This window comes from Rhodosalinus halophilus (genome assembly GCF_003298775.1).
Lineage (GTDB): Bacteria > Pseudomonadota > Alphaproteobacteria > Rhodobacterales > Rhodobacteraceae > Rhodosalinus > Rhodosalinus halophilus.
This window is the reverse complement of sequence record NZ_QNTQ01000006.1, coordinates 112,159-335,218: the sequence shown is the minus strand read 5'-3', so window position 1 is coordinate 335,218 and position 223,060 is coordinate 112,159. Positions and strand designations below refer to the sequence as shown.

The following is a 223,060-nucleotide window of genomic DNA, read 5'->3' as shown; positions in this document are numbered from 1 at the left end:
GCCGGCCGTAGCCGAAGGGCGTGGCGTCCGAGCGCGACCAGAGGCCGGCGCGGTGCGGCACGATGAACATCGCGCGCCCGCCGGGGCCCAGGGTGCGATACGCCTCGTCCAGAACCGCCGAGGGCCGTTCGGAGGTCTCGAGACCATGCATCACGACGAGGCGATCGACATGACCCGTCTCGAGCGGCCAGAGCGTCTCTTCGCAGAGGACCGAGACGTTCGGCAGGCCCGCGGGCCAGGGCATGACGCCCTGCGGCGCGGGCATCAGGGCAACGATCCGCCGCGACTCGCGCAGATAGGGACGCAGAAGCGGCACCGCGAATCCGAAGCCGGCCACGGACATCCCCTTCGCTTCCGGCCAGAGCGCGGTGAGGCGGCTTCGCACCGCCGCCTGCGCCGCCCGGCCCAGCGCGCTGCGGTAGTAGAACTCTCTGAGGTCCTGCACGTCGAGATGCATTGCGGGCCCCGGGGGATATCGGCCAAGCTGGCGCGAGAATAGCAACGGAGGACCGAAACGCCATGCCCCTGGAGATCGTCACCGTGCCCTGCCTGTCCGACAACTACGCCTATCTCGCGCATGATGCGGAAACGGGCACGACGGCGGTCGTCGACGTGCCCGAGGCCGCGCCGATCCTGGCGGCGCTCGAGGGCCGCGGCTGGCGCGCGGACATCGTGCTGCTCACGCATCACCATGCCGACCACGTCCAGGGGCTCGGCGCGCTCTCCGAGCGCTTCTCGCCCCGCGTCGTGGGCGCGGCGGCCGACGCGCACCGCCTGCCGCCGCTCGACGTCGAGGTGCGCGAGGGCGACACGGTCGAGATCGGCGCCGAGCGCGGCACCGTGATCGAGGTGCCGGGCCACACCCTCGGCCACATAGCGTTCCACTTCCCCGACAGCCGCGCGGCCTTCACCGCCGACAGCCTGATGGCCTTCGGCTGCGGGCGCGTGTTCGAGGGCACCATGCCGCAGATGTGGGAGAGCCTGTCCAAGCTCGCCGCGCTGCCCTCGGACACGCTGATCTATTCGGGGCACGAGTACACGCTCGCGAACGGAAAGTTCGCCCGCTCCGTTGAACCGGGGAATGCAAGCCTTATCTCACGTATCGAGGAGAGCGAGAGAGCGCGTGCTGAGGGTCGGCCGACAGTCCCGTCGGAGCTGGCGCTGGAACTGGAGACAAATCCCTTCCTTCGCCCGGACAGCCCCGAAATCCGAAAGGCCGTCGGCCTGCCGGACGCCTCCCCGGCCGAGGTCTTCGCCGCCGTCCGGGCGCGCAAGGACAATTTCTGAGCCATCGCGCGGCGGGCGCGCATCTGCTCAGGCCAATGTGACCCACCCGCCCAAGAAAGTGCTTGAAGACCTGCCGTCTTCGACCAAACTTTAACACTGAGAGCCCACGGTCGGTCGGGGCTCCGGCCCCTCCGACCAAAGACCAGAGGAGCACATCCCGTGCCGTCTTTCTCGACAACGCTGGAACAGGCCATTCACTCCGCGCTGGCGCTGGCGAACTCGCGGTCGCACGAATTCGCCACGCTCGAGCACCTGCTGCTCGCGCTCGTAGACGAGCCCGAGGCGGCCAAGGTGCTCAAGGCCTGCAACGTGGACACCGAGGAGCTGCGCGGAACCCTCGTGGACTTCATCGACGAGGAGCTGTCCAACCTCGTCACCGACATCGAAGGCTCCGAGGCCGTGCCGACCACCGCGTTTCAGCGGGTGATCCAGCGCGCTGCGATCCACGTCCAGAGCTCGGGGCGCACCGAGGTGACCGGCGCCAACGTGCTGGTCGCGATCTTCGCCGAGCGTGAATCGAACGCGGCCTTCTTCCTGCAGGAGCAGGACATGACCCGCTACGACGCGGTGAACTTCATCGCCCATGGCGTGGCCAAGAACCCGGCCTTCGGCGAAAGCCGTCCCGTCACCGGCGCGACCGAGCAGGAGGAAGAGGCGCAGGCCGCCGCGGAGCCCGGCGAGCAGAAGGAATCGGCGCTGGGCAAGTACTGCGTGGATCTCAACGCCAAGGCGCGCTCGGGCGACGTGGACCCGCTGATCGGCCGCGACACGGAGGTCGAGCGCTGCATCCAGGTGCTCTGCCGCCGGCGCAAGAACAACCCGCTGCTGGTGGGCGACCCGGGCGTCGGCAAGACCGCCATCGCCGAGGGCCTCGCGCGCAAGATCGTCAAGGGCGAGACTCCCGAAGTCCTGCGCAACACCACGATCTACGCGCTCGACATGGGCGCGCTGCTCGCCGGCACGCGCTACCGCGGCGATTTCGAGGAGCGGCTGAAGGCCGTCGTGCAGGAGCTTGAGGAGCATCCCGACGCGGTGCTCTTCATCGACGAGATCCACACCGTGATCGGCGCGGGCGCCACCTCGGGCGGCGCGATGGACGCCTCCAACCTGCTGAAGCCCGCGCTTCAGGGCGGCCGGCTGCGCACCATGGGCTCCACCACCTACAAGGAGTTCCGCCAGCACTTCGAGAAGGATCGCGCGCTCAGCCGCCGCTTCCAGAAGATCGACGTGACCGAGCCCACGGTCGACGACACGGTGAAGATCCTCAAGGGCCTCAAGCCCTATTTCGAGGAGCACCACGCGGTGAAATACACCGCCGACGCGATCAAGTCGGCCGTGGAACTCAGCGCGCGCTACATCACCGACCGCAAGCTGCCAGACAAGGCGATCGACGTGATCGACGAGGCGGGTGCGGCGCAGCACCTCGTGGCCGAATCGAAGCGGCGCAAGACCATCGGCCAGAAGGAGATCGAGGCCGTGGTCGCCAAGATCGCCCGCATCCCGCCCAAGAACGTCTCCAAGGACGACGCCGAGGTGCTCAAGGATCTGGAAGGCACGCTCAAGCGCGTGGTCTTCGGCCAGGACACGGCGATCGAGGCGCTGGCGAGCTCCATCAAGCTGGCGCGCGCCGGCCTGCGCGAGCCCGACAAGCCGATCGGCAACTACCTCTTCGCCGGGCCCACCGGGGTCGGCAAGACCGAGGTCGCCAAGCAGCTCGCCGACACGCTGGGGGTGGAACTGCTCCGCTTCGACATGTCGGAATACATGGAGAAGCACGCAGTCAGCCGCCTGATCGGCGCGCCTCCGGGCTACGTCGGCTTCGACCAGGGCGGCCTGCTGACCGACGGCGTGGACCAGCACCCGCACTGCGTGCTCCTGCTCGACGAGATCGAGAAGGCGCACCCGGACGTCTTCAACATCCTGCTGCAGGTGATGGACCACGGCACTCTGACCGACCACAACGGCCGTCAGGTGGACTTCCGCAACGTGGTGCTGATCATGACCTCCAACGCCGGCGCCGTCGAACAGGCGCAGGCTGCCGTCGGCTTCGGCCGCGAGCGCCGCCAGGGCGAGGATACCGCCGCGATCGAGCGGACCTTCACGCCTGAGTTCCGCAACCGCCTCGACGCGGTTATCAGCTTCGGCGCGCTGCCCAAGGAGGTGATTCTGCAGGTGGTCGAGAAATTCGTCCTCCAGCTCGAAGCACAGCTGATGGACCGCAACGTGACCATCGAGCTCACCAAGGCGGCGGCCGAGTGGCTGGCCGACAAGGGCTACGACGACAAGATGGGCGCCCGCCCGCTGGGCCGCGTGATCCAGGAGAACATCAAGAAGCCACTCGCCGAAGAGCTGCTCTTCGGCAAGCTGGCGAAGGGCGGCGTCGTCCGTGTCGCGGTCAAGAACGGCGAGCTCGATCTGCAGATCGAGAGCACGCCGAAGCCGCGGCTGTCGTCGAAGAAGCCGCCGCTTCTGACCGCCGACTGATGGTCTGGCGAGCGCTCGCGCTCGCCCTCGCTCCCGTGGCCGTCCCGGCCGCGGGAGACTTGCAGTTGTCCCTTCCCATCGACTGCCCGCCCGACATGGGCTGCTACATCCAGCAATATGTCGATCACGATCCCGGGCCGGAAGCCGAGGATTACACCTGCGGCACGCTGAGCTACGACGGCCACACCGGGACCGACTTCGCCCTGCCCACGCTCGCCGACCTCGAGGCGGAAATCCCCGTCAGGGCGTCGGCGCCGGGCACGGTGCGCGGCGTGCGCGACGGCATGGCGGATCGTCTCTTCACGCCGGAAATGGCCGAGGCGCTCGAGGGCCGTGGCTGCGGCAACGGCGTGGCCATCCGCCACGACGACGGATGGGAGACGCAGTACTGCCACCTCGCCCGAGGGTCCGTCACGGTCGCGGCGGGCGACCGTGTGGAGCGCGGCGATCAGCTCGGCCTCGTGGGGCTGAGCGGGCGCACCGAGTTTCCCCACGTCGAGCTGATCGTGCGCCGCAACGGCGAGACGGTCGATCCCTTCGACCCGCAGGGCGATCCGGCCTGCGGCGCGGCGCCCGACGACGGCCTCTGGCTCGCCGCGCCGGCCTATCGGCCCGGCGGCCTGCTCTCGGCGGGCTTCGCCCCGGCGATCCCGGAATACGCGGCGATCAAGGCCGGCGAAGCGGCACGCGACTCCCTGCCGTTGGACGCGCCCGCCCTGGTGGTCTTCGCCCTCGCGTTCGGCGCGCGGACGGGCGACGTGATCGCGCTCGGTATCGAAGGTCCGCAGGGCGAGGTCATCGACCATTCCGCGCTGATCGAACGCGACCGCGCGCAGCTCTTCCGCGCCGCCGGCACCCGCCGCCCGCCCGATGGCTGGCCGGCGGGCGACTATCGCGGAACCGTCACCCTCACCCGCGACGGGACCGAGCTCGAACGGATCGAGACCACGATCACCCTGCGCTGATCACCTCGAAACGGTCCACGTCCACCATGCCGTGATCGGTGATCTTCAGGTGCGGGATCACCGGCAAGGCCACGAAGGCCAGCTGCAGGAAGGGCTCCGCCAGCGTCACGCCCAGCGCCTTGGCCGCCGCGCGCAGCTCGACGAGCCGCGCATGCACCTCCTCGAAGGGCGACAGCGACATCAGCCCCGCCATCTCGAGCGGCAGTTCGGCGGCCACGCGCCCGCCGTCGGCCACGACGAAGCCGCCCTCGATCTCCGACAGCCGGTTCACCGCCACCGCCATGTCGGCATAATCCGCGCCCACGCAGACGATGTTGTGATGGTCGTGCGCCACGGTCGCGGCGATCGCCCCCCGCGCGATGCCGAAGCCGCGCACGAAGCCCGTGGCGACATTGCCGTTCACCCCGTGCCGCTCGACCACCGCTATGCGGGCCAGGTCACGCGCCGGGTCGGGCCGCTTGTCGCCGTCGTCGGGCGCGATGTCCTCGGTCAGATGCGCGGTGATGATCTTGCCGGGCAGGATGCCGATCACCGGCGTCTCGGCCCGGTTGCCGGCGCAGCGGAAGCTTTCCGCCGTCACGCGCGGCGCCTTCACGCTGCCCCGCGCCACCGGCGCCACCGTCTCGCGCGCCTCGAAGGCCGCCTCGGCCGCCTCCACGCCCCCGCACCACACCCGCGCCGCGCGGCAGTCTTCCAGCGACTCCAGCGCCACGATATCCGCCCGCCGGCCCGGCGCGATCTGGCCCCGGTCCTTCAGCCCGAAAGCCTCGGCGGCGGAGAGCGAAGCGGCGCGATAGACGGCGAGCGGCGGCGCGCCGCCCGCGATGGCCGTGCGGATCATGTGATCGAGGTGCCCCTCCTCCGCGATGTCCAGCGGATTGCGGTCGTCGGTGCACAAGGCGAGGTAGGGCGCGTGCCGCTCGGTCAGAAGCGGCAGCAGCGCCTCCAGGTCCTTCGAGACCGAGCCTTCGCGGATCAGCACGCGCATGCCCTTGCGCAGCTTTTCCAGCGCCTCCTCGGCGCGCGTCGCCTCGTGCTCGGTGCGGATGCCGGCGGCGATATAGGCGTTGAGCTCGCGCCCCGAAAGCAGCGGCGCGTGACCGTCGATGTGCCGCCCGCGGAAGAGCTCGAGCTTCGCCAGCACACCGTGATCGCCGTGCACCACGCCCGGGTAGTTCATCATCTCCGCGAGCCCGATCACCTTCGGATGATCCATGAGCGGCGCCAGCTCCGCGGCCTCCAACCGCGCGCCGGAGGTCTCCATCGCGGTCGAGGGCACGCAGGACGACAGGTTCACCCGCAGGTCCATCACCACGCGCTCCGCCGCTTCCAGGAAATATCGGATGCCCGCCAGCCCCGCGACATTGGCGATCTCGTGCGGATCGCAGATCGCCGTCGTGACGCCGCGCGGCGCCACGCAACGGTCGAATTCGAAGGGCGTCACCATAGAGCTTTCGACATGCAGATGCGTGTCGATGAAACCCGGCACCAGGATCAGGCCCGCGACATCCGCGACCTCGCGCCCCTCGTAGGCGTCGCAGGTGCCCACGATCGTGTCGCCGCAGATCGCCACGTCGCCCTCCAGCAGATCGCCGGTGACGAGATCGAGCACACGCCCGCCCCGCAGCACGAGGTCCGCCGGCTGGCGACCGGCGCCCTGGGCGACCAGGGTGGCAAGATCGGCTGGGGACATGGCCGGCTCTCCTCGTTGCGGTGCCTCATCATCGCAACCTGCGCGGCGGCCGCGCAAGCGCCTGCTGCGTTCCGATCGGCGCGCGCCTCCGACGCCGCCCATCCACCGGGCGATCGCCCCGGTCCCGGGGGCTGCCGCCCGTGCGCCTTCCGACATCACGACCACGAAGAAGACACGCGCAAGACACCGCGCTCTTCTTCTTGGAGACAAATATCCCGGGGGTGAGGCCCGGAACGGGCCGAGGGGGCAGCGCCCCCTTCTTCGGCCCCGCCGTCGCAGCCCCCACTGGCCCCCCGACCGCGCCCGTGGCAAAAGGCGGGGTGCACGCCTGCGGAGGGATAAGCGCATGAGTTTCGGCAAGGGCCACCATCTGCATCTCATCGACGGCTCGGCCTTCATCTTCCGCGCCTATCACGCGCTGCCGCCGCTCACGCGGCGCTCGGACGGGGCGCCGGTGGGCGCGGTGGCGGGCTTTTGCAACATGCTGCAGCGCTACATCGCCGCGAACGAGGGGCCGGACGCGGCGACGCATCTCGCGGTGATCTTCGACAAGGGCAGCCACACCTTCCGCAACGACCTCTACGAGGCCTACAAGGCCAACCGCGAAGAGATGCCCGAGGAACTGCGCCCGCAGATCCCGCTCACCCGCCGCGCGGTCGAGGCCTTCAACATCCCCTGCATCGAGCTCGAGGGCTTCGAGGCCGACGACATCATCGCGACGCTCGCGCGCCAGGCGCGCGAGGCGGGCGGGCGCGTGACGATCGTCAGTTCGGACAAGGACCTGATGCAGCTCGTCGGCGGCGGCGTCGAAATGTTCGACGCGATGAAGAACCGCCGCATCGACGTGGACGGCGTGCGCGAGAAGTTCGGCGTCGATCCTGCGCGCGTAGTGGACGTGCAGGCGCTCGCCGGCGACAGCGTCGACAACGTGCCCGGCGCGCCGGGGATCGGGGTCAAGACCGCGGCGCTTCTCGTGAACGAGTTCGGCGACATCGAGACGCTTCTGGCGCGTGCGGAGGAGATCAAGCAGCCCAAGCGGCGGCAGACGCTCATCGACCACGCCGAGCAGATCCGTCTTTCCAAGTCGCTGGTGCAGCTTGACGACAACGTGACGCTCGACTTCGGGCCGGACGACCTCGAGCTCCGGGAGCCCGATCCCGACGCACTGCTGGGCTTTCTCACGGAGATGGAGTTCCGCACGCTCACCCGCCGCATCGCCGAGGCGCTGGGCGTCGAGCCGCCGGTGGTGCCGGACGTCGCCCCGCAGGAGGAGGCGGGCGGCGACGATCCCGAGACGCCCGCGCCGGCGCCCTTCGAGCCGCAGGCCTACATCTGCATCCGCGACATGGGCACGCTCGCGGACTGGATCGCGCGCGCCCGCGCGCAGGGCTGGGTTGCCTTCGACACCGAGACGACGGGGCTCGACGAGATGCGCTGCGAGCTCGTCGGCGTCTCGCTGGCGCTTGCGCCCGGCGAAGCGGCCTATGTGCCACTGGCGCACAAGGCCGACGGGGCGGACGATCTCTTCGGAGGCGAGGCGCTGGCGGAGGGGCAGATCCCGATGGAAGAGGCGCTGGCGGCGCTGCGCGATCTCCTCGAGGACGACGCGGTGCTCAAGATCGGGCAGAACGTGAAATACGACGCCAAGGTGCTCGCCCGGCTCGGCATCCGGATGGCGCCCTTCGACGACACGCTGCTCATGTCCTACGCAATGTATTCCGGCCTGCACGGGCACGGCATGGACACGCTTTCCGAGCGCTACCTCGGCCATGGCTGCATCCCGATCAAGGAGCTGATCGGCTCGGGCAAGAGCCAGATCACCTTCGACCGGGTGCCGATCGACAAGGCCACGCCCTACGCCGGCGAGGACGCCGATGTGACGCTGCGGCTCTGGCAGCACTTCAAGCCGCAGCTGCACGCGGCCCATGTCACGCGGGTCTACGAGCGGATGGAGCGCCCGCTCGCGCCGGTGCTCGCGCGGATGGAGATGGCGGGCGTCCGGGTGGACCGCGACACGCTCTCGCGCATGTCGGGCGCCTTCTCGCAGAAGATGGCGGCGCTCGAGGCCGAGATTCACGAGCTTGCCGGAGAAAGGTTCAACGTGGGCAGCCCCAAGCAGCTGGGCGAGATCCTCTTCGACAAGATGAGCCTGCCGGGCGGCAAGCATGGCAAGACCGGCGCCTATGCCACGCCGGCCGACGTGCTGGAGGATCTGGCGACGGAGCACGAGCTGCCGCGCAAGGTGCTCGACTGGCGCGCGGTCTCCAAGCTCAAGAGCACCTATACCGACGCCCTGCAGGAGCACATCAACCCGGAAACGGGGCGCGTGCACACCTCCTACGTCCAGTCGGGCGCGGCGACGGGGCGGCTGGCCTCGACCGACCCCAACCTGCAGAACATCCCCATCCGCACCGAGGAGGGGCGGCGCATCCGCGAGGCCTTCGTCGCGGAGGAGGGCAAGGTGCTCGTCAGCCTCGACTACAGCCAGATCGAGCTCCGCATCCTCGCCCATATCGCCGGAATCGAACAGCTCAGGACCGCCTTCCGCGAGGGCCAGGACATCCATGCGATGACCGCCTCCGAGATGTTCGACGTCCCCCTCGACGAGATGACGCCCGAGATCCGCCGCCGCGCCAAGGCGATCAACTTCGGCGTGATCTACGGCATCTCGGGCTTCGGGCTCGCGCGCAACCTGCGCATCCCGCGCGGCGAGGCGCAGGGCTTCATCGACCGCTACTTCGAGCGCTTCCCCGGCATTCGCGACTACATGGACGACACCGTGGCCTTCGCCAGGGAGCACGGCCGAGTCGAGACGCTCTTCGGCCGGGTGATCCATACGCCCGAGATCAATGCGCGCGGCCCGCGCGCGGGCTTCGCGCGGCGCGCGGCGATCAACGCGCCGATCCAGGGCACGGCCGCCGACATCATCCGCCGCGCCATGGTCCGCATGCCCGCTGCGATCGAAGGGCTGCCCGCCGAGATGTTGCTTCAGGTGCACGACGAGCTGCTCTTCGAGGTGGAGCAAGGCGCGGAGGACGCACTGATTTCGACGGCGCGCGAGGTCATGGAGGGCGCTGCCGAGCCGGTGGTGAAGCTCGACGTGCCGCTTGTCGTGGACGCAGGACAGGGCGCGAACTGGGCCGCGGCGCACTGAGGCACCCGAGGCGGGCGGAAACCCCCGGGCCTCTTCCGCGTTGCCTTCCCTGCGACGAAGGCGGGAGAGGCCCATGCTCGGCTGGATCGCCGGCAATTCCGATGTTCTGCGACTGGCCGTGAGCCTGCTGACGGTGGCCGTGTGGGTGGCCTATCTGCAGGTTTTCCTGATGAGCTACCTGCGCCAGCGCACGCCGGTCATCCTCATCAGCACGGGCGCATCCTCGGACGAGCAGGCGCGCTGCATCGTCAGCAACATGAGCTCCGAACCGATCTATCTTATCGATGTGCTCGCCGAAGTGACGCTCGACGACGGCGCGCGGCAGAGCGCGCAGGTCACCGAGCGCGACGAACTCGACTTCGGCGACGTGGCCCGGCCGATCGAGCGCACCAACCAGGGGCCGCTGGCAAGCGGCGATTTCGTGGATATCGGCAGCTTTTCGGAGGTGTTGCACCGCGTCGAGAAGCGCAGCGGGCTCGAGGACGTGATGGCGCGCGTGACCGGAATGACCCTGACCGCCGCGGCCGCCTCGGGCCGCGCGAGCAAGATCGTCGCCGCATGCCGCAGCTACAGCGCCCGACGTGCCGAGGATGGCAGGCTCAGCTTCGCCCCGCATCGGCTCATGGCGCGGCAGCTGCGGCATGGCCGACGACGCCGGCGCGTCCTGCGGCAACTGCGCGGAGAGCTGAGATGACGCCGCAGGCCAACGAGACGGCGTTTTCGGGCAGGCCTCGTGCCGGCCGGGAGCGCACTGCTCACACGCAACACCCCCCCGATTCGAAAGGCACGCGATGCCACGCGAGACCAGAAAGATCCTCTGCCCCGTCAACCTGCGCCACGTGAAGCTGGAGCAGAACGCCTACGAAGAGGCCTGCGAGATGGCGGTGCGCCGCGGTGCCGAGCTGATCGTGGCGACGATCGCGCCCGAGATGGAGCGCAACCTCAACATCCGCGACTCCGAGGCCTACTGGAGCGGCGAGCTCAGGAAGTTCGTCGCCGAGCACCCTCCGGGGCCCGTGGACCCGCGGCTCGTGGTCCGCAAGGGCGCGGTGCACCGGCAGATCGTCAGGCTGGCGGATGAAGAAAAGGTGGACCTGATCGTGATGGAGGCGGCGAATCCCCGGATCCAGGACTATCTGCTTGGCACCACGGCCAGCCACGTCGCCGCGCACGCCTCCTGCTCGGTCTATCTGGTGCGCACGCCGTGAGCGAAGAGGCCCGCGAGGGCCGATGAGCGCCGCTCCTCCGCCCTTTCGCGCGTCGTCGCTGGATCGGCGCGCACGGCGCTGCTAGGGCCGGGGCATGAGCGGGCATGGCCATCATCACCATCATCACATCGACCCCGCCGCGGGTGACGCGCGCGTCGCGCTCGCGGTGGCGGCGAACCTGGGTCTCACCCTCGCGCAGATCGTGGCGGGCGTGATCGCCGGCTCGCTCGCGCTCATCGCGGACGCGATCCACAATCTTTCGGACGCGCTCTCGCTGGGCATCGCGCTCGCGGCGCGGCGTATCGGGCGGCGGCCGGCGGACGCCGCGATGACCTTCGGCTACGGCCGCGCCGAGGTGGTGGCCGCGCTGATCAACTACACCACGCTCATCGTGATCTCGGTCTGGCTCCTGGCGGAGGGGGTCATGCGGCTCGCCGCGCCGGAGCCGGTCGCGGGCTGGATCGTGGTGATCGTGGCGGGCGTGGCGCTTGTCGTGGACGTGGCGACGGTCCTGCTCACCTGGGCGATGGCGAAATCCAGCGTGAACATCCGCGCGGCCTTTCTGCACAACCTGTCCGACGCGATGGCCTCGGTGGGCGTGATCGTTTCGGGCAGCCTGATCCTGCTCTACGGGTGGTATTGGCTGGACGCCGCGGCGACGCTCGCCATTGCCGGCTACATCCTTTGGCAGTCGGCGGCCGGGCTCAAACCCGTCGTGCGGATCCTTATGCTGGCCAGCCCCGAAGGTATCGACCCGCGCGAGGTGCTGGACGCCATGCGCGCGCAGCAGGGCGTGCGCGACGTGCATCACCTGCATATCTGGCGCATGCAGGAGCACGAGGGTGCTCTGGAGGCGCATGTCGTTCTCGACGGGGACCGCCCCGCGCAGGAGGTGCGACTCGCGCTGCGCGACATGCTCGAGGCCCGCTTCGGCCTTGCACACAGCACGCTCCAGATCGAGACGCCGGAGACGGCCTGCCCGGACGATCGCGCGATCGGGCACCGGGTCTGATCGGGCGCCGGCCGGCTTACGCCGGTCGCTCGGTCAGCGCCTGCACGAGCCGCCGGACCGGCGGCACCACGACGAGCACCAGCGGAAAGGCCAGCGCCCAGGCCGAGAGCCACGCGCTCGCCCAGGCGCCGAGCACGCCCTCGGCAAGGCCCAGGGTGCGCAGCGTCGTCATCCCCGAGACGAGGCTGGACATGATGCCCGAGACGAGGAACGCGAAGAGGATATGGGCGTAGCGTGCGGGAATCATGGCTCCTTCCGTGTGTCGTCGCTGTCAGGAGGTCACACATAGGCCCGACCCCGCGCGGCCCAAGGAAAGGCCGCGTCCCGCCCTGTGCAAGGCAGCGACGTTCAGAAGCGTTCGACCCAGGGCCGCAGCGTGAGCTCGTCCGACCAGGCCGAACGATCCTGCCGGATCAGACCGAGATAGGCGCGCGCGATCGCCTCGGGAGCGAGCATCGAGTCGGGGGCGTCCTCCGGTTCGGTGCGGCCCGGGTTGCGGATCGCGCCGTCGATGTTGACCCAGGCCACGTGGATGCCCCTGGGATGCAGTTCGCGGGCCATCGACTGCGCGAGGCCGCGCTCGGCGAACTTGCCCATGGCGAAGGGCGCGGAGTTGGGAAAGCCCTTCACCCCCGCCGACGCACCCGTGAAAAGGATCGTGCCCCGCACGCCGCCGACAGGCTCGGCCGCCTGCATCGCCCGCGCCGCCGCCTGCCCCATGAGGAAGGCTCCGAAGGCCGTGACCTCGAGCGCGCGGCGCACCTCGTCCGGCGCGAGCTCCGCGATTGGTCCACGCACTCGGGCGGATGGGTTGTAGATCGCCACGCGGGGCGCAGCCGGCAGCCCGTCGAAGAGCGCGGCCATCGCCCCGGCGTCCGTCGCATCCATCGCCACGGTGCGCGCGCCCGTCTCTTCGGCGAGCCCCGCAAGCTTTTCCGCATCCCGCGCAGCCAGCGTGAGCGCGTAGCCCTCCGCCGCCAGCAAGCGCGCGAGCGCGGCCGAGAGCCCCTGTCCCACGCCAACGATGACAGCCTGATCCTTCGCCATGTCGTCGCCTCCGTCGCGGTCCGCCTGCTGCCGGCCGGCCTTGCCGGTGTCTTCAGCCTTCCGGCAGTTCGGCCGCGGGAATCACCGGGAAGAACTCGCCCGACGACCAGAGCCCGAACCAGAGTTCGCCGTCCACCTCTTCGCGCGCGCCGCGCTCGACGAGACGGTAGAAACTCTTGCGGTCGATCAGCGCCTCGAGCCGGTCGCGCACGAGAACGTAGGGCGAGGGCTCGCCCGTCTCGGGATCGCGCACCACCCGAATCGGATGCTCGGGGCCGGCGACGGCGTGATCGCCGACGTGGGTGACGAAGGTGAGCACCTGATCGCGGCCCTCGCCCTCGGCCTCGAAGTCCACGGCGACGAAGGGCGCGTCGTCCACGGTGATTCCCACCTTCTCGACCGGGGTGACGAGGAAATAGTCGTCGCCGTCCTTCCGGAGGATTGAGGAGAACAGCTTCACCAGCTCGAAGCGGCCGATCGGCGTGCCAAGGTAGAACCACGTCCCGTCCCGGGCGATTCGCATGTCGAGATCCCCGCAGAACGGCGGATTCCACTTGTGGACGGGCGGCAGGCCCTTGCCCTTTTTGGCGGCGCGGGCGGCCTCTGCGATGCTCTCGGCGGACGGGGTCACGGGAATTTGTGCGCTCATGCTTTTTGCCTTCCTTCCGTCACGCGATAACTGTTGGAGTCGATATATGACGAAGGGAGGGCCTGTCATGGCCGAGGATGCCGATCTGGTCGCGGAGATCGAGGCGCTCGAGGACAAGCTCGCGCAGGCGCGCGGCTCGATCACCCGCCGCTTCATCGGGCAGGAGAAGGTGGTGGACCTCACCCTCTCGGCGCTGCTCTGCGGCGGCCACGCCCTGCTGATCGGCCTGCCCGGCCTGGGCAAGACACGCCTCGTCGAGACGCTGTCGACGGTCATGGGCCTCGACGGCAACCGCATCCAGTTCACGCCAGACCTGATGCCGGCCGACATCCTCGGCTCCGAGGTGCTGGAGACCGGCGCCGACGGCAGCCGCGCCTTCAAGTTCATCCCCGGCCCGATCTTCTGCCAGCTGCTGATGGCCGACGAGATCAACCGCGCGAGCCCGCGCACGCAGTCGGCGCTTCTGCAGGCGATGCAGGAGAAGCAGGTCACCGTCGCCGGGGAGGACCGGAAGCTCGACGCGCCTTTCCATGTGCTCGCAACGCAGAACCCGATCGAGCAGGAAGGCACCTATCCCCTGCCCGAGGCGCAGCTCGACCGTTTCCTCGTGCAGATCGACGTCGAATACCCCGACCGCGACACCGAGCGCGCCATCCTGCTGGCCACCACCGGCTCCGCGGAGGAGGAGGCGCATCAGGTGTTCAGCGCCGCTGACCTGATCGCCGCGCAGAAGCTTCTGCGCCGGATGCCGGTGGGCGAGAGCGTGGTGGAAGTGATTCTCGATCTCGTGCGCGCCTTTCGTCCCGACGACGAGACCGCGAGCGACCGCATCCGCGAGAGCGTGGCCTGGGGCCCCGGCCCCCGCGCGGCGCAAGCGCTGATGCTCACGGTGCGCGCACGCGCGCTTCTGCAGGGCCGGCTCGCGCCGTCGGTCGAGGATGTCTTCGCCATGGCCAGGCCGGTGCTCAGCCACCGCATGGCGCTGCGCTTCTCCGCTCGGGCGCGGGGCGAGAACCTCGGCGCTATCATCGACGAAACCTGTGAGGGCATGTCCCGGCCCGAGGCCGCCGCGTGAGCGAACCCCTCGCCCTTCGCGCCCGCGCCGAGGCCGAGGCGGGCACGCTCCCGCCGCTCTTGGCCCGCGCCGATCATCTGGCCGGCACCGTGCTGCTGGGCAGCCACGGACGGCGGCGCGCGGGCATGGGCGACGATTTCTGGCAATACCGCCCGATGATGGCCGGCGACACCGCGCGCATGGTGGACTGGCGCCGCTCTGCGCGCTCGGATGCGCAATTCGTGCGCGAGCGCGAATGGCAGATCGCCCAGTCTGTGCTGATGTGGGTGGATCAGGCCGCCTCGATGCGCTTCTCCTCCTCCAGCGACCTGCCGGAAAAGGCGGACCGGGCGCGCCTGCTGGCGCTCTCGGTGGCCATCCTGCTGGTGCGGGGCGGCGAGCGCGTGGGCCTGACCGGCGGAAGTCTGCCGCCGCGGCGGGGCGAGGTGCAGCTCCTGCGGCTGGCGGAGGCCTTCTCGCGCGACGCCATCGAGGATTACGGCCACCCCGAGGCCCGCGCGATGCTGCCGCAGTCCCGCGCGCTCTTCATCTCGGATTTCCTGGGCGACCCCGAGCCGGTGGAGTCCGCGCTGGCCAAGGCCGCGGATCGCGGCGTGCGCGGCGTGATGCTGCAGGTTCTCGACCCTGCGGAAGAAGCCTTTCCCTTTCGCGGCCGAACGATCTTCGAAAGCGTGGGCCGCAGCCTGAGCCACGAGACGCTGAAGGCGGACGACCTGCGCGACCGCTACCTTCAGCGGCTCGCCGAGCGAAAGGCGCGATTGGCCGCACTCTGTGAAACCACCGGATGGCGCTATCATAGCCACCACACGAGCGACTCGGCGCAATCCGCGCTGCTGTGGCTCTGGCAGGCGATGGACGGGGGGCTCGAATGACGCTCTTCGGCACGATCGGCTTCACCGCGCCCTGGCTTCTGGCGGCGCTCGCCGCGCTGCCGATCCTGTGGCTTCTGCTGCGCGCGATCCCGCCTGCGCCGTTGCGGCGGCGCTTTCCCGGCGTCGCGCTGCTGCTTGGCCTGCGCGACGACGAGCAGGTGAGCGACCGCACGCCCTGGTGGCTTCTCCTGCTGCGGATGCTGGCGGTCGCGGCGGTCATCATCGGCCTCGCCGGTCCGGTTCTGAACCCGGAGGACGAGACGCAGGCCGGGCGCGGGCCGCTGCTGATCCTGTCGGACGGATCCTGGGGCGGCGCATCCGAATGGCGCGCGAAGGAAGAGGCGCTGGAAGGCGTGCTCGCCGAGGCCGGACGCGACGGCCGCACGGTGGCGCTCGCACGGCTGACGACGCCGGAGGCGCCCGTCTTTCAGGCGGCGGACGCGTGGCGCGGGCGGCTATCGGAGCTCGCGCCGCAGCCCTGGACGCCGGACGCCGGGGATGTCGAGGCCTTCCTCGCCGAACTCGGCGATCAGGCCTTCGATACACTCTGGCTGTCGGACGGGCTGGCGCGCGAGAGCCGCGCGACCCTCCTCGAGGCGCTGGAGTCGCGCGGCCGTGTCCGCGTGATGCAGTCGCCGGGCGCGGTTCTCGCGCTCGAGCCGCCGGTGTTCGAGGACGGGGCGATCGCGCTGACCGCGCGGCGCAGCGCAGGTGGCGCGCCGCGCGAAATCGCCATCGCCGTGCACGGCCTCGACCCGGCGGGCGCGCCGCGCATCCTGGCACGCGCGACGGCTGACTTCGCCGCCGGCGGCACGACCGCGCAAACGTCGCTCTCCCTGCCGGCCGAGTTGCGCGCCCGCCTTACCCGCTTCGAGATCGAGGGCACGCGCAGCGCGGGCGCGGTGGCGCTTCCCGACGACTCGCTGCGCCGCCGCGAGGTGGCGCTGATCGCCGGCCGCGAGGACCGCGAAGGCCTCGAGCTGCTCTCGCCGCTGCACTACCTGGAAAACGCGCTGGAGCCGACCGCGGAACTGCTCGACGGCGCCCTGACCGATATCCTGCCCGCCAACCCGGACGTGATCGTGCTGGCCGATGTGGCGACGCTCTCGCCGGCGGAGAAGCAAGGCCTCGTCGAATGGGTCGAGTCCGGCGGGCTGCTGTTGCGCTTCGCCGGCCCGCGGCTGGCGGCCAGCGAACTGAGCCGCGCCGAGGAGGACGTGCTCATGCCCGTCCGGCTGCGCGCCGGCGGACGAACCGTGGGCGGCGCCATGAGCTGGGGCGAGCCCAAGCAACTCGCTCCCTTCGCCGAGGACAGTCCGTTCTTCGGGCTGGAGGTGCCCGAGGACGTGACCGTCTCGGCACAGGTGATGGCGCAACCCGATCCGGGACTGTCCGAGCGCGTCATCGCCGAGCTCACCGACGGCACGCCGCTGGTGACCCGCAAGGAACTCGGACAGGGGCAGGTCGTGCTCGTGCACGTCTCCGCCAATGCCGAGTGGTCGTCCCTGCCGCTCTCGGGCCTCTTCGTCCAGATGCTCGAGCGGCTGGCGGTCTCTTCGGCCGTCGCCCAGCCCGAGCCGAAGGATCTGGAAGGCACCGTCTGGCAGCCGCTGCAGCTGCTCGACGGATTCGGGCAGCTGCGTGACGCAGGCACACTGCCCGGCGTGCCGGGGCCGGAGCTGGTCTCCGATCCTCTCGGCCCCGATCTGCGCCCCGGCCTCTACGAGGGCGAAGAGCGCACCCTCGCCCGCAACGTGGTGACCGCCGAGACCGACCTCGCGCCGGCCATCTGGCCGGAACGCGTCGCCGTCGAGGGGCTGGAACGCCCGCAGGAGACGCCGCTCGCCGGCGCGTTCCTTCTCGCCGCGCTGGCGCTGCTGCTGGCGGACGTGATCGCCTCGCTCGCGCTCTCCGGGCGGTTGCGCGGCGGCGCGGGGGCGACAGCGGCCGTCCTTCTCGCGGCGCTCATGGCCATGCCCCATGCCGGCGCGGCGCAGCAGAGCGAGGACGCCTTCGCGCTGGCCGCGACGCAGGAAGTGGCGCTCGCCCATGTGGTGACCGGCGACGCCGAGCTCGACGAAATGGCCCATGCCGGCCTGCGCGGCCTGTCCGAGACGCTGTTCTTCCGCACCTCGGTCGAACCGTCGGAGCCCTTCGCGGTGGACCTCGAGACCGACGAACTGGCTTTCTTCCCCCTGCTCTACTGGCCGGTGACGCCGGATCAGCCGACGCCCTCGGCCGAGGCCTACGCGAAGCTGAACGAATACCTGCGCTCGGGCGGCATGATCCTGTTCGACACGCGCGATGCGGACGTGGCGCGCTACGGCGCCTCGTCGCCCAATGGGCGCAAGCTGCAGGAGCTCGCCCGCCCGCTCGACATCCCCCCGCTCGAACCCGTGCCGGAGGACCATGTGCTGACCCGCACCTTCTACCTGCTGCAGGATTTCCCCGGCCGCCATGCCAGCCGCGACGTCTGGGTCGAGGCCGCACCGCCGGATGCCGAGCGGATCGAGGGGATGCCCTTCCGCAACCTCAACGACAACGTGACGCCGGTGGTGATCGGCGGCAACGACTGGGCCGCCGCCTGGGCCATGGATGAGCGTGGCAACCCGCTCTATCCCGTCGGCCGCGGCTATACCGGCGAGCGTCAGCGCGAGCTGGCCTACCGCTTCGGCGTCAATCTCGTGATGCACGTGCTGACCGGCAACTACAAGTCGGACCAGGTGCATGTGCCCGCGCTGCTCGACAGGCTCGGCCAATGACCGGAAGCATCCTCTTCGACCCGCTCGTGCCGCTATGGCTGCTCGCCGCAGGCGGCGGCGTCGTGCTGGCCGCCGTCGCGCTCGCCGCGTGGCGGGGGCTTTCGGGCTGGGCGCTGCGCGGGCTCGCCGGGCTGGTGATCCTCGCAGCGCTCGCGCAGCCCAGCTGGCAGCAGGAGGACCGCGCACCGCTCTCGGACATTGTGCTGCTGGTGGAGGACCGGACAGCCTCGCAACGCCTCGCGGAGCGGGCCGGGACGACGGCCGAGGCCGCCGAGGCGCTGGCGCAGGAGATCGCGTCGCGCCCCAACACCGAGGTGCGCCGGATCACCGTGCCGGACGCCGAGGGCGACGAGGGCACGTTGCTGATGACCGCCGTCTCGGAGGCGCTGGCGCGCGAACCGAGGGCCCGCGTCGCCGGCGTGATCCTGATGTCCGACGGCCGGCTGCACGATCTCGAACGCCTGCCCGAACTGCCTGCGCCGATGCATCTGCTTCTGACGGGCAAGGAGAGCGACTGGGACCGCCGGCTCATCGTCAGGAACGCGCCCGCCTTCGCGATTCTGGACGAGGAAATCGAGCTGACGATCCGGATCGAGGACGAGGGCGCGGCGCCCGAGGACGCGCGCACCGCACCGCTCGAGATCTCCGTGGACGGTGCCGAGCCCGAGCGCTTCGAGATCGACATCGGCCGCGACGTGCGCCTGCCGATCACCCTGCCGCATGCCGGGCGCAACGTGATCCGCTTCTCGGTGCCCGAGGCCGAGGGCGAGCTGACCGACCGCAACAACGCGGCGCTGGTGCAGATCAACGGCGTGCGCGACCGGCTGCGCGTGCTGCTGGTCTCTGGCGAGCCACACGCCGGCACGCGGACCTGGCGCAACCTGCTGAAATCCGACAGCTCGGTGGACCTCGTGCATTTCACCATCCTGCGCCCGCCAGAGAAGCAGGACGGCGTGCCGGTGTCCGAGCTGTCGCTCATCGCCTTCCCGACGCGGGAGCTCTTCCTCGAGAAGGTGGACGATTTCGACCTGATCATCTTCGACCGCTACAAGCGGCGCGGCATCCTGCCGTCGATCTACCTCGACAATGTTGCGAACTATGTGCGCGGCGGCGGCGCCGTGCTGGTCGCGGCCGGCCCCGATTTCGCCAGCGCCGACAGCCTCTATCGCTCGCCGCTCTCGACGGTGATTCCGGCCGCGCCAACGGCGCGCGTGGTGGACGCGCCCTACCGCCCCGAAGTCACCGATCTGGGCCAGCGCCACCCGGTGACGGCCGGCCTGCCCGACGCGGGCGACTGGGGCCGCTGGATGCGCCAGATCGAGGTGACGCCGGAGCGCGGCGACGTCGTGATGCAGGGGACAGACGACCGCCCGCTGCTGGTGCTCGACCGGGTGGAAGACGGGCGCATCGCGCTCATGGCCTCGGATCACGCCTGGCTCTGGAACCGCGGCTACGAGGGCGGCGGCCCGCAGCTGGAGCTGCTGCGCCGCCTCGCGCACTGGATGATGAAGGAACCCGAACTGGAGGAAGAGGCGCTGACCGCCGAGGCCACGGGGCAGCGGATGCGGATCATCCGGCGGACGCTGTCCGAAGAGGTGGGCGCGGTGACGGTCACCACCCCCTCCGGCGAGGAGGCCACCCTGCCGATGGAAGAGGTCGCGCCGGGCCGCTTCGAGGCGCTCTACGACGGGCCGGAGATCGGCCTCTACCGGCTCGAGCAGGGCGAGCAGGAGGCCGTGATCGGCCTGGGCCCCGCGGCGCCGCGCGAGTTCGTCCAGACCATCGCCAGCGCCGCGGCGCTCGAACCCGCCATCGAGGCGCTGCGCGGCGGGATCCTGCGCCTCGAGGAGGGCCTGCCCACCGTCCGCAGCGTGCGCGAGGGCCGCCCAGCGGCGGGACGCGGCTGGATCGGTATCACGCCGCGCGAGGCCTACGAGACCCTGAGCGTGCGCCAGACCCCGCTGCTTCCTGCCTGGGCGGTGCTGCTGGCGGCCTCGGCCCTGATCCTCGGCGCCTGGCTGCGCGAGGGGCGCCGATAGGGCGCCGCTTCTCCGCCCTGACGGGCGTCCTCGCTGCCCCGGCGGGCCGTTTCGAGCGAGGAGCGCCCGCAAGGGCCGACGAGCACCCCCGGCGCAGGATCACTCCCCGGCCAGCCGCAGCGTCCGCGTCTCACCGCTCCAGCCGGTTCTGGTCGTCGAAGATTCGAGTCGCACGTCGGTGACGCCCTCCGGCACCACGACGCCGGCAAGCGAGCGGGTGAAGGGCTGCTCGGTCACATGCGGATGCAGCAGTTCGCGCGTTCCCGGCACCTCGCCCGAGGGCGCCGGTACGCGCCAGCCGTCGGCATGATCGTCCCAGCCCGTGTCGCAATGCCGCGGCGTCACCGAGAAGCGCCAGCCGTGGCCCTCCCGTTCCGCGGCGGCGTCGACGACGCGGGCCGGATCCGCGCCCAGCGGGGCGGTCGCCACGAGCGCGGCGGACAGGATCGGTCAGCGCATCGGCACGTCCTCCCTGACCGCGCCGTCTACCACGACCGGCCTCGCGCCCCGCGCCCCATGTATGCTTGCCAGGCCGGGGAGCGCAGACTACTCATTCGGGGCAAGGAGGAGCCCCGCATGGACATGCCAGCCCCCGATCCGGCGATCCTCGCACGCAAGGACGAGCTCGTCACACGCTTGAAGGAGATCCTGCCCGAGCGGGCGGTGATCCACGACGCGGCGGAGACCCGGGCCTATGAGTGCGACGCGCTGACCGCCTATCGCTGCCCGCCGATGGCGGTGGTGCTGCCCGGCTCGACCGAGGAGGTCAGCCGCGTGCTCGCCCTCTGCCACCGTTTGGGCGTGCCTGTCGTGCCGCGCGGCTCGGGCACCAGCCTCGCAGGTGGCGCGCTGCCCACCGCAGACTGCGTGCTCCTCGGCGTCTCTCGGATGACCGAGGTGCTCGAGACGAGCTACGAAGACCGGTTCATCCGGGTGCAGACCGGGCGCACCAACCTGTCGGTCACCGGCGCGGTGGAGGAAGACGGCTTCTTCTACGCGCCCGACCCCTCGAGCCAGCTCGCCTGCGCGATCGCGGGCAACATCGCGATGAACTCGGGCGGCGCGCACTGCCTGAAGTACGGCGTGACGACGAACAACCTTCTCGGCGCGACCGTGGTGCTGATGGACGGCACGGTGATCGAGCTGGGCGGCGCGCATCTGGACGCGGGCGGATTCGACCTTCTTGGACTGATCTGCGGCTCCGAGGGGCAGCTCGGTGTCGTGACCGAGGCCACGCTGCGCATCCTGCCGAAGCCCGAAGGCGCGCGCCCCGTGCTGATGGGATTTTCCTCCTCCGAGGTGGCGGGCGCCTGCGTCAGCGACATCATCCGGGCGGGCGTGCTGCCCGTGGCGATCGAGTTCATGGACCGTCCCTGCATCGAGGCCACGGAGGCCTTTGCGCAGGCGGGCTATCCCGACTGCGAGGCGCTGCTGATCGTCGAGGTCGAGGGCGCGGAGGCCGAGATCGACCACCAGCTCGGCCTCATCAAGCAGATCGCGGGCAAGCACGACCCCGTCGAACTGCGCGAGGCCGCCGACGAGGACGAGGCCGCGCGCATCTGGAAGGGCCGCAAATCCGCCTTCGGCGCGATGGGGCAGCTGGGCGACTACATCTGCCTCGACGGCACGATCCCGGTGTCCGAGCTTCCGCGGGTGCTCGGCCGCATCGGCGCGCTTTCGGCTGACTTCGGGCTCCGCGTCGCCAACGTCTTCCACGCGGGCGACGGCAACATGCACCCGCTCATCCTCTTCGACGCCAACACCCCCGGCGACCTGGAGACCGCCGAGGCGCTGGGGGCCGAGATCCTGAAACTCTGCGTCGCGGCGGGAGGCTGCCTGACAGGCGAGCACGGCGTCGGCGTCGAGAAGCGCGACCTCATGGCGCATCAGTTCGCGCCCGCAGACCTCGAGGCGCAGATGGCCGTGAAGGACGTCTTCGATCCCGCCTGGCTGCTCAACCCGGCGAAGGTCTTTCCGCTCGCGGCGTCCGAAGCCAGGCGCGCGGCGCGGCTCGCGGCCGAATAAGGGGGCTGTCTGCCCCCCTCGGCGGCTCTCGCCGCCTCACCCCCCGAGAGTATTTCCGGCAAGAGGAAGGACCATGATCGCGCCCGGAACGGAAGCGGAGCTCGCCGAGGCGGTGGCAGGCGCGACGGGGCCGCTCGCGATACGCGGCGGCGGCACGCGTGGCGCGGCGCCGGAAGGCGAGGTGCTTTCCGTGGCCGGACTGTCGGGTGTGCGTCTCTACGAGCCCGGCGCGCTCACGCTGGTCGCGGGGGCCGGCACCCCGCTGGCCGAGATCGACGCCCTGCTCGCGCGCGAGGGGCAGCGGCTGGCCTTCGAGCCGATGGATCACCGCGGACTGATGGGCACCGAGGGGGAGCCCACCATCGGCGGCGTCTTCGCGGCGAACGTGAGCGGCCCGCGCCGGATCGCGGTGGGGGCTGCGCGGGACTTCGCGCTCGGGCTGCGCTTCGTCGATGGCGCGGGGCACGTCGTCGCGAACGGCGGGCGGGTGATGAAGAACGTCACGGGCTACGACCTGGTGAAGCTCCTCTGCGGGAGCCGCGGGCGACTGGGCGTGCTGTCGGAGATCTCGCTCAAGGTGCTTCCGGCGCCGGAGACGTCAGGCATGCTCGTTCTGGAGGGGCTCGAGACCGGCCGCGCCGTCGCGGCGATGGCGGCGGCGCTCGGCTCGCCCTATGAGGTGACGGGTGCGGCGCATGATCCGGCCGCGGCCCGCACGCTTCTGCGGCTGGAAGGGTTCGAGTCGCAGGTGGGCTACCGGCTGGAGCGGCTGGCCGCGCAGCTCGCCGACTTCGGCACGCCGGAGGCGGTGCGCGACCCCGAAGAGGTCGCGCGCACGTGGGCCGCCGTGCGGGACGTCGAGGCGCTGCAGGAGGCCGGGGGCGCGATCTGGCGTGTGCATTGCCGGCCGAGCGTGGCGCCCGATCTCGTGGCGCGGGCCCGCGCGGAGGGCGCGCTGCTCGACTGGGGCGGGGGGCTGATCTGGCTGCGCGTGCCGGAAGGCACCGATCTGCGCGCGCGGCTGGGCCGCTTCGACGGCCATGCGACGCGGGTGCGGGGCGACGGGCCGGAGCCCGCCGCGCCGCCGGAAGCGCCGGCGGTGGCGGCGCTCGCCGAGGGGCTGCGCCGCCGATTCGACCCGCGCGGCATCTTCGACGCGGAGGGCTGAGCGTGCAGACGAATTTCACGGCAGAGCAGCTGCGCGATCCGGATGTCGCACGCTCGAACGAGGTGCTGCGCGCCTGCGTGCACTGCGGTTTCTGCACGGCGACCTGTCCGACCTATCAGGTTCTGGGCGACGAGCTCGATTCCCCGCGCGGGCGCATCTACCTGATGAAGGACATGCTGGAGCAGGAGCGGGTGCCGGACGACAAGACGGTGCTGCACATCGACCGCTGCCTCTCGTGCCTCGCCTGCATGACGACCTGCCCCTCGGGCGTGCATTACATGCACCTCGTCGATCACGGGCGCGCCTACATCGAAAAGCACTACCGCCGGCCGTGGCGCGACCGGGCGCTGCGCTGGCTGCTGGCGAAGGTGCTGCCCCACCCGGGGCGCTTCCGCCTCGCGCTCGTGGGGGCGAAGCTCGGGCGGCCCTTCCGGCGGCTGGTGCCGGATGCGCGGCTGCGCGCGATGCTCGACATGGCGCCGCGGCGCATCCCGCCGGTCAGCCGCAACGACGACCCCCAGGTGTTCCCTGCCAAGGGAGAGCGGCGGATGCGGGTGGCGCTGATGACCGGCTGCGCGCAGCGCGCGCTCAACACCGACATCAACGACGCCACCATCCGGCTGCTGACTCGGCTGGGCGCCGAGGTGGTGGTGGCCGAGGGCGCGGGCTGCTGCGGCGCGCTGACCCATCACATGGGCAAAACCGACGAAAGCCATGCGAGCGCCGCGCGCAACATCCGCGCCTGGATGCGGGAGAAGCGCGGCGCGGGCCTCGACGCCGTGGTCATAAACACCAGCGGATGCGGCACCACGGTGAAGGACTACGGGCACATGTTCCGCGCCACCGCCATGGCCGAGGACGCCGCAGAGGTCAGCCGCCTGGCGAAGGATGTGTCGGAGGTGCTGACCCTCCTGATGCGCGAGAGGGAAGAGGCGCCTTCGCGTCAGCCCGCCGCCGACCGGATCGCGGGGACGGACGACCGTCCGGCGCCCGGCCCGGCGCCGGGGGGACTGCGCGTCGCCTATCACGCGGCATGCTCGCTCCAGCACGGGCAGCAGATCAAGGCCGCGCCCAAGACCCTGCTCAAGCGCGCGGGCTTCGAGGTGGTGGAGCCGGCCGACAGCCATCTGTGCTGTGGCTCGGCGGGCACCTACAACCTGATGCAACCCGAGATCTCGGCCGAGCTGAAGGCGCGCAAGGTCGCCACGCTGGAAGCGAAGGCGCCGCAGGTGATCGCCACGGGCAACATCGGCTGCATGATGCAGATCGGCGCCGGCACGGAGGTTCCCGTCGTGCACACGGTGGAGCTTCTGGACTGGGCGACCGGCGGGCCGCGGCCCGCCGCGCTCGGCCCGGACATGCCCTAATTTCGCCCAACCCCGGCGCTAGGGCCGAAACGCAGCCGGAGGAGACGCCCATGCGCCTGATCGCCGCCCTCGCCCTTTCGCTCCTCGCCGCCAGCGGGGCGCTCGCGCAGAGCGCGCTCGAGACGCTCGACACAGGCGACAAGAGTCGCGGATGGGAGGCGGTGGGCCGGCTGGACTTCGCCGGCACGGGTTTCTGCACCGGCGCGCTGATCGCTCCCGATCTGGTCCTGACCGCGGCGCACTGCCTTTACGACAAGGCGAGCGGCGCACGGCTCGACCACCGCGAGATCACCTTTCTCGCCGGCTGGCGGAACGGACGGGCGGAAGCCTATCGCGCGATCCGCCGGGCCGTGGCGCATCCCAACTACGTCTTTCAGAGCGAAACCGGCCCGCTGCGGGTGCGCAACGACGTGGCTCTGCTGGAGCTCGCGCGGCCGATCCGCAACACGACCGTGATCCCCTTCACCACGGGCGCGCAGCCCGCCCCCGGCGCGCGGATCGGCGTCGTCTCCTATGCCCGTGACCGGGCCGAGGCGCCCTCGCTGCAGGAGGTCTGCGCGGTGCGTGCGCGGCAGTCAGGGGTGCTGGTGATGGACTGCGAGGTGGACTTCGGCTCGTCCGGCGCGCCGGTCTTCAGCTTCGGCCCGGACGGCCCGCAGATCGTCTCGGTGGTCAGCGCCAAGGCCGAGATGGCCGGCCGGAAGGTCGCGCTCGGCACCGATCTCGAGGCGCCGCTCGCGCTTCTCGAAGCAGAGCTCGCCGCGGGGCGGGGCCACGCGCCCGGCGAGGGCCCCGAAATCCGGCGGCTCCGCGTCGGCGAAAGCTCCAGCGACATGGGCGCCAAGTTCGTCACCGCCGAGTGATCCGCCCCGCATCTTGAAAGCCCTGCGCGGGGCTCCCAGATTTCCGACGCCACGGGGTGCCAGCACGGGCCCCGTGGCGCCGAACGTCCGTCCCGCGCGAGGGAGGGCACCAACAGGTATCGCTCCAAGGAGGATGACCATGCGAAGCTTCGATCTTGCTCCGCTCTACCGCGCCACCGTCGGCTTCGACCGGCTGGCCGACATGATGGACCGGGTGCTGGCCAACGACGTGAGCCAGCCCACCTATCCGCCCTACAACATCGAGAAGACCGACGAGGATCATTACCGCATCTCGATCGCGGTCGCCGGCTTCTCGGCCGACGATCTTTCCGTCGAGGTGAAGGAGAACCAGCTCGTCGTCTCGGCGCGCAAGGCCGAGGAGGACGAAGACCGCGTCTATCTGCACCGCGGCATCGCCACCCGCGCCTTCGAGCGGCGGTTCCACCTCGCCGACCATGTGCGCGTGACCGGCGCGAGCCATTCCGACGGCATGCTGCACATCGACCTCGAGCGAGAGATCCCCGAGGCGCTGAAACCGCGCCGAATCGCCATCACCAAGGCCGAGGACACCGCGGTCGAGAAGGACGTGGTCGATGCCGAAACGGTGAACTGAGCCGGACGGCCTCGACCGGCGAAAACCGCGCCCTCCCCGCCTCGGGGAGGGTTTTCTCGTTCAGGGTTCAGGCGTTGAAAACCCGGCTCGGGTGCAGGGTGCCGCCCCGGTAGCGGCCGACGGCGATGGCGCGCCCCTGGGCCTCGGCCCAGCACTCCTCGCCGTAGTCGATTCCGCTGGCGATGACCGTGGCGGGATTGCCGTTGCGCAGCCGCCCCACGCTTTCGGCCGGGGCGTGGGCGCGCGGCAGATCCTCCAGCCCCGCCTCGAGCGGAAGGAGCTTCGCGTCGAGCTCGGCCGTGCCTGCGAGCGCCTCGATCTGCTCCAGCGTGACGGCCTCCTCGACCGAGAAGGGCCCGGACCAGACCCGCCGCAACGCCGTGACATGGCCAAGACACCCCAGCGCCTCGCCGAGATCGCGCGCGACGGAGCGCACATAACCGCCCTTGCCGCAGACCATTTCGAGCTCGGCGTGGTCGCGGTCGGGCCGGTCGGCGAGGATCAGCGACTCCACCCAGAGCGGCCGCGCCTCCAGTTCCGCCGCCTGTCCGCCGCGCGCCAGCGCATAGGCGCGCTCGCCGGCGACGCGGACCGCCGAATAGGCAGGCGGCACCTGCATGATCTCGCCGACGAAGGCGCCCAGCGCGGCCTTGATCTCCGCGTCGGTCGGGCGGTGGTCGCTCTCGGCGATCACTGCGCCCTCGGCGTCGTCCGTCTCGGTCGCCTGCCCGAAGCGCACGGTGAAGACATAGGCCTTGAGCGCGTCGGTGACGTAGGGAACGGTTTTCGTCGCCTCGCCCAGCGCCACGGCCAGGACACCGGTGGCCTGCGGATCGAGGGTGCCGGCGTGCCCCGCCTTCTTCGCGTTCAGGGCGCGGCGCACGATGTTGACCACATCTGTCGAGCCGATCCCCGAAGGCTTGTCGATCACCAGCCAGCCGGAAATGTCGCGCCCCTTGCGCCGCCGTGCCATGCCTCGCCTCTCGTGATGCTTTCGGAAAGCCTGCGAGCTAGCGATTCGGCGCGTGAAGGTCAATCCGCCCGGACTGTGGACAGCGCCGCGCAACGTCCCTATCTCCGCGCGGCATGTCCCAGAGCTACACCCCTCCGCAGGATCCGTTGGCCATCCTCCACGCCGACCACGAGATCGTCGTGGTCGACAAGCCCGCCGGGCTGCTCTCGGTCCCCGGGCGCGGGGAACACTTGGCCGACTGCCTGCTCGCGCGGGTGCAGGCCGCCTTTCCCGAGGCGCTGCTGGTGCATCGGCTCGACAGGGACACCTCGGGGGTGATGGTCTTCGCGCTCACCCGCCCGGCGCAGCGCAACCTCGGGCTTCAGTTCGAGCGCCGCCGCGTGCGCAAGAGCTATGTCGCCCGCGTGCGCGGCGATCTGGCGGAAACGACCGGAGAGGTCGATCTGCCGCTCATCGTCGACTGGCCGAACCGGCCCAAGCAGAAGGTCTGCCACGAGACCGGCAAGCCGGCGCTGACCCGCTGGCGCGTGCAGCGCCGGAGCGAGGGCGAGACGCGCGTCAAGCTCATGCCGCTGACCGGGCGCAGCCATCAGCTCCGCGTGCACATGGCCGAGATCGGTCACCCCATCCTCGGCGATCCCTTCTACGCCGAAGGTCCGGCGCGCGCGCACCCGCGCCTGATGCTGCATTCCGAGGAACTGCGCCTGCACCACCCGGACGGCGGCGCCGGCGCCACCTTCCGGGCGCCGGCCCCGTTCTGACGTCGCTGCAAAGGGGCGCCGCGACGCACCGCGCCCTCGCCGCGTCTTTCAATGGTCCAAAAATACCCATGCGACACCTCACCCCGCGCCGCGCTTGACACCCCGGGCGCCCCCGGTCACCCCTTCACATGTTAACGAACGGGAGGGCGCGATGGACTGGGAGGAGTTTCCCCGCTGGGGCCGCAAGGTGGCGGACTGGTCGGCCGAGTATCACGGCACCCTGCGCGACCGGCCGGTGCGCGCCCCGCTCGAGCCCGGCGCCACGCTGCATGCCCTGCCCGAGGCACCGCCCGAGGCGCCCGAGCCGATGGAGGCCATCTGGGACGACTTCGAGCGCATCGTGATGCCCGGCATCACGCATTGGCAGCATCCGCGCTTCTTCGCCTATTTCAACTCCAACGCCGCGCCCGCCTCGGTTCTGGCGGAATACCTGGCCGCGACGATCGCGCCTCAGTGCATGCTCTGGCAGACCTCGCCCGCCGCGACCGAGATGGAGACGCGGATGATGGAGTGGCTGGCCGAGGCCGTGGGCCTGCCCGGCGACTTCCGCGGCGTGATCCAGGACAGCGCCAGTTCCGCCACGCTGGCCGCGGTGCTCACCATGCGCGAGCGCGCGCTGGGCTGGGCCGGCAACGCGCAGGGACTGCCCGGGCAGGCGCCGCTCCGGATCTACTGCTCGGCGGAGGTGCATTCCTCGATCGACCGGGCGATCTGGGTCGCCGGGATCGGGCAGGACAATCTGGTTAAGCTGCCTGTCCAGGGGGCACTGCGGGCGATGGACACCTACGCGCTCGAGCGCGCGATCGAGCAGGACAGGGCCGAGGGCATGCTGCCCGCGGGCATCGTCGCCTGTACCGGCGCGACCGGCATGGGCGCCTGCGACGATATCGCCGCGGTCTGCGAAGTGGCGCGCAAGCACGGGCTTTACGTGCACGTCGATGCCGCCTGGGCCGGCACCGCGATGCTCTGCCCCGAGTTCCGCACGCTCTGGGCCGGCGTGGACCAGGCCGACTCGGTCGTCTTCAACCCCCACAAGTGGATGGGCGCGCAGTTCGACTGCTCGGCCCATTTCCTGCGCGCGCCCGAGGATCTGACCCGCACGCTGGCGATCCAGCCCGAGTATCTCAAGACCCATGGCGCCGATGGCGTCGTGAACTACTCGGAATGGTCCATCCCGCTCGGCCGACGCTTCCGCGCGCTGAAGCTGTGGTTCCTGATCCGCCTCCACGGGCTCGCCGGCCTGCGCGAGATGCTGCGCAACCATGTCCGCTGGAGCCAGGATCTCTGCGAGCGGCTGCGCGCCGCGCCGGGCTTCGAGATCGTGACCGAGCCGGTGCTGTCGCTCTTCACCTTCCGCCTTGCGGGCGAGGACGCGGATGCCCGGACGCTCACCTTGCTGCAGCGGATCAACGACGACGGGCGCATCTACCTCACCCAGACGAAGATCGACGGGCAGCTTGTCATCCGCTTCCAGGCGGGGCAGTTCTGCGCCGAGGCGCGCGATTTCGACACCGCCTTCGAGACGATCACCGAGCTTGCCGAAGGGATCTGAGCCCATGCCTGCGCCGCACAACGCCTTCAAGGCCGCGCTCGCCCGCGGCGAGACCGTCTTCGGCTGCTGGCTGGGCTTCGCGCATCCCTACCCGGCCGAGATCGCGGGCCACGCGGGGTTCGACTGGCTGCTGATCGACGGCGAGCATGCGCCCAACGACCTGCCCACCATCGCCGCGCAGCTTCAGGTGCTCGAGCCGCTGCCGCCGCATGCGGTGGTGCGCTTGCCGATGGGCGAGGACTGGGCCATCAAGCAGGTGCTCGACGCGGGCGCGCAGACGCTTCTGATCCCGCTCGTCGAGTCGGCCGAACAGGCGCGGGCGCTGGTCCGCGCCACCCGCTATCCGCCCGAGGGCATTCGCGGCATGGGCGCGAGTTTCGCCCGCGCCTCGCGCTTTTCGGGAATCCCGGACTACGTCACGACGGCCAACGCCGAGATCTGCCTGCTCCTGCAGGTCGAGACACGCGCGGGCCTTGCCGCGCTCGACGACATTCTCGCCGTCGAGGGCGTGGACGGCGTCTTCATCGGGCCTGCGGATCTTTCGGCCGACATGGGCTACCCCGGCCGCGCCGACGCCCCAGAGGTGCAGGCCGCGATCGGGGACGCGCTCGAGCGCATCCGCGCGGCCGGCCGGGCACCCGGGATCCTGTCGTCCGATGATGCGGCGATCGCGCGATACCTCGACCACGGCGCGCAGTTCGTCGCCGTCGGCATCGACGTCACGATGCTCGCGGCGGCGCTGCGGAGCCGGGCCGCGCGCTGGACCTCCGGCTGAGCCATGCCCTCCGCCGCCGAGACGCTGCGCCGCGCCGCGAAGCTCGCGAAGGCGGGACGGACAAGCGAGGCGGCGGCGCTCTACCGCGAGGTGCTGGCGCGCTACCCCGCGAACCGGCGCGCGCAGGAGGGGCTGGCGGCGCTTGCGTCGGACGGCACGGCGCCGCCGGCGCTGCTCTCCGGCGTCGTGCAGATGGCGCAGGCGGGCCGGGTCGCCGAGGCGCGGCGCGACGCCGAAGCGCTCCAGCCGCTCTATCCCGGCGACCCCGCGCTGGCGGGTCTTCTCGGCGCGCTCTGCGTCGCCGCCGGGGAGCCGGCCGCGGCAGAGCCGCATTGCCGCCGCGCGCTCGCTGCCCGGCCCGGGGACGCGGACGCGGCCTACAACCTCGGCCTGGCCCTTCAGGCGCAGGACCGGCACGACGAGGCGGCGTCGGCCTATGAACAGGCGCTCGAGGCGAATCCCCGGCTCGCCGAGGCGTGGAACAATCTCGGCGCGCTGCATCGCGACCGGGGCCGTCACGCGGAGGCGGCGGCGGCTTTCGCACGCGCGGCGGCGCTTGCGCCGGACAACCTCGACGCCCGCGCCAATCTGGGCCTGTGCCAGCGCGAACTGGGCGAGGCTCAGGCCGCGAAGGAAACCTTCGCGGCGCTTCTGGCACGCGCGCCGGATCATGCGCCCGCGCGGCAGGATTTCGCGCAGCTGCACCGCTTCTCGGAGGGCGACCCGGAGCTCGTGGCCCTCGAGGCGCATCTCGCCCGGGCCGGGGAGAGTGCGGACCGCGAGCGGCTGCTCTTCGCGCTGGGCAAGGCGATGGACGACCTGGGCCGGCACGCCGAGGCGGCCGAGGCCTGGCGCGAGGCCAACGCCCGGCGCAAGGCCGCCCTGGGCCATGACGCCGCCGAGGACGCGGCGCTCTTCGCTCGCATCCGCGCCGTGTGGGACGCGCCGCCCGCGCCGCTCGACGCCGCACTCGCGAGACCCCGCCCGATCTTCGTGCTCGGCATGCCGCGCTCGGGCACCACGCTGGTCGAACAGATCCTCGCCGGCCATCCGCAGGTCGCCGCCTGCGGAGAACTGCCCCTGCTGACGGACGCAGCGGCGCCGCTTCTGGACCCGGAGCCGCCCGCGGCGCCCGGCCCCGACGCCCTGCGGCGCGTGCGCGAGACCTACCTCGCCGGGCTCGCGCCCTTGGCCGGAGACCGGCCCGTGGCGACAGACAAGATGCCGCTCAACTTTCGCTGGATCGGGGCGATCCTGACCGCGCTGCCCGAGGCCGCCGTGATCCACGTGCAGCGCGATCCCCGCGCCGTGGCCTTCTCGCTCTTCCGGCACCGCTTCGCCTCCGACGGGAACCGCTACGCCTACGACGCGGACGACATCCGGCGGTACCTGAGCCTCCACGACGCGCTGATGGCCTTCTGGGAGGCGCGTTTTCCGCAGCGGATTCACCGCCTGTCCTACAAGGGGCTCGTCGAGGATCAGGAGGCCGTGACCCGCCGCCTTCTCGCGGCCTGCGGGCTGCCGTGGCATTCCGCCTGCCTCGACTTCCACCGCACCGAGCGCGCGATCGCGACAGCGAGCGGCCAGCAAGTGCGGCGCGGCCTCTATCGCGGGTCCGACGGCGCGTGGCGTGCCTATGCACCGCATCTGCCACAGCTCTTCGAAGGGCTCGCGCCGGCTGACGCGCCGTGAAAGCTCTCGCGTCGGCGACGCCGAGCGGCTAGTGTCCGGTGCAGCGTATGATCCGCCGGGCGCGCCCGGCCAGCCGATGGAGGAGCGCATGGACGGCAACCGCCATGACAACGACATCTCCGCCGTGGTCGAGGCCGACCGCGCGCATGTCTGGCACCACCTGATCCAGCACAAGCCCTTCGAGACCGGCGCGCCGCGCATCATCGTCGAGGGGCGCGGCATGTCGGTCTGGGACCAGAACGGCAAGGAGCATCTCGACGCCGTCTCTGGCGGGGTCTGGACGGTCAACGTGGGCTACGGCCGCGAACGGATCGCCGACGCGGTGCGCGAGCAGCTCGTCAAGCTCAACTATTTCGCGGGCGCCGCGGGCACGATCCCCGGCGCGCGCTTCGCCGAGGCGCTGATCGACAAGATGCCGGGGCTTTCCCGCGTCTACTACTGCAACTCCGGCTCGGAAGCGAACGAGAAGGCCTTCAAGATGGTCCGCCAGATCGCGCAGAAGCGCTACGGCGGGAAAAAGCACAAGATCCTCTTCCGCGACCGGGACTATCACGGCACCACCATCGGCTGCCTCAGCGCGGGCGGGCAGGACGAACGCAACGCGCACTACGGCCCCTTCGCGCCGGGCTTCGTGCGGGTGCCGCACTGCCTCGAGTACCGCCGCCACGAACAGGAGGGCGCGCCGGAGGAGAACTACGGCCTCTGGGCCGCCGACCAGATCGAGGCGGTGATCCTGCGCGAGGGGCCGGACACCGTGGGCGCGCTCTGCCTCGAGCCGGTGACGGCGGGCGGTGGCGTGATTCCGCCCCCCTCGGGCTACTGGGAGCGCGTGCAGGAGATCTGCCGCAAGTACGACATCCTCCTGCACATCGACGAGGTGGTCTGCGGCGTGGGCCGCACGGGCAGCTGGTTCGGCTACCAGAACTACGGCGTGCAGCCCGACATGGTGACAATGGCCAAGGGTGTGGCGAGCGGATACGCCGCCATCGCCTGCCTCGTGACGACCGAAGAGGTCTTCTCCATGTTCAAGGAGGCGCCGGAGGATCCGCTCGACTACTTCCGCGACATCTCGACCTTCGGGGGCTGCACCGCGGGGCCGGCGGCCGCGCTCGAGAACATGGCGATCATCGAGGAAGAGGGCCTGCTGGCCAACACCCGCGCGATGGGCGACCGGCTGATGGAGCGGCTGGGCGAGCTGAAGGAGAAGCACGCGGTCGTGGGCGACGTGCGCGGATCGGGCCTCTTCTGCGGCGCGGAACTCGTGGCCGACCGCGAGACGAAGGCGCCGGTGGACGAGAAGCTGGCGCAGAAGGTGGTGGGCGAGTGCAACGCGGCCGGCGTCATCATCGGCGTCACCAACCGCTCGGTGCCGGGCCGGAACAACACGCTCTGCTTCTCGCCCGCGCTGATCGCCACCGCGGACGACATCGACCACATCGCGGCGACGGTGGACGCGGCGCTGACGAAGGTCTTCGGCTGAAGCTTCCGTGGCGGGCGCGGGACAATTCCCTTTCAAGGAAATTGAAGCCTTTTGAAAAAGGCTTCCCCGCGCCCGGCTCCGCGGTCTGGCCCCCTCGCATCCGATCGCGATCTGTCCTAGCTTCCGCGAAGCCGTGACGGAGACGCGATGACCCGGCCAGAGCCCGACCTGGATACCTCGCCGCGCATCTCCGACGAGGTGCGCAAAACGACCTGCTACATGTGCGCCTGCCGCTGCGGCATCGACGTGCACATGAAGGACGGGCGCGTCACCCATATCGAGGGCAACCGCGATCACCCCGTCAATCGCGGCGTACTCTGCGCCAAGGGCGCGGCGGGGATCATGCAGCACAGCTCGCCCGCGCGACTGAGAAAGCCGCTGCGCAGGGTCGGGCCGCGCGGGTCGGGCGAGTTCGAGGAGATCGACTGGGACGAGGCGCTTGAGACGGCCGTGTCCTGGCTGAAGCCGCTGCGCGAGGAGGCCCCGGAGAGGCTCGCCTTCTTCACCGGGCGCGACCAGTCCCAGAGCCTGACAAGCTGGTGGGCGCAGCAGTTCGGCACGCCCAATTACGCGGCCCACGGCGGCTTCTGCTCGGTCAACATGGCGGCGGCCGGCATCTACACGATGGGCGGCGCCTTCTGGGAGTTCGGGCAGCCCGACTGGGAGCGCACGAAGCTCTTCGTGCTCTTCGGCGTGGCGGAGGACCACGATTCGAACCCGATCAAGATGGGGCTCGGCCGGCTCAAGGAACGCGGCGCGCGGGTGGTGGGGGTGAACCCGATCCGCACGGGTTACAACGCCGTGGCCGACGACTGGATCGGGATCACGCCCGGCACCGACGGGCTGCTGATCCTGTCGCTGATCCACGAGCTGCTGCGCGCGGGCAGGATCGACCTCGACTATCTCGCGCGCTGGACCAACGCGCCGGTGCTTGTGAACTCCGACCCGAAGTCGGCCGAGCACGGCCTCTTCCTGCGCGACGACGACGGCAAGCCGCTGGTGCTGGACCGGCGCACGGGCAAGCCTGCGCCCTTCGATGCGCCGGGCGTGCAGCCGGACCTCGCGGGCACCTGGCGACGCGCGGGCCTCACCCACCGCCCGGTGATGCACCTGATCGCCGAGCAATACCTTGACCGCGCGTATGCGCCCGAGGCGGTGGCGGACCGCGTGGGCGTGTCCGCCGAGCGCATCCACGCGCTGGCCGCCGAGCTTGCGCGCGTGGCCTTCGACGAGGCGGAGGAAATCCCCTACCCTTGGGAGGACTTCCGCGGCGAGCGGCACGAGAGCGTCACGATGCGCCCGGTGAGCTTTCACGCCATGCGCGGCATCTCTGCCCATTCCAACGGCTTCCAGACAGCGCGCGCCCTGCACGTCCTTCAGATCCTGCTGGGCACGGTCGAGCGGCCCGGCGGCTTCCGCTTCAAGCCGCCCTACCCGAAGCCACCAGAGGCGCACCCGCGCCCGCACGCGAAATGTGAAAAGGGCCAGCCGCTGGGTGGCCCGCACCTGGGCTTTCCGCAGGGACCCGAGGATCTTGCGATCGACGACGACGGTCGGCCGCAGCGCATCGACAAGGCCTTCACCTGGGAGAACCCGCTCTCGGTGCACGGCCTCATGCACATGGTGATCTCGAACGCCCACGCGGGCGACCCCTACCGGATCGACACGCTGTTCATGTACATGGCGAACATGGCGTGGAACTCGTCGATGAACACGCGCGGCGTGATCGACATGCTGACCGACACCGACGAGAGCGGCGACTACGTCATCCCACGGATCATCTATTCGGATTCCTATGCGTCCGAAATGGTGGCCTATGCCGACCTGATCCTGCCCGACACCACCTATCTGGAGCGGCACGACTGCATCAGCCTTCTCGACCGCCCGATCTCGGAGGCGGACGCCGCGGCCGACGCGATCCGCTGGCCGGTGGTCGAGCCCGACCGCGACGTGCGCGGCTTCCAGTCCGTGCTGATCGACCTCGGCGCGCGGCTGGACCTGCCGGGCTTCGTGGATGATGACGGCGCGCCGAAATACGCCGATTATGCCGACTACATGGTGAATCACGAGCGCCGGGCGGGGGTCGGGCCGCTCGCCGGCTGGCGGACGGGTGAGCGTGGGCTGGTGCACGGACGCGGCGCGCCGAACGGCGGGCAACTGGACAACTACAAGGCCAACGGCGGCTTCTTCCTGGCCGAGATCCCGGACGAGGCGCGCTACATGCGGCCCTGGAGCCGCGCCTATCAGGACTGGGCAGTGGCGATGGGCTTCTACGACACGCCGCAGCCCTATCTCTTCCAGCTCTACGCTGAGCCCCTGCGCCGCTTCCAGCTTGCGGCCGAGGGCGTGGGCGACCGTCAGCCGCCAGAGCACCTGCGCGAGCGGATCAAGGCCACGCTCACGCCCCTGCCCACATGGTACCCGCCGCTGGGCGACGGGCACGCCGATCCGGTGGAATACCCGCTGCACGCGCTTACGCAACGGCCGATGGCGATGTATCACTCCTGGGGCTCGCAAAACGCCTGGCTGCGGCAGATCCACGGGGTCAACCCGCTCTACATGCATCCGGACCTGATGGCGCGGCACGGGCTCAGTGACGGCGACTGGGCGCGGGTGACGTCGGAGACGGGCGAGATCACGGTGCCGGTCGCGCCGATGGCGGCGCTCAACCCGAACACGGTCTGGACCTGGAACGCGATCGGCAAGCGCAAGGGCGCCTGGGCGCTCGACCGGAACGTACCGGAGGCGACGAAGGGGTTCCTGCTGAACCATCTTATCCATGAGCTGCTTCCCGCGCGCGGCGACGGGTTGCGCTGGGCCAACTCCGACCCGGTGACCGGGCAGGCCGCGTGGTTCGACCTGCGCGTCAAGATCGAGAAATCGAAGCCGCCGGGCGAGTCGCTGCCGGTCTTCGATCCGGTATTTGCACGAGGCCTGCCATGAAGAATTCCTATCTGAAGATGGCGATGCAGCTGCGCGGTCCCTTCGCCGCCGCAGCGCGCCAGCGGCGCATGGCCGAGTTCATACGCTTGATGCGGCTGAAGGGCGGAGAGCGGATCATCGACCTTGGCGGTGACCCCCGCTTCTGGGACGACTGCCCCACCCCGCTCGACATCACGGTGGTCAATCTGCCGGGTATCAACCCGCCCGAGGCGCCACCCTCGCACCACGCGATTACGCTTGTCGACGGGGATGCCTGCGCAGTGGACTTCGCCGCCGACATGAGTTTCGACATCGCCTTTTCCAACAGCGTCATCGAGCATGTGGGCGACGCGGACAAGCGCGCGGCCTTCGCCGGCGAGGTGCTGCGCCTCGCCCCTGCATGGTGGGTGCAGACACCGTCGATCTGGTTTCCGATCGAGGCGCATTGCCACATGCCGTTCTGGTGGTTCTATCCAGAACGCACCCGCGCTGCCTTCATCCGACGCTGGCACCGCGAGCTCCCGGCATGGACCGACATGGTCGCGACGACAACCATAGTCCGGCGATCCGAACTCGAGACACTCTTTCCCGACAGCACGATCTGGCGTGAGTGGAAGCTGGGCTTCCTGAAGAGCTACGTGACCTACAGACCGCCGGCGTCAGCCGACCAACCGCGCAAGGCCTCATGACCGATCTGCCTGAAACCACGGAGCGCAAGCTGGGGCTGGTGATCGACCTCGACACCTGCGTGGGCTGCCATGCCTGCGTGATCGCCTGCAAGGGCTGGAACGACGTCGCCTATGGCGCGCCGCTCTCCGATCAGGACCCCTACGGCGCGGACCCGTCAGGCACCTTCCTCAACCGCGTCCATTCCTACGAGGTCGCGCCCGAGGAAGGCCCGCCGCAGCTCGTCCATTTTCCGAAATCCTGCCTGCACTGCGAGGACGCGCCCTGCGTCACGGTCTGCCCGACCGGGGCCTCCTACAAGCGCGCGGAGGACGGGATCGTGCTGGTGGAGGAGGATGCCTGCATCGGCTGCGGCCTCTGCGCCTGGGCCTGCCCCTACGGCGCGCGCGAGATGGACATGGCCGAGGGCGTGATGAAGAAATGCACGCTCTGCGTGGACCGCATCTATAACGAGCATCTGGCACCAGAGGATCGCGAGCCCGCCTGCGTGCGGACCTGCCCCGCCGGGGCGCGGCACTTCGGCGATCTGGCCGACCCGGAGAGCGCCGTCTCGCGCCTCGTGGCCGAACGCGGCGGGATGGACCTCATGCCCGAGCAGGGCACCAGGCCCGTCAACAAGTACCTGCCGCCGCGCGAGCGCGACCGGATGCCTGCGGCCCCGGCGCTCGAGCCCGTGGCGCAGGAGCCACGCGGCTTTCTGGGCTGGCTCGACCGGACGCTGGACAGGCTGCCCGGAGGCCGCGGCTGATGCACCCGGCGCCGTCGCTGCTGATCTTCACCACGCTCTCCGGCGCCGGTCTCGGCTTTCTCTTCTTCCTCGGGCTCGGCATGCCCGCACCGACAGGTTGGGTCGCCTTCGGCTATTTCGCGCTGGCCTACGCCCTGGCGGCGGGGGGGCTTTCGGCCTCGGTCTTTCACCTCGGCCACCCGGAGCGCGCGCTGAAGGCCTTCACGCAGTGGCGCTCGAGCTGGCTGTCGCGCGAGGCCTGGGCGGCGGTGGCCACGCTGACGGTCATGGCGCTCTACGGCGCGGGGCTCGTGTTCTTCGGCACCCGGCTCGCGCCGCTGGGCTGGCTGGGCGCCGCGCTGGCGCTGGCCACGGTGGTCACCACCTCGATGATCTACACGCAGATGAAGGCGGTGCCACGCTGGCACACGCCGCTCACGCCGGCGCTCTTCCTGACGATCGCCCTCGCCGGTGGCGCGCTCTTCGCGGGCGAGAGCGGGGCCGCGCGCGTGCTGCTGATCGTGGCCCTGGTGCTGCAACTCGCATGGTGGGTCCGGGGCGACCGCCGCTTCGCCGAATCCGGCACCGACCTCGGCACCGCGACCGGGCTGGGCGACCGCGGCCGCGTGCACAGCTTCGAGCCGCCGCATACGGGGCCGAACTACCTGCTGCGCGAGATGGTCTTCGTCGTGGGTCGGCGGCACGCGATGCGGCTGCGCTTTGCGGCGGTCATCCTGATGGCGATCCTGCCGCTCGTGCTGCTCTTGCCCGCCTTCGGCAAGATCGGGGCGGCCCTGGCGGCGCTGGTGCATCTCTCGGGCGTCGCGGTATCGCGCTGGCTCTTCTTCGCCGAGGCCGAGCACGTCGTCGGGCTCTACTACGGCGCGCGCTGAGCGCTCATCGCGCCCTTGCGGGCGCTCTTCGCGGAACCGGCGGCCCTCTGCGGCGATTCCCCAACGCGGCAGCGCGGCCCGCCGGCGCGAAGAGGGACCGTGAGGGACCGATGAGCGCGCCTCAGCCCGGCTCGTTCTTCCACCACCGGCGCAGGCGCGCGCCGCGCCTTGACACGCCGTCCGAGAAATCGGCCACGCTGTCGCCCATCTCCTCCAGTACGGGATCGACCCGACGCCGGCGGAAGCGTCGCCAGCGCACCCAGACTCCCCAGACGAAGGCCGCGAGCAGCGTCAGGATCACGATGTTGAACCAGGGGATGATCCGCTCCCCGGGCCCCTCGGCCAGCCGCACATCCACCGCGTTGGGATAGATCGACATGAACTCGTTTCGCCAGCCGTAGTGACGCACCACCACCCACCGCGGGTCATCCTGGGTGGAGCGGAGGTCTGCCGCGTCGGCCTGCAGGTTGGCGGAGTCGAACTTGAAATAGGGCGGCCAGCCCCAGCCGGTGTCCTCGTTGCGGTAGATCATCGGCCGGCCGTTGGTCAGCCGCGACTGGATGAAGAACACGTCGCGCCCGGGCACCTCGGTCGCCATGCCGGAGGATTCGGATGCCCAGAACAACGAATTCTCGCCGTAGTCCACCCGCGTCTCGTAGGTATCGGTGATCCGCACGATGTCGTGCTGCGGCAGCGTGTAGTGGAGAAAGCCCAGGACCACCGCCCAGAAGGCGAGGATGAAAAACCACTTCACGTAGACCATCGCCGCCTCCTCAGCCGTAGTTCGTGATATAGATGATCGCTGCCACGACCACCGTCGGGATGACATAGACCCCCAGCAGCAGCTTGCGCCGGATCGAGGCGTCGTAGCGCTCCAGCCCGCGGCGCACGAAGGCCTCGCGGTCGCCGATGCGGCCCTTCTCGGCCCAGCGCTGCTCGAGCCGCTCGCGGCGCACGGCGCGCGACCACAGCGACAGGCTGACGTAGATCACCGTCAGCACGATGAAGCCAACGATCACGAGCCGTGCGAGTGCCGCCATGCCGCTCTCCTTCCGGCGCCGCCGCGCCTGCCGCCTTGATACGCGGCACGCCGTCCTGCCGCAACGCGGCACTTGGTGCGCCGCTTGCACCGCGGCAGGCGAGCAGGCAGGTTCGCCCGCGACACGTTCGTTTCCGGGAGGTTACTTTGATGAAAGTGCTCGCATGCGCTGCCGCCGCGACCCTGGTCGCCCTGCCAGCCGCAGCAGACGAGATCACCGACACGCTTCGGTCCGCCATCGAAGCCTACGAGGAGGGCGACATCGCCTATGCTCTCGAAGAGGTGGATTACGCCCGTCAGAAGATGCTCGAGAAGCAGTCCGACGCGCTGGTCGGCTTCCTGCCCGAGGCGCCTGGCGGCTGGACGCGCGAGGTCAGCTCCGAGATGAGCGCGGGCCTCGCCATGATGGGCGGCGGCACAGGGGCGCAAGCGGAATACCGCGAGGAGGGGGGCGACGGCGCCATGTCGCTCACGATCGTCGCCGGCAGCCCGATGGTCGGCGCGATGTCGGGGATGCTGGCCAACGCCGCCGCGATGGGGCTGAAGGTGGAGCGCATCGGCCGGCAGAAATTCGCCATCCAGGACGAGGAAGTGACCGGCCTCGTCGACAGCCGCATCCTCGTGCAGGCCAACGGCAAGGATCAGGAGCAGATCTTCGCCCTGCTCGAGGGGATCGACTACCGCGCGCTCGGCCGCTTCGGCCAGTGACCGCGAGGGGCCGGGCGCACCGCCCGGCCCGTTCGATCCTAGCCCAGGACGTTGTGCGCGGGGCCGTACGGGAAACCGGTGATGTTCTCCGGCGCGCCGTCGGTCACGATCAGGATGTCGTGCTCGCGGTAGCCGCCCGCGCCGGGTTCGCCCTCGGGGATGGTCAGCATCGGCTCCATCGAGATCACCATGCCGGGCTCCAGCACGGTATCGATGTCCTCGCGCAGCTCCAGCCCCGCTTCCCGGCCGTAGTAGTGCGAGAGGAGGCCGAAGCTGTGGCCGTAGCCGAAGCTGCGGAATTGCAGCAGGCCGCGCTCCTCCAGAAACGCGTTGATGCGATGCGCGACCTCGGCGCAGGTCACGCCGGGCCGCAGCAGCGAGATACCGTATTCATGCGCGGCGACGTTGGCCTCCCAGATCCTCAGGCTGTCCGCGTCGGGCGCGCCAAGGAAGAGCGTGCGCTCGAGCGCCGTGTAGTAGCCCGAGATCATCGGGAAGGTGTTGAGGCTCAGGATGTCGCCGTGGCACAACCTGCGCCCGGTGACCGGGTTGTGCGCGCCGTCGGTGTTGAGCCCCGACTGGAACCACACCCAGGTGTCGCGATACTCGGCCTCGGGGAAGCGCCGCGCGATCTCGGCCTCCATCGCGTCGCGCCCGGCCATGGCCACGTCGATCTCGCGCGCGCCCTCGCGGATCGCGTCACGGATCGCCGCGCCGCCGATGTCGGCCACCGCCGCGCCCTGCCGGATCAGCGCGATCTCGGCCGGCGACTTGGTCATGCGCTGGCGCATCGTGGCGGGGGCCAGGTCCGTGACCGATACCGGCGCGAGATGCGCGTCGAGGTCGGCCCGCGCGGCGAGCGTCAGGTGGTCGCCCTCGATCCCCAGCCGCCGGCCGGTGCCCGCCACATGCGCGACCGCCCGCCAGAAGTTGCCGCGCGCCCAGTCGGTGTAGGTCAGCGCATCGCCGTGGCAGCGCCGCCAGGGCTGGCCGCCGTCGATGCCGGCCGCGACGACCACCGAAGTTTCGGGCGTCACGACAAGGCCATAGGGCCGCCCGAAGGAACAGTAGAGAAAGCCGGAATAGTAGGCGACGTTATGCATCGAGGTCAGCAGCTCCACCTCGACGCCAGCCTCGGCCATGCTGCGGCGCAGGCCGGCGAGGCGCCTGTCGTATTCCTCCGGCGCGAAGGGCAGCGGGGCCTTGTCGCCGTTGGGGAAGCGGTAGAATGCGGGGCGTTCGGTCACGGGCGACCCTCCCTCGAAAGAAAGGTCCCGGCGTTCAGGACGGCCAAGGGGCGCACCCTTCGGGTGTGGCGACGCCATCGCCCCGCCCCGGGGGTGTTCTTGCCGCAGCGTCGGGGTCCGCGCAAGGCGCTTCGAAGCGCCTTGCAACGCGCTTTGTTCAAGCGCGTTGCGCCCGCTCACGCGGGCGGCGCGGCGGCAAAGGTGGTGCGGGTCAGCAATCGCCGGTGCCCATCGTAGTCGTTCGTCGCGTAGTGCAGGGTCAGCCGGTTGTCCCAGATCGCCACGTCGCCCGCGCGCCAGCGCAGGCGGCAGGAGATGTCGGGGCGCGTGGCATGCGCGTAGAGCGCGGCGAGGATCGGCGCGCTCTCGTCCTCGGTGAGGCCATCCAGCCGGGTGGTGTAGATCGGGTTCAGGAAGAGCGCCCGTGCGCCCGTCCGCGGGCAGGTGACCACCGCGGGGTGGCGCGTCTCGCGGTCGGCCTCGGGGTCGCCGCGCACCATGCGGATCGAACTGCCTGACCGCGCTTCCTCTGGCGGGGCGTGCTTCACGCCGTAGGGCTTGCCCACGTGGATCGCCGCGCGCCCCTCGACCGTCCGGCGCAAATCGTCGGGCAGCGTCGCCCAGGCGGCGGTCTGGCTCGCCCAGACCGTGTCCCCGCCGGCCTCCGGCACCTCGTGCGCGCAGAGCACCGAGCCCGCTGGCGGGTTCGGCAGGAAGCTGAAGTCGGAGTGCCAGTCGCCGCCGAAGACGCCACCCGCGCGCTCGTCGGCCTCCTTGAGCACGGCGATCACCTCCGGGTCGTCCTCAATCGGCGCCACATAGGGCAGCCGCATCAGCGGGCCGAAGACCTGCGTCAGGCGCTTCTGTTCCGAACGCTCGAGGTGCTGGTCGCGCAGCACGAGCACGCCCCAGCGCGCGAGCGCGTCGCGCAGCGCCTCGGCGGTCGCGGCCGAGAGGTCGCGCACCTCGACGCCCTCGATCTCGGCGCCGCAATAGCCGGTGAGCGGATGGATCCTCATGCCCGCAGCCTGCCTGCGTCGGCGCGCGGCGGCAACCGCTCTTCGGCCCTGCCGGGCCGCATCGCTCAGGAGAGCAGCGCCCGCGTGAGAGCGCTGTCCGGCTCGGCCAGAGGCTCGATCACGTTGAAGTGGTGCTGCCCCTCCGGCGCGCGCCACTCCACGCCCCAGGCCTGCGCGAGCCGCTCCGCCTGATCGAGGAAGGCGGGCAGTTCCGCGCCGCCCACCCAGACGGTGACAGGCGCCTGCGGCGCGGGCTGGTTCACCGGGCTTTCCGCTGCGGCCTCCTCCGCATCGATCGCCAGGATCTCGTTCATGGATGTCTGCATCAGCGGCGCGAGATCGGCCACGGGCGAGATCGGCACGACGCGCGCCAGTCGCGCCGCCACATCGGGCGGCAACATCCCCGGCGCGCACATCCGCGCCACGAGGTGCCCGCCCGCCGAGTGCCCGGCGAGCCGTACCGGCCCCGCCACCCGGCCCGCCATCGCGGTCACGGCTGCGGCGATCTCTTGCGTGATCTCCGCGATCCGCACGTCCGGGCAAAGGCGGTAGGAGGGCATCGCCACCGCCCAGCCGCGCGCCAGCGGGCCTGCCGCCAGATGCGACCAGGTCGACTTGTCGAAGGCCTTCCAGTAGCCGCCGTGCACGAAAACCGCGAGCCCCTTCGCGGCCCCCTCGGGGCGGAAGAGATCGAACCGCTCGCGCGGGTGATCGCCATAGGGCAGGTCGAGCTCGGCGCGCGGCCCGAGCTTCGCCCGGAAGGCTTCGGCCTCGGCGGTCCAGCGCGGGGGGTAATCGGCCGAATCGGGCACGTGATCGCTGTTGGAATAGGCGGCATCCATGTCCATCGCGGAACTCCGGCTTGCAGTGAGCGCTCCTTTCTAGTCACACTCGTGCCCTGACCGCGACCCCATATTCCCCGGAGGACAGGATGCTGGACGAGACCACGAACCTCAAATCCCTGCTGAGGGATCCCGACCTCCTGGCCGAGCGGGCCTACGTGAACGGCCAGTGGGTCGATGGCGAGAACGGCGCCTTCGACGTGACGAACCCCGCGCGTGGCGACGTTATCGCGCGCGTGGCGGACTGCTCGCGCACGCAGGTCGCGGGTGCCATCGACGCGGCCCATGCCGCGCAGAAGGACTGGGCCGCGCATACCGGCAAGGAGCGCGCGGCGATCCTGCGGCGCTGGTTCGAGCTGATGATGGAGCATCAGGAGGATCTGGCGATCCTGATGACCGCCGAGCAGGGCAAGCCGCTCGCCGAAAGCCGCGGCGAGATCGCCTATGCCGCGGCCTTCATCGAGTTCTCGGGCGAAGAGGCCAAGCGCATCTACGGCGAGACGATCCCGGGCCATCAGCGCGACAAGCGGATCACCGTGATCCGCCAGCCGGTGGGCGTGGCCGCCTCGATCACGCCGTGGAACTTCCCCTCGTCGATGATCACCCGCAAGGCCGGCCCGGCGCTGGCGGCCGGCTGCACCTTCGTCGGGCGGCCCGCGTCCGAGACCCCGCTTTCGGCCACCGCCCTCGCCGTTCTGGCCGAGCGGGCGGGCGTGCCGGCGGGCGTGCTGTCTATCGTGCCCTCCTCGCGGTCCTCGGAGATCGGCAAGGAATTCTGCGAGAATCCCAAGGTGCGCAAGCTCACCTTCACCGGCTCGACCGAGGTGGGGCGCATCCTGCTGCGGCAGGCGGCCGATCAGGTGATGAAGTGCTCGATGGAGCTGGGCGGGAACGCGCCCTTCATCGTCTTCGACGACGCGGATCTGGACGCCGCCGTCGAGGGCGCGATCCAGAGCAAGTTCCGCAACAACGGCCAGACCTGCGTCTGCGCCAACCGCATCTACGTGCAGTCGGGCGTCTATGATACCTTTGCCGAGAAGCTGGCCAAGCGGGTGCGCGAGCTCAGGGTCGGCGACGGGCTGGAAGAGGGCGTGCAGCTGGGCCCGCTGATCAACGAAGGCGCGGTGAAGAAGGTGCGCGAACACATCTCCGACGCCACGGCCAAGGGCGCAAAGATCGTTCTGGGCGGCGAGGACGACCTGCCCGGCGCCTTCCTGCGGCCCACGGTCCTGGCCGGCGTGACGCAGGAGATGGCCGTCGCCACCGAAGAGACCTTCGGCCCGCTGGCGCCCCTCTTCCGCTTCGAGACCGAGGAAGAGGCGATCGCGCTGGCCAACGACACGATCTACGGCCTCGCGAGCTACTTCTACGCCCGCGACATCAGCCGGATCACGCGGGTGCAGGAGGGGCTTGAATACGGCATCGTGGGCGTGAACACGGGCCTCATCTCGACCGAGGTGGCGCCCTTCGGCGGCGTCAAGCAGTCGGGGCTCGGCCGCGAGGGCGGGCACTACGGCGTCGAGGAGTTCCTCGAGGTCAAATACATCTGCACCTCGGTCTGAGCGATCCGCGCGCCCCGTTCGCACGGACGCGGCGCGCGAGGGCCGTATGGCGTTGCGCGGCGGCGCGCGCTCGCCTATCTCAGCCCTCATGAAGCGCCCGATCCTCATCCACCCCGACCCGCGGCTCAAGAAGGTGGCCGCGCCCGTCGCCGACCTGTCCGACGCGCGGCGGCAACTCGCCCGCGACATGCTCGAGACGATGTATGCCGCGCCGGGCATCGGCCTCGCCGCCCCCCAGGTGGGCGTTCCGGAGCGACTGATCGTGCTCGACTGCGTCAAGGAAGAGGGCGCGGAGCCGCAGCCCCTGGTGATGTTCAACCCCGAGGTTGTCGCGGCCTCGGATGAGCTCAACACCTACGAGGAAGGCTGCCTGTCGATCCCCGAGCAGTATGCCGACGTCACCCGCCCGGCGGAGGTGCAGGTCCGCTGGATCGACGAGAGCGGCGCCGAGCGCGAAGAGGAGTTCGGCGGCCTCTGGGCGACCTGCGTGCAGCACGAGATCGACCATCTGAACGGCAAGCTCTTCATCGACTATCTCGGGCCGATGAAGCGGCAGATGATCACCCGCAAGATGGTCAAGCTGAAGCGCGAGAAGGCCAAGGCGTGAACCCGCGGCCGATCCTGCGCTGGCCCGACCCGCGGCTGCGCCAGCGCGCGGCGCCGGTCGCGGCGGTGACGGACGAGACCCGCGCGCTCTGGGACGAGATGGTGGCGGTGATGGAGGCAATGCCGGGCCTGGGCCTCGCCGCGCCGCAACTGGGCGTGATGCAGCGCCTCGCCGTGGTGGACGCGAGCCGCGAGCGCGGCCGCGCGGTGCGGATGGCCAACCCCGAGATCCTCGACGCCGCGCGCGAGACGATCGACTACGCCGAGGCCAGCCCCTGCCTGCCGGGCGTCTCGGCGGTGGTGCGGCGGCCCGCGAAGGTCGCGGTGCGCTATCTGAACGAGGCCGGGCAGGTGGACCGCCGCGAATTCGAGGGGCTCTGGGCCGTCTCGGTGCAGCACCAGATCGACCATCTCGAGGGCCGCATGTTCTTCGACCGGCTGAGCCGGGTGAAGCGCGACATGCTGCTGCGGAAATCCAGGAAGGCGGGGTAGCGCGGTGCGGCTGATCTTCATGGGCACGCCCGATTTCGCGGCAGAGGCCCTGCGCGCGCTCCATGCCGCGGGCCATGACATCGCCGCCGTCTACACCCAGCCGCCGCGCCCTGCAGGACGAGGGAAAAAGCCGCGGCCCAGTCCGGTGCAGGCGCTGGCAGAGGAGCTGGGCCTGCCCGTCCGCCACCCGGTCAGCCTGAAGCCCGCAGAAGAGCAGGACGCCTTCGCCGCGCTGGGCGCCGAGGTGGCCGTGGTCGCGGCCTACGGGCTGATCCTGCCGCGCCCGATCCTCGCGGCGCCGGCGCGGGGTTGCCTCAACATCCATGCCTCGCTGCTGCCGCGCTGGCGCGGCGCGGCGCCGATCCAGCGGGCGATCATGGCGGGCGATGCGGAGACCGGCATCGCCATCATGCAGATGGAGCCGGGCCTCGACACCGGCCCCGTGCTGCTGGAGCGGCGGTTGGCGATCGGGGCGGAGGAAACGGCCGGGGAACTCCACGAGCGTCTTGCCGCGCTGGGCGCAGAGGCCATCACCGAGGCGCTGGCGCGGCTCGACGATCTGACGCCGATGCCGCAGCCCGAGGAGGGCGTTACCTACGCCGCCAAGATCGACAAGGCCGAGGCGCGGGTGGACTGGACGAAACCGGCGGTAGAGGTGGACCGGCTGATCCGCGGCCTCTCGCCCTTCCCCGGCGCCTGGACCGACCTCGGCGGGCACCGGGTCAAACTGCTGGGCGCGCGGCTGGCCGAGGGCGCGGGCGCACCGGGCGAGGTGCTCGACGAGGCCTTCACGGTGGCCTGCGGCAGCGGCGCGGTGCAGGTAACGCGCGCCCAGCGCGAGGGGCGCGGTCCGCAGGAGGCGGAGGCCTTCCTGCGCGGGCTGGCGGTGCCCAGGGGCACGAGACTGGGAGGCTAGACCATGTTTCCGACCCTGATCGGCACGGTGGTGATCGCGGGAATCGTCGGTTATCTGTCTGAAAAGACAGGCTTCACCCGCAACGGCATCCTGCAGAGCGTGATCATCTGCATCGGCGGCGCGTTCCTGTTCTACTTCCTGCGCATCATGTTCGGCATCCGTATCGGCTCGCCCGGCATCGACGCGATCATCAGCTCGGTCGGCGCGCTCGTCATCGTGCCGACGCACTGGCGCCGTCCGCGCCGCTAGAGCGGATCAGAGCCTCGGCCACCGCCTTCGGCGCATCCCAGTGCAGCGAGTGGCCGGCACGCGGCACCGTCTCCACGCGCAGGGCCGGGATGTCCGCCAAGGCGGCGCGCGCCTCTGCCTCGGGGATCAGCGCGTCGTTCCCCGCCAGAAGGGCCAGCGTCGGCACCTGCACGCGGGGGCCAAGCCCCGCGGGATCGTAGGCCTCGAGCGCAGAGACCTGATGCGCCATCGCCTCCGCGCTCTGGGCGTAAGGATAGTCCAGCCCCGCGCGTATCCCCGCCTCGATCTGCTCCGGCAGGTCGAAGGCCGAGGGGTGGAAGAGCCAGGGAAAGAGCGCGCGCAGCCACAGGTCCTCCGCCATCCCCTCCGCCCGCAGCGCCAGCAGCGTGCGGAAGAGAAAGACGTTGCGCGCCATGCGCATCGGCGCCGAGGCCATCACCGTCAGGCGCGACACGAGGTCGGGCCGCGCCGCAGCCAGTTCCATCGCGATCAGCCCGCCCATCGAGTGCCCAGCCACATGCGCAGGCCCCTGCCCCAGCGCCTCGAGGAGCGCCGCCGCATCGCCGGCCATCGCCGCCACGCTTACGGCCGCGTCCCAGGGCCGCGTGCGGCCGGTGGTGCGGTTGTCCGGCCGGATGACCGTGAAGTGCGCCTCCAGCGGCTCGACCAGCGGCGCCCAGCTTGCGCTGTCGCTCACCATCCCGGCAAGCAGCAGGAGCGGCGGCCCCGCGCCGCCGATCTCGTAGTGCAGGGTCACGTCGGAAAGGGCGAGGTCGGGCATCCGGGCCTCCCGTCATCACAAGGCCCCGCCACTCTGGCCCCTCGCCCCGGCAGCCGCCAGCCGTTTCAATGGTCCCCAAATACCCCCCGCGGAGCGACGCGCCGCAGGCGCGTTCCGCAGCCGCGGGGGACACCGCGCCTCAGTGCGCCATGAAGAGCGGGACGCTGGTCGATTCGAGCATGTTGCGCGTGGCGCCGCCCAGGATCGCCTCGCGGAAGCGCGAATGCCCGTAGGCGCCCATCACGATCATCTCGGCCTCGATGTCGCCCGCGTGCCGCGCGAGCACGTCGGAGATGCGCGGCAGGGTCTTGGCCAGCACGTCGATCTCGACCTTGACGCCGTGGCGCGCGAGGAACTGCGACAGCAGCCCGCCTGGGTCCGAGCGGTTGGGGCCGTGCGCCGGCGGATCGACCACCACGACATGCACGGCGTCGGCCCGCGTCAGCAGCGGGATCGCGGCGCGCACGGCCGACAGCGCCTCGGCGCTCTCGTCCCAGCCGATCATCACGCGGCGGGGATTGAGGGTGGATGTCGCCTTGTCGGGCATGACCATCACCGGCACCCGCCCGTCGAAGAGCGCGCCCTCGATGATCGGCTCGAGCTCTGCGCCGTGCCCCTCGCCATAGGGCTTGGGCAGGATGACGAGATCGGAGAAGCGGGCATGCGCGGCGACGCTGCGTCCGATATCGGCGAGCTGCGCGACGCCGGTCTCCACGTTCCAGCGGATCGAGGTGCCGCCCAGTTGCGCGCGGACGTGCTCGGCCGCGGCCTCGGCCTCCTTTTGCGCGCGGGACAGAGTCTCCTGCAGGATCATGGCGTTGGCGCCGGCGTAATAATAGCCGGTCTGCGTGCGGTCCACACCGAAACAGGCGACCTCCAGATGGGCGTCCTCCGCCTCGGCCATGGCGATGCCCTGCGCGAGCGGCACTTCCGCCAGAGCGGGGTCAGTCACGACCGTCATCAGGGTCTTGTAGGCCATCAGGCACCTCCTCTTCATTCCCTGCGGCCGACCCTAGGGCGCGGCCCGGCGACGCACCTTGACACGGGTCAAGCCGCTTGGCCACGAGCCTTGATGCAGATCAAGGCATGGTCCGACCGCGAACCGCATGAAACCCTCACGCGAACACGTCCGCGCGTGACACGAGTCGTGCGGGCCGACGGAAGGGACACGACCATATGTCGAATTATCTCAAGCTGATCGTGTACGGCCTCATCGCGCTTTTCGCGATGATGGCGGCGAACTACGCGCGCGATCTCGCCTATCAGGTTCATGCCATCATTGTCATGCTGGTGGCCGGCGGACTGTTTCTCTGGACGCTGCGCCATACGGACGAGCCGGTGACGGCCGGCCCGGATCTCTCGCGGAGCTACATGGACGGCGTGGTGCGCGCCGGCGTGATCGCCACCGCCTTCTGGGGCGTCGTGGGCTTTCTCGCCGGGGTCTTCATCGCCTTCCAGCTCGCCTTTCCGGGGCTGAACTTCGACTGGTCCGAAGGCTACGCGAACTTCGGCCGGCTGCGGCCGCTGCACACTTCGGCGGTCATCTTCGCCTTCGGCGGCAACGCGCTGATCGCGACGTCGTTCTACGTGGTACAGCGCACCTCCGCCGCGCGCCTCTGGGGCGGCAACGCGGCCTGGTTCGTGTTCTGGGGCTATCAGCTCTTCATCGTGCTCGCCGCGACGGGCTACCTTCTGGGCGCCACGCAGTCGCGCGAATACGCCGAGCCCGAGTGGTACGCGGACTGGTGGCTGACCATCGTCTGGGTGGTCTATCTCGCCGTCTTCCTGGGCACGATCATCAAGCGGAAAGAGCCGCACATCTACGTCGCCAACTGGTTCTACCTGAGCTTCATCGTGACCGTGGCGATGCTGCACGTCTTCAACAACCTCTCGGTCCCGGTCTCGATCTGGGGGTCGAAGTCGGTCTCGGCCTTCGCCGGCGTGCAGGACGCCATGACGCAGTGGTGGTACGGCCACAACGCAGTGGGCTTCTTCCTGACCGCGGGCTTCCTGGGCATGATGTACTACTTCATCCCGAAGCAGGCCGAGCGGCCGGTCTTTTCCTACAAGCTCAGCATCATCCACTTCTGGGCGCTGATCTTCATCTACATCTGGGCCGGTCCGCACCATCTGCACTACACGGCGCTGCCCGACTGGGCCTCGACGCTTGGAATGGTGTTCTCGGTCGTGCTGTGGATGCCCAGCTGGGGGGGCATGATCAACGGCCTGATGACGCTCTCGGGGGCCTGGGACAAGCTCAGGACCGACCCGGTGATCCGCATGATGGTGATCTCGGTGGGGTTCTACGGCATGTCCACCTTCGAGGGGCCGATGATGTCCATCAAGGCGGTCAACTCGCTGTCGCACTACACCGACTGGACGATCGGGCACGTGCACTCGGGCGCGCTCGGCTGGAACGGCATGATCACCTTCGGCGCGCTCTACTTCCTCGTGCCGCGGCTGTGGAACCGGGAGCGGCTCTATAGCCTGAGCCTCGTCTCCTGGCACTTCTGGCTCGCCACCATCGGGATCGTGCTCTACGCCGCCTCGATGTGGGTCACCGGCATCATGGAAGGCCTGATGTGGCGCGAGGTGGACGCCAACGGCTTCCTCGTGAACAGCTTCGCCGACACGGTGGCCGCCAAGTTCCCGATGTATGTGGTGCGGGCCCTCGGCGGGGTGCTCTACCTCGCTGGCGCGATCATCATGTGCTACAACCTCTGGATGACCGTCCGGCGGTCCCCGGCCAAAGAGGCCGCGGGCGCCCCGGCCGCCATCCCGGCCGAATAAGGAGGGCCGCAAGATGGCAATTCTCGACAAGCACAAGATCCTCGAGACCAACGCGACGCTCCTGCTGATCTTCAGCTTCCTTGTCGTGACGGTGGGCGGGCTCGTCCAGATCGTGCCGCTCTTCTACCTCGAGAACACGATCGAGGAGGTGGACGGCATGCGGCCCTACAGCCCGCTGGAGCTCACGGGGCGCGACATCTACATCCGCGAGGGCTGCTACGTCTGCCACAGCCAGATGATCCGCCCGATGCGCGACGAGGTGGAGCGCTACGGGCACTACAGCCTGGCGGCGGAGTCGATGTACGACCATCCGTTCCAGTGGGGCTCGAAGCGGACGGGGCCGGACCTCGCCCGCGTCGGCGGCCGCTACTCGGACGCCTGGCACGTGGACCACTTCCGCGATCCGCAGTCGGTGGTCCCTGAATCGGTGATGCCCAAGTACGACTACCTCGAGCGGACGATGATCACGCCCGAGCACATCGAGGATCTGCTCGAGACGCACCGTTTCGTCGGCGTGCCCTACACCGACGAGATGATCGAGAACGCCGCCGCGGACTTCCGCGCGCAGGCCGACCCGGACGCCGACCACGAGGGGCTGATGGCGCGCTATCCCAAGGCGCAGGCCCGCAACTTCGACGGCCAGCCGGGCATCTCGGAGGCGGACGCGCTGATCGCCTACATGCAGATGCTGGGCACGCTGGTGGACTTCTCCACCTTCGAGCCGGTCGACAGCCGGTAAGGAGGACGCGATGGAGGAATACACCTTCCTGCGGACCCTCGCGGACAGCTGGGGCCTGCTGGCCATGTTCCTCTTCTTCCTGGGCGTGGTGGTCTGGGTGTTCCTGCCCAGCCGCCGCAAGGCCCACGAAGAGAGCAAGACCATTCCCTTCCGTCACGAGGACGCCCCGGCGCCCGACGATGAGGAAGACGAAACGCGTCAGCGCAAGGAGGCGCGGAGATGAGCGACAAGAACCGCAAGCAGGAGCCCGAAACCACGGGCCACGAGTGGGACGGGATCCAGGAATACAACAACCCGCTCCCGCGCTGGTGGCTGTGGATCTTCTACGCCACGATCATCTGGGGGATCGGCTACACCATCGCCTACCCGGCCTGGCCGGGCATCAAGGAGGCGACGCCGGGGCTTCTGGGCTATTCCAGCCGCGCCGAGGTGGAAAAGGAAATCGCCGAGGCCGAAGGCCGCAACGCCGCGATCAACGAGCGCCTCGCCTCGGTCGAGCTGACCCAGGTGGTCGAGGACGACGAGCTGCGCACCTACGCCACGCAGGCCGGCGCCGCCGTCTACCGCACCTGGTGCGCGCAGTGCCACGGCTCGGGCGCGGCCGGCGTTCAGGCCGCGGGCTATCCCAACCTGCTCGACGACGCCTGGCTCTGGGGGGGCACGATCGAGGACATCCACTACACCGTGCGTCACGGCATCCGGAACGAGGACGACCCCGACGCGCGCTGGTCGCAGATGCCGGCCTTCGGCGAAATCCTCGGCGAGGAAGAGATCGTGCAGGTGGTCAACTACGTGATGTCCATGTCGGGCCGCGAGCCGCAGGACGCCGCGGCCGCCGAGGCGGGCGCCGAGATCTACGAGATCCAGTGCTCGGCCTGCCACGGGGCCGAGGGCGGCGGCGACCGCTTCCAGGGCGCGCCCGCGCTCAACGACGCGATCTGGCTCTACGGCGGCGACTACGACACGCTGATGGAGACGGTCACCTACTCGCGCTTCGGCGTGATGCCGCCCTGGCAGAACCGTCTCGAAGAGCACGAAATCCGCGCGGTGGCGGCCTATGTCCACCAGCTCGGCGGCGGCGAAGCCAGCCCCGAGTGAGCGGTTGAAGAGACGCCCGGGGGCCTATCCCTGCCCCCCGGGCCGGAGCGCCGGTATCCCGTCCTGTTCGCGCGTTTCCCGGGATGCCGGCGCTTCTGTTTGATGGGCCGCAGACGCGGCCCCCGTCGGCCGCCGCACGGCAAACCATGCGCGATCGTGCACCGCCCCTTCCCGGGAGCAAGGCCGGAGCGACCGGACAGATCCTCCGACCGGACGTCCACGCACAGCCCCCGACGGATGACCCGGACTGACCGGCAGGAGACGCGACGCAGGCCCGGGACCTGACTGCTCGACCGCGCCGTGACGCCGGCGCGGCGGAGGCAGGAGCACCGAAGCTGTCCGCCGAAGACTGCGAGCGCACCCGACCGTCGGGAAGCGCGCCCCGCGCGGCCGTTTCGAGCGGGCTCACTCGATCAGGCGAACCTGCCGGACCTGACGCGCGATCGCGGTGAAGGCGTCGGAAATCTCCAGCCCCTCGACCCGAAAGAAATGCCCCGGCGAAGAGGCGCAGTCCTCCAGAACGAGGGCGGCGTTGTCGTTGGGCAGCTCGAAGCCCACCGTGTAGATCACGATCCCCGCGTCACGCGCCGCCTGGCAGATGCGACTCAGCCGCTGATCCTTCAGGCTGGCGGTGCTCGCATGATAAGGCTCGTTGTCCCAGTCGTAGTAGTCGTCGGGATCCCCGCTGGCCAGGTAACGCATGTAGGCGTGATAACCCACGGTGGTCTCGGCCCAGAGATCGGCGTAGTCGAGGCGGTAGGCGTCGCTTCCGCCGTAGGGTGTACTGCGCCAGTCACCGTTATGGGGGACGTAGTAGACCACTTCGTCCTCCTCTTCGGTGCAGACCCACTTCCAGCCGCTCTGCCATTTCCAGCCGCACCCGCTGCTGCCTTCCTCGATGGTCTCGAAGCTGAGCCGGCCGGTATCAGGATCGATCCAGAAGTCGCTCGGTCCGCTGCGGTAGTCGTCATCCATCTCGAAGAGCGTGGTGTTCTGACCATCGGTCATCACCACCAGCACCTTGAGAACTTCGGGCTCGTCGAGATCGCGCGGCCGGCCGGCGAAGACCGCATCTATCTCGCCCGCGTCGATCATCGCGTCGATGGCCGGCCGGGTCGAGGGATCGAGCAGCGCCGCTCCCCACTTCACGCCGATGTCGATCGAGGTGTTCCCATCCGCGGTCAGATCGTCGATGCGCGCCTTCAGCGTGGCGCCATCTTCGCCGAACGGCATGATTTCGGCCTCGGGCTCGGTGCGGCAAACGGTGCGGAAGGGACCGCGCCCCCATGTGTAGGGAGAGAAGGGATCGAAATGCGCCGCGCGCTCCAGCGGGTCGTCGGTGGACAGCTCGATGGTGTCGAAGGCGCCGTTCTCGAACTTTACGCAATGCGAGTGCGCGTGCTCGTCCGAAACCGAAAACTGCTGGATGAGCTGCGACCCGACGGAGACCTGCGTGGCGTAGGGCACGATCGAGAGCGAGATGGCGCCCGGCTCGGCACTGGCGAGAAGGATATCGACAAATTCCTCGGCGGCGTCTTTCAGACGCGGCAGACGCTGGTTCGATCCCATCGAGCCCGATATGTCGAGCACCAGCGAGACCTCGACCTCGCTCACGGCTTCCTCTGCGGTCGCCTGCGCCACGATAGGCAGCACGTCCTTGCCGAACATGTCGAGCAGAAGCGTGTCCTGCTCCGTGCGAACGTTGGCCTGAACGTTGCGGAAGTTCAGGCCCTCCTCGACCTTGACGTCCTGCAGATGCTCCGCGAGCCCTGCCACTTCCAGGTAGCTGTGGACCACGCCCTCCGGATCCTGCTCCTGGTCGAGGTCGGCGGCGGCGAGCACCGCGCGGTCGAGGGTCGATTGAAGCTCGGCACGGCGCATTTCCGCCAGCATCATGTCGATGCCCAGCGCGCCTGCCATCAGCATCATCATCAGCATGAAGATGGACCAGATGGCCAGCGCGCCCTCTTCTTCGCGCCCGAACCGGCGCAACCTCCGCGCGATCCTCTCGTCCCAGTTTTTGCGTCCCATATTGGCGAACCCTTGAATTACCCGAGCATTTTGCGCGAGCGCAGACACCCCTGTGCATGCGGGGGTTGAAATCGGTTTTCGCGACAATTCTGGGGCGCAGCTTTGTCGAATGAAGGTTGATTCTTAGCCTTTCAGCGCGAGACGCGGCGCCACCACGTCGATCCCGAGCGCCCGGCCGACGGCATAGTTCGTCAGCTTTCCGGCATGGACGTTAAGACCGTCGAGCAGGTGCGGATCCGCCGCGCAGGCGGCGCGCCACCCCTTGTCCGCGAGTGCCAGCATGAAGGGCATCGTCGCGTTGCCGAGCGCGATGGTGGAGGTGCGCGCCACGGCGCCGGGCATGTTCGCCACGCAGTAGTGCATGATCCCGTCCACCTCGTAGATCGGATCCTCATGCGTCGTGGGCCGCGAGGTCTCGAAGCAGCCGCCCTGGTCGATCGCCACGTCCACGACCGCCGCGCCGGGCTTCATCGTGGACAGCTGGGCGCGCGTGACGAGCTTCGGCGCCGCCGCGCCCGGGATCAGCACCGCGCCGATCACCAGATCGGCCTCGGCCACCAGTTCGGCATTGTTGCCCGCGCTCGCGTAGCGTGTGCGCAAGAGCCCGCCGAAGGCGTCGTCGAGATAGCGCAGCCGGCTCAGGGAACGGTCGAGCACGGTGACCTCGGCGCCCATGCCGGCGGCCACCCGCGCGGCATGGGTGCCCACCACGCCGCCGCCGATCACGACGACGCGGGCCGGCCCAACCCCCGGCACGCCGCCCAGCAGCACGCCGCGCCCGCCGTTGGCCTTCTGCAGGGTCCAGGCGCCCATCTGCGGCGCGAGCTTGCCCGCCACCTCCGACATCGGCGCAAGCAGGGGCAGGCCACCCTGGGCGTCGGTCACGGTCTCGTAGGCGATGGCGGTGACGCCCGAGGCGAGCAGGTCGTGCGTCTGCTCGGGGTCGGGGGCGAGATGGAGATAGGTGAAGAGCAACTGCCCCTCGCGCAGCATCGCGCGCTCGGCCGGCTGCGGCTCCTTCACCTTCACGATCATCTCGGCCTCGGCGAAGATCTCCTGCGGCGTGTCGGCCAGCCGTGCCCCGGCCGAGACATAATCGGCATCCTCGAAGCCCGCGCCCCGCCCGGCGCCCGCCTCGACGATCACCTCGTGCCCATGCGCCACCGCCTCCCGCGCGGCATGGGGCGTGAGGCCGATGCGAAACTCCTGCGGCTTGATCTCCTTCGGGCAACCGATCTTCATGGTGCAACCTCCTCCGTCTGTGCCGAGATTGACTCCGCGGGCGCGCAAATACGTCGGGAATCCTCTCGCCTTCGGCACGCATCCTGGAATATTCTACGCAGGCAAGCGGCATCTTTCGCAAGATTCTCCGGAATGGCTCTCGACGAAACCGACAAGCGCATCCTGCGGGCGCTCCAGCGCGACGGGCGGATCTCCAACGCGGATCTCGCCGAGCGGGTGCATCTCTCCGCGTCTGCCTGTCACCGGCGCGTGCAGCGGCTGGAGACCGACGGCATGATCCGCGGCTACGTTGCGCTGCTGGACGCGCGCAGGCTCGGCGTGCCGGCCATGGTCTTCGTCGAGATCACGCTGCAGACCCAGGCCGACGAGGTGCTCGAGGCCTTCGAGCAGGCGGTCAGACGCGTGCCGGACGTCCTGGAGTGTCACCTGATGGCGGGCACGGCGGACTACATCCTGAAAGTGGTCGCCGAGGATACCGAGGACTTCGCGCGCATCCACCGACAGTACCTGACGCGACTGCCGGGCGTGGCGCAGATGAAGTCGAGCTTCGCCTTGCGCACGGTCTCGGCCACCACCGCGCTGCCGGTCTGAGGCCGCCGAATCTTCGTACGAAAATTCGGCATGGCTCTTGGCCGGCTCCCGAAGAGTTCTCGATCGAGACTTCTTCTTCGCTTCAGGCGGCCCGGGCCTGCGTCACCGCCTCTTCCATAGCGGCGAGGAAGCGCGCGACCTCGGCCTCGGTATTGTAATGACAGACCGAGACCCGGATGCAGTCCTCGCGCCCCAACGGCCCCAGGATGTTGCCGCAGTAGTGGTCGTTCTTGCGGATGTGCACCCGCACGCCGCGACTGCCCAGGTGATCCACCAGATCGGCCGAGGCCATGCCCTCTAGCCAGAGGGAGACGACGCCCTCGCGCCCCGCTGCGTCGGCCGGGCCGATCAGCCGCACGCCCGGCATCTCGGCGAGCCCGCGCAGGTTGCCGGTGCCGTGCAGCATCGCCTCGAGGAGCCGCGCCTCGTGCGCCGCGATCGCGCCGCCCGCGGCCTCGAGCCGGGCGCGGCGGTCACCGGTTTCGGTGAAGTGCCCGCCCAGCCAGTCGAGGTAGTCGATCACGTCCGAGAAGGTGGCGTAGGCCCCGGTGTCCCGCGTGCCGAGCTCCCATGCGCGGGCCGGCCCGCCCGCGAGCTGCTCGTGCGGCAGCGCCGTCAGCCGGTCGGAGGCCCAGCCGACGCCGTAGCCGTGGCGCGAGAACATCTTGTAGGGCGAGACCGCGTAGCCGTCCGCGCCCGCGACCGAGACGGCCCCGTGGCTCGCGTGCTGGATGCCGTCCACGATCACGAAGGCCTCCGGCGCGACCGCGCGCACGGCGGCGATGACGCCGGGCACGTCCACCGCCATGCCGGTCACCGGCGAGGTGTGCACGATGCTGACCACCCGCGACTCGGGCGTGACATGGGCGGCGTAGGCCTCCGGCGTGACGGTGGCGGCCGCGTCGTCGTGCGGCACGGCGACCAGCGGGCGGCCCGTCGCCTCCGCCCAGTGCGCCATGGCGCTGCGGCTCGCCGGGTGCTCGAGCGTCGAGCAGAGCATCATTCCGCCCGCCTCCGCCCCCGTCGCCGCGGTGCGGATCAGGCGGAAGAGGATCTCCGTCCCGCTCTCGCCGACGAGGACCTCGCCGTTCTCCGCCCCGAAGAAGGCGCGCATGTCGTCGCGGCCCCGCGCGATCCGGTCCATCAGCGCGCGGGAGGCGGCGTTGGCCCGGCCCTGGTTGTCGGGCATCCCGGCGTAGAAGGCCGAGGTCTGCATCACCGACTTCAGGTGCAGCGCCCCGCCCGCGTTCTCGAAGAAGACGCGCGGCCCCTCGAAGGGGCAGTCCTCGACATGGGCGAAGCGGTCTCTCACGGCCTCCATAAGGCCGGGTCTGTCTGCGATCACTGCGCGGGCTCCATCTCCGCGGCCCTGTCCCTGAGCCGCAGGCCCTTCGGGTCGAAGGGCGGCTCCGCGAGGACGCGGGCGGCGTGCGGGCGGCCGAGGATCGCGACATGCACCACGTCCCCCGGCCCGGCCAGTTCGGGCGCGAGATACGCCAGAGCGAGCGAGCTGTCCACGTGGTAGCCGTAGCCGCCCGAGCTCACCTGCCCCGCGGGCGTGCCGTCGGGCAGGAACACGGGCTCGCCGCCGGCGGCGTCGGCCTCGGTCGCCTCGATCTCCAGCAGGCGCAGCACCTCGCGCGGGGGCGCGTCGGCCACGGCCTCCCAGGCGGGCCTGTTCAGGAAGTCCTTGTCGCGGCGGACGAGCCCCGCGAGCCCCGATTCCTGCGGCCGGTATTCGGGCGAGTAGTCCCGCCCCCAGGAGCCGTAGCCCTTTTCCAGCCGGAGCGACATCAGCGCCCGGCTGCCCGCGGGGCCGGCGCCGAGGCCGCGCCCGGCCTCCAGCAGCGCGGTGTAGAGCGCCACCTGATCGTGGGCCGCGCAGTGCAGCTCCCAGCCGAGCTCGCCGGTGAAGGAAACGCGCAGCGCCACGCAGTCGATGCCCGCCACCGTGATCCGGCGCGAGCGGAAGAAGGGGAAGGCGGCGTTAGAGAGATCGGCGTCGGTGAGCGGCGCGAGCAGGTCGCGCGCCCGCGGGCCGGCCACGTTGAAGCCGCAGACCGCCTCGGTCAGGCTCTCGACCGTGGTGCGCGCGGGCCGGGGCACCTCTGCGAAGAAGCGCTGGTGGAACCGTTCGGCCGCCCCGGCGCCGATCACCCAGAACTCCTCCGGCCCCAGCCGCGTGACGGTGAAATCGCCCGCCACGCCGCCGCGCCGCCCGATCAGCGGCGCGAGGCACGAGCGCCCGACCTCCCGCGGCATGCGGTTGGCCAGAAGCGCGTTCAGCCAGTCCTCGGCCCCCGGCCCGGCGACGCGGTATTTCGCGAAATTCGAGATGTCGAGGATGCCGGCGCGCGCGCGCACCATCCGCGCCTCGCGGCCCACGCTCTCCCACCACGGCTGGCGGGTGAAACCGGCGCTGTCCGGGGTCTCCGCGTCGAAGTAGAGCGGATGCTCCCAGCCGTAGTTGAGGCCGAACTTCGCGCCCATCTCGCGCTGCATCCCGTAGGCCGGGCGCGTACGGACGGGGCGGCCGGCCTCCCGCTCCTCGCCGGGGAAGTGGATGGCGAAGCGGTGGGCGTACTGGTCGCGCACCCGCGCCTTCGTGAAGTCCTTCGTCGCCCAGTCCCCGAAGCGCGCCAGATCCCATCCGAAGAGGTCGAGCGAGGGCTCGCCCTCCACCATCCACTCGGCGGCGAGGCGGCCCAGCCCGCCGTTCTGGGAAAACCCCGGGATGATCCCGCAGCAGGCGAAGTAGCCGCGCATCTCCGGCACCGGGCCGAAGAGCGCCGAGGCGTCGGGCGACCAGATCATCGGCCCGTTGATGACACGCTTGATGCCCGCGGTCTCCAGCGCAGGCACCCGCGCGATGGCGCGCATCATGTTCTCCTCGATGCGCTCCAGATCGTCGGCGAAAAGCTCGTGGCCGAAGTCCTGCGGCGTGCCGTCCTCGGCCCAGAAGCGCATGTCGCGCTCGTAGGCGCCGACGAGCAGGCCCTTGCCCTCCTGGCGCAGGTAATACTCCCCGTCGCGGTCGGCCAGCGACGGCAGGCGGCGGTCCATCGCCGCGACTTCGGCGATCGTCTCCGTCACGAAATACTGGTGCTCGGTGGGCTGCAGCGGCAGCGTGACGCCCGCCATCGCCGCCACCTCGCGCGCCCAGAGCCCCGCGGCGTTCACGACCCAAGGGGTGCGGATGTCGCCCGTTTCGGTGCGCACGATCCAGGTGCCGTCCGGCTGCTGCTCCGTCCCCGTGACCGGCGTGAAGCGGTGGATTTCCGCCCCCCGCTGGCGCGCGCCCAGCGCATAGGCGTTGGTCACGCCAGAGGGGTCCACGTTGCCGCCGTCGGGCTCGTACATGATGCGGCGCACGCCCTCGAAGTCGGCGAGCGGGTGCAGACGCTCGGCCTCGGCGCGGGTGATCTCGTGGAAGTTCATGCCGTAGCGCCGGGCCTTGGCCTCCTGCAGGCGAAGCTGGTGGTCGCGCGCCTCCGTCTGGGCAAGGTAGAGCGAGCCAGGCTGGAACACCCCGCAGCTCTGGCCGGTCTCGGCCTCGAGCTCGCGGTAGAGCTGCATGGTGTAGTGCTGCAGGCGCGAGATGTTGGTGACGTCGTGCAGCCCGTGGATGTTGGCCGCCGCGTGCCAGGTCGAGCCGCTGGTGAGTTCGTCGCGCTCCAGCAGCACCACCTCCGTCCAGCCGGCCTTGGCCAGATGATAGAGGATGGAGCAGCCGACGACGCCGCCCCCGATCACGACGGCCTGGGCATGGGTGCGCATGGTCTCTCCTTCGCTGCACCGCCAAGGCTACAGGCGGCCTACGCAGCAGACTAGAGGTCCGCGCGCCCGTTCTTCGGGCCTGCCGCCGTCAAAGACAGGCCCGAAGGCGACATGCGCTGTCGCGCGTGCGCTCAGGCCGCTTCGCGCCGGCCCAGCATCCGCGCCACGGTCTCGCCCATGGCAGAGGGGTGGGGTGCGACGGAAATGCCCGCGGCCGAGAGGATTTCCACCTTTTCCTGCGCACTCTCGCCGAAGGCCGAGATGATCGCGCCCGCGTGGCCCATCTTGCGCCCCTTCGGCGCGGAGAGGCCGGCGATGTAGGCGGCGACGGGCTTGGTCATGTGCTCCGCAGCCCAGGCCGCTGCGTCGGCCTCCTGCGGGCCGCCGATCTCGCCGATCATCAGCACCGCGTCGGTCTCGGGGTCCGCCTCGAAGAGTTCCAGGATGTCGCGGAAGCTCGACCCGTTGATCGGGTCGCCGCCGATGCCCACGGAGGTCGAGACGCCGATGCCCAGCGCCTGCATCTGGCTCGCCGCCTCGTAGCCCAGCGTCCCGGAGCGACCGACGATCCCCACCCGCCCGGGCAGGTAGATGTGCGGCGGCATGATCCCCATGAAGCCCTTTCCGGGCGAGATCACGCCCGCGCAGTTCGGACCGATCAGCCGCATCTTGCGCGCCCGCGGGTAACGGCGGAGGAAGCGTTTCACCTCCATCATGTCCTGCGCGGGCAGCCCGTCGGTCACGCAGACGGCGGTGCGGATGCCCGCGTCCGCCGCTTCCATGATGGCGTCCGCGGCAAAGGGGGGCGGCACGAAGATCAGGCTCGCCTCGGCGCCCGTGGCCTCGACCGCCTGCCGCACGGTGTCATGGACCGGGCGGCCCAGCACCTCCTCGCCGCCCTTGCCGGGGGTGACGCCGGCCACGACGTTGGTGCCGTGCTCGATCATTTCCTGCGCGTGGAAGCGACCGATGCGGCCGGACATGCCCTGCACGAGGACCTTGGTGGCGGAATCGATCAGGATGGCCATGGCGGGTGCTCCTCACGCGGCGAGTTTCGGGCGGGCGGCGACGGCGCGTTCCGCCGCCTCGGCCAGCGTATCGGCGGTGATCAGCGGCAGGCCGCTCTCGCGCAGGATGCGCCGCCCCTCCTCGACGTTGGTGCCCGACAGGCGCACCACCACGGGCAGGGTCAGGCCAAGCTCGCGATAGGCTTGCACCACCCCTTCAGCCACCCAGTCGCAGCGGTTGATGCCGGCGAAGATGTTGACGAGCACGACGCTCACGTTGCGGTCGGCCAGCACAGTGCGGAAGGCCTGTGTGACCCGTTCGGGGCTTGCGCCCCCGCCAATGTCGAGGAAGTTGGCGGGGGCGCCCCCGGCGAGCTGGATCATGTCCATGGTCGCCATGGCGAGGCCGGCACCGTTGATGATGCAGCCGATGTCGCCGTCGAGCCCCACGTAGGCCAGCCCGTGGTCTGCCGCCATGCTCTCGCGCGGGTCCTCCTGGGAGGCATCGCGCAGCTCGGCGATCTGCGGGCGGCGGAAGAGCGCGTTGGTGTCGAAGCTCATCTTGGCGTCGAGCGCCACGATCTCGCCCGCGTGGGTGACGACCAGCGGATTGATCTCGACCATCATCGCGTCGAGCTCGCGATAGGCGCGGTAGCAGGCCCTCAGTGTCGAGACCATCTGCGCCACCAGCCCCCCGCGCAGCCCCAGCGCGAAGGCCAGCTCTCGCGCCTGGAACTCGCAGAGGCCGGTCGCGGGGTCGATCACCATGCGGCACAGCGAGTCGGGGTCCGACTCGGCCAGATCCTCGATCTCCATGCCGCCGTGGGCGGAGGCCACGATCATGATGCGCTCCGACTTCCGGTCCAGCACGAAGCCCAGGTAAAGCTCCTGCGCGATGTCAGAGGCCGCCTCGACCCAGACGCGATAGACCTCCTTGCCGGCAGCCCCCGTCTGCTTGGTCACCAGCCGCTTGCCGAAGAGCGTGGCGGCGAAGTCGCGCACCTCCTCCTCCGAGCGGCAGAGCTTGACGCCGCCCGCCTCGCCGCGGCCGCCGGAATGGATCTGCGCCTTGACGACCCAGGCCGCGCCGCCCAGCGCGCGGGCGCGGTAGCCCGCCTGTTCCGGGCTGTAGGCCAGCCCGCCGCGCGGCACCGGCACGCCGAAGCCGCGCAGGATTTCCTTGGCCTGATACTCGTGAATGTCCATCGGCTCTCCTCCCGTGGGCAAAGGGGCAGCGCCCGGCGCGGCCCTCCCCGCGCCGCCGCGTCCTCGGCAGGTCGGTGCGTTACTCGGCCGCGACGCGCAGCGCGGGACTCTCGGCCTGCCCGGTGAACCAGGCCATAGCGGCGGCGGGGCCGCGGCCGAACTCCACCTGCGTGCCCGCTTCCGCGAGCGCCATCTCGGCCACCGAGAGCGCGGTGAGGCACATGCCCTCGTTCAGGTCGCCCAGGTGCCCGATGCGGAACACCTTGCCGTTCAGCTTCGCAAGGCCCGAGCCGAAGGAGGTGTTGTAGCGCTCGTAAGCGATGCGCAGCACGTCGCGCGCATCCACTCCCTCGGGCACGCGGATCGCGGTCACCGTGTCGGAGTAGAGCGAGGGATGCTCCGCCACGAGCTCGAGCCCCATGCCATGCACCCCGCGCCGCACGCCCTCGGCGAGCCTGCGGTGGCGGGCGATCACGTTGTCCAGCCCCTCCTCGAAGATCAGGTCGAGCGAGGCGCGCAGCCCGTGGAAGAGCTGCGTGGGCGGGGTGTAGGGGAAGTAGCCGCCCTCGTTCATCTTCACCATGTCGGCGAATTCGAAATAGGCGCGGCGCATCGTGGTGGTCTCGGCGGCTGCCATCGCCTTGTCGCTGACGCCGAGGATGCCGAGCCCCGCGGGCAGCATCAGCCCCTTCTGCGAGCCGGTCACGGCAAGGTCCACGCCCCATTCGTCCATGCGGAAGTCGATCGACCCGATGGACGATACGCCATCGACGAACAGAAGCGCATCGTGGAAGCACTCGTCGAGCGCCTGCCGCACCGCGACCACGTTCGAGGTCACGCCGGTCGCCGTCTCGTTATGCGTGACGAAGACCGCCTTGATCCGCCCCTCGCGGTCGGCACCAAGCCGACGGGCGAACTCCTTGACCGGCGCGCCCGCGCCCCAGGGCACGTCCACGACCTCGACGTCCAGACCAAGGCGCTGGGCCATCTCGACCCAGAGCGTCGAGAACTGCCCGTGCCGCGCCATCAGCACGCGGTCGCCCGGGTTGAGCGTGTTGGTGATCGCCGCCTCCCAGGCGCCCGTGCCCGAACCCGGAAACATGAAGACGCGCCCCGACTCGGTGCGCAGCACCTTCTTGAGCCCGTCGAAAAGGCCCAGCGTCAGCTCGCCGAAATCCGGCGCGCGCATGTCCTGCATCGGCACGTTCATCGCCTGCCGGACACGCTCGGGGATGTTGGTGGGGCCGGGGATGAAAAGGTGGGTCTGTCCGGTGCGCATGGGGCCGATCCTTGGGGCTGAGTCCGTGTCTGCCCTCTCTCTGCCACCGCCTTTCCGTTGTGCAAAAGCAAAACGGGTTCTGCTGTGAACGCGAAGATTTACAGCTTTAGAAAAGTGTGAAATTGTAAACCACACATTCGTCAACCGTGTGCAAAGGCATGCAGAAGACCTTCATCGGCCCCCACCTGCGCCGGCTGCGGCGCGACCGCGGCGAGACACAGGCGCAGATGGCCCGCGCGCTGGGCATCTCCACTTCCTACGTCAACCTGCTGGAGAACAACGAGCGCTCGGTCTCCGTGCCCGTGCTGCTGAAGCTCTTCGAGGTCTACGGCGTGGACTGGCGCGCCATCGCCGAGGATGACGGCGCCACCCGTCTCGCCGACCTGCGCGCCGTCCTTCAGGATCCGCTCTTCGAGGATGCCCGCCCCGACCTGCCGGAGCTTCGCGCCGCGCTGGTGCACAGCCCCGCGCTCGTCGAAAGCTTCCTCGCGCTCTACCGCGCCTTCCAGGCGGCCACCGATCAGCTGGGCAGCGCCGAGCCTGGGGCGGAGCCGCTCCTCGCCGCCTCGCCCGAAGCGGCGGTGCACGACTTCTTCCGGCGCAACCGCAACCATTTCCCCGAGCTCGAAGCGGCCGCGGAGGCGTTCTGGGACAGCCCGCCGCCGCCCGACGAGATCTACTCCCACACCAAGCGCCGCCTGCGCGACCGGCTGGGAATCGCCACCCGGCTGGTGCCCGTCGAGACCCTGCCCGACGCGCTGCGCACCTTCGACGAAGAGCGCGGCGAGATCCTTCTGTCCCAGGCGCTCGACCACCCCAACCGGGTCTTCCAGCTCATCCATATCGCGGGCCTCGTCGAGCAGCGCGCGCTGCTCGACCGGCTGCTCGCGCGGTCCGGAATCCAGGACGCCCAGGGCGCTGCGCGCTGCCGCGTGGAACTGGCCAACTACTTCGCCGCCGCGGTGCTCATGCCCTATGGCACCTTCCTCGAAGAAGCGCGCGCCTCGAAATACGACATGGACCATATTGCCACCCGCTTCGGCGTGAGCTTCGAGCAGGCCTGCCACCGCGCGACGACCCTGCAGCGCGACGGGGCGCAGGGCGTGCCCCTCTTCTTCCTGCGCATCGACAAGGCCGGCAACGTCACCAAGCGGTTCAACTCCACCAGCTTCCACCTCGCCGAGCACGGCGGCGCCTGCCCGCGGCTCGACGTGCACACCTCGTTCCGCACGCCGGGCCGGATCGTGCCGCAGTTCGTCGAGATGCCCGACCGCAGCCAGTTCTTCGTCTTCTCGCGCACCGTGGACCGGCCGACCTTCGCGCGGCACACGCAGGACATCCGCCTCGCCGTGGCGATGGGCTGCGCCATCGAGCACGCGCACGAGATCGGCTATGCCGAGGGCTTCCGCCTGGGCGGCGCGCAGATGACGCCAGTGGGCATCAACTGCCGCATCTGCCCCCGCGCGAACTGCGACCAGCGCGCGCATCACGCGGCCATCCTCGCCCGCCCCGTGGACGCGCGCCGCCGCGGCGCCACCCGCTACGACGCATGACGGATCTGCGCGGGCGCCGCCCCGCGCCGGGCTCGCCCCGGCTACGTCCGCAAGACAGCCGCAGCCCGCGCCCGCGCCCGCCTCCTGCTTCCTCTTGCCCGAAATACTCCGGGAAGCGCGAGGGGCAGCGCCCCTCGCCCGCACGCAGTGCCAGCCGGCTTGCGGCCGCAAGGCCGCTCGTTCGGCGTCATCAGGCCGGGATCAGAACGTCAGGTAGTGATGCGCGGTCGCGCCGGCTTCTTCGGATACGGTGCGCGCGGTGTCGCGCAGCACGCATGCGACCGGCCCCTCGGGGTCGTCGGAGAGCACGTTGACATGGCCCATGATCGTCATGCCGGCAAGAATGCGGCCGGTGTGATCGAAGACCGGCGCCGAGACGGCCGTGTGATCGGAGAGCAGCCCGCCCCGGCAGCGCGACAGCCCGGCCGCGCGGATCTCCTCGGCCATCGCGCGCGCCTCCACCCGGCTGCGCGGCGTGTCGGAGCCCTCGGGCAGGGTGTTGGCGGTCGCGAGCTCCTGAAGCTCGCGCTCGAGCATGGCGCGGGTCAGATCCTCCGGCAGATGCGCGAGGAAGAGCCGGCCCAGCGCCGAGCGCAGAAGCGGCAGGACCGAGCCGAGGCGAAGCTCGAAGACCGAGCGGTTGTAGCTGCCTTCCGCGCGGTGGATGATCGTGGGGCCGGCATTGCCCCATACGCCGAGAAAGACCGCGTGCCCCGTCTCGCGGGCGAGGCCCTCGATCCGGTGGAAGGCGGCCTTGTAGACATCGAACTGCTGCAGCCCGAAGATGCCCAGTTGCAGCGAATAGGGGCCGAGCCCGTAGCGCCCCGTTCGCGGCTCCTGCGTGACGATGCCCACCTCGCTCAGGCTGATGAGATAGAACTGCAGGTTGGACGGCGTGAGGCCCGCGCGCGCCGCCAGCTCCTTGAGCGCAAGCGGCTCGCCCGCCTGCACGAGGCAGTCGATGATGCGGAAGCCCGTGAGAATCGACTGGATGCCACGCCGCTTGCGCGGTGCGGCCTCCTCGGGCAGGGGCTCGGCGCGGTCTTCCATCTCAGGCGAGCAGACTGCCTGCGCCGGGCACTACCGGATCGAGGCCCAGCTCCAGCAGCATCTGCCGCGTGGTGGCGACCGAGGCCGACAGGACGGGCACCCCTGCCTCCGCCTCGACCTGCGGGATCGCGGCGAGCGAGGGCATCTGCACGCAGGCGGACAGAACCAGCGCGTCGATGTTCTTCAGATCGAGCCGCTTGTAGTGCTCGGTCAGGTTCATCGGGTCCTGTGCTGCGACCTCGAGGTTGTCGGGGATCTCGAGCGCGAGGTAGTCCTTCACCTCGACTCCCTCGGCCTCGACATACTCGGCCACGGTCTGCGTGAGCGGCTTCATGTAGGGCGCCACCATCGCGATGCGCTTCGCGCCCATGCCGGTCAGCGTCTCGACCAGCGCGCCGGCGGAGCTGACGACCGGCGCGGGGTGCCCGTTCTCTTCGGTCACCTTGTAGAGCCGCTGCTGGCTTTCGCGGTGATAGCCCGGCCCCATCGCCATGATCGCGACGAGGCAGGCATAGCCCATCACGTCCACCGCGGCGTCGGACAGTTCCAGCGCGCAGCGGTCGCTGTCGCGGTCCATCGCCGCCAGTTCCTCCTTCACCACCTTCTTCATCCGCATCCGCGCGGAATGGAAGGAGAAGCGCTCGGGGCGGATCGCCTCGCGCGCGCGAAGCATGGCCGGGATCTCGCGCTCCATCGTCAGGTTCGACGAGGGCACGATCTGGCCGATCTTGATGAGGGGATCGCCGGTCATCCGATCTTCACCACCGGGTTGCGCATCATGCCGATGCCCTCGACGCCGTATTCGATCACGTCGCCGGGCCACATCCATTCCTGCGGATCGCGACCGGCGCCCACGCCCTCGGGCGTGCCGGTGGCGATCACGTCGCCAGGCTCCAGCGTCATGCCCGACGAGATGTCGGCGATCAGCGTGTGGATCTTGAAATACATGAAGCCGGTGTTGGACCGCTGCTTTTCCTCGCCGTTCTTGGTGAGCCAGAGGTCGAGGTTGTGTGGATTGGGGATCTCGTCGGCGGTCACGATGCAGGGGCCGAAGGGGGCGTAGCTGTCCTGTCCCTTGGAAAAGATCCACTGCCCTGCGCGCCGGTTGTCGCGCGCAGAGACGTCCAGCATCACCGAGTAGCCGAAGACATGCGCCATCGCGTCCTCCTCGCGGATGCGCGTGGCGGTGGTGCCGATGATGACGGCAAGCTCCACCTCCCAGTCGAGTTGCTGGGTCATGCTTGCATTGTGCAGGATCGGCTCGTCCGGGCCGATGATCGCCGTGGGCGGCTTGGAAAAGACCACCGGCTTTTCCGGCATGTCGGCCGAGGTGTCGAGCGAGCGCGCGCTTTCCTCGATGTGCTTGACGTAGTTGAGCCCGATGCCGAAGACGTTCTTCCGCGTGCGCGGAATGGGCGCCATCAGCGTCACGTTGGCCAGCGGCTGGGTGCAGCCCAGCGGCCAGTCTCCTTCCATCTCGGCCAGCAGTTCCGAGGCGACGCGCACCGCGTCAGGCCCGAGGTCGATGAAATCGAGCATCGTCGCCGGCAAGGGCTCTCCGGTCGCCTCTCCCAGCCGCTCGAGGTCCACCACCATGTCGTCCACGATCGCGCCGAGCCGCCCGGCGTCCGCCGGGTGCCGGCGATAGGTTACAAGCTTCATGTCCGTCCCTTGTTCTCTTGTGTCAGGCCCTGGGTCAGGCGGTGGCCGTCACTTCCTGATGCCCGCCGTTCTCGGGAAAGGCCTGTTCCCGGTAGAACTTCAGCGCCTCCATCACGGGGAAGTCGTTGAAGGAGAAGAGGCAGGCGTTGTCCGACTCGTCGAGGTTGCAGTGCTCGTGCCACGTCCAGGCCGGCACGCAGAAGATGTCCTTCTCCTGCCAGTCGTAGCGCACGCCGCCGATGACGCTGTAGCCCTTGCCCTTCGCCACCTGGTAGATGACGTTGCCCGTGTGGCGGTGCGCCTTGGTGTGCTCGCCCTCGCGCAGCATCTGCATCGAGGCGCCCATCGTGGCCATCGGGTGCCCGCCGGTCTGCGGGTTGACGAAGCGCATGTAGATGCCGTCATGCGGGTCGCCGTCGGTGACCCTGGCGTAGTTCTGCAGGCCCTCGTAGGTCTTGTCCCAGCTGTATTTCATCAGCGGCGAGTAGAAGGCGCCCCATGTCTCCTTCGCCGGCAGCAGGCCGGGCGCACCCCAGGTCGCGGGGCTCGCGTCGAAGGGCAGGTTGGAGTTCTGGAAGTCGTCGGGGTGCACCGCGTAGAAGTTGGCCTCGAGCGCGTTGGTCAGCGGGATGTCGAGCCCGTCCTGCCACATCGAGGTCTCGCCCTCCTCCAGCACGCCGTGCTCGTGCCAGGTGCCGTTCGGGGTGATGACGAAATCCTTGGCGTTGAGTGTCAGGCGGTGGCCGTCCACCACCGTGTAGGCGCCCGCGCCCTCCATAATGAACCTGAGCGCGCTGGCCGCGTGATTGTGGGCCGAGGCGGCCTCTCCCGGGCGCATCACCTGGATGCCCGAGAAGAGCCAGCCGCAGCAGGCGCTCACGTCCTTCCGCTTCGGGTTGCGCAGGAAGACGACCCGGCGCCCCGCGTCCTCCGGCTTCACGAGGTCGAGGGATTCCAGCACCTTGGGACGCAGGCTGGACGACCGCCAGATCGTCGGCGCGGATTTGGGCGTGGGCTCCCACGGCTCGATGTCGTTCGCCACGGTCCAGAGCGCGCCGGTCTCCTGCTCGGCGAGTTCGTCGTAATAGGCGCGCAGCGCGTCGTCGTCCTTGACGCGCGCGCGACCCAGGATGTCGTCGCGTTGATCCTTCGCACTCATGTCTGGTCTCCTTCCAGGGCGAGCGGCGCCTCCGGCGTCTCCGCCTCGCGCGGGGTGGTCGGGGCGTCTGTGGTGGAAACGGCCGCGAGGGGCCGCCGGTTCACGGTCAGCGAGAACACGTCGAAGCGGTTGTAGTGCCCCGTGATGTCGTGCATCTGCTTCGGCTGGATGCAGCGGGACAGGTCGATCTCGGCCGTCACGATTCCCTCGTCGTCGATCAGGCCCGGCACCACCTCGCGCCCGTCGGGGCCGATGATGCCGCTGTAGGCCGACGACTTGCGCTCAAGCAGTTGCCGCGCGTCGGGCCGCACCTTTTCCATCTCCGCGATGATCTCGTCAGAGATGGTCGAGGTCGAGACGACGGTAAAGACCTTCCCCTCGAAGCTGTGGGACTGCGCGCGCAGCTTGATCGCCTCGGCCATGTCGTAATCGGGCGGCGCGACGGGCAGCGAGATGTAGCTCGCGGCATGGACCAGTTCCCCCTGCCCCAGCAGCGCGAAGCGGGCGAGCGTGTTGGTGTTCTCGCCGCAGGCGAGGCCGCCCAACGGGCCGATCTCTGTGTCGTAGACGCGAAGCGACGCACCATCGCCGCCGGTCCAGGTCAGCTTCTCCGCCCAGGTGGGCACCAGCTTGCGATGCCGGCCCAGCATCCGGCCGTCCGGCCCGAGGAAAACCAGCGTGTTGTAGAGCGCCCCCAGTGAAACCGGGCTGCGTTCGTTGATGCCGATGACGACATGGACCCCGTGTTCGGCCGCGGCAGAGGCGATGCGGTCCACCTCCGGCCCGGGCAGGAAGACCGACGCGCGCACCAGCTTCTCGAACCAGGCGCCACCCGTCACCGGATCGGTGATCCAGTTCCAGTAGGGGTAGCCCGGCACGAAGACCTCGGGGAACACCACCAGCTTCGCGCCCTTCCCGGCGGCTTCGCCGATCAGGCGCGCGGCCTTTTCGGCGGTGGCTGCGGCGTCGAGGTAGACGGGCGCCGCCTGCACGGCGGCCGCGGTGAACGTCGGGAAATCGGAGATCATGGGGCTTCGCCTCCCTTTGCGGCGAACCTATCAACCTGCCCGACCAAGTCAATGATTGCATGCTGAACCTCATGATCCGGCAGATCACGCCTCCTCGAACAGTATTGTTGTCTCTGACCAGCACTGTTGGTAGCGTCGCGCCGAAACCGGAGGTTCGCCCATGTCCGATTGCCCCGTCTCCCACACGCCCGACACCGAAGAGGGCAGTCCGCAGTTCGACTACGTCCATCACCTGCGCCTCGACCAGCTGCTCTCGACGCTCCGCCCGGTCACCGACCACCCGGAGGAACACCTCTTCGTCACCGTCCATCATGTGCTGGAGCTCTGGTTCAAGCAGATCATCTTCGACCTTGGCCGCATCCTGACCACGCTCGACGAAGATCGCCTGCCCGAGGCAGTCTGGCTGATGAACCGGATCGCGGAAATCCTGAAGCTGGCCGAGGCGCACTGGCCGGTGCTGGAGACGATGAGCGCGGCGGATTTCGCTGAGTTTCGCGGCAACCTGACCGGCGCCTCCGGCCTGCAATCGCGGCAGTTCCGTCAGGTTGAGGTGATGCTGGGGCTGCACGAGGTGGCCGGCGACGTCTATCGCCAGCGGGTCGAGGCGCAGTGGCCCGGCCTGATCGCCGAGCATCCGCGCACGATCCGCGCGGCCTTCTTCGCGGCCTTCGAGCGGTCCGGCAAGACGCTGCTCGAGGTCTATCGCGACCGCTGGCGGGACCACGACCTCTTTCGTCTGGCAGAGGCCGCCTTCGAGATCGACCGCCGCTTCCAGTCTTGGCGGCAGAATCACATCCTCATGGTCCGGCGCGAGATCGGCATCCGCGCGAAGGGCACCGGCGGCACCTTCTTCCGCGACTATCTGGCCACGACGACGGGGTATCTCTTCTTCCCGGAGCTTTTCGAGTTCCGCAACGCGTTGACCGAGGCCGCCGGCGGCGAGGTCATGGAGGACGGCGAGGGGGGCTGCCCGGCCTGACCCACCGTGGCCGGCCCTACTCTTCCTCGTCGCGGGCGAGCAACATGTCGGCGCGCAGGATCGCCCGCTCGATCAGCTGCATGAGCAGCCCGTATTCGTAGTCCGAGTAGAGCGAACGGAATTCGTCGGCGAGCGCCTCGTATTTCGGTCGCAGTTCACGGTAGACAGCCATCCCCACGTCGGTCGCCTCGACGACGGTGCGGCGCCGGTCGGTCGGGTCCGTGCGCTTGCCCACGAGGCCGCGGCGCTCCAGCCGCTCGACGTAACGCCCGACCTGGCGGCGATCGACGGAGGCGCGATGCGCGAGCTGCTGCAGATGGCCGGCGCCGTCACGCGCGAGCACGAAGATGATGCGCCATTCGGCGACGGCGAGTCCCGTCTCGCTCAGCGCCTCTCGTTCGCCCAGCGTTCCCAGCCGCTCGGCAAGCCGGCGGACGGGAATCATGACGAGCCGCAGATCGTCCTGCGTGAGCGCCCTGTGCAGAAAGGGTTCCTTTCCCATCCCGTCTTGATGGCTTCGCAGATTGTGCCGGGCAACCAAAATCGACCGGCATTCAGCGGTATCCCGCCGAGGCGCTCAGTCGAGCGGCTGCAACATCCGCTCGAGATCGCCGCGAAGATGGGCGTGCTGCGACGGCAGGCGCAGTTCCTCGCCCAGCGCCTCGGCCGGTTCGTCGCGCGTGAAGCCCGGCTCGTCCGTCGCCACCTCGAAGAGAATGCCGCCCGGCGTGCGAAAATAGATCGCCCAGAAGTAATCGCGGTCGCGCACGTCCGTGACGCGATGGCCGGCCTCGGTCAGCGCATCGCGGATGCGGGCCTGGGAGTCGCGGTCCCGCGCGCGGAACGCGACGTGGTGGACGGATCCCGCGCCCTCGCGGGCCGGCGACAGGTCGGGGCGGTGCTCGATCTCGACGATATGGGCCGGGCCGCCGGTTTCGTCCGCCAGCCGGGTGACAGCGCCCTCCCGCCCGGTTTCGGCAAAGCCCATGAAATGCAGAAGCGGCAACATCTCGTCGCGGTCCGCCACGCGGAGCGAGACCGAGTGCAGCCCGCGGATCGCCATGGCTTCGGGCAGGCCGTCCCAGGGCTTTCGGTCGTCCTCGGCCTCGACCAGCACCAGCCGCTCGCCGTCGGGGCCAGTGAGCGCGAGCCGCGTCTCGCCGAAGAGCGCCTCGCGCGTCACCGGCACGTCATGTGCGGCGAGATGCGCCGCCCAGTCGTCCGCGCTGCCCGGCGGGATGGAGAAGGCGATCTGCCCGGTCTCGCCCGTGCCTTGCGCCCCCCGGCGGGCGTTCGGAAAGGGGAAATGCGTCATCACCGTGCCCGGCGTGCCGATGCGGTCGCCGAAGTAGAGGTGATAGACCTCGGGATTGTCGAAGTTCACGGTGGTCTTGACCCGGCGCAGGCCCATGACCTCGCGCCAGAAGCGGTCGACCGCCCGCGGCGCCCCGGCGACGGAAGTGACGTGGTGAAGCCCGTTCAGATCGGTGAGCATGGCGAAATCTCCTGTCCTTTGCGACCAGAGATAGCCCGCCACACGAATGCGCAAAACCGGCGCTGGCGCGCCGGTTCTGTGCGATTATGCGGAACTTACGCCGGAGCGGCGTCCCAGCCGGAGACGGCCTTGACCTCCATGAAGTCCTCGATGCCCCAGACGCCGCCCTCGCGTCCATTGCCTGAGCTCTTCATGCCGCCGAAAGGCGACCCCGCCCCCCGCGAATGTCCGTTCATCTCGACCATGCCGGCCCGCAGCTGTCGCGCCATGCGGTTTGCGCGCTCCGGATCGGTGGTCTGGACGTAGTTGGTCAGCCCGTATTCGGTGTCGTTCGCGAGTTCGACGGCGTGCGCCTCGTCCTCGAAGGGCATGATCGAGAGAACGGGGCCGAAGATTTCTTCGCGCCCGATGCGCATCTCGTGGGTGACGTCGGCGAAGACGGTGGGCCGGGCGTAGTAGCCGCGGTTCATGCCCTCGGGCCTGCCAGGGCCGCCCGCGACCAGCCGCGCGCCCTCGTCGATGCCGGACTGGATCAGCTCCTGCACCTTGTCGAACTGCCGCGCGTTGATGAGCGGGCCGATGTGGCGGCCTTCCTCCGAGGGCGCGCCCACGGCCACCTTGTTGGCCATCTCGGCCGCGGCCTCGACGGCCTGATCGTAGATCGAGCGCTCGACCATCATGCGCGAGGGCGCGTTGCAACTCTGCCCGGTGTTCTGCATCATGCTGATGACGCCGCGCTTGACGGCCTTTTCGTCGGCATCGGCGAAGATCAGGTTCGCGCCCTTGCCGCCCAGTTCCAGATGCACCTTCTTGAGCGTATCCGCCGCGTTCTTGGAGATCTGGATGCCGGCCCGGGTCGATCCCGTGAAGCTGACGATATCCACGTCCCTGTGCCCGGAAAGCTGCGTGCCGACGCCCGCGCCGTCGCCGTTCACCAAGTTGAAGACGCCCGGCGGGAAACCCGCCTCGTGCACCATCTCGGCGAAGAGCATGGCGTTGAGCGGCGACTCTTCCGAGGGCTTCAGGACCATCGTGCAGCCGGCGACCACCGCCGCGCCGAACTTCAGCGTGATCTGGTTCATCGGCCAGTTCCACGGCGTGATCATCGCGGCCACGCCCACCGGCTCGTAGATGATGCGGTCGTTGGGCGCGTGATCGCCCAGCGGGCGCTCGAACTCGAACGCCTTGCCCTCGCGCACGAAATTCTTGAGATGGCCGTAGCCAGCGCCGGTCTGTGCCTGTCGGGCGAGGTCGATGGGCGCGCCCATCTCGAGGCTGATGGCCTGCGCCATCTCCTCCCAGCGCGCCTTGTAGACCTGGAGGAGCTTCTCGAGCAGCGCGATGCGCTCTGCGGGCGGGGTGGCCATCCAGTCGGGAAAGGCACGCCTGGCCGCGGCCACCGCGGCCTCGGCATCGGCCGCGCCGCCCAGCGAGATGGTGGCGCAGGGCTCTTCGGTGGCGGGGTTGATCACCTGGTAGTCCGAGCCCTGCTGCGGATCCACCCAGGCGCCGTCGATGTAGAACTGGCGTTTCTCGATCATTGGCTTGGCGCTCCCTTGCGGCTGGAACTCCCGACCGCGCGGTCGGGGTTTGCGTCACTCTGTCACCTGCCCATATGTCGCGCAAGGGCTGGACGCCCCGAGCGCAGACACATATGTCGCTTTCGGAATGTAAAACGTTCAAGCACGCGAAAGGAAAGGACCGACCATGGGACTTCGCATCAACGACACCGTGCCCAACTTCACCGCGGAGACGGATCAGGGCGAGATCACCTTCCATGACTGGATCGGCGACAGCTGGGCGATCCTGTTCAGCCACCCCAAGGACTTCACCCCCGTCTGCACCACCGAGTTCGGCGCCGTCGCGCAGCTCGCCGACGAGTGGGCGAAGCGGAACACCAAGGTGATCGGCCTCAGCGTGGACGACACCGAGGACCACGTGAAGTGGAAGAACGACATCGAGACCGTCGCCGAGACCAAGGCGGGCTTCCCGATCATCGCGGACGTGGACCTCAAGGTGTCCAAGCAGTTCGACATGCTGCCGGCCGACGCCTACCTGCCCGACGGGCGCACCGCCGCCGACTCGGCCTCCGTCCGCTCGGTCTTCATCATCTCGCCGGACAAGAAGGTGCAGCTCATCATGACCTACCCGATGTCGGTGGGCCGCAACTTCGCGGAGGTGCTGCGCGCGCTTGACGCGCTGCAGGCGACCTATCAGACCCCGATCGCCACCGGCGCCAACTGGGTGCCCGGGCAGGACGTCATCGTGGCGCTCACCGTCTCGGACGAGGAAGCCAAGGAGAAGTTCGGCGAGGTGGACTTCAAGCTGCCCTACCTGCGCCTGACCAAGGCGCCGGCCTGACGCCGCGGACGTGTCCCAAGCGCGAGGCCCCGCCGCCCGGCGGGGTCTTTTCGTGCCGACGTGCTGGACTTGGCGGCGTCGCCGCCCTATCCCCGGGCTGACCGGAAAGACGGAGGCGCGAGCAGATTGGCCAAGGCGCGCAGGGGCTTCGAACTCGGCGGCGAGACGATCGCCCCCGGCACGCGCCGCACCGTGGATCTGCCCGTCTCGATCCTGTCGGACCACACGCCCGTCACCATGTCCTGCCACGTGGTGCACGGCAAACGCCCCGGCCCCGTGCTCTTCGTCTCGGCCGCGATCCATGGCGACGAGGTGATCGGCGTCGAGATCGTGCGCAGGCTTCTGCGGGCCAAGCCGCTTTCGTCGATGGCGGGCACGCTTCTGGCCGTCCCGATCGTCAATGCCTTCGGCTTCATCAACCATTCCCGCTACCTGCCCGACCGACGCGACCTGAACCGCGTGTTTCCCGGCCATGCGCAGGGCTCGCTCGCCGCGCGGCTCGCGCATCTCTTCATGACCGAGATCGTCGCCCGCGCCGATCTCGGGATCGACCTGCACTCGGCCGCGGTCCGGCGCGTGAACCTGCCGCAGATCCGCATCTCGCCCGACAACGACCGGCTCAAGGAGCTCGGCCGCGCCTTCGGCGCCCCGGTGATGATCGAATCGCGCCTGCGCGAGGGATCGCTGCGGATGGCCGCCGAAGCCGAGGGCGTGGACGTGCTGCTCTACGAGGCGGGCGAGGGGTTGCGCTTCGACGAGTTCGCGGCGCGCGCGGGCGTCGCGGGCATCCTGCGGGTGATGCGTCATCTCGAGATGATCGGCAACAAGGGCGTGCCCCGGCGGCATGGCGCGCCCGCGCTCTGCCGCAGTTCGACCTGGCACCGCGCGCCCGTGGGCGGGCTCATGCGCGCCTATCGCGGCACGGGCGACATCGTGGAGCCCGGCACCGTGCTCTGCGCAATCTCCGACCCCTTCGGCGAGAAGGAGGTCGAGGTGATCTGCGAGACGACCGGAATTATCGTCGGACGCACCAACATGCCGGTGGTCAACGAGGGCGACGCGCTCTTTCACGTGGCCGAGACCCGGCGCTCGGCCCATGCCGAGGCGGCAGTGGAGGTGCTGGAGGCGGCGCGCGAAGCGGCACCGCTCTTCGACGAGGACGAGATCATCTGAACGGCCGCCCCTCGCATCCGCCGTCACAGTCCTGTTGCAAGGCCGCCCTAATCAGCGAGGCAGGGGCGCGAACGCCCCTTCCTGACAAACGCAAGGGAGCGGCGGGTGCGCCCGGAGGCTCCCGGTACGCATGAGAGGACTTCCATGAAGGACGTAGATCCCAAGCATCTCTCCGCCGACGAGTGGGACGAGCTGAACTTTCCCCGCCCCGAAGAGAACGACTTCGACCGGGTGGTCGAGCGCGCGATCTCGCGCCGCGGTTTCCTGGGCGGCGTTCTGGCCTTCGGTTCGGGCGCGGCGGCGATGAGCACGGGCCTGATGGGTTCGACCTCGGCCGAGGCGCAGACCGTCGCGATGTCGCGCTTCCCGTTCACGCCGATCGACGCGCAGACCGATTTCACCGTGCACGTGCCGCAGGGCTACACCTGGGACGTTCTGGTGCGCTGGGGCGATCCGATCCTCAACGGCGTGGAGGACTTCGACCATGCCACCGGCGGCTCGGTCGAGGCTTCCGACAAGGTCTTCGGCGAGAACACCGACGGCATGGAGAGCTTCCTCTACCAGGGCCGTCAGTTGCTGGCGATCAACCACGAGTACACCAACCGGTCGGTCAACCTGCCGCACACCGAGGACGGCACGCCCGCGGGCGCCGAGGACGTGCGCAAGTTGCAGAACCTTCAGGGCATCTCTGTGATCGAGGTGCGCGAGGACGAGAACGGATGGCGCGTGGTCAAGGACAGCCCCTTCAACCGCCGCATCACCCACAACACGCCGATGCGGATCGTGGGCCCCGCCGCCGGGCACGACCTGCTCAAGACCGATGCCGATCCGACCGGTACCATGTCGCTCGGCACGATGAACAACTGCGGCTCGGGCAAGACGCCCTGGGGCACCTACCTGACCTGCGAGGAGAACTTCAACGGCTACTTCGGCTCGACCGAAGAGGCGCAGGACCAGAAGCCGATCCAGGCCGCCGACGGCTATCAGCGCTACGGCATAGGCCCTGACGGCTGGGGTTACGACTATCACAAGTGGGACGCGCGCTTCGACACCGCGAAGAACCCCAACGAGCCGCACCGCGTGGGCTGGGTGGTCGAGATCGACCCGACCGACCCGGAAAGCACGCCGGTCAAGCACACCGGCCTCGGCCGCTTCAAGCACGAGAACGCCGAGGTGGTGCTGGCCCGCGACGGGCGCGTGGTCGTCTACATGGGCGACGACGAGCGCGGCGAGTTCCTCTACAAGTTCGTCTCGAACGGCGTCTACCGGCCCGGCGAGTCGACGGAGGGGCTGCTCGACGACGGCACGCTCTATGTCGCGAAGTTCAACGACGACCAGACCGGCGAGTGGCTCGCGCTCACGCCCGAGACCACGGGCATGGAGCTGCCCGAGATCCTGATCTTCGCCCGCAAGGCCGGCTCGGCGGTGGGCGCCACCACCATGGACCGCCCCGAGTGGATCGCCACCAACCCGCACGCGATCGAGGGCTACTGCTGCCTGACCAACAACCGCAACCGCGGCGTGAAGCCCAACGCGGGCGGCGACGAGACGCCGGTGAACGGCCCGAACCCGCGCGAGGTCAACCACTACGGCCAGATCGTGCGCTGGTTCCCGCATGACGACGACCACGCGGCGACCACCTTCGACTGGGATCTCTTCGTCATGGCCGGCAACCCGACCGTGCACGACGACGCCTACGCCGGCTCGCCCAACATCACGCCGGGCAACATGTTCAACTCGCCCGACGGGATGGCCTTCGACCAGAACGGCCTCGTCTGGATCCAGACCGACGGCGACGACGACAACGAAGGCGACTTCGCCGGCATGGGCAACAACCAGATGCTGGTGGGCGACCCGGTCACGGGCGAGATCGCGCGCTTCATGACCGGCCCGCAGGGCTGCGAGGTGACGGGCCTGTGCTGGTCGGCCGACCGGCGGACGATGTTCGTGGGCATCCAGCACCCCGGCGGTTCCTGGCCGGACGGCGAGGGCCTGCCCCGCTCGGCCGTCATCGCGATCAAGCGCGAGGACAACGGCATCATCGGCTAAGACCGGGTGCCCGAGCACGCGAGGCGCGCCGCCATGGCGCGCCTCCTTTCGTTTCCGCGCCCTCGCAGGCGCTCAGCCTTCGGCGACGCCCAGCTTTTCCGCGAAATCGCGGTGCACGAACTTCGCGTCGCAATAGCCGCATTCGACCCAGCCGGTATCGCGCGGGATCTGCAGCCAGACGCGCGGGTGGCCCAGCGCCCCCTCGCCCCCGTCGCAGGCGACGCGCCAGCGGTCGACGATCTTGGTCTCGGGCGGCTCGATCGGCATGTCTCGCGCGCTCCTCGCGGTTGTGACTCTCCCCAGCGTGATCTAGACGCAAGCCAAGGCGAAGGGAAGAGCGGGGGACGACACGCCCATGACGGCGGCGGCCATCGAGATAGAGGATCTGACGAAGACCTACCGCGCCGCGGGCGGCGCGCCGGCCAAGACCGCCCTCGACGGCGTGAGCCTGCGCGTGCCCGAGGGCTCGGTCTTCGGCCTCCTCGGCCCCAACGGCGCGGGCAAGTCCACGCTCATCAACATCCTCGCCGGCCTCGTGCTCAAGACATCCGGCCGGGTGGCGATCTGGGGCTTCGACCAGGACGTGAACCCGCGCAACTCGCGCGCCGCCATCGGTGTGATGCCGCAGGAGCTCAACCTCGACCCCTTCTTCACGCCCCGCCAGACGCTCGAGGTGCAGGCCGGGCTCTACGGCGTGCCGCGATCGCGCCGCCGCTCCGACGAGATCCTCGGGACGGTGGGGCTTTCCGACAAGGCGCATGCCTACGCCCGCACGCTCTCGGGCGGCATGCGCCGGCGGCTCCTGCTGGCCAAGGCGCTGGTGCACGACCCGCAGGTGATCGTACTCGACGAGCCGACCGCAGGCGTCGACATCGAACTGCGGCAGATGCTCTGGGCCGAGGTGCGCCGGCTCAACGCGGCGGGAAAGACGATCATCCTGACCACCCATTACCTCGAGGAGGCCGAGGAGATGTGCGACGAGATCGCCATCATCCACCAAGGCCGCGTGGTCGCCCACGACACGACGCCGAAGCTCCTCGCCCGCCTCGACGCCAAGACCATGGTGATCCACCCCGACGGCGAGGTGCCGGTGCTCCCCTCCGGCCAGGGGCTCGAGGTCGCGCGCCGCCCCGACGGCGCGATCGCGCTCAGCTACCAGACCACGCAGACCAAGGCCGAAGCCGTGCTCGAGGCGGTGCGCGCCGCCGGCATCTCCATCCGCGACGTGCGCACCGAGGAGCCGGACCTCGAGGACGTGTTCCTCTCCCTCACCCGCTCCACCTGAACGCGCGCCGCGCCCCTGCTTCCTCTTGCCCCAAATACCCCGCCGGAGGCGTATCCTTCCGATGGGTCTATCGCGTCTCGCTCTACGGGCGGGTGCGCGAGATGGGGCTCGGTGCCCTGCGCGACGTCGGGCTGGCGGAGGCCCGCGAGGCTGCGGACGCGGCGCGCCGCCTCGTCGCCCAGGAGATCGATCCGATCAAGGAGCGGCGCCGCGCCCGCGCACAGGCGCGCCGCAGGGACGGCCGCCTCGCCGACGTCGCCGCGGCGGCCCTCGAGGCACATCGCAAGACGCTCAAGAGCGACGCCTCGGCTACGAACTGGTACAGCCCGTTTCGCCATCATGTGCTGCCGAAGCTCGGCGCAATGCCCGTCGTCAAAATCGATCAGCACGACATTGCGACCGCGCTCGCGCCGATCTGGCACGAGAAGAGCGAGACCGGGCGGAAAGCGCTGTCGCGCCTGAAGACCGTGCTCGAATACGCGGTCGCGCAGGGCTTCGACGTGGATCTCGGCATCGTCGGAAAGGCGAAGATCCTGCTCAAGCCGAACCGGAAGAAAGCGAAGCGGATCGAGTCGATGCCCTACCGCGAGGTGCCGGGCTTCTACGCCTCGCTCGCGGACGACGACCCGAGAGAGCTTGCGCTCCGGATGCTGATCCTCACCGGCCTGCGCTCGGACGCCGTGCGCAACATGACCCTCGCGCAGGTCCGGGGCGACATCTGGACCGTGCCGGCCGCACACGTGAAGGGCCGCAAGGCGCATGTTGCGCCGTTCCGCGTGCCGCTCAGCCCCGAAGCGCAGCGCGTGATCGCGCTCGCAGAGCGCGTGACCTGCACCGATTATCTCTTCCCGAACAGCCGCGGCGGGCCGCTCGGCAAGATGGCGATGCGCAGCCTCCTGGTCGCCCGCGGTCTGGAGGCCCGCCCGCACGGCTTCCGCTAGAGCCTGCGCACCTGGCCGAGCGATCAGACCGACTGCAGCACGCATGTCGCGGAGGCCTGCATCTGCCATTTGCCGCAGGGCGAGGTCGAGAAGGCCTACAACAGGACCGACTACCTGCCGAATCGCAGGCCCTACATGCTTGCCTGGGCGTCCTTCGTGACAGGGGAAAGTGACCAACTCCTTAACGCCGCTTAAATCGCCGCTTGATAGGAACATTTTGTCATTTATCGAGGAGATTTCAGATGACGAACAGGGATCTGCGCCGCCGCGACGTGGAGGCGCTCACCGGGCTCAGCCGGGCGACGATCTACCGGCACCTGCGGGCCGGCTCCTTTCCGCGACCGATCGACTGACGGAGCGGCTCGTCGGCTGGCTCGAGCGCGACATCGAGGCCTGGCTCGCGAGCCGCGCCCGCGGCTGAGCGCCCCCCAACGCAAGACGCGCCGGCGCCGGGCAGCCATTTCGGTGTCCGGCGCTTTTCGTGAGAATGGGGGCCGGGCCGCGCCCCGGCCTGCAGGATCCCGACGCCCCTTGAGCGGGGATCAGGCCCCCTCCGCCCCCGCGGCGGGGCTCTCGGGCCTCCAGCGTTGCCGTGCCGCGCGGACCGGATCGGCGGCCCGGATCGCCGTGATCTGCCGCGCCCGCTCGGCCCCGAGCCCGCGGCTGCTGGTCGCGCTGCCGTAATGCTGCTGGGTCCGGGCGCTCAGCTGGCCGAGCGCGGCGGCGATCTCGGCCTCGGCGAATACGCCGGAGGCCTTCATCTCCGCCGCGAGCGCGTGGCGGAACGCGTAGGGTGTGAGGCCACGCGTGAGCCGGGGGAAGGCGACCTTCCCCTGGCGTTTCACGAGCTTGCCAGGCTGACCGACACCCGCCGATGCCGCTCCGCCGGCGGTAATAGGACTCCCGTGGCGCTCCGCTCCGGGGTCGGCCAGGTGAGCCGGATCGTGGCCTCGCGGAGCGCTCGAAGGCGGGCGTGCAGCCAGTGCGCTTCGGGGCTCGCGCAGCGCAGGGTGATCTCGCGGACCGGCGCAACGAGCTCATCCGAATCGTCGCGTCAGACACCGGACATTCCGAGGGTGCCCGGATGGCCGTAGTGATCACCCTGCAAGGTCGGGTGAGGACCGTTGTCCCGCTCGGGCGACGACGCAGGTCGGGTCGAGCCCGGCCACCCCGCACATAGGCAGGCGGGCGCCTCCCCGGGTCACGGGCGCGACCCGTGCCGGTGAGCGCGCATCCCGGCAAGGCGGCGTCGCCCTCGGCGCGCATCTCACGCCTCCCTACGACGACCTTCGAGGAGGCAGACGACACGGGGCACGGCCGGTGCCGGTCTCCGTCTCGAGGACCGTGATCGCGAGCGCCATGGCGCCCAGGTCGAGCCTCCCAGCAAGCGCCGGCCGTCCCGAAGCCTCCATGCGCTCGAGATCGAGGGTGCGGGCGCGCGCCGCGAGGTGCAGGCCGGAGAGCCGGATGCGGTAGACGACGCCGTGCCCGCCCGCGCGCGGCGGGCGTCTCGTCATCGTCACGCGCAGCCGGCGGCGGTAGCGGTCGAACGGCACCTCGCCGATCCAGGTCTCCCGCGGAGGCTGCCGATGCAGCACGCAGGCATAGACCGGCTGCTGCAGCCCCGCGAGCGCGAGGTCGATCACGCGCTCCTCCAGGTCGCGCCAGGGCCGCGCGCTGCCCTCCCCATCGTTCTCTCTCGACATGGCCTCCCCGTCGTGTCGTTCGAGAGAGGTTGGCGCGGGAGATTGCGGCGTCGTTAAAGAGCCCGCGTCACGGCGACCTGTCATGGAGCAGATGGCACGGCGGTCTGGGCTCGGGCTCGCCCGCGCCGCGGCGCCGGGCGCTCGGCACGGCGACCTTTTGCGCGAGCAGAGGCACGGAGGCCACGTGGCGCGGCGGCGCGCAGGCCCACAGGCCGCCCTGTCCGGGCGGCCTGCGCAAGGTCGGCGTCGCGCCCGTGCGGCGCGACCACATCCGCCGGATCAGGCCGGCGCCGGGGCCTTGCCCGGCAGCTCGCCGTCCGCGGCGTCGCGCCCCACGAGCGCGGTGATCTCCGTGCGCCCGAGGCTGCGCGCCGCGAAGAGCGCCTGCGCAACCCGCTCGAGGGCCGCGCAGTTCTCCGCGACGAGATCGTCCGCGGCGGCCTCCGCGCGCGCGAGACGCGCCTGCACGGCAGCCTTCAGGTCCGGGTCCGCCGCGAGAGAGCACGCGTCCGGATCGATCCAGAGCGGTCCCCCCTCGCCGAGACCCGACGAGCCCTCGATCAGCATCGCGAGCCGCGTCGCGCGGGCAAGGTCGCTCGTCGGCCCGCCGCCCGCGCCGGCCGAAGGTGCGCCGAGCACGAGGCGCTCCGCCGCGCGGCACGCGAGCAGCACGAGGAGCTCGTCGTCGAGCGCGGCCAGCAGCAATTCGGGCAAGCTGGTGGTGCGGATGGTCAAGAGTGGAGGAGAGACAACTATACGGCAGGGCGATTTCTTCGAGATCCCGCCCCGCCACGACGCCACTGTGTCTGGGTGCAACGCGTCGAAACGATCCTTTGCGAAGCCACCGGTGGCCGCAACTGAATTGGCGAAACTGCGGACCCTCATGCGAAAGCGGTCGCGAACAGTTCGAACGGACGAGACCGACATCACACCCGACCAAGCTGGACGGTCCTCGCATGCAGGCGCGTCGGGCGGGTCGCGGCGGACTTGGTAGATGCTCTGGGAGGTCGCGGAGCATCGAACCGCCGGTGGTCCCCGCTCGCTCGATATAGTATCATCACCATTATGACGGGTCGCGTTTCCATGAACCGGCCGAGCGTCTATCTCGGGCTGTCCGGCCGGCCGCGGGTGGTCGATGCGAACGGAACGCCGATCCGTTTTCCGACCCGGAAGGCCCGGGCACTCTTCGTCTATCTGGCCCTGGCGGGAGAGGCCGGTGCTGCGCGGGAGCGGTTGGCGGACATGTTCTGGCCAGGCCGCCCTGATCAGGGTGCGCGCCGGGCCTTGCGGGGAACGCTGCACGAGATGCGCTCCGCGCTGCCCCCGGCTGTCGAGGGAATAGTCCGGCAGACGCGAGACCGGGTGACCGTATTGCCGTCGGCGATCGGGACTGAGAGGGGTGACGACTTGGGGGCGCCCGGAGACGGCCCGGCGGATTTCCTCGTCGGGCTGGAAGTCGGCACCCCCGGCTTCGACCAGTGGTGTGCCGAAGAGCAGGCGCGGCTCCGCGATGCCGCACTCGACCGCGCGGTCAGGATGATGGAGGCCGATCTGTCCGAGGGCCGCTTCGCGTCGGCGCGTCGCGTGGCCGAACAGGTTTTGGCTCTCGACCCGCTCAGCGAGCTCGGCTGCCGCGGCGTGATGCGGGCCTTGGCCGGGACCGGGCGCCGGGCCGAGGCGCTGCGGCGACACGAGGCGTTCCGCGATGCCCTCGCGGCGGAGCTCGACACGGTCCCCGAAGCGGCGACCGACCGGCTTGCGGAACATATTCGGCTGGCCGACGATCGGTTGCCGCCCGCGGCGCTCGCACGACCGGACCAACCTTCGATCGTCGTGATGCCTTTCGCCGACCTGACCGGCGGGGAGCAATCGCACGTCGTCGACGGGCTGGCTGCAGACGTGCGCACGGGGCTGGCGCGGGACAGAGCTCTGTTCGTCGTCGCGAGCGACTCGGCAGAGGCCTACCGGGAAACGCCGCTCGGGGCCGCGGAGATCGCGGGCGAACTCGGCGTGCGTTACCTGTTGGCCGGACGGCTCCGGGTCGACCCGGAGCGCATGAGGCTCGACATCGAACTGACCGACGGGATGCGCAACACGGTCGTCTGGAGCGGGCGCTACGATCGGCCCCGCGCCGCCTTCCTCAGTGTGCAGGACGAGGTCGTGACCGAGATCGTGGCCACGCTGCGAGGCTACAAGGGGATCGTCCAGCGCAACGAGGCGCGGTGCGCCCGGGCCAAGTCCGACGCGGACCTCGATGCCCATGACCATCTGATGCGCGGTATGTTGCTGAAGGAAACCTTCCTAAAGCACGACATGCGCGCTGCGCGTGCGCATTTCGAACGATCGCTCGCCCTGTCGCCACAATCCGCCGCGGCGCATGGCTGGCTCGCCTGGACCTGGTTCTTCGAGGTCTATCTGGGGTGGGCGGACGACCCGGCGGAGGCTCTCGCACGGACAGAGACGCATGCGCGGGCCGCCGTCAGCCTCGATCCCGATCTAGATTTCGCGCACTGGGCGCTCGGCGCCGCCTACCTCGCGGCAGGAGACAACCCGACCGCGCTCGACTGTTTCGAGCGTGCGCTGGCGCTCAATCCCAACAATTCCGACGCACTGGCCAATTGCGCCTGGCCGCTGATGTTCGAGGGCCGAACGGACGAGGCCGTCGCCCGGCTGGAGCGCGCGATGCGGCTGAACCCGTTTCACCCCGACTGGTATCTCTGGGGACTCGGGATGGCAGAATACCTACGTGGGAACATGCGGGATGCCTGCGCGGCGCTTGGCCGAATGTCCCAGCCCAACGACCAGAGCAAAGCGTTCGAGATCGCCGCGCTGCGCCGGCTGGGCGAGACGGAACGGGTCGACGACGCCGTCGCCGCGCTCCATCGGCTGGCGCCGGGCGCCCGCGTGCGCGATCTGGTCGCGCCACTCGGGTTCCGCGACGCCCGCCTCCGCGACGAGCTTGCGGATGCCCTGCGCGCCGCCGGCGTCGCAGCCTGACCGACGCGCGACCGACGTTTTTCCGACACGAATCGGTTCCGCTCCCGACTGTCGCATAAAACTCGACGGAAGGAGACGACCATGCGGACATCCGACGACATCGCGATCCGCGAGACCATCGACCGCTATGTGGAAGGCATGCGCACGGCAGACGTCGCGCTTCTGAGATCCGCGTTCCACGAGCACGCCAACATGTTCGGCGATTTCGGAGACGAACTGATGGCCGCTCCGATAGAGACGCTCTTCGACTGGGCTTCTGCCGAGTTGGAGCCTGGCGCGACCGGCGCCGATCACCGGGTCGAGATCGGCGACATCGAGATCGCCGGCGGTGTCGCCCTCGCCCGTGTCCACGAACGGGGTTTCTTCGGCGGGAACGCGCGCGAGTTCCTCACGCTGGTGCGCTCGGACGAAGGCTGGCGCATCTCCAGCAAGTCCTGGGCGACTGTCGGCTGATCACTGCTGGCCGTCGCAACGACATCGGAGCAGAAGACCCATCGGAAAGGACGTGTTCATGCCCGACCCGTTTCAGGTTGTTTCCGCCGCCGGCGAGGAAATGATCGGTCAGATCATCGAGGCGCTGGAGGATCGCGACGACGATCCGGCGATGGCCGAGATCGTCGAGCGCTATTTCGCCGAACTCGATTGGTCCGACGGGGGAATGCTGCGAGAGCTGTCGCCTCCCGTATCTTGCGGAAGGATCGTGAAGCCAGCCGCTCGAAACGGTAAAGGCGTTCTCCGCCATCCACTATGAGTCGCTCGACACGCTTGACGCGCGCGGCTTCGGCGCGTGCAGCAGGACGGGAGGACCCAGTCGAAGGATCGCTTCGGCATCCGATGTGACGACCAGCGAAGCTGCACCGACCGAGGCCAGGTGATCGAGCAGGCGACCGAGGGCCTGCCGGCCAAGTCCTATCTCGTCGGCATCCACGAGGGCGAGTTTCGGCCGGGCAAGCAGGGCCCGCGCCAGCAGCAGGCCGGCTTGCTCCGAGGCGGTAAGGTTGCGGCGGCCCTCGCTGATCTTGCCTCCAAGGCCGCTGATCCTCGACACCATCGGGCCGAGCCCTGCCGATTCCACGGCGGCTTCGATTTCAGTGTCGTCGGGCATGCGACCGATGCCGAGGGTGACCTCGCGGCGCAGCGATCCTGCAAGCCCTGGCGCCTGCCGGCCAAGGTACAGCACTTCGCCGGGCGCGAGCGCTTCCGGGGTCTGTCCGAGCACAGCGAACCGCCGCGCCTCGACCCGTCTGTCGAACCCTGCGAGTGCAAGCAGCAGGGCGCTCTTGCCGCTGCCGGAAGGGCCGGCCAGCCTGCGGCACTCACCGCGCTGAAGGATCAGGTCGATGCGCCCGCCACCCGGCAACCCGGCCGCTTCGAGTTCGATCGCCGGGGCGTCCTGCGTCCCGGCCTCGATCCGGGTGGCAGGCATTCGGGGCGTTTGCAACAGCCGGTCCAGCTTTGCCGACGCGACCAGGAACGCGCGCCGCCGGTCGGCCACGTCGGCGAGCTGCCGCAGCGGCCAGACGATGAGCGTGAGCGCGGTCAGCGCGGCCACCGCCTCGGGGATGCCAAGGCCCAGATGCATGCAAGTGCCGAGGCACAGCGCGCCCGCCAAGCCCGCGCCGGCGTCGGGCAGCGCGCGCACCGTCGCGGACAGGGATTCGCGGCGCACCCCTGCCTCCGCGACGTCGCCGGACCAGCCCTTCAACGCCCGCAGTTCGGTGCGCAGCCGGCCGGAGCGGCGCAGCTGGATGCCTTGCGGCAGACGCTCGGCCATAGCGGCGGCAAGGCGTGCGCGCCGGCTGCGCAGATCCGAATGCGCTTCGCCCAAGGATGAGCTCAACAGCAGGATTCCGGCCATGACCGCGCCGAGCGGTCCGATCGCGGCCACCAGCAGCCAGGGCTCCAACAGGTAGAGCACGACCAGCGCGGCGGGGATGGTCACGGCGGCCGAGATCAGCCGCGAGAGGCCGCGCGCGATCCAGCCCTTGAAGGCGGCCAGATCGCCGACATAGCGCAAGGCCAGCGCGCCGGAGCGGCGGCGCGCCACGGCGCTGACCGGCATGCGAGAGACATGCAGGAAGAGGGTCCGGCGGATCGCGGCAGCGTAGCTCTGGCCGGCACGCTCGCCCACCCGCCCTTCGAGCGCGCGACAGGCAAAGAGGGCGAGTCCGCTCGCCGCGATCACCGCCAGCGCGCCAACCGGCATCGCCTCCCCTCGTTCGCGCAGGAAGACGAAGACATCGCGGGTCGCGAAGGCCGTGGCGACCATCGCGCCCGCCTGTCCGAAGGAGAGCGTCACAAGCACGGCCAATGCGCGGCGCCGCTCTCCCTCAAGGATTTTCGGACGCCGGCTCATGCCGCACTGCGGTCGCGCTCGGCGAACCGCGCCTCCAAGGCCGAGGCGGTGGCGGGGTCCGCGAGCGACGTGCGGCACAGGACCGGCAGCCCGGTCGCCTCTGACACTTCCTGTGCTGCCAACGGCGCGCGGGTGATCACGCCGGTCAGCGCAAGGGGTGAAATGCCCCGCTCCGCGAGCCAGGACAGCCCGCCACGGGCCGCCATTGCCTCGGGCACCGCAAGGATCGTTCCGTCGAAGCGCGCCACGACCTCCGGGCGCGACAGCAGCGCCGCGGTTTCCACCTGCGAGACGCCGTCCGCCAGCTCGACAACCGCCACGTCGGAGTCGGCGGCATGGGCGAGCAACCGGTCGATCGCGGCGATCACGCGCTCCAAGGGCTGACGATATGTCGAGGCCATGCCGGCATCGGTGAAGTCGAGCACCTGCGCGGCGCCCGCCGCCTCGTATTCGGCGACGTCGCCGAACGACCCGGTGCCGGTGGCCTTGATCGCGGCCACGCGCCGGCCCAGCCGGGCAAAGCCATTGACCAGACCCGCGGCAGCAGCCGTCTTGCCGGCGTTCATTCCGGTGCCCAGAACCGCGATGACAAGGGCCGGCCGGCCCGGTGCGGCGGGCGGCAGCGCGTAGCGGTCGACGTTGATCGCGGTGCCGTCGCCGTCGGCAAGACGCCCCAGCACGGCAAGGCGCGTGGCCTGCGACACGCGGTCGTTGCGCGACAGGATCTCGCCCGCGATCCCGCCGCCGGCCAGCAGGTCGGCGCCCTTTTCCGACAGGCGCGCGAGGCCGTGGAACTGGTCCACCGCGTAGCGGTCGGCACAGGCGACGACGATCCTGTCGCCGGGCCAGAGCGGCGAATAGCGGCCGTCCGCCAGTTGCAGGCGCTTGTGGCTACCGACGCGGGTGACCTCGGCCAGCACCAGGTCGCCCGACCCTGCGGCGCCAAGGTCGGTGTCGAGCTGCACGGCGTCGCCGGGCGCGGCACGGCGCGCGGCGAAGCTCCACTTGGCGCCCGCGGCTGGGGACGCAGGCCGCAGCGCGGGGCGTGTGATCGTCGTCATGCTGCTGTCCTTTCCGGTTGCTGCGCCGCACGGCCTGCTGTGCAGGCAAGGGCCTTGCGGCAGCCCGCGCAGCGCGCGAGCGGTTGGATGAAGTCGTGGTCGAGGCCGCCGCGCGTGACACATTCCACGAAGTTGTGCCCGCAGCCCTGCAGCACGCGCAGCGAGATCGCAGGCGTCAGCCCCTCGGCGCGGGCACAGGCCTCTGCCTCGGCACACCAGCGCCGGGCACGGGCCAGCCGGTTCGGCCCCTGCCGGGCGTCGATGTCCTCGCCCTGCCGGAGGTTCTCGTCGCGCTCGACATCGTCACCGCCGACGCAGACGACGATCCGGCGGTCGAGGAACCGACGCAGGTTGGCCCGCATCTGGAAGGCGCGGCAGGCATCGCGCGCCGCCCCGCCAATGCCCAGCGGCCATGCCGTCCCGGCATCGGGAAAGGTCCACCAGCCGGGCGCGGTGGCGCAGAGCCGGCCCACCATCGCTGGATAGAGCCAGGTGAAACGATGCGCGAACTGCCCGCCCCCCGAGAAGCCCGAAAGGTCGAAGGGCGCCGCGCTTACCCAGCCTTCGTGACGCAGGGCCGCCATCAGGCGGAGAAGCGCCCAGTCGGCGCGGTTACGGCAGGCGGCCCGCTGGTAGCGGGGCCAGTGCGTCGCGTCGAAATGCGGCACTACCAGCGTCCGGCCGGTGGCGCCGGCGCGCGGCAGTAGATGGGACACCATCTCTTCCACGCCGCGCGTGATGCCGTGCACGGCGACGACGGCTGGCGCCGCCGGGCCGCAGGCGGATCCCAGGATCCAGGCGTCCGGGATCAGGCCGGGCACCCCCGGCCGAAAGACGGGTACGGCGTGCTCCATCGATCAGGCCGCCGTAATCGAGGCAAGCCGCGCACGTTCGGTCGCCGCGGCGGCCTTCTCGCGCATCGCGGCGGGGAGCAGGTCGAAGATGATGTGGATGCGGTCCTCGTCGCCGTCATTCTGCGCCTCGTGCATCTGGTCGTTGTCGAACCACCAGAGCTCGCCCTCGCGCATCCGCACTTCCTCGTCCCCCGCCTTCATCCAGGAGCCGGCGGTGGACTTCAGCACCATGTGGTAACGCCCGCGCAGTCGGTAGTATTCGCCTCGGTCGATGTGGGGATAGACCCGGCGGCCGGCCGGCAGGCAGACGATCTTGGCGCGGCTCAGGTCGGCGTCCAGCCGCACCGCCACATCGGTGATGAAGGCCCGCGCCAGGGGGAACGCCTCGGACGTGGTGGTCCAGCGGCTTTCGTGCACGTCGCGCCGCGGACGCCCGTAGATCATCGACTTGCGCAGGCCGCGCAGCGGGATCGCCAGCGCCTCGCGCTGGACGGCGATCTTTTCCTGCCGACCGGTCGCCTGCGCCCAGGCGTCGTCGACCGAGGCGATCTCGTTCAGCAGCGGTTCGGTCGGGATGTCGTGCAGGATGCGCTTGAAGTATTTCATGCTTGGGCCCTCCTTTGGCTCGGCTTCGGATGTTCCCAAGCCTAGGCGCCGCATCTGAGCCGGTCCTGTCGCGAACATGAACCGGACATGAACAGCTCGTTAATCCGTGTTCATGATCGGGGGGACACGCTGGACTTGACGCCCTGTGGCGGGGCATCTTCGCGGCGGGTCCTCCGGCGGGATGGGCCTGTCGTTGCGCATGGGCGGCACGGCACGCCACGAAGGGGTCTCCGGAATGACATCTGTCAGAGCGATTGCTCTAGCGCTTGTCATGGCGGCCGTCTCGTCGCGTGCCGGCGCGGCCGCGTCGATCCCCCACGGCCTCGCGCTGTCGCGACCCGAGCCGCCCGTGGTCCTGGTCCAGCAGGACATCCCCGACGTTGTCCGCCTGCTGGCGCAACGGGCCGTCCGCGCCGAACGTCGCGGCGACATGGCGACGGCCCAGGCGCTCTACGACACCATCCGCGAGATGGGCTACGTGGTGCGACGGCCGGCGCCGCCGCAGCCGCAGGGCGGCGAGGCGCGCGGATCGTCCTCGTTGGGCGGGGAACGCGACGGCCACGACAGCGACGATGACGACGGTTGGGACGACGACGACGGCGGCTGGGACAGTGACGACGATGGTGGCTGGGGCGACGACGGCGACGATGGCGACGGGGACGGCGATGGCGACGGGGATGGTGACGGGGATGGCGATGGCGACGGGGATGGTGACGGCGATGGCGGGGACGATTGACCGCCCCGCGGAGGTTCGCGTCTGAGCCATGCAGTTCCGGACCAAGATCGTGGGCTTCGCCGTTCTGCTGGCCTGCGGCGCTGCCGTCTGCGCAACGCTGATCCTGGTGCTCGCGCGGGGCATCGAGCGCGGGCTCGAGTCGGTCACGCTCGCCGAGGATCAGCTCGCCCTCTACCTCGCGATGGAGACGAACATCAGCGACCTGCTGCGGCTGCAGATCACCGCGGCCGCGGCGCCCTCCACAGACACGATGGAGCGCCTGGCCGAGACCAAGGCCGCCGTGCGCCAGGACGTCGAGACGATCCGCGGAATCGTGGAGCAGGAGATCGCCCTGCGCGGCGAGGGCGAGGCAGCGGACCTGGCGCGGCTGGACCGGATCGACGCGGTGCTCGACGATATCGAATCCGCCTTCGGGCAGATCCCGCCCGGATCCTTCGGCCCGCAGCCGATCAATGCGCTGGCCGGGCCACTGATGACGGTGGTCGAGGCGCTTGACGAAAGGCTGGCGCCGCTGGTGGATCTGGCGGTCGCGGAAGAGGCCGCCGAGGTCATCGCGGCGCGCACGGACATCGCCCGGCTCAGCCGGCGCAGCGCACAGGCGGGCACCGCGGCCGGCCTGCTGACGCTCCTCGCGGCGGTCGCCGGCACGCTGGCGCTGCTGTCGTCCTTCATGCGCCCCTTCGGGTCGCTCGTCGAGGGCGCGTCTCGTCTTGCGCAGGGCGACCTGTCGTTCCGCATCCCCGAAGGCGGGCGCGACGAACTGGGCCGGCTGAGCCGCGACTTCAACCTGATGGCGGCGCAGATCGAACGCTCCGACCGGGCGCTGCGCGCGGAGGAGGAAGAGTTGCAGCGCAGGGTCGCCGCGCGCACCGCGGAACTCGAAGAGGCCAATGCCCGCCTCGCCGCGCAGGACGAGACGCGCCGCCGCTTCCTTGCGGACGTGAGCCACGAGCTGCGGACGCCGCTGACGGTGATGCGCGGCGAGGCCGAGGTCGCGCTGCGCGCGGGCGAGGCGACGCTTGGCGCGCAGGCCCAGGATGCGCTGGCCGCCGTGGTCGAGCAGAGCAGGCACATGAGCCGCCTGGTAGACGACCTGCTGTTCGTGGCGCGCCGCGACGCCGGCGAAGCGCCGCTGCGGCTCTCGCGCGCGCCGCTTGGCGAGTTTCTGGAACAGACCGTCGCCGTGGCGGGTCAATTGGCGCCGGATCCCTCCATCACGCTGACCGGAGACCCGGGCGCGCTCGCCTCGGTGGTCGAGGTGGACCGCGGGCGCCTGCACCAGCTTGTGATGGTGCTGCTGGACAACGCGCTCCGCTATTCGCCTGACGGCGGCACCGTTTCGCTCGAGGCGCAGCGCGCAGGCGCAGAGGTGACCGTCGCCGTCCGCGACAGCGGCATCGGCATCCCGAGGGCCGACCTGCCGCATGTCTTCGACCGCTTCGTGCGCGGGTCGAACGCCCTTCCCGGCGGGACGGGTCTGGGCCTGCCGGTCGCCAAGGCCATCGCAGAGGCGCACGGGGGCAGGCTGACCATCGACAGCCACGAAGGCCAGGGAACCTGCGTCACGCTGACCTTGCCCGTCACCGAAGAAGGAGCCGCCCCATGATCCCCCTTCTCCTGCTGGAGGACGAGGCGCGCATCGCGTCCTTCGTCACGCGCGGCCTCGCCGCCGAGGGCTATGACGTGACCTGCGTGGCGACCGGGGCCGAGGCGCTCGCCGCCGGCCTCTCGGGCGAGCACGCGGTGATCGTTCTCGATGTCATGGTTCCCGATATCAGCGGCATGGAGGTGTGCGAACGGTTGCGCGCGGGCGGGGTCTCGGCACCGATCCTGATGCTGACGGCACGGGACGCGGACGAAGACATCGTAGAGGGGCTGGAACGGGGCGCTGACGACTATCTCGCCAAGCCCTTCGCCTTCGACGTCCTGCTTGCGCGTCTCTCCGCGCTCTTGCGCCGAGGCAACGGCACGGTGCCGGGCCAGCCCGCTGAGAGCGCGGTGATCGGCGCATTGACGCTGGACCGCGGCCGGCGGCAGGCGCGCCTGAACGACAACGATCTTGGCCTCACGCGCCTCGAGTTCGACGTTCTGTGGCTCTTCGTGACCAACCCGGACCGGGTCCACAGCCGCGAGCGGATCCTGTCCCATGCCTGGGGTGCCGATGCCGATCCGCTGACGAATGTCGTCGACGTCTACATGGCCCGCCTGCGGAAGAAACTGGCCCAGCCGGACGCCCCGAAACTGGTCACGGTGCGCGGCGTAGGCTACCGGCTGGATGCCGGGTATGACAGGGAACCGTGAGATCTGACCCTTGCGCAGCTTGGTCTCTGGTACATAGGCGTCGCGCGCCGACTGCCTTCCGTTGCTCATCCTGATCTACTCCATTCCGGGCAGCGGTTCGGGTTTTGCCTGGCCAGGACAACACGGCGCAGTCGGGCAAAGGTCGACGCGCGACAAGCCGCCCAGGCTCGAGGATGATGGCGGTGCAGCCCCCCGCACGATCGAACGCGCAGCCCAAACCTCCGGTGCTTTCCTGACTGGTCCGTCTCGTTCTCCGAAAGACCTGGGTGCGCGTGAGCACCTGCGCGCTGCTGGCGGTGCTTTCCGCGGCGCTCGTGCGACTCGCCGCCCCTTCGCTACCGGCGTTTCCCGGCTCGCGCACCAGCCAGACGGCGCGATCGTGCAGCTCCGCCGGGTACGGCTTCGTCGGTTTCCTTGTCTCCATGAACCTTATCCTTCCAAATGTCGGGGCCTCCGGGAAACCCGGTGCGGTTCACTGTCATCTTTGCCCGCATGCCGAGCGCCCGCTTTCGGCTGTCGAACTTGCGCACGTTCACCCGCTCCGCGCGGTAGATGCGGCGGAGCTTCTGGCATTCTCGTGCCCACATGTTGGTCGTGAAGCTACGAACGCTCGTTGACCTCGCGCGAAAGCCAGACCATCCGGTCGAAGGTCCAGAGCTTCGCGCCCATTGTGATTGTCAGCCCCCAGAGCGTGATCCATGGGTTCAGCACGGCGAGGCCCCAGACGAGCACTGCGAAGCCCGCGGCGTTCGCGAGGGTGAGGAGAGCGACCGGAGTGCGATGTCCACGCGCTGCTGGATCGTCTCCAAGGTACAGGCGCTCGCCGCAGGTGCCCTGCGACGCCCAACTGTCGGTGCGGGTTGGCTCGGCGAAAAGCCTCGGGTTCGCCCACGTCCAAAGAACGCACACTGCGATTGGCATGAGCGCCCACCAACCGAGCCACACCCGGCTCCAGACGGCGAGCGTGACGAGCGGAAGGACGGTCATGCGCGAATAGACACTCCAAGGGTTGGCGTGGCGCGCCCAGGCGGCCTCGTCCATGCCCATACCTGCCTTGGCAAGGCGGAAGAGCAATCGCATGGGAGCGTCTCCTTCGGGCGTTCGATCAGCGGGGCGCGAGCCCTTGCATCATGATGGCATGGGAGGCGCGGAACCGGGCCGCGATCCCTTCCCGGTCCTCTGGCGTGAGCGTGTCCGTGCGATCGATGGCGAGTTGCGCCATGCCATGCACGAGCGACCAGGCCGTGACGGCCGCAGCTTGCACGTCGCCCTCGTGGAAGGTGCCGGCCTCCATTCCTTCCCGCATCACGCGGACGAGTGGCTCGAAGGCAGAAAGCCCCGCGGCGCGGACCTCTTCCGAATGGCCGTCCTGTTTCCGTGGGCCGAACATGAGGCGGAAAAGCGCGGGGTGGTCGACCGCGAAGAAAATGTACGCCTCTCCCGTCGCGGCGAGCTGCGCGGCCGGGTCGGCACCGGCTGCAGTCCGTGCCGTCTCCACCTTGTCCTCCAGCTTGCCGAAGCCCCGGATCGCGACCGCGGCCAGAAGCGCCTCCTTGTCGGGAAAGTGGTTGTAGGGCGCGGTATGGCTGACGCCCACGGCCTTCGCGGCGGCGCGAAGAGTGAGGGGGGCCTCCTCTCGCTCGAGAATGCCAAGCGCGGCGTCCACGAGCGCCTCCCTCAGATTGCCATGATGGTAGGGCTTCTCGTCGCCCTTCTCGCCGGTCTCGTCCATGAAGGACATGTAGCGTCGCTCCGCTCATGTTGACAGAGGTAAGATGAATATTACTTGCGTCAACATTGAGCCTGCCAACACTTCGAAAGGAACGGCCATGTCCCTCGACCCGCTGCTCTCCGAAGGCTTCGTGGTCGCCTCGCATGCCTTCGCCGCGATCGCGGCGCTGCTGCTCGGCGCCGTGCAACTCGCTGCGCCCAAGGGCACCCTGCCGCACAGGGCGCTCGGCTACGCCTGGGCAGTTCTGATGCTCTACATCGCCATCGGCAGTTTCTGGATCTCGGAGCTCCAGCTCTGGGGGCGGTGGAGCCCCATCCACATCCTCTCCGTGCTGGTGATCGTGACAGTACCGCTCGCCGTCTGGCGAGCGCACCGGCACCAAGTCCGGGATCACAAGCGGGGCATGATCGCGCTCTACGCACTGGCGCTCGTGGTGACGGGGCTTTTCACGCTTTGGCCGGGACGCGTGATGCACGCCGTCCTCTTCGGATCGTGATGCACACGGTCCGGCCGGCCCTGTCAGGGCACCCCGGTTGGCCAACCCGCAACCTGGCAGTCAGCCGGGCTTCGACCCGACCGTGCTTGGGGCGCACTACCTCAAGGCGCAGGGGCCAGGCGTTCCCGTTGTGGTCTACCCGAGCCGTGCGCGGCGAACACCTAGTTCCGCATGGGAATGCCTTCCTCCCACCGGAAGCCGACACCGCCCCCTTGCCAGACCCCCTCGCCGATAGGATTGGGGCCGTCGATGTTCACGTGGAGCGGCAGCCCGAAGTCGGGGGCGAGAGGCTGAACCCCTTTCACCGTGCTGCGATGCATGATTCGCAGGCCCTGCTGCTCGACGGGCATGTGAGCCTCCGGCGCCGCCCTGTGTGCGACCGCGAGGTTGTCGATGAAGACGCAGTCGTTTTCCTCGTACTCGTAGGCGACGGCATATCCGGTCTCGAGGCCGGCGTTCAGAACGTCGTTGTACTCGTGGCAGAGCTGCTTCAACTCGTTGGCGCAAAGAAGGCTGAACCCATCTCGATCCGGCAGCTTCTCGATCACGGCCCCGGTCATGCCGAGGTGCAGCCAGATGCATTTCTGCCCGGAAACGGGGTGCGTGTGGACCAATGGGTGCACGACGCCCGAGGCGGAGTTCACGGAGGACAGCCGGCTCCAGCGCTCCTGCCGGTCCTCCGGGAGCGCCTCGAAGGCGAGCCCCTGGTGGGCGAAATGCGTACCGCCGCCGCGCTCGGCCGGCCGGATGATGTGATAGCCAGAGTGTGAAAACGTGGCCGGGAGAAAGCTGCCGTCGTTGTGCCACTGCGGACCGACGTCCGGGATGCCGTGACGCCGGTCGTTCGAAAGGCGGAAGATGTCGCGATTGCCGCCGGGCGTTGCCGGATGGACGCCATGCGTGCTGTGCAGCTCCCGGCCGCCCCACCAGCAGCTGGCCCGCAGGAAATCCTCGGCACTTATCTGCGTGTCGTTCTTGAAGACGAGGAAGCCACGATGGGCCATCTCGTGCTCGAGCGCGTCGAGGACCGCGCGCGGCGGCGCCGTCTCGGACGCGAGGTCGATGCCGCTCACCTGCGCACCTATGGGGTCCAGAGAGACGATCCGGCCGCCGTATTCCTCGACGGCGGATACATGCGACGGGTCGAGAGGGCGTGGCTTCGTTGGTGCTGCGGGCAATGCGGGCCTCCTCGCTCTCCTCTTGACCTAAGCCTTTGAGGCCTTCCGTAAAGTCATCGGGCCTGATCTGTCTGGGAGAGGGAACTGGGCTTAGGCTGCGTCCTTGAGGCGCCCTCAGGACGTTCGTGCCGCAGAAACGCCTTCAATTCTTGCCGGATCCAGACACTGCCAATACCCATCCCGCGCGGGAGACCCTGGCGCAAAGCGGCAACATCAAGGGCGGCGGCGCTGCGGATGTCGCGACGTTCGGAGCGGTCGGGTTCGCATGCGACCCTCTATCGCGGGCGCGACCCGTCGCAGACTGCGTTGCCTCCAGTGCAACCGCTTGCACCGGATCGCCGTTCTGATACCCTTTAGCCGTCTCTGGCACAGACCGACAAAGGGCCGCACCACCGCGCATCGCGGCGGCCGGCCCGGCAAGGCGACGCCTCTCCGAAGGAACCGACCGTCCGCGCCGCGCGCACCATGACGCGCGGCCGCAAGGGCCGCCGCCAAGACGGAGACGAAGTTATGACGACACTGGACACGACCCCGTTGACCCCCGCCTTCGGCGTGGAGGTTCGCGGGGTGCGCCTCGACGAGGTCACCGAATCCCGCCTCTTCCCCGAAATCCGCGCGGCCTTCGAGGCCCACTCCGCGCTGCTCTTCCGCGATCAGGCACTTTCGCCGGAGGCGCATCTGCGCCTCGCGCGCCTCTTCGGCCCGATCGAGGACCGCAAGGCCGACGAGCGCGCCGAGGGCGAGGCATTCGAGATCCCGGAGGTGTCGAACCTGCGCGCAGAGGGGGGCACCTGGGGCGAAACGGACCTCGCGACGCTGAACCTGAAGGCGAACATGCTGTGGCACACGGATTCCACCTTCCTTCCGGTGCCGGCGCTCACCAACATCCTCGTCGCGCGGGTCGTGCCCTCCGAGGGCGGCGCGACGGAACTCGCCTCCACCCGCGCGGCCTTCGCCGCGATGTCGCCGGAGCGGCAGGACCAGCTCCGCCGCCTGCGCCTGCGCCATCGGTATTCGCATTCCCGCGCGCAGATCTCGCCGGAGCTGGCGGAGCTCCCGATGTTCAACAAGTGGGACGATCAGGTGTGGCCGGCGGTCTGGCGCAACCCGGTCAACGGGGCCGAGGCCGTCTATGTCGCGAGCCACGCCTGCGCCGTCGAGGGCATGGACGCGGCCGAGGGCCGGGCACTGATCGCCGAACTGATCGAGGCCTGCACCCGCCCCGAGTTCGTCTACGCCCACCGGTGGCGGCCGGGCGACGTGCTGATCTGGGACCAGCGCGCCGTGATGCACCGCGGTACGCCCTGGCCCTACGAGGAGCCGCGCAAGCTCACGAGCATCTGCGTGTCGGCGACGCCGGCCGACGGACTCGACACGATGCGGCGGGAAGCGGCCGGGTGACTGGCGCTCCGGAGGCACAGGCACAGGACGCGCCGCGCTGGCCGGGCATCGCCGCCGCGCTTCACGCGGCGCCACCGCGCCAGTTGCGCAACCTCCGCATCCCGGCGGCGGTGACCGATCTCGCGCTGCCTGCGGCAGGCGACGGCCTCCGCGCCGCGGAGATCGAGATCGTGCAGGGGCGGCTTTTCGTGCGCCCGCCGGGCACGCTGCCGGAGGCGGCGGCGCTCGACCTCGGCCGCAGGATCGTCTGGCCGGCGCCGGTCGATTGCCACACGCATCTCGACAAGGGGCAGGTCTGGCCGCGCACGCCCAATCCGGACGGCAGCTTCGAGGGCGCGCTGGCCACCGCGCCCACCGACCTGCGCTTCGCCTCGGACGCGGATCTGCGGCGCCGCGCGGAATTCATGCTGCGCTGCGCGGAGGCGCACGGGACCCGGGCGATCCGCAGCCATGTCGATGCCGGGCCGGACGGACGGGTGCCGCGCCTGCCGGTGCTGGAGGAACTGGCCCAGGACTGGCGCGGACGGCTCGATGTCCAGCTCTGCCCCTTCGCGGGCCTCGACGGCGGCGCGGACGCGCTCGGCGTGCTGGCGACGACGGCCCGCCGGACCGGCACGCTCAGCCTGTTCCTGCAGCGCCGGTCCGGCCTCGACACGCTGCTCGACACTATCTTCGCGCTTGCGGAGCGGTACGGGCTCGCACTCGATTTCCATGCCGACGAGACGCTTGATCCGGCCTCGCACTGCCTGCGCGCGGTGGCGCGCGCAGCGCTGCGCGCGCGGTTCGAGGGGCCGGTTCTGGTGGGGCACTGCTGCGCCCTGTCCGTCCAGCCCGAGACCGAGGTGCAGGAGACCCTCGACCTCGTCGCGCGCGCCGGGCTGGGCATCGTGGCGCTGCCGCTCTGCAACGCCTACCTGCAGGATCGCGCGCCGGGCCGCTCGCCCCGGCAGCGCGGTGTCGCGCCGGTCAAGGAGATCGCCGCACGGGGCATCCCGGTGGCGCTGGCCTCGGACAACGTGCGCGACGCCTTCTACGCCTACGGCGATCTCGACGTGCCCGGGCTCTTCCGCGACGCGCTGCGGATGATGCAGCTCGACCATCCCGTGGGCGACTGGCCTGCCGCCGTGACCCGCACTGCCGCCGATCTGATCGGGCGCCCGGACCTCGGCCGGCTGCGCGACGGCAACCCCGCCGACCTGATCCTCTTCAACGCGCGGAACTGGAGCGAATTCGCGGCGCGGCCGCAGTCGGACCGCGTGGTGCTGCGCCGGGGCGCGGCGCGCGACACGACGCCCCCCGAGTTCCCCGATCTCGACGACCTGAAAGGAATGACCGCATGACCCCCCTCGACCCGCTTGCCGCGCGCATCGGCGATATCCCTCTCATCACGCAGGAGAAGGCCGTACGCGCCAAGAGCCGCGACTTCTTCTGGTATTCGCCTGTCCTGAAATCCCGGCTGGACGACGTCACCGCCGAAGCCGTGGTCGCGCCGCGCTCAGAGGCCGAGGTCGTGACCGTGCTCGCCGCCTGTCACGACCTCGACATTCCGGTGACGCCGCGCGGCGGCGGCACCGGCAACTACGGTCAGGCGATGCCGCTGGCCGGAGGTGTCGTGCTCGACATGGCGCGGATGACCCGGATCCTCGAGCTTCGGCCGGGTCGGGTGGTGACCGAAGCGGGCGCGCTCATGGGCGACATCGACACCGCGGCGCGGGCGGAGCTGGGCGAGGAGCTGCGCCTGCATCCCTCCACGCGGGAGACGGCGACCATCGCGGGCTTCGTCGCGGGCGGCTCGGGCGGGGTGGGCTCCATCCGCTGGGGCATGCTGGCCGAGCCGGGCAACATCCTGCGCCTGCGCATCGCGACGATGGAGAGCACCCCGCGGCTCATCGACCTGACGGGAGAGGAGATCGCGCAGGTACACCATGCCTACGGCGTCACCGGCGTCATCACCGAGGTGGAGATGCCGCTGGCCCCGGCGCCGGACTGGGTGGAGATGCTGATCGCCTGGCCCGGCTGGACCGACGCGCTGGCGGCCGGGCACCGCATCGCCTGTGCCGAAGGTCTCTGGCTCAAGCAGCTCGCCGCCGTCGAGGCGCCGGCGCCGCATGCCTATTTCCTGCGCCACCGGAAGTTCCTCGACGCCGGCGACAACCTGCTGTGCCTGATGGTGGCCCCCAATTCCGCCGATGCGCTCGCCGGCCTCGCCGCGGGGATGGGCGGAACGATGCGTTACCGCTCCGACACCGCGCCCCAGGACGCGCGGGCGGGGCTGCCGCATCTGCATCACCTCGCCTGGAATCACACCACGCTCCGCGCCCTCAAGACCGATCCGGAGATCACCTACCTCCAGATGGGCTACCCCGAGGGGCGCGAGATCGAGACCTGTGCCGAGATCGCGCGGCGCTACCCGGACGAGATCGTCAACCACGTGGAATTCACCCGCTCCGGGGGGCGCGTGCGGTTCGGTTCGCTCCCGATGGTGCGCTTCACGACCGAGGCGCGGCTCGTCGCGCTCATGCTGGAACTCGAGGCGATGGGCTGCCCGATCTGGAACCCGCACGCCCACACGCTGGAGGAAGGCAACCACCGCGACGCCGATCCCGCGCAGATCGCGCTCAAGAAAGCGAACGACCCCAAGGGCCTGCTGAACCCGGGCAAAATGATCGGCTGGGAGGACCCTGGCTATCGCTACGACCCGCGGGGGGGCTACGCCTACGCCGCAACGGGGAGGGCCGTGTCGTGAGCCGGCCCCGGCGGCACTGGCGCGAGATGCCCTCGTCGGCCTTCGGGCCGGGTGCGCGCGACTGGATCGCGGTGCTTCCCCTCGCCGCGATCGAGCAGCACGGCCCGCACCTGCCGCTGGGCGTGGACGCCATCATCGCCGAGGCACTGGTCGCCCGCTGCGCCGAGACACTGCCCGACACGCTGCCGGTGACCTTCCTGCCGGTGCAGGAGGTCTGCAAGTCGAACGAGCATCTGTCCTTCCCCGGCACGCTGACGCTGGACTGGGACGTGGCCATCCGGGCATGGGTGGCGATCGGTGAGGGCGTCGCGCGCGCGGGCGTGGGCACGCTGGTGATGATCACGAGCCACGGCGGCAACGCCGCCCCGATGGAGATCGCCGCGCGCGAGCTGCGCCAGCGCGAGGGCCTCCGCGTGGTCACGACGAGTTGGGGCCGCCTCGGCCGGTGGCGGGAGATCTACCGCTACGAGGAGCCGGTCACCGACATCCACGCGGGTCTCTCGGAGACGTCCCTGATGCTCGCGCTGCGCCCCGATCTCGTCGACATGGCACGCGCCGAGCATTTCGCCAGCGCCCAGACCGCTCTCGCCCGGCGGGGCGGCAAGCTCGGCTATCACGGCGCGGCGGCCAATCTCGCCTGGATGGCCGAGGATCTGAACCCCGTGGGCGCGGTGGGCGATGCCGCCGCCGCCCGGGCCGAGGACGGCGCGGCCGACATCGCCGCGGTGATCGAGGGGTTCGAGCGGCTGATCCGGGATCTCGCGGAACTTCCCGAATGAGCGAGGCGGTGCTTCTTCTGGTGCAGGCCGCGATGACCGGCGCGATCGCCGCCTGGATGATCGTGGGGGCGCTCGACAACTGGCTGAAGCCGGGGATCAACCGCGAAACGGTGGCCGAGATCCTGCGGATGGACCGGCTTGCCGAGGCGTACCCGGAGCTGTTCGCGCAGGTCCGCGAACGGCGCGTGACGTCCCCGCGGGCGATTTCGGCCCTGTTCCGCCTCGTGGTGATCTGGGAGACGCTCGCTGCACTCGTGCTGGCCTTCGGCACGGTTCTGCTGCTCGCGGCGGTCGCGGGGTGGACCGCGCCGGGCACCGCGCGCGCGGTCTCAGCCCTCGGGGCAAGCGCCTTCACGCTCACCTGGGCGGGCTTTCTGGTCGGCGGCAACTGGTTCCTCTACTGGATGTGCCACTTCTACGGCCAGTTCACCCATTTCCTGCTGGCGATCTGGGGGCTCGGCGTCACGCTGCTCCTCGTTTCGGGAGGGTGAGCCGGGCCGCGGCCCGTGAGCGGGCCGCGGCGTGCCTGCGAGGGAATCGTTCCGGCGCCCTGCCCCGCCGCCGTCGCACCAGCGTCCGGGCGACGGGGGCACGCGGCGCCCCTCCGATCCGGCTCAGGCCTCCCAGTACAGGGCGGCGGGGCGCACTTCCTGCTGGGGATGGATCTCCCCGCCTTTCAGGTTCGCCTTCGTGTGATTGTAGAGCTTGCGCCAATAGGGCTGAATGATGACGCCGTCCTCCTGCATCATCCGTTGCAGCCGCTCGGTCATCGCGCGACGCGCCGCGACATCGGGCGTCGCCAGCGCCTCTGACACCAGCGCGTCGAACTCCGGGTTGGCGTAGCCGGTTTCGTTCCACGGCTCGCCGGAGCGATAGGCGATCGCGAGCGTCTGGACGCCCAGCGGCCGGTGGTTCCAGTTCGTCACCGAGAAGGGGTATTTCGCCCAGTCGTTCCAGAAGGTCGCGGTGGGATAGACCTTGCGGCGCAGCGGGATGCCGGCATCGCGGATCTGCGCGCCGATCACGTCGGCGGTATCCTTCCAGAACCCCGTGTCGAGGGAGACGAGCTCATGTTCGAACTCGGCCATCCCGGCCTCTTCCAGGAGCGCGCGTGCGGCCTCGGGGTCGTGCACCGGCGGCGGCAGCTCGGCGTATTCGGGATGTATCGGACAGACATGATGGTTCTCGGCAACCATCCCCTGCCCGGAGGCGGCGATCTCGAGCACCACCGCATTGTCCACCGCCATCTGCAGCGCCCGGCGCACCCGAACGTCCGCGTACGGGGTTGCGCCGTCCACCTCGGCCGTCTGGTTGCACCGCGCGAGGATCGTGGCCGCCGTCACCGCCTCGTGCCGCGTCCAGCCGGCCAGTTCGTCAAAGAGCGTCACATACTCGCCGATCGTGTCGTAGAGCATGTCGATCTCGTCGGCCTCGGCCGCCGCGTATATCGCCGCGCGCTCGCCGCCGTAGTCGATCGTCTCGACGCGGTCCATCCACGCGCCGTTGCCGGCGTTCCACCACGTGTGATCCGGGTTCCGCTCCAGCACGCAGCGTCCGCCGACCTCGTACTCCACCGGCAGATAGGGGCCGGTGCCCACCGGGTTCGACAGCATCGTGTCGGCCGAGAAGCCTTGCGGCACGATCGCCGCGGGATAGTCGGACAGCCCCGCGATGAGCGAGATATCGGGCGCCGGCAGGTTCAGCTGCACGGTGTGGCTGTCCAGCACCTCGATGGCGCCGGTCATCGCCCTGCCCGTCTCGGGGTCGATCATCACCCCGAACTTCGAGGCCATCGAATTCCCTTCCGCCGTGCGGTCGCAGAACCGCGCGATGTTGAAGGCCACGTCCTCCGCCGTGAACGCCTCGCCGGTGTTCCATGTCACGCCCTTGCGGACATTGAGCGTGTATCGGGTGGCGTCGTCGCTGATCTCCCAGCCTTCCAGAAGGACCGGCGTGAAGGTGCCGTCCGGCTCGTACTGGACGAGGTATTCCAGCCAGCCGCGCGTGAAATTCGCCAGCGCGTTGAAATCGAAACTGCGCGGATCCTTCAGCGCGCGCAGCTGGTTCTGCATCCGCACGGTGCCTCCCATGCGCGGGGTCGCCGCCGCGGCGCGCGGCGCGGACAGTCCGAGCATCGCGTAGGCGGTCGCCGTGGTGACGCCGAAGCTGCTGGCGGTGGCGAGGAATTCGCGCCGCGTCACGGCGCAGCGCGCAGCGCGCGCCTCCGCGGCGGCGGCCTGAAGATGCGCGGGCACCCTGCGGCCCGATCGGGTGGTGAAGGTCATTGCGAGGTCTCCCTTGTGCGTCGCCCAGTCGATGCGCAGCCGGGGAGTGGCACCAGTCTCGCGCGCCCATCGCGCCGTCCACGCCCCGCTCGCCCCGTCGGGGGCAGTCTGCGTCGCGTGGCCCTATTCTTAGTCCTGTGCCGGAGGACCCTTACACCTTACAAGGGCGCCTGCCCCACTGTGAACCCATCGCGCGCAGGCCCGCCGGGTGCGCCATGCGCCCTGCCCGATTTCGCGGCGGTCAGCGCGCCTGCCGCCGCCATGTGGGCGGTGGACCGGACCGCCCGGGCGCCTCGTCGTCCGCACGGCCGGGGCCCTCCAATTCGCGCAGGGATTCGGCAGGACGGCGGACTGCCAGCTTGTCGCGATTCGCCAAAAGGTAACCGTCCGCGCTGACAAGCACCGCTCCGGCGGCCTGCGCGAGCGCGGCGAGCTTCCGGTCGCCGGGATCCGCGACGAAGGATGCGTCCGGCGCCGATTCGGGCGGGTGCTCCATCTCCGGCCGGAAGAGCGATGCCACCTCTTCCCAGGACAGCCGCGCAATCCGCGTGAGCACGGCTCGCGTTTCCCGCCGGGTCGCCGCGGTCCAGACGAGCGCGACGCGACCCTGCCGCACCGCCTCGATCAGCGTGGCGGAAGCGCTGCCCGGGTTGAAGCCCGCAGCGACGAACACGTTCGTATCGAGAACGGCCGTCGGCACGCCGCCTTTCCCGGTTTTCGCACGCCGCGGCCACGCGATTCAACGCCGCGCCCTGCTTGGGGCGAGATGCATGTCCGGGCGCGAACAAGCCGCCGCGCCGCCGTTTGGGCCCTGTCGCTCAGCTTGGGATCGGGCTCCGCTCCGGGCCCTCGACACAGTTCGCTCCCTCGATCGGGCGGTCGGCCTGCACCGGCAAGGAAACGCGCGCCCCCCAGTTCGGTCTTCGCAAGTATCCAGTAGCGGGTGCCGGTCGCGTCCGCACCGCCACTATCAGCATTTCGAACCTCTTCATGTCGCCCGCGCGACGCCGACATCTTCCAGCGTAACGGCAGCGATGTCGCGCTCGACGTCCTTCTGCGCGGCGCTTTGTCGGTCATAGTCTTCAAGGTGGCGCTCGATCGCGGCGGTTTCGTCTTCGGCCAGAGCCTGGGCGCGAAGCCTGGTGCCTCCCTTGGCCCCGAACAGATCCGTGTGCGGGCAGCACGGCACGAGATGCGTGTGCAGGATCGACGGGACGATGCACTTGAGCCGAACGCGGCTCTTCGCGAGCTGATTCCGGCGCGTGATCTGACGCCCGCGGGCAAGGGCCATTTCGTCCGGGATCCAGACCTCGGGCAGGAAGCCAACGGCACAGAGCCGGGCAAGAACCAGTGCGTCGGTCTTGTCGGTCCTGGTCTTGGCTCGCGCGATCGGATGCACCCGGAACGGGTTCGCCACGGCGACGCGCTCCGCCTTCGCTGCCAGTATCTCCAGTACCGCGGTCGCGTTACCGGTCGCCTCGACCACCATGTGTTCGGTCGCACTCAGTGTTGCTGCGAAGGTGTCGAGTTGGCCCCGTGTCATCCCGATCCGACCAAGGCGCCGGCACGTGCCGTCTTCGAGCACCACCGCTTCCGCGGAAACGCGGTGAATGTCCAACCCGATGATCCGCATGTCTCGCCCCTCAGCCATAGAAGCGGGAGCCGGCGGGCACGCGGCATCCCATGCCTGAGGCTCGGCACCCGCCAACCGGGCGCAACCCTCGAACGGAGAATGCCGCGGGAGAGGCCAGAGACCCAGTCAGGTCAGGGCTCGATCATGGGGTCTAACTGGACGGAGACCGGAACGTGGACACAGGTGTGGACAAACGTGAATTTCTCCGCGGCAACCCCTTACCATCGAAGAGATTTTTCCGGTTGACGATACCCCCGTCGGGGGCAGGCGCGCGGCGCGCGTCTTCGCGTTCGCGGCGCAGCGCCCGCCCGGGCGGCGGCGCGTCCGGGCGCGGCGATCACTGCGGGGCCTGCGTCGGCACGGAGGGGTAGAGTTCGTTCATCTGCACCGAGCGGCCGTCGGCCTGCACCAGCCGGACATGGCGGCGGCGCATCAGGCGCGGCTCGGCCACGCCGACGGAATGGGCGATCGTCTCGACCTCGCGGATGATCGCGCGGGCGTAGTTCGCCACGCGACGGTCCTTCTCCTCGACCACGAGGCCGGCCTGCAGGCGCGGGTTGTGGGTGGTCACGCCGGTGGGGCAGGTATTGCGGTTGCACTTGAGCGCCTGGATGCAGCCCAGCGCGAACATGAATCCGCGCGCCGTCGTCACGAAATCCGCGCCCGCGCAGATCGCCCAAGCCACGTCGCTCGGGTTCACCAGTTTGGCCGAGGCGACGATGCGGATGCGGTCGTGCAGCCCGTGCCGGTCGCGCAGGTCCACCATCCGCACCAGCGCCTCCCTGAGCGGCATGCCGACGAGATCCATCAGCGGCATGGGCGCGGCCCCGGTGCCGCCTTCGCCGCCGTCCACGGTGATGAAGTCGGGCGCGCTGTCGGGTCCGCGGCGGTCGATCTCGGCGAAGAATTCCTCCCAGGGGTCCGAGGAGCCCAGGCAGGTCTTGATCCCCGTGGGCTTGCCCGTCACCTCGCGGACATGGGCGATCAGGTCCAGCAATTCGCCCCAGGTGCCCGCCTCGCGGTGGCGGTTGGGCGAGATGCTGTCGACGCCCACCGGGATGCCGCGGATCTCCGCGATCTCGGGCGTCACCTTGTCGCCGGGCAGGATGCCGCCCTTGCCGGGCTTGGCGCCCTGGCTGAGCTTGATCTCGAACATGCGCACCGCGTCGTGCGCGGCCACCTCGCACAGCTTCTCGTCGCTGAGATTACCTTGCGCATCCCGCACACCGTATTTCGCCGTGCCGATCTGGAAGACGATGTCGCAGCCGCCCTCCAGATGGTAGGGCGAGAGGCCCCCTTCCCCGGTGTTCATCCAGATGCCCGCCATCTTCGCGCCCCGCGACAGCGCCCGCACGGCAGGCCGCGAAATCGCGCCGTAGCTCATGCCGGAGATGTTGAAGAACGACGGCGCGGCGTAGGGCGTGCGGCAGTGCGGGCCGATCACCACGGGCTCGGTGGTGCCGAACTGGTCGTCGAGCGGCGGAAAGGCCGCGTTCATGAAGATCGGCGTGCCGGCCAGGTTCATCGGCCGGGTGGAGCCGAAGGCCAATGTGTTGCCCGTGCCCTTCGAGGCCGCATCGACCCAGTTTCGCTGCGCCCGGTTGAAGGGCAGCTCCTCGCGGTCCATGGCGAAGAAATACTGTCGGAAGAACTCGCCCAGCGTCGTGAAGAGGTGCCGGAATCGGCCGATGACCGGGTAGTTGCGGCGGATCGCGTCGCCGGTCTGCGTCCGGTCCAGAACGAAGAGCACGGCGAGCACGAGCGCCGCGACCCCGATCGCCACGATGAACAGCGCCGCCAGAGCCTGCAGCACCACGCCGACCCATCCCATGCCGAGCCTCTCCTTCTTGACCTGTCTCAATGTGCGCGGCCGGAAGCGACCGTAGCGTGACGCAGGGACGCGGGCCACCGACTTCTCCGCCGGCCCGCCTGAGAGGGAGGATCCCATGCGAAAGATGCTTTGCGCCGCGCTCGCCCTGATCGCCGCCCCGGCGCTCGCCGACGAGGACATCGTGACCTACGAGACCGACATGTCCTATGGCGACGTGTCCTTCGGCCTCGAGAACGCGATCCTGGACGAGGGCCTGGTGATCGACCACGTCAGCCACGTGGGCGAGATGCTCGCCCGCACGCGCGAGGACGTGGGATCGGATGTGCGTCTGTTCGAGGAGGCCGACGCCTACGGCTTCTGTTCGGCCACGGTCTCGCGCGAGGTGATGGAGGCCGATCCGATGAACATCGCCTACTGCCCCTATCATGTCTTCGTCATGCAGAAGGCGGGCGAGGACACGGTGACGATCGGGTATCGCGGCTATCCGGACGGACCGATGGACGCCGTGGAGGCGATGCTCGACCGCATCGCGCGCAACGCCATCGGGCTGGACTGAGGCCCGGCCGGATCACGGCGCATCACAAGGTTTTTAGTGGAAAGCCAGAAGCTTGCCCGCTTAGCGCGGCAAGACGTCCGGTCAAGCGCCGTCGGCGGAAATCCCCGGTGAACCCGGGGACCGCCTCCTGCGTAGATCGTCGCAAGGGTGTCCCGAGGTCGGGCCGCCCTGCATGATCATTCAGGAGGACAGTCATGTTCCGCAGAACTCTTCTCGCCCTCGCCTCGTCGACCGTGCTGGCCGGCCCGGCGCTGGCCGACGACCACATGGGCATGGACATCGTGGAAACCGCCGTCGCGGCGGACAACTTCAACACGCTCGTCACCGCCGTCGAGGCTGCCGGCCTCGTCGAGACGCTCAAGGGCGAGGGCCCCTTCACCGTCTTCGCGCCGACCGACGAAGCCTTCGCGGCGCTGCCCGAGGGCACGCTCGACGAACTGCTCAACGACATCCCGACGCTCACGGCGATCCTCACCTACCATGTGGTGCCGGGCAAGGTGATGTCCTCGGACCTCTCCGACGGCATGATGGCCGAGACGGTCGAGGGCTCCGAAGTGACGATCGGCACCGACGGCGGCGTGACCGTGGACGGCGCCAACGTCGTCCAGGCCGATATCGAAGCCTCGAACGGCGTCATTCACGTCATCGACTCGGTCATCCTGCCCGAGTAATCTGAGGTTGCATGGGGGCGGAGTGGCCTCGGCCCTCCGCCCTCGTCCCTGACCATCGGAAAGAGGGAGACAAGACATGAATCGCCGTTTCGCGCTCAAGGCGCTCGCCGGTACCGGGCTCGCCGCCACGATCGCGGCCTGTGCGCCGATGAGCGAGCAGCCCAGCATCGCCGGAATCCTTTCGACCAACGACCAGTTCTCGACCCTCGTGGCCGCCGCCGACGCCGCCGGCCTCGTCGAGACGCTCGCGGGCCCCGGGCCCTTCACGGTCTTCGCGCCGACCAACAACGCCTTCGACAAGCTGCCCGCAGGCACCGTCGAGTCCCTTCTCCAGCCCGAGAACAGCGACCAGCTCACGGCCGTGCTGACCTATCACGTCGTGCCCGGCGTGGTGACCTCGGACCAGCTGATCGGCCAGCGCACCAGCGCCACCACCGTGCAGGGCGGGTCGCTGCACATCGACGCGACCGGCTCGGCGGTTCATGTGAATGACGCCCGCGTGACGCAGGCCGACATCATGGCCTCCAACGGCGTGATCCACCGCATCGACAGCGTGCTGCTCCCCGAGTGAGCCCATGCGCATGAAAAAGCCCCCGCCGAAGACTGCGGCGGGGGCTTTCCCGTTTCGCTGTGTCAGTGCAGCACCGCTTCCTGCGGCGGTTCGCGGTCGGAGCGGCCGACGCGGTCGCCGATGTGGAGGCCATCCGCGCCCGCGCTCACCGGAAGAACGTCGCCCTCCGTCACCTCGCCGCCCAGAAGCATCTCGGCCAGCGGATCCTGCAGCGCCTTCTGGATCACGCGCTTGAGCGGACGCGCCCCGAAGACCGGGTCGTAGCCTTCGTTGGCCAGCCACTCCTTGGCGCTCTCGTCCAGCTCGAGCCGGATCTTGCGATTGGCGAGCCGCCTGGACAGACGCGAAAGCTGAATATCCACGATGCCGGTCATGTCCTCGCGGTCCAGCCGGTCGAAGACGATGATCTCGTCGAGCCGGTTCAGGAACTCGGGCCGGAAGTGGTTGCGCACCGCCTCCATGACCTCGGCCTTGGCCTGAGCCGAGTCCGCCCCTTCCGGCAGACGGCTGAGCGCCTGGGAGCCGAGGTTCGAGGTCAGCACGATCAGCGTCTGCTTGAAGTCCACGCGATGGCCCTGACCGTCGGTCAGCACGCCGTCGTCGAGCACCTGAAGCAGCACGTTGAAGACGTCCGGGTGCGCCTTTTCCACCTCGTCGAAGAGCACGACCTGATAGGGACGCCGCCGCACGGCTTCGGTCAGCACGCCGCCCTCGTCGTAGCCGACGTAGCCCGGAGGCGCGCCGATCAGCCGCGCGACCGAGTGCTTCTCCATGAACTCCGACATGTCGATGCGCACCATCGCGCCCTCGTCGTCGAACAGGAAATCGGCGAGCGACTTGGTCAGCTCCGTCTTGCCCACGCCGGTGGGGCCGAGGAACAGGAAGCTGCCCAGCGGGCGGTTCTCGTCGTTGAGGCCCGCGCGCGCCCGGCGCACGGCGTTGGCCACGGCGGTAACCGCCTGATCCTGGCCGACGACGCGGGAATGCAGCACCTCTTCCATGCGCAACAGCTTCTCGCGTTCGCCCTCCAGCATCCTGGACATCGGGATGCCGGTCCAGCGTTCGACGACGGCCGCGATCTGCTCGGGGCGGACGGCCTCCTCGACCATGACGCCGTCATCCTCGCCTTCGCGCTCCTCGGCCTCGGCCAGCTGCTTCTCGAGCTGCGGGATGACGCCGTAGGAGAGCTCCCCGGCCTTCGCCAGGTTGCCTTCGCGCTTGGCGATCTCCAGATCGGCGCGCGCGCGGTCGAGCTGTTCCTTGAGCTCGCGGGCCGAGGCCAGCTTGTCACGCTCCGCCTGCCAGCGCGCCGTCATTTCGGCCGACTGTTCCTGCAGGTCCGACAGCTCCTTCTCGAGCTTTTCGAGCCGGTCCCGGGAGGCCTGGTCGTCCTCTTTCTTCAGCGCCTCGGCCTCGATCTGCATCTGCAGGATCTGACGGTCGAGCGCGTCGAGCTCCTCGGGCTTGGAGTCCACCTCCATGCGCAGGCGGCTCGCGGCTTCGTCCATCAGGTCGATCGCCTTGTCGGGCAGGAAGCGGTCGGTGATGTAGCGGTCCGAAAGCTGCGCCGCGGCCACGAGCGCCGAGTCGGAGATCCGCACGCCGTGGTGCAGCTCGTATTTCTCCTTGATGCCGCGCAGGATGCTGATGGTGTCCTCGACGGTCGGCTCATCCACGTAGAGCGGCTGGAACCGGCGGGCGAGGGCCGCGTCCTTCTCGACGTACTTGCGGTATTCGTCGAGCGTGGTGGCGCCGACGCAGTGCAGCTCGCCGCGCGCGAGCGCGGGCTTGAGCAGGTTGGAGGCATCCATCGCGCCGTCGGCCTTGCCCGCGCCCACGAGGGTGTGCATCTCGTCGATGAAGAGGATGATCTCGCCGGCCGCCGCGGTGATCTCGGACAGTACGGCCTTCAGCCGCTCCTCGAACTCGCCGCGATACTTCGCGCCCGCGATCAGGGCGCCCATGTCGAGCGCGAGCAGCCGCTTGTTGCGCAGGCTCTCGGGCACGTCGCCGTCCACGATCCGCAGCGCAAGGCCCTCGGCGATGGCGGTCTTGCCGACGCCGGGATCGCCGATCAGAACGGGGTTGTTCTTCGTCCGGCGCGAGAGCACCTGCATGGCGCGGCGGATTTCCTCGTCACGGCCGATGATCGGGTCGATCTTGCCCTGCTCGGCAGCCTCGGTCAGGTCGCGCGCGTATTTCTTGAGCGCGTCATAGCCCTCTTCCGCGCTTTCAGTGTCCGCCGTGCGGCCCTTGCGCAGGTCGTTGATCGCCTCGTTGAGCTTCTGCGGGCTGACGGCGCCCGCCTCCAGCGCGTCCTTCGCGGGGCTTTTCACCATGCCCAGCGCGGTCAGGATGCGCTCCACCGGCACAAAGCTGTCGCCGGCCTTCTTCGCCAGCTTCTGCGCCTCGTCCAGCACCTTGGCGGTCTGCGTGTCCAGATAGATCTGGCCCGCGCCGCTGCCCGAGACCTGCGGCACCTTGGCGAGCGCGGCGTCCACAGCCTCGAGCACGCGTTCGGGCGCGCCGCCCGCGCGCCGGATCAGGTTGGCGGCGAGTCCCTGCTCGTCGTCCATCAGCGCCTTGAGCAGATGCTCGGGTCCGAGCTTCTGGTGCCCCTCGCGCACCGCGATGGTCTGCGCCGCCTGGACGAAGCCGCGCGACCGCTCCGTGAACTTCGACAAGTCCATGAGTTCTCTCTCCTTCTTCAAGCGCTCCCACTCCGCCGCCCGCCTCGCGGCGCGACCCGTCGGAAGCCTCGCGGAAAGACATGGGGAGGGGCGCGGCGTGTTGCAAGTGGGTCACAAGACCGACTCTCGCGCCGAAAACCGGAGGGGCATGCAGCCCGGCGCCACCGTCATGACGACCGCCTTGGCGGCCGCCGGTCCGGTCCGCGCAAGACGCAACACTGCGACAGGCGCGGCTGCCCATCTCCCGGCACTCCGGGCGCGTGTCAGGGTCGTGCGTTGCAGTCGGCCTCCTTGGCGGCGCCCGCCGAGGCCGCAATGTCATATGCATCCCGTCGCCGCCCCCTTCCGGAAACCCATCGGGGTCGCCCGGCGACAAGTCGGCGCCCCTTCCAGATAGGGCGCGCGTTGCGCACCACCTCATCGCAGCGAACCCGACGAGGCCAGGACACGCCACGACAGCCCTTGCCGGAGCGCATCGAGCGATTGTCGGGCATATCGAGTTCCACCTCCCCTAGCCTCCGGGCCGACTGCGGCGCATTCCCCTTCCGCGACATCCCGACGGCCGGCGTTGCGAAGATCAGCCGCCATCCCCCTCGCTGACGGGTCCAGGACGTGCATCGGGGCCCGCCTGCCCCTCGGGCGCGACCCGCTGTCCGGGCTGCATGAGATCAGGGTCTTCCTGCGCGCCCTCGAAGAGCTGCTCGCCGGATTCGGCCTCGGTCGCGAGCCCGTCGCCCTCTATCCGCTCGGACGCCTCGGCAGGTATGTGCACGCCGTCGCGCTGAATCGAAACCGCTCCGTCGGGCGCGCCGCCCGGGATGGGCTCGGTCGCCGACTCCGCCTCGGGGTAGGGAGTCGTCTGGCTCACGGGCACCTGCCCGCGCATGCCGAAGACTGCGACGAGGCCGAGCACGACCAGCGCTGCGACAGCGACGCCGATCGACAGCGACGCGGTCTTCGTGAACTTCTGGGCCGGCTTCCGCTCTGCCATGTCCTTGTCTCCTCTCGCTGCCGGATCAATGCGGCGCGGGCTTCGGCTGTTCCGCCAGCGTCTTGTGCGCGCGAGGGATTTCCGGCATGGCGAGCGCACCGCGAGGAGATCCGCCATGCCCGCCACCGCCGACGACCGCCTGATCGTGGCGCTCGACCTGCCCGACGCGCATTCGGGCCTGACCCTCGCCGGGCAGCTCGGCGAGACGGTGAGCTTCTACAAGATCGGTCTGGGCATGCTGACCGGCGGCGGGCTCGCGCTCGCGAACGAGCTCAAGTCGGAGCACGGCAAGCGCATCTTCCTCGACATGAAGCTCTTCGACATCGGCGCCACGGTGGAGGCCGCCGTGCGCGGGCTGGCCCGGTTCGACCTCGACTTCCTGACCGTGCACGGCGACCCCTACGTCGTGCGCGCCGCCGCCGAGGGCGCGGCGGGCTCGGGGATGACCATCCTGGCCGTGACGATCCTGACCTCGCTCGACCGCGAGGATCTCGACGCGGCGCTGATCCGCGACGGCGCCATCCCCGATCTGGTGGCCGAACGCGCAGCCCGGGCCTTCGAGGCCGGCGCCGGCGGCATCATCGCCTCGCCGCAGGAAGCCGCGGCGCTGCGTGCCCTGCCCGAGGCCGCGGGCCGGCTGATCGTGACGCCGGGCGTACGACCCGCCGGCGCGGCGACGGACGACCAGAAACGCACCGCGACGCCGGCCGCGGCGATCGCGGCGGGGGCCGATCATATCGTGGTCGGCCGCCCGATCTGGCAGGCGGCCGACCCGCGCGCCGCGGCCCGGGCGGTGCTGGACGAGCTGCCGCCGCGCTGAGGCACGGCACAGGCGCCCACGCGCGTTCGCCAAGGTGCTCAGGCCCGGCAAATCCGGCATGCACCACGGGGGGGCGCGCCGCGCAGCGCGATGTGATCGACTGCGGCCTCGGGAGACGAAACGCGGCCACTGGACGCGGGCCGGCGATGGGCGCATCCTTCGTCCATGCCCGCTCTGTGCCGCGACTGCCTCACCCGGTTCGAGACCGGCGCCCGCTGCCCCGCCTGCGGACGTCCGCGCGTGGTCACGCACGACGAGCTTTTCGATCTGTCCATCGCGCACATGGACTGCGACGCCTTCTACGCCAGCGTCGAGAAACGCGACCGCCCCGAGCTCGCCCACAAGCCGGTCATCATCGGCGGCGGGCGCCGCGGCGTGGTCTCGACCGCCTGCTACATCGCGCGAATCCGCGGCGTGCGCTCGGCGATGCCGATGTTCAAGGCGCTCGCGCTCTGCCCCGATGCAGTGGTGCTCAAGCCGCGCATGGACCTCTACGCCGAGGTGAGCCGCGCGATCCGCGCGATGATGACCGAACTCACCCCGGCAGTGGAGCCGCTGTCGCTCGACGAGGCGTTTCTGGACCTCTCCGGCACCGCGCGGCTGCATGGCGAACCGCCCGCCGTTATGCTGGCGCGCCTCGTGCGCCGGATGCAGACGGAGCTCGGCGTGACCGGCTCGATCGGGCTGTCGCACAACAAGTTCCTGGCCAAGCTCGCCTCGGACATGGACAAGCCGCACGGCTTCTCGGTGATCGGGCGGGCGGAGACGCTGGACTTTCTCGCGGATCAGCCGGTGCGCGCGATCTGGGGCGTGGGCGAGGCGGGGCAGGAGGCGCTCACGCGCGCAGGCATCCATCGTTTCGCGGATCTGCGGCGCTGGGAAAAATCCGCGCTCGAAGCCCGCTTCGGCGCGATGGGGACGCGGCTGTGGCATCTCGCCCGCGGCGAGGACGCGCGGCGGGTCGCGCCGGATGCGGCGCCCAAGTCGATCTCGAACGAGACGACCTTCGGCGAGGACATCGATGACCCGGAGATCCTCGACGGGCATCTCTGGCGCATGGCCGAGAAGGTCGCGGACCGCGCCAAGGCAAAGGGGCTCGCCGGCCGGGTCGTGACGCTCAAGCTCAAGCAGGCCGACTTCCGGCTGCTCACCCGCCGGCAGGCGCTGCGCGACGCCACGCAGCTCGCCGACCGCCTCTACCGCACCGCGCGCCAGCTTTTCGATACGGTGCCTGGCGGACAGGCCTATCGGCTGCTGGGCGTGGGGTTGTCCGACCTCTGCCCTGCAGGCGAGGCGGAACGCTCGGGAGACCTGCTCGACCCTCAGGCAGCGCGGCGCGGTCAGGCCGAGCGCGCCGCCGACACCATCCGCGCGCGCTTCGGCCGCGACGCCATCCTCAAGGGCCGATCGCTGCGGTGAACGAAGAAGTTTCGCACGAAAATTCTTCTGCCCCAGGGGGCCCGACGCCGCCGATTTTTCGTACGAAAAATCGGCGCGCCTCACTCCGCGGCGAGAGGCAACACCGTATGCGCACTGCCGCCCATCGCGGCGATCTCGGCCACGATGCCGCGCAGGATTCGCCGGAAGGGGTGGAAGTTGGCGTTCGGCCGAATGAGCTGCTCGTTCATGTAGATGGCGCGGTCGATTTCGACCTGCACCACATGCTGATTGCGTGACGGCCGCCCGTAGTGCTGCGCGACGTAGGCCCCGGCGAAGGGCGCGTTGCGCACGACGGTGAGGCCGGCGGCGGCGAAGGCCGCTTCGACACGATCCACGATCTCGGGGGCCGCGGCCGCGCCGAAGCGGTCGCCCAGCACGATTTCCGGCCGCCGCGCGCCGGCGCGGGCGATGCCGTCCACGGCTTCGTGCGGCATCGAGTGGCAATCGATCAGGACCGCCTGACCGTGCGTGCCGTGCGCCGCCGCAAGCTGGCGCTGCAGCTCCTCGTGATATGGACGCCAGACCCCGTCGATCCGCCGTTGCGCCTCGTCGAAGGAGAGCTTGCCGCGATAGATCGCCCGCCCGTTCGCCACCACGCGCGGAATCACTCCCAGGCCGGAGGTCACGCGGGGGTTGTGGCAGCCGCGGCGCACCCCCTCGATCAGGGCCGGGTCGAGCTCTTCCGCCGAGCGGTTGAGATCCACGAAGGCGCGTGGTGCGCCCGCGCGCAGCAGTGGCGCGCCGAACTCCGGCGCGCAATCGAAGAGCCTGTCCACATAGGCATCCTCCGACGAGCGGATCGAGAGCTCGTCGAGCACCGTCCGGCGCAGGAAGGTCCAGGGGTAGTCGCGGCCGCTGTGCGGCGAGGCGAAGACGACGCAGGAGCTGCGCCGCTCGGGCAGATCGATGTGATAGGGAGCCTTCGGCACCGCACGCCCTCCGTCGTTGTCAGGCAACATAGCGCGTTTGCGCGTCGTGCCAAAAGCCCTTGATCCCCTTTCCGAGACCTTTTATAGGCCGCGCATCCGGCGCGGACTCCCGCGCCCCGGCGCACGAGTTGCGCGGGGGCATCGCGGAAAGTTCAAGGCCGAGGGCGGTTAGCTCAGCGGTAGAGCACTACGTTGACATCGTAGGGGTCACTGGTTCGATCCCAGTACCGCCCACCATGGATCACGCCGCCCCGCGGCACCGGACTCGAGGCGCAGCCCTGCGCCCGCGCGAACTTAGGAGAGGACCATGAAGGTCAGGAACTCGCTGCGCTCGCTGAAGAACCGCCACCGCGACTGCCGCGTGGTGCGGCGCAAGGGGCGTGTCTACGTCATCAACAAGACCCAGCGCCGCTTCAAGGCACGCCAGGGCTGACAACGCCTGCCGGAGAGGCAGCCTGGGGCCGCTCCGCCCGGAGCCGGCCCCTTTCGTCTTGCCTGCACAGGGTCGGGGCGGCACCGTCACGTTCATGTCATCCGATCCTGACAGACCGGAACGGAGAACAGGAGCGACGACGCCATGCCGAGAGACGACGCCCGACCGAGCGCGTCCCGCCTCGCGGATGCGCCGGATGGTCACGGCCACCCGCATGACCATCCACACGAGACGCTCGACCGCGCGACCCGCGCCCTTCAGGCCCGGCTGACCGGAGGCCTGTCGCCGCATGCGGCCTGGGCCGCCTGGGCCGACTGGGCCACGCATCTGGCGCGTGCGCCGGGCCGGCAGCTCGAGCTTGCGGAGCGCGCGATGCAGAACGGCTGGAAGCTCGCGCGCTACGCCGCCGGCAGGTCGGAGGCGCCCTTCGCCCCGGACGCGACGGATCACCGCTTCACCCATGAAGGCTGGCAGCGTCCGCCCTTCGCGCTGTGGCAACAGGGGTTCCTGGCCACCCAGGACTGGTGGGACATGGCCACCGAGCCGATCCGCGGCGCGCGCCCGAAAAGCGCCGAGCGGGTGGGCTTCATGATACGGCAGGGGCTCGACGCCCTCTCGCCCTCGAACTATCCCGCGCTCAACCCCGAGATCCTGGAGTCGCTGCGTGAAAGCCGCGGCCAGGCTCTCATCGATGGCTGGCAGAATCTGCAGGCCGACGTTCTGGCCGAACTCACCGGCGAGCCTGCGGAGCCCGAGAGCCGGTTCCGCCTGGGCGAGAACCTGGCCTGCACGCCGGGCGAGGTCGTCTATCGCAACGAGATCTTCGAGCTGATCCAGTACACGCCGCAAACCGGGGCGGTGCATCCCGAGCCGGTGCTCATCGTGCCGGCCTGGATCATGAAGTACTACATCCTCGATCTTCAGCCGCACAATTCGCTGATCAACTGGCTGGTGGGTCAGGGCTTCACGGTCTTCGCGATCTCCTGGTCGAACCCGACCGCCAAGGACCGCGACCGCAGCCTCGACGACTATCGACGCCATGGCGTGATGGCCGCGCTCGACGCGGTGACGACGATCACGGGCGCCGAGAAGGTGCATGGCTGCGGATACTGCCTAGGCGGAACGATCCTGTCGATCGCCGCGGCGGCCATGGCGCGCGACGGGGACGCGCGCCTCGCCTCGCTCTCGCTGCTGGCCGCGCAGACGGATTTCGCCGAGGCCGGGGAGTTGCTGCTCTTCGTGGACGAGAGCCAGCTCGCCTTCCTCGAGGACATGATGTGGGATCAGGGCACGCTGGATTCGCGCCAGATGGCCGGCGCCTTCCAGGCGCTGCGCGCAGAGGATCTGATCTGGTCGCGCGCGGTGCGGCGATACCTGATGGGGCAGGAGGAGCCGGACGCGGACATCCTCGTGTGGAACCGCGACGCGACGCGCATGCCGGCGCGGATGCATTCGGAGTATTTGCGCGCGCTCTTCATGGAAAACCGGCTGACCGCCGGGCGCTTCGCCGTCGAGGGCCGGGTCGTCGCATTGCGCGACCTCCAGACGCCGATCTTCGCCGTAGGCACCGAAAAGGACCACATCGCGCCCTGGCGCTCGGTCTACAAGGTGAAGCTCTTCACCGACGTGGACATGCGCTTCGTGCTGACCAGCGGCGGGCACAACGGCGGCATCGTCTCGGAGCCGGGGCATCGCGGGCGGCGCTTCCGCATCGGCCACCGCGCGCCGGGCGCGCTCTACATGGATCCCGATTCATGGCTCGACCATGCAGAGGCGAAGGACGGATCGTGGTGGCCCGAATGGGGCGCGTGGCTGAAAGGGCTCAGCAGCGATCCCGTCGCGCCGCCGGCGATGGGTGCGCCGAAGAAGGGGCTGAAGCCGCTTGGCCCGGCGCCGGGCACCTACGTCTTCCAGACGTGAGCGGCCCGCTCATCGGCCCTGTGCGGGCCTCTTCGCAGCGAGGAGGCCCGCACAGGGCCGACGCGCGGCCCTCTAGTCGTACTTGCGCTGATCCTCGATCACGATGCCATCGCGCGGCAGGCTGCCGGGGGCCACGATCTCGACCGCGCCGCGTAATTTCAGCACCTCCGCGACGCTCGCCTCGAAGACCGCGGGTTCGCCGCGCTCTGCCTCGACCTGCACCGTCATCGCGTCGCGCTCGCCCTCGCGGGTGACGACGACGCGGGCGCGCGCGATCTCGTCGTGCCGCGCGACCAGCGCCGCGACCTGCTCGGGTCGGACGAACATGCCCTTGATCTTCGTCGTCTGATCCGCCCGGCCCATCCAGCCCCTGATGCGCATGTTGGTGCGGCCGCAGGGGCTTTCGCCCGGCATCACCGCCGAGAGGTCGCCGGTGGCGAAGCGGATGAGCGGATAGTCGGGGTTGAGCGAGGTCACGACCACCTCGCCCACCTCGCCGTCGGCAACGGGCTCGCCGGTGCCCGGCGTGACGATCTCGATCACCACGTGTTCGTCCGCGATCATGCCCTCCATCGCCGCGCTTTCGTAGGCGATGTTGCCGAGATCGGCGGTGGCGTAGCATTGCAGGCAGGCGATGCCGCGATCGGCGTAGAACTGCCGCAGCGACGGGAAGAGCGCGCCGCCGCCCACCGCCGCCTTCTCGATGCGCAGCGTCTCGCCCATCTCGTCGGCCTTCTCGAGGATCGTCTTCAGATAATCCGGTGTGCCGGCATAGGCGGTCGTCCCGATATCGGCCGCCGCGCGCACCTGAAGCTCGGTCTGTCCCGTGCCTGCTGGCAGAACCGCGGCGCCGACCGCGCGGGCGCCGTTCTCGAAGATCATGCCCGCCGGCGTGAGATGATAGCCGAAGCAGTTCTGCACGATGTCCTGCGGCCCCACCCCGCAGGCATGCAGGAAGCGCCCCATGCGCCACCAGTCGGGAGCGTCGCCGCCCGGCTCGTAGATCGGCCCCGGCGACTGGAAGACATGCGCGAATTCATGCGCCGCCCGCGTCGTGTAGCCCCCGAAGGGCGCGTCGGCCTGCTGCGCATGGCCGAGCCGCGACTTGCGCAGCACGGGCAGCGCCGCCAGCGCGGCGCGGCTGGTGATCGCGTCGGCGTCCACGTCCTGAAGCGCCTCGGCGTAGCCCGGCAGCGAGCGCGCCAGCGCCACCTGGCGCGGCAGTTCCTCCGCCAGCCAGGCCGCGCGTTCGTCCGCGCTGCGCACCTCCAGCGCGTCGAAATGCCCCTCCGCTCCCGGTCTGTCCTTCATGCCGCTGCCTCCTTCACTTTCTCGGACGGTCCGTCCAGCCACGCGCGGGCGAGCGCCGTCACCAGCCGGACGTAGCGTTCGCGCCCGCCGGCCATCTGCGCCAGTTCCTCGGGGCGGTCCCGCAGGCCGAAGGCCCGCGCCTGCTCGATCGCGTGGCCGTCCGCCATGGGGAAGAGTTCGTCCCAGACGAGCTGCGCCTCGCGGCAGAAGATGTCGGCGCCGACCTCGCCGATCCCCTTCACCTGCTTCAGGCGCGCACGAATGCCGGCCGCGTCGCCGCCCTGCTCGCGCAGACGGCGCAGATCGCCGCCGTACTCTTCCTGCACCAGTCGCGCGGCCTCGAATATCTGGTCGGCGCCGACGTTGTCGAAGCGCGCGTATCCGTTTTCGTTCAGCACGCGGATGCGCTGGTCGCGGTCACTGTCGAGCACGCCCTGCACGGTGTTCAGGTCCTCGACCTTGAGCGCACCGGCGGCCTGCGCCGCCTGCGTCGCGCTGATCCGCGCCGACATCAGAAGCGCCGCGATCAGCCAGTGAAACCACTCGTCCGGCGTATCCGCGTCGATCCGCGCCCCGATCTCCTCGCTCCAGAGCCGGCCCTGATCCTCGATCAGCGCCCGCACGAGTGCCTTGCGGTCCATCTCAGCCTCCGTTCTCTCTCCGGGGCGGAACGGGGGGCGGGAGGCCGGGTTCCCGAGGTCGCGCGGCATCACGCGAGCCATCGCTTGCGGCGGCGGTAGCTGCGCACGTCGCGGAAGCTCTTGCGCCCCTCCTCGGAGACGCCGAGGTAGAATTCCTTGACGTCCGGGTTCTCGCGCAGCTCGTCGGCCGGGCCGTCCATCACTACGCGCCCCGATTCGAGGATGTAGCCATAGCGCGCGAAACGCAGCGCGACGTTGGTGTTCTGCTCGGCCAGAAGGAAGGTCACGCCCTCGTTCTCGTTGACCGATTTCACGATCTCGAAGATCTGCTCGACCAGTTGCGGCGCGAGGCCCATCGACGGCTCGTCGAGCAGGATCATCTCGGGCCGCGACATCAGCGCGCGGCCGATCGCCGTCATCTGCTGCTCGCCGCCCGAGGTGTAGCCCGCCTGGCTGCGGCGCACGTCCTTCAGGCGGGGGAAATAGTCGTAGACCATCTCCAGATCGCGCTGGATGTCCGCGCGGCCGGCCGACCGCGTATAGGCGCCGGTGAGCAGGTTCTCTTCCACGGTCAGATGCTCGAAGCAGTGGCGGCCCTCCATAACCTGGATCACGCCGCGCTTGACGAGCGCCGAGGGGTCGAGATCCTGCACCCGCTCGCCGCGGTAGACGATGGAGCCCTTGGTGACCTCGCCGCGTTCCGAGGCGAGCAGGTTGGAGATCGCCTTGAGCGTCGTGGTCTTGCCCGCCCCATTGCCGCCCAGAAGCGCGACGATGCCGCCCTCGGGCACGGAAAGGCTCACGCCCTTCAGGACGAGGATCACGTGGTTGTAGATCACCTCGATGTTGTTGACCTCGAGGAGCGCCTGGTCGGTGCGGCCTGCGTCGAGCATCCTCGCCTCTCTCGCCGGGGAGCGGACGGGCGCGGGCCCGCGCTCCGCCCTCTCTCAAAAAAGCTCTTGCCGCCCCGGCCGCGGCGCACGCCGCGGCCGGGGTCTCGCGCCTCAGCTCTCGTTGCAGCGCAGGGAGATGTCGTTCTCCTGCGCGAAGGCCATCGAGTCCTCCTCGATGAGGGGCTGGATGACCTCCTGGTCGGGCTGGATGTAGTCGGTCAGCGGCTTCCACTCTCCCGCGGCCGCATCCCACTGCTGGACGATGCCGCCGCCCGAGCCGCCGTGGTTCGAGCAGGAAACGGAGAACTCCGGCCCGATGCCCGGCATGCCGAGCTCTTCCATCCTAGCCTCGGTCATCTCCAGCGCCTCCATGCCGTCACGCATCATCGCGGGCGTGATGTCGGCGGTGCCGTGGATCTCCTGCGCGGTCTTCGCGGCCTCGACGGCGAGCATCGCGGCATACATGCCGCGGGTGTAGAGCACCTTGCCCACGTTCGAACCGTCGCCCGCGGCGAGCCCCGCGTCCACCACGTGCTCCTGGATGTCGTCGAAGACGGGATAATCGGCGATCCGGTTCATGTTGAGCGCCTTGTAGCCGTCGGCGGCGTCGCCCGCGGGCGTCACGTCATGCTCGGCGCCCGCCCACCAGTTGCCGATGAAGTTCTCCATCGGGAAGCGGACGTTCGCGGCCTCCTGGATCGCGACCTGGTTCATCACGCCCCAGCCCCACATGATCACGTAGTCGGGCCGCTCGCGCCGGATCTGGAGCCACTGGCTCTTCTGCTCCTGGCCGGGATGGTCCACAGCGATGGTCGAGAAATTGTAGCCGTGCTTCTCGGCGAGGTTTTCGAGCGTGCGGATCGGCTCCTTGCCGTAGGCGGAGTTGTGGTAGAGCAGCGTGATGTCCTTGCCCGAGAGGTCGCCGCCGTTCTCGTCGAGCAGATACTTGATCGCGACCGAGGCCGCGTCCCAGTAGTTGGCCGGGTAGTTGAAGACCCACTTGAACACCTCGCCGTTCTTGGCCGAGGTGCGGCCGTAGCCCATCGTGTGCAGCGGGATCTCGTCGGCCGAGACCTTGGGGATGAGCTGGTAGGTGATGCCGGTCGAGAGCGGCTGATAGACCAGGGCGCCCTCGCCCTTGGTGGCCTCGTAGCACTCGACGCCCTTTTCGGTGTTGTAGCCGGTCTCGCACTCGATGACGCGGGCCTTCACGCCGCCGATGCCCCCGTCGCGCTCGTTCACCAGCGTGAAATAGTCGCGGTAGCCGTCCGAGAACGGGATGCCGCCCGCGGCGTAGGGGCCGGTCCGGTAGCTCAGGTCCGGGAACACCAGATCGGCGAGCGCCGGCCCGGCGGCCATGCAGGCGGCCAGCGCCGCTGCGGTGAGTCTCATCTTCATGAAGGGTCCTCCTCCCTCTTTTGGTCGTCGTTGCGATGCGGCGGCTCCGTCCCCGCCGCGCCCGCCCCCGTCAGTAGGGGAAGGGCCAGAGCCTCAGCTTCTCCTTCGCGAGGCGCCAGAGCTGGGCGAGCCCGTGCGGCTCGGCCACCAGAAAGAAGATGATGAGCCCGCCCACGATCATGAATTCCAGATGCGCGGCGAGGTCCGAGGGCCAGCCGAGACCGCCCACCAGCACGTTCTTCAGGAACACCGGCAGCAGCACCAGGAAGGCCGCGCCGGCGAAACTGCCGAAGATCGAGCCGAGCCCGCCGATGATGATCATGAAGAGCACGAGGAACGACTTCTGGATGCCGTAGGCCTCGCCCACCTCGACCGCGCCGAGATAGACGGCGAAGAAGAGCGCCCCCGCGATCCCGATGAAGAAGGACGAAACCGCGAAGGCCGAAAGCTTCGCCGCCAGCGGATTCACCCCGATGATCTCGGCCGCGATGTCCATGTCGCGGATCGCCATCCACTGCCGGCCCTGCTTGCCCCGCGTGAGATTCCGCGCAACGAGCGCCAGCACGGTGACGAAGACCAGGCACAGCAGATAGGCAGCCCAGGCCGGCGCCTCCGGCCCGGTGACGGCCACGCCCAGAACGGTCCGCTCGGGCGCGGTGATCTGGCCCGAGGCCGAGTAGTTGTAGAACCACGGCACCCTGTTGAAGAGCCAGACGAGGAAGAACTGCGCAGCCAGCGTGGCGACCGCAAGGTAGAAGCCCTTGATCCGGAGCGAGGGCAGCCCGAAGAGCACGCCCACCGCCGCCGTGATGCCGCCAGCGAGCACGAGATGAATGATGATCGAGACGTCGGGAAAGGCCGTCATGAGCTTGTAGCAGGCATAGGCGCCCACCGCCATGAAGCCGCCGGTGCCGAGGCTCACCTGCCCGCAGTAGCCCGTCAGGATGTTGAGCCCGATCGCCGCGATCGCGTAGATCAGGAAGGGCAGCAGCACCGCGTTCGCCCAGTAGTCGTTGATGACGAAGGGCACGATACCGAAGGCCACCGCCAGGACGGCGTAATAGCGCCAGCGGTCGAAGCGGATGGGAAAGGTCTGGCTGTCCGCTATGTAGCTGGTCTTGAAGTCGCCTGCCTCACGGTAGAGCATCGCCGTCCTCCCACTTCGCCTGCGCGGCCTCGCGCACCTCCGCCGGCAGCGGCCCCGAGCGCGGCGCGTAGCCCGTCTCCTCCGCCCGCCGTGCGATCCAGATCCAGGCCGCGACGCCTGTCACCAGACCCGCGAAGGCGATCAGCGCCGCGATCACCACCTGGCCGGACGACAGCCCCCCCGACGTGAGCGCCAGATAGCCGAAGGCCCAGAACCCCGACCAGGCGACCACGTTGACGATGGCGATGAGCTTGGCCATGCGTCACACCCTCTCGATGATCTTCTCGCCGAAGAGGCCCTGCGGCCGGAAGACGAGGAACACGAGCGCCAGCACGTAGGCGAACCAGTTCTCCGTCGCCCCGCCCACCATCGGGCCGATCAGGAACTCGAAGAGCTTCTCGCCCACCCCGATGATCAGCCCGCCCACGATCGCGCCCGGGATCGAGGTGAAGCCGCCCAGCATCAGCACCGGCAGCGCCTTGAGCGCGATGAGCGAGAGCGAGAACTGCACGCCCATCTTTGTGCCCCACATGATGCCGGCCACCAGCGCCACGACGCCGGCGAGCGACCAGACCATGATCCAGATGAAGTTCAGCGACACGCCCACCGAGAGCGCGGCCTGATGGTCGTCGGCCACCGCGCGCATCGCCCGGCCCTGCTTGGTGTACTGCGCGAAGAGGATGAGCAGCGTCACCAGCGCCGCCGCGATCAGCGTGGCCGAGATGTCGAGATTGTCGATGAAGAAGCCGTAGCCGAACCACTCGTAGGTGACCTCGTCGATCGTGGCGTTGATGCCCTGCGGGAGCCCGACATCGAGGTTCTTGATATCGGCCCCCCACATGATGTCGCCGAGCCCCTCGAGGAAATAGGCGAGCCCGATCGTCGCCATGAAGAGGATGATCGGCTCCTGCCCCACGAGATGGCGGAAGATGAACCGCTGCACCGCCCAGGCCAGCGCGACCATGACCAGGGCGGTCAGCAGGATGGCGAGCAGCGCCGGCAGGTGCCAGCCGAAGTGGTGGATCTCGGTGCCGAGGGCCGCATTGATCAGATGCGCGAAGGGCACCTGGCCGTCCATGATGCCGACGAGGGTGAGCGCGGCAAAGAGCGCGAGCACGCCCTGGCTGTAGTTGAAGATGCCGGAGGCCTTGAAGATCAGTACGAAGCCCAGCGCCACGAGCGCGTAAAGGACGCCGGCCATCAGGCCGTTGAGGACGACCTCGACGCCCCAGAAGAACTGCTCAGGCATGGCTCGCCTCCCTCATGGCGTTCGCTCCGCGCCGGCCCGCACCTGCGGGACGGCGGGCGGGGCGATGGCGCAGCCGAGCGCCGTCCCGCCGCCCCTCAGTCATGCGCCACCCCCAGATAGGCGTCGATCACCTCCTGGTTGGCGCGCACCTCGTCCGGCGTGCCGTCGCCGATCTTGCGGCCATAATCCATCACCACCACGCGGTCGGAGAGATCCATGACGACGCCCATGTCGTGCTCGATCAGCGCGATGGTGGTGCCGAACTCGTCGTTCACATCCAGCACGAAGCGGCACATGTCCTCCTTCTCCTCGACGTTCATGCCCGCCATCGGCTCGTCGAGCAGCAGAATCGTGGGCTCGGACACCAGCGCGCGCGCCAGTTCCACGCGCTTCTTGAGGCCATAGGGCAGCCGCGAGACGGGCGTCTTGCGGATGTGCTGGATCTCGAGGAAGTCGATGATCTTTTCCGCCTTCTCCCGGTTCTCGACCTCCTCGCGCTCGGCCGGCCCCTTCCAGAGCGCCTGCGCGAGGATGCCCTGCGTCATGTGCGTGAGGCGGCCGGTCATCACGTTGTCGAGCACGCTCATCCCCTCGAAGAGCGCGATGTTCTGGAAGGTCCGCGCGATACCCTGACGGGCGACCTGGTAGGGTTTCATCGGCGGGCGCTTCTCTCCGCGGAACCAGACCTCGCCCTCCTGGGGCACGTAGAAGCCCGAGATCACGTTGAGCATCGAGGACTTGCCCGCCCCGTTCGGCCCGATGATCGCCCGGATCTCGCCCTCGCGGATGTCGAAGGAGATGTCCTTGATCGCCGTGACGCCGCCGAAGCGCAGCGTGATGTTCTTCATCTCCATCACCACGCCGCCGATCTTGCGGCCGTCGGCGGTGACATATCCCTCGGAGGTGTCCTTCATTTCTCACTTTCGCCAATGCGGTTTGCTGAGCCGGATGCTCTATTCGGTAGTCGCTTGAACGAGTCTCGCTTCAAATCATCAATCAGTTTCTTGATAAATAAGCCATAGTCCTTTGAGCGTTTATGCCTAGGAGAAAGCTGCCGGAAAAGATGGTCAAGATAGGCAATTTGCTGCCTAGGATTGCTCGGCTTCAAGTCGTTTGCACGCAGTCGAATCTTGTCTACTGCGTTGGCAGCCTTCCTTCTGGTCTTTTCAACTCCGTCTTGGAGAGCGATCTGTTCTTTATCCGAAAGAGCAGCGGGATCAGCGGCAAAATCTCGACCCTTCTCCAGAGAGCGCTCGACCTTGTTAACGAACTCATGATCCAATCGCCTACTCATTCCGCCGCCTCCTTCGCCGGCGCGCGCACCGGCACGACCTCGGCGTCGCGGATCTCCAGCGTCGCGCGGATCTTGCCCTTGCGACCGTCCTCGTAGGTCACTTCCGTCTCGGTGTAGACGCTCTCGGAGCCGTCGTAGAGCGCGGTCACCAGGTCGTCGAACTTCTCGCCGATCACCTTGCGGCGCACCTTGCGGGTGCGGGTGAGTTCGCCGTCGTCGGCGTCGAGTTCCTTGTGCAGCACGAGGAAGCGGTGGATCTGGCAGGCCGAGAGCATCTCGTCCTGGGCCACCGAGCGGTTCACCTCCTCGACGTGCTCCTGGATCATGTCGAGCACCTTCGGATGGCCCGCAAGCTCCTGGTAGGAGGCGTAGGCGATGTTGTTGCGCTCTGCCCAGTTGCCCACCGCGCTGAGGTCGATGTTGACGAAGGCGCAGCACTTCTCGCGGCCCGCGCCGAAGACCACCGCTTCCAGGATGTTCGGGTAGAACTTGAGCTTGTTCTCCACGTATTTCGGCGCGAAGAGGCTGCCGTCGGCCATCTTGGCGACGTCCTTGGCGCGGTCGATGATCCGCAGATGCCCGGTATCGGGCTCGAAGAAGCCCGCGTCGCCGGTGGCCACCCATCCGTCGGGATCCTTGGTGTCGGCCGTCGACTCGGGGTTCTTGTAGTATTCCACGAACACGCCCGGGCTTCGGTAATAGACCTCGCCGTTGTCGCGCACCTCCACCTCGACGCCGGGCGAGGGCACGCCCACGGTGTCGGACCGCACCTCGCCGTCGGGCTGCTGGGTGATGAAGACGCTGGCCTCGGTCTGGCCGTAGAGCTGCTTCAGGTTGATGCCGAGCGAGCGGTAGAAATCGAAGATCTCCGGCCCGATCGCCTCGCCCGCGGTATAGCCCACGCGGATGCGGGACATGCCCAGCACGTTCTTGAGCGGGCCGTAGACCAGCAGGTTGCCAAGCGCATACTTGACCCGGTCCCACGTGCCGACCTGCTCGCCGTCGAGGATCGCAGGCCCCACCCTGCGCGCATGCGCCATGAAGGTATCGAAGAGCCATTTCTTGATCCGTCCGGCGTCCTCCATCCGGATCATCACCGTGGTGAGCTGCGTCTCGAATATCCGCGGCGGCGCGAAGTAGTAGGTCGGCCCGATCTCGCGCAGATCGGTCATCATCGTGTCCTCGGACTCGGGGCAGTTCACGCAGAACCCGCACCAGTAGGCCTGCCCCACCGAGAAGATGAAATCGCCCACCCAGGCCATCGGCAGATAGGCGAGGATCTCCTCGTCGGGGCGAAGATTGTCGAATTCGGCCGAGGCCTTCGAGGTCTCGATGATGTTGCGGTTCGAGAGCACCACGCCCTTGGGCTTTCCGGTGGTGCCCGAGGTGTAGAGCATCACGCAGATGTCGTCGTAGCCCAGCTTCGCGCGCCGCCGCTCCAGCTCGGGTGCGAATTCCTCTTCCGCCGCGCGGCCCTGGTTCTGCACATGGGAATACTGGTGCAGCCGCGAGTGGTCGTATTTCCGCAGGCCGCGCGGATCGATGTAGATGATGTGCTCGAGCTGGTGCAGCCGCTCCTGCACCTCGATCAGCTTGTCCACCTGCTCCTGGTCGGCGACGACCGCGAAGCGCGCGCCGCAATGGCCCATGACATAGGCCATCTCCTCGGCGACCGAATCCTGGTAGAGCGGCACCGGCACGGCGCCGACGGACTGCGCCGCCACCATCGCCCAGTAGAGATAGGGACGGTTGCGCCCGATGATGGCGACGAAATCCCCCTCCGCGACCCCGAGGTTCAGAAGGCCGAGCGCGAAGGTCTCGATCTCGCGCGCGGTCTCGGCCCAGGTCCAGCTCTGCCAGATCCCGAACTCCTTCTCGCGGTAGGCCGGCTTCGCGCCGAACCGCTCGGCGTTGCGCGCGAGAAGTGCCGGGATCGAGGCCGGGGAATCCCGGCCGATCTGCGTCTCGGTCACGTGTCCTCCTCCCTGCCCGGCCCTCCCCTGCCGGACGGCACCCTCCCCGGGCGCGTCAGTCACGCTGACGCCCGAGTCTTTCGGCATCATGTCCGGAATCTTGCGAATTGTTACAGCGGAATCCTGCCGGGCGCGTGCGATCCACTCGGGCCGCCTCGCGCGCGACAGGCTTTGCGCGAACGCCGCGGAGTGCTAGCCATTGCAGTCGGGAGGAGGAGGCTCGAATGGCGGCACGCGCGGGCCGGACCGAGGCTTTGATGACGGCCGGGCTGAACCTGATTCAGCAGGCCCTGTCGATCTACGACAGCGATCTGCGGCTGGCGGCCTGCAACCGCCGCTTTCAGGAGATGTTCGACCTGCCCGACCGGCTGGTCGAACCCGGTGCGCGCTTCGAGGACACGATCCGCTTCCTCGTCGAGCGCGGCGAATACGGCCCGGTGGACGACGCGGAGGAGGCGATCCGCGCCCGCGTCGAGATCGCCCGCCGCTTCCAGCCGCATTACATGGAGCGCACCCGCGCCAACGGACAGACGATCAGCGTCGAGGGGTCGCCCCTGCCCGAGGGCGGCTGGGTCACGGTCTATACCGACATCACGCCCGCCAAACAGCACGAGGCGATGCTGCGCGCCCGCTCCGAGGAGCTATCCGAGCAGCTGGTCAGCCACGCCGAGGAACTCGCGGCCGCCAACCGTCAGCTCGCAGCGACGAACGCCGCGCTCGAGGAGGCCTCGCGCGAACTGGCCGAGATCGAAGCGCGCACGCGCATGACCGCCGAAATGATGCCGGCCCATATCGCCCATGTGGATGCGGAGCGGCGCTACACCTATTCCAACCGCCGGCTCAGTTCCGTGCTGCCGGGTCGCCCCCGCGACATCCTCGGCCGCCCGATCGCCGAGGCGCTCGGCGGCGCGGCCTACGCCCGGATTGCGCCGCATCTCGACGCGGCCTTCGACGGCCGGGAGAGCGTCTTCGAGTTCACTGACGAGATCAGTTCGCGCCGCATCCGCGTGGCCTTCACCCCCGACCGCCGCGACAGCGGGATCGAGGGGGTCTACATCCTCTCGATGGACGTGACCGAGGAGACGCAGGCGCGCGCGGCCCTGCAGCAGACGCGGCGGCGCGAGATGGCGGCTCAGCTGACCTCGGGCCTCGCGCACGACTTCTCGAACCTGCTCACCATCATCCTGGGCAGCCAGTCACGGCTCGCAGCCCTGCCGATGCCGGCCGAGGCGCGGCCCATGATCGACGCGACGCTGGCCGCCGCGCGGCGGGGCGGAACGCTGCTCGAGCGGCTGGCGCAGCTCACCGGCGCGCGGGACTGGACGCCGCAGCCCTGCGACACGGACGCCTTTCTCTCGGATCTCGAGACCCTGGCGCGCGCCGCGCTGCCCGCGCAGGTAACGCTGACGATGCGCAACGAGATGCCGGGCGAGCGGCTCCTGCTCGACCCCGGGCTCGTGCAGGACGCGCTGCTCAACCTGATCCTCAACGCGCGCGACGCCTGCGGCGGCGCAGGACGGATCAGCGTCACGCTCGCGGCGCTGCAGGGCACCTGGGCGGAGTTCTCGGTGACCGACACCGGCCCCGGCTTTTCGGACGCGGCGCTGAAGCGCGGCTGCGAGCCCTTCTACACCACCAAGGGCGGCGAGGGGTCGGGGCTCGGCCTCGCCATGGTCTACGACATGGCGAAGCTCGCGGGCGGGCGCGTGATCCTCGGCAACAGTTTCTCGGGCGCGCGGGTGGCGCTGCGACTGCCGCTCAGGGCGGCGCCCGCGCGGGGCGACGGGCGGCTCGTACTGCTGGTCGAGGACAGCCCCGACCTGCGCGCGTCGGTCCGCGAGATGCTGACCGGGCTCGGCCACGCCGTGGTGGAGGCCGCCTCGGCCGCCGAGGCGCGCGCCCTCGCCGAGACGCTGCCCGAAATCGGCGCGGTGCTCACCGATCTCACGCTCGAGGGGGCCGAGACGGGCCTCGATCTCGCCCGGGCTCTCGGCGCCGAGGGCCCGCCGGTGTGGTTCATGACCGCGCTGCCGCCGGATCACCCGCTGCATGCGGAGGCCCGCGCGCAGGGCCCGGTTCTGACCAAACCCTTCGGCGCCGAGGCGCTCGCACGGGCGCTGGGCGTCGGGCTCGCGGCATGAGCGCGCCGCTGGTCACGATCCTCGACGACGAACCATCGGTGCGCGCGATGCTGGGCGAGGCGCTGGAAGAGGCAGGGTTCCGCACCATGGGCTTCGCCCGCGCCCGAGAGTTCGAGGCGGCGCTGCGCTCGGCGGCGCCGGACGTCTGCCTGGTGGACCTCAGCCTTCCCGACCGGGACGGGCTGACGCTGGTGCATCGCCTCGCGCTGGAAAGCGGGGCGGCGGTCATCATCATCTCGGGCCGGGCGCAGGTGCAGGACCGGGTGACCGGGCTGGAGCTCGGCGCGGACGACTACATCATAAAGCCCTTCGAGCCGGCCGAGGTTGTGGCCCGCGTCCGCGCCCGGCTGCGCAAGCGCGCGCCGCCCGAGGCCGCCGGCGACACCGCACGCTTCGAGGGCTGGACCGCGCACTTCGACCGCTACACGCTGGAGGATGCCGAGGGCAAAGAGACGCCCTTCAGCCATGCCGAGGGCGAGGTGCTGCGCCTCTTCCTGGAGAGCCCGCGGCGGCTGATCTCTCGAGCGCACATGCAGGAGGCCCTCGGCGGCGCCGCAGGCGAAAGCTTCGACCGCGCGATGGACGTGCGGATCTCGCGCCTTCGGACGAAACTGCGCGAGGATCCCCGCAACCCGCGCCTCATCAAGACGATCTACGGCGCGGGCTACATCTTCCTGGGCGACGTGAGCTGGGAGTGAGGGGGCGCCCGTCGCAGCGCCCGTTCGCGCGCATCTTCCCCAAGAAGCGGGGCAAGTCGCCTCACTCGTCCCAGGGCGCGAGGTTCTCGAGCTGGGTCTCGGTCATCTTGGTGACGTAATGCGACTCTTCCCAGACCAGCGACTCCATGGGCACCTGCACGTCGCGGTCGAGGATGCCGAGGAAGCCGTCGATCTCGAGGATGAAGCCCGCGGGCCGGCCCATGTCGTCGATCAGTACCTGGTCGATCTCGCCGACGACCGTGCCCTCGGCGTTGAGCACCTCGATGCCCTCGACGACCTTCAGGAACTCGGAATCGCGGGTGTCCACGGGGCCGGTGCGGCCCTCGCCGATGGCGTCCTCCTGCGCCTGGACAAGCGCCGGCAGCGCAAGCGCGGCGGCGGCGAGCGGGGCGAGGCGTTGCATGGGCGTCTCTCCTTGCGTCGTTGCGGGACAGGCAGGGAACGCGCCACCGCCGCGTGCCGTTCCGGGCGGAAACCGATTTGGCAAGACCGGCGAAATCGCTTAACCGCTGCGGCCAAAGGAGACCCTCGACATGGGCGAGATCGTTCTCATCCGCCACGGGCAGGCGAACTCGGCGGCGCGCGACGAGGAGAGCTACGACCGGCTCTCGGCGCTCGGGCATCGTCAGGCGGCCTGGCTCGGGGCGCATCTGCGCGACGCGGGCGAGCGCTACGACCGCGTGCTCATGGGGTCGCTGCGCCGCCACCGCGAGACGGCCGGCGGGCTCGGTGACCTGGGCCCGGCGCCCGAGACGGATCCGCGGCTCAACGAGATGGACTACTTCAACCTCGGCAAGTCGCTGCGCGCCTATCGCGGCGTGCCGATGCCCGAGCGGGAGGAGGAATTCGCCGCCTATCTCTCCCACCTGCTCGACGCCTGGCACAATGCCGAGATCATGGGGCAGGAGACCTTCTCGGATTTCGAGCTGCGCGTGACCGACATCCTGCACGAGGCGGCCGAGCCGGGCCGGCGGGTGCTCTGCGTGACCTCCGGCGGGGTGATCGGGATGATCGTGCGCACGCTGCTGGGTCTCGACACCGAGGGGCTGGCGCGGATCATGCTGCCGATCCTGAACAGCTCGGTGCACCGGCTGCTGGTGACCGATCACGGCACGATCCTCGCCGGCTTCAACGCCGTGCCGCATCTGGAGCGGCCCGACCGGGCGCACGCGCGCACGCACTACTGAGAGGGAGGGGGCATGACGCATCTCTGGATCAGGGCGGAGGAGCGCGCGAACGAGCGCCGGGTGGGGCTGACGCCGGAGGGCGCCGCGGCGCTGCTGGAGCGCGGCATCGCCGTGACGGTAGAGGAGAGCCCCGACCGCATCATCCCGACGGAGGCCTACGCGCAGGCCGGCTGCCGGATCGCGCCGCGCGGAAGCTGGCGGCAGGCGCCTGCCGACGCGCTGATCTTCGGGCTGAAGGAACTGCCCGACGACGGCACGCCGCTGACCCACCGGCACATCATGTTCGGCCACGCCTACAAGGGGCAGCGCGCGGGGCAACGGCTGCTGGCGCGTTTCGCGGCGGGGGGTGGCACGCTCTACGATCTCGAGTATCTGGTGGACGAGGACGGCCGGCGCGTCGCCGCCTTCGGCTACTGGGCGGGCTACGCGGGCGCGGCGGTGAGCCTGCTGGCCTGGGCGGCGCAGGCGCAGGGCGCGGACTGCCCCGCCGTGGACGCCTGGCCGGAGAAATCCGCGATGGAGGGTGCCGTGCGGGCGGCGCTGGGTGGGCTCGACACGCCCTCTGCCATCGTGGTGGGCGCGCTGGGCCGCGTGGGCACGGGGGCTGCCGACCTCTGCGCGGCGATGGGCATGCAGCCCACCCGCTGGGACATGGCCGAGACCGCGGGCGGCGGCCCCTTCCCGGAGATCTTGGCGCATACCCTCTTTTTCAACTGCATCCTCGCGCGGCCGGGCACGCCGGTCTTCGTCCGGCCGGAGGATGCGGACCGCAGCGACCGCGCGCTGCGGGTGATCGGCGACATCGCCTGCGACCCGGACAGCGACTACAACCCCGTGCCGCTCTACGACTATGCGACGAGTTGGGCCGCGCCTGTCGTCCGGGTGCGGGAGGTTCCGCCGCTCGACGTCATGGCGATCGACAACCTGCCCTCGCTGCTGCCGCTCGAGTCCTCGCGCGACTTCGCGGAGCAGCTCTTGCCCGCGCTTCTCGCGCTCGACAGGCTCGATGCGGGCGTCTGGGGGCGCGCGGCGGCGGAATTCGACAAACACGTGAAGGAGGCGGCGCAATGACGATCCACTGGTGCGGCACCGGGCTTTCGGCGGTGCCGGGACTTCGGAAGCTCATCGAGGCGGGCAATCCTGTCACCGTCTGGAACCGGACGTTGGACAAGGCGCAGGCGGCGGTCGGCGACATCACCGACAATATCCGCGCCTTCGATCCGGGCGCGCTGCGCGAGGCGCTCGCGCCCGGCGACGTGGTGGTCTCGATGCTGCCCGGCGACTGGCACGTGCCCATCGCAGAGGCCGCCATTGCGAAGGGCGCGCATTTCGTCTCGTCCTCCTACATCTCGCCGGAGATGCGCGCGCTCGACGCCGCGGCGAAGGAGGCGGGTGTGGCGCTGGTCAACGAGGTCGGGCTCGACCCCGGCATCGACCACCTGATGGCGCACAAGCTGATGGCGGACTATCGCGCGTCGGACGCTTTCGACCCCGCCAACACGCTGTCCTTCCTCAGCTATTGCGGCGGCGTGCCGAAACAGGCCAACGATTTCCGCTACAAGTTCTCCTGGTCGCCGCTGGGCGTGCTGAAGGCGCTGAAGTCGCCCTCGCGCTCGATCCGCGACTTCGAGGAGTTGCGCGCGGAGCGCCCCTGGGACGCGCTCGGCAGCTACACCGCCCCCCTGCCCGCGCCCGAGACCTTCGAGGTCTATCCCAACCGCGACTCGCTGCCCTTCATGGCCGAATACGGCTTCGACCCGCAGTGGCCGGTGAAGGATTTCGTGCGGGGCACCCTGCGGCTGGAGGGTTGGTCGGACGCCTGGGCCGACATCTTCCGCACCGTGGAAAGCCTGCCGCCGGGCGACGAGGGCGAGCAGGTGCTGCGCGACCTTTCCGAGCGGCTCTGGCAGGAACACGCCTACGACCCGGGCGAGCCCGACCGCGTGGTGCTCTGTGTGAGCCTCGAGGCCACCCGCGAAGGCGCGCCCGTCTGGCATCGCACCTATGTCATGGACGCCTGGGGCGACGAACAGGGCACCGCGATGGGCCGGCTCGTCAGCTACATGGTCGCGAAGGCCGTCGAGGCGGTTCGGGACGGCCGGATTGCACCGGGGGTCTCGGCGGCGCCCTCCGATCCCGCCCTGGTCGAGGACTGGATGGCCGAGGTCGGCCGCCTCGCGCAGCACCTGGAAATCGTCCGGCACGCCTGAAAACGACAAGGGCGCGCCCGTCGGGCGCGCCCTGCTCTGTCGAGAGATCGGCCGCGTTACCGTGCGGCGTCCTCGTCGATCATTTCGTCTTCGGCCTGCTCGTCCTCGAAGGTCTCCACTTCGCGCACGCCGTTGGTCACCTGCTCTTCGGCACGCTCGGTGTTCCAGAATTCGGTGAGCACCAGACGCTCCTGGCCTTCGATGTCCTCGGCCTCGGCGCCCAGTTCCTCGGCGCGCTCGCTGACATCGTCGCGCACGTGCGAAACCTGCGGATCGATGTCGGATTCCTCGATCTCGACCAGCGTGACCTCGTAGAGCTGGCCGCTCTCATCGGTCATGTAGACCTTCTGCTCGACGTCCATGTCCTGTGCCAGTGCGACGCCTGCGGAAAGGCCGAGCGCAGCTGCGGTGGTCATGAGGGTCTTGGCGGTTTTCATCACACGCCTCCTTTCGTTCCCAGTCATTTCGATCTGGGCCGGCAACGACCGGCAGCGCAGTTGGTTCCCGCGGAGTGGTCGCCGCCGATCACGGCTGCGTGACGGTCACAGGAGGTCCTCCTCCGCCTCGCCCGGAGAAATGCCCAGCGCCTCGAGCCCCGCCTCGAGATGGTCGGAGACATGCGGCGTGCCGATCAGGTAGTCGGCCGTCGGCGTGGTGGCTTCGTGATAGGCGGTGGCGAGCGCCTCGTCCCAGTCCGCGGCGTCGAAGGCGCCGCGGCCGATCCACATGATCGCCACCAGTTCGGCCTGCTCGTCCTCGTCCATGCGCTCGACGAAAGCGCGCAGCTCCCGCTCCGCGCGGTCGAGTTCGCGCGCCATGATGATCACCTGCGCGACCTTGCGGGGAGAGATGTTGGGCATGGGATTCTCCTGCGGCTCGATGAGCGGGCGCAGGATGTTACGAGAAGATGCGATAGTAAAGCCAGTCCGGCAGGAACTGGCCGCCACGGAACACCCAGGAGAACGCCGTGGGGAAGCTGTACTTGAAGCCGCCGCGCGACATGTGGCCGAACATCCGCTCGGCGGCGTCCTCGGGCTCCATCAGGAACGGCATGTGAAAGTCGTTCTTGTCGGTCAGGCGCGTCCGGATGAAGCCGGGGTTGGCGACCTGCACCTCGACGCCGGTCTTGCGGAGATCGCAATACATGCTTTCGGCGAGCGCCATGACGCCCGCCTTGGAGGGGGCGTAGCCGACCGCGCCGGGCAGGCCCCGGAACCCGGAGAGCGAGCCCGTCAGCACCACATGGCCGCGATCGCGCGCCACCATCGGCGGCAGGGCCACCGCCACCGCGCGCAGCGCGCCGGTGAAGTTGATGTCGCCCATCGCCTCGATCTTCTCCGCGTCGATCTCGCGCGCGCTGAAGGGCCAGTAGGCGCCGGCGAGATAGACCATGCCGTCGACCTCTCCCGCCTCCTCGGCGGCGCGTTTCAGGCTGTCGAGGTCGGTCACGTCCAGCGGCACGGCTCTTGCCCGTCCCGGCAGCCGCCCGGCCAGCGTCTCGAGCTTGTCGCGCGAGCGGGCCGAGAGCACCAGCTCGACGCCGGCCTTGCTCATGCGCTCGGCCAGCGCCTCGCCCAGGCCCTCGCTCGCGCCGATCAGCCAATACCGTTTGCCGGCCCAGTCTCTCACGCCGCATCCTTTCTGCGCATGGTGGCCACGAGTTCCGCCACCTTGATTCCGTATTTGCGAAACTGGCTGCGATTCACGATGGTTCCAGCCGGCGTCAGATACATCCAGTCGGTGGTGTCGAGCACGTGACCGCCTGACTCCTCCGGCAGGCGGATGCGGTACTTGAGCTGCACGGCGGAACCCTTCTGCCAGCCCTCTCCGTCGCCCACGACATCCTCGGCCTGCGCACGGATGCGCCCGTCGTTGCCGATCGTCAGATGCCAGGCCCGGTGCTGCACCGCGCCGCTGTCGTATTCGAAGCGCTCGCGCATGACGCCGGTGTTGCCCTGCCAGGTGATGTCGAAATCGCCCTTGAAGCGAGAGGCGACACGCCCCGTCGGCCCGTAGATCACGCCGTCGCAGACGAGCGGACCGTCGAGATGACGGCGGATGTCGAATTGCGGCCCGCCCGCGCCATAGTCGCCAGGACTCTGGGCCAGGAACCCGAAGAAGCGCGTCCGCAGCCAGACCAGCACCGCCATGGCGGCCGCGCCGGTCAGCGCGTAGATGAGGTTTTCCATGTGTTCGTTCCCGTTCCCGTTTCCGTCCCGGTCTCGATATCTTCGTCGTCGTGGCCGAGCGGCGCGGTGGCCAGCAGCGCCATGGCGACGAGCTTCAGCAGGCACGGCACCCCGGCGTAGAGGATCGTGAGCGTCCAGAGCGCCTGCGCGTCGTTCCGGGTGCCGGCCTCGAAGCCGGCGGCCTCGAGCGTCGGCAGCAGCGTGGCGGCCGCCAAGGCCAGCGTCGCCTTGGTGACGAAGGACCACAGGCCGAAGGCCTCGGCCGCGCCCGGCGCGATGGTCTCGAGCCGGCGTGCGAAGAGCGCCGAAAGCACCACCATGTCCGCGCCCAGCGCCGCGCCGGTGACGACACAGATGACGGCGAACGCCGGCCAGTCCCCGGCCCCCAGCCCCAGCGCGAAGACGAAGCCCACGACCGAGGCGCCCATGCCCAGCAGCAGGATGCGCCGCGCCCCGTAGCGATCCGCCGCCTTGCCCCAGAAGGGCGCGCTGAGCGCGGCGGCGAGGAAGAACAGCAGCAAGAGCGGCCCCTCCATCCCCGGCGCTTGAAGCCGGCTTTCGACGAAGAAGAGAAAGAGCGTCGAGGTCACGGCGACCGGCGTCGCGTTGACCAGCGCCACGAAAAGAAGACGGCGCGCGGCCGGATCGCGCAGCACCGGCGCGAAGCCGCCCGCCGGCGCCTCGACCGGGCCGCGCCATTCGCCGCGCATCGACAGCCCCGCGGCAAGGGCGAGCGCGGCGAAGGCCAGGGCAAACCCGGCGAAGCCCAGCGCCTCGGGCGCCACGGCAGCCGCGCAGACGCCGATCAGCGCCCCGGTCTCGCGCCAGCGCGCCACGCGCAGATGCCCACCCTGCCCCAGGTCGGTTGCAGTGGTCACGCCCTGGGCGTAGAAGGCGATGGTGAGAAAGCTGAAGGCCGAAAAGACCGCCGTCAGCATCAGCGCGAACCACAGCAGCGGCGCGACCGGCGGCGTCACCGCGAACAGCCCCACCATCGCCGCCGCGATCACCGACACCGCGACACCGACCGCCGGCGCCCGCCGCCCGCGCAACGCCGCCGCCAGTCGCCCCAGCAGGGGATCCTGCACCACGTCGAGGAGCCTGAGACCGAAGAGCACGGCGCCGAGCGCGGCGAGGCTCACGCCGTAGTCGTCCACATAGACCTTGGGCGCGTGGATATAGAGCGGCAGGCCCGCCGCCGCGAGCATCGCGGCGAAGAGCCCGTAGGCGGGCAGGCGATGGGTCATCGGCTGATCTCGGCCTCCGGCGGCTCCGGCCGCGGGTGGAAGCGCGCGCCCTTCCACCACAGCTTCAGCGCCTGCCAGTGAATGAGCGCCAGAACCCGGCGCGAGCCGAACGGCCGGCGCAGCAGCATCCCGGCGAGACCGCCCGACGTCAGGGGCCTTCGCCGTCCGGTGAGGGTCGCATAGAGGCCCTCTGCATTGCCCGCGCGGTAGTCGATCCAGACGCCCACACGATCGTCGCGGATATCGAAGCGGAAGGTGTAACCGCCCTCGACAGGCTGGAACGGCGAGACGTGAAAGATCTTCCGCGCCGCCAGACGGTCCTGCGCCTCGATGGGGCGCAGGTCGTCGTGATGAATGAGATAGCAGTGGCGATCGCCGAAGGTGTTGTTCACCTCGGCGATCACGGCGCAGAGCCGCTCCTCTGCGTCGTGGCAGAGCCAGAAGCTCACAGGATTGAAGACATGCCCCAGCACCCGCGGCTGCGCCAGCAGCAGCACCCGGCCGGGCAGGTCGAGACCATGCGCCGCGAGCACGCCGCGCACCCAGGCCGCGCCGCGGCCGTGCCCGCGCGGCCCGCCGTGATCCGCGTCCCAGAGCGAGACCAGCCCGCCGCGGTTGCGCGAGAAGGCCGCGGGCGCCTCGATCCGTGCCGCCTCCGCGTCGACGAGCACGTAATCCACGCCGTAGCGGAAGCCGTTGCCGATCGCGCCGCGACGGCCGTGCCAGGTCTGGCCCGCGATATGCTCCGCCCGGCTCACGCCGCCACCGTCCCGGCCTCGGCGCGCCGCAGGATCGCCTGCGCCACGTCGTGTGCCGAGGACAGGCCGTCCTCGTGGAAGCCGTATTTCATCCAGGCGCCGCAGAACCATGTGCGGTTGGTGCCGTTCATCGCCGCCACCTCGCCTTGCGCGGCAAGCGCCGCGGCATCGTAGACCGGGTGGGAGAAGGTCACCTGGTCGTGGATGTGTTCCTCGCGAATGCGCGGCGTCATGTTGAGCGAGACGAAGAGCGGGTCGTCCTGCGGGATCGGCTGGAGGGAGTTCATCCAGTAGGTGACGCCGATCCGGTCGGGCCGCTGGCCGGCCGCCTCGGTGTAGTTCCACGACGACCAGGCAAGCCTGCGCCGCGGCATCACGGCGGGGTCCGAATGCAGCACCACGTCGTTGGGCTGATAGCCGATGCGGCCGACGGTGGCCTTCTCCTGCGGTGTCGGATCGGCGATCAGGCGCATCGCCTGATCCGAATGGGTGGCGAAGACCACATCGTCGAAAAGCTCGGGCTCCGCGCCCGGCGCCTTGACCGTGACGCCCTCGGGGCCGCGGCGCACCCATTCGACCGGGGCGCCCGTGCGGATCGCCACGCCGTTACGGGCGAGCGAGGCCTGCAGCCGGTCCACGTATTGCACAGAGCCGTTCTGCACCGTGTACCACTGATGCTGGCCGGTCACGCCGAGAAGGGCGTGATTGCGGAAGAAGTCGAGCATCGTGCGCGCGGGGAAATCCAGGATCTGCGCCTTGGGTACCGACCAGATCGCGCCCGAGAAGGGCAGCAGATAGTGCTCGCGGAAGCGCACGCCGCAGCGCAGCGTCTCGAGCAGCGCGCCCACCGTCATGCCGTCCTGCCGGGAGAGATCGAAGGCGCGCGCGTTGAAACGCAGGATGTCGCGCAGCATGCCCCAGTAGCCGGGGTTCACCAGGTTGCGCCGTTGGGCGAAGAGCGCGCCGGGCGTGCGCAGCGCATATTCGAACCGGCCGCCGTCGATCGAGACGCCGAAGCTCATGTTCGACTCAGCGACCGGCACGCCGAGGTCGGCGAAGAGCCGGGTGAGCAACGGGTAATTGGCGTGGTTGAAGACGATGAAGCCCATGTCCACCGGCTGATCGCCCCGCTTGCCGGCGAGCACCGTCCGCGCGTGCCCGCCCAGCCGGGGCTCGGCCTCATAGAGCGTCACGCGATGCGCCCCCGCGAGAAAATGTGCGGCGCCCATGCCCGAGATACCGCCGCCGATCACGGCGATGCGGCGGGGGGCGGCGGGGGCGGATTCGAATGGCATCTGGCGTTTCTCCTCGCTGGCTGGCGCGCACGTCAGGTTCTGTTACGCAGTCCGGCCCCGTCCGGATGCAAAAGAAAATCGTGGCGCGCGGTGATCCGGTCGCAATCCTCCGCCGTATTGGCTACATGTTCAGCAATGTCGACTGGATCGAAGACTGCGACACGCTTCCGCTCACCCCGCCCGGTGCGCCGGCGGGGGCGGAAAGCGGCGTGCCGGCGGCCTCGCGTGGCGCCGGCTCCAGGGTGACGCGGATGGCTGAGGATCGCGCGCAGGGCGCTTCGGAGTGGGTCGACCATGTCGTGCGCATCCGCGACGCGCGCGACGAGGCGGCCTTCGCCGAACTTTTCGCGCATTTCGCCCCTCGGGTGAAGGCGTTTCTCATCCGGTCGGGCGCCGACGATGGCCTGGCCGAGGAATGCGCGCAGGAGGTCATGGCGACCCTCTGGCAGAAGGCGCATCTCTTCGACCCCGCGCGCGCGAGCGTCTCGACCTGGGTGTTCACCATCGCGCGCAACCGGCGGATCGACGCGCTGCGCCGCCAGCGGCGCCCCGAACCCGAGGATCTGCCCTGGGGCCCCGAGGCCGAACCGCAGCAGGACGACGTGCTGGCGCTGCAACAGGACAGCGAGCGTCTGGCCGAGGCGCTGCGGAGCCTGCCGGAAAAACAGAGAGTTCTGATCGAGCGCGCCTATTTCGGCGAACTGTCTCACAGCGAGATCGCCGAAGAGACGGGCCTGCCGCTCGGCACAATCAAATCGCGCATCCGGCTCGCCCTGGACCGGCTGCGCCACGCACTGAGATGACGAAGCCCATGAACAACGACATCACCCACCACCTGAGCCCGCAGCTGCTGATGGCCTACTCGGCCGGCACGCTGCCCGAGGCCTTCGACCTGATCGTGGCCTCGCATCTTTCGCTCTGCGACCAGTGCCGCGCCGAGGCGGAAAGCTACGACGCGGTCGGCGGTGCGCTGCTGGAGGACGAACCGACTGCCGAAATGGCGGAGGACAGCCTCGCGGCGACCCTGCGCATGATCCGCATGGGCGGCGAACCGGACGAACCCGCGCCCGCACGACCGGGCACCCATGTGTTGCCGCGCCCGATCCGGGACTACGTCGGGGGCGATCTGGACGCCGTGCGCTGGCAGAACGTGGGCCGCGGCGTGCGCCAGGCGCTCCTGCCCGTGAACGGCGACGCGCGCGCGCGTCTGCTGCATATCCCCGCGGGCACCGCGGTGCCCGATCACGGGCACCAGGGTCTCGAACTCACGCTCGTGCTCCGTGGCGCCTTCAGCGACACGGACGGGCGGTTCGGCCCCGGCGACGTGGAGATCGCCGACCAGGAGATCGAACACACGCCCGTGGCGGAAGAGGGCGAGGATTGCATCTGTCTCGCCGTGACGGACGCACCGCTGCGGTTTTCCGGCCTGATGCCGCGGCTCGCCCAGCCCTTCCTGAAGATCTGACAGCGCGCGAAGAAAATCTTTCGATCGAAAGATTTTCGGAGCCGGTGCGCGAAACACGAAGAATTTTCGCACGAAAATTCTTCTTGCTCAGCGGCCGGGATCGACGCGCGCCGCCGGTTCCGGTGCAAGCTCTTCGAAATCGAAGCTGTCGAGCCGCCGCGCGCGCTGCCCCGCCTTCTCGGCGCTCACCTTGATCTCGGATATGTCGCGCGCCGCCTGCCCGAAGTGCCGATCGAGGTTCTCCACGCGCGTGCCCAGCCGCGCGACATCGGCGTGAAGCAGGGAGAGCTCCCGCCGGATCCGCCCCGCCTCGGCCTGCATGCGCGCGTCCTTGAGGATCGCGCGCATGGTGGTCAGTGTCGCCATGCAGGTCGTCGGCGAGACGATCCAGACCCGCGCGGCGAAGCCCTCGCGCACCGTCTCTGCGAAACTGGCATGCAGTTCGGCGTAGACGGCCTCGGACGGCAGGAAGAGGATCGCGCCGTCGGCCGTTTCTCCCTCGACGATGTATTTGTCAGCGATCGCCCGGACATGCAGGCGCACCGCCTGCCGGAGGCCCTGCGCGGCGCGCTTCGCGGCCTCGGGCGTCTCGGCCCTGCGCAGCGCCTCGTAGGCCTCCAGCGGGAACTTCGAGTCGATGGCGATCGGCCCGGGGGGCTCGGGCAGATGAACTATGCAGTCCGGTCGCGCGCCGGTCGAAAGCGTCGGCTGCAGCGTGTAGCTGTCCCGCGGCAGCGCCTTGGCGAGGATGTCGTGCAACTGGATCTCGCCGAAGGCGCCGCGGGTCTGCTTGTTGGACAGGATATCCTGCAGGCTCAGCACATCGCCCGAAAGCCGGGTGGTGTTCTCCTGCGCGCGGTCGATCGTCTTGAGCCGTTCCTGCAGCTCGCCCAGGCTTTGCGCGGTGCGCCGGGCGCTTCCCGTGAGGCTCTCGGCCATCCGGGCGTTCACCTCGGCCAACCGCGCTTCCATCAGCCGCAGCATCTCGGCCTGCGCGCGGCTCTGTGCCTCGGAGACATGCGACAGCCCGCCCGCGAGCTGTTGCTGCCCGTCCGAGAGCGCCTGCACGCGCTGGCCGAGCGCGCCGACGTCCCGCGCGAGCGGTTCCGCCACCCGGGCCGCGCGCGCCGCGGCGCGGGTGGCCGCGACGAGAAGGGCTATCACCAGCAGGACGAGCGCCGCGCCGCCGAGCGCCGCGAGCACCAGGGGATCCTCGAGCGAAAGCGCGCGCCCGCCGATCTCGATCATCGGCGCCCGAACAGCCGCTCGATATCGGCGAGCTTGAGCTCGACATGGGTGGGCCGGCCGTGATTGCACTGGCCGGACAGCGGCGTCGCCTCCATCTCGCGCAGCAGCGCGTTCATCTCGTGGGCCTGCATCCGTCGGCCCGACCGGACCGAGCCGTGACAGGCCATGCGGCTGAGCACCGCCATCAACCGCGCCTCGAGGCCCGAGGTCGTGCCGGTCTCTTCCAGCGCGTCCGCCACGTCGAAGAGCAGCGCGCGCGCGTCCACCTCGCCCAGCAGCGCCGGCGTCTCGCGCACGGCGAGCGCCTCGCCGCCGAAGGGCTCGAGCACGAGCCCCAGCCGCGCGAGATCCTGGGCGGCGTCGAGCAGGCGTCCGCGCCCCGGCTCGGGCATTTCGACGACTTCGGGGATGAGCAGCGCCTGTGCCGCAACGCCGCGCTCTTCCAGCTGGTGCTTGAGACGCTCGTAGACCAGGCGCTCGTGCGCCGCGTGCGCATCCACGATCACCATGCCGTCCTGCGTCTGCGCCAGAATGTAGGTCTCGTGCAGCTGGGCCCGTGCGGCGCCGAGCGGCAAGGCCTCGGGCGGGGTCTCCTCGGCCCCTCGCGGGGCCTCCTCGACCGGCTCCACCCGCGCGCTCCAATCCTGCGCCATTTCGGCGAAGCCGGGCTGCGGCGCCTGCGCCGCATGGGTCGCGGCCCGCGCCCCGGCGGAGGGGCGATCCATCTGGTAACGGGGCGACGCCGGTGCCTCGGGCCGCGCCGCGCCCAGCATCGCGCCGCCCACCGTCGAGGAGGCCCGGTGCCCTGCCCCGGCCAGCGCATGCCTGAGCGCCGAGACGATCAGCCCGCGCGCCACGCCGGGGTCGCGGAAGCGGACCTCGGTCTTGGCGGGATGCACGTTGACGTCGACCCGGGCGGGATCGCAGTCGATGTAGAGCGCGGCGGCCGGGTAGCGGCCGGACGGCAGCACGTCCATGTAGGCCGCCCGGAGCGCGCCGAGCAGCATCCGGTCCTTCACCGGCCGGCCGTTGACGAAGAAATGCTGCGCCACCGCCGCGCCGCGCGAATAGGTGGGCAGCGCGGCGTAGCCGGTGAGCCGCAGCCCCTCGCGCTCGGCCTCGATCCTGAGCGCGTTCTTCGTGAACTCGGCGCCCAGCACCCGCGTCAGCCGGCCGTGCAGCGCATCGAAGAGATCGCCGGTCTCGGCGTCCGCGCGGAAGCTCAGCCGTTCCTCGCCGCCCGAGACGTCCGCGAGCGTGAAGCTGACGAAGGGCTCCGCCATCGCTAGCCGGCGGACGACATCTCCGATCGCCTGGGTCTCGGCCCGGTCGGAACGCAGGAACTTCAGCCGCGCCGGCGTCGCGCGGAAGAGATCGCGCAGCTCGACCACCGTGCCCCGGCGCAGCGCCGCAGGCCGCACCTCGCCCAGACGGCCGCCGGTCACGGTGATCTCGGCCGCCTCGGAGCCCGCCACCCGCGAGGAGATCGTGAGCCGCCCCACTGCGCCCATCGAGGCCAGCGCCTCGCCCCGGAAACCGTAGCTGGTGATGTCGAGCAGATCGGAGCCGTCGATCTTCGAGGTGGCGTGGCGCGCCACCGCGAGCGGCAGTTCCGCCGCGGCGATGCCATGCCCGTCGTCGGTCACGCGGATCAGGGTCTTGCCGCCCTCCGCCTGGGCCACCTCGATCCGCCGGGCGCCGGCATCCAGCGCGTTCTCGACAAGCTCCTTGACCGCCGAGGCGGGCCGCTCCACCACCTCACCGGCCGCGATCCGGTTGATCGCGGCCTCGTCGAGCGCGCGAATGGCCGGATGGGCACTGGGTATGTTGTGGCTCGCATCATTCATGCCGCAACACCTAGCATGCTTCCGCCTGATTTGGCCAGCGAAGACACGCCCCCTTGGAATCCCGACACATTCCATTAAGTGAATTCCAAACGCAGTTATCCGATCAGGAGGACGCATGTTCACTCGCGAAAGCCCGTCCAAGGGCCCCAACTCCCCGCGCGTCGTGGGCTTCTATGAAAAGCCCTCGGGCAGCATCCAGTATGTCGTCATCGACGAAGCAACGAAGAAGGCGGCGCTGATCGACGTGGTGCTTGGCTTCACGCCGTCGGAGGCGCGTACCGACACGGCCGCTGCGCAGGAGATCCTCGACTTCGTGAAGGCCGAGGACCTGACGGTCGAGTGGATCCTCGACACCCACCCGCACGCCGACCACCTGATGGCCTCGGCCTGGCTCAAGGAGCAGCTCGGCGCGCCGACGGCGATCGGCACGAAGGTGCGCGACATCGCCAAGCTCTGGGAGACGTTCTACAACACCCCCGGCGCCTTCGACCCCGACCGGGACTTCGACCGCCTCTTCGCCGACGGCGAGACCTTCATGCTCGGCGAGCTGCCCGTGCGGGTGATGCTCTCGCCCGGCCACACGCTCGGCTCAATCACCTACGTGGTGGGTGACGACGCGGCCTTCGTGCATGACACGCTGATGCATGTGGACGCCGGCACCACGCGCGCCGACTTCCCCGGCGGTTCGGCCTCGGAGCTCTACGATTCGCTCATGGCGATCCTCGCCCTGCCCGACGAGACGCGGCTCTTCGTCGGCCACGACTACCCGCCGGTCGGCGATCGCACCGATCCCGCCTGGGAGGCGACGGTCGCCGAGCACAAGGCGCACAACAAGCACCTGGGCGGGGGCACGCCCCGCGACGAGTTCGTGAAGATCCGCGAAGAGCGCGACGCCACGCTCTCGCTGCCGGACCGGATGCTCTATGCCCTTCAGGTGAACCTGCGCGGCGGGCGCTTGCCGGAGGCGGAGTCGGACGGCAAGAGTTACTTCAAGATACCTGCCAACACCTTCTGAGGAGATCACGCGATGAAGACCGAGCAAGTGGGCGACGCCACCTTCGAGACCTGGACGCCCGAGGAGGTGTTCGACGCCTGCCGCAAGGGCGAGATCGTCGTGATCGACGTGCGCACGCCGCAGGAATACATGTTCGAGCACGTCGAGGGCGCGCTCCTGATGCCGATGCCCTTCTTCAAGCCCGAGATGCTGCCCGGCCAGACCGAGAAGCGCATCGTGCTGCACTGCGGCTCGGGCGTGCGCAGCGAGAAGATGGCGCGGCTCGCGATGGAAAGGGGCCTGAACCGGATCGCGCACATGGAGGGCGGCTTCGGCGCGTGGAAGGAGAAGAAGCTTCCCTACATCGGCACCGACATGGCCTCGGGCGCGCCGAAACGCGTGGAGCCCTGACCGGCCTCGCGCGGCGGGCCGCCGTCAGGTGACGTCAAAGAAAAAGGCCCGGGCGGCGCGCCGCCCGGGCCTTCCTTTGGTCAGGGTTCGGGGCCGCTCAGGCCGCGCCGCCCTTGGAGAACTCGGGATAGGCTTCCATGCCCAGTTCGGCCATGTCGAGCCCGTTGACCTCGGTCTCCTCGTCCACGCGCAGGCCCATCGCCAGCTTGACCACGTACCAGACGATGGCGGAGGCCACGACCGTGAAGATGCCCACCAGCACGATGCCGTAGATCTGCGTGCCGAAGGAGGCACCGCTGTTGGTCAGCGGCACGGCGAGCGTGCCCCAGATGCCGGCGAGCAGGTGGACCGGGATCGCGCCGACGACGTCGTCGATCTTCAGCCTGTCGAGCATCGGCACCGCGAAGACGACGATCACGCCGCCCACGGCGCCGATCAGCGTGGCTGCGCCCAGCGTCGGCGTCAGCGGCTCGGCGGTGATCGAGACGAGCCCCGCCAGAGCGCCGTTGAGCACCATCGTCAGGTCCGGCTTCTTGTAGACCACCTGCGTGAGGATCAGCGCCGCCACCGCGCCGCCGGCCGCGGCCGCGTTGGTGTTCGAGAAGATCCGGCTGATGTCGGCCACGTCGCCCACCGACCCCATGGCGAGCTGCGAGGCGCCGTTGAAGCCGAACCAGCCCAGCCACAGGATGAAGGTGCCGAGCGTCGCGAGCGCCAGGTTGGAACCCGGGATCGCGTTCACCTTGCCGTCCTTGCCGTATTTGCCCAGACGCGGCCCGAGGATGATCGCGCCCACCAGCGCGGCCCAGCCGCCGACCGAGTGCACGATCGTCGAGCCCGCGAAGTCGGAGAAGCCCGCCTCAGACAGCACGCCGCCACCCCAGCTCCAGGACGCCTGCAGCGGATAGATGATGGCCGTGAGGAACAGGATGAAGACGAGGAAGGGCCAGAGCTTGATCCGCTCGGCCACCGTGCCGGACACGATCGAGGCGGTGGTCGCCACGAACATCAGCTGGAAGAAGTAGTCCGAGCCGGTCGAGGCGTAACCGTAATCGTCCAGTGCATCGCGCTCGACGCCCACGGCCTCGAGCACCGCGACCGAGGGGAAGAGCCCCGAGAACCAGTTCTGGATCGCCCAGTCGCCCAGCGGATACATCAGGTTGTAGCCCACGACGTAATACATGATCGCCGCGACCGAGAAGAGCCCGATGTTCTTGGTCAGCTGCATCGTCACGTTCTTCGAGCGCACGAGGCCCGATTCGAGCATGGCGAAGCCGGCGGCCATCCAGAACACGAGGAAGCCCCCGATCAGGAACAGCAGCGAGTTGAAGATGAAGACCGAATCGGTCGGCACCAGCATCGGCGCGGCCTCCTCGGCTTCCTGCGCCATGCCGAGCGCGGGAAGCGCGATCATCGCGCCCGCAAGGCCCAGAGTTCGCATGAATTTCATCGATTTTTCCCCTCTTGGTGTTTGCCCGCGGCGCTCAGAGCGCGTCCGCATTGGTCTCGCCGGTGCGCACCCGCACGGCCTGTTCGAGATCGAGGACGAAGATCTTGCCGTCGCCGATCTTGCCGGTGCGCGCGGTCTTGGCGATGGTCTCGACCACCTGGTCGGCCATCGGCGCGTCGACCGCGATTTCCAGCTTGATCTTCGGCACGAAGTTCACGGCGTATTCGGCGCCGCGGTAGATCTCCGTGTGTCCGGATTGCGAGCCGAAGCCCTTGATCTCCGTCACCATCATGCCGCGCACGCCGATGGCGGTCAGGGCTTCCCGGACCTCCTCCAGCTTGAACGGCTTGATTGTCGCTATGATCAGTTTCACCTGCATCCCCTTCGCTTTGGCAGGCGCGGCGCCTGCGACTGTGCAGATGCAGCAAAGGCCAGCCGCCCGGCGCGAGGAAAGCGCACCGCGGCTGGTAGACGCGCGAGGCGAGACCGATCGCACAAATTCTGAGCAACATGATCTTGTTGCATATTCTTTGGGCATGTCACGAACTCGCGCATGAGGCGTAATCGCTCTACATCCGTGTCCTCAGCGGCTATTCTGCGGCCAAAAGGCAGGTGCAGGACGGGCAGAGATGAGTGATTCAGGCCGGAGACCTCCGCGTCTGACGGCGACGCGCAGTGCGCCGCGCAAGGGGCGCGCCGGCAAGGGCTCCGGCAAGAACGGGGCGCGCTCGCGCAAGCCTGCAGCGCGAAAGACCGTCAAGAAGGCGCCCTCCCGACGGGCTACACCGCGCCGCCGCGGTCCGGCCGGCGCGGTGCTCGCCTTCGTGTGGCGGCTCGTCTGGGGCTTTACATGGCGTGTGAGCCTGATCGTCGCGCTCATGATCGGCGGCGGCGTGGCCTACTACTACTCCACCCTTCCCGGCATGCAGGAACTGCTCGACGGCCGACCGCGCGGCTCCGTCACCATGCTCGACCGGGAGGGAACAGTCTTCGCCTGGCGCGGCGCGCAATTCGGCGGGGCGGTCACCGCCGGCAGCGTCTCGCCGCATCTCAAGCATGCGGTGATCGCGACCGAGGACAAGCGCTTCTACATGCATCCCGGCGTGGACCCCATCGGCATTGCGGGGGCCATCCGGATCAACCTGAGCGAGGGCCGCGGGCCGCTCGAGGGGCACGGCGGCTCGACCATCACGCAACAGACCGCCAAACTCCTCTGCCTCGGCAACGAATACGACCCGGAGGTCTACGAGAGCGAGTCCGCCTACGAGGCCTCCTGTCGCCAGACCACGCTCTGGCGCAAGATACGCGAGGCGCTCTACGCCATGGCGATGGAGGCGAAGTACTCCAAGGACGAGATCCTCTCGATCTATCTCAACCGCGCCTACATGGGCGGCGGGGCCTATGGCGCCGAGGCGGCCGCGCAGCGCTTCTTCGGCAAGCCTGCCGCAGCGGTGGACCCGGCGGAGGCGGCGATGCTCGCCGGGCTTCTGACGGCGCCCACCGCACTCGCGCCGACCAACAACCTTCAGCGATCGCGGGACCGGGCCGCGGTGGTCGTGCGGCTGATGGAGGATCAGGGCTATCTGACGCAGGCCCAGGCCGCGCAGGCGCTGTCGGAGCCCGCCGGCCTGTCGGAGGCGGCCGAGGCCCGCGCGGGCGGCTATTTCGCCGACTGGCTCATGTCGTCGACACCGGAATACCTGACCCGGGACACCACAGAGGACGTGGTGATCCGTACCACGCTCGACCAGCGCATTCAGGAGGCCGCCGAGGAGGCGCTGGTCCATGTCTTTGAAACCAAGGTGCGCGAGGGATCGGAAGCGCAGGCGGCCATCGTCGTGATGAGCGCCGACGGGGCGGTGCGCGCGATGGTCGGCGGGCGCAAGCTGCGCGTCTCGGGCGTGTTCAACCGCGCGACGCAGGCCAACCGGCAGACGGGCTCTGCCTTCAAGCCCTTCGTCTACGCCACCGCGCTCGAGCTCGGCTGGCACCATGACGACGTCGTTGTGGACGAGCCCATCACCATCGACATCCCCGGCTCGGGACCGTGGAGCCCCGAGAACTATTCGGACAATTTCTACGGCCCGGTCACGCTGACCGAGGCGCTCGCCCGGTCACTGAACATCCCCGCGGTGAAGATCTCCGAACAGGTCGGGCGCGAGAACGTGCGCTCCGTCGCCTCGGATTTCGGGCTCGAAAGCGACCTGGCCGACGGACCCGCGCTGGCGCTGGGCGCCTCCGAATCCACTCTGCTGGAGATGACCGGCGCCTATGCCGGCATCCTGAACGGCGGCTCGGCGGTCACGCCCTACGGCATCGTCGACCTGCGGCTGAAGGGCGACGACGAGCCGCTTATCGACAACACGGGCGGCGGCATCCGCGAGCGGGTGATCCGTGAGGAGGCCGCGCGCGAGCTTATCTACATGATGGAAAAGGTCGTGAGCCAGGGCACCGGGCAGCGCGCCCGGCTGGAGGGCCGCGAGGCGGCCGGCAAGACCGGCACGACGCAGGCGGCGCGCGACGCGTGGTTCGTCGGCTTCACCTCCGACTACGTCGCCGGCGTCTGGATGGGCTACGACGACAACACGCCCCTGACCGGCGTCACGGGCGGAGGTCTGCCGGCAGAGATCTGGCGCGAGACCATGCTGCGCGTCCACGAGGGTCTCGAGCCGCGCCCGCTGCCCATGCTGCGCCCTCCGCCGCGTCCCGAGACGTCCCGCCAGACCCCGCGCGATACGCGACCCGGGGACGTCGGCGAGACCGTGCTGGAACAGGTTCTACAGGAACTATTCGGGGGCGGCGGTCGGCGCTGAGGGCGTCAGCCCATCGTGCGCAGATCGGCGATCAGCCGGTCCAGATCGCGCCCGCGCCGGTCGAGCATCGCGCCGATCTCCTCGCGTTCGGTCAGCAGCATGTTCACCCCTTCGATGAACATGTTGAAGAAGCGATCCTCGCCCGAGCGGTCGGAGACGTGAAAATCCACGAAGAACGGATCCTCGCCGCGCAGATAGGCGATGGTGCGGACCTGGTAGTAGTTCTTGATCTGCTGGACGCTCTCGACCTCGAGCCGTCCGCCGATGAACTCGCGGAAGCGCGAGCCGTATTTGCGGGCGATGTAGCCGCGGAAGGCGTCGATGTAGGCGCGTTTCTGCGCGGCGGTCGCGCTGCGCCCATCGACACCGAGCGTATAGAGCGCGACGGTCGGCACATCGGCGTAGCGCGCGAAGATGCGCTCGAAGTCGCGATACATCGCCTGCTCGGACTTGCCGGACGCGATCACCGCGTTGATCTCGTTCACGAGCGACTGGACGAGCGACCGCGCCCGCGCCTCGGTCAGCGCAACCGCCGCGCCCGGCCACCACGCGAGGCCGGCGCCGCCCGCGATTGCGCAAATGGCCGCGCGGCGTGTGATGTCATTCGCCATAGAGTTCCTCGTAGGGGTCGGTGAAATCCGTCTCGGACGCGGCGCCGCCAGACAGCTCGAAGCGGCGGTTCTGCAGATAGATCAGCCGGCTCTGCGCGTAGCTGTCGGCGCTTTCGTGCAGGACCGAGTCGACGGCGCCGCCGTAGCGCCCGCGCTCGAGCACGCGCCCGGTGATCCGCGCGGCGCGGGCATAGGCCCTTTCGTCATGGGTGAGCACGGAGCTGAGCGGATTGGTGAAAAGATCGACGACGCGCCCGGCCGTCCGCCGCTCGGTCGAGGGGCCGAGGATCGGCAGCTCCTGGTAGGCGCCCTCGGGAACGCCCCAGACGTAAAGCGTCTCGCCGAAGTCGGTGTCGTCGGGCTCGATGCCGAAATCCGCCGCCACGTCGAAGAGCCCGCCGAAACCCAGCGTCGTGTTGACCGTGAAGCGCCAGAGATTGCGGCCCGCAAGGCCCAGCTCGCCCTGCAGCAGCCGGTTCACGGCATTCTGCGGCGCGCCGAGATTGTCCGCGAAATTGACGGCCGCGATCGCGAGGTCGGATTGCTCGCCGTCGCCGCCCGCCCCGCGGGAGAGCGGGCGCACGACCGTCCGGTCGAAGGCGCGGTTGAAGTCGTGCACCCTGCGGTTCTGCGTCTCGTAGGGGTCGTGCACCACCCCCTCGCCGCCGGGCGGCGTCGAACAGCCGGCAAGTGCGAGCGAGCAGGCGACGAGGAGCGCGGAAAGCGCGGTACGTCGCGGACGGGCGAAGGTGCGGAATGTCGACAAGGTTCCGATCATCTTTCTCGTTCAGGCTGATCCAACTTGCTACCTAGCAGCCTCCGCTGCAATGCCCATGCGCCCTTCGGGCCCCGTTCGGCGCGGCCAGGCTCCAGCCCATGCGCCGACCATGTTCAACTGCGTCGGGGCGTGCCGCGGATGCAAGGCCTTCCGTCGCTCCAGCGGTGCGCGCACCGGGGGTCGCGGCGGCGGCAAGAATGCGCTCATGCAGCGCTTCGAGCGCGCGCGAGCGTGCCGCGTGTCGAAGAGCATCCCGGTCGAAGACTCCCCGCGGGTGCGAGCGCCCCGCCGTCGCGCAGGGAATCGCGCTTTCGCATGCCGCGCGCAGGATGTAGCGTCCTGCGCGAACGTAAACCGGAGGATGGAGGCGGCGATGGCCGGACACGAGGCGCGGCTCAGGGAACTGGGGATAGAGCTGCCGGAGGCGAGCGCGCCGGCGGCGAACTATGTGCCCTTCGTGCAGGCGGGCGGCCTGCTCTACGTTTCGGGCCAGATCTCGATGGACGAGACGGGGCGGCTCATCACCGGCAAGCTGGGCGCGGACCTCGATACAGAGGCTGGCGCGGCTGCCGCGAAGCGCTGCGCGCTGATGCTGCTCGCGCAGGTCAAGGCGGCCTGCGACGGCGATCTGGACCGGCTGAAGCGCGTGGTGAAGCTCACCGGTTTCGTGAATTCCACGCCCGATTTCACCGAGCAGCCCAAGGTGGTGAACGGGGCCTCCGATTTCCTGGTCGAGGCGCTGGGCGAGGCGGGGCGGCACGCGCGATCGGCGGTCTCGGCGGGCGCGCTGCCGCTGGGCGTCGCGGTGGAGATCGAAGGTATCTTCGAAATCGCATGACGACGCTGCACCCCGAGTTCCTGCGCCGGCCCGTCGCGCATCGCGCGCTGCACGGACCCGGGCGGCCCGAGAACAGCCGCGCCGCCGTGCGCGCGGCGGTCGCGGCCGGCTATGCCGTCGAGATCGACCTGCAGCTCTCGTCCGACGGGCAGGCGATGGTCTTCCACGACTACGATCTCGGCCGCCTGACAGGCGAGCGGGGCGCAGTCGGCGCCCGCAGCGCCGACGAGCTTTCGCGCATCCCGCTCTCGGGCGGCGACGGCGAGGGTATCCCGACGCTCGGCGACATCCTGGGGATCGTGAACGGCCGCGCGCCCCTGCTGGTCGAGATCAAGGATCAGGACGGGCGGATGGGCCCCGACGTCGGCGCGCTGGAAGCGGCCGCGGCGCGGGCGCTCGCGGACTACGCGGGGCCGGTGGCGGTGATGTCCTTCAACGGGCATTCCGTGCGCCGCATGGGCGAGCTGGCGCCGCATCTTCCGCGCGGCCTGACGACCAGCGTCTTCGACGCGGAGCTCTGGCCGCATTTCCCCGAGACCCTGCGCGCGCATCTGCGCGGGATGCCGGAACTGGAGGCGAGCGGGGCCGTTTTCGTCAGCCACGAAGCCAGGGATCTCGACAACCCGCGCATCGCCGCGCTCAAGGCGCGGGGAATGCCGGTGCTGTGCTGGACGATCCGCTCGGAAGAGGCCGAGCAGGACGCGCGCCGCGTGGCCGACAACGTGACCTTCGAAGGCTACGCGGCGGCGATCCCCGCTTGATCCGCCCGGCCGGCGGCCCAGATTGAAGGGTCCGAGGGGACGCGATGCGCGACGACACCGTGGAAATCCACACGCTGACCAGTCTCGGCGGGATATCCGCCGAGGAATGGGACGCATGCGCCTGCCCCGAGGCGGCCGATGGCGGCCCGCCGCACGATCCCTTCACCACCCACCGCTTCCTCAAGGCGCTGGAGGACAGCGGCTCCGTCGGTCCCGGCACCGGCTGGGAGCCGCACTACATGACCGTCCGGCAGGGCGGGCAGGTGATCGCCGTGGCGCCGCTCTATGCCAAGAGCCACAGCCAGGGCGAATACATCTTCGACCACAACTGGGCGCATGCCTACGAGCGCGCCGGCGGCCGCTACTACCCCAAGCTGCAGATCGCGGTGCCCTTCACCCCGGCCACCGGGCGGCGGCTGCTCGTCCGGCCGGGCCACGAAGCCGCGGGACGGGCCGCACTGGTGCAGGGCGCGGTGCAGATCGCGGCGGACGCCGGCGTGAGTTCGGTCCATGTGACCTTCTGCACCGCCGAAGAGGCCGAGGCAGGCGAAGCCATGGGCCTGATGCACCGCGTCACCGAGCAGTTCCACTGGATCAACCGCGGCTACGCCGACTTCGACGCCTTCCTCGCCGATCTCTCGTCACGCAAGCGCAAGACGATCCGCAAGGAGCGGCGCGTCGCCAACGACTTCGGGGGCGAGATCCGGATGCTCACGGGCGACGACCTGCGCCCCGAGCACTGGGACGCCTTCTGGACCTTCTACCAGGACACCGGCGCCCGGAAATGGGGCCGTCCCTACCTCACGCGCGCCTTCTTCGACATCGCGCAGGAGCGGCTGCGCGACGACATCCTTCTGGTCATGGCCGAACGCGACGGATCCTGGATCGCCGGCGCGATGAATCTCATCGGCCGCGAGGCGCTCTTCGGCCGCTACTGGGGCTGCACCGAGCATCACCCCTGCCTGCATTTCGAGGCCTGCTACTACCGCGCCATCGACTACGCCATCGACCACGGCCTCGCCCGGGTCGAGGCCGGCGCGCAGGGCGAGCACAAGCTCGCCCGCGGCTACCTGCCGGCCGAGATCCACTCGCTGCACTGGATGGCCGACAAGGGCTTCGCCGAGGCCGTGGGCCGCTATCTCGAGGCCGAGCGCCGCGCGGTGGAACAGGATATCGAGGTGCTCACCGCCTACGGGCCGTTCAGGAAAGCAGATGTGGAGGAACGGGAATGACCGAGCTTCTCAGCGACACGGGCCGCGAGACCATGCTGGCGCCGCTCTTCGAGGCGGGGTGGAAGATGGTCGAGGGGCGCGACGCGATCACCAAGACCTATGAGTTCGCCAATTTCGTCGAGGCCTTCGGCTTCATGACGCGCGCGGCGCTCTGGGCCGAGAAATGGGACCACCACCCCGAATGGTTCAACGTCTACAAGACGGTCGAGGTCACGCTTTCGACGCATGACGTGGGCGGTCTGTCGTCGCTCGACGCCAAGCTCGCGCGCAAGATGGACCAGCTCGCGGGCTGACCGGGAAAGGCTCGGTCGCGCCCTTGCGGGCGCTCCTCGCGAGGAGCCCCGCCGAGGGGCGACCGAGCGCGCCGCTCACATCGCGGCGAGCAGGCCCTCGCCGGCCGAGGTCTCGCAGGCGCCGGGGTTTTCCTCGAGGTGCAGCAGCGTCACCTTGCCGTCCTCGACGAGCATCGCGTAGCGCTTCGACCGACCCATGAGCCCCGCCGGCGGCGCGTCGAAGTCCATCCCGATGGCCTTGGTGAACTCCGACAGCGGATCGGCCAGCATGGTGATCCCGGCCGCGCTCGCGCCGGTCGCCTCGCCCCAGGAATCCATCACGAAGGCGTCGTTGACCGAGACGCAGATGATCTCGTCCACGCCCTTCTCGTCGAACTGCCCCTTCGTGCGCACGAAGCTCGGCACATGCGCCGAGTGACAGGTGGGCGTGTAGGCGCCGGGCACGGCGAAGATCACGACCTTGCGCCCCTTCACCTTGTCCCCGATCGAGACCGGGGCCGGCCCCTCGGCCCCCATCGCCATGAGCGTCGCCTCCGGCAGCGTGTCGCCGACTGAGATCATCGTCCTCTCCTTCGCGGAATTGCCATTTGCACCGGGCAGGATATAGGCTCCGCCCGGCGCGGGGACCAACGGAAAAAGGGGGCGCGGACAGGATGCAGAACGTGGTCGTCGTCGGCGCCGGACAGGCGGGCGCCGCCCTGGTGGCGAAGCTGCGCGCCGAGGGCTACACCGGCAGCCTCACGCTGATCGGTGAAGAGCACGCGCCGCCCTACCAGCGCCCGCCGCTGTCCAAGAAATACCTGATGGGCGAGATGGCGCTCGAGCGGCTCTATCTCCGCCCGGAAAGCTTCTACGCCGAGAACGGGATCGACCTGCACCTCGACGAGACGGTGGTCGCCATCGACCGCGCCGACCGTCGCGTGATCGCCGGGGGACAGGCCCTGCCTTACGACGCCCTGGCGCTCTGCACCGGCGCGGTTCCCCGCCGCCTGCCCGGCGCGATGGGCGGCGAGCTGCGCGGCGTGCACGTCGTGCGCACGCTGGCGGATGTGGACGAAATGGCGCCCGCCATCCGGCCCGGCGCGCGCGCGCTGGTGGTGGGCGGCGGCTACATCGGGCTCGAGGCGGCGGCGGTCTGCCGCACCGCGGGCATGGAGGTCACGCTGATCGAGGCTGCGCCGCGGATCCTCGGCCGTGTCGCGGCCCCCGAGACGGCCGACTGGTTCCGCGGGCTGCACCGCGCAAGGGGCGTGGACATCCGCGAGGGCACCGCGCTCGACCGGCTCACCGGCGAGGATCACGTGACCGGCGCGGTGCTCGCGGACGGCGCGGAACTCGATCTCGACCTCGTCATCGTGGGCATCGGCATCACGCCGGCCACGGCGCTGGCCGAGTCGGCGGGGCTGACCATCGACAACGGGATCGCGACGGACGAGCTGGGCCGCACCTCCGACCCCGCGATCTGGGCGGCAGGCGACTGCGCGAGCTTTCCCTGGCGCGGCGCGCGCATCCGCCTGGAGAGCGTGCAGAACGCCATCGATCAGGCCGAGGCGGTGGCGCGCAACATGCTCGGCGCGGACACGCCCTACGACCCGCACCCCTGGTTCTGGTCGGACCAATACGACGTGAAGCTTCAGATCGCCGGGCTCAACGCCGGCTATACGCGGGTCGCGGTGCGGCCCGGCGCATCGGACCTCTCGGCCTCGCACTGGTATTTCGCGGGCGACCGCCTGATCGCCGTGGACGCGATGAACGCACCGCGCGACTACATGGTCGGCAAGCGCCTGATCGAGGCGGGCAAGTCGCCCGATCCCGCGGCGATCGCGGACCCTGCGACCGACCTCAAGGCTCTGCTCGCGGCGTGAGCGCCGCATGAGGATCGTCGGCGGCGTCTGGCGGGGCCGCGCGCTCGCGGGGCCCGGTGCGGCCGCGGGACTGCGTCCTACCCAGGACCGCGTGCGCGAAAGCCTGTTCAACGTGCTGGGCGGCGGCCGCTTCGGCGACCCGGTGACGGGGGCGCGGGTTCTCGACCTCTTCGCGGGCACCGGCGCGCTCGCGCTCGAGGCGCTTTCGCGCGGCGCGGCGGAGGCGGTGCTGGTGGACGACGGCCGCATCGCCGCCCGGCTCATCGCCCGCAACATCCGCGCCTGCGGAGCAGAGGCCAGCGCGACGCACCTGCGCCGCGACGCCCGGCGGCTCGGCCCCTGTCCGGGCGATGCCTTCGATCTCGTCTTTCTCGACCCGCCCTATGGCGCGCGGCTGGGCGAGGCGGCGCTCGACGCCGCGCGCGCAGGCGGCTGGATCGCGCCCGGCGCGCTCGTCATCTGGGAGGAAGGCGCCGCCGTGGCACCGCCCGAGGGCTTCACGCTTCTCGAGACGCGCCGCTATGGCGGCACCACGCTCGCTTTCCTCGAGGCCGACGAGCGGCGCTGAACCGCGCCGCTCCGCCACTGCCGAGCGCCGCCGGTCAGGCGTTCGTCGGGACGATCACCACGTCCACGCGGCGGTTGCGCGCCCGGCCCTCCGGCGTGAGATTGCTCGCCACCGGCTGCGCTTCGCCGACGCCGGTCGAGACGATCCGCGAGGGCGAGACGCCCGAGCCGATCAGCACGTTGGCGACCGACCCCGCCCGGCGCTCGGACAGGCGCTGGTTGTAGCCTGCGTCGCCGGTGTTGTCGGTGTGTCCCGTCACCCGCACGATGCTGCCTGGGTAGCGCTGAAGGCTCGCGGCCAGCGTCCTGAGCTCGTCCTGGAAGGCGGGCTTCACCGCGGCGCTGTCCACGTCGAAGAGGATGTTGTCGGTGAAGCTGACGACGAGTTCGTCGCCGGTATTCTCGATGAGCACCCCGTCCTGCTCGAGATCCCGGCGCAGCTCGGCCTCCTGCCGGTCGAGGATCGAGCCCGTCACCGCGCCGCCGACCGCGCCGAGCACCGCGCCGGCCGCGGCGTTGCGGCGGCGTTCCTCGGGGTCGTTGCCCATGATCGCGCCCAGCGCGGCACCGAGCCCGGCACCCACCATGGTGCCCTGGCGCGTGTTGCGGTTGGGGTCGTTCGGGTCCACGGCGCAGCCTGCCAGCAGGACGAGCGACGCGGTGGCCGCAAGGATCGGTTTCTTCATCGATACGCCTTTCTGCCTCGGCCCGCCACGCGGGGCCTCGGCGCGACACTAACCCGTGGCGCGCGCCGGGAAAACCGCCCCGCTGCACGAAATGAGCAGCATTTCGCGCGCCGGTTCACGCCTCGGCGCGCGCGGACTCCCAGGCGAGCATGGCCCGCTTGACCGGCAGTCCCCAGTGATACCCCGTGAGCTTGCCCGAACCGGCGATCGCCCGATGACAGGGAATGAGCCAGCTCACCGGGTTGCGTCCGACCGCCCCGCCCACGGCGCGGGCGGCGCCCGGTGCGCCGACCGCCTCAGCGATCCGGCCGTAGGTCGTGACGCTCCCGGAGGGAATCGTGAGCAGCGCCTCCCAGACCTTGATCTGGAAAGGCGCCCCGAAGACGTGCAGCGCCACGCGCCCCCCTCCGCCGAAGGCCGCCCCGACCCAGGGCGCGACCGCCTCGGGCGCCTCCGTGAATCCCGCCTCGGGCCAGCGCGCGACCATGTCCGCGAAGGCCGCGTCGCGCCCCGTCTCCTCGGCGAAGGCGAGGCCGCAGAGCCCCTGATCGGTGCCCATCGCGAGCACCTCGCCGAAGGGGCTCGGGAACCAGCCGTAGCGGATGCCCAGGCCCGCGCCGCGCCGGGCGTAATCGCCCGGCCGCATCGCCTCCCACCGCAGGAAGAGGTCGTGCAGCCGCCCGCCGCCCGAAAGCCCGGCGGCATGCGCCGCCTCGAGCGTCGAGAATCGCTCGCGAAGGAGCGCCTTGGCATGGCCCAGCGCGAGGTATTGCTGATACCGCTTGGGCGAGACGCCGACCCAGCGCGAGAAGACCCGCTGGAAATGCGCGGCGCTCATGCCGAGCCGCGCCGCGAGCTCCTCGAGCGACAGCTCCGCGTCGGCGGCGTCGATCACGTCCAGCGCCCGGCGAATGACGTGGTAGTGATAGCTCTCCTCGGCGGCGTCCATCTGCTCGCCCCTCATGCGTTGCGCTCCTGCATCTTCTAGGGGGCCTGCTGTGCCCGCGCGACCCGGATGTTGCGCATCCCGCCCCCGCAAGGCATGACAGGCGCCATGGCCGCACAGCTCGACTATCACTCGATCCGCGAGATCTTCGCGCGGTTCCGTGCCGCGGAGCCGGAGCCGAAGGGCGAGCTGGAGCACGTCAACGCCTACACGCTCCTGGTCGCGGTCGCGCTGTCCGCGCAGGCCACCGACGCCGGCGTGAACAAGGCCACCCGCCGCCTCTTTGACGTGGCGGACACGCCACAGAAGATGCTGGAGCTGGGCGAGGAAGGGCTGATCGAGCACATCAGGACGATCGGGCTTTACCGCAACAAGGCGAAGAACGTGATGAAGCTGTCGCGCATCCTCGTGGAGGACTACGGGGGCGAGGTGCCCTCTTCGCGCGCGGCGCTGCAGTCGCTGCCGGGCGTGGGGCGCAAGACCGCGAACGTCGTGCTCAACATGTGGTGGCGGTACCCGGCGCAGGCGGTGGACACGCATATCTTCCGCCTCGCCAACCGGAGCGGCATCGCGCCGGGCAAGGACGTGCTGGCCGTGGAGCGCGCCATCGAGGACCAGGTGCCGGCGGAGTTCCAGCTCCATGCGCATCACTGGATGATCCTGCACGGCCGCTACGTCTGCAAGGCGCGCAAGCCGCTCTGCGCGACCTGCCTCATCCGCGACCTTTGTGCCTACGAGGAGAAGAATCTGTGAAGACCTACAAGGTGGTCGGCATCGGCAACGCGATCGTCGACGTCATCAGCAACTGCGACGACGGTTTCCTGTCCAGGATGGGCATCGAGAAGGGGATCATGCAGCTGATCGAGGGCGACCGCGCCGAGTTTCTCTACGAGGCGATGCAGGACCGCTGGCAGGCGCCGGGCGGCTCGGTGGCCAACACGCTGGCCGGGATCGGGAACCTCGGGCTCAGGACGGCTTTCATCGGCCGGGTGCGCGACGACTCGCTCGGCCGCTTCTACGCCGACAACATGGCCGGGGACGGCACCGACTTCCCCAACACCCCGAAGCCCGAGGGAGAGGCGCCCACCTCGCGCTCGATGATCTTCGTCACCCCCGACGGCGAGCGGTCGATGAACACCTATCTCGGCATCTCCGCCGAACTGGGACCCGAGGACGTCGATCCGCGCGTGGCGGGCGACACCGAGCTTCTGTTTCTGGAGGGTTATCTCTACGACAAGCCCAAGGGAAAGGAGGCCTTCACCGCCGCCGCGCGCGCCTGCCGCGCCGCGGGGGGAATGGCGGGCATCACGCTGTCGGACCCGTTCTGCGTGGACCGCCACCGCGCGGATTTCCGCAAGCTGGTGACCGAGCTCGACTTCGTGATCGGCACGAGCACGAGTGGGAGTCGCTCTACGAAACCGACCTCTCCGCCGCGCTGGAACAGGCCGCCTCGGAAAGCGGGCTGATCGTCTGCACCCGCTCGGGCCACGACGTGGTGCTGGTGCGCGGCGACGAGGAGGCGCGCGTGCCGGTCGAACAGGTCACGCCGGTGGACGCCACCGGCGCGGGCGACCAGTTCGCGGCCGGCTTCCTCTACGGCCTCGCCACCGGCCAGTCGCTGGAGGTGGCCGGCCGCATGGGCGTGGTCGCCGCGCGCGAGGTTATCTCGCATTACGGCGCGCGACCCGAGGCGGATCTGAAGGCGCTCTTCGCCGAGGCCGGGCTGCCGGTCTGAGGCGCCGCCGAAGGGGGCTTTCCGCCCCCGCTGCCGCGCGCGGCGCGGCATTCACCCCCGAGTGAATCTTCGGCAAGAGGAAGGACCGGGCGCGGCCCTCACCGTCATTCCACCGTGCGGATCAGCTTGCGCTCGAGCACGCGCAGGACGGTCCTGAGATCGTGCCCGCGCTTGAGCACCTGGCCGTCCATGCCGATGACGGCGTATTGGCCCTGCCGGTTCCGAAGCCTCGGGCGCTTCTCGATCCGGTAGAGCGGGTGCTCCGCGGTGCGGCGGAAGACCGAGAAGACGGCGACGTCGCGCAGGAACGAGAGGCCGTAGTCGCGCCATTCGCCGGCGGCCACCATGCGGCCGTACAGCGACAGGATCACGTTGAGCTCCGAACGGTCGAAGGAGACGCGGTCGGCCTGCCCGGCGGCGCCGAAGGGGATGGGGGCCTGCATGCTGTCACAGTTGCGCCCTTTGGCGCGCAAATCAAGACGCCTGCGCGAAGCGGCGGGCCAGCGCCGCGCCCGCGGGCGGCATAGCGGGCATGCGGGCGTCCGCCGAATCGAGCCACGCCTCGGCCTTCGGCGTGAGCGCGCGCCAGGCGCGCGCCACCGCCGCCCGCGGATCCCGCGGCGCCTCCTGCGGCAACAGGACCGGCGGAAGCTCGGGCCAGCGCAGGACGAGCCGCCGCCAGCGGTGGATGAGCAGAGTGCGCGCGGCCGCGGCGTCGAGCGGGCCGAGCGCCAGGCCCTCGAGCGCGGCGAGATCGGCGGCCAGCGCGGCGAGCGCGGCGCGATGCGGCTCGGGCAGCAGCGCCTCGGCGAAACCGGGGGCGAGGGCGGAGAGCGCCCCGGTGACGGCGAGGTCTGCGTCCCCCGCCTCGGCCTCCGGGATCAGGCGCAGGCTCGGCGCGACCGGAATGCCCTGCGCGCCCGCACCGCCCAGCGCGAGCGTCCAGCGGTGCACCTCGCCCTCGCGCGGGGGGGCGTAGATGCGTTCCGTGGCCGGGGCGAAGCGCGCCAGCCCGCTTTCGCTGAGGCGGTAGAGGCTGAAGCGTCCCTCGCGCTCGGCCATGACCCAGCCGTCGCGCCGGAGCCGCGAGAGCGCGGTGCGCAGCGCGCCGGGCTCCACCCCGATCCGCCCCAGCAGACGCTGCAGCCGCGTGGTGGCGATGCGGCCGCCGCGCGGCTGCACGCTGTCGCCGAAGACGGTGATGACCAGCGACCAGACGCGCGGCCGCCCCTCCGCGTGCAGCGCGTCGATCAGCGGCGCGAGAGGGTCGGCCGGCACGTCCATCTCAGCGGGTGTAGGCGACCATCGTGAGCAACTCGTACTGCGCGACCTGCTCGCCGTCCTGGTTGGTCATCGCCACGTCCCAGGCGACCTCGCCGTACTCGTCGGTGCGGCGCGTCTTGCGCTTGGCCGTCAGCCGCACCTTCACCTTGTCGCCGGGGCTGACGGGCTTCTGGAAGCTCAGCGCGTTGAGGCCCGTGTTGGCCAGCACCGGTCCCGGATCGGGCTGCACGAAGAGCCCCGCGGCGAAGGAGATCAGCAGGTAGCCATGTGCGACGCGGCCGGGGAAGAAGGGGTTCGCCTTCGCCGCCTCCTCGTCCATGTGGGCGTAGAAGGTGTCGCCGGTGAACGCGGCAAAATGCTCGATGTCGTCGAGCGTGACCTCGCGCGCCTCGGTATGGATCGTCTCGCCGATCTCGATCTCGGTGAAGGTGCGCTGGAAGGGGTGCGTGGGTCCGGTCCTTTCCTCGGCGCCCCGCACCCACTGCCCGCCGATCGCGGTCAGGATGTCGGGGCTGCCCTGCACCGCCGTGCGCTGCATGTAGTGCAGCACGCCGCGCACGCCGCCCAGCTCCTCGCCACCGCCCGCGCGGCCCGGGCCGCCGTGCACCATGTGCGGCAGGGGCGAGCCGTGGCCCGTGCTTTCCTTCATCGAGGTGCGGTCGTTGAAGTAGAGCCGCCCGTGCCAGGCCGCCGCCTCCAGCGTGATCTCGCGCGCCACGGCCGGGTCATGCGTGATGACCGAGGCCACGAGCGAGCCCTCGCCGCGGTTCGCGAGCGCCGCCGCATGCGGCAGATCGCGGTAGGGCAGGAGGGTGGAGACCGGGCCGAAGGCCTCGATGGCATGCACGGCAGAGGCGCTGTCGGGATCGGGGCAGCGGAAGAGCATCGGCGGCAGATAGGCGCCCTCGGCCGGGGCGTCGATCAGCTCGAACTGGTCGGGGTCGCCATAGACGCGCTCGACCTCGCCGGCGAAGGCCGCGACCTTTTCCAGCACGTCGCGCTTCTGATCGGCCGAGGCCAGCGCGCCCATGCGCACGCCCTCGGCGTCGGGGCGGCCCACGGTGGTTTTCGCCAGCCGTTCGGCAAGCGCCTCGGCCACCGCGTCGATCTGGGCCTCGGGGACGATCATGCGGCGGGTGGCGGTGCATTTCTGCCCCGCCTTGGTGGTCATCTCGTTCGCCGCCTCCTTGACGAACAGATCGAACTCCGGCGTGCCGGGCGTGGCGTCGGGACCGAGGATGGAGGCGTTGAGGCTGTCCTGTTCGGCGTGAAAGCGGACCGAGCGGCGCAGCAGGTTGGGATTGGACCGCAGCTTGCCCGCGGTGTCGGCCGAGCCGGTGAAGCTCACCACATCCTGCGGGCCGAGCCGGTCCAGCAGGTCGCCCGTTCCGCCGATGACGAGCTGCACCGCGCCCTCGGGCAGCAGCCCGGACTCGATCATCATGCGAAAGCACGCCTCGGTCAGGTAGCAGGTCTGCGTCGCGGGCTTCACGATCGCGGGCATGCCGGCCAGCAGGGTCGGCGCCAGCTTTTCCAGCATCCCCCAGACGGGGAAGTTGAAGGCGTTGATGTGCACCGCCACGCCGCGCAGCGGCACCGCGATGTGCTGGCCCAGGAAGCTGCCACCCTTCGACAGCTGCTCGACCGCGCCGTCGAGATAGACGTGGCCGTCCGGCATCTCGCGCCGGCCCTTCGAGGCGAAGACGAACATCGTCCCGATGCCGCCGTCGATGTCCACGCCGCCGTCGCGCCGGGTGGCGCCGGTGAGCGGGTTGATGGCGTAGAGTTCTTCCTTCCGCTCGTTGAGGTAGGTCGCCAGCGCCTTGAGCATCTTCGCGCGCTCGTGGAAGGTCATGGCGCGCAGTTCCGGGCCGCCGGTCCCCACCGCCCAGTCGATCATCGCCTGGAAATCGAGGTCGGTGCCGCCTGCGCGGGCGATCTCCTTCCCCTCGACGGGGCCGAGGATGGAACGGGCGCGGTCGCCGGGCGCGACCCAGCGGCCGGCGGCGTAGCTTTCGGGTGCGAGCATGAAGTGCCTCCTTCGGGTTTGCGCGAGCATGAACGCGGACGCGGCGGAAATCAACACTCTTGACCGCTCGGTCGGTTTTGTGCAGGGTGCCGCCGGTCGAGGGAGGTGAGCCGTGACACCGCAGGAACGGGCCGAGAAAAGCGCGGCGGCGATGTGGGCCAACGACCGCGCGTCCAAATGGCTGGGCATGTCGCTCGACGCGGTTGGCCCCGGCACCGCGACGCTGAGCTTCGAGGTGCAGGACCATCACCTCAACGGGCACGACATCTGCCATGGCGGCTACATCTTCACGCTCGCCGACAGCGCCTTCGCCTTCGCCTGCAACAGCTACAACCAGAACGTGGTGGCGCAGATGAACGTCGTCACCTTCCTGTCGCCGGGCAAGGCCGGCGAGCGGCTGACGGCGGTGGCGCGCGAGCTCAGCCGCTCGGGCCGCTCCGGCATCTACGACGTGGTCGTGACCGCGCCCGACGGGCGCGAGGTCGCGCAGTTCCGCGGCCATTCCCGGCAGATCGCCGGACAGCATTTCGAGGAGGATCAATGACCGACGCCTATCTCTGCGAGGGCCTGCGCACGCCCGTCGGCCGCTACGGCGGCGCGCTTTCGGCGGTGCGCCCCGACGACATGCTGGCCCACGTCATGCGCGAGGTCGTCAGGCCCTTCGACGGGCTCAGGATCGACGAGGTCATCATGGGCTGCGCCAACCAGGCGGGCGAGGACAACCGCAATGTCGCCCGCATGGCCGCCCTGCTGGCCGGGCTGGGTGAGGAGGTGCCCGGCACCACCGTCAACCGCCTCTGCGGCTCGGGGCTCGATGCCGTGGGCATGGCCGCGCGCATGATCCGCTGCGGCGAGGCCGACGTGGTGCTGGCCGGCGGGGTGGAGAGCATGAGCCGCGCGCCCTTCGTCATGCCGAAGGCAGAGACGGCGTTTTCCCGCAACAACGCGGTCCACGACACCACCATCGGCTGGCGCTTCGTCAACAAGCTGATGCAGAAGCAGTACGGCATCGATTCGATGCCCGAGACGGCCGAGAACGTGGCCGAGGAGTTCAACGTCTCGCGCCACGACCAGGACGTTTTCGCCCTGCGGTCGCAGACGCTGGCGATGGCGGCGATCCAGTCGGGCCGCATGGCGCGCGAGATCACGCCGGTGACCATTCCGCAGCGCAAGGGCGAGCCGGTCGTCGTGGACCGCGACGAGCACCCGCGCGACACCTCGCTGGAAAAGCTGGCCTCGCTCCACGCGCCCTTCCGCGAGAACGGCGTTGTGACGGCGGGCAACGCCAGCGGCGTCAACGACGGCGCGGCGGCGCTGATCGTCGCCTCGAAGGCGGCGGTCGAGAAATACGGGCTCACCCCCCGCGCCCGGATCACCGGCATGGCGACGGCAGGCGTGCCGCCGCGCATCATGGGCATCGGCCCCGCACCCTCGACCAAGAAGCTGATGGAGCGGCACGGGCTCTCCATCGGCGACATCGACCTGATCGAGCTGAACGAGGCCTTCGCCTCGCAGTCGCTGGCCGTGCTGCGCGAGCTCGGCCTGCCAGACGACCCCGACCACGTGAACCCGCACGGCGGCGCCATCGCGCTCGGCCATCCACTGGGCATGTCGGGCGCGCGCCTCGCGCTCTCCGCCTCGATCACGATGGGCGACATGGGCGCGAAACGCGCCGTCTGCACCATGTGCATCGGCGTGGGACAGGGAATCTCGCTGCTTCTGGAGGCCGTCTGATGGAAGACCTCTCGCCCAAGCCCGGAGACCTCGAGCACATCGAGACCGCCTCGCGCGACGAGATCGAGGCGCTGCAGCTCGAGCGCATGAAGTGGTCGCTGCGCCACGCCTACGACAACGTGCCCTTCTACAAGGAGAGCTTCGACAAGGCGGGCGTGCACCCCGACGACCTCAAGGCGCTGTCGGACCTCGCGAAGTTCCCCTTCACGGTCAAGACCGACCTGCGCGACAACTACCCCTTCGGGATGTTCGCCGTCCCGCGCGAGAAGGTCATCCGCATCCACGCCTCCTCGGGCACGACGGGGCAGCCGACGGTGGTGGGCTACACGGAAAACGACCTCGACGTCTGGGGCACGGTGGTTGCGCGCTCGCTCAGGGCCGCGGGCCTGCGCCCCGGTAACCTGCTGCACAACGCCTATGGCTACGGGCTCTTCACCGGCGGGCTGGGCGTGCACCTCGGGGCCGAGAAGCTGGGGCTGACGACGGTCCCGGTCTCGGGCGGCATGACGCCGCGGCAGGTGCGGCTGATCGAGGACTTCCGCGCCGACGGCATCACCGTCACCCCCTCCTACGCGCTCTCGATCATCGACGAATACGCCGCGCAGGGCCTCGACCCGCGGAACTCGCCGCTCAAGGTCGGCATCTTCGGCGCCGAGCCCTGGACCGACGCGATGCGCCGCGAGATCGAGGAGGCCTTCGACATGCACGCGGTGGACATCTACGGCCTCTCCGAGGTGATGGGCCCGGGCGTCGCCAACGAATGCGTCGAGACCAAGGACGGCCTGCACGTCTGGGAGGATCACTTCTACCCCGAGGTGATCGACCCCAACACCGGCGAGGTGCTGCCCGACGGCGAGAAGGGGGAGCTCGTCTTCACCTCTCTGACGAAAGAGGCTTTCCCGATCATCCGCTACCGCACCCGCGACCTGACCCGCCTGATGCCGGGCACGGCCCGCAGTCTGCGGCGGATGGAAAAGATCACCGGACGCTCCGACGACATGATCATCCTGCGCGGCGTGAACGTCTTTCCCACGCAGATCGAGGAACAGCTGATGACGGTGCAGGGCCTCGCCCCCCACTTCCAGCTCGAGCTCGACCGCATCGGCCACAAGGATCAGATGCGCGTGAAATGCGAGTGCACGGCCGACTACGCGGCCCCCGAGGCGCGGATGCGCGCGGGCCAGGATCTGCGCCACAAGATCAAGAGCGTGATCGGCGTGACCGTAGTGGTCGAGGTCGAGGATCCGGGCGCGGTCGCGCGATCCGAGGGCAAGGCCGTGCGGATCGTGGACAACCGGCCCAAGGACGGCTGACGAATCCGGTGGCGCGGGGACTCGCACGCGATCACGACGCCAAGCGCGCGGCGTTGCGCAAGGGCGCGGCGCGCTACTTCGCGCGCCACGGCTACGACCGCGCTTCCATAGCCGGCGCCGCGCGCGACTGCGGCGTGTCCAAGGCGCTGATCTACCACTACTACGACAGCAAGGAGGCGCTGCTCTTCGATATCCTCGACGCGCATCTGAGCCACCTCGTCGCGGTGGTCGATGCGGCGCGTCCCGAGGGCGTCCGCGGCCTCGTGCGCGCGATCCTCGACGCCTACGAGGACGCCGACGCCGAGCACAAGCTGCAGCTCGAGTCGCTCGACGCGCTTCCGCCAGAGATGAAGGCCCCGCTGATGGAGGCGCAGCGCCGGCTCGTGCAGGCGATGAGCGCGGCGGTGGCGGAGGAGGCCCCGCACCTCCCCGCCGACCGGCTGCGTGCTGTGACGATGTCCGTCTTCGGCATCCTCAATTGGGTCTACATGTGGCACCGCCCCGGCAAGGGCCTCACGCGTGCGGCCTACGCGGAGCTGGCAAGCGACTTCGTGCTGGCCGGGCTGCGGGGCGTCTGACCCGGCGGTGCGCCCGGCCGCGAGGGCGCAATCGGGTATTTATGGACCATTGAATGACCGCCCGCTTTCAATGGTCTTCAAATACCCCCGCGCGGAGCGCAGGCGCCGCAGGCGCCTTCATGCCCGGTGATAGGGCGTGCCCGCGAGGATCTGGGTGACGCGATAGAGCTGTTCGGCCAGCATCACGCGCGCCAGCGCATGCGGCCAGACCATGCGCCCGAACGAAAGGCTCAGGTCCGCGCGATCGCGCAGGGCCGGGTCCAGCCCGTCCGCGCCACCGATGAGAAACACCACCTCGGGCCGACCGGCGTCGCGCCAGCCGGTGATTCGCTCGGCGAGTTCGGGGGAAGAAAGGGCGTGCCCGCGCTCGTCCAGCGCGACGCACACGGCATCGGGCGGCAGCTTGCGGGTCAGCAGCGCGGCCTCGGCCGCCGGCCCGCCGCCCTTGCGGTCCTCGACCTCGGCTTCGTCGAAGGGGCCAAGGCCAAGCCTGCGCCCGGCGCGCCCCGCGCGCGCGAGGTAATCGTCGATCAGCGCGCGTTCGGGTCCGGCGCGCAGCCGGCCGACCGCGCGGATGGTCAGCCGCAAGGGCGCGTCAGGCGCGGCTCGCCGCCGCCGCGGGCTCCAGCCACATCTTCTCGAGCTGGTAGAATTCGCGCACCTCGGGGCGGAAGACGTGCACGATCACGTCGCCTGCGTCGATCAGCACCCAGTCGCCGGCCTCCTTGCCCTCGACGCGCGACAGCACGCCGAGATCCTGCTTGAGGCTGTCGACCAGACGATCGGCGATGGCCGCGACTTGCCGTGCGCTGCGGCCCGAGCAGATCACCATGTGATCGGCGATCGCCGACTTGCCGCGCAGGTCGATCTGCACGATGTCTTCGGCCTTGCTGTCGTCGAGGGTTTCGAGCACGCGGGAGAGCAGCGCCTCGCGCAGATGCTCCGGGTCGGGGGTGCCCGTCACGGGCGTCCCTGTGTCTGCGGCACGGGCCGCGTTGACGTCGAGAGACAGAACATCGTCCTCCTTGCTTGTCGCGCCGCATAGCGCCCCGGCGCCGGGCGTGGGTCAAAGGTAGCAATCCGGGTGCGACAATTCAATGAAGCCGCGCAGTCCCGGCCGGATCGGACGAGTCAGCGCGGCAAGGCTCCCGCCGGCGACGGAACGGCAGCCTTGGCGCTTGCGAGTCGTCCGGACGGGCTGTATCTGCTTGGGGCATGACCCGGGTCTTCGACATGGACGACCGTGCGCGCCTCCCCTGGCGCTTCTTCGGCGCCGCGCGCAGCGTGCTCGCGCGTCCCGCCTGAGACCGCGGCGCCGTCCGGCGCCTCCTGCCCCCTGCCCGAGCCATACAGCCACTCACCGGGAGAGACCGAATGTCCCCCAAGACGCTCTACGACAAGATCTGGGACGCCCATCTCGTGCATGAGGACGCGGACGGCACCGCGCTCATCTACATCGACCGCCACCTCGTCCACGAGGTCACCAGCCCGCAGGCCTTCGAGGGGCTGCGCATGGCCGGGCGCAAGGTCCGCGCGCCGGAGCGCACGATCGCCGTGCCCGACCACAACGTGCCCACGACACCCGACCGCGTGGACCACATCGACGACGAGCAGAGCCGCATCCAGGTCGAGGCGCTGGACCGCAATGCGCGCGACTTCGGCGTGACCTATTATCCCGTGAGCGACGTCCGGCAGGGCATCGTCCACATCATCGGCCCCGAGCAGGGCTGGACCCTGCCCGGCATGACGGTGGTCTGCGGCGACAGCCACACCTCGACGCACGGCGCCTTCGGGGCGCTCGCGCACGGTATCGGCACGTCGGAGGTCGAGCATGTGCTCGCCACGCAGACGCTGATCACCCGGAAGTCCAAGAACATGAAGGTCGAGGTCACTGGCCAGCTGCCGCCCGGCGTGACCGCCAAGGACATCACCCTCGCGATCATCGGCCGCACCGGCACCGCGGGGGGCACCGGCCACGTCATCGAGTATTGCGGCGAGGCGATCCGTTCGCTCTCGATGGAAGGCCGCATGACCGTCTGCAACATGGCGATCGAGGGCGGCGCGCGCGCCGGCCTGATCGCGCCGGACGAGACGACCTTCGATTATGTGAAGGGCAGGCCGCACGCGCCCAAGGGCGCGCAGTGGGAGGCCGCGCTGGCCTGGTGGCAGACGCTGCGCTCGGACGAGGACGCCCACTGGGACAAGATCGTGACGCTCGACGCCTCCGAGATCGCGCCCGTCGTGACCTGGGGCACCTCGCCCGAAGACGTGCTGCCGATCACCGGCGCCGTGCCCGACCCGGAAAGCTTCGAGGGCGGCAAGGTCGAGGCGGCGAAGCGCGCGCTGCAGTACATGGGGCTCGAGGCAGGCACGCCGCTCGACCAGATCCCGATCGACGCGGTCTTCATCGGCTCCTGCACCAACGCGCGGATCGAAGACCTGCGCGCGGCCGCCGCGATCCTCAAGGGCCGCAAGGTCAAGGAAGGCGTGCGGGCGATGGTGGTGCCCGGCTCGGGCCTCGTGCGGGCGCAGGCCGAGGAAGAGGGCATCGCGGATGTTTTCAAGGAGGCGGGGTTCGACTGGCGCCTCGCCGGATGCTCCATGTGCCTCGGCATGAACCCCGACCAGCTCAGCCCGGGCGAGCGCTGCGCGGCGACCTCGAACCGCAACTTCGAGGGCCGGCAGGGCCGCGGCGGGCGCACGCATCTGATGTCGCCCGCGATGGCGGCCGCCGCGGCCGTCACCGGACGGCTCACCGACGTGCGCGAGCTGATGTGAGCGGCATGGGCACGGGCGACGCAGGGCGCGGCTGAGGTGGCGGCGCGCGCAGCCTGAAGCGAAACGAGTGGCCTGCGCCGCCGCTCGAGAGGAGAGTGAGATGGAAAAGTTCGACAAGCTGACGGCCATCGCGGCGCCGCTGCCGCAGATCAACGTCGATACCGACATGATCATCCCGAAGCAGTATCTGAAGACGATCAAGCGCTCGGGCCTCGGCGTCGCGCTCTTCGACGAGATGCGCTACGGCGACGACGGCAGGGAGAACCCGGATTTCGTGCTCAACCAAGAGCCGTGGCGGGATGCGGAAATCCTCGTGACGGGCGCGAACTTCGGGTGCGGGTCGAGCCGCGAACACGCGCCCTGGGCGATCAAGGATTTCGGCATCCGCTGCATCATCGCGCCCAGCTACGCCGACATCTTCTACAACAACTGCTTCAAGAACGGCATCCTGCCCGTCACGCTGCCGCAGGAGCAGGTGGACCGGCTGATGGAAGACGCGCAGCAGGGCGGCAACGCGCGCATCACCGTGGATCTCGAGAACCAGGTGATCGTGGGCGCGGACGGCACCGAATACCGCTTCGAGATCGACCCCTTCAAGAAGCATTGCCTGCTCGAGGGTCTCGACGACATCGGGCTGACGCTCGAGCGCGCCTCGGAGATCGACGCCTACGAGTCGCGCGTCGCGGCGGAGCGCCCCTGGGTCTGAGCGGCTCGGGCGGTTGGCCCGCTTCAGGTTCGGCCCACAACATATTGTATTTGCTGGCCCTCGCGCAGCATTGGCGTCGCAATTGTGATGCAAAGGCGCACCAGTTGCGCCGCGAAACTGCCTGATTTCTCAGGCAGGTTTAACCCTGTGGTTGTTCATGTGGAACAAACGGGGCAAGACTTGGGCGCAATTGAGGCAGCCCGCCATACCTGGCGGGTCCGGACCGGTAACAAGGGCGCGACAACGCATCGGGCCCGACCGCGACAGAGGGAAAGGGCAGTGCTCGACAGGATCGTGGGCGCGGGATTGCGCGCTGTGCTCGCCGCGCTTCTGGTGGCGACCCCGGCGCTTGCGCTGCCGGGGACCGTGGGGGCCTCGGGCTTCGTCTTGCCGCTCATCTGCTTCATCGCGGCCGCCTTCGTCTTTGTCGAGTATTTCACCGACTACCCCAGCGTCGTCGAATTCCGCGACGCGCCGCCCTTCAACAGGCTGCGCTTCGCCTGTCTCTGGGCGGTCGTTCTCACGACCGCGATCCTCTGCGCCGACCTGATCCGGCCGACGCTTCTCAGCGGCGCGATCGCCGGTCTGGGCGGCCTGGCCGGCGCGGCGCTCGATTTTCCCTATTCTCCCGTGCGGCTGATGCTGATCAGCGTCGCCGACACCTCGGGCACCACCATGCTCGAGGCGGTGCGCGCCGCGGCCGGTCTCTCGTGCTTCTACGCGGCCGTGACGCTCGTCGCCTTCGCGCTGTCCGTGCGGCGCGGCTGGCCGGTGCGCCACACGCCGTTCAACGTGTGGATCAACATGCCGCTCTTCGATCCGACGGGCGGCGGCGACATCGTCTTGCGGCTGCGCCGCGAGGGGCGGGCCAATCTCGTTCTGGGCGCATTGGTGCCCTTCGTGCTACCGGCGTTGATCAAGCTGGTGACGCTGGTTGTCGGGCCGCTGCGCCTGAGCGATCCGCATACCCTGATCTGGGTGATGAGCGTATGGGCCTTTCTTCCGGTGAGCATGATCATGCGCGCCATCGCACTGTTCCGCGTGGCCGAGATGATCGAGTCGCGCAGGCGCCGCGCCACCGAGCTACGGGAACGGGAACTCGCGCCGGCCTGATCGCGCTGACGCTCGCGTTCTGGGCGGCCGGCTGCGCGGCGGAGACGTTGCGTGTGGCGACCTTCGGCGCCGCGCTTTCGCGTGACGGGCCAGGCCTTCTGCTGCGCGACATAGACCGCGGAGACACGCAGGCCCGCGCCGCCGCGCAGGTGGTGGCGGCGGCTGCGCCGGACATCCTGCTGCTCACGGACTTCGACTACGACTACGAGGGACGGGCGCTCGAAGCCTTCGCTCAAATGGTGGCCGAAGCCGGACATCCCCTGCCCCACCGTTTCGCGCGGCGCCCCAACGCCGGCATGGCGACGGGCCTCGATCTCGACGGCGACGGGCGGCGCGGCGAGGCGGAGGACGCGCAGGGCTGGGGCCGCTTCGCGGGCGACGGCGGCATGGCGATCCTGTCGCGTCACCCGATCGACGCCGCGGCGTCGCGCGACTTCTCCGATCTGCCGTGGGCCGAATTGCCCGACAGTCTCGCCCCCGGCGCGGATCTTTCCGCCGAAGCGCTGGACGCGCAGCGCCTGTCCTCCAACGGTCACTGGGCGGTCACGCTGCGCCCCGAGGGGGCGGCGCCCATCACCCTGCTGGTCTTCGACGCGACGCCGCCCGTCTTCGACGGACCCGAAGACCGCAACGGCCGCCGCAACGCCGACGAGATCCGGTTCTGGCGGCTGTTCCTCGACGGTGCCTTCGGCTCCCCGCCCGGCGACCGCTTCGTCCTGCTGGGCAACGCGAACCTCGACCCGGTGGACGGCGAGGGCCGGCACGACGCGATCCGCGCGCTGCTCGCCGATCCGCGTCTGCAGGATCCGCGCCCCATGAGCGGCGGCGGCCGCGCCGCGGCCAACCCGGAGCACAGAGGCGACCCGGCGCTGGACACCGCGGACTGGGACGACCCCGTGCCCGGCAACCTGCGGGTGGACTACGTGCTGCCCTCGGCCGACTGGCGCGTGACCGGCGCGGGCGTGGTCTGGCCCGAGGCCGGTCCGCTGCGCGCGGCGGTCGAGGCCGCGGGGCGTCACCGGCTCGTCTGGGCCGACATCGCGCCAGAGGGCTGACCGGCGCGGTCCGCGAGGGCGGCTCCAACTGCGGATCCGACCGCCTCGGCCGGACTCGTCGCGCGGAAGTCCGGCAGCGAAGCGGCGAGCGTTTCGCCTTCCAGCCAATGCGGCATGTCCCAGAGATAGCGCATCTCGCGCAAGTGCCGGGCCATCGGCCAGAAGGGCGTGGCGAGCGCGAGTTGCCACCACGCGAAGCGCTCGATCCGAACGGGACGACCCAGCGCCGCAGCGCAGAGCTCGCCGAGCGCCTGGCCGGTCAGCGTGTGCCCCGGAAAGGGAATCTCGGCGAAACGCGGCAGCGCCCCGCGGCGCTCCACGAGATCGGCCGCCGCGCGCGCCACGTCCGGCAGGTAGGCCCAGGCATGCGGAATGTCGGCCCGCCCCGGGTAGGTGAGCACCCCCCTCGTCAGCTTCGGCGCCATCACCCGGTCGAACCAGTTGCCGCTCGCGGCATCGTCGAGGAAGTCGCCGCAGCGAAGCAGGATCACCTGCACGTTCGAGTCGCGCCAGGACTGCTCCATCTCGATGCGCAGCCGGCCCAGCGGGTTGTGGGCGCGGTGAGGCGTCTCGGGGCCCAGGCGCTCGGGCGCCTCGGGACCGAAGACATAGACGTTGCCCGGCACCAGCACGGTCGCGCCGCTCCGTTCTGCGGCGCGTCGGATCGCGGCGGTCTGGCCGGGCAACTGCGCGGCCCAGTCGGGATAAGCCGGGTTCCATCCGTTCACGATCAGGTCGGCCCCTTCGGCCGCGCGGTCGAGATCGTCGTTCTGACGGTCGAAGCGCCGCAGCGTCCAGCCGCGCTGCGCCAAGGCGTTCGCCACATGGCGGCCGAAGCGGCCGTTAGGGCCAAGGATGAGTGCTGTTCCGGTCATGTCTGCCTCCAGTCGTTGACGCATCCTGGGTGCATCACCTCGCAGGATTAAGAAAATTGCATGGAATTGATGTTCTGGTATTCAGATCCGTATGGATGACCGACCCGACACCCTCCACTGGTCCCTCCTGCGCGCCTTTCTCGCAGTGGCCGAGACGGGCTCGCTCTCGGCCGCCGCCCGCGCGCTCGGCACCAGCCAGCCGACGCTGGGCCGGCATATCCGGGCACTCGAACAGCAGCTGGGCGCCGAGCTCTTCACACGACAGGCGCGCGGCCTCGCCCTCACCGCGACGGGGCAGGAGCTGATGGCCCCTGCGCAGCGGATGCGCGAGGCCGCGGCAGAGATCGCGCGCACGGGCGCGGCGCAGGCCGGTCGACTGGAGGGAACGGTGCGCGTCACGGCGAGCCGTGTCGTGTCGCACTATCTTCTGCCGCCGGTTCTGGCCGATCTGCGCCGCGCCGAGCCCGCGATCCAGGTCGAACTGGTGCCCAGCGACGAGAGCGAGAACCTGCTTTACCGCGAGGCCGACCTCGCCGTGCGGATGTACCGGCCCACTCAGCTCGATCTCGTCGCGCGGCATCTCGGCGATCTCGAGATCGGCATCTTCGCCGCACGCAGCTATCTCGACGGGCAGCAGAGGCCCCGGACGCTCGACGATCTGCTGACGCTCGATCTCGTGGGCTACGACCGCAATCCGCTGATCGTCGAGGCGATGCGCGCGATGGGCTATCCGGCGGCGCGCGACTGGTTCGCGCTGCGCTGCGACGATCAGGCGGCCTACTGGGCGCTGGTGCGCGCCGGCGGCGGGGTGGGCTTCATGCCGCGCGCCGTGGGCACAGCGGACCCGGAGGTGGAGGAGCTCCTGCCCGGCGCGGGACTGCCGCGGCTGCCGATGTGGCTCGCCGCGCCGGAGGCGATGCGGCGCAGCCCGCGGATCGCACGAGTGTGGGAGGGACTCGTCACCGGGCTCGCCAGGGCCATGGCCGCGGCTTGACCGCCCGCGCGGCGCGGACTACGCGGACCCGACGCCAATTTCGAGGAGGCCCCCCATGTCAGACCGTTCGCTGCTCGTCCTGCCCGGTGACGGGATCGGTCCCGAGGTGATGGCCGAGGTCATGCGCATCATCGACTGGTACGGCGACAAGCGCGACCTCGCCTTCGACGTGTCCGAGGATCTGGTCGGCGGGGCGGCCTACGACGCGCACGGCACGCCGCTCACCGACGCCACGATGGAGCGGGCGCAGAACGTGGACGCGGTGCTGCTGGGCGCCGTGGGCGGGCCGAAATACGACGCGCTCGACTTCTCCGTGAAGCCCGAGCGCGGCCTGCTGCGTCTGCGCAAGGAGATGGACCTTTTCGCCAACCTGCGCCCGGCGCAGTGCTTCGACGCGCTGGCGGACTTCTCCTCGCTCAAGCGCGAGGTGGTCGCAGGCCTCGACATCATGATCGTGCGCGAACTCACCAGCGGGGTCTATTTCGGCGAGCCGCGCGGCATCTTCGAGGAAGGCAACGAGCGCGTGGGCGTCAACACCCAGCGCTACACCGAGTCCGAGATCGCCCGCGTGGCGCGCGCGGCCTTCGAGCTGGCGCGGCGGCGGGCGAACCGCGTCTGCTCGATGGAGAAGGCCAACGTCATGGAGTCGGGCGTCCTCTGGCGCGATGTGGTGCAGGAGGTGCACGACGCCGAGTATGGCGATGTGCAGCTCAGCCACATGTACGCCGACGCCGGCGCCATGCAGCTCACCCGCTGGCCCAAGCAGTTCGACGTGATCGTGACCGACAACCTCTTCGGCGACCTGCTGTCGGACCTCGCCGCGATGCTGACGGGATCGCTGGGGATGCTGCCTTCGGCCTCGCTCGGTGCGCCGATGGCCAACGGTCGGCCCAAGGCGCTCTACGAGCCGGTGCACGGCAGCGCGCCGGATATCGCCGGACAGGGCAAGGCCAACCCCTGCGCCTGCATCCTGAGCTTCGCGATGGCGCTGCGTTATTCCTTCGACGAGGGGGAAGAGGCCGACCGGCTGGAGCGCGCGGTCGAGCAGGTGCTGGCCCAGGGCGTCCGCACCGCCGATCTGCTCAACGTGGAGGGGGCCTCTCCGGCCACCACGCGCGAGATGGGCGACGCGGTGATTAAGGCGCTCGAGGCGAGCCTCTGAGCGCGGGGAAGGCGCTTGAAAAGCGCCTTGAACGGCCTTTTCAAGGCCGTTCGCCGGCGGCGGAGGCAGTGGGCCGAAATCGCCCGCATCGCCCCTTGCCAAGCCCCGCGCGACGGGCTATGCGGCGCGTCACGGTCGGAGTGTAGCTCAGCCTGGTAGAGCACCGTCTTCGGGAGGCGGGGGTCGTAGGTTCGAATCCTGCCACTCCGACCAGATTTGCCCTCGGATTGTCGGGAAGCGACAGGAAATGCGCGCACCCGAAGGTGCGCGCCGGCGCGGGCTCGGCCCGCGTCACGCTCGTTCAGTCTCGCAAGAGTTCGTTGATGCCGACCTTGGCGCGCGTTTTCTCGTCCACCCGCTTGACGATGACGGCACAATAGAGGTTCACGCCGCCCGAGGACGGGAACGAGCCCGAGACCACCACAGAATAGGGCGGCACCTCGCCGTACATCACCTCGCCGGTCTCGCGGTCCACGATCTTGGTGGACTGGCCGAGATAGACGCCCATGCCGAGCACCGCGCCCTCGCGCACGATCACGCCCTCGACCACCTCGGAGCGGGCGCCGATGAAACAGTTGTCCTCGATGATCGTGGGATTGGCCTGCATCGGTTCCAGAACGCCGCCGATGCCCACGCCCCCCGACAGGTGCACGTCCCTGCCGATCTGCGCGCAGGAGCCCACCGTCGCCCAGGTATCCACCATCGTGCCCGAATCGACGTAGGCGCCGAGGTTCACGAAGGAGGGCATCAGCACAACCCCCGGCGCTATGTAGGCCGACTTGCGCACGACGCAGTTGGGCACGGCGCGGAAGCCCGCCTCGCGCCAGCGGTTCTCGCCCCAGCCGGCGAACTTGCTGTCAACCTTGTCCCACCAGCCGCCGCCCTGAGGGCCGCCGGGCTGCATCTCCATGTCCTTGATGCGGAAGCCCAGAAGCACGGCCTTCTTGGCCCACTGGTTGACGTGCCATTGCCCGTCCGCGCCGCGCTCGGCCACGCGCAGCTCGCCGCGGTCCAGCGCCTCGAGCGTGGACTCGATCGCCTCGCGCGTCTCTCCGCCTGTGGCGGGGGTGATGGTGTCGCGCGCCTCCCAGGCGGCTTCGATCGCGGCTTCCAGCGCGGCAGTTGACATGTGCGGGCTCCCCTTCCGTCGATGCCTGTCGCGCGCGGGTTTAGCCGAGCGCCGCGCACCGCACAACGGCCAAGGCTTCCGCTGGTCGCCGCCGTCGCGACACGCTAGGTGGGATGGAACAGGAGGTGCCCATGAAGGACGACCGCCGCAGCCCCTTTCCCGACGCCGGATCGGATCGCTCGACCGCCGAACACCTGCCCCAGACGCCGCAGACGCGCTCGCCCGCCTATCGGCTGGCTTTCGACGACGAGGACTTCCTGCTGCGCGACGAGCTCAGGCCGGTGCGCCTGCAGCTCGAGCTGCTCAAGCCCTCGCTGCTGATGGACGAGCACGGGGTCAAGAGCACCATCGTGCTCTTCGGCGGGGCGCGCATCCCGCCGCCCGACCGCAAGGAGACGGCGCGGACCGAGACGCTACAGGCGCTCTCGCGCTTCTACGAGGTGGCGCGGGACTTTTCCCGCGTGATGACGGAGAAGAGCCGGGGCAGCGGCGAGAACGTCATCGTCACCGGCGGCGGCCCGGGCGTGATGGAGGCCGGCAACCGTGGCGCGCAGGACGCGGGCGGCGAGAGCATCGGGCTCAACATCGTGCTGCCGCACGAACAGGCGCCCAACGCCTACATCACGCCGGAGCTCTGCTTCAACTTCCACTATTTCGGCATCCGCAAGATGCACTTCCTGCTGCGGGCGAACGCCATCTGCATCTTCCCCGGCGGCTTCGGCACGATGGACGAGATGTTCGAGGCGCTGACGCTGATCCAGACGGGCCGGATGCGGCGGGTGCCCTTCCTTCTTTTCGGGCGCGAGTTCTGGGACCGGATCATCGACTGGCAGGCGCTGGCCGAGGCCGGCACGATCTCGCCCGAGGATCTGGAGCTCTTCCGCTATGCCGAGACGGCCGAGGAGGCCGTGCGCATCATCGACGAATGGGAGATCGCGCCGCCGCGGCAGGACATTCCGGGGCGCGTGCCGCCGGAGGGCTGAGCGCGCGGGCCGCCGCCGCGCGGTGCGCATGGCCGGGCAACGGCGCGCCGAACTTCCGGACGAGCAGGGCATAGCCATAGCCCAGCTCCGAGCCCTTGCAGAGGCGTCGGCCGTCAAGGGCGTGAAGCGCGAGGCCGCCGCCAGCCTCCTGCAGGCGGTAGCCCTTCGCCGCGAGGCGCGACTGCAGGTCCGACCAATCGCGCGCATAGGCGAAATCCTCGGCGAGGAGCGCCCGCAAGGGCGCGACGAGCCGCTCATCCGCCCTGACGGGCGTCTTCGCTTTTTCCCGGCGTTTCAGATCGCGGCGGATCGCGTCGCGGATCACCTGTCCGCGGCTCACGTCCTCGGCGTGCGCGATCGGATCGAGGGCGGCGACGTAGTCCGGCGGCAGTCTGAGCTCCAGGCGTTCCATGCCGCCCCGATTGCGGCAACGTGGTTAACGCACGGTTGAGCCAGGCTCAGTGAATCTTCTCCGCCTCACGCTCGGCCGGCAGGGTGCAGAGCGGCTCGTCGTCGCGAAAGCCGCAGATGACGGCGCCTGCCTCGGTCTTGATCACGCGGTAGCCATAGCCCATCAGCCGATGCGACCATTCCCGATCCGAGAGCGCCATGCGCCGCTCGCGCAGCGCGAGTTCGCGGATGTCGGCGACGCCCTGGGCTGTCATATGGTCCGTCATGTTCATGGGTTTCCTCCACCGAAACACTTGCTCCTGTTTCGGTGGATAGTTGACGGATGTGTCGGAAATGGCGCGCGAAGGCGGCGGCGGCCTGACGTTCTCAGGGCGTCGCGATTCCCGCCTCGGCCTCGATCTCGGCGCGACGCTTCCCGGCGCGCTCGGTCGCGGACTTGAGCTGTCCGCAGGCGGCCATGATGTCCTCGCCCCGTGGCGTGCGGATCGGCGCGGCGTAGCCCGCCTTGTAGATGATATCGGCGAAGGCCTCGATCCGCGACCAGTCGGAGCGCTCATAAGGTGCGCCGGGCCATTCGTTGAAGGGGATCAGGTTGATCTTGGCCGGGATGCCGGCGATCAGCTTCAGCAGCCGCCGCGCGTCCGCGTCGCTGTCGTTCACGCCCTTCAGCATCACGTATTCGAAGGTGATGCGCTCGGAGTTCGAGAGCCGCGGATAGGCGCGCAGCGCCTCCAGCAGCGTCGCGATGTTCCACTTCCTGTTGATCGGCACCAGCTTGTCGCGCACCTCGTCCGTGGTCGCGTGGAAGCTCACGGCCATGAGACAGCCGATCTCCTCGGCGCAGCGGGCAATCTCGGGGACGACGCCGGAGGTCGAAAGCGTGATGCGCCGGCGCGAGAGCGAGATACCTTCGCCGTCCATCGCGATCTTCATCGCGTCGCGCACGTTCTCGAAGTTGTAGAGCGGCTCGCCCATCCCCATGAGCACGATGTTGGAGACGAGGCGCGGCCGCTCGCCCATGCCCTCGCCCGGTTTCGGCCAGTCGTCGAGATCGTCGCGCGCCGCCATCACCTGTCCGACGATCTCGGCGGCGGTGAGGTTGCGCACGAGCTTCTGCGTGCCGGTGTGGCAGAACGAGCAGGTGAGCGTGCAGCCCACCTGGCTCGAGATGCAGAGCGTGCCGCGACCCTCTTCCGGGATATAGACCGTCTCCACCTCGTGGCCGCCGGCGATGCGCATGAGGTATTTGCGCGTGCCGTCGGCGCTCACCTGTTTCGAGACGATCTCGGGGATCTCGATCACGAAGTCTTCGGCGAGCTGCGCGCGGTAGGCCTTGGAAAGGTTCGTCATCGCGGCGAAGTCGCGCACGCCGCGCTGGTAGATCCACTGCCAGAGCTGCGCCTCGCGCATCTTCGCCTGCTTCTCCGGCGTTCCCGCTTCGATGAGCGCGGCGCGGAAGGCCGCCCGCGGCAGCCCCACGAGGTTGCGCTTCCCCTCGGGCATCTTCCGGGGGACGGTCAGGAAATCCTGCGTGATCGGCGCATCGGCGGTCATCGGGGCACTCGCGGTTCGGGCTGGTCCCGCCTCATATAGCATTTCGCCCCCGATGCCAAAGAGGCGTCACTCGCTGCAGCGGCGCTGCGCCTCCTCGACCGCGGCGGTGTAGCCCATGAGCGAAAAGGTGTCCTCGGTCGTCGTGCCGCGCGTGCTCTCGGCGGTGATGACGGCATCGACCCCCCGACGCATCGCCGCGGCGATTTTCGCGTCGTCCTCCGGCGAGGCGGCCCAGGCCCATTCCTGTTCGTTCACGGGCGTGTCGGGGTTGTCGGGCTGCGTGTAGAGCTGGAACCGATCGTCGCCGACGACCAGGGTGATGGGCCGCTCGGTCGAGAAGGGATAGCCGCCGGTGAAGGTGACCTGTCCCGAGACGTCCTCGCCCGGACGGAAGAAGGTGAAAAGCAGGATCTCGCCCCGCCGCACGGCCACCACCCGGCCGTCGCGGGTGTTCACCGTCTCCTTCGGCTGGGTCACGGCCCAGCACTCCGTCGGATCGTCCTCGACGAAAACGCTCCAGTCGGTCTCGGCCGCGACGCGGTTGGTGCTCTCCTCCTCCTGCGCCGCCGCGGCCGTCGCCGCGAACGCCGTCAGGATGCCGGCCAGCCCCTGCACGATACGGGAAGTCATTCGCCAGCCTCCAAGCTGTCCTTGCCCCAATCCCGGCCCGCCCGCGCCGCTCGTTCCGGCGGCTTTCGCGTGCGGGCAAGCCCCTCTCGACGCGGGCGTTCTACCGTGAAAAGCTCCGGTCGGGAAAGGGCTCTTGGCAGAAATTCGCCAAACTGTGAGGAACTGCGCGCGATGACCGGCTGGGTGCTGATGGCAGAGGCTGCGCGCGGTCCCTTCGTCGAGAGCCAGCATTTCGGCGCGGCGGCGATCGCGGGCCCGGAGGGTATCCGGGAAGCCTGGGGCGACGCCGGTCGCGTGATCCTGCCGCGTTCGGCGATCAAGATGATTCAGGCGCTGCCGCTCGTGACCTCGGGGGCGGCCGACGCCGCGAGGCTCGGGCCCGAGCATCTGGCGCTGGCCTGCGCCTCGCATCAGGGGGCGGAGATGCATACGCGGCGCGTGGCGGACTGGCTGGACGCGCTGGGGCTGTCCGAGGCCGACCTGCGCTGCGGCCCGCAGATGCCGTCCGACCGCGCGGCCCGCGAGGCGCTGATCCGCGCGAAGGAGACGCCCACGCAGCTGCACAACAATTGCTCGGGCAAGCATGCGGGCATGCTCACGCTGGCCCGCCACCTGGGCGCAGGTCCGGAGTATCACCTGCCCGGGCATCCCGTGCAGATCGCCTGCCGCGAGGTCTTCGAGGCGCTGACGGGCGCGCCCTCGCCAGGCTACGGCATCGACGGCTGCGCGCTGCCGAACTTCGCGGGGCGCCTCGATGGCATCGCGCGGGCGATGGCCTGGTTCGCCACGGCACACGAGAGGGAAGACGCCCGCAGCCGCGCCGCCGTCCGGCTGACCGAGGCGATGATGGCGCATCCTGAACTGGTTGCCGGCGAGGGCCGCACCTGCACCGAGCTGATGCGTGCGGCGCCCGGCGCGATCGCGGTCAAGACCGGGGCGGAGGGCGTCTTCACGGCGATCCTGCCGGAGCAGGGCCTCGGGGTCGCGCTCAAGATCGCCGACGGCGCGGCGCGGGCCGCGGACTGCGCGATCGCGGCGCTCCTGGTGCGGCTCGGTGCGCTGGACGCGAAGGATCCGGCGGTGCGGCGTCGGATGGAGGCGGCTGTGCTCAATCGCCGCGGCGATGAGGTCGGCGCGATTCGGCCCGCGACGGCTCTCGGCTGAGCTACTGAGGCGATCGCGGCGCGCGGCAGCCGGCGATCAACCGCCGGTTGCGCCCGCTCGCAGCAGCGCCGGTCCGCCGGTCCAAGCGCGGATCGGCGCCGACGGCGGTTCGGCGCGCGCCCGGGCCGGCTTTCCGGGCCAGTCGCCGCCCATTCGGACAGTCGCGCCGCGCCCGCGCTGACACTGCGCCGGGCCGCCCGCAGCCTCCTTCCTGGGAGGCGCGCCCTCCCCTGAGCTGAACGCAAGGAAAGGAAAGACGATCATGAAACGACTCTCGGTTTCGCTCGCCGTGGCGCTGGCCTTCGTGCTGCCCGCTCTGGCCTTCGCCCAGGACATGTCGGCCGATGCCGACGGCGACGGCATGGTCAGCATGGCGGAGTTCGAAGCGGCCTGGCCCGATGCGGGTGCGGAGGCCTTCGAAGCGGCCGACGCGAACGGCGACGGCATGCTGGACGCGGACGAAATCGCGGCGGCGACCGAGGACGGCACGCTGCCGATGCAGGGCTGAGCCACGTCGCCGCGAGCGAGGAGAGAGGGCCGGGCGCCGGGAAGCGCGCCCGGTCCGTCACGCCGCCGCGAAGTCCTCTGCCCGGTAGCCCTGAAGATAGAGCAGCGCCGTCAGGTCGCCGTGGTTCACGCGAATCCGCGCCTCGCGCTGCACCGCCGGCTTGGCGTGCAGCGCCACGCCCAGCCCCGCCCGCGCGAGCATGGCGAGGTCGTTGGCGCCGTCGCCCACGGCGATCGCATCCGCGGGCTCGAGGCCCAGCCGCGCGGCGGTCCGCTCGAGCGCCCGCACCTTGGCATCCCGGCCCAGGATCGGCGGCCGCACCCTGCCCGTCAGCCGCATGCCCTCGGCCTCGAGCACGTTCGCCTGCGCCTCGTCGAAGCCGAGCGCGGCGGCGACAGGCTCGGCGAAGGCAGTGAAGCCGCCGGAGACCAGAAGCGTATGCGCGCCGTTGGCGCGCATCGTCGCGGCGAGCGTGGCGGCCCCTGGCATATGCGTGATACGCTCGGCGAGCACCCGGTCGATCGTGCCTGCATCCAGCCCCTCGAGCAGGGCCACCCGCTCGGTCAGCGCGCCTTCGAAATCCAGCTCGCCGTTCATCGCGCGTGCCGTGATCTCGCGCACATGCGCGCCCACGCCCGCGACTTCGGCCAGCTCGTCGATGCATTCCTGCCGAATGAGCGTGCTGTCCATGTCGGCGACGAGCAGCCGCTTCTTCCGCCCCTTGTCGGGGACGAGGGCGAGGTCCACACCCTGTTCCTGCAACGCACGCCAGACCTCGTCGGCGTTGGACGGCGCGCAGGGCACCGGGAACTCCGCCGCCTCACCCGGCGCGAGCCAGACGGCCGCCCCCCCGCCCCAGGCATTGCGCAGGCTCTCGACGAGCGCACCATCGAGCGAGGGGCTTGCTGGATCCGTGAGCAGAACGGCTGTGGGCATGGGGGATCTCTGAGTGGAATGCGACGCTTCGCGCGGCCTTAGCGGCATTTCGCCCCTTGTGAAAGATGCCCCGGCCCCGTAAGAGCGACGGCGGGACACCCCTCCCCAACGAGGGGCGCATATCTGGAAGGGTATTCAGAAATGGCACCGACCAAACCGGCGACGCGGCCGGCGAATCCGCGTTTTTCCTCCGGCCCCTGCGCCAAACCCCCCGTCTTCAGCCTCGACAAGCTTTCCGCCGCCGCGCTCGGCCGCTCGCACCGCGCGGCCGTTGGCAAGGACAAGCTCAAGGCCGCCATCGAGGGCACGCGCGAGATCCTCGGCGTGCCTGCCGACTATCGCATCGGGATCGTTCCCGCCTCCGACACCGGCGCGGTGGAAATGGCGATGTGGTCGCTTCTCGGTGAACGCAAGTGCGAGATGCTGGCCTGGGAAAGCTTCGGCGCGGGCTGGGTGACGGACGCGGTCAAGCAGCTCAAGCTCGACGCGACGGTGCGCGAGGCCGACTACGGCGAGATCGTCGACCTGGCCCAGGTCGATTTCGACGCCGACGTGGTCTTCACCTGGAACGGGACGACCAGCGGCGTGCGCGTGCCCAATGGCGACGCGATCCCTGCAGACCGCGGCGGCCTGACGATCTGCGACGCCACCAGCGCGGCCTTCGCGCAGGACTTGCCGTGGGACAAGCTCGACGTCGTCACCTTCTCCTGGCAGAAGGTGATGGGCGGCGAGGCGGCGCACGGCATGCTGATCCTGAGCCCCCGCGCGGTGGAGCGGCTGGAGAGCTACACGCCGCCCTGGCCGCTGCCCAAGATTTTCCGCATGACGAAGGGCGGCAAGCTCAACGAGGGCATCTTCGAGGGTGCGACGATCAACACGCCCTCCATGCTCTGCGTCGAGGACTACCTGCTGGCGCTCGACTGGGCGCGCGAGATCGGCGGGCTCGCAGCGCTGATGGCCCGCGCCGACGCCAACGCGCAGGCGGTCTGGGATTTCTGCGAGGGCCGCGACTGGATCGACAACCTCGCCGAGCAACCCGCGACGCGCTCGAACACCTCCGTCTGCCTGAAGTTCACCGACGACCGGATCGCCGACGGCGCGGCCTTCGCCAAGGCCGTCCAGAAGCGGCTGGAGGCGGAAGGCGCGGCGCTCGACGTCGGCGCCTACCGCGACGCGCCGCCGGGCCTGCGCATCTGGTGCGGCGCGACGGTCGAGCTTGCCGACATCGAGGCGATGCTGCCCTGGATCGACTGGGCCTTCCACAGCGAAATCGAAGCGCAGGCCAAGGCCGCGTGATCCCGGAGGGTGCGTGCCGAGCACGCACCCTACCCCCGATCTTCCGCGGGGCGTTTCCTGCGACCCGCCCAGCCTTGCAACCCAACCGTAGGGTGCGTGCTCGGCACGCACCGCTCTTCGAGGAAAACCGAAATGGCTCCCAAGGTTCTCGTCTCCGACAAGCTGTCGGACACCGCCGTGCAGATCTTCCGCGACCGGGGGATCGAGGTCGACTTCATGCCCGAGGTGGGCAAGGACAAGGAAAAGCTTCAGGAAATCATCGGCCAGTATGACGGCCTCGCGATCCGGTCCGCGACCAAGGTCACCGCGAAGCTGTTGGAGGCGGCCGACAATCTCAAGGTCATCGGCCGCGCCGGCATCGGGGTCGACAACGTCGACCGCGAGGCGGCCTCGAAAAGGGGCGTGATCGTGATGAACACGCCCTTCGGCAACTCCATCACCACCGCCGAGCATGCCATCGCGCTGATGTTCGCGGTAGCGCGCCAGATCCCCGAGGCCAGCGCCTCGACCCATGCCGGCAAGTGGGAGAAGTCGCGCTTCATGGGCGTGGAACTCACCGGCAAGACGCTGGGCGTGATCGGCGCGGGCAACATCGGCTCGATCGTCTGCGACCGGGCGCGCGGACTGCGCATGAAGGTCATCGCCTACGACCCCTTCCTGAGCCAGGAGAAGGCCGACCGCATGGGCGTGGAGAAGGTCGAACTCGACGAGTTGCTCAAGCGCGCCGACTTCATCACCCTGCATGTGCCGCTCACCGACCAGACGCGCAACATCCTCAGCCGCGACAACCTGGAGAAGACGAAGAAGGGCGTGCGGATCATCAACTGCGCCCGCGGCGGGCTGGTGGACGAGGCGGCGCTGGCCGATCTTCTGAAGTCCGGCCACATCGGCGGCGCAGGCATCGACGTCTTCGAAACCGAGCCCGCGACCGAGAACCCGCTCTTCAACCTGCCCAACGTGGTCTGCACCCCGCACCTTGGCGCGGCGACCACCGAGGCGCAGGAAAACGTGGCGCTGCAGGTGGCCGAGCAGATGTCGGACTACCTTCTCACCGGCGCGGTGCAGAACGCGCTCAACATGCCCTCCGTCACCGCCGAGGAGGCCAAGGTGATGGGTCCCTGGATCAGGCTCGCCGGCCATCTCGGCGCCTTCATCGGACAGATGACGGACGAGCCGATGCAGGCGATCAACATCCTCTATGACGGCGTCGCCGCGGAGATGAACCTCGAGGCGCTGAACTGCGCCGTGATCGCGGGTATCCTCAAGCGCGCCAACCCGGACGTGAACATGGTCTCGGCCCCGGTGATCGCGCAGGAGCGCGGCATCAAGACCTCGATGACCAAGCAGGCCAAGTCGGGCGTCTTCGAGGGTTACGTCAAGGTCACCGTGGTGACCTCCAAGCGCGAACGCTCGATCGCCGGCACCGTGTTCTCGGACGGCAAGCCGCGCTTCATCCAGATCAAGGGCATCAACATCGACGCCGAGGTGGGGCAGCACATGCTCTACACCACCAACGAGGACGTGCCCGGCATTATCGGCGCACTGGGCAACACGCTGGGCGGCAACGGGGTGAACATCGCCAACTTCACCCTCGGGCGGAAGGAGGCCAAGGGCGAGGCGATCGCGCTGCTCTACGTGGACGAGCCTGTGCCGCCGAAGGCGATCGAGGCGCTCAACGACACGGGCCTCTTCGGCCAGGTCAAGCCGCTCGAGTTCGACGTCGCCTGAGGCCCGGCCCTCATCGGCGCCTTACGGGCCTCTTCGGGCGCGCCGCGCTGCGAGGAGGCCCGCAAGGGCCGACGCGCGGCCGTTGATCGCGGCCGCCCCGCCCCCACCTTGGGACCATGACCATGCCGGACAGACTCTATGCCGTCGGCGACATCCACGGCCAGCTCGGCGAGCTCGAGCGGGCGCTCGCGCTGATCGAGGCGGACGGTGGCGCCGAGGCCCCGATCGTCTTCCTCGGCGATCTGGTGGACCGCGGCCCCGACAGCCGCGGCGTGATGGACCGTCTGATCGACGGGATCGACGCCGGCCGCCCCTGGACCGTCGTCAAGGGCAATCACGACGAGATGTTCGAGCGCTTCCTCACGATGAACACGCTCGACCACCACCGCATACTGTCGGGCGTCAACTGGTTCGCCGAGCGCCTCGGCGGCCGCGAGACGCTGCTCTCCTACGGGGTGGACATCGACGCGCTGCCAACGCCGGAGGCGATCCTCGCCGCCGCGCGCGACGCCGTGCCGGCCGGGCATCTGCACTTCCTTCAGACGCTGCCCGCGTGGCACCGCGCCGGCGATCTGCTCTTCGTGCACGCCGGCATCCGTCCGGGCGTGCCGTGGGAGCGGCAGGATCCCGAGGATTTCCTCTGGATTCGCGAGCCCTTCCTCAGTCACGAAGGGGCGTTTCCCTGGCTCGTCGTGCATGGCCACACGCCCGGGGAGCGCCCCGAGCGACACCACAACCGCATCAACCTCGACGGCGGCGCGGGCTACGGCCGGCCCCTCGTGCCGGCTGTATTCGAGGGGGACGAGGTCTGGCTGCTGGAGGCGTCGGGGCGCGTCGGCTTCTAGCGTCTCACCAATATGCGGGATCGTCCAGCGCAGGCGCGCAGCGCGACGGCCCCTCGAGCGGCCCGAGCGCCTCGCCATGCAGCGCCTGCGCCAGCCAGCCCTCGGGCTGGCCGAGCGGCTGCGGCGGCGCCACCTGCGCCACCGAGACCGGCGCGAAACCGACCTTCGCGTAAAACGCCGGATCGCCGTAGGTCACCGCGACCTCCGCGCCTTCCTCACGCAATGCGCGCAGCCCATGCGCGATCAGCCGCTGCCCCAGGCCCCTGCCCTGCATCTCCGGCGCGACGGCGACGGGCGAGAGCAGAAAGACACTGCGCCCGTCCTTCGGATAGACGAGCCGCGTGAACAGGATGCAGCCCGCGAGCACCCCGCCTTCCTCGGTGAGGAAAACCCGCAAATCCGCCTCGGGGGTCGTCGCCAGCAGGTCGCGCGCCAGACGGCCGACGGCCGCGCCTTCCTCCGCGCCCTCCGAGGCGGTGAACGTCCGGCGGAAGAGCTCCGCGATCTCGTCCTCGCGCCCGCGCCAGTCGGATGTCACCTCCACCGAAGGGGGCCGCCCGCTCACACGCCCGCCTTCACGATCGCCTCGGCCAGAAGCGGCACGGTCTTTTCGTTGAGCCCCGCGATGTTCATGCGGCTGTCGCCCACCATGTAGACGCCGTGATCGTCGCGCAGACGCTGCACCTGATCCGGCGTGGCGCCCAGACGCGAGAACATGCCGCGGTGCTCGGCGATGAAGCCGAAGCGGTCCGAGCCCGAGCGCGCCCGAAGCTCCGCGGCCAGCTGCTCGCGCAGGCGCAGCATGCCGGTGCGCATGTCCTCGAGCTCGGCCTCCCAGTCCGCGCGCAGCTCGGGATCGGTCAGCACCATCGTCACCGCGCGCGCGCCATGATCGGGCGGAAAGGAATAGTTCTGCCGGTTGAGATAGGCGAGATTGTCCTGCAGCGCGGCCACACGGTCCGTATCCTGCGCCACCGCCATCAGCGCGCCGGTGCGCTCACGGTAGACGCCGAAGTTCTTCGAGCAGCTCACCGCGATCAGCGTCTCGGGCAGCGAGGTCGCCACCAGCCGCGTCGGCGCCGCATCGGCCTCGAGCCCGTCGCCGAAGCCCTGATAGGCGAGGTCGATCATCGGCGTCGCGCCGCTCTGCTTCAGCACCGCCACGATCTCGCGCCAGTGGCCCGCGCCGGGGTTGGCGCCGGTCGGGTTGTGACAGCAGCCATGCAGCAGAACGATGTCGCCCGGCTTCGCCTGCTCGAGATCCGCCAGCATGCCGGGCACGTCGACCGTGCCGGTGGCATTGTCGAAATAGCGGTAGGGCACCGTCTCGATCTTCAGGTGCTTGAGGATCGACAGATGGTTGGGCCAGGTCGGATCCGAGACGAAGACGCGCAGATCCGGGTTGGCCATCCGCGCCAGTTCGAAGGCCTGCCGCACCGCGCCGGTGCCGCCCGGCGTCGCGGCCGAGGCCACCTGCGCACGCTCGATCGCATCTCCCATGACCAGCGCCACCATGGCGTCGTTGAAGGCCGGATCGCCGATCAGCCCGACATAGGCCTTCGTCGTCTGATCCTCCCACAGCCGCTTCTCGGCGGTCTTGATCGCCCGCATCACCGGGGTCACGCCGTCGGGGTTCTTGTAGACGCCAACCCCCAGGTCGATCTTCCCCTCGCGCGGGTCATCGGCGTAGAGCTTCATCAGCTCGATGATCTTGTCGGGCGGTTGCGTGCGCAGCGTCTCGAACATCAGGCGTCTCCGGTGGCGACGGGAAGTGTCGGAAAGCGGCCCCATTCGGCCCAGGAGCCGTCGTAAAGCGCGTGATCGGCCTTGCCCAGACGTGCCAGCGCGAGGTTGACGATGGCCGCGGTCACGCCCGAGCCGCAGGTGGTGATCGCGGGCTTGGAAAGATCGACCCCCGCTTCGGCGAAGGCCGCGCGCAGCCCCGCCTCGTCCTTCATTGTGCCGTCCGCGTTCAACAGCGCGCCGTAGGGCAGGTTCCGCGAGCCGGGGATATGCCCCGCGCGCAGCCCGTCGCGCGGCTCCGGCGCCTCGCCCCGAAACCGTTCGGCCGAGCGCGCGTCCACGATCTCGTGATCGCCCAGCTTGGCGGCGGCCGAGACCTGCGTGACGTCCTTGACCAGGTGGTTCTGCCGGCGCGCGGTCATGTGCCGGTCGCGCACGACGGGCTCCATGTCCTCCACGGGGCGCCCCTCGGCCTGCCACTTCGGAAAGCCGCCGTCCAGCACGGCGACATCCTCCTTTCCCATGAGCTTGAAGGTCCACCACACGCGCGGCGCGGACAGGATCCCCGCCCCGTCGTAGACCACCACCTGGTGGCCGTCGCCCACGCCCATCGCGCGCAGCCGGCTCATGAACTTCTCGACCGGGGGCGCCATGTGCGGCAGCTCCGATCGCGCATCCGAAATCTCGTCGATGTCGAAATACCGCGCACCCGGGATATGGGCAGCCTCGTATTCGGCGCGCGCGTCGCGGCCCATGGACGGAAGATACCACGAGCCGTCGATCACCCGCAGGTCAGGGTTGTCGAGATGCGCGGCGAGCCAGTCGGTCGAGACCAGCACCTTCGGATCGTCCTTCACCCTCCGCCTCCCTCTGCCGGGGCCGTCGCATCTGCCTACGACAGCACGGCAAGCGCGGCAAGGGCGCACCGGGGCGGCTTCGGCCCGCACCGCGTCCATACCGGTCCTTCCTCTTGCCGGAAATACCCCCGCGCGGAACGCACGGCCGCCGCAAGGCGGCCCCAGTGAAGATGTCGCGGCGCAGCCGCGTCCGCCCGGCAGCCGCTCAGCCCAGTTCCTTCAGGAGCCTCTGCTTCTGGCGCTGCCAGTCGCGCTTGGCCTCGGTCTCGCGCTTGTCGGCCTTCCTCTTGCCCCTGGCGATGCCGATCTTCAGCTTCGCGATGCCCTTGTGGTTGAAGTAGAGCACCAGCGGCACCAGCGTCATGCCCTTGCGCTGGGTCTCGTTCCAGAGCCGCGCGAGTTCGCGCTTGTTGACCAGCAGCTTGCGGCGGCGCCGTTCGTCATGGCCCCAGGTCTTCGCCTGCTCGTAGGGAGCGACGTAGCTGTTCACGAGCCAGAGCTCGCCGTTTTCGACCGCCGCGTAGCTCTCGGCGATGTTGGCGCCGCCCTGGCGGAGCGACTTTACCTCCGAGCCCTGCAGGACGATCCCGCATTCGATGTCGTCCTCGATGGCATAGTCGTAGCGTGCGCGGCGGTTCTCCGCCACGACCTTGTAGTTCCTGCTCGCGGTGTCGTCCTTCTTCGCCATGACAGCCACATGTAAGCCCTGCCGGGCGCGCTGTCCAAGGGTCTGGCGCGGGCATGAGGCCCCGCCCGGGCATTTGCGGACCCGTGAAAGAGCGGCGCTGGACGCCGCGCGCGGGACTGATAGGATTTGATCAAATTCCCCGGCATCGGAGCGCGGCCATGAAGGACGACAACTTTCTCAAGGAGAACAACGCCCGCCATCTGTGGCACCCGATGGGGCATCCGGGCGCGGCGCGGATCGACGGCCCGAAGATCATCCGCAAGGCGGAGGGCAGCCGTATCACCGACATCGACGGGCATTCGGCGGTGGACGCCGTGGGCGGGCTCTGGTGCGTCAATCTCGGCTATTCCAACGACGCGGTGAAGGAGGCGATCGCGCGTCAGCTCTACGAGCTGCCCTACTATTCCGCCTTCGCCGGCACCTCGAATCCGCCCGCGATCGAAGCCAGCTGGGCGGTGCGCGCGTTCTTCGCCAAGGACGGCATGGCGCGGGTGTTCTTCACCTCGGGCGGCTCCGATTCGGTGGACACCTGCCTGCGGCTGGCGCGGCAGTATCACAAGCTCAGGGGCGAGCCGGGGCGGATCAAGTTCCTGTCGCTGAAGAAGGGCTATCACGGAACCCACTGGGGCGGCGCCAGCGTGAACGGCAATGCGCGCTTCCGCACGGCTTACGAGCCGATGCTGCCGGGCTGCTATCATCTGCCCAGCCCCTACACCTACCGCAATCCCTTCGACGAGAGCGACCCGGAGCGGCTGGCGCAGCGGATCGCGGCCGCGATGGAGGACGAGATCGCCTTTCAGGATCCGCGCACCATCGCCGCCTTCATCATGGAGCCCATCCAGGGCGCGGGCGGCGTGATCGTCCCGCACGAGACCTTCATGCCGCTCATGCGCGAGATCTGCGACCGGCACGGCATCCTGATGATCTCCGACGAGGTCATTACCGGCTTCGGCCGCACCGGCGACTGGTCGGGCGCGCGGCACTGGGGCGTGCAGCCCGACATGATGAGCACCGCCAAGGGCATCACCTCGGGCTATTTCCCGGTGGGCGCCGCGCTGGTGAACGAGAAGGTGGCCGAAGTCTTCGAGACCGCCGGCGACGACGGGTCGATCTTTCACGGCTACACCTACTCGGCCCATCCCGTGGGCGCGGCGGCGGTCGTCGCCTGCCTCGAGGAGACGCTCCGGCTCGACACCAAGGCAAACGCGGCGGCGCGTGGCAAGCAGCTCTACGATGGTGTCCTGCGCCTCGCCGAGAGGCACGATGTCATCGGCGACGTGCGCGGGGGGCACGGGCTGATGACGGGGGTGGAGATCGTCTCGGACAAGGCCGCGAAGACGCCGATGGACGCCGCCACCATGAAGCGCATCCATCAGGCGACTTACGAGGCCGGCGCGATGGTGCGGCTGGGGGCGCACAACATCCTCATGTCGCCGCCTCTGACGATCACCGAGGCCGAGGTGGACACCATCCTCGCCGCGCTCGACGCGGGCCTCTGCGCCGCCTGATCCGCCTGACCCGGGGCGCACCGATGGCGCTGCCCGGCGCCAAGCGGTTTGCAAACCGCTTGCAAGGCGCTTTCAAGCGCCTCGCGCCCCGCTCAGAGGCGCCGGTGCGCGGTCACCGGCCCCTCGCCCTGCGCGGCGATGCGGTCGATCGCCTCGGCGATGCCTTCGATCGTCACCGCCATGTGATGCGCATTGGCGTGAACCAGCGTCTCGGCGTCGCGCACCAGCGCCACATGGCCCTTCCAGAACAGCAGGTCGCCCCGCCGCGGCGGCCCCTGCGCTGCGGTGCCGAGGCTTTCCTGCATGTCCGTGTCGCCGGGACAGGCGATCCCGCAGGCCAGGAGCGCCGCCTGCACCAGCCCCGAGCAGTCGATCCCGAAGGCGGAGTTCCCGCCCCAGAGATACGGCGTGCCCATGAACCGCTCGGCCACCGACACGGGATCGTTCTCCGACAGCTCCGCCGGGGCGAGATGCGCGCGCGGCACGAAGCCCAGCGGCGTCTCGGAGAAGCGTCCGTCCGTGCCCGTCACGGCGAGCCGCGCGCCGAGGCTGAGCGCCATGCGCTCGCGGCGCTTCATGTCCGGCGCCGGATAGACATGCGTCGCGCGCGCCGCGACGCGGTGCGTGGCCGCGACCGGAGGCCCCAATGCCTTCTCCAGGAGATAGCCCACGTAGCCGTCCTTCGCCGCCTGGACGAAGGCCCAGCCGCCGCAGCGCTCGTAGACCGTCACCGCCTCGCCCAGCAGGAGCTGCCGGTCGCGCGCGCCCTCCGGCGCGGCCAGCAGATCCGCTAGAGGCGCGGCGACCCCCGCCGCCTCGCCCTCGACGAAGCGCTCGGCCGCGAGGCGGCCCTTCAGATGCGCCGCCGCCACGCGCCCGTTGGCCGGCGTGAGCCGACGGTCCGTCACAGCCCGAGCGAACCGGGCAGCGCGCCCCGCAGGGCGCGCACGCCCTGCATCAGCCCGCCCTTGGCCCGCCCAGGCGCGGCTTGCGGCTGCCAGGAATAGATATCGAAATGGGCATAGGCGCCCGCCCCTTCCGCGAAGCGGCGAAGGAAGAGCGCGGCGGTGATCGCCCCGGCGAATCCGCCCTGCGGGGCGTTGTCCAGATCCGCGATCCCCGGCTCGATCATCGCCTCGTAAGGCGCATGGAAGGGCAGCCGCCAGACCGGATCGGCCCAGCGCCCCCCCGCCTCCGAGAGCGCCTGCGCGAGCGCACCGTCGTCGGTGAAGAAGGGCGCGATGTCGGGTCCCACCGCGACCCGCGCCGCGCCGGTCAGCGTCGCCATGCTCACCAGCATCTCCGGCCCCTCCTCGCAGGCGAGCGCCAGCGCGTCGGCGAGCACCAGCCGCCCCTCGGCATCCGTGTTGTTGACCTCGACCGTGAGCCCCTTGCGCGAGGCCAGGATGTCGCCCGGGCGGAAGGCCCCGGCCGAGACCGCGTTCTCGACGGCCGGGATCAGCACCCGCAGCCGCACCGGCCAGTCCTCGGCCATGATGATCTGGGCAAGGCCCAGCACGTTGGCCGCGCCGCCCATGTCCTTCTTCATCAGCCCCATCGCCTGCGCGGGCTTGAGGTCGAGCCCGCCGGTATCGAAGCACACGCCCTTGCCAACCAGCGTAAGCCGCGGGCCGACGTCGCCGTGGCGAATGTCGATCAGCCGCGGCGCCTCGGCCGCCGCGCGCCCGACCGCGTGAACGAGCGGCAGGTTCTCCGCCAGCAGATCCTCGCCGCGCGTCACCTCGATCGAGGCGCCGAAGCGCACGGCGAGCGCCGCCGCGGCCGCCTCGAGCGCCCCGGGACCGAGGTCCGCGGCCGGCGTGTTCACCAGATCGCGGGTCAGCGCCTCGGCCTCTGCCAGCATCTCGACGCGATCGGGGTCCACGCCCGGCGGCGCGACGAGCCGCCGCTCGGGCCGCTCGGACGCCTTGCGGTAGCGGCTGAAGGCGTAGCCCGAGAGCAGCCAGCCCAGCGCCTCGCGCTCGGCGGCGTCCTCGGGCAGCCCCTCCGCGATGCGCCAGTCGCCCGGCGGCAGCGCCTGCGCGACCGCAGCGAGCGGAAAGCGCTCGCGCGCGCGTGCGGCCGCGTCGCCATAGCCCCCGAGCGCGCCGGCGAGGCCGCCCTCGCCGGGCAGCGGCAGAACCTCGCCCAGCCCGGCCCTGAAGCCCGCGGCCTCGACCCAGGCGCGATGCGCGGCGCCCGGCCCCTCCAGCCAGGCGCCGAGCGCCTCCTTCTCCAGCAGCGTGAGCGGCAGCGCCTGGGCGTCGGCGGGCGCGAAACAAAGCGGCATGCATCCTCCATTCGTCACGGGCGCGGCGGAGAGTAGGCCGGCGCGGCGCGAAGGTCCACGCCCGCCGGCTTGCCCTGCCCACCCCGCCGGCCTAGCCTCGCCCACGGGAGGGGCCGGCATGACCGCACACGACAGCATCGTCGGCGCGATCGGGCGCACGCCGTCGGTCTGGCTCGACCGCCTGGTCGCGGCACGCGGGCTTTCGGGCCGCATCCTCACCAAGCTCGATTACCTGAACCCCGGCTTCTCGAAGAAGGACCGCGCGGCGAAGGGCATCCTCGACCTCGCGGCCGGGCGCGGCGAGCTCGCGCCCGGACAGACCGTCGTGGAGCTGACCTCCGGCAACATGGGCACAGGCCTCGCCATTCTCTGCGCGCAGCGCGGACACCCCTTCGTCGCGGTGATGAGCCGCGGCAACTCGGAAGAGCGCGCGCGGATGATGCGCGCGCTCGGCGCCGAGGTCGTGCTGGTGGATCAGGCGGAAGGGTCATTGCCCGGCGAAGTCTCGGGCGCCGATCTCGCCCTGGTCGAGGAGGCAGCCCGGCGGATCACGGCAGAACGCCACGCCTTCCGCGCCGACCAGTTCCGCCACCCGGGCAACGCGCTGGCGCACGAACGCACCACCGGCCCGGAGCTCTGGGAGGACTCCGGTGGCGCGCTCACCGCCTTCGCCGATTTCGCGGGCTCGGGCGGCACCTACGCCGGCACCATCCGTGCGCTGAAGGCGCGCGCCCCCGCCCTGCGCGGCTACCTCGTCGAGCCGGAGGGCGCCGCGGCCCTCTCCGGCGGCGACGTGACCCGCCCCGGCCACCCCATCCAGGGCGGCGGCTACGCGATGCGCGGCCTGCCGCTGCTCGAGGGTGCGCCGGTCGACGGCTACCTCACCGTCACCGGCGACGAGGCCCGCGCCACCGCCCGCGCCCTCGCCCGCGAAGCGGGTATCTTCGCCGGCTTCTCCGCCGGCGCCAACGTCGCCGCCGCGCTCGACCTCCTCGCCGGCCCCGAGGCAGGCGGAACCGTCGCCGTCATCATCTGCGACAGCGGGCTCAAGTATCTCTCCACCGACCTCTGGCCCTGAGCCTGTGCAGCGCGGCTGCCTGGCCGTGCGCCCGATCCTGGTCCTTTTTCTTGGAGCGAAATATCCTCGGGGGGTGAGGCGGCGGGAGCCGCCGAGGGGGGCAGACAGCCCCCCTTGCCGCCGGCCCGGGCACGCGCCGCTCACTCGCCCCAGGGCACCCAGACCGTCTTCACCTCCGTCGCGGCCTCCAGGAACGCCACGCTCTCGCCCTCGGCCCCGGCCCAGTCCCGCGCACGCCCGTGGTTCACCCAGGTCCGCTTCAGGTTCCCCGCGCTCTCGCGCTCGATGGCGCCCGAGACATCCGAGGACGAAAAGGACCAGACCGCCTCCACGTCCATATGCGCCGCCAGCACCGGCGCCAGCTCCGCATGCGCGCCGGTCAGCACGTTCGCCACGCCCGCCGGCACGTCCGAGGTCTCGAGCACCTGGTAGAAATCGGTGGCGGCCAGCGGATAGGGCTCGGAGGCCACGGCCACCACCCGGTTGCCCATCGCCATCGCCGCCCCCAGGCAGGTGACCAGCCCCAGCAGCGGCGACTCGTCCGGGCAGAGCACGCCGATCACCCCCACCGGTGCGCGCATCGCCAGCGCCGTGCCCCTCAACGGCACGGGCTTGATCCGCCCCTCCCACTTGTCGGCCCAGGCCGCCCAGTGGAACAGCCGCGCGACGGAAGCCTCCACCTCGGCCGCACCCTCGCCACTGCCGGTCATCGCGTCGAGTCGGTCCGCGAACTCGGCGGCGCGCGCCGAGAGGTTCTCGGCCATGTAGTAGATCACCTGCGCGCGGTTGTAGGCCGTGGCCTGCGCCCAGAGGCCTGCCTTGCGCGCCGCCTCCACCGCGTTGCGCACGTCCTTGCGGTTCGCCACCGGCACCTGCGCCAGCAGCCGCCCGTCGGCGCCGAAGACATCGCGCGCATAGCCGCCATCCGGCCGCGCCTGCCTGCCGCCGATGTAGAGCTTCGCGGTCCGGTCGAGGCCCTGCTCACTCCCTTCGCCCGTCATCGGCGCCACGTGTGCCAGAGGGGCCGCCTCGCCCGAGGGCCGCGTGTAGGCCAGCATCCCCTCCCAGCCGCCTTCGCGGCCGAAGCCGCTTTCGCGCAGGCCCCCGAATCCCGCGGCGGCGTCGAACATGTTGGTCCCGTTGACCCAGATCACCCCGGCCTCCAGCCGCGGCGCGACGCCGAGCGCGAGGTTCAGGTTCTCGGACCAGACCGAGGCGGCGAGCCCGTAGCGCGTGTCGTTGGCCAGCTGCACCGCCTCCTCGGGCGTGCGGAAGGTGCCCGAGACCAGAACGGGCCCGAAGATCTCCTCCTGGACCAGCGGCGAGGCCGGCGAAAGCCCGGTGATCAGCGTGGGCGGGTAATAGGCCCCCGCCTCGGGGATCGCGCAGGCGGCGTGCCAGACCTCGCCCTCCTGCTCGGCCGCAACCATCCTGGCCACCCGCGCGCGATGTTCCGGGTCCACCACGGCACCCACGTCCACCGCCTTGTCGAGCGGATCGCCGACGCGCAGGCGGTCCATCCGCGCGCGCAGCTTCGCGTGGAAAAGCTCCGCCACCCCCTCCTGCACCAGGAGCCGCGAGCCCGCGCAGCACACCTGTCCCGCGTTGAACCAGATCGCGTCCACCAGCCCCTCGACCGCCGAGTCGAGATCGGCGTCGTCAAAGACGATGTAGGGCGATTTCCCGCCCAGCTCGAGCGTCAGCGCCTTGCCGGTGCCCGCGGTCGCCCGGCGGATGAGCCGCCCCACCTCGGTCGAGCCTGTGAAGGCGATCTTGTCCACCCCCGCATGGGTCACGATCGCCTCGCCCACGGCCCCGTCGCCGGTGACGATGTTCACCACGCCCTCGGGCAGCCCCACCTGCCGGCAAAGCTCGGCGAAGCGCAGCGCGGTCAGCGGCGTCCATTCCGCGGGCTTCAGCACCACCGTGTTGCCCGCCGCCAGCGCCGGCGCGATCTTCCAGGCGAGCATCAGCAGCGGGAAGTTCCAGGGCACGATCTGCCCGCAGACGCCCAGGGCGACGCGCCCGGGCATTTCGGAGGCCATCAGCTGCGCCATCCCGGCGTGATAGGAGAAATGCCGCGCCACGAGCGGCACGTCGATGTCGCGGCTCTCGCGGATCGGCTTGCCGGTGTCGAGGCTCTCCAGCACCGCGAAGAGCCGCGCCTGCCGCTGCACGCCGCGCGCCAGCGCATAGAGATGCCGCGCGCGGCCATGGCCCGACAGCGCCGCCCAGCCGGGCTGCGCGGCCCGCGCCGCCGCCACCGCCGCGTGCACCTCGGCAGCGCTGGCCTGAGTCACCTCCGCCAGCACCTCGCCGGTGGCGGGGTTCTTCGTCTCGAAGGTTTCCCCAGGCTCGGCGAACCGCCCGCCGACGAAATGCCCGAAGCGCCCGCCATGGCCCGCGATCCAGTCCAGCGCCTCGCCCGCACTCTCCGGCGCCGGACCCCACTCCATGGTCTCGAAGATCTCGCGCAGCTGCATCTTTCAATGGTCCCCAAATACCCATGCGACGCCGCAGCGCGCGCTCACGCCAGGGCGTGCCGCCACCCGGCCGAATAGGCGCCCGTCACATGGTGCTCAAGCTGCCGCTCGATGTCCCCCAGAAGCGAGGAGGCCCCGAAGCGGAAAAGCGCGGGGTCGAGCCAGTCGCGGCCCAGCTCCTCCTTGACGAGCGCGAGCCAGGTGAGCGCATCCTTCGCCGTCGAGATGCCGCCCGCCGGCTTGAAGCCCACCTTCGCGCCCGTGCGCGCGTGGTAGTCGCGGATCGCGCGCATCATGGTGAGCCCGACGGGCAGCGTGGCGTTGACGCTCTCCTTGCCGGTGGAGGTCTTGATGAAATCCGCCCCCGCCATCATGCAGACCAGCGAGGCGCGCGCGACGTTGCGGAGCGAGCCCAGTTCCCCCGTCGCCAGGATCGCCTTGACGTGCGCCGCACCGCAGGCTGCGCGGAACTGGGCCATCTCGTCGTAGAGCGCCTCCCAGTCGCCGGTCAGCACGTGCCTGCGCGAGATCACGATGTCGATCTCCTGTGCGCCCGCCGCCACGCTCTCGCCGATCTCGGCCACGCGCAGGCGGAAGGGCGAGAGCCCCGCCGGAAAGCCGGTGGAAACCGCGGCGACCGGGAGGCCCGAGCCCTTCAGCGCGGCGACGGCAGGGGCTACCATCTCGTGATAGACGCAGACCGCGCCGACGGTGAGGCCCTCCATGCCCAGCGCCTCGAGCAGGTCGGCGCGGACGGGACGCCGAGCCTTCGCGCAGAGCCGCGCGACCCGGCCCTCCGTGTCGTCGCCCGAAAGCGTGGTCAGGTCGATCAGGCTGATCGCCTTGCAGAGCCAGGCCGCCTGATGCGCCTTCTTCACGCTGCGCCGCCCCGGCAGGGTGGCGCAGCGCCGCTCGATGGCCGAGCGGTTGGCCTGCACGCTACGCACCCAGTCGAGGTCGAGCGGCATGCCTGCGTTGCGGGCCGTCCAGGTCTGCGGCAGGCCCGCGCCCGTCCGCTCCGCCGTCTCGCTCCGACCGTCCATCGCGCGCCCCGTCTGCCGATGCGGAAACGGTCGCACGCGTCCGCGGGCTTGGCAAGGCGGGCCGCCGGTGGTTTCCCGGTCACGTCGCGGCGGCCGCTTCCGGCGCACCGAAGGCCTGCGCCGATCCCAGCGTCGCGCCGCCGCCAGAACTTGGCAACGGCCTCTCAGGCCCGCTTCGGGCGCAGATCAGCGCAGGCGTTCCAGAACCGCGAGCGAGGCGTAGCCGTCCGGGGTCAGCCCCTGGGCTTCCTGCCAGGCGCGCACGGCGGCGATGGTGAGCGGGCCGATCCTGCCGTCGATGCCGCGCGTGTCGAAGCCCGCCGCGGTCAGCCTGCGCTGCATCTCCTTGCGCTCGGCGTAGGTCAGCGCGCGGTCGCCGCGCGGCCAGTCCGCGCGGATGGGCGGCCCGCCCGCGATCCGGTCGGCCAGATGGCCCACGGCGATGACATAGGCATCGGCGGTGTTGTAGCGCTCGATCACCCCGAAGTTCTCGAAGACGAGAAACGCAGCACCGCGCGCGCCTGCGGGCAAGAGCACCGACGCCGCCCCGTGATCCGGCACGGGGCGGCCGTTCATGTCCACCACGCCCATGCGTGCCCAGTCGGAGGGCATCCTGGTGATCTCGCGGTCGGCGAGGCGATAGTCGAAGTCCTCGGGCAACTGCACCTCGACGCCCCACGGCTGGCCGCTGATCCAGCCGTGGTTGGCCAGATAGCTCGCGGCGGAAGCGAGCGCGTCGGCGGGATCGGCACCCCAGATGTCGCGCTTGCCGTCGCCGGTGAAGTCCTGCGCATGCTCCAGATAGGAGGTCGGCATGAACTGCGTGTGGCCCATCGCGCCGGCCCAGCTTCCCTTCATGCGGTCGGGTGTCGTGTCGCCCGACTGCAGGATGCGCAGCGCGGCGAGAAGCTGCTGTTCGAAGAACGCTCCGCGCCGGCCGTCGAAGGCGAGCGTCGCGAGCGCCTCGATCACGTCGGTCTCGCCCCGGAAGGCCCCATAGGCCGACTCGAGGCCCCAGATCGCCGTGACGATCTCTTTTTCGACGCCGTAGCGCGCCTCGATCCGCTCGAGCAGCGGACCATGCTCGGCGAGCGCGGCGCGGCCGTTCGCGACCCGCGTCTCCGAGACGGCGCTGTCCAGGTAGTCCCAGAGCGTCCGCGTAAATTCCGACTGGTTGCGGTCGCGGTCGATGATCGCGGCATCGTAGCGCACCCCGCTCAGCGCCGAGTCGAGCACGCGCGCCGCGATCCCCTGCGCCCTGGCGCGGTCGGCGAAATCCGCGAGCCAGGCCTCGAAGGCGCGCTGCCGGTCGGTGGCGGACATCGCGGCCTCGTCTTCTTCCTCGGCCGTGGCGAAGGCCGGCACCAGCGTGTCGGGCCGCGCTTCGGGTCTCAGCGAGCGGCCCGGCAGGATATAGACCGCCTGACGCGCGACCGCCGGCACGGGCCGGTTGCTCAGCCCGTCTGGGCGAAGCTCCGGGCGCAGCGAACGCTCGACGGCGGCGGCGGGCACGGCCTGCGCGACCAGCCCCGCAACGAACGCGAAGACTGCAAGGCGACTCCGGCAAGAAGCTGTCGTCATGATCTCGACCTGCTCGATCCCGTGGACGGGTTTTTCCGCAATCTACCGCGTTCGCCGCCGTCACGGAAGCGGCGATCGGCCCGCGGTGCCGGGGCGGCGCCCTACCGCCGCTTGCGCTCGACCTTGCGCGCGGATTTGGCGCCCTTCCGGCGGCGCTCGGCCTTGTCCTGAACGGCGGCGGCCTTGCGCTTGGCCTGTGCGGGCTTGCGGCCGGCCGGACGCCCCTTGCGCTTGCCCCGCTGCGGCCGCGCATCGGGCAGGGCGGCGTCCTCGAGTTCCAGCAGTTCGAGCGCGAGTCCCCCCGTCACCGGCGCGGCTTCCTCGAGTCGGACGGTGACGCGTTGCCCCGGCTTGATGACCGTCCCCGTGTCCGCGCCCATGAGCGAGTCCGAGGCGCGGTCGTAGATGAAGTATTCCCGCCCGAGATTGCGCATCGGCACGAGCCCGTCGGCCCCCGTCTCGTCCAGCTTCACGAAAGCGCCGAAGCGCGCCACGCCGCTGATCCGGCCGGTGAACTCCGAGCCGACGCGCTCGGACAGATAAGCGGCGAGATAGCGGTCGGTCGTGTCCCGCTCGGCGGCCATCGAACGGCGCTCGGTCTCGGAGATATGGGTCGCCGTGTGCTCGAGCTGTTCGATCTCCTCGCGCGACAGGCCGTCCTCGCCCCAGCCATGCGCCGAGATCAGCGCCCGGTGCACCACGAGGTCGGCATAGCGCCGGATGGGCGAGGTGAAATGCGCGTAGGATTGCAGCGCGAGGCCGAAATGCCCGAAATTCGCCGGCGAATAATAGGCCTGCGTCATCGACCGCAGCGTCGCCATGTTGATCAGCTCCGCCTCGTCGGTGCCGGCGGCCTGATCCAGCAGGCGGTTGAGATGCTCGGTCTTGAGCACCTGCCCCTTGGCGAGCGTGAAGCCCGCCGCCTGCGCCGTCTCGCGCAGCGCGTCGAGCTTCAGCGGGTCCGGCTCCTCGTGGACGCGGAAGAGCAGCGGCGACTTCTTCGCGATCAGGGTCTCGGCGGCGGCCACATTGGCCAGCACCATGAATTCCTCGATCAGCTTGTGCGCGTCGAGCCGGTCGCGGAAGTTCACCGAAAGCACCTTGCCCTCTTCGGAAAGCTCGACCCGCCGTTCGGGAAGGTCGAGGTCGAGCGGCTGGCGCTCCGACCGCGCGCGCCGGAGCGCGTGGTAGGCCGCGAAAAGGGGGTGGATCACCTCCTCCAGCAGCGGGCCGGTCCGGTCGTCGGGCCTGCCGTCCTCGGCCGCCTGCGCCTGTTGATAGGTCAGCGACGCCGCCGAGCGCATCAACCCCCGCACGAAGCGGTGGCCGATCTTTCGGCCATGGCCGTCGATCTGCATGCGCACCGCGATCACCGCGCGCGGCACGCCTTCGTGCAGCGAACAAAGGTCGCCCGACAGCCGGTCGGGCAGCATCGGCACGACGCGGTCGGGGAAGTAGCTGGAGTTGCCGCGCCGGCGCGCCTCGCGGTCGAGCGCGCTGCCCGGGCGGACGTAATGGGCGACATCAGCGATGGCGACCCAGATAACGTGCCCCCCCTCGTTCTTCGGGTCGTCGTCGGCATGCGCCCAGACCGCGTCATCGTGGTCGCGCGCGTCCTCCGGGTCGATGGTGACCAGCGGCAGATCGCGCATGTCCTCGCGGCCGGAAAGCCCCGCGGGCTTCATGCGGTCGGCCTCTTCCAGCACGTCCTGGGGGAAGTCGTGCGGGATGCCGTGCTGGTGGATCGCGATCAGCGACACGGCCCTGGGCCCGGACGGATCGCCCAGCCGCGCGACGATGCGCGCCCGCGGCAGGCCCATCCGGCCCCGCGGGCCGGCATGTTCCGCCTCGACGAGTTCGCCGTCCTTCGCGCCGTGGGTGGCGTCGGGCGCGACGGTCCATTCCTTGCCGTCGCCCTTGTCGATGGGAAGGATGCGCCCGCCTTCGGCCTGCTTGCGGAAGATGCCGAGCACGCGGCGCGGCGTGGCACCGATGCGGCGGATCAGCCGCGCCTCGTAGTTGTGGCCGTCGCCCTTGACCGGCGTCAGCTTCGCGAGGATCCGGTCGCCCGCGCCCAACGCGGGATCCGAGGCGCGCGGCAGCACGAGCACGCGCGGCTCGATCCCCTCGCCGTGCCACTCCAGCGGCCGGGCGAAGAGATCGCCCGCCTCGTCCGGGCCGGCGACCTCGAGCACGCTGACCGGCGGCAGCCGGTCGGGATCGCGGTAGGTCTTCTTGCGCTTCTCGAGGTGGCCGTCGTCCTCCAGCTCCCGGAGCAGGCGCTTGAGCTCGATCCGATCGGCGCCCTTGAGCCCGAAGGCCTTGGCGATGTCGCGCTTCGAGGCGAGGGTCGGGTTGTCCTCGACCCAGCGCAGGATGTCGTCCTTGGTGGGCAATGTAGCCATGCCTGTCGCGTATCACGCGCCGCGTGCGGCGTCACCGCGAAAAGGGGCGACGCGGGGGCTGCGAATTCTCGTACGAAGATCCGCGGGCGCCCATTTGGGACCGGCGAGGATTCTTCGATCGAAGAATCCTCGCCGGCGTCAGCCGAAGTAATCGCGCAGGATGCGTCTGTAGATCGCCTTGAGCGCGGTGACTTCCGCCTCCGGCACGTGTTCGTCGACCTGGTGCATTGTCCGCCCGGTCAGCCCGAACTCGACGACCGCGCAGTGATCCTTGACGAAGCGCGCGTCGGACGTGCCGCCAGAGGTTGAGAGCTCCGGACGCACGCCCGTCTCCGCCTCCACCGCCCGTGTCACGAGCTCGGACAGCGCGCCGGGCGGGGTCAGGAAAGCCTCGCCCGAGCGCTTGACCTCGATCGCGATCTCGACGCCGAAGGCCGCCGCGACCTCCGCCGCCTCCGACTCGAGCCAGCGTGTGAGGCTCTCGCCCGTGTGCCGGTCGTTGAAGCGGATGTTGACCGTGGCGCGCCCCTGGGCCGGGATCACGTTGGTCGCCGGATTGCCCGTGTCGATGGTGACGACCGCCAGCGTCGACGGGTCGAAATGCTCCGTGCCCTCGTCGAGCCGAGCCGAGGCCAGCCGGTCCATCAGCCGGACGAGCGCCGGCAACGGGTTCCGGGCCCGGTGCGGATAGGCCGAATGGCCCTGCCTGCCCGTCACCGTGAAGAAGGCCGAGAGCGAGCCGCGGCGCCCGATCTTCACCGTGTCGCCCAGCCGCTCGCGGCTGGTGGGCTCGCCCACCAGGCAGACCGACATCGATTCACCCTGCGCCGCCATCCAGTCGAGTAGCGCCGCCGTGCCGTCCACCGCGGGCCCCTCCTCGTCGCCGGTGATGGCGAGGATCACCGCACCGTCTTCGGGCGGGGTCTCGGTGACGAAGTCGATGGCCGCGGCCGCGAAGGCCGCGACGCCGGATTTCATGTCGGTGGCGCCCCGCCCCCAGAGCTGCCCGTCGCGCCGCTCGGCGCCGAAGGGCGGCACGCTCCAGGCCCCGGCGTCGCCCACCGGAACCACGTCGGTATGGCCGTTGAACCCGAATCGGCGCGCGGCGTCTCTGGCCCCCCAGCGGGCGAAGAGATTCGCGACGCCGCCCCGGTCCGCGCGATGGCACTCGAACCCCGCGGCCGCCAGACGTTCGGCCAGAAGGGTGAGCGCACCACCCTCTTCCGGCGTGACGGAGGGGCAGCGGATCAGTTCGGCGGTCAGGGCAACGGGATCGGTGGGCATGGACGGCACTCCTGGTCGAAGGGGCGTAGCGCGACGCTCCGGCGCGCGCAAATTCAGCCGCCGGTCGCGTCGTCGAAAAAGGGGGTCACCTGCGCCACGATCACCGCGTTCTCGGCGGCGGCACGCGCCATCAGGCCGGCTTCCTGCGCATCGATCTCGTGGCCCTGCGCGTGCCGTTCGTCGGCGGTGCCGTAGCCGGTGACGTCGAGCACGGAAAGCCCGGCCTGCCGCAGCACCGCCACGGTCTCGCGCACCGCCTCCGCCTCGTCCACGCCACCGGCGTAGCACAGCAGCGCGGCCCCGCTGGCGCCCTCGGGAAGCCCGTCGCCGGGCTTGCGCCCGGCCTCGACGAGCAGGGTGAACACGGGCTGATCCTTGGCTGCCATGGGCGCCCTGATACGCACGCGCGCCCGGCGCCGCCACCCCCTCCCAAGCTGCAGGCTTGACAAAAACATGAACAATGATTCAACATTCACATAGCAACGCGCACTGCGCATCGAGGGAGGAGTCGATGAAACGCATTCTGCTCGCCGGGGCGGCCGCCCTGGCGCTGGCCGGGGCCGCGTCCGCGGAGATCCGGATCGCCCATGTCTACGGCAAGACCGGCCCGCTCGAGGCCTACGCGAAGCAGTCCCACGACGGGCTGATGCTGGGCCTCGAATACGCCACCGACGGCACGATGGAGATCGACGGCGAGCCCATCACCGTCATCGAGAAGGACACCCAGCTCGACCCCGCCCGCGGGCGCGCACTGCTGGCCGAGGCCTATGGCGACGACGACGCGCATATCGCCGTCGGGCCCGTCAGCTCGGGCGTGGCGCTCGCCATGCTGCCGGTCGCGCAGGAGTACGAGCGCATCCTGCTCGTCGAGCCGGCGGTGGCCGATTCGATCACCGGGTCGAACTGGAACCGCTACATCTTCCGCACCGGGCGCAACAGCTCGCAGGACGCGGTGTCCAACGCCATCGCGCTGGCCGGGCCCGACGTGAAGATCGCCACGCTGGCGCAGGACTACGCCTTCGGCCGCGACGGCATCGCCGCCTTCAGGGAGGCGCTCGAGGGCACCGAGGCCGAGATCGTGCACGAGGAATACGTGCCGACCGACACGACCGACTTCACCGCGGCGGCCGAGCGCATCTTCAACGCGATGGAGGACGTCGAGGGCGACAAGAAGCTCTTCATCGTCTGGGCCGGCGGCGGCAACCCGATGGGCAAGATCCAGGCGATGGACCCGTCGCGCTACGGCATCGAGATCGCGACGGGGGGCAACATCCTCGCCGCGATGTCGGCCTACAAGCAGTTCCCCGGCATGGAGGGGGCGACCTATTATTATTACGAGATCCCGGACAACCCGGTGAACGACTGGCTCGTCGAGACCCACCAGGAGCGCTTCGGCGGCCCGCCGGACTTCTTCACCGCGGGCGGCATGGCCGCCGGCATCGCCGTGGTCGAGGCGATCCGGCGCGCGGGCTCGACCGACACGGAGGAGCTGATCGCGACGATGGAAGGCATGGAATGGGAGACGCCCAAGGGCACCATGCGCTTCCGCGAAGAGGATCACCAGGCGCTGCAGTCCATGTATCACTTCCGCATCAAGGTGGAGGACGGCGTGGAATGGGCGATCCCGGAGCTGGTGCGCGAGCTCACCATCGAGGATCTGCCGATCCCGGTTCGCAACCAGTGACGCCGAAGAGGGAGCGCTGCCCCCGCCGCCCGCCCCGACACGGGGCGGGCGACTCCCCCGGGATATTTCCTTCCAAGAAGAAGCACCGGGCCGTTTGCCCGGCGGAGTGCTGGCGATGACCCATCCCATTCTCGAGACCCGTGACCTGACGGTGCGCTTCGGCGGGCATGTCGCCGTGGATGCGGTGAGCTGCACCTTCCGGACCGGCGAGCTCTGCGCGATCGTGGGGCCGAACGGGGCCGGCAAGACCACCTATTTCAACCTGATCTCGGGGCAGATCCCGGCGAGCGCGGGGCGCGTCGTGCTGAACGGGCAGGACATCACCCGCGCGGGCGTTTCGCGGCGCTGCGACCTCGGCATCGGACGTGCCTTTCAGCTGACCAATCTCTTTCCCAATCTCACCGTTCTGGAAAACGTGCGGCTGGTGATCCAGTCGAAGCGGCGGATGGGCTTCGCGCTTTTCTCGACTGCGGCGAGCCATGTGGAGCTGACCAACCGCGCCGAGGAGATCCTCGATTCAGTGCGCATGATGCCGCTTTCCGGCTACAAGGTGAGCGAGCTGTCGCACGGCAACCAGCGCAAGCTGGAGGTGGCGCTGCTGATCGCGCTCGACCCGCTGGTCTACATGTTCGACGAGCCCACGGCGGGGATGAGCGTGGACGAGGCACCCGTGGTGCTTGACCTGATTGCGCGGCTCAAGGCGCAGACCGACCGCACCATCCTGCTGGTCGAGCACAAGATGGACGTGATCCGCAGCCTCGCCGACCGCATCGTCGTGCTGCACAACGGCGCGCTCGCCGCCGACGGCGCGCCGGCCGAGGTCATGGCCTCGGACGTGGTGCAGGAGGCCTACATGGGCAAGGAGCTGGACATTGCCTGAGCCGATCCTGTCGCTCGAGGGCGTCTTCACCGACATCGCCCAGTACCATGTCCTGCAGGGCGTGGACCTGACCGTGCCGGCGGGCGAGGTCACCATGCTGCTGGGCCGCAACGGCGTGGGCAAGACCACGACGCTCAAGACTGTGATGGGGCACTGGCGGGCGCGCGAGGGGCGGATCCTGCTGGACGGGACCGACATCGCGCGCACGCCCACGCCCGACATCGCGCGGATGGGCGTTGGCTACGTGCCCGAGGACATGGGCATCTTCGCCAATCTCAGCGTCGAGGAGAACATGGTGCTGGCCGCGGTCACGGGGCCGATCGACCCTGCGCGGCGCGACTGGATCTTTTCGGTCTTTCCGCCGCTCAAGACCTTCTGGTCCAGTGCTGCCGGCAACCTGTCCGGCGGGCAGAAGCAGATGCTCTCGATCGCCCGCGCGATGATCGAGGAGCGGCGGCTCTACCTGATCGACGAGCCCACGAAGGGACTGGCACCCGCGATCATCTCGACCATGGCGCGGGCGCTGCGCGAGCTGAAGGCGCAAGGCGCCTCGATCCTCCTGGTCGAGCAGAACTTCTCGGTGGCGAAGGCGCTGGGCGACGGGGTGCAGGTGATGGACGACGGTCGGGTGATCTGGTCGGGCCGCATGGCCGAGCTGGCGGGCGACGCGGCCCTGCAGGAGCGGCTGATGGGCCTGAGTCTGGAGGGCGCGTGAGCGCGCGCGGCTGCGGGCGCGCGCGGCGCGTCCAGAGATCATTGAATTGGCGGCGCGGCGCGTGGAGCGGGTGCCGGGCAGCAGGGGATTAGAGCGGGACACGCGATGGCACATGCCGAACAGAGGGAGGCGCCGCCGGCCGGGGACGAGGTCGCGCACAGGCCCACGATGACGCGGGCGGGGCTGACGGACCGCCTCGCGCCCTGGATGCCCTTCCTGCTGGTGCCGGTGCTGGCGGTGCTGGGCTGGCTCGCGATCCCCTCCACCTCGTCGTGGCTGACGCTGACGGTCTCCGGGCTGGCGATGGGGATGATGATCTTCATCATGGCCTCGGGGCTCACGCTCGTCTTCGGGCTGATGGACGTGATCAACTTCGGTCACGGCGCCTTCGTCTCGGTGGGCGCCTTCGTGGGCGTCTCGATGCTCCTGGTGCTGGCGAATATGACCGAGGCGCCCAGCCTGATGCTCAACCTGCTCGCCATGCTGGCCGCGGTGATCGCCGCGATGGTGGCCACCGGCGCGCTGGGCTGGGCCTTCGAGCGGGTGATCGTGAAGCCTGTCTATGGCGCGCATCTCAAGCAGATCCTCGTCACCATGGGCGGGCTCATCGTGATCGAGCAGCTGATCGTCGTGCTCTGGGGCCCCGAGGAGATCTACATCCTGCGCCCCGAGGCGCTGCAGGGCGCGGTGACCTTCGCGGGCGCGGCGCTTGAGAAATACCGGCTTGTCGCCGTGGGCATCGGGCTTGCGCTCTTCATCGCCATGCGGCTGGTGCTGCGGCGCACCAAGATCGGGTTGATCGTGCGCGCCGGCGTCGAGAACGGACCGATGGTCGAGGCGATGGGCTATCGCCTGCGGCGCGTCTTCATCGGCGTCTTCATCGCGGGCTCCGCGCTCGCCGGTCTGGGCGGCGTGATGTGGGGCCTCTACCAGGAGCTCATCACCGCGCACATGGGGCAGGAGATCATGATCCTGATCTTCATCGTGGTGATCATCGGCGGGCTGGGCTCGGTCGAGGGCTGTTTCATCGGCGCGCTGCTGGTGGGGCTGATGCAGAACTATGTGGCCTTTCTCGAGCCCAAGGCGGCGCTGGTGTCGAACATCGCGCTCATGGTGGCGATCCTGATGTGGCGCCCGCAGGGCATGATCCCGGTCGTGAAGGCGAAATGACATGCTGGTGAAACTCCTTTCGGGCGACAGCCCCCGCAGTCCGCTGCTGGCCCTCATCCTGCTGGCGATCCTGATCGCGCTGGCCTTCGCGCCCTTCCTCTTTCCCGGCATCCGCTCGGTGGACACGGCCGCGCGCATCTGCATCTTCATCGTTCTGGTGGCGAGCTACGACCTGCTCCTGGGCTACACCGGCATCGTCAGCTTCGCGCACACCATGTTCTTCGGCATGGGCGCATATGGCGTGGCGCTGGCCTCGGTGCACATGGGGCGCGGCTTCGACGCGCTGGCGGTGGGGACGCTGGCGGGCGCGGCGCTGGCCGCGGTTTTCGCCTTCCTGATCGCGCTCTTCTCGCTCCGGGTTCGGGCGATCTTCTTCGCGATGATCACCCTTGCCGTCGCCTCGGCGGTCGCCGTGCTGGTAAGCCAGCTTTCCCAGATCACCGGCGGCGAGGACGGGCTGACCTTTCTCATCCCGCGCGAGCTCACGCCGGCCTTCCGCTTCGGCGACGAGCTCTTCGGAGTGCGGCTGAACGGGAAGCTGCTGAATTACTACCTCGTCTTCCTCGCCTCTCTGGCGCTTTTCCTGCTGCTGCTGAGGATCGTGAACTCGCCCTTCGGCCGCGTGCTGCAGGCGATCCGCGAGAACGACTTTCGCGCCGAGTCGATCGGTTATCGCGTCGTGGCCTACCGCACGACGGCGACCTGCATCTCGGCCGCCGTGGCGGCCTTCGCCGGGGCGCTCTACGCCGTCTGGATCCGCTACGTGGGCCCCGATGCGGTGCTCAGCTTCGACATCATGCTCGACATCCTGCTGATGGTGGTGATCGGCGGCATGGGGACGATGTACGGCGCGGTGATCGGGGCCGTGCTGCTGCTGATCGCGCAGAACTACCTGCAGGAGCTGATGGGGCTGGGCGCCGGCGCCTTCGAGGGGGTTCCGATCCTGCCCGAGCTGCTCAGCGCCGATCGCTGGCTGCTGTGGCTGGGCATCCTGTTCGTCCTGTCGGTCTATTTCTTCCCCACCGGCATCGTGGGCCGGCTGCGGCAGGGGCGCTGATCCGGTGACCCTGCCCTGCCGCGACGCGGGCGAGGGGCCGGCGATCCTGTTCCTGCACGGCTGGACGATGCGGGGCGCGGTCTTCGACGATCAGATCGCGCGGCTTTCCGGGCGCTTCCGGTGCCTCGCGCCGGATCTGCCGGGGCACGGCGGCGCGCGCGAGCGACCGGGCGGGATCGGTGCCGCGGCGGATGCCCTGGCACGCCTGCTCGACGCCAGGGGTCTCGACCGGGTGACGCTGGTCGGCTGGTCGATGGGCGCGGCGGTGGCATGGCGCCTCGGCGCGCGGCACGGGTCGGAGCGGATCGCGGCGATGCTCTCGGTCGAGATGGGCCCGCGGCTCCGCAATGGCCCCGACTGGCGGCTCGGGCTGCGGCAGCAGGAGGGCGCGCCGCTGCCCGTGCCGGGCGACTGGGCGGCCGGTGCCGATGCCATCGCCCGCAGCATGTTCGCCCCCGGCGCGCCGGACGCGCTGGTGGAGCGCGCGGCGCGCTGGGTGCGCGACAACGACGGCGCCGCGATGGCCGCGCTCTGGCGCGAGCTTCTGGCGATGGACGCGCGGGAGGATCTCGCCGCGCTCAGCGGCGTGCCGCTGACCGCGGCCTACGGTGCGCGCAGCCGCGTCTATCCGCCCGAGACTGCGCACTGGGTCGCGCAGGCGGTGCCCGGCGGCCGTGTCCACCGCTTCGCCCGGTCGGGCCACAGCCCGCATCTCGAGGAACCGGAGGCCTTCGCCGCGCTGGTCGCCCGGATCGCCGCGGAAAGCGCGGCAAGGCAGGCGCGGCCCCTGCCCGCGCGCCGCGCACGCCTCTGACCGGCGCCGGGAGGCGTCAGCGCCCGCGCGCGAGCACCAGCGAGCGCCCCTCGCAGACGAGCGTGCCACCCGCCGTGCGCACGCTCGCCCACAGGTCGATCAGCGACTTCTCCGGTCGCACCCGCGTGACCTCGACCCGTGCGGTCAGCTCGGCGCCGATCGGCACGGCCTCGAGGAACTGCAGATCCTGCTTGAGCCAGTTGGTGCCGTGCCCGGGAAGCCGCGTGCCCAGAAGGCAGGAGATCATCCCGCCGATCAGCGGCTCGGGCACGTTCTCGCGCACCCCGGTTCCGGCGAGATGCGACAGCGCCTCGACCTCGGCGCGGGAAAAGGTCCGGGTCAGTTCCGCGCTCGCGCCGACCTCCATCACTGCACCTCCAGCTCGCCGATCAGCAGCTCGCTGTCGTCGATCGCCCGGATCGCGCGCAGAAAGACCGGCGCCCCCTCCTCTTCCTGCGTGACCTCCAGGCGCACCTCCTCTCCCGCGTAGCAGGGATTGGGAAAGACCAGCATGTGCAGTTCGGGCCGGGCCATCGGCCGCTCCTCGCGCAGCATGGCCCAGAGACGGGCGTAGATCAGCGTCCCGTGCGCGACCGGGCGCGGGAAGCCGCCGATCGCGTAGATCCCGTCATCGAGGTGTATCGGGTTGTCGTCGCCACTGATCCGGGCGAATTCCGCGAATTCCGCGTGCGTCGGCGTCCAGCGGGAGCTCAGGTTCAGCGTCATCTCGGCCAGTCCTTCAGCGCGGGCTTGCGGATCTTGCCGGAGGCGGTGCGGGGAAGGCTCTGGGCCTCGGTGAAGCCCCTGGGCACCTTGTATCCGGCGAGGCGCGCCCGGCACCACTCTGAGAGGGTTTCCGGCGCGATGCAATGCCCGGCCCGCGGCTCGACGAAGGCGTGCCCGACCTCGCCCAGGCGGTCGTCGGGCACCGCGATAACCGCGGCCTCGGCCACGTCCGGATGGGCGCAGAGCACGCGCTCGATCTCCGCCGGCCAGACATTCTCGCCGCCCGAGACGAACATGTCCCTGAGCCTGCCGACGATCTCGTGGTCGCCCTCGGCGTCGCGGCGGGCCACGTCTCCGGTGCGTAGCCAGCCCTCGGCATCGGTGGCGGGTCGGATGGCGTCCGGCCCTTCCCAGTAGCCCGGCGTGATCGCCGGGCCGCGCAGCCAGACCTCACCCTCGCCCGGAGCGCCGTCCGGCACGCCGTCCAGCCGTACCTCGGTCAACGCCTGCACCCGGCCCACGGCGCGCGGCTTCGCCTCGACCCGGTCCGCCTGCATGATGAAGCAGGTGGGCCCCGTCTCGGTCATGCCGTATCCGCTGCGAATGAGCGCGCCCTTCGCCGCGAAGTCGCGGATCAGACGCTCGGGCAGCGCGGCGCCGCCGCTGGCGCAGCGGATCGCTGACCAGTCGGGGCGCGCGGCCCCAACATGCGCGGCGAAGTCGTGCCAGACCGAGGGCACGCCGAAGAAGACGCTGGCCGCCCCCTCCTCGAGGAGCGCGAGCAGACGCTCCGCGTCGAAGCGCGGCAACACCCGCGTCGTGCCGCCCCAGAGGAAGACGGGCAGCGTGAAGAGATTCACGCCGGCGGTGTGGAAGAGCGGCAGATAGTTCACCGTGCGATCGGCGGCGGTCAGGTCCATCGCCTGCGCCGCGTTCACCGCCGCCGCCCAGCCCATGCCCGCGGTCTGCACCACGGCCTGCGGCCGCCCCGTGCTGCCCGAGGTGAAGAGCAGATACCAGGGCCGGTCGGCAGGAACCTGCGCCGGCGGCAGCGGGTCGGGCGTGGCCAGCAGGTCGGCCGCGCCGCGCGGTCCGCCCTCGAGCGCGGCGCGCGGGATCTGCCGGCCCTGCGCCAGCGCCTTCGCCGCATCGTGATGCTGCGCGTCGTGCAGCAGGAGCGCGGGCGCCACGATCTCGGCCTGCTCGGCCAGCTCTTCGGCCGTGAGGCGCCAGTTGAGCGGCACGAGGATCAGCCCCGCCTTCTGCGCGGCGAAGAGGGCGACGAACATCTCGACGCGATTGAACGAGAGCGCCGCGACCCGGTCGCCCGGCGCGAGCCCGAGCGCGCGCAGGCCCGCGCCCATCCGCGCGGCGGCATCGTCGATCTCGGCGAAGGTCCAGACCCGCCCGCCCGCGTCCTCGACGAAGGCCGTGGCCCCGGGAGAGAGCGCCGCCCGTTTCGCGGCCATGTCGGGAAGCAGACCCCACATGCCGTCAGCGGGCGCGGTGCCGGGCGCCGGCCCGTCCGCTCCTGCCGCGCACCATCCTGTCGGTCATCCGTGTCCCGTGCCCAGCCCGTCGCGGATCATGCGGAACGCCTCGTCGGCCACGTGGTCGAGCGGCGTGCCGTCGTTCCACAGAACGTAACGCTCGCCGAGCGTCTTGGCCATGCCCATCAGCGCCCAGGCACGCACCTCGGCGTCGCCCGGGCTGATCTCGCCCTCCGCCGCTGCAGTCTCTAGACCTTCGCGATAGGCCGCGGCGAAGGTGGTGAAATACGCGCGATAGGCCGGCGGATTGACGAAGCGCGCTTCCTCCACGATCCGGTAGAGTTCCGGCCGCTCCTGCACGAACTGCAGAAAGGCCAGCAACCCGCGCCGCTCGGCTTCCAGCCGGTCGCCGGACGCGGCGGCCACGTCCGAGAGCACGCGGCGCGTCATCCGCCCCATCTCGGCCACGAGCTGGGTGAAGACATCCTCCTTGGAGCCGAAATAGATGTAGAAGGTGCCGAGCGCCGTATGCGCCTCCGCGGTGATGTCGGCGATCGAGGCGTCGGAGTATCCCTTTCTGCCGATCACGCGCTCGGCCGCGCGCAGGATCTGTTCGCGCCGCTGGCGGCCGCGAGCGGTCTTGGGCAGGGGCGGATGTGTCATGTGCCGAAGCCTCAACATGAAAGGCGGTTCATGTTTCATATCCCCTGCGCTCCCCCGGGGTCAATCGCTTGCAGCCGCCGTGCGGACGTGCCAACGAGCGGCGGTTCGGGACAGGGAGGGGTCGACATGCGGCTGGGACTGGCGCTTCTGGGGCTTGCCTATGTGTTCAGCCAGTTCTTTCGCGCGTTCCTCGCCGTTCTCGCCGAGCCGCTGGCACGCGACCTGGGCGCGACGCCGGACGATCTGGCGCGCGCCTCGGGGCTTTGGTTCCTCGCCTTCGCGGCGATGCAGGTGCCGGTGGGCTGGGCGCTGGACCGGATCGGTCCGCGACGCACCTCCTCCGTTCTCTTCCTGATCGGCGGCGCGGGGGGCGCCGCGCTCTTCGCCCTGGCGCAGTCGCCCGCCCATGTCTCCGCCGCGATGGCGCTGATCGGCGTGGGCTGCGCGCCCGTGCTGATGGGCAGCTACTACATCTTCGCCCGCAGCTTCCCCGCCTCGGCCTTCGCGACGCTGGGCGCGGTGATGATCGGCGTTGGCTCCATCGGCAATCTGGCCGGCACCGTGCCGCTGGAGCTTCTGGTCGAAGCGGTGGGCTGGCGCGCGACGCTGGCGGGGCTCGCCGGCATCACCGGGGCGCTCGCGCTGACCATGTTCGTCTTCGTTCAGGATCCGCCCCGGCTCGACAGCGGGGAGACGGGCGGGCTGCTCGACGTCCTGCGCATCCCGGCGCTGTGGCTGATCATTCCGCTGATGCTGGTCAACTATGCGCCGGCGGCGGGTCTGCGGGGGCTCTGGATCGGCCCCTACATGGCAGAGGTGCAGAACGTGACCGCGGGCGTGCCCACGCTGATCATGGGACTCGCCATGATCGCGGGAACCTTCGCCTACGGTCCGCTCGACCGCTGGCTGGGCACGCGCAAATGGGTCGTGGTCGGCGGTACGCTGATGGGCGCGGCGGCCTGCCTCGCGCTCTGGGCGGCGCCGCGCGCGGACTATGTGACGGCGCTGGCGCTCTTCTCCGCGGTCGGGTTCTTCGGCATGGCCTATCCGCTGATGATGGCCCATGCGCGCGCCTTCGTGCCGATGCACCTGGCCGGGCGCGGCGTGACACTGATGAACCTCTTCAGCATCGGCGGCGTCGGCCTCTTCCAGATGGTGACGGGACGCCTGCACGCCGGCGTGGCCGCTGGCGCCGAGAGCGCGGTCGCCCCCTACACCGCGGTCTTCCTGCTCTTCGCGGCACTGCTCCTGGGCGGCCTGCTGCCCTATCTCTTCATCCGCGACCGCGTCGACTGACCCGGCGGGAGGGGCGCTCCCCCTTTCGCCTGCGGCAGGCTTCCTATATGAGGCGTGCGCACTTCGCGCCGGCATCGCGGCGCGGGGCAGAGAACAAGGAGCCGGAAATGGGCTACAAGGTCGCCGTCGTGGGCGCCACGGGCAACGTGGGCCGCGAAATGCTGAACATCCTCGCCGAGCGCGAATTCCCGGTGGACGAGATCGCCGCGCTGGCCAGCCGCCGCTCCCTCGGCACCGAGGTGAGCTTCGGCGACAGGACGCTCAAGACCCAGGATCTCGAGGCCTTCGACTTCACCGGCTGGGACATCGCGCTCTTCGCGATCGGCTCGGACGCGACGAAGACCTACGCGCCCAGGGCCGCCAAGGCCGGCTGCGTGGTGATCGACAACTCCTCGCTCTACCGCTACGACCCCGACGTGCCGCTGGTGGTGCCCGAGGTCAACGCCGAGGCGGTCGAGGGGTATGCGAAGAAGAACATCATCGCGAACCCGAACTGCTCGACCGCGCAGATGGTCGTCGCGCTCAAGCCGCTGCACGACCGCGCGAGGATCAAGCGCGTGGTGGTCTCCACCTACCAGTCCGTCTCGGGCGCCGGGAAGGAGGGGATGGACGAGCTCTGGGACCAGACCAAGGCCATCTACAACCCGACCGAAGAGATCGAGCCCAAGAAGTTCCAGAAGCAGATCGCCTTCAACGTGATCCCGCACATCGACGTCTTCATGGAGGACGGCTCCACCAAGGAAGAGTGGAAGATGGTCGCCGAGACGAAGAAGATCGTGGACCCGGCGATCAAGGTCACGGCGACCTGCGTGCGCGTGCCGGTCTTCGTGGGCCACGCCGAGGCGATCAATCTCGAGTTCGAGGACCATCTCGACGAGGACGAGGCGCGCGACATCCTGCGCGCCGCGCCGGGCCTCATGGTCGTGGACAAGCGCGAGGACGGCGGCTACGTCACGCCGATCGAATGCGTGGGCGACTTCGCGACCTTCGTCAGCCGCATCCGGCAGGATTCGACCATCGACAACGGCCTCAACATCTGGGTCGTCTCGGACAACCTGCGCAAGGGCGCGGCGCTCAACGCCGTGCAGATCGCCGAAGCGCTGGGCCAACGCTGCCTTAAGAAGGGCTGAGACGGCGCAAACGTCACAGAAATGCAGCAATCGCGCAGCGGGCCGGCCCCCTGCCGCGCGATTTTCTGTCTTTCGCCCCATTGCCGTGCCACTCTTGCTTCACCGTCGACGGATCACCGAACGGCGGAGGCCCGGAGAATGGCCGAGGACAACGAGGCGAGAGCAGACGACATGACCCAAGGCATGACCGCCGAGACGGCAGAGACCGAGCTCGTCACCCGATGGCGCACGAGTGCAGAGATGGACAGCGAGACGGCGATGCAGTTGCGCACGGCCCTCGCGCCCCTCTTTCAGCGCGCCGCGAGCTGGCAGGAGCTGCGGGCCGCGCTGGCCGCCAAGGGCCTGGATCTGGCGATCCGCGGGGGGCGGCTCACGGTGATCGAGACCGCGGGCGGCGCGGAGCTCTGCACCGGGCGATGGCTCGGGGCGCCGCTCGCCACGCTCGCGGCACGGCTGGGCCGGCCCTGCGTCAAGGCGCTGCCGGGCTCGGACGCGGCGGGCGAGTTCCTGAACTGATCCTTCAGACGGCCTGAAAGCCGTCGGCCTCGGCGTCATAGCACTCGAGGCTGCCGGCACCGATGTCGGTCCAGAGGCCGTGCAGGCTCAGATCGCCCGCCTCGACCGCCTCGGCCACGAAGGGAAAGCTCATAAGGTTGTCGAGCGAGATCACGACCGCCTGCTTTTCCAGCGCCTGCTCGCGCATGGATTCCGCCTTGTCCTTCACCCGCTCCCAGCCGGGGCGGAGGATGTCCATCCAGCGGCCGACGAAACTGGTTTCCTCCTCGAGTTCCGGCGCGTGCCCCTCGCACATCGCCATGCATCCCTGCACGCCGCCGCAGCCGGAATGGCCCAGCACGATGAGATGCGCGACATGCAGCGCGCGGATCGCGTATTCCACCGCGGCGCTGGTGCCGTGATGGTGCCCGCCCGGCTCGTAGGGCGGCACCAGGTTGGCGACGTTGCGATGGATGAAGAATTCGCCCTGATCGGCGCCGAAGATCGAGGTGACGTGCACCCGGCTGTCGCAGCAGGAGATCACCATCGCGCGCGGGTGTTGCCCGTGGCTGGCCAGGTGCTTGTACCAGGCGCGGTTCTGGCTGTAGCCCGTCGCCTTCCAGCCATGATAGCGCTGGACGAGATAGGCGGGCAGCGGGCTGGCGGTCGTCATGCCTCGGGGCGCATCCTTGTCGGGCCGTCGGACGGAACTCCGCGTTACGGCGATTTCGCCGCGAATTCGAGCGGAAAATCGCGGCGGGAGCAACCATTCGCTAATGCCGGGCAGGCAGGCTGCGGCGCCGCGGGGGCGTGAGCTTGGGATGGACGTGGTGGAGCAACCGATCGTGCTGAGCCGGGACGAGCCTGCGCGGCTCGACCGCGCGCGCATGCAAAGGCTTTTCGCCGAACTCGGGCCCGAGGCGGCCGAGGAGGTGGTGACGCGCGCGCTCGAGGAACTGGCGCTGCGCCTCGCGCATCTGGACCGCTGCCGGCAGGAGAACGACCTCGCCCGCCTGCGCAAGACCACGCGGGGCATGGCCGCGATTTCGCAACAGCTCGGCATGGACGCGCTCGCGCGCGTGGCGCTGGATGCTACGGCCTGCGTGGACGCGGGCGACGAGGTCGCGCTGGCTGCCGTTCTGGCGCGCCTGGAACGCCTGGGCGAACGGTCGCTGCTCGCGGTTTGGGACGAGTCCGGCGCGCCCTGAGCGCTTCCGCCACGTCGGCGTGACGCCGCCCGCGCCTGCGGCTAGGCTCGCCTCCGAGATTCGGGCGAAAGGACGAGCCATGACCGACATCGTCATCCTGAGCGGCGCGCGCACCGCCATCGGCACCTTCGGCGGCAGCCTCGCGAGCGTGCCGCCGATCACGCTGGGCGCCACGGCGGCGAAGGCCGCGCTGGCGCGCGCGGGCGTGGAGGGCGCGCAGATCGGGCACGTGGCCTTCGGCCATGTCATCAACACCGAGCCGCGCGACATGTACCTCAGCCGCGTCGCCGCGATGGAGGCGGGCGTGCCGGAGACCGCGCCCGCGATGAACGTCAACCGGCTCTGCGGATCGGGGGCGCAGGCGGTCGTTTCGGTCTTGCAGTCGCTGATGCTGGGCGATGCCGACTTCGGCCTCGCCGGCGGGGCCGAGAGCATGAGCCGCTCGCCCTTCATCATCCCCGATCAGCGCTGGGGCGCCAGGATGGGCGACGTGCGCACCCGCGACATGATGCTGGGCGCGCTCAACTGCCCCTTCGGCACCGGCCACATGGGCGTGACCGCCGAGAACGTGGCCCAGAAGCACCGGGTCAGCCGCGAGGCGCAGGACGCCTTCGCGCTGGAAAGCCAGCGCCGCGCCGGCCGCGCCATCGCGGAGGGGCGCTTCGCCGACCAGATCGTGCCCGTGGAGGTGCAGGTGAAGCGGCAGACCGTGAGCTTCGACACCGACGAGCATCCCAAGCCCTCGACGACGGCCGAGGGGCTGGCGGGACTTCGGCCCGCCTTCGCGAAGGACGGCAGCGTGACCGCAGGCAACGCCAGCGGCATCAACGACGGCGCCGCGGCGCTGGTGCTGGCGCGGGCCGAGGCGGCCGAGGCCGCCGGGCTGACGCCCCGCGCCCGCGTGCTCGGCTACGCCCACGCCGGCGTGCGACCCGAGGTGATGGGCATCGGCCCTGTGCCGGCGGTACGGTCTCTGCTGGAGAAGACGGGCCTGTCCGTCGCGGACTTCGACGTGATCGAGTCGAACGAGGCCTTCGCAGCGCAGGCGCTCGCGGTTTCGGCCGAGCTGGGCCTCGACCCGGAAAAGGTGAACCCCAACGGCGGCGCCATCGCGCTGGGCCACCCGGTGGGGGCGACGGGGGCGATCATCACGGTCAAGGCGCTCCACGAACTGGAGCGGATCGGCGGGCGCCACGCGCTGGTCACCATGTGCATCGGCGGCGGGCAGGGCATCGCGCTGGCGCTCGAACGGGTCTGAACGGCCTCGCTTGGGCCACGGCGGTGCGCCGTGCCCCGGCACCTGCGCGACACCCGGTCCTTGCTCTTGCGGGGAAAAACCCCGGGGGGAGTCCGACGCAGCCGGACGGGGGGCTGGCCCCCTGCGGCGTCGCCGCCCTCGCGCAGGGCGAGGCTCGGCGCGCCCTTCCCGGGCGCTTCTCGCCGAAACGCCGCGGCTCCAGCCAGGCGCCGGCCCGCGCGAGATGGTGCGTCAGCGCCACCGAGCGTCCTACAGAAGCCCCTCCGCGCGGAAGCTCAGCTCGCGCGCGCGGCCGATGACGAGGTGATCGTGCAAGGTGATCGACAGCGCCTCGGCCGCACGCCGTATCTGCTCGGTCATGGCGATATCCGCCTCCGAGGGCGTGGGGTCGCCCGAGGGGTGGTTATGCACGAGGATCAGCGCCGAGGCATTGAGCTCCAGCGCCCGCTTGACCACCTCGCGCGGATAGACAGGCACGTGGTCCACGGTGCCCCTGCCCTGCTCCTCATCGGCGATGAGGACGTTCTTGCGGTCGAGGTAGAGGACGCGGAACTGCTCGGTCTCGCGGTGCGCCATCGTGGCATGACAGTAGTCGATCAGCGCCTGCCAGCTCGAGACCACCTGCCGACGCAGCACACGCGAGCGGGAAAGCCTGTGCGCCGCAGCCTCGACCACCTTGAGCTCGCAGACGACGGCCGGCCCGACGCCCTCGGTCTCCGCGAGGCGGTCCGGCGGCGCGGAAAGCACCGCGTTGAAATCGCCGAAGCGGTCGATCAGCGCGCGCGCCAGCGGCTTCACGTCGCGCCGCGGGATCGCGCGGAACAGCACGAGTTCCAGCAACTCGTAGTCCGGCATCGCCGCGGCGCCGCCCGAGAGGAACCGCTCGCGCAGCCGGGCGCGGTGATCCTTCAGATAGCTGGGCGGCCGGCCGCCCGGCACAGACGGGGCGACCGCCGCCTCGTCGGCGTCGAAAATCGGCAGCGGGGCCTCGGCGAAGGCGGAGCGGGTCATGGGAGCGACCTCACCGGATTCGGGTGAACGGCGGGTTAACGGCGCAGGGCTTGCATCCCGCTCCGCGCGGTCCGAGATAGATGCGTGATCCAATGACGGAGCCCGCGATGCCCGATCCGAACCCCGCCGCGCTCGACTTCCTGCTTACGCGCCGATCGCGCCCGGCCAAGACCCTGCGCGCCCCGGCACCCACGGCGGAAGAGCTGCGCACGATCCTGACCGCGGCGGCGCGCGTGCCCGATCACGGCAAGCTCGAGCCCTGGCGCTTCGTCGTGCTGGAGCCCGCGGCGCTCGCCCGGCTCGCCCATCTCGCGCGCGAGCGCGCGGCGGCCGAGGGCCACGACGACGCCGGCATCGCCAAGGCCGCACAGCAGTTCGAGCAAAGCCCGCTCGCGGTGGCGGTGGTCGAGGTGACGCAACCCTCGGACAAGATCCCGGCGCTCGAGATGACCTATTCCGCCGGGGCAGCCTGCCTGTCGCTTCTGAACGCCGCGCTCGCCGCAGGCTGGGGCGCGAACTGGCTGACCGGCTGGGTGGCGCATGACCGCAGCTTCGCCACGGCGGCGCTGGATCTCGCCGCGAACGAGCGCATCGCCGGCTTCATCCACATCGGCACCGAGAGCGCCGCCCCGCCCGAACGTCCGCGCCCGGATCTCGACAGGATCGTCACGTGGCTGTCGGCGTGATCCTCGGTGCCTTTCTCAAGGCGCTGGGGCAGCTCGGCGATCCGCGGTTCCGGGCGGTGCTTCTGCGCGGGCTCGCGCTGACGCTCGGTCTTCTGGCGGCGCTGACCGCGGCGCTGGTCTGGGGCGTTGGCTGGCTGGTCGGCGATTCGGTGGTGCTGCCGCTGATCGGCGAGGTGGCCTGGGTGGACGACGTGCTCTCCTGGGCCTTTCTCGCGCTGATGATCGGGCTTTCGGTCTTTCTCATGGTGCCGGTTGCGGCGGGATTCGTCTCGGTCTTTCTCGACGAGGTGGCCGATGCGGTCGAGGCGCGGCATTACCCGGAACTCGCGCCGGCGGGTGACGTCACGATCCTCGACGGGATTCGCGACGGGGCCGCCGCGATCGGTCTGCTGATCGTGGCCAACGTGGTGGCGCTCGCACTCACCCTCATCTTTCCGATCGCCGGGTTGCCGGTCTTCTACGCGGTGAACGGGCTGCTGCTGGGACGGGAGTATTTCACCGTCGCGGCGATGCGGCGGGTGGGACGCGAGCGCGCCGCGCAATTGCGCCGGCGGCATGCCGGAAAGATCTGGCTCGCCGGCGTGCTCATGGCGCTGCCGCTCACCGTGCCGATCCTCAACCTGCTGGTGCCGATCCTTGGCGCCGCGACCTTCACCCACATCTTTCACGGGCTGGAGCGGCGCCGCTGAGCCTCACTGCGCGAGCGGCGATTCGGGCCCCATGCGGCCGAACATGTCGATGTCGCGCACGGTGATCGCGCCCGACACGATGATCCCTGCGACCACCGCCCAGAGAACCGCCGCGACCAGCGTGGCGATCCAGAGCTTCTTGCCGAGGTGATGGTGTTCCGGCGACCCGGCCGACGTGCCGGCGAGCACCTGACCGACGTCGCCCTGCGTCTGTATGCGCACGGGCAGGGCGATCAGGAACACCAGGAACCACAGCACCAGGTAGAGGACGATGGCCGAGGCGATGGACATGAGCTGCCTCCCTTTGCGACGTGACAGGCATAGCGCCGGGGCGCGCCGGGCGCAAACGGACCCGCTGCCGCAGGGGCGGGCGTCAGACTTCCTCGAGTTCGATCAGGCAGCCGTTGAAGTCCTTGGGGTGCAGGAAGAGCACCGGCTTGCCATGCGCCCCGATCTTCGGTTCGCCGTCGCCGAGGACGCGCGCGCCGCTGTCGCGCAGCCGGTCGCGGGCCGCGCGGATATCCTCGACCTCGTAGCAGACATGGTGAATGCCGCCGGCGGGGTTCTTCTCGAGGAAGCCCTTGATCGGGCTGTCCTCGCCCAGCGGATGCAGCAGCTCGATCTTGGTGTTGGGCAGCTCGATGAAGATCACGGTGACGCCGTGATCGGGCTCGTCCCGCGGCGCGCCGACGGTCGCGCCCAGCGCGCCGCGATACTGCTCGGCGGCGGCCTCGAGATCGGGCACGGCGATGGCGACGTGGTTCAGGCGGCCGATCATGGGCGGAAGCTCCTCGTGTCGATTTCAGATGCGGTTATGCGCCGCGCCCGCCCGCGGCCGCAAGGGGCGTGACGCCGCATCGGGCCGCGGCATGGTTAACCCGGTCTTCACGTTATGCCGCCGAGGATCGCGCCATGCAAAACCTCGGGAGAGCCGACATGGACGACCGCGACCCCTTCGCCCGTGCGCCCCTGCCCAGCGCACGCCGGCCCTTTCTCGGCCTGACCATCCTCGTGGTCGAGGACAGCCGCTATGCCTCCGAAGCGCTCCGCCTGCTGTGCCTGAAGTCGGGCGCGCGGATCCGCCGCGCCGACAGCCTGCGGACCGCGCGGCGCCATCTATCGGTCTATCGGCCCACGGTCCTGCTGGTCGATCTCGGTCTGCCGGACGGCTGCGGCGGCACCCTTCTGCAAGAGGCCGCGGCGGCGCAGCCCCCGGTCCCCGCGCGCCTGGGAATGAGCGCCGATCCCTCCCGCGCGGCAGAGGCGCTGGCGGCGGGCGCCGACGGATTCCTGGAAAAGCCGATCGCCAGCCTCGCCACCTTTCAGGCCGCCGTGCTGGAGCGCCTGCCGGACCGCGCACCGATGGCCTGCGACGAGCCGCCGGCGGACGAGCTGCGCCCCGATCCGGCGATCTACCGGGACGACCTCGCCACCGCGGCCGAGATCATCGGCGGAGAAATGGAGGAGGCCGAGCTCGACTATCTCGTGCAGTTCCTTTCGGGCGTGGCACGCAGCGCGGGCGACGCGCCGCTACGGCTGGCGACCGACGCGCTCGCGCAGGCGCGCCGCGAGGGCCGCCCCCGGCGCAACGATCTCGCCAGGCTGGCCGGACTGGTGCAGGAGCGGCTGACGGAGCGCGCGGCGATCTGAGGGGCCGCGCTACTCCTTCGGCACCACCCGCAACCCAAGCTCCATGAGCTGCTCTGCGGCG

The 223,060-nt window shown here is 69.9% G+C and carries 219 protein-coding genes, 2 tRNA genes and 1 pseudogene (2 of these 222 running past the window's edge); 115 read left to right on the top strand and 107 right to left on the bottom strand.

The window, feature by feature from the left end:
• Positions 1-457 carry the 5' portion of a methyltransferase domain-containing protein gene (locus DRV85_RS08195; RefSeq protein ID WP_113288957.1) on the bottom strand. Its footprint begins 275 nt before the window's first position, so 457 of the gene's 732 nt are visible here — the first part of the coding sequence; its start codon is at positions 455-457; the stop codon falls past the left edge of the window.
• Positions 458-519: 62 nt separating this feature from the next.
• Here DRV85_RS08195 and gloB point away from each other — a divergent pair, with 62 nt between their 5' ends.
• From gloB to DRV85_RS08180, 3 genes are all read left to right on the top strand, one after another.
• On the top strand, positions 520-1,287 hold the full coding sequence (gene gloB, locus DRV85_RS08190) for a hydroxyacylglutathione hydrolase (RefSeq protein WP_113288956.1): 768 nt from the start codon (positions 520-522) through the stop codon (positions 1,285-1,287).
• A 159-nt stretch (positions 1,288-1,446) separates the two neighbouring features.
• Positions 1,447-3,771 (top strand): ATP-dependent Clp protease ATP-binding subunit ClpA, encoded by a 2,325-nt coding sequence (clpA, locus tag DRV85_RS08185; RefSeq protein WP_113288955.1) that lies wholly within the window; start codon positions 1,447-1,449, stop codon positions 3,769-3,771.
• Between the two features lie 65 nt (positions 3,772-3,836).
• Complete coding sequence (locus DRV85_RS08180) at positions 3,837-4,736, top strand: M23 family metallopeptidase (RefSeq protein ID WP_233495438.1); 900 nt, start codon at positions 3,837-3,839, stop codon at positions 4,734-4,736.
• On the opposite strand, the gene ade is transcribed toward DRV85_RS08180, so the two are convergent.
• A complete protein-coding gene (gene ade, locus DRV85_RS08175) occupies positions 4,723-6,429 on the bottom strand; it encodes an adenine deaminase (RefSeq protein ID WP_113288953.1) in 1,707 nt (568 codons plus the stop codon). The genes DRV85_RS08180 and ade overlap by 14 nt on opposite strands.
• Positions 6,430-6,775: 346 nt before the next feature.
• Between ade and polA the strand changes: the two genes are divergently transcribed.
• The 4 genes from polA (at position 6,776) to DRV85_RS08155 (ending at position 11,803) form a co-directional block, all read left to right on the top strand.
• A complete protein-coding gene (polA, locus tag DRV85_RS08170; protein WP_113288952.1) occupies positions 6,776-9,583 on the top strand; it encodes a DNA polymerase I in 2,808 nt (935 codons plus the stop codon).
• 73 nt (positions 9,584-9,656) lie between these two features.
• On the top strand, positions 9,657-10,277 hold the full coding sequence (locus DRV85_RS08165) for a hypothetical protein (RefSeq protein ID WP_113288951.1): 621 nt from the start codon (positions 9,657-9,659) through the stop codon (positions 10,275-10,277).
• Positions 10,278-10,374: 97 nt separating this feature from the next.
• Complete coding sequence (locus DRV85_RS08160; RefSeq protein WP_113288950.1) at positions 10,375-10,791, top strand: universal stress protein; 417 nt, start codon at positions 10,375-10,377, stop codon at positions 10,789-10,791.
• A gap of 94 nt (positions 10,792-10,885) precedes the next feature.
• Positions 10,886-11,803 carry a cation diffusion facilitator family transporter gene (locus tag DRV85_RS08155; protein WP_113288949.1) on the top strand — a complete coding sequence of 306 codons (918 nt, stop codon included), beginning with the start codon at positions 10,886-10,888 and terminating at the stop codon, positions 11,801-11,803.
• A 16-nt stretch (positions 11,804-11,819) separates the two neighbouring features.
• Here DRV85_RS08155 and DRV85_RS08150 read toward each other — a convergent pair whose 3' ends face one another.
• From DRV85_RS08150 to DRV85_RS08140, 3 genes are all read right to left on the bottom strand, one after another.
• Positions 11,820-12,050: a DUF2798 domain-containing protein gene (locus tag DRV85_RS08150; RefSeq protein ID WP_113288948.1), complete on the bottom strand. Its 231-nt coding sequence runs from the start codon at positions 12,048-12,050 to the stop codon at positions 11,820-11,822.
• 101 nt (positions 12,051-12,151) lie between these two features.
• A complete protein-coding gene (locus tag DRV85_RS08145; protein WP_113288947.1) occupies positions 12,152-12,850 on the bottom strand; it encodes an SDR family NAD(P)-dependent oxidoreductase in 699 nt (232 codons plus the stop codon).
• Between the two features lie 52 nt (positions 12,851-12,902).
• On the bottom strand, positions 12,903-13,499 hold the full coding sequence (locus tag DRV85_RS08140; protein WP_113288946.1) for a DUF1285 domain-containing protein: 597 nt from the start codon (positions 13,497-13,499) through the stop codon (positions 12,903-12,905).
• Between the two features lie 67 nt (positions 13,500-13,566).
• On the opposite strand from DRV85_RS08140, the gene DRV85_RS08135 reads away from it, so the two are divergent.
• From DRV85_RS08135 to DRV85_RS08120, 4 genes are read left to right on the top strand one after another with little or no spacing between them, the layout of a single operon-like run.
• The gene (locus tag DRV85_RS08135) at positions 13,567-14,574 is read left to right on the top strand and encodes an AAA family ATPase (protein WP_113288945.1); all 1,008 of its coding nucleotides are present in this window, start codon (positions 13,567-13,569) and stop codon (positions 14,572-14,574) included.
• Positions 14,571-15,446 (top strand): DUF58 domain-containing protein, encoded by an 876-nt coding sequence (locus tag DRV85_RS08130; protein WP_113288944.1) that lies wholly within the window; start codon positions 14,571-14,573, stop codon positions 15,444-15,446. Before DRV85_RS08135 ends, DRV85_RS08130 begins: the two co-directional genes overlap by 4 nt.
• A complete protein-coding gene (locus DRV85_RS08125; protein ID WP_113288943.1) occupies positions 15,443-18,208 on the top strand; it encodes a DUF4159 domain-containing protein in 2,766 nt (921 codons plus the stop codon). The genes DRV85_RS08130 and DRV85_RS08125 overlap by 4 nt, the downstream gene beginning before the upstream one ends.
• Complete coding sequence (locus DRV85_RS08120; protein WP_113288942.1) at positions 18,205-20,247, top strand: hypothetical protein; 2,043 nt, start codon at positions 18,205-18,207, stop codon at positions 20,245-20,247. Before DRV85_RS08125 ends, DRV85_RS08120 begins: the two co-directional genes overlap by 4 nt.
• A gap of 99 nt (positions 20,248-20,346) precedes the next feature.
• Here DRV85_RS08120 and DRV85_RS08115 read toward each other — a convergent pair whose 3' ends face one another.
• Positions 20,347-20,676 (bottom strand): hypothetical protein, encoded by a 330-nt coding sequence (locus tag DRV85_RS08115; protein WP_233495437.1) that lies wholly within the window; start codon positions 20,674-20,676, stop codon positions 20,347-20,349.
• Positions 20,677-20,823: 147 nt separating this feature from the next.
• On the opposite strand from DRV85_RS08115, the gene DRV85_RS08110 reads away from it, so the two are divergent.
• The 5 genes from DRV85_RS08110 to DRV85_RS08090 all read left to right on the top strand — a co-directional run bounded on the left by DRV85_RS08110 (position 20,824) and on the right by DRV85_RS08090 (position 26,283).
• A complete protein-coding gene (locus DRV85_RS08110) occupies positions 20,824-22,272 on the top strand; it encodes an FAD-linked oxidase C-terminal domain-containing protein (protein WP_113288940.1) in 1,449 nt (482 codons plus the stop codon).
• A 76-nt stretch (positions 22,273-22,348) separates the two neighbouring features.
• Positions 22,349-23,440 carry an FAD-binding protein gene (locus tag DRV85_RS08105; RefSeq protein WP_113289210.1) on the top strand — a complete coding sequence of 364 codons (1,092 nt, stop codon included), beginning with the start codon at positions 22,349-22,351 and terminating at the stop codon, positions 23,438-23,440.
• A 2-nt stretch (positions 23,441-23,442) separates the two neighbouring features.
• Positions 23,443-24,807, top strand: a complete 1,365-nt coding sequence (glcF, locus tag DRV85_RS08100) for a glycolate oxidase subunit GlcF (RefSeq protein WP_113288939.1) — start codon at positions 23,443-23,445, stop codon at positions 24,805-24,807.
• Between the two features lie 50 nt (positions 24,808-24,857).
• Positions 24,858-25,670: a trypsin-like serine peptidase gene (locus DRV85_RS08095; RefSeq protein ID WP_113288938.1), complete on the top strand. Its 813-nt coding sequence runs from the start codon at positions 24,858-24,860 to the stop codon at positions 25,668-25,670.
• A gap of 139 nt (positions 25,671-25,809) precedes the next feature.
• Entirely contained in the window at positions 25,810-26,283 is a 474-nt protein-coding gene (locus tag DRV85_RS08090; protein WP_113288937.1) for an Hsp20 family protein, read from the top strand.
• 67 nt (positions 26,284-26,350) lie between these two features.
• Here DRV85_RS08090 and truB read toward each other — a convergent pair whose 3' ends face one another.
• The gene (truB, locus tag DRV85_RS08085; protein ID WP_113288936.1) at positions 26,351-27,256 is read right to left on the bottom strand and encodes a tRNA pseudouridine(55) synthase TruB; all 906 of its coding nucleotides are present in this window, start codon (positions 27,254-27,256) and stop codon (positions 26,351-26,353) included.
• A gap of 113 nt (positions 27,257-27,369) precedes the next feature.
• Between truB and DRV85_RS08080 the strand changes: the two genes are divergently transcribed.
• The 9 genes from DRV85_RS08080 (at position 27,370) to DRV85_RS08040 (ending at position 38,745) form a co-directional block, all read left to right on the top strand.
• Positions 27,370-28,017: an RluA family pseudouridine synthase gene (locus tag DRV85_RS08080; RefSeq protein WP_113288935.1), complete on the top strand. Its 648-nt coding sequence runs from the start codon at positions 27,370-27,372 to the stop codon at positions 28,015-28,017.
• A gap of 151 nt (positions 28,018-28,168) precedes the next feature.
• Complete coding sequence (locus DRV85_RS08075; RefSeq protein WP_113288934.1) at positions 28,169-29,569, top strand: pyridoxal phosphate-dependent decarboxylase family protein; 1,401 nt, start codon at positions 28,169-28,171, stop codon at positions 29,567-29,569.
• A gap of 4 nt (positions 29,570-29,573) precedes the next feature.
• Positions 29,574-30,344: an HpcH/HpaI aldolase family protein gene (locus DRV85_RS08070; RefSeq protein WP_113288933.1), complete on the top strand. Its 771-nt coding sequence runs from the start codon at positions 29,574-29,576 to the stop codon at positions 30,342-30,344.
• Between the two features lie 3 nt (positions 30,345-30,347).
• Entirely contained in the window at positions 30,348-32,036 is a 1,689-nt protein-coding gene (locus DRV85_RS08065) for a tetratricopeptide repeat-containing sulfotransferase family protein (protein ID WP_113288932.1), read from the top strand.
• Positions 32,037-32,124: 88 nt separating this feature from the next.
• Positions 32,125-33,516 carry an aminotransferase family protein gene (locus DRV85_RS08060; RefSeq protein WP_113288931.1) on the top strand — a complete coding sequence of 464 codons (1,392 nt, stop codon included), beginning with the start codon at positions 32,125-32,127 and terminating at the stop codon, positions 33,514-33,516.
• 147 nt (positions 33,517-33,663) lie between these two features.
• A complete protein-coding gene (locus DRV85_RS08055) occupies positions 33,664-36,459 on the top strand; it encodes a molybdopterin oxidoreductase family protein (protein ID WP_113288930.1) in 2,796 nt (931 codons plus the stop codon).
• Positions 36,456-37,127 carry a class I SAM-dependent methyltransferase gene (locus tag DRV85_RS08050; RefSeq protein ID WP_113288929.1) on the top strand — a complete coding sequence of 224 codons (672 nt, stop codon included), beginning with the start codon at positions 36,456-36,458 and terminating at the stop codon, positions 37,125-37,127. Before DRV85_RS08055 ends, DRV85_RS08050 begins: the two co-directional genes overlap by 4 nt.
• Positions 37,124-37,873 (top strand): 4Fe-4S dicluster domain-containing protein, encoded by a 750-nt coding sequence (locus DRV85_RS08045; RefSeq protein ID WP_113288928.1) that lies wholly within the window; start codon positions 37,124-37,126, stop codon positions 37,871-37,873. The genes DRV85_RS08050 and DRV85_RS08045 overlap by 4 nt, the downstream gene beginning before the upstream one ends.
• A complete protein-coding gene (locus DRV85_RS08040; RefSeq protein WP_113288927.1) occupies positions 37,873-38,745 on the top strand; it encodes a dimethyl sulfoxide reductase anchor subunit family protein in 873 nt (290 codons plus the stop codon). The genes DRV85_RS08045 and DRV85_RS08040 overlap by 1 nt, the downstream gene beginning before the upstream one ends.
• 121 nt (positions 38,746-38,866) lie before the next feature.
• On the opposite strand, the gene DRV85_RS08035 is transcribed toward DRV85_RS08040, so the two are convergent.
• Both DRV85_RS08035 and DRV85_RS08030 read right to left on the bottom strand, forming a co-directional pair.
• The gene (locus DRV85_RS08035; protein ID WP_113288926.1) at positions 38,867-39,508 is read right to left on the bottom strand and encodes a DUF1523 family protein; all 642 of its coding nucleotides are present in this window, start codon (positions 39,506-39,508) and stop codon (positions 38,867-38,869) included.
• A 10-nt stretch (positions 39,509-39,518) separates the two neighbouring features.
• Positions 39,519-39,785 carry a hypothetical protein gene (locus DRV85_RS08030; RefSeq protein ID WP_113288925.1) on the bottom strand — a complete coding sequence of 89 codons (267 nt, stop codon included), beginning with the start codon at positions 39,783-39,785 and terminating at the stop codon, positions 39,519-39,521.
• A gap of 149 nt (positions 39,786-39,934) precedes the next feature.
• Between DRV85_RS08030 and DRV85_RS08025 the strand changes: the two genes are divergently transcribed.
• The gene (locus DRV85_RS08025) at positions 39,935-40,492 is read left to right on the top strand and encodes a hypothetical protein (protein ID WP_113288924.1); all 558 of its coding nucleotides are present in this window, start codon (positions 39,935-39,937) and stop codon (positions 40,490-40,492) included.
• 38 nt (positions 40,493-40,530) lie between these two features.
• Here DRV85_RS08025 and DRV85_RS08020 read toward each other — a convergent pair whose 3' ends face one another.
• The 3 genes from DRV85_RS08020 to DRV85_RS08010 form a co-directional block, all read right to left on the bottom strand.
• Positions 40,531-41,739 carry an aminopeptidase P family protein gene (locus DRV85_RS08020; RefSeq protein WP_233495436.1) on the bottom strand — a complete coding sequence of 403 codons (1,209 nt, stop codon included), beginning with the start codon at positions 41,737-41,739 and terminating at the stop codon, positions 40,531-40,533.
• Between the two features lie 176 nt (positions 41,740-41,915).
• Positions 41,916-42,758 carry a TauD/TfdA dioxygenase family protein gene (locus tag DRV85_RS08015; RefSeq protein WP_113288922.1) on the bottom strand — a complete coding sequence of 281 codons (843 nt, stop codon included), beginning with the start codon at positions 42,756-42,758 and terminating at the stop codon, positions 41,916-41,918.
• Positions 42,759-42,823: 65 nt separating this feature from the next.
• Positions 42,824-43,606 carry an alpha/beta hydrolase gene (locus DRV85_RS08010; protein WP_113288921.1) on the bottom strand — a complete coding sequence of 261 codons (783 nt, stop codon included), beginning with the start codon at positions 43,604-43,606 and terminating at the stop codon, positions 42,824-42,826.
• Positions 43,607-43,689: 83 nt separating this feature from the next.
• Between DRV85_RS08010 and DRV85_RS08005 the strand changes: the two genes are divergently transcribed.
• From DRV85_RS08005 to DRV85_RS07985, 5 genes are all read left to right on the top strand, one after another.
• A complete protein-coding gene (locus DRV85_RS08005) occupies positions 43,690-45,162 on the top strand; it encodes an NAD-dependent succinate-semialdehyde dehydrogenase (RefSeq protein ID WP_113288920.1) in 1,473 nt (490 codons plus the stop codon).
• Positions 45,163-45,250: 88 nt separating this feature from the next.
• Positions 45,251-45,769, top strand: a complete 519-nt coding sequence (gene def / locus DRV85_RS08000) for a peptide deformylase (RefSeq protein WP_113288919.1) — start codon at positions 45,251-45,253, stop codon at positions 45,767-45,769.
• Positions 45,766-46,260, top strand: coding sequence for a peptide deformylase (gene def, locus DRV85_RS07995; RefSeq protein WP_113288918.1), 495 nt, complete (start codon positions 45,766-45,768; stop codon positions 46,258-46,260). The genes def (DRV85_RS08000) and def (DRV85_RS07995) overlap by 4 nt, the downstream gene beginning before the upstream one ends.
• Before the next feature lie 4 nt (positions 46,261-46,264).
• Positions 46,265-47,176: a methionyl-tRNA formyltransferase gene (gene fmt / locus DRV85_RS07990; protein ID WP_113288917.1), complete on the top strand. Its 912-nt coding sequence runs from the start codon at positions 46,265-46,267 to the stop codon at positions 47,174-47,176.
• 3 nt (positions 47,177-47,179) lie between these two features.
• Positions 47,180-47,425, top strand: a complete 246-nt coding sequence (locus DRV85_RS07985) for a hypothetical protein (RefSeq protein ID WP_113288916.1) — start codon at positions 47,180-47,182, stop codon at positions 47,423-47,425.
• On the opposite strand, the gene DRV85_RS07980 is transcribed toward DRV85_RS07985, so the two are convergent.
• Both DRV85_RS07980 and DRV85_RS07975 read right to left on the bottom strand, forming a co-directional pair.
• Positions 47,388-48,206 (bottom strand): alpha/beta fold hydrolase, encoded by an 819-nt coding sequence (locus DRV85_RS07980; RefSeq protein WP_113288915.1) that lies wholly within the window; start codon positions 48,204-48,206, stop codon positions 47,388-47,390. The two genes, DRV85_RS07985 and DRV85_RS07980, sit on opposite strands and share 38 nt — an antisense overlap.
• A 139-nt stretch (positions 48,207-48,345) precedes the next feature.
• Positions 48,346-49,185, bottom strand: coding sequence for a universal stress protein (locus DRV85_RS07975; RefSeq protein ID WP_113288914.1), 840 nt, complete (start codon positions 49,183-49,185; stop codon positions 48,346-48,348).
• A 197-nt stretch (positions 49,186-49,382) separates the two neighbouring features.
• Between DRV85_RS07975 and ccoN the strand changes: the two genes are divergently transcribed.
• From ccoN to ccoP, 4 genes are read left to right on the top strand one after another with little or no spacing between them, the layout of a single operon-like run.
• Positions 49,383-50,996 (top strand): cytochrome-c oxidase, cbb3-type subunit I, encoded by a 1,614-nt coding sequence (ccoN, locus tag DRV85_RS07970; protein ID WP_113288913.1) that lies wholly within the window; start codon positions 49,383-49,385, stop codon positions 50,994-50,996.
• A 13-nt stretch (positions 50,997-51,009) separates the two neighbouring features.
• Complete coding sequence (gene ccoO / locus DRV85_RS07965) at positions 51,010-51,735, top strand: cytochrome-c oxidase, cbb3-type subunit II (RefSeq protein ID WP_113288912.1); 726 nt, start codon at positions 51,010-51,012, stop codon at positions 51,733-51,735.
• Positions 51,736-51,745: 10 nt separating this feature from the next.
• Entirely contained in the window at positions 51,746-51,958 is a 213-nt protein-coding gene (locus tag DRV85_RS07960; RefSeq protein ID WP_113288911.1) for a cbb3-type cytochrome c oxidase subunit 3, read from the top strand.
• Positions 51,955-52,833: a cytochrome-c oxidase, cbb3-type subunit III gene (gene ccoP / locus DRV85_RS07955; protein WP_113288910.1), complete on the top strand. Its 879-nt coding sequence runs from the start codon at positions 51,955-51,957 to the stop codon at positions 52,831-52,833. The genes DRV85_RS07960 and ccoP overlap by 4 nt, the downstream gene beginning before the upstream one ends.
• Positions 52,834-53,238: 405 nt before the next feature.
• Here the strand turns inward: ccoP and DRV85_RS07950 are convergent, their stop codons facing one another.
• Both DRV85_RS07950 and ald read right to left on the bottom strand, forming a co-directional pair.
• The gene (locus DRV85_RS07950; protein ID WP_113288909.1) at positions 53,239-54,864 is read right to left on the bottom strand and encodes a pilus assembly protein TadG-related protein; all 1,626 of its coding nucleotides are present in this window, start codon (positions 54,862-54,864) and stop codon (positions 53,239-53,241) included.
• Positions 54,865-54,987: 123 nt separating this feature from the next.
• Positions 54,988-56,106 carry an alanine dehydrogenase gene (gene ald, locus DRV85_RS07945; RefSeq protein WP_113288908.1) on the bottom strand — a complete coding sequence of 373 codons (1,119 nt, stop codon included), beginning with the start codon at positions 56,104-56,106 and terminating at the stop codon, positions 54,988-54,990.
• 132 nt (positions 56,107-56,238) lie between these two features.
• On the opposite strand from ald, the gene DRV85_RS07940 reads away from it, so the two are divergent.
• Positions 56,239-56,697: an Lrp/AsnC family transcriptional regulator gene (locus DRV85_RS07940; RefSeq protein ID WP_113288907.1), complete on the top strand. Its 459-nt coding sequence runs from the start codon at positions 56,239-56,241 to the stop codon at positions 56,695-56,697.
• Between the two features lie 82 nt (positions 56,698-56,779).
• Here the strand turns inward: DRV85_RS07940 and DRV85_RS07935 are convergent, their stop codons facing one another.
• The 5 genes from DRV85_RS07935 to DRV85_RS07915 all read right to left on the bottom strand — a co-directional run bounded on the left by DRV85_RS07935 (position 56,780) and on the right by DRV85_RS07915 (position 63,966).
• A complete protein-coding gene (locus tag DRV85_RS07935; protein ID WP_420820912.1) occupies positions 56,780-58,042 on the bottom strand; it encodes an aminotransferase class V-fold PLP-dependent enzyme in 1,263 nt (420 codons plus the stop codon).
• A complete protein-coding gene (locus DRV85_RS07930; RefSeq protein ID WP_113288905.1) occupies positions 58,039-60,474 on the bottom strand; it encodes a GcvT family protein in 2,436 nt (811 codons plus the stop codon). The genes DRV85_RS07935 and DRV85_RS07930 overlap by 4 nt, the downstream gene beginning before the upstream one ends.
• 131 nt (positions 60,475-60,605) lie before the next feature.
• Positions 60,606-61,502: a succinate--CoA ligase subunit alpha gene (gene sucD, locus DRV85_RS07925; RefSeq protein WP_113288904.1), complete on the bottom strand. Its 897-nt coding sequence runs from the start codon at positions 61,500-61,502 to the stop codon at positions 60,606-60,608.
• A 12-nt stretch (positions 61,503-61,514) separates the two neighbouring features.
• Positions 61,515-62,687: a malate--CoA ligase subunit beta gene (locus DRV85_RS07920; protein ID WP_113288903.1), complete on the bottom strand. Its 1,173-nt coding sequence runs from the start codon at positions 62,685-62,687 to the stop codon at positions 61,515-61,517.
• Positions 62,688-62,766: 79 nt separating this feature from the next.
• Positions 62,767-63,966 (bottom strand): aminotransferase class V-fold PLP-dependent enzyme, encoded by a 1,200-nt coding sequence (locus tag DRV85_RS07915; RefSeq protein ID WP_113288902.1) that lies wholly within the window; start codon positions 63,964-63,966, stop codon positions 62,767-62,769.
• A 158-nt stretch (positions 63,967-64,124) separates the two neighbouring features.
• Between DRV85_RS07915 and DRV85_RS07910 the strand changes: the two genes are divergently transcribed.
• Complete coding sequence (locus DRV85_RS07910) at positions 64,125-65,519, top strand: helix-turn-helix domain-containing protein (protein WP_113288901.1); 1,395 nt, start codon at positions 64,125-64,127, stop codon at positions 65,517-65,519.
• A gap of 201 nt (positions 65,520-65,720) precedes the next feature.
• Here the strand turns inward: DRV85_RS07910 and DRV85_RS07905 are convergent, their stop codons facing one another.
• From DRV85_RS07905 to DRV85_RS07885, 5 genes are read right to left on the bottom strand one after another with little or no spacing between them, the layout of a single operon-like run.
• Positions 65,721-66,569: an IclR family transcriptional regulator gene (locus tag DRV85_RS07905; RefSeq protein WP_113288900.1), complete on the bottom strand. Its 849-nt coding sequence runs from the start codon at positions 66,567-66,569 to the stop codon at positions 65,721-65,723.
• A 1-nt stretch (position 66,570) separates the two neighbouring features.
• Positions 66,571-67,320 carry a maleate cis-trans isomerase family protein gene (locus tag DRV85_RS07900; RefSeq protein WP_275401713.1) on the bottom strand — a complete coding sequence of 250 codons (750 nt, stop codon included), beginning with the start codon at positions 67,318-67,320 and terminating at the stop codon, positions 66,571-66,573.
• Entirely contained in the window at positions 67,317-68,231 is a 915-nt protein-coding gene (locus tag DRV85_RS07895) for a fumarylacetoacetate hydrolase family protein (RefSeq protein WP_113288899.1), read from the bottom strand. Before DRV85_RS07895 ends, DRV85_RS07900 begins: the two co-directional genes overlap by 4 nt.
• 34 nt (positions 68,232-68,265) lie before the next feature.
• Complete coding sequence (locus DRV85_RS07890) at positions 68,266-69,390, bottom strand: cupin domain-containing protein (RefSeq protein ID WP_113288898.1); 1,125 nt, start codon at positions 69,388-69,390, stop codon at positions 68,266-68,268.
• The gene (locus DRV85_RS07885; protein WP_199525856.1) at positions 69,387-70,418 is read right to left on the bottom strand and encodes a carbon-nitrogen hydrolase family protein; all 1,032 of its coding nucleotides are present in this window, start codon (positions 70,416-70,418) and stop codon (positions 69,387-69,389) included. Before DRV85_RS07885 ends, DRV85_RS07890 begins: the two co-directional genes overlap by 4 nt.
• Before the next feature lie 160 nt (positions 70,419-70,578).
• Here DRV85_RS07885 and DRV85_RS07880 point away from each other — a divergent pair, with 160 nt between their 5' ends.
• Positions 70,579-71,397, top strand: coding sequence for a tryptophan 2,3-dioxygenase family protein (locus DRV85_RS07880; protein ID WP_113288897.1), 819 nt, complete (start codon positions 70,579-70,581; stop codon positions 71,395-71,397).
• Positions 71,398-71,413: 16 nt separating this feature from the next.
• Here the strand turns inward: DRV85_RS07880 and DRV85_RS07875 are convergent, their stop codons facing one another.
• The 3 genes from DRV85_RS07875 to DRV85_RS07865 all read right to left on the bottom strand — a co-directional run bounded on the left by DRV85_RS07875 (position 71,414) and on the right by DRV85_RS07865 (position 74,433).
• Entirely contained in the window at positions 71,414-71,899 is a 486-nt protein-coding gene (locus tag DRV85_RS07875; protein WP_113288896.1) for a MarR family winged helix-turn-helix transcriptional regulator, read from the bottom strand.
• A gap of 75 nt (positions 71,900-71,974) precedes the next feature.
• Positions 71,975-72,892, bottom strand: a complete 918-nt coding sequence (locus DRV85_RS07870; RefSeq protein ID WP_113288895.1) for a VOC family protein — start codon at positions 72,890-72,892, stop codon at positions 71,975-71,977.
• Between the two features lie 95 nt (positions 72,893-72,987).
• On the bottom strand, positions 72,988-74,433 hold the full coding sequence (locus tag DRV85_RS07865) for an aldehyde dehydrogenase family protein (RefSeq protein WP_113288894.1): 1,446 nt from the start codon (positions 74,431-74,433) through the stop codon (positions 72,988-72,990).
• Positions 74,434-74,599: 166 nt separating this feature from the next.
• Here DRV85_RS07865 and DRV85_RS07860 point away from each other — a divergent pair, with 166 nt between their 5' ends.
• From DRV85_RS07860 to DRV85_RS07850, 3 genes are all read left to right on the top strand, one after another.
• Complete coding sequence (locus DRV85_RS07860) at positions 74,600-75,253, top strand: peroxiredoxin (protein ID WP_113288893.1); 654 nt, start codon at positions 74,600-74,602, stop codon at positions 75,251-75,253.
• Positions 75,254-75,379: 126 nt separating this feature from the next.
• A complete protein-coding gene (locus tag DRV85_RS07855; protein WP_113288892.1) occupies positions 75,380-76,426 on the top strand; it encodes a succinylglutamate desuccinylase/aspartoacylase family protein in 1,047 nt (348 codons plus the stop codon).
• A gap of 144 nt (positions 76,427-76,570) precedes the next feature.
• A complete protein-coding gene (locus DRV85_RS07850) occupies positions 76,571-78,475 on the top strand; it encodes a PhoX family protein (RefSeq protein WP_113288891.1) in 1,905 nt (634 codons plus the stop codon).
• 72 nt (positions 78,476-78,547) lie between these two features.
• On the opposite strand, the gene DRV85_RS07845 is transcribed toward DRV85_RS07850, so the two are convergent.
• Entirely contained in the window at positions 78,548-78,742 is a 195-nt protein-coding gene (locus DRV85_RS07845; RefSeq protein WP_113288890.1) for a zinc-finger domain-containing protein, read from the bottom strand.
• A gap of 88 nt (positions 78,743-78,830) precedes the next feature.
• On the opposite strand from DRV85_RS07845, the gene DRV85_RS07840 reads away from it, so the two are divergent.
• From DRV85_RS07840 to DRV85_RS19740, 3 genes are all read left to right on the top strand, one after another.
• A complete protein-coding gene (locus DRV85_RS07840; RefSeq protein ID WP_113288889.1) occupies positions 78,831-79,760 on the top strand; it encodes an ABC transporter ATP-binding protein in 930 nt (309 codons plus the stop codon).
• On the top strand, positions 79,757-80,701 hold the full coding sequence (locus DRV85_RS07835; RefSeq protein ID WP_275401717.1) for a tyrosine-type recombinase/integrase: 945 nt from the start codon (positions 79,757-79,759) through the stop codon (positions 80,699-80,701). Before DRV85_RS07840 ends, DRV85_RS07835 begins: the two co-directional genes overlap by 4 nt.
• A 242-nt stretch (positions 80,702-80,943) precedes the next feature.
• Entirely contained in the window at positions 80,944-81,054 is a 111-nt protein-coding gene (locus tag DRV85_RS19740; RefSeq protein WP_338066963.1) for a helix-turn-helix transcriptional regulator, read from the top strand.
• Positions 81,055-81,243: 189 nt separating this feature from the next.
• On the opposite strand, the gene DRV85_RS07825 is transcribed toward DRV85_RS19740, so the two are convergent.
• The 3 genes from DRV85_RS07825 to DRV85_RS07815 all read right to left on the bottom strand — a co-directional run bounded on the left by DRV85_RS07825 (position 81,244) and on the right by DRV85_RS07815 (position 83,142).
• Positions 81,244-81,546: a site-specific integrase gene (locus DRV85_RS07825; RefSeq protein WP_113288887.1), complete on the bottom strand. Its 303-nt coding sequence runs from the start codon at positions 81,544-81,546 to the stop codon at positions 81,244-81,246.
• Between the two features lie 432 nt (positions 81,547-81,978).
• Positions 81,979-82,407 carry a hypothetical protein gene (locus DRV85_RS07820; protein WP_113288886.1) on the bottom strand — a complete coding sequence of 143 codons (429 nt, stop codon included), beginning with the start codon at positions 82,405-82,407 and terminating at the stop codon, positions 81,979-81,981.
• A 279-nt stretch (positions 82,408-82,686) separates the two neighbouring features.
• Positions 82,687-83,142, bottom strand: a complete 456-nt coding sequence (locus tag DRV85_RS07815; protein ID WP_147238818.1) for a hypothetical protein — start codon at positions 83,140-83,142, stop codon at positions 82,687-82,689.
• Between the two features lie 348 nt (positions 83,143-83,490).
• Between DRV85_RS07815 and DRV85_RS07805 the strand changes: the two genes are divergently transcribed.
• From DRV85_RS07805 to DRV85_RS07795, 3 genes are all read left to right on the top strand, one after another.
• A complete protein-coding gene (locus tag DRV85_RS07805) occupies positions 83,491-85,404 on the top strand; it encodes a BTAD domain-containing putative transcriptional regulator (RefSeq protein WP_158540126.1) in 1,914 nt (637 codons plus the stop codon).
• A gap of 81 nt (positions 85,405-85,485) precedes the next feature.
• Positions 85,486-85,857, top strand: coding sequence for a nuclear transport factor 2 family protein (locus DRV85_RS07800; protein WP_113288883.1), 372 nt, complete (start codon positions 85,486-85,488; stop codon positions 85,855-85,857).
• A gap of 58 nt (positions 85,858-85,915) precedes the next feature.
• Positions 85,916-86,155, top strand: coding sequence for a hypothetical protein (locus tag DRV85_RS07795; protein WP_113288882.1), 240 nt, complete (start codon positions 85,916-85,918; stop codon positions 86,153-86,155).
• On the opposite strand, the gene DRV85_RS07790 is transcribed toward DRV85_RS07795, so the two are convergent.
• Genes DRV85_RS07790 through DRV85_RS07775 form a run of 4 tightly spaced genes read right to left on the bottom strand, consistent with a single transcriptional unit; the run spans position 86,150 to position 90,281 of the window.
• Positions 86,150-87,760, bottom strand: coding sequence for an ABC transporter ATP-binding protein (locus DRV85_RS07790; RefSeq protein WP_113288881.1), 1,611 nt, complete (start codon positions 87,758-87,760; stop codon positions 86,150-86,152). The genes DRV85_RS07795 and DRV85_RS07790 overlap by 6 nt on opposite strands.
• Complete coding sequence (locus DRV85_RS07785; protein WP_113288880.1) at positions 87,757-88,821, bottom strand: P-loop NTPase family protein; 1,065 nt, start codon at positions 88,819-88,821, stop codon at positions 87,757-87,759. Before DRV85_RS07785 ends, DRV85_RS07790 begins: the two co-directional genes overlap by 4 nt.
• On the bottom strand, positions 88,818-89,675 hold the full coding sequence (locus tag DRV85_RS07780) for an alpha/beta fold hydrolase (RefSeq protein WP_113288879.1): 858 nt from the start codon (positions 89,673-89,675) through the stop codon (positions 88,818-88,820). Before DRV85_RS07780 ends, DRV85_RS07785 begins: the two co-directional genes overlap by 4 nt.
• Positions 89,676-89,678: 3 nt before the next feature.
• Positions 89,679-90,281: an aspartyl/asparaginyl beta-hydroxylase domain-containing protein gene (locus tag DRV85_RS07775; RefSeq protein ID WP_158540125.1), complete on the bottom strand. Its 603-nt coding sequence runs from the start codon at positions 90,279-90,281 to the stop codon at positions 89,679-89,681.
• Between the two features lie 235 nt (positions 90,282-90,516).
• On the opposite strand from DRV85_RS07775, the gene DRV85_RS07770 reads away from it, so the two are divergent.
• Genes DRV85_RS07770 through DRV85_RS07760 form a run of 3 tightly spaced genes read left to right on the top strand, consistent with a single transcriptional unit; the run spans position 90,517 to position 93,318 of the window.
• Positions 90,517-91,017 carry a hypothetical protein gene (locus DRV85_RS07770; protein WP_147238817.1) on the top strand — a complete coding sequence of 167 codons (501 nt, stop codon included), beginning with the start codon at positions 90,517-90,519 and terminating at the stop codon, positions 91,015-91,017.
• A 28-nt stretch (positions 91,018-91,045) separates the two neighbouring features.
• Positions 91,046-92,623: a sensor histidine kinase gene (locus DRV85_RS07765; protein WP_113288876.1), complete on the top strand. Its 1,578-nt coding sequence runs from the start codon at positions 91,046-91,048 to the stop codon at positions 92,621-92,623.
• Positions 92,620-93,318 carry a response regulator transcription factor gene (locus tag DRV85_RS07760; RefSeq protein WP_199525854.1) on the top strand — a complete coding sequence of 233 codons (699 nt, stop codon included), beginning with the start codon at positions 92,620-92,622 and terminating at the stop codon, positions 93,316-93,318. Before DRV85_RS07765 ends, DRV85_RS07760 begins: the two co-directional genes overlap by 4 nt.
• A gap of 600 nt (positions 93,319-93,918) precedes the next feature.
• Here the strand turns inward: DRV85_RS07760 and DRV85_RS07755 are convergent.
• Both DRV85_RS07755 and DRV85_RS07750 read right to left on the bottom strand, forming a co-directional pair.
• On the bottom strand, positions 93,919-94,398 hold the full coding sequence (locus DRV85_RS07755) for a DUF6653 family protein (RefSeq protein WP_199525852.1): 480 nt from the start codon (positions 94,396-94,398) through the stop codon (positions 93,919-93,921).
• Between the two features lie 25 nt (positions 94,399-94,423).
• Positions 94,424-95,059: a TetR/AcrR family transcriptional regulator gene (locus DRV85_RS07750; protein WP_113288875.1), complete on the bottom strand. Its 636-nt coding sequence runs from the start codon at positions 95,057-95,059 to the stop codon at positions 94,424-94,426.
• An 88-nt stretch (positions 95,060-95,147) separates the two neighbouring features.
• Here DRV85_RS07750 and DRV85_RS07745 point away from each other — a divergent pair, with 88 nt between their 5' ends.
• Complete coding sequence (locus tag DRV85_RS07745; protein ID WP_113288874.1) at positions 95,148-95,546, top strand: DUF2306 domain-containing protein; 399 nt, start codon at positions 95,148-95,150, stop codon at positions 95,544-95,546.
• Positions 95,547-95,707: 161 nt separating this feature from the next.
• Here DRV85_RS07745 and DRV85_RS07740 read toward each other — a convergent pair whose 3' ends face one another.
• A complete protein-coding gene (locus DRV85_RS07740) occupies positions 95,708-96,724 on the bottom strand; it encodes a TauD/TfdA dioxygenase family protein (RefSeq protein ID WP_113288873.1) in 1,017 nt (338 codons plus the stop codon).
• 510 nt (positions 96,725-97,234) lie between these two features.
• On the opposite strand from DRV85_RS07740, the gene DRV85_RS07735 reads away from it, so the two are divergent.
• The 5 genes from DRV85_RS07735 to DRV85_RS07715 are packed head-to-tail and all read left to right on the top strand — an operon-like array spanning position 97,235 to position 102,141.
• Positions 97,235-98,125 (top strand): TauD/TfdA dioxygenase family protein, encoded by an 891-nt coding sequence (locus tag DRV85_RS07735; protein WP_113289205.1) that lies wholly within the window; start codon positions 97,235-97,237, stop codon positions 98,123-98,125.
• A complete protein-coding gene (locus tag DRV85_RS07730) occupies positions 98,122-99,465 on the top strand; it encodes a cytosine deaminase (protein ID WP_158540123.1) in 1,344 nt (447 codons plus the stop codon). The genes DRV85_RS07735 and DRV85_RS07730 overlap by 4 nt, the downstream gene beginning before the upstream one ends.
• A complete protein-coding gene (locus DRV85_RS07725) occupies positions 99,462-100,871 on the top strand; it encodes an FAD-binding oxidoreductase (RefSeq protein ID WP_113288871.1) in 1,410 nt (469 codons plus the stop codon). The genes DRV85_RS07730 and DRV85_RS07725 overlap by 4 nt, the downstream gene beginning before the upstream one ends.
• Positions 100,868-101,650, top strand: coding sequence for a creatininase family protein (locus DRV85_RS07720; protein ID WP_233495434.1), 783 nt, complete (start codon positions 100,868-100,870; stop codon positions 101,648-101,650). The genes DRV85_RS07725 and DRV85_RS07720 overlap by 4 nt, the downstream gene beginning before the upstream one ends.
• On the top strand, positions 101,647-102,141 hold the full coding sequence (locus DRV85_RS07715; protein ID WP_113288870.1) for a DUF2165 family protein: 495 nt from the start codon (positions 101,647-101,649) through the stop codon (positions 102,139-102,141). Before DRV85_RS07720 ends, DRV85_RS07715 begins: the two co-directional genes overlap by 4 nt.
• Positions 102,142-102,264: 123 nt before the next feature.
• Here DRV85_RS07715 and DRV85_RS07710 read toward each other — a convergent pair whose 3' ends face one another.
• The 4 genes from DRV85_RS07710 to DRV85_RS07695 form a co-directional block, all read right to left on the bottom strand.
• Positions 102,265-103,935, bottom strand: coding sequence for an ABC transporter substrate-binding protein (locus DRV85_RS07710; protein ID WP_113288869.1), 1,671 nt, complete (start codon positions 103,933-103,935; stop codon positions 102,265-102,267).
• Between the two features lie 241 nt (positions 103,936-104,176).
• Positions 104,177-104,635 (bottom strand): PIN domain-containing protein, encoded by a 459-nt coding sequence (locus tag DRV85_RS07705; RefSeq protein ID WP_158540122.1) that lies wholly within the window; start codon positions 104,633-104,635, stop codon positions 104,177-104,179.
• Positions 104,636-104,923: 288 nt separating this feature from the next.
• Positions 104,924-105,568: an IS110 family transposase gene (locus DRV85_RS07700; RefSeq protein WP_158540121.1), complete on the bottom strand. Its 645-nt coding sequence runs from the start codon at positions 105,566-105,568 to the stop codon at positions 104,924-104,926.
• Between the two features lie 337 nt (positions 105,569-105,905).
• Complete coding sequence (locus tag DRV85_RS07695) at positions 105,906-107,399, bottom strand: FMN-binding glutamate synthase family protein (protein ID WP_113288866.1); 1,494 nt, start codon at positions 107,397-107,399, stop codon at positions 105,906-105,908.
• Between the two features lie 115 nt (positions 107,400-107,514).
• Here DRV85_RS07695 and DRV85_RS07690 point away from each other — a divergent pair, with 115 nt between their 5' ends.
• The 3 genes from DRV85_RS07690 to DRV85_RS07680 all read left to right on the top strand — a co-directional run bounded on the left by DRV85_RS07690 (position 107,515) and on the right by DRV85_RS07680 (position 109,197).
• The gene (locus tag DRV85_RS07690; RefSeq protein ID WP_113288865.1) at positions 107,515-107,955 is read left to right on the top strand and encodes a DUF302 domain-containing protein; all 441 of its coding nucleotides are present in this window, start codon (positions 107,515-107,517) and stop codon (positions 107,953-107,955) included.
• Between the two features lie 194 nt (positions 107,956-108,149).
• The gene (locus DRV85_RS07685) at positions 108,150-108,626 is read left to right on the top strand and encodes a fasciclin domain-containing protein (protein WP_113288864.1); all 477 of its coding nucleotides are present in this window, start codon (positions 108,150-108,152) and stop codon (positions 108,624-108,626) included.
• 76 nt (positions 108,627-108,702) lie between these two features.
• Positions 108,703-109,197 (top strand): fasciclin domain-containing protein, encoded by a 495-nt coding sequence (locus DRV85_RS07680; protein WP_113288863.1) that lies wholly within the window; start codon positions 108,703-108,705, stop codon positions 109,195-109,197.
• Positions 109,198-109,259: 62 nt separating this feature from the next.
• Here the strand turns inward: DRV85_RS07680 and clpB are convergent, their stop codons facing one another.
• Together clpB and DRV85_RS07670 are read right to left on the bottom strand one after the other, a co-directional pair.
• The gene (clpB, locus tag DRV85_RS07675; protein WP_113288862.1) at positions 109,260-111,887 is read right to left on the bottom strand and encodes an ATP-dependent chaperone ClpB; all 2,628 of its coding nucleotides are present in this window, start codon (positions 111,885-111,887) and stop codon (positions 109,260-109,262) included.
• Between the two features lie 577 nt (positions 111,888-112,464).
• Positions 112,465-112,878 carry a hypothetical protein gene (locus DRV85_RS07670; protein WP_113288861.1) on the bottom strand — a complete coding sequence of 138 codons (414 nt, stop codon included), beginning with the start codon at positions 112,876-112,878 and terminating at the stop codon, positions 112,465-112,467.
• A 115-nt stretch (positions 112,879-112,993) separates the two neighbouring features.
• On the opposite strand from DRV85_RS07670, the gene pyrF reads away from it, so the two are divergent.
• Complete coding sequence (gene pyrF, locus DRV85_RS07665) at positions 112,994-113,698, top strand: orotidine-5'-phosphate decarboxylase (protein ID WP_113288860.1); 705 nt, start codon at positions 112,994-112,996, stop codon at positions 113,696-113,698.
• Positions 113,699-113,863: 165 nt separating this feature from the next.
• Complete coding sequence (locus tag DRV85_RS07660) at positions 113,864-115,117, top strand: DNA polymerase IV (protein ID WP_113288859.1); 1,254 nt, start codon at positions 113,864-113,866, stop codon at positions 115,115-115,117.
• A gap of 80 nt (positions 115,118-115,197) precedes the next feature.
• Here the strand turns inward: DRV85_RS07660 and DRV85_RS07655 are convergent, their stop codons facing one another.
• On the bottom strand, positions 115,198-116,067 hold the full coding sequence (locus DRV85_RS07655; protein WP_113288858.1) for an N-formylglutamate amidohydrolase: 870 nt from the start codon (positions 116,065-116,067) through the stop codon (positions 115,198-115,200).
• Between the two features lie 162 nt (positions 116,068-116,229).
• Here DRV85_RS07655 and DRV85_RS07650 point away from each other — a divergent pair.
• From DRV85_RS07650 to DRV85_RS07640, 3 genes are all read left to right on the top strand, one after another.
• Positions 116,230-116,304: transfer RNA gene (locus tag DRV85_RS07650), tRNA-Val, on the top strand.
• A gap of 70 nt (positions 116,305-116,374) precedes the next feature.
• Positions 116,375-116,500, top strand: coding sequence for a type B 50S ribosomal protein L36 (gene ykgO, locus DRV85_RS07645; RefSeq protein WP_005850168.1), 126 nt, complete (start codon positions 116,375-116,377; stop codon positions 116,498-116,500).
• 144 nt (positions 116,501-116,644) lie between these two features.
• Positions 116,645-118,420, top strand: a complete 1,776-nt coding sequence (locus DRV85_RS07640; RefSeq protein ID WP_113288857.1) for a PHA/PHB synthase family protein — start codon at positions 116,645-116,647, stop codon at positions 118,418-118,420.
• 72 nt (positions 118,421-118,492) lie between these two features.
• On the opposite strand, the gene DRV85_RS07635 is transcribed toward DRV85_RS07640, so the two are convergent.
• The 10 genes from DRV85_RS07635 to DRV85_RS07595 form a co-directional block, all read right to left on the bottom strand.
• Entirely contained in the window at positions 118,493-119,731 is a 1,239-nt protein-coding gene (locus DRV85_RS07635; protein WP_113288856.1) for a phenylacetate--CoA ligase family protein, read from the bottom strand.
• Positions 119,728-120,372 (bottom strand): hypothetical protein, encoded by a 645-nt coding sequence (locus tag DRV85_RS07630; RefSeq protein WP_113288855.1) that lies wholly within the window; start codon positions 120,370-120,372, stop codon positions 119,728-119,730. Before DRV85_RS07630 ends, DRV85_RS07635 begins: the two co-directional genes overlap by 4 nt.
• Before the next feature lie 68 nt (positions 120,373-120,440).
• Positions 120,441-121,265, bottom strand: coding sequence for an ABC transporter ATP-binding protein (locus DRV85_RS07625; protein WP_113288854.1), 825 nt, complete (start codon positions 121,263-121,265; stop codon positions 120,441-120,443).
• Between the two features lie 111 nt (positions 121,266-121,376).
• On the bottom strand, positions 121,377-122,663 hold the full coding sequence (locus tag DRV85_RS07620) for an ABC transporter substrate-binding protein (RefSeq protein WP_113288853.1): 1,287 nt from the start codon (positions 122,661-122,663) through the stop codon (positions 121,377-121,379).
• 70 nt (positions 122,664-122,733) lie between these two features.
• A complete protein-coding gene (locus DRV85_RS07615; RefSeq protein WP_113288852.1) occupies positions 122,734-123,810 on the bottom strand; it encodes a branched-chain amino acid ABC transporter permease in 1,077 nt (358 codons plus the stop codon).
• The gene (locus DRV85_RS07610) at positions 123,797-124,069 is read right to left on the bottom strand and encodes a hypothetical protein (RefSeq protein ID WP_113288851.1); all 273 of its coding nucleotides are present in this window, start codon (positions 124,067-124,069) and stop codon (positions 123,797-123,799) included. Before DRV85_RS07610 ends, DRV85_RS07615 begins: the two co-directional genes overlap by 14 nt.
• Before the next feature lie 3 nt (positions 124,070-124,072).
• Positions 124,073-125,059: a branched-chain amino acid ABC transporter permease gene (locus DRV85_RS07605; RefSeq protein ID WP_113288850.1), complete on the bottom strand. Its 987-nt coding sequence runs from the start codon at positions 125,057-125,059 to the stop codon at positions 124,073-124,075.
• Between the two features lie 95 nt (positions 125,060-125,154).
• Positions 125,155-125,973 (bottom strand): ABC transporter ATP-binding protein, encoded by an 819-nt coding sequence (locus DRV85_RS07600; RefSeq protein ID WP_113288849.1) that lies wholly within the window; start codon positions 125,971-125,973, stop codon positions 125,155-125,157.
• Positions 125,970-126,353, bottom strand: coding sequence for a hypothetical protein (locus DRV85_RS18975; RefSeq protein ID WP_147238816.1), 384 nt, complete (start codon positions 126,351-126,353; stop codon positions 125,970-125,972). Before DRV85_RS18975 ends, DRV85_RS07600 begins: the two co-directional genes overlap by 4 nt.
• The gene (locus tag DRV85_RS07595; RefSeq protein ID WP_233495433.1) at positions 126,350-128,326 is read right to left on the bottom strand and encodes an AMP-binding protein; all 1,977 of its coding nucleotides are present in this window, start codon (positions 128,324-128,326) and stop codon (positions 126,350-126,352) included. The genes DRV85_RS18975 and DRV85_RS07595 overlap by 4 nt, the downstream gene beginning before the upstream one ends.
• A 224-nt stretch (positions 128,327-128,550) precedes the next feature.
• Between DRV85_RS07595 and DRV85_RS07590 the strand changes: the two genes are divergently transcribed.
• Together DRV85_RS07590 and DRV85_RS07585 are read left to right on the top strand one after the other, a co-directional pair.
• Positions 128,551-130,467 (top strand): hybrid sensor histidine kinase/response regulator, encoded by a 1,917-nt coding sequence (locus DRV85_RS07590; RefSeq protein WP_113288848.1) that lies wholly within the window; start codon positions 128,551-128,553, stop codon positions 130,465-130,467.
• A complete protein-coding gene (locus DRV85_RS07585) occupies positions 130,464-131,165 on the top strand; it encodes a response regulator transcription factor (protein WP_113288847.1) in 702 nt (233 codons plus the stop codon). The genes DRV85_RS07590 and DRV85_RS07585 overlap by 4 nt, the downstream gene beginning before the upstream one ends.
• Positions 131,166-131,226: 61 nt before the next feature.
• Here DRV85_RS07585 and DRV85_RS07580 read toward each other — a convergent pair whose 3' ends face one another.
• Entirely contained in the window at positions 131,227-131,589 is a 363-nt protein-coding gene (locus DRV85_RS07580) for a PRC-barrel domain-containing protein (RefSeq protein WP_113288846.1), read from the bottom strand.
• Positions 131,590-131,719: 130 nt separating this feature from the next.
• On the opposite strand from DRV85_RS07580, the gene DRV85_RS07575 reads away from it, so the two are divergent.
• From DRV85_RS07575 to DRV85_RS07565, 3 genes are read left to right on the top strand one after another with little or no spacing between them, the layout of a single operon-like run.
• Positions 131,720-132,373, top strand: coding sequence for a histidine phosphatase family protein (locus DRV85_RS07575; protein ID WP_113288845.1), 654 nt, complete (start codon positions 131,720-131,722; stop codon positions 132,371-132,373).
• A 12-nt stretch (positions 132,374-132,385) separates the two neighbouring features.
• Positions 132,386-133,444: a saccharopine dehydrogenase gene (locus tag DRV85_RS07570; RefSeq protein WP_113288844.1), complete on the top strand. Its 1,059-nt coding sequence runs from the start codon at positions 132,386-132,388 to the stop codon at positions 133,442-133,444.
• Positions 133,441-134,583: a saccharopine dehydrogenase family protein gene (locus DRV85_RS07565; protein ID WP_113288843.1), complete on the top strand. Its 1,143-nt coding sequence runs from the start codon at positions 133,441-133,443 to the stop codon at positions 134,581-134,583. Before DRV85_RS07570 ends, DRV85_RS07565 begins: the two co-directional genes overlap by 4 nt.
• Positions 134,584-134,639: 56 nt before the next feature.
• Here the strand turns inward: DRV85_RS07565 and DRV85_RS07560 are convergent, their stop codons facing one another.
• The 7 genes from DRV85_RS07560 to DRV85_RS07530 form a co-directional block, all read right to left on the bottom strand.
• Entirely contained in the window at positions 134,640-135,020 is a 381-nt protein-coding gene (locus DRV85_RS07560; RefSeq protein WP_113288842.1) for a hypothetical protein, read from the bottom strand.
• Positions 135,021-135,125: 105 nt separating this feature from the next.
• A complete protein-coding gene (locus tag DRV85_RS07555; protein WP_113288841.1) occupies positions 135,126-135,443 on the bottom strand; it encodes a DUF3775 domain-containing protein in 318 nt (105 codons plus the stop codon).
• 37 nt (positions 135,444-135,480) lie between these two features.
• Entirely contained in the window at positions 135,481-136,212 is a 732-nt protein-coding gene (locus DRV85_RS07550) for an SDR family NAD(P)-dependent oxidoreductase (protein ID WP_113288840.1), read from the bottom strand.
• Positions 136,209-136,772 carry a DUF3833 family protein gene (locus DRV85_RS07545; protein ID WP_113288839.1) on the bottom strand — a complete coding sequence of 188 codons (564 nt, stop codon included), beginning with the start codon at positions 136,770-136,772 and terminating at the stop codon, positions 136,209-136,211. The genes DRV85_RS07550 and DRV85_RS07545 overlap by 4 nt, the downstream gene beginning before the upstream one ends.
• Positions 136,748-138,019 carry an MFS transporter gene (locus DRV85_RS07540; protein ID WP_113288838.1) on the bottom strand — a complete coding sequence of 424 codons (1,272 nt, stop codon included), beginning with the start codon at positions 138,017-138,019 and terminating at the stop codon, positions 136,748-136,750. Before DRV85_RS07540 ends, DRV85_RS07545 begins: the two co-directional genes overlap by 25 nt.
• Positions 138,016-138,777 carry a DUF1365 domain-containing protein gene (locus tag DRV85_RS07535; protein WP_233495432.1) on the bottom strand — a complete coding sequence of 254 codons (762 nt, stop codon included), beginning with the start codon at positions 138,775-138,777 and terminating at the stop codon, positions 138,016-138,018. The genes DRV85_RS07540 and DRV85_RS07535 overlap by 4 nt, the downstream gene beginning before the upstream one ends.
• Entirely contained in the window at positions 138,774-140,072 is a 1,299-nt protein-coding gene (locus tag DRV85_RS07530) for an NAD(P)/FAD-dependent oxidoreductase (protein WP_113288836.1), read from the bottom strand. Before DRV85_RS07530 ends, DRV85_RS07535 begins: the two co-directional genes overlap by 4 nt.
• A gap of 251 nt (positions 140,073-140,323) precedes the next feature.
• On the opposite strand from DRV85_RS07530, the gene DRV85_RS07525 reads away from it, so the two are divergent.
• Together DRV85_RS07525 and DRV85_RS07520 are read left to right on the top strand one after the other, a co-directional pair.
• Positions 140,324-140,875: a sigma-70 family RNA polymerase sigma factor gene (locus DRV85_RS07525; RefSeq protein ID WP_113289202.1), complete on the top strand. Its 552-nt coding sequence runs from the start codon at positions 140,324-140,326 to the stop codon at positions 140,873-140,875.
• 8 nt (positions 140,876-140,883) lie between these two features.
• Entirely contained in the window at positions 140,884-141,537 is a 654-nt protein-coding gene (locus DRV85_RS07520) for a ChrR family anti-sigma-E factor (RefSeq protein WP_233495431.1), read from the top strand.
• 87 nt (positions 141,538-141,624) lie between these two features.
• Here the strand turns inward: DRV85_RS07520 and DRV85_RS07515 are convergent, their stop codons facing one another.
• Both DRV85_RS07515 and mutL read right to left on the bottom strand, forming a co-directional pair.
• On the bottom strand, positions 141,625-142,785 hold the full coding sequence (locus DRV85_RS07515) for a DNA recombination protein RmuC (RefSeq protein WP_113288834.1): 1,161 nt from the start codon (positions 142,783-142,785) through the stop codon (positions 141,625-141,627).
• Entirely contained in the window at positions 142,782-144,632 is a 1,851-nt protein-coding gene (mutL, locus tag DRV85_RS07510) for a DNA mismatch repair endonuclease MutL (protein ID WP_113288833.1), read from the bottom strand. The genes DRV85_RS07515 and mutL overlap by 4 nt, the downstream gene beginning before the upstream one ends.
• A gap of 115 nt (positions 144,633-144,747) precedes the next feature.
• Here mutL and DRV85_RS07505 point away from each other — a divergent pair, with 115 nt between their 5' ends.
• Together DRV85_RS07505 and DRV85_RS07500 are read left to right on the top strand one after the other, a co-directional pair.
• Complete coding sequence (locus DRV85_RS07505) at positions 144,748-145,647, top strand: MBL fold metallo-hydrolase (protein ID WP_113288832.1); 900 nt, start codon at positions 144,748-144,750, stop codon at positions 145,645-145,647.
• Between the two features lie 12 nt (positions 145,648-145,659).
• Positions 145,660-146,037 (top strand): rhodanese-like domain-containing protein, encoded by a 378-nt coding sequence (locus DRV85_RS07500; protein ID WP_113288831.1) that lies wholly within the window; start codon positions 145,660-145,662, stop codon positions 146,035-146,037.
• 97 nt (positions 146,038-146,134) lie between these two features.
• Here the strand turns inward: DRV85_RS07500 and DRV85_RS07495 are convergent, their stop codons facing one another.
• Both DRV85_RS07495 and DRV85_RS07490 read right to left on the bottom strand, forming a co-directional pair.
• The gene (locus DRV85_RS07495; protein ID WP_113288830.1) at positions 146,135-147,487 is read right to left on the bottom strand and encodes an ammonium transporter; all 1,353 of its coding nucleotides are present in this window, start codon (positions 147,485-147,487) and stop codon (positions 146,135-146,137) included.
• 34 nt (positions 147,488-147,521) lie between these two features.
• Positions 147,522-147,860: a P-II family nitrogen regulator gene (locus tag DRV85_RS07490; protein ID WP_113289201.1), complete on the bottom strand. Its 339-nt coding sequence runs from the start codon at positions 147,858-147,860 to the stop codon at positions 147,522-147,524.
• A gap of 256 nt (positions 147,861-148,116) precedes the next feature.
• Here DRV85_RS07490 and DRV85_RS07485 point away from each other — a divergent pair, with 256 nt between their 5' ends.
• The gene (locus tag DRV85_RS07485; protein WP_113288829.1) at positions 148,117-150,300 is read left to right on the top strand and encodes a transglycosylase domain-containing protein; all 2,184 of its coding nucleotides are present in this window, start codon (positions 148,117-148,119) and stop codon (positions 150,298-150,300) included.
• Positions 150,301-150,305: 5 nt separating this feature from the next.
• On the opposite strand, the gene DRV85_RS07480 is transcribed toward DRV85_RS07485, so the two are convergent.
• Together DRV85_RS07480 and DRV85_RS07475 are read right to left on the bottom strand one after the other, a co-directional pair.
• Positions 150,306-150,911, bottom strand: coding sequence for an MlaC/ttg2D family ABC transporter substrate-binding protein (locus tag DRV85_RS07480; protein WP_113288828.1), 606 nt, complete (start codon positions 150,909-150,911; stop codon positions 150,306-150,308).
• The gene (locus DRV85_RS07475; protein ID WP_113288827.1) at positions 150,901-151,689 is read right to left on the bottom strand and encodes an MlaA family lipoprotein; all 789 of its coding nucleotides are present in this window, start codon (positions 151,687-151,689) and stop codon (positions 150,901-150,903) included. The genes DRV85_RS07480 and DRV85_RS07475 overlap by 11 nt, the downstream gene beginning before the upstream one ends.
• Before the next feature lie 373 nt (positions 151,690-152,062).
• Here DRV85_RS07475 and DRV85_RS07470 point away from each other — a divergent pair, with 373 nt between their 5' ends.
• The 4 genes from DRV85_RS07470 to DRV85_RS07455 are packed head-to-tail and all read left to right on the top strand — an operon-like array spanning position 152,063 to position 154,813.
• Complete coding sequence (locus DRV85_RS07470; RefSeq protein WP_113289200.1) at positions 152,063-152,527, top strand: RidA family protein; 465 nt, start codon at positions 152,063-152,065, stop codon at positions 152,525-152,527.
• A complete protein-coding gene (locus DRV85_RS07465) occupies positions 152,524-153,288 on the top strand; it encodes a glycerophosphodiester phosphodiesterase family protein (protein WP_113288826.1) in 765 nt (254 codons plus the stop codon). The genes DRV85_RS07470 and DRV85_RS07465 overlap by 4 nt, the downstream gene beginning before the upstream one ends.
• A gap of 44 nt (positions 153,289-153,332) precedes the next feature.
• Positions 153,333-154,520, top strand: a complete 1,188-nt coding sequence (locus DRV85_RS07460; RefSeq protein ID WP_113288825.1) for a GNAT family N-acetyltransferase — start codon at positions 153,333-153,335, stop codon at positions 154,518-154,520.
• The gene (locus DRV85_RS07455) at positions 154,517-154,813 is read left to right on the top strand and encodes a 4a-hydroxytetrahydrobiopterin dehydratase (RefSeq protein WP_113288824.1); all 297 of its coding nucleotides are present in this window, start codon (positions 154,517-154,519) and stop codon (positions 154,811-154,813) included. The genes DRV85_RS07460 and DRV85_RS07455 overlap by 4 nt, the downstream gene beginning before the upstream one ends.
• Positions 154,814-154,888: 75 nt before the next feature.
• On the opposite strand, the gene DRV85_RS07450 is transcribed toward DRV85_RS07455, so the two are convergent.
• On the bottom strand, positions 154,889-155,374 hold the full coding sequence (locus tag DRV85_RS07450) for a peroxiredoxin (protein ID WP_113288823.1): 486 nt from the start codon (positions 155,372-155,374) through the stop codon (positions 154,889-154,891).
• Between the two features lie 92 nt (positions 155,375-155,466).
• On the opposite strand from DRV85_RS07450, the gene DRV85_RS07445 reads away from it, so the two are divergent.
• Together DRV85_RS07445 and rsmD are read left to right on the top strand one after the other, a co-directional pair.
• Positions 155,467-156,678, top strand: coding sequence for an NAD(P)/FAD-dependent oxidoreductase (locus DRV85_RS07445; protein ID WP_113288822.1), 1,212 nt, complete (start codon positions 155,467-155,469; stop codon positions 156,676-156,678).
• A gap of 7 nt (positions 156,679-156,685) precedes the next feature.
• Positions 156,686-157,246, top strand: coding sequence for a 16S rRNA (guanine(966)-N(2))-methyltransferase RsmD (gene rsmD, locus DRV85_RS07440; protein ID WP_113288821.1), 561 nt, complete (start codon positions 156,686-156,688; stop codon positions 157,244-157,246).
• 34 nt (positions 157,247-157,280) lie between these two features.
• Here rsmD and DRV85_RS07435 read toward each other — a convergent pair whose 3' ends face one another.
• Positions 157,281-157,931 carry a YiaD family glycine zipper/OmpA-like lipoprotein gene (locus DRV85_RS07435; RefSeq protein ID WP_113288820.1) on the bottom strand — a complete coding sequence of 217 codons (651 nt, stop codon included), beginning with the start codon at positions 157,929-157,931 and terminating at the stop codon, positions 157,281-157,283.
• Positions 157,932-158,046: 115 nt separating this feature from the next.
• Positions 158,047-158,895 carry a methylated-DNA--[protein]-cysteine S-methyltransferase gene (locus DRV85_RS07430; protein ID WP_420820911.1) on the bottom strand — a complete coding sequence of 283 codons (849 nt, stop codon included), beginning with the start codon at positions 158,893-158,895 and terminating at the stop codon, positions 158,047-158,049.
• Positions 158,896-158,985: 90 nt separating this feature from the next.
• On the opposite strand from DRV85_RS07430, the gene nth reads away from it, so the two are divergent.
• Together nth and DRV85_RS07420 are read left to right on the top strand one after the other, a co-directional pair.
• The gene (nth, locus tag DRV85_RS07425) at positions 158,986-159,630 is read left to right on the top strand and encodes an endonuclease III (RefSeq protein ID WP_113288819.1); all 645 of its coding nucleotides are present in this window, start codon (positions 158,986-158,988) and stop codon (positions 159,628-159,630) included.
• A pseudogene (locus tag DRV85_RS07420) lies at positions 159,627-160,612 on the top strand (adenosine kinase). Before nth ends, DRV85_RS07420 begins: the two are co-directional and overlap by 4 nt.
• 104 nt (positions 160,613-160,716) lie before the next feature.
• On the opposite strand, the gene DRV85_RS07415 reads toward DRV85_RS07420, so the two are convergent.
• From DRV85_RS07415 to paaZ, 3 genes are read right to left on the bottom strand one after another with little or no spacing between them, the layout of a single operon-like run.
• On the bottom strand, positions 160,717-161,055 hold the full coding sequence (locus DRV85_RS07415; RefSeq protein ID WP_113288818.1) for a DUF2794 domain-containing protein: 339 nt from the start codon (positions 161,053-161,055) through the stop codon (positions 160,717-160,719).
• 31 nt (positions 161,056-161,086) lie between these two features.
• Entirely contained in the window at positions 161,087-161,896 is an 810-nt protein-coding gene (locus tag DRV85_RS07410; protein WP_113288817.1) for a PaaX family transcriptional regulator C-terminal domain-containing protein, read from the bottom strand.
• Between the two features lies 1 nt (position 161,897).
• Entirely contained in the window at positions 161,898-163,925 is a 2,028-nt protein-coding gene (gene paaZ, locus DRV85_RS07405) for a phenylacetic acid degradation bifunctional protein PaaZ (RefSeq protein WP_113288816.1), read from the bottom strand.
• A 112-nt stretch (positions 163,926-164,037) separates the two neighbouring features.
• On the opposite strand from paaZ, the gene paaI reads away from it, so the two are divergent.
• The 4 genes from paaI to DRV85_RS07385 are packed head-to-tail and all read left to right on the top strand — an operon-like array spanning position 164,038 to position 167,550.
• Complete coding sequence (gene paaI, locus DRV85_RS07400; RefSeq protein WP_113288815.1) at positions 164,038-164,469, top strand: hydroxyphenylacetyl-CoA thioesterase PaaI; 432 nt, start codon at positions 164,038-164,040, stop codon at positions 164,467-164,469.
• Complete coding sequence (gene pcaF, locus DRV85_RS07395; RefSeq protein ID WP_113288814.1) at positions 164,466-165,659, top strand: 3-oxoadipyl-CoA thiolase; 1,194 nt, start codon at positions 164,466-164,468, stop codon at positions 165,657-165,659. The genes paaI and pcaF overlap by 4 nt, the downstream gene beginning before the upstream one ends.
• On the top strand, positions 165,659-166,972 hold the full coding sequence (gene paaK, locus DRV85_RS07390) for a phenylacetate--CoA ligase PaaK (protein ID WP_113288813.1): 1,314 nt from the start codon (positions 165,659-165,661) through the stop codon (positions 166,970-166,972). The genes pcaF and paaK overlap by 1 nt, the downstream gene beginning before the upstream one ends.
• 8 nt (positions 166,973-166,980) lie before the next feature.
• On the top strand, positions 166,981-167,550 hold the full coding sequence (locus tag DRV85_RS07385) for a TetR/AcrR family transcriptional regulator (RefSeq protein ID WP_113288812.1): 570 nt from the start codon (positions 166,981-166,983) through the stop codon (positions 167,548-167,550).
• Positions 167,551-167,667: 117 nt separating this feature from the next.
• On the opposite strand, the gene rlmH is transcribed toward DRV85_RS07385, so the two are convergent.
• Both rlmH and rsfS read right to left on the bottom strand, forming a co-directional pair.
• Entirely contained in the window at positions 167,668-168,138 is a 471-nt protein-coding gene (rlmH, locus tag DRV85_RS07380) for a 23S rRNA (pseudouridine(1915)-N(3))-methyltransferase RlmH (protein ID WP_113288811.1), read from the bottom strand.
• 7 nt (positions 168,139-168,145) lie between these two features.
• Positions 168,146-168,514 carry a ribosome silencing factor gene (rsfS, locus tag DRV85_RS07375; RefSeq protein ID WP_233495430.1) on the bottom strand — a complete coding sequence of 123 codons (369 nt, stop codon included), beginning with the start codon at positions 168,512-168,514 and terminating at the stop codon, positions 168,146-168,148.
• A gap of 410 nt (positions 168,515-168,924) precedes the next feature.
• On the opposite strand from rsfS, the gene leuC reads away from it, so the two are divergent.
• The 4 genes from leuC to DRV85_RS07350 all read left to right on the top strand — a co-directional run bounded on the left by leuC (position 168,925) and on the right by DRV85_RS07350 (position 173,202).
• Entirely contained in the window at positions 168,925-170,328 is a 1,404-nt protein-coding gene (leuC, locus tag DRV85_RS07365) for a 3-isopropylmalate dehydratase large subunit (protein ID WP_113288808.1), read from the top strand.
• A gap of 100 nt (positions 170,329-170,428) precedes the next feature.
• Positions 170,429-171,034 (top strand): 3-isopropylmalate dehydratase small subunit, encoded by a 606-nt coding sequence (leuD, locus tag DRV85_RS07360; protein ID WP_113288807.1) that lies wholly within the window; start codon positions 170,429-170,431, stop codon positions 171,032-171,034.
• A 279-nt stretch (positions 171,035-171,313) separates the two neighbouring features.
• Positions 171,314-172,147 (top strand): hypothetical protein, encoded by an 834-nt coding sequence (locus DRV85_RS19490; protein ID WP_233495429.1) that lies wholly within the window; start codon positions 171,314-171,316, stop codon positions 172,145-172,147.
• A 53-nt stretch (positions 172,148-172,200) separates the two neighbouring features.
• On the top strand, positions 172,201-173,202 hold the full coding sequence (locus tag DRV85_RS07350) for an endonuclease/exonuclease/phosphatase family protein (RefSeq protein WP_233495428.1): 1,002 nt from the start codon (positions 172,201-172,203) through the stop codon (positions 173,200-173,202).
• Here the strand turns inward: DRV85_RS07350 and DRV85_RS07345 are convergent.
• The gene (locus DRV85_RS07345) at positions 173,163-174,077 is read right to left on the bottom strand and encodes a Rossmann-fold NAD(P)-binding domain-containing protein (RefSeq protein ID WP_113288805.1); all 915 of its coding nucleotides are present in this window, start codon (positions 174,075-174,077) and stop codon (positions 173,163-173,165) included. The genes DRV85_RS07350 and DRV85_RS07345 overlap by 40 nt on opposite strands.
• 91 nt (positions 174,078-174,168) lie before the next feature.
• Here DRV85_RS07345 and DRV85_RS07340 point away from each other — a divergent pair, with 91 nt between their 5' ends.
• The 3 genes from DRV85_RS07340 (at position 174,169) to DRV85_RS07330 (ending at position 176,446) form a co-directional block, all read left to right on the top strand.
• On the top strand, positions 174,169-175,071 hold the full coding sequence (locus tag DRV85_RS07340; RefSeq protein WP_113288804.1) for a LysR family transcriptional regulator: 903 nt from the start codon (positions 174,169-174,171) through the stop codon (positions 175,069-175,071).
• Between the two features lie 55 nt (positions 175,072-175,126).
• Positions 175,127-176,233 carry a 3-isopropylmalate dehydrogenase gene (gene leuB / locus DRV85_RS07335; protein WP_113288803.1) on the top strand — a complete coding sequence of 369 codons (1,107 nt, stop codon included), beginning with the start codon at positions 175,127-175,129 and terminating at the stop codon, positions 176,231-176,233.
• 136 nt (positions 176,234-176,369) lie between these two features.
• Positions 176,370-176,446 (top strand) — tRNA-Pro (locus tag DRV85_RS07330).
• Positions 176,447-176,534: 88 nt separating this feature from the next.
• Here DRV85_RS07330 and dapD read toward each other — a convergent pair.
• A complete protein-coding gene (gene dapD / locus DRV85_RS07325; protein WP_113288802.1) occupies positions 176,535-177,362 on the bottom strand; it encodes a 2,3,4,5-tetrahydropyridine-2,6-dicarboxylate N-succinyltransferase in 828 nt (275 codons plus the stop codon).
• A gap of 131 nt (positions 177,363-177,493) precedes the next feature.
• Here dapD and DRV85_RS07320 point away from each other — a divergent pair, with 131 nt between their 5' ends.
• Positions 177,494-178,345, top strand: a complete 852-nt coding sequence (locus DRV85_RS07320) for an LOG family protein (protein WP_113288801.1) — start codon at positions 177,494-177,496, stop codon at positions 178,343-178,345.
• Here DRV85_RS07320 and DRV85_RS07315 read toward each other — a convergent pair.
• The 4 genes from DRV85_RS07315 to DRV85_RS07300 all read right to left on the bottom strand — a co-directional run bounded on the left by DRV85_RS07315 (position 178,278) and on the right by DRV85_RS07300 (position 180,940).
• Positions 178,278-178,757, bottom strand: coding sequence for a ribbon-helix-helix domain-containing protein (locus DRV85_RS07315; protein WP_113288800.1), 480 nt, complete (start codon positions 178,755-178,757; stop codon positions 178,278-178,280). The genes DRV85_RS07320 and DRV85_RS07315 overlap by 68 nt on opposite strands.
• Positions 178,758-178,803: 46 nt before the next feature.
• The gene (locus DRV85_RS07310; protein ID WP_233495427.1) at positions 178,804-179,010 is read right to left on the bottom strand and encodes a hypothetical protein; all 207 of its coding nucleotides are present in this window, start codon (positions 179,008-179,010) and stop codon (positions 178,804-178,806) included.
• Between the two features lie 112 nt (positions 179,011-179,122).
• On the bottom strand, positions 179,123-180,310 hold the full coding sequence (rlmN, locus tag DRV85_RS07305; RefSeq protein ID WP_113288798.1) for a dual-specificity RNA methyltransferase RlmN: 1,188 nt from the start codon (positions 180,308-180,310) through the stop codon (positions 179,123-179,125).
• 66 nt (positions 180,311-180,376) lie between these two features.
• The gene (locus tag DRV85_RS07300; protein WP_113288797.1) at positions 180,377-180,940 is read right to left on the bottom strand and encodes an invasion associated locus B family protein; all 564 of its coding nucleotides are present in this window, start codon (positions 180,938-180,940) and stop codon (positions 180,377-180,379) included.
• A gap of 171 nt (positions 180,941-181,111) precedes the next feature.
• Here DRV85_RS07300 and DRV85_RS07295 point away from each other — a divergent pair, with 171 nt between their 5' ends.
• Positions 181,112-182,104: an asparaginase gene (locus DRV85_RS07295; protein ID WP_113288796.1), complete on the top strand. Its 993-nt coding sequence runs from the start codon at positions 181,112-181,114 to the stop codon at positions 182,102-182,104.
• Between the two features lie 262 nt (positions 182,105-182,366).
• A complete protein-coding gene (locus tag DRV85_RS07290; protein WP_113288795.1) occupies positions 182,367-182,612 on the top strand; it encodes an EF-hand domain-containing protein in 246 nt (81 codons plus the stop codon).
• A gap of 57 nt (positions 182,613-182,669) precedes the next feature.
• On the opposite strand, the gene serB is transcribed toward DRV85_RS07290, so the two are convergent.
• Positions 182,670-183,548, bottom strand: a complete 879-nt coding sequence (gene serB / locus DRV85_RS07285; protein ID WP_113288794.1) for a phosphoserine phosphatase SerB — start codon at positions 183,546-183,548, stop codon at positions 182,670-182,672.
• Between the two features lie 141 nt (positions 183,549-183,689).
• On the opposite strand from serB, the gene DRV85_RS07280 reads away from it, so the two are divergent.
• The 3 genes from DRV85_RS07280 to DRV85_RS07270 all read left to right on the top strand — a co-directional run bounded on the left by DRV85_RS07280 (position 183,690) and on the right by DRV85_RS07270 (position 187,417).
• A complete protein-coding gene (locus DRV85_RS07280; RefSeq protein ID WP_113288793.1) occupies positions 183,690-184,844 on the top strand; it encodes a phosphoserine transaminase in 1,155 nt (384 codons plus the stop codon).
• A gap of 132 nt (positions 184,845-184,976) precedes the next feature.
• Positions 184,977-186,572 (top strand): phosphoglycerate dehydrogenase, encoded by a 1,596-nt coding sequence (serA, locus tag DRV85_RS07275; RefSeq protein WP_113288792.1) that lies wholly within the window; start codon positions 184,977-184,979, stop codon positions 186,570-186,572.
• Between the two features lie 122 nt (positions 186,573-186,694).
• A complete protein-coding gene (locus DRV85_RS07270; protein ID WP_233495426.1) occupies positions 186,695-187,417 on the top strand; it encodes a metallophosphoesterase family protein in 723 nt (240 codons plus the stop codon).
• Positions 187,418-187,421: 4 nt separating this feature from the next.
• On the opposite strand, the gene DRV85_RS07265 is transcribed toward DRV85_RS07270, so the two are convergent.
• The 4 genes from DRV85_RS07265 to smpB all read right to left on the bottom strand — a co-directional run bounded on the left by DRV85_RS07265 (position 187,422) and on the right by smpB (position 190,705).
• On the bottom strand, positions 187,422-187,961 hold the full coding sequence (locus tag DRV85_RS07265) for a GNAT family N-acetyltransferase (protein WP_113288790.1): 540 nt from the start codon (positions 187,959-187,961) through the stop codon (positions 187,422-187,424).
• Between the two features lie 17 nt (positions 187,962-187,978).
• Positions 187,979-189,163: an amino acid aminotransferase gene (locus DRV85_RS07260; protein ID WP_113288789.1), complete on the bottom strand. Its 1,185-nt coding sequence runs from the start codon at positions 189,161-189,163 to the stop codon at positions 187,979-187,981.
• Positions 189,163-190,017: a 3-mercaptopyruvate sulfurtransferase gene (sseA, locus tag DRV85_RS07255; RefSeq protein WP_113288788.1), complete on the bottom strand. Its 855-nt coding sequence runs from the start codon at positions 190,015-190,017 to the stop codon at positions 189,163-189,165. The genes DRV85_RS07260 and sseA overlap by 1 nt, the downstream gene beginning before the upstream one ends.
• A 205-nt stretch (positions 190,018-190,222) precedes the next feature.
• A complete protein-coding gene (gene smpB, locus DRV85_RS07250; protein ID WP_113288787.1) occupies positions 190,223-190,705 on the bottom strand; it encodes an SsrA-binding protein SmpB in 483 nt (160 codons plus the stop codon).
• A gap of 158 nt (positions 190,706-190,863) precedes the next feature.
• Between smpB and DRV85_RS07245 the strand changes: the two genes are divergently transcribed.
• Complete coding sequence (locus tag DRV85_RS07245) at positions 190,864-192,213, top strand: aminotransferase class III-fold pyridoxal phosphate-dependent enzyme (protein ID WP_113288786.1); 1,350 nt, start codon at positions 190,864-190,866, stop codon at positions 192,211-192,213.
• A gap of 92 nt (positions 192,214-192,305) precedes the next feature.
• Here the strand turns inward: DRV85_RS07245 and DRV85_RS07240 are convergent, their stop codons facing one another.
• Positions 192,306-193,121 carry a C40 family peptidase gene (locus DRV85_RS07240; RefSeq protein WP_113288785.1) on the bottom strand — a complete coding sequence of 272 codons (816 nt, stop codon included), beginning with the start codon at positions 193,119-193,121 and terminating at the stop codon, positions 192,306-192,308.
• Positions 193,118-194,503 (bottom strand): leucyl aminopeptidase family protein, encoded by a 1,386-nt coding sequence (locus tag DRV85_RS07235; RefSeq protein WP_113288784.1) that lies wholly within the window; start codon positions 194,501-194,503, stop codon positions 193,118-193,120. The genes DRV85_RS07240 and DRV85_RS07235 overlap by 4 nt, the downstream gene beginning before the upstream one ends.
• A gap of 118 nt (positions 194,504-194,621) precedes the next feature.
• On the opposite strand from DRV85_RS07235, the gene DRV85_RS07230 reads away from it, so the two are divergent.
• A complete protein-coding gene (locus DRV85_RS07230) occupies positions 194,622-195,581 on the top strand; it encodes a PLP-dependent cysteine synthase family protein (protein ID WP_113288783.1) in 960 nt (319 codons plus the stop codon).
• Between the two features lie 140 nt (positions 195,582-195,721).
• On the opposite strand, the gene DRV85_RS07225 is transcribed toward DRV85_RS07230, so the two are convergent.
• The 6 genes from DRV85_RS07225 to DRV85_RS07200 all read right to left on the bottom strand — a co-directional run bounded on the left by DRV85_RS07225 (position 195,722) and on the right by DRV85_RS07200 (position 204,763).
• On the bottom strand, positions 195,722-198,064 hold the full coding sequence (locus tag DRV85_RS07225; RefSeq protein ID WP_113288782.1) for an aldehyde dehydrogenase family protein: 2,343 nt from the start codon (positions 198,062-198,064) through the stop codon (positions 195,722-195,724).
• A 44-nt stretch (positions 198,065-198,108) separates the two neighbouring features.
• Positions 198,109-199,107, bottom strand: a complete 999-nt coding sequence (gene deoC / locus DRV85_RS07220) for a deoxyribose-phosphate aldolase (RefSeq protein WP_113288781.1) — start codon at positions 199,105-199,107, stop codon at positions 198,109-198,111.
• 186 nt (positions 199,108-199,293) lie between these two features.
• A complete protein-coding gene (locus DRV85_RS07215) occupies positions 199,294-200,688 on the bottom strand; it encodes a lytic murein transglycosylase (RefSeq protein WP_113288780.1) in 1,395 nt (464 codons plus the stop codon).
• Positions 200,689-200,789: 101 nt separating this feature from the next.
• Positions 200,790-203,093 carry a ribonuclease R gene (gene rnr / locus DRV85_RS07210; RefSeq protein ID WP_113288779.1) on the bottom strand — a complete coding sequence of 768 codons (2,304 nt, stop codon included), beginning with the start codon at positions 203,091-203,093 and terminating at the stop codon, positions 200,790-200,792.
• Between the two features lie 138 nt (positions 203,094-203,231).
• Positions 203,232-204,377, bottom strand: coding sequence for a succinyl-diaminopimelate desuccinylase (dapE, locus tag DRV85_RS07205; RefSeq protein ID WP_113288778.1), 1,146 nt, complete (start codon positions 204,375-204,377; stop codon positions 203,232-203,234).
• Between the two features lie 53 nt (positions 204,378-204,430).
• Entirely contained in the window at positions 204,431-204,763 is a 333-nt protein-coding gene (locus DRV85_RS07200) for a hypothetical protein (RefSeq protein ID WP_113288777.1), read from the bottom strand.
• Positions 204,764-204,888: 125 nt separating this feature from the next.
• On the opposite strand from DRV85_RS07200, the gene DRV85_RS07195 reads away from it, so the two are divergent.
• The 6 genes from DRV85_RS07195 (at position 204,889) to DRV85_RS07170 (ending at position 210,697) form a co-directional block, all read left to right on the top strand.
• Entirely contained in the window at positions 204,889-206,061 is a 1,173-nt protein-coding gene (locus DRV85_RS07195; protein WP_113288776.1) for a substrate-binding domain-containing protein, read from the top strand.
• A gap of 115 nt (positions 206,062-206,176) precedes the next feature.
• Positions 206,177-206,941 (top strand): ABC transporter ATP-binding protein, encoded by a 765-nt coding sequence (locus DRV85_RS07190; protein WP_113289198.1) that lies wholly within the window; start codon positions 206,177-206,179, stop codon positions 206,939-206,941.
• Complete coding sequence (locus DRV85_RS07185; protein ID WP_113288775.1) at positions 206,934-207,656, top strand: ABC transporter ATP-binding protein; 723 nt, start codon at positions 206,934-206,936, stop codon at positions 207,654-207,656. The genes DRV85_RS07190 and DRV85_RS07185 overlap by 8 nt, the downstream gene beginning before the upstream one ends.
• Before the next feature lie 168 nt (positions 207,657-207,824).
• Entirely contained in the window at positions 207,825-208,826 is a 1,002-nt protein-coding gene (locus DRV85_RS07180) for a branched-chain amino acid ABC transporter permease (RefSeq protein ID WP_199525886.1), read from the top strand.
• 1 nt (position 208,827) lies between these two features.
• Positions 208,828-209,883, top strand: coding sequence for a branched-chain amino acid ABC transporter permease (locus DRV85_RS07175; RefSeq protein WP_113288773.1), 1,056 nt, complete (start codon positions 208,828-208,830; stop codon positions 209,881-209,883).
• A gap of 4 nt (positions 209,884-209,887) precedes the next feature.
• On the top strand, positions 209,888-210,697 hold the full coding sequence (locus DRV85_RS07170; protein ID WP_113288772.1) for an alpha/beta fold hydrolase: 810 nt from the start codon (positions 209,888-209,890) through the stop codon (positions 210,695-210,697).
• A 16-nt stretch (positions 210,698-210,713) separates the two neighbouring features.
• On the opposite strand, the gene DRV85_RS07165 is transcribed toward DRV85_RS07170, so the two are convergent.
• From DRV85_RS07165 to DRV85_RS07150, 4 genes are all read right to left on the bottom strand, one after another.
• Positions 210,714-211,064, bottom strand: coding sequence for a hotdog family protein (locus DRV85_RS07165; protein ID WP_113288771.1), 351 nt, complete (start codon positions 211,062-211,064; stop codon positions 210,714-210,716).
• Entirely contained in the window at positions 211,064-211,423 is a 360-nt protein-coding gene (locus DRV85_RS07160) for a MaoC family dehydratase (RefSeq protein ID WP_113288770.1), read from the bottom strand. Before DRV85_RS07160 ends, DRV85_RS07165 begins: the two co-directional genes overlap by 1 nt.
• Positions 211,420-212,892, bottom strand: a complete 1,473-nt coding sequence (locus DRV85_RS07155) for a class I adenylate-forming enzyme family protein (RefSeq protein WP_233495425.1) — start codon at positions 212,890-212,892, stop codon at positions 211,420-211,422. The genes DRV85_RS07160 and DRV85_RS07155 overlap by 4 nt, the downstream gene beginning before the upstream one ends.
• Before the next feature lie 84 nt (positions 212,893-212,976).
• Positions 212,977-213,576, bottom strand: a complete 600-nt coding sequence (locus tag DRV85_RS07150) for a TetR/AcrR family transcriptional regulator (RefSeq protein WP_113288768.1) — start codon at positions 213,574-213,576, stop codon at positions 212,977-212,979.
• A 126-nt stretch (positions 213,577-213,702) separates the two neighbouring features.
• On the opposite strand from DRV85_RS07150, the gene DRV85_RS07145 reads away from it, so the two are divergent.
• The 3 genes from DRV85_RS07145 (at position 213,703) to DRV85_RS07135 (ending at position 216,518) form a co-directional block, all read left to right on the top strand.
• Positions 213,703-214,872 (top strand): MFS transporter, encoded by a 1,170-nt coding sequence (locus DRV85_RS07145; RefSeq protein ID WP_113288767.1) that lies wholly within the window; start codon positions 213,703-213,705, stop codon positions 214,870-214,872.
• 107 nt (positions 214,873-214,979) lie between these two features.
• Complete coding sequence (locus DRV85_RS07140; protein WP_113288766.1) at positions 214,980-216,002, top strand: aspartate-semialdehyde dehydrogenase; 1,023 nt, start codon at positions 214,980-214,982, stop codon at positions 216,000-216,002.
• A 138-nt stretch (positions 216,003-216,140) separates the two neighbouring features.
• Positions 216,141-216,518, top strand: a complete 378-nt coding sequence (locus DRV85_RS07135) for a hypothetical protein (RefSeq protein WP_113288765.1) — start codon at positions 216,141-216,143, stop codon at positions 216,516-216,518.
• Between the two features lie 4 nt (positions 216,519-216,522).
• On the opposite strand, the gene DRV85_RS07130 is transcribed toward DRV85_RS07135, so the two are convergent.
• Positions 216,523-217,170 carry a carbonic anhydrase gene (locus tag DRV85_RS07130; protein WP_113288764.1) on the bottom strand — a complete coding sequence of 216 codons (648 nt, stop codon included), beginning with the start codon at positions 217,168-217,170 and terminating at the stop codon, positions 216,523-216,525.
• A 148-nt stretch (positions 217,171-217,318) separates the two neighbouring features.
• On the opposite strand from DRV85_RS07130, the gene DRV85_RS07125 reads away from it, so the two are divergent.
• Both DRV85_RS07125 and DRV85_RS07120 read left to right on the top strand, forming a co-directional pair.
• Positions 217,319-217,705 (top strand): hypothetical protein, encoded by a 387-nt coding sequence (locus DRV85_RS07125; RefSeq protein ID WP_113288763.1) that lies wholly within the window; start codon positions 217,319-217,321, stop codon positions 217,703-217,705.
• Positions 217,706-217,784: 79 nt separating this feature from the next.
• Positions 217,785-218,963, top strand: a complete 1,179-nt coding sequence (locus tag DRV85_RS07120) for an acetyl-CoA C-acyltransferase family protein (RefSeq protein ID WP_113288762.1) — start codon at positions 217,785-217,787, stop codon at positions 218,961-218,963.
• A gap of 249 nt (positions 218,964-219,212) precedes the next feature.
• Here DRV85_RS07120 and radC read toward each other — a convergent pair whose 3' ends face one another.
• Entirely contained in the window at positions 219,213-219,974 is a 762-nt protein-coding gene (gene radC, locus DRV85_RS07115) for a RadC family protein (RefSeq protein ID WP_113288761.1), read from the bottom strand.
• Between the two features lie 107 nt (positions 219,975-220,081).
• Between radC and DRV85_RS07110 the strand changes: the two genes are divergently transcribed.
• The gene (locus DRV85_RS07110; protein WP_113289197.1) at positions 220,082-220,660 is read left to right on the top strand and encodes a nitroreductase family protein; all 579 of its coding nucleotides are present in this window, start codon (positions 220,082-220,084) and stop codon (positions 220,658-220,660) included.
• On the top strand, positions 220,645-221,349 hold the full coding sequence (locus tag DRV85_RS07105; RefSeq protein ID WP_113288760.1) for an EI24 domain-containing protein: 705 nt from the start codon (positions 220,645-220,647) through the stop codon (positions 221,347-221,349). The genes DRV85_RS07110 and DRV85_RS07105 overlap by 16 nt, the downstream gene beginning before the upstream one ends.
• Positions 221,350-221,352: 3 nt before the next feature.
• Here DRV85_RS07105 and DRV85_RS07100 read toward each other — a convergent pair whose 3' ends face one another.
• Together DRV85_RS07100 and mce are read right to left on the bottom strand one after the other, a co-directional pair.
• Entirely contained in the window at positions 221,353-221,640 is a 288-nt protein-coding gene (locus DRV85_RS07100) for a DUF1467 family protein (protein WP_113288759.1), read from the bottom strand.
• Positions 221,641-221,722: 82 nt separating this feature from the next.
• A complete protein-coding gene (mce, locus tag DRV85_RS07095; RefSeq protein ID WP_113288758.1) occupies positions 221,723-222,127 on the bottom strand; it encodes a methylmalonyl-CoA epimerase in 405 nt (134 codons plus the stop codon).
• A gap of 158 nt (positions 222,128-222,285) precedes the next feature.
• On the opposite strand from mce, the gene DRV85_RS07090 reads away from it, so the two are divergent.
• On the top strand, positions 222,286-222,999 hold the full coding sequence (locus DRV85_RS07090) for a response regulator (protein ID WP_113288757.1): 714 nt from the start codon (positions 222,286-222,288) through the stop codon (positions 222,997-222,999).
• Between the two features lie 9 nt (positions 223,000-223,008).
• Here the strand turns inward: DRV85_RS07090 and aspS are convergent, their stop codons facing one another.
• Positions 223,009-223,060 carry the end of an aspartate--tRNA ligase gene (gene aspS, locus DRV85_RS07085; RefSeq protein ID WP_113289196.1) on the bottom strand. The gene runs 1,724 nt beyond the window's last position, so 52 of the gene's 1,776 nt are visible here — the last part of the coding sequence; its start codon lies beyond the right edge, outside the window; the stop codon is at positions 223,009-223,011.

Coding starts and splice junctions, on each gene's coding strand:
- DRV85_RS07230 (WP_113288783.1), top strand. CDS start 194,622: ATGACCGCACACGACAGCATCGTCGGCGCGATCGGGCGCACGCCGTCG.
- DRV85_RS07985 (WP_113288916.1), top strand. CDS start 47,180: ATGTTTCCGACCCTGATCGGCACGGTGGTGATCGCGGGAATCGTCGGT.
- DRV85_RS07750 (WP_113288875.1), bottom strand. CDS start 95,059: ATGTCCTTCATGGACGAGACCGGCGAGAAGGGCGACGAGAAGCCCTAC.
- dapD (WP_113288802.1), bottom strand. CDS start 177,362: ATGTCAACTGCCGCGCTGGAAGCCGCGATCGAAGCCGCCTGGGAGGCG.
- DRV85_RS07505 (WP_113288832.1), top strand. CDS start 144,748: ATGTTCACTCGCGAAAGCCCGTCCAAGGGCCCCAACTCCCCGCGCGTC.
- DRV85_RS08135 (WP_113288945.1), top strand. CDS start 13,567: ATGGCCGAGGATGCCGATCTGGTCGCGGAGATCGAGGCGCTCGAGGAC.
- DRV85_RS08005 (WP_113288920.1), top strand. CDS start 43,690: ATGCTGGACGAGACCACGAACCTCAAATCCCTGCTGAGGGATCCCGAC.
- DRV85_RS08155 (WP_113288949.1), top strand. CDS start 10,886: ATGAGCGGGCATGGCCATCATCACCATCATCACATCGACCCCGCCGCG.
- DRV85_RS07225 (WP_113288782.1), bottom strand. CDS start 198,064: ATGCAGCTGCGCGAGATCTTCGAGACCATGGAGTGGGGTCCGGCGCCG.
- DRV85_RS07680 (WP_113288863.1), top strand. CDS start 108,703: ATGAATCGCCGTTTCGCGCTCAAGGCGCTCGCCGGTACCGGGCTCGCC.
- DRV85_RS07870 (WP_113288895.1), bottom strand. CDS start 72,892: ATGCTCACCGATCTGAACGGGCTTCACCACGTCACTTCCGTCGCCGGG.
- DRV85_RS07180 (WP_199525886.1), top strand. CDS start 207,825: ATGACGCGGGCGGGGCTGACGGACCGCCTCGCGCCCTGGATGCCCTTC.
- ccoN (WP_113288913.1), top strand. CDS start 49,383: ATGTCGAATTATCTCAAGCTGATCGTGTACGGCCTCATCGCGCTTTTC.
- DRV85_RS07520 (WP_233495431.1), top strand. CDS start 140,884: ATGAACAACGACATCACCCACCACCTGAGCCCGCAGCTGCTGATGGCC.
- DRV85_RS08060 (WP_113288931.1), top strand. CDS start 32,125: ATGGACGGCAACCGCCATGACAACGACATCTCCGCCGTGGTCGAGGCC.
- DRV85_RS07195 (WP_113288776.1), top strand. CDS start 204,889: ATGAAACGCATTCTGCTCGCCGGGGCGGCCGCCCTGGCGCTGGCCGGG.
- DRV85_RS07430 (WP_420820911.1), bottom strand. CDS start 158,895: ATGAGGGGCGAGCAGATGGACGCCGCCGAGGAGAGCTATCACTACCAC.
- DRV85_RS07100 (WP_113288759.1), bottom strand. CDS start 221,640: ATGTCCATCGCCTCGGCCATCGTCCTCTACCTGGTGCTGTGGTTCCTG.
- DRV85_RS07090 (WP_113288757.1), top strand. CDS start 222,286: ATGGACGACCGCGACCCCTTCGCCCGTGCGCCCCTGCCCAGCGCACGC.
- DRV85_RS07845 (WP_113288890.1), bottom strand. CDS start 78,742: ATGCCGATCGAGCCGCCCGAGACCAAGATCGTCGACCGCTGGCGCGTC.
- DRV85_RS08035 (WP_113288926.1), bottom strand. CDS start 39,508: ATGGTCTACGTGAAGTGGTTTTTCATCCTCGCCTTCTGGGCGGTGGTC.
- DRV85_RS07575 (WP_113288845.1), top strand. CDS start 131,720: ATGGGCGAGATCGTTCTCATCCGCCACGGGCAGGCGAACTCGGCGGCG.
- clpB (WP_113288862.1), bottom strand. CDS start 111,887: ATGGACTTGTCGAAGTTCACGGAGCGGTCGCGCGGCTTCGTCCAGGCG.
- DRV85_RS07485 (WP_113288829.1), top strand. CDS start 148,117: ATGAGTGATTCAGGCCGGAGACCTCCGCGTCTGACGGCGACGCGCAGT.
- DRV85_RS07280 (WP_113288793.1), top strand. CDS start 183,690: ATGGCACCGACCAAACCGGCGACGCGGCCGGCGAATCCGCGTTTTTCC.
- DRV85_RS07620 (WP_113288853.1), bottom strand. CDS start 122,663: ATGAAGATGAGACTCACCGCAGCGGCGCTGGCCGCCTGCATGGCCGCC.
- DRV85_RS07125 (WP_113288763.1), top strand. CDS start 217,319: ATGGACGTGGTGGAGCAACCGATCGTGCTGAGCCGGGACGAGCCTGCG.
- DRV85_RS07930 (WP_113288905.1), bottom strand. CDS start 60,474: ATGCGCACCCATGCCCAGGCCGTCGTGATCGGGGGCGGCGTCGTCGGC.
- DRV85_RS07790 (WP_113288881.1), bottom strand. CDS start 87,760: ATGAGCCGGCGTCCGAAAATCCTTGAGGGAGAGCGGCGCCGCGCATTG.
- DRV85_RS08150 (WP_113288948.1), bottom strand. CDS start 12,050: ATGATTCCCGCACGCTACGCCCATATCCTCTTCGCGTTCCTCGTCTCG.
- DRV85_RS08165 (WP_113288951.1), top strand. CDS start 9,657: ATGCTCGGCTGGATCGCCGGCAATTCCGATGTTCTGCGACTGGCCGTG.
- DRV85_RS07470 (WP_113289200.1), top strand. CDS start 152,063: ATGGCCGGACACGAGGCGCGGCTCAGGGAACTGGGGATAGAGCTGCCG.
- DRV85_RS07660 (WP_113288859.1), top strand. CDS start 113,864: ATGCCCGCTCTGTGCCGCGACTGCCTCACCCGGTTCGAGACCGGCGCC.
- DRV85_RS07500 (WP_113288831.1), top strand. CDS start 145,660: ATGAAGACCGAGCAAGTGGGCGACGCCACCTTCGAGACCTGGACGCCC.
- DRV85_RS07565 (WP_113288843.1), top strand. CDS start 133,441: ATGACGATCCACTGGTGCGGCACCGGGCTTTCGGCGGTGCCGGGACTT.
- DRV85_RS07455 (WP_113288824.1), top strand. CDS start 154,517: ATGACCGAGCTTCTCAGCGACACGGGCCGCGAGACCATGCTGGCGCCG.
- gloB (WP_113288956.1), top strand. CDS start 520: ATGCCCCTGGAGATCGTCACCGTGCCCTGCCTGTCCGACAACTACGCC.
- DRV85_RS08010 (WP_113288921.1), bottom strand. CDS start 43,606: ATGGACATGGATGCCGCCTATTCCAACAGCGATCACGTGCCCGATTCG.
- paaK (WP_113288813.1), top strand. CDS start 165,659: ATGGAAGACCTCTCGCCCAAGCCCGGAGACCTCGAGCACATCGAGACC.
- DRV85_RS07770 (WP_147238817.1), top strand. CDS start 90,517: ATGACATCTGTCAGAGCGATTGCTCTAGCGCTTGTCATGGCGGCCGTC.
- smpB (WP_113288787.1), bottom strand. CDS start 190,705: ATGGCGAAGAAGGACGACACCGCGAGCAGGAACTACAAGGTCGTGGCG.
- truB (WP_113288936.1), bottom strand. CDS start 27,256: ATGGCACGGCGGCGCAAGGGGCGCGACATTTCCGGCTGGCTGGTGATC.
- ykgO (WP_005850168.1), top strand. CDS start 116,375: ATGAAGGTCAGGAACTCGCTGCGCTCGCTGAAGAACCGCCACCGCGAC.
- DRV85_RS07980 (WP_113288915.1), bottom strand. CDS start 48,206: ATGCCCGACCTCGCCCTTTCCGACGTGACCCTGCACTACGAGATCGGC.
- DRV85_RS07635 (WP_113288856.1), bottom strand. CDS start 119,731: ATGAAGGACAGACCGGGAGCGGAGGGGCATTTCGACGCGCTGGAGGTG.
- DRV85_RS07805 (WP_158540126.1), top strand. CDS start 83,491: ATGAACCGGCCGAGCGTCTATCTCGGGCTGTCCGGCCGGCCGCGGGTG.
- DRV85_RS07600 (WP_113288849.1), bottom strand. CDS start 125,973: ATGAAGGACACCTCCGAGGGATATGTCACCGCCGACGGCCGCAAGATC.
- DRV85_RS07560 (WP_113288842.1), bottom strand. CDS start 135,020: ATGAAAACCGCCAAGACCCTCATGACCACCGCAGCTGCGCTCGGCCTT.
- DRV85_RS07695 (WP_113288866.1), bottom strand. CDS start 107,399: ATGGGATGGGTCGGCGTGGTGCTGCAGGCTCTGGCGGCGCTGTTCATC.
- DRV85_RS07120 (WP_113288762.1), top strand. CDS start 217,785: ATGACCGACATCGTCATCCTGAGCGGCGCGCGCACCGCCATCGGCACC.
- DRV85_RS18975 (WP_147238816.1), bottom strand. CDS start 126,353: ATGAGTAGGCGATTGGATCATGAGTTCGTTAACAAGGTCGAGCGCTCT.
- DRV85_RS07625 (WP_113288854.1), bottom strand. CDS start 121,265: ATGCTCGACGCAGGCCGCACCGACCAGGCGCTCCTCGAGGTCAACAAC.
- DRV85_RS07755 (WP_199525852.1), bottom strand. CDS start 94,398: ATGCGATTGCTCTTCCGCCTTGCCAAGGCAGGTATGGGCATGGACGAG.
- radC (WP_113288761.1), bottom strand. CDS start 219,974: ATGACCCGCTCCGCCTTCGCCGAGGCCCCGCTGCCGATTTTCGACGCC.
- DRV85_RS07465 (WP_113288826.1), top strand. CDS start 152,524: ATGACGACGCTGCACCCCGAGTTCCTGCGCCGGCCCGTCGCGCATCGC.
- DRV85_RS07765 (WP_113288876.1), top strand. CDS start 91,046: ATGCAGTTCCGGACCAAGATCGTGGGCTTCGCCGTTCTGCTGGCCTGC.
- DRV85_RS07315 (WP_113288800.1), bottom strand. CDS start 178,757: ATGGAACGCCTGGAGCTCAGACTGCCGCCGGACTACGTCGCCGCCCTC.
- DRV85_RS07915 (WP_113288902.1), bottom strand. CDS start 63,966: ATGCGCACCGGACAGACCCACCTTTTCATCCCCGGCCCCACCAACATC.
- DRV85_RS07710 (WP_113288869.1), bottom strand. CDS start 103,935: ATGACCTTCACCACCCGATCGGGCCGCAGGGTGCCCGCGCATCTTCAG.
- DRV85_RS07910 (WP_113288901.1), top strand. CDS start 64,125: ATGCAGAAGACCTTCATCGGCCCCCACCTGCGCCGGCTGCGGCGCGAC.
- DRV85_RS07165 (WP_113288771.1), bottom strand. CDS start 211,064: ATGGAGGTCGGCGCGAGCGCGGAACTGACCCGGACCTTTTCCCGCGCC.
- DRV85_RS08080 (WP_113288935.1), top strand. CDS start 27,370: ATGTCCCAGAGCTACACCCCTCCGCAGGATCCGTTGGCCATCCTCCAC.
- DRV85_RS19740 (WP_338066963.1), top strand. CDS start 80,944: ATGACGAACAGGGATCTGCGCCGCCGCGACGTGGAGGCGCTCACCGGG.
- serA (WP_113288792.1), top strand. CDS start 184,977: ATGGCTCCCAAGGTTCTCGTCTCCGACAAGCTGTCGGACACCGCCGTG.
- DRV85_RS07785 (WP_113288880.1), bottom strand. CDS start 88,821: ATGACGACGATCACACGCCCCGCGCTGCGGCCTGCGTCCCCAGCCGCG.
- DRV85_RS07460 (WP_113288825.1), top strand. CDS start 153,333: ATGCGCGACGACACCGTGGAAATCCACACGCTGACCAGTCTCGGCGGG.
- rlmN (WP_113288798.1), bottom strand. CDS start 180,310: ATGACCGCCGATGCGCCGATCACGCAGGATTTCCTGACCGTCCCCCGG.
- DRV85_RS07630 (WP_113288855.1), bottom strand. CDS start 120,372: ATGGACCGCAAGGCACTCGTGCGGGCGCTGATCGAGGATCAGGGCCGG.
- DRV85_RS07555 (WP_113288841.1), bottom strand. CDS start 135,443: ATGCCCAACATCTCTCCCCGCAAGGTCGCGCAGGTGATCATCATGGCG.
- DRV85_RS07415 (WP_113288818.1), bottom strand. CDS start 161,055: ATGCAGGCCCCCATCCCCTTCGGCGCCGCCGGGCAGGCCGACCGCGTC.
- DRV85_RS07880 (WP_113288897.1), top strand. CDS start 70,579: ATGTCCGATTGCCCCGTCTCCCACACGCCCGACACCGAAGAGGGCAGT.
- DRV85_RS07875 (WP_113288896.1), bottom strand. CDS start 71,899: ATGGGAAAGGAACCCTTTCTGCACAGGGCGCTCACGCAGGACGATCTG.
- DRV85_RS07435 (WP_113288820.1), bottom strand. CDS start 157,931: ATGAAGAAACCGATCCTTGCGGCCACCGCGTCGCTCGTCCTGCTGGCA.
- DRV85_RS08070 (WP_113288933.1), top strand. CDS start 29,574: ATGCCTGCGCCGCACAACGCCTTCAAGGCCGCGCTCGCCCGCGGCGAG.
- DRV85_RS07820 (WP_113288886.1), bottom strand. CDS start 82,407: ATGTCGAGAGAGAACGATGGGGAGGGCAGCGCGCGGCCCTGGCGCGAC.
- DRV85_RS07340 (WP_113288804.1), top strand. CDS start 174,169: ATGGATGACCGACCCGACACCCTCCACTGGTCCCTCCTGCGCGCCTTT.
- DRV85_RS08110 (WP_113288940.1), top strand. CDS start 20,824: ATGGACATGCCAGCCCCCGATCCGGCGATCCTCGCACGCAAGGACGAG.
- DRV85_RS07245 (WP_113288786.1), top strand. CDS start 190,864: ATGAAGGACGACAACTTTCTCAAGGAGAACAACGCCCGCCATCTGTGG.
- DRV85_RS07905 (WP_113288900.1), bottom strand. CDS start 66,569: ATGGAAGACCGCGCCGAGCCCCTGCCCGAGGAGGCCGCACCGCGCAAG.
- DRV85_RS07570 (WP_113288844.1), top strand. CDS start 132,386: ATGACGCATCTCTGGATCAGGGCGGAGGAGCGCGCGAACGAGCGCCGG.
- DRV85_RS07690 (WP_113288865.1), top strand. CDS start 107,515: ATGCGAAAGATGCTTTGCGCCGCGCTCGCCCTGATCGCCGCCCCGGCG.
- DRV85_RS07445 (WP_113288822.1), top strand. CDS start 155,467: ATGCAGAACGTGGTCGTCGTCGGCGCCGGACAGGCGGGCGCCGCCCTG.
- DRV85_RS07725 (WP_113288871.1), top strand. CDS start 99,462: ATGACCCCCCTCGACCCGCTTGCCGCGCGCATCGGCGATATCCCTCTC.
- DRV85_RS08015 (WP_113288922.1), bottom strand. CDS start 42,758: ATGAGGATCCATCCGCTCACCGGCTATTGCGGCGCCGAGATCGAGGGC.
- DRV85_RS08050 (WP_113288929.1), top strand. CDS start 36,456: ATGAAGAATTCCTATCTGAAGATGGCGATGCAGCTGCGCGGTCCCTTC.
- DRV85_RS07215 (WP_113288780.1), bottom strand. CDS start 200,688: ATGACGACAGCTTCTTGCCGGAGTCGCCTTGCAGTCTTCGCGTTCGTT.
- DRV85_RS07615 (WP_113288852.1), bottom strand. CDS start 123,810: ATGCTCTACCGTGAGGCAGGCGACTTCAAGACCAGCTACATAGCGGAC.
- nth (WP_113288819.1), top strand. CDS start 158,986: ATGGCCGCACAGCTCGACTATCACTCGATCCGCGAGATCTTCGCGCGG.
- DRV85_RS07760 (WP_199525854.1), top strand. CDS start 92,620: ATGATCCCCCTTCTCCTGCTGGAGGACGAGGCGCGCATCGCGTCCTTC.
- DRV85_RS07610 (WP_113288851.1), bottom strand. CDS start 124,069: ATGGCCAAGCTCATCGCCATCGTCAACGTGGTCGCCTGGTCGGGGTTC.
- DRV85_RS07190 (WP_113289198.1), top strand. CDS start 206,177: ATGACCCATCCCATTCTCGAGACCCGTGACCTGACGGTGCGCTTCGGC.
- ccoO (WP_113288912.1), top strand. CDS start 51,010: ATGGCAATTCTCGACAAGCACAAGATCCTCGAGACCAACGCGACGCTC.
- DRV85_RS07890 (WP_113288898.1), bottom strand. CDS start 69,390: ATGAGTGCGAAGGATCAACGCGACGACATCCTGGGTCGCGCGCGCGTC.
- DRV85_RS07700 (WP_158540121.1), bottom strand. CDS start 105,568: ATGCGGATCATCGGGTTGGACATTCACCGCGTTTCCGCGGAAGCGGTG.
- serB (WP_113288794.1), bottom strand. CDS start 183,548: ATGCCCACAGCCGTTCTGCTCACGGATCCAGCAAGCCCCTCGCTCGAT.
- pcaF (WP_113288814.1), top strand. CDS start 164,466: ATGACCGACGCCTATCTCTGCGAGGGCCTGCGCACGCCCGTCGGCCGC.
- DRV85_RS07110 (WP_113289197.1), top strand. CDS start 220,082: ATGCCCGATCCGAACCCCGCCGCGCTCGACTTCCTGCTTACGCGCCGA.
- dapE (WP_113288778.1), bottom strand. CDS start 204,377: ATGCCCACCGATCCCGTTGCCCTGACCGCCGAACTGATCCGCTGCCCC.
- DRV85_RS07590 (WP_113288848.1), top strand. CDS start 128,551: ATGGCGGCACGCGCGGGCCGGACCGAGGCTTTGATGACGGCCGGGCTG.
- DRV85_RS07270 (WP_233495426.1), top strand. CDS start 186,695: ATGCCGGACAGACTCTATGCCGTCGGCGACATCCACGGCCAGCTCGGC.
- DRV85_RS08055 (WP_113288930.1), top strand. CDS start 33,664: ATGACCCGGCCAGAGCCCGACCTGGATACCTCGCCGCGCATCTCCGAC.
- DRV85_RS07145 (WP_113288767.1), top strand. CDS start 213,703: ATGCGGCTGGGACTGGCGCTTCTGGGGCTTGCCTATGTGTTCAGCCAG.
- DRV85_RS07525 (WP_113289202.1), top strand. CDS start 140,324: ATGGCTGAGGATCGCGCGCAGGGCGCTTCGGAGTGGGTCGACCATGTC.
- DRV85_RS07345 (WP_113288805.1), bottom strand. CDS start 174,077: ATGACCGGAACAGCACTCATCCTTGGCCCTAACGGCCGCTTCGGCCGC.
- ade (WP_113288953.1), bottom strand. CDS start 6,429: ATGTCCCCAGCCGATCTTGCCACCCTGGTCGCCCAGGGCGCCGGTCGC.
- DRV85_RS07775 (WP_158540125.1), bottom strand. CDS start 90,281: ATGAAATACTTCAAGCGCATCCTGCACGACATCCCGACCGAACCGCTG.
- DRV85_RS08160 (WP_113288950.1), top strand. CDS start 10,375: ATGCCACGCGAGACCAGAAAGATCCTCTGCCCCGTCAACCTGCGCCAC.
- paaZ (WP_113288816.1), bottom strand. CDS start 163,925: ATGCTCGCACCCGAAAGCTACGCCGCCGGCCGCTGGGTCGCGCCCGGC.
- DRV85_RS07475 (WP_113288827.1), bottom strand. CDS start 151,689: ATGATCGGAACCTTGTCGACATTCCGCACCTTCGCCCGTCCGCGACGT.
- leuD (WP_113288807.1), top strand. CDS start 170,429: ATGGAAAAGTTCGACAAGCTGACGGCCATCGCGGCGCCGCTGCCGCAG.
- DRV85_RS07155 (WP_233495425.1), bottom strand. CDS start 212,892: ATGGCCGCGAAACGGGCGGCGCTCTCTCCCGGGGCCACGGCCTTCGTC.
- rnr (WP_113288779.1), bottom strand. CDS start 203,093: ATGGCTACATTGCCCACCAAGGACGACATCCTGCGCTGGGTCGAGGAC.
- DRV85_RS08140 (WP_113288946.1), bottom strand. CDS start 13,499: ATGAGCGCACAAATTCCCGTGACCCCGTCCGCCGAGAGCATCGCAGAG.
- DRV85_RS07685 (WP_113288864.1), top strand. CDS start 108,150: ATGTTCCGCAGAACTCTTCTCGCCCTCGCCTCGTCGACCGTGCTGGCC.
- DRV85_RS07295 (WP_113288796.1), top strand. CDS start 181,112: ATGACCGGCTGGGTGCTGATGGCAGAGGCTGCGCGCGGTCCCTTCGTC.
- ccoP (WP_113288910.1), top strand. CDS start 51,955: ATGAGCGACAAGAACCGCAAGCAGGAGCCCGAAACCACGGGCCACGAG.
- DRV85_RS07795 (WP_113288882.1), top strand. CDS start 85,916: ATGCCCGACCCGTTTCAGGTTGTTTCCGCCGCCGGCGAGGAAATGATC.
- DRV85_RS07885 (WP_199525856.1), bottom strand. CDS start 70,418: ATGATCTCCGATTTCCCGACGTTCACCGCGGCCGCCGTGCAGGCGGCG.
- rsmD (WP_113288821.1), top strand. CDS start 156,686: ATGAGGATCGTCGGCGGCGTCTGGCGGGGCCGCGCGCTCGCGGGGCCC.
- DRV85_RS08090 (WP_113288937.1), top strand. CDS start 25,810: ATGCGAAGCTTCGATCTTGCTCCGCTCTACCGCGCCACCGTCGGCTTC.
- DRV85_RS07130 (WP_113288764.1), bottom strand. CDS start 217,170: ATGACGACCGCCAGCCCGCTGCCCGCCTATCTCGTCCAGCGCTATCAT.
- DRV85_RS07850 (WP_113288891.1), top strand. CDS start 76,571: ATGAAGGACGTAGATCCCAAGCATCTCTCCGCCGACGAGTGGGACGAG.
- DRV85_RS07745 (WP_113288874.1), top strand. CDS start 95,148: ATGTCCCTCGACCCGCTGCTCTCCGAAGGCTTCGTGGTCGCCTCGCAT.
- DRV85_RS07735 (WP_113289205.1), top strand. CDS start 97,235: ATGACGACACTGGACACGACCCCGTTGACCCCCGCCTTCGGCGTGGAG.
- DRV85_RS08125 (WP_113288943.1), top strand. CDS start 15,443: ATGACGCTCTTCGGCACGATCGGCTTCACCGCGCCCTGGCTTCTGGCG.
- DRV85_RS07545 (WP_113288839.1), bottom strand. CDS start 136,772: ATGGAAAACCTCATCTACGCGCTGACCGGCGCGGCCGCCATGGCGGTG.
- DRV85_RS07515 (WP_113288834.1), bottom strand. CDS start 142,785: ATGATCGAGATCGGCGGGCGCGCGCTTTCGCTCGAGGATCCCCTGGTG.
- DRV85_RS07900 (WP_275401713.1), bottom strand. CDS start 67,320: ATGACCGGCGATCCCCTCATCAAGATCGGCCAGATCGTGCCCTCGTCG.
- DRV85_RS08065 (WP_113288932.1), top strand. CDS start 30,348: ATGCCCTCCGCCGCCGAGACGCTGCGCCGCGCCGCGAAGCTCGCGAAG.
- DRV85_RS07160 (WP_113288770.1), bottom strand. CDS start 211,423: ATGACGCTGAACCTGAGCTCCCGCTGGACGCCGACGCACGCGGAATTC.
- DRV85_RS07290 (WP_113288795.1), top strand. CDS start 182,367: ATGAAACGACTCTCGGTTTCGCTCGCCGTGGCGCTGGCCTTCGTGCTG.
- DRV85_RS07410 (WP_113288817.1), bottom strand. CDS start 161,896: ATGGACGTGCCGGCCGACCCTCTCGCGCCGCTGATCGACGCGCTGCAC.
- DRV85_RS07235 (WP_113288784.1), bottom strand. CDS start 194,503: ATGCCGCTTTGTTTCGCGCCCGCCGACGCCCAGGCGCTGCCGCTCACG.
- DRV85_RS07940 (WP_113288907.1), top strand. CDS start 56,239: ATGGCTCTCGACGAAACCGACAAGCGCATCCTGCGGGCGCTCCAGCGC.
- DRV85_RS07950 (WP_113288909.1), bottom strand. CDS start 54,864: ATGGGACGCAAAAACTGGGACGAGAGGATCGCGCGGAGGTTGCGCCGG.
- sucD (WP_113288904.1), bottom strand. CDS start 61,502: ATGGCCATCCTGATCGATTCCGCCACCAAGGTCCTCGTGCAGGGCATG.
- DRV85_RS07670 (WP_113288861.1), bottom strand. CDS start 112,878: ATGGCAGAGCGGAAGCCGGCCCAGAAGTTCACGAAGACCGCGTCGCTG.
- DRV85_RS07310 (WP_233495427.1), bottom strand. CDS start 179,010: ATGACAGCCCAGGGCGTCGCCGACATCCGCGAACTCGCGCTGCGCGAG.
- DRV85_RS07320 (WP_113288801.1), top strand. CDS start 177,494: ATGAAGGACGACCGCCGCAGCCCCTTTCCCGACGCCGGATCGGATCGC.
- DRV85_RS07640 (WP_113288857.1), top strand. CDS start 116,645: ATGCCGAGAGACGACGCCCGACCGAGCGCGTCCCGCCTCGCGGATGCG.
- DRV85_RS07540 (WP_113288838.1), bottom strand. CDS start 138,019: ATGACCCATCGCCTGCCCGCCTACGGGCTCTTCGCCGCGATGCTCGCG.
- DRV85_RS08095 (WP_113288938.1), top strand. CDS start 24,858: ATGCGCCTGATCGCCGCCCTCGCCCTTTCGCTCCTCGCCGCCAGCGGG.
- DRV85_RS07840 (WP_113288889.1), top strand. CDS start 78,831: ATGACGGCGGCGGCCATCGAGATAGAGGATCTGACGAAGACCTACCGC.
- DRV85_RS07895 (WP_113288899.1), bottom strand. CDS start 68,231: ATGAAGCTTGTAACCTATCGCCGGCACCCGGCGGACGCCGGGCGGCTC.
- DRV85_RS07200 (WP_113288777.1), bottom strand. CDS start 204,763: ATGGCAGCCAAGGATCAGCCCGTGTTCACCCTGCTCGTCGAGGCCGGG.
- DRV85_RS07960 (WP_113288911.1), top strand. CDS start 51,746: ATGGAGGAATACACCTTCCTGCGGACCCTCGCGGACAGCTGGGGCCTG.
- DRV85_RS07150 (WP_113288768.1), bottom strand. CDS start 213,576: ATGACACATCCGCCCCTGCCCAAGACCGCTCGCGGCCGCCAGCGGCGC.
- mce (WP_113288758.1), bottom strand. CDS start 222,127: ATGATCGGCCGCCTGAACCACGTCGCCATCGCCGTGCCCGATCTCGAG.
- leuB (WP_113288803.1), top strand. CDS start 175,127: ATGTCAGACCGTTCGCTGCTCGTCCTGCCCGGTGACGGGATCGGTCCC.
- DRV85_RS08045 (WP_113288928.1), top strand. CDS start 37,124: ATGACCGATCTGCCTGAAACCACGGAGCGCAAGCTGGGGCTGGTGATC.
- DRV85_RS07865 (WP_113288894.1), bottom strand. CDS start 74,433: ATGATCGAGAAACGCCAGTTCTACATCGACGGCGCCTGGGTGGATCCG.
- DRV85_RS08025 (WP_113288924.1), top strand. CDS start 39,935: ATGAAAGTGCTCGCATGCGCTGCCGCCGCGACCCTGGTCGCCCTGCCA.
- DRV85_RS07450 (WP_113288823.1), bottom strand. CDS start 155,374: ATGATCTCAGTCGGCGACACGCTGCCGGAGGCGACGCTCATGGCGATG.
- DRV85_RS08075 (WP_113288934.1), top strand. CDS start 28,169: ATGGACTGGGAGGAGTTTCCCCGCTGGGGCCGCAAGGTGGCGGACTGG.
- DRV85_RS07800 (WP_113288883.1), top strand. CDS start 85,486: ATGCGGACATCCGACGACATCGCGATCCGCGAGACCATCGACCGCTAT.
- DRV85_RS07480 (WP_113288828.1), bottom strand. CDS start 150,911: ATGGCGAATGACATCACACGCCGCGCGGCCATTTGCGCAATCGCGGGC.
- DRV85_RS07975 (WP_113288914.1), bottom strand. CDS start 49,185: ATGGCCTACAAGACCCTGATGACGGTCGTGACTGACCCCGCTCTGGCG.
- DRV85_RS08040 (WP_113288927.1), top strand. CDS start 37,873: ATGCACCCGGCGCCGTCGCTGCTGATCTTCACCACGCTCTCCGGCGCC.
- DRV85_RS07530 (WP_113288836.1), bottom strand. CDS start 140,072: ATGCCATTCGAATCCGCCCCCGCCGCCCCCCGCCGCATCGCCGTGATC.
- DRV85_RS07715 (WP_113288870.1), top strand. CDS start 101,647: ATGAGCGAGGCGGTGCTTCTTCTGGTGCAGGCCGCGATGACCGGCGCG.
- mutL (WP_113288833.1), bottom strand. CDS start 144,632: ATGAATGATGCGAGCCACAACATACCCAGTGCCCATCCGGCCATTCGC.
- DRV85_RS07920 (WP_113288903.1), bottom strand. CDS start 62,687: ATGGACATTCACGAGTATCAGGCCAAGGAAATCCTGCGCGGCTTCGGC.
- DRV85_RS07300 (WP_113288797.1), bottom strand. CDS start 180,940: ATGACTTCCCGTATCGTGCAGGGGCTGGCCGGCATCCTGACGGCGTTC.
- leuC (WP_113288808.1), top strand. CDS start 168,925: ATGTCCCCCAAGACGCTCTACGACAAGATCTGGGACGCCCATCTCGTG.
- DRV85_RS07140 (WP_113288766.1), top strand. CDS start 214,980: ATGGGCTACAAGGTCGCCGTCGTGGGCGCCACGGGCAACGTGGGCCGC.
- DRV85_RS08120 (WP_113288942.1), top strand. CDS start 18,205: ATGACCGGAAGCATCCTCTTCGACCCGCTCGTGCCGCTATGGCTGCTC.
- DRV85_RS07860 (WP_113288893.1), top strand. CDS start 74,600: ATGGGACTTCGCATCAACGACACCGTGCCCAACTTCACCGCGGAGACG.
- DRV85_RS07175 (WP_113288773.1), top strand. CDS start 208,828: ATGCTGGTGAAACTCCTTTCGGGCGACAGCCCCCGCAGTCCGCTGCTG.
- DRV85_RS07580 (WP_113288846.1), bottom strand. CDS start 131,589: ATGCAACGCCTCGCCCCGCTCGCCGCCGCCGCGCTTGCGCTGCCGGCG.
- def (WP_113288919.1), top strand. CDS start 45,251: ATGAAGCGCCCGATCCTCATCCACCCCGACCCGCGGCTCAAGAAGGTG.
- polA (WP_113288952.1), top strand. CDS start 6,776: ATGAGTTTCGGCAAGGGCCACCATCTGCATCTCATCGACGGCTCGGCC.
- ald (WP_113288908.1), bottom strand. CDS start 56,106: ATGAAGATCGGTTGCCCGAAGGAGATCAAGCCGCAGGAGTTTCGCATC.
- DRV85_RS07135 (WP_113288765.1), top strand. CDS start 216,141: ATGGCCGAGGACAACGAGGCGAGAGCAGACGACATGACCCAAGGCATG.
- DRV85_RS07780 (WP_113288879.1), bottom strand. CDS start 89,675: ATGGAGCACGCCGTACCCGTCTTTCGGCCGGGGGTGCCCGGCCTGATC.
- DRV85_RS07605 (WP_113288850.1), bottom strand. CDS start 125,059: ATGCCTGAGCAGTTCTTCTGGGGCGTCGAGGTCGTCCTCAACGGCCTG.
- pyrF (WP_113288860.1), top strand. CDS start 112,994: ATGCCCGCCACCGCCGACGACCGCCTGATCGTGGCGCTCGACCTGCCC.
- DRV85_RS08145 (WP_113288947.1), bottom strand. CDS start 12,850: ATGGCGAAGGATCAGGCTGTCATCGTTGGCGTGGGACAGGGGCTCTCG.
- DRV85_RS08030 (WP_113288925.1), bottom strand. CDS start 39,785: ATGGCGGCACTCGCACGGCTCGTGATCGTTGGCTTCATCGTGCTGACG.
- deoC (WP_113288781.1), bottom strand. CDS start 199,107: ATGGACGGTCGGAGCGAGACGGCGGAGCGGACGGGCGCGGGCCTGCCG.
- DRV85_RS07495 (WP_113288830.1), bottom strand. CDS start 147,487: ATGAAATTCATGCGAACTCTGGGCCTTGCGGGCGCGATGATCGCGCTT.
- DRV85_RS07260 (WP_113288789.1), bottom strand. CDS start 189,163: ATGTTCGAGACGCTGCGCACGCAACCGCCCGACAAGATCATCGAGCTG.
- DRV85_RS07585 (WP_113288847.1), top strand. CDS start 130,464: ATGAGCGCGCCGCTGGTCACGATCCTCGACGACGAACCATCGGTGCGC.